The sequence below is a fragment of the Novosphingobium sp. SG707 genome (assembly GCF_012275515.1).
Taxonomy (GTDB): Bacteria; Pseudomonadota; Alphaproteobacteria; order Sphingomonadales; family Sphingomonadaceae; genus Novosphingobium.
Window position 1 is genome coordinate 170,288 of sequence record NZ_JAAZQL010000004.1, and the last position, 225,224, is coordinate 395,511.

The following is a 225,224-nucleotide window of genomic DNA, read 5'->3' on the forward strand; positions in this document are numbered from 1 at the left end:
GGTCAGCGCCGCCGTGTCGCCCTTGCGGCGCCAGGGGCTGATCGCGGGGCCAAAGGCGCTGCTCTCGTTGGATGAACCCATGGCGAACTGGTCAAGGTTGAGCTTGCCCAACATGCCCGCGCCCGCGTCCCACAGCTTTTGCGAAACGGTCGATTCGTACTGCGGCGTAAAGCCTTCCAGAATCTTCGATGCGGCCGAGGTCTGCACGCCCTTGGTGGCGAACAGGTCCTTCATGCCGATGGGCACGCCCGCCAGCTTGCCCAGTTCCTTGCCCGCCGCGCGGGTCGCATCGACCTTTTCGGCCGCCGCCAGCGCCGCTTCAGGCGTGGTCACGATAAAGGCATTCAGCGCTTCCTGCGCCTCGGCCACAGCGGCATTGAATGCCTGCGCCACTTCCACAGCGGTAAATTCGCCCTTGGCCACGCCATCGCGGATCGCGATCAGGCCCAGATCGGTCAAACCAGTCATTATTCAATCACCTTGGGCACACCGAAAAATCCATGCTCGGCCGCCGGCGCATTGGCCAGCACCGCATCGCGAATCCCGCCGCCCGTCAGCGGATCGGCATTCACCACATCCGCGCGCAGGCGCAGCGTATTGGGGATCACGGCCGTCATCGGCTCAACCCCTTCGACATTCACCTCGCCCAATTGCTCCACCCAATTGAGGATGCCATTGAGTTCAGGAACCATCGCTTCCAACTCGCCTTCGCTTACCTTGATGCGGGCAAGACTGGCGATCCGGGCCACTGTGGCGGTATCGACCGACATGCAACAACCTTTGCCATTAAAACCAAGCCGGAAATCCCGGCCCATAAACAAAGCGAGGGGCATAGTCGCCCCTCGCGCCGTGTATTCGCTAGCACCGCAAAGACGGCGCTTCAAGCAAGCGGGATTATTCCGCGCCCGGAGCCGCAGGTGCTTCGCCGCCCGGAGCCGCACCGGCGGCGCCCTGCGCGCGCATCATGCGCTCCATCATCCGGCGCTGCATTTCCACCTCGGCCTGATTGCGGAAATCGATCACTTCCAGCTCGAAGGTCAGGTTAGAATTGGCCGGGATCGCGCCAGCGGCATGGTCGCCATAGGCCAGCTTGGCGGGGATCTTGACCAGATACTTGCCGCCGCGCTGCGTCTGGGCGAGCGCCTTGGCGAAACCGGGGATCGTGCCCTGCATCTGCATCACGACATTCTTGTTCTGGTCGAACACGGTGCCGTTATCCAGCTTGCCGACATAATTGACCATCACCAGATCGGCCACGGTGGGGTTCGGGCCTTCGCCTGCCTTCAGCGTCTTGACGCCCACCAGCGGCGGCCGCGCGGCCACCGCCACGGTCCCGCCCACCAGCACGGCCACCAGCGTGCCAAGCCAGATTTTCGAAACCGAACCCTTGCTCAGCGGCTGAAGGGGAACGCGGGTGATCTCGGTCATGGTGCAATCCTGTCCTATGCGATCAATGGCCGGATACGGCCCAACTCTTGGCCGCCTCCCTACAGGCGCGCCATGGTCTGTGCAAGCGCAACACAGGTCTTAAAGACCATGAATTTGCCCGGGGATGCCTAAACGCCACGCAGCAAAAAGCCCGCTGACCATGGCCGCCTTTTCAGACAGCCGGGTCAGCGGGCTTTTGATTCGGCCTGAATATCAGACCGAAAGGCGCTTACTTGGCGCCGTCACGCTCGGCGCGCTTACGCTCCAGCTTGCGGGCGCGGCGCACAGCGGCGGCCTTTTCGCGAGCACGCTTTTCCGAGGGCTTTTCATAGTGGCGACGCAGCTTCATCTCGCGGTACACCCCCTCGCGCTGCAACTTCTTCTTGAGAGCGCGCAGGGCCTGATCGACATTGTTTTCGCGGACGAGAATCTGCATAAAAAGAACCACCTCAAATATCTGTCGGCCAGAGCCCCACCCATCTCGATCGAGCGGGGGTTCACCCAAGGGATTGCAACGAAACTTGCGCCGAATCCCTGTGGGGTCGGCTGGATTTGCGGCCCGCTAGCAGAGTCGCAGGTCAAAGGCAAGCTGCGATCAACCAAAACGTGACTCGCCAACCACGGCGCGGAGCGGCTCTAAAGCCCAAAAACAGCGCGATGACAACACCCCACCCGCATTTTATGCCCCGCGCCCGGCCCGGGCAGGTGCCCCGGACTATACGCAAGGCCCGCCATAAGCTAGGGGCGGCCTATGAATCATGAAACTTCTTCCAATCAGGTGCGCCAATTTGTCGTCGGCCGCGATGATGACGGCATTCGTCTGGACCGCTGGTTCAAGCGCCACCTGCCCCAGATCGGCTTTGCCACGATCAGCCGCTGGGCGCGCACCGGCCAGATCCGCATCGACGGCAAGCGCGCCGCCCCCGAAGACCGCGTGGCCAAGGGCCAGACCCTGCGCGTGCCACCCGGCGACAGCATTGTCGGCATCGGCGGCGGCAAGGGCGTGCGCGCCCGCAAACCGCTGACCGAAGCGCAGCTCGAACTGGCCGATTCCATCGTGCTGCACCGCGACCCCAGCGCCATCGTCATCAACAAGCCCCCCGGCCTGGCCACGCAGGGCGGCAGCGGCACGTTCGAGCATGTCGACGGCCTGCTCGACGCCTATGCCAATGGCGGCCCGCGCCCGCGCCTTGTCCACCGTCTGGATAAGGACACCTCGGGCGTTCTGCTGGTCGCGGCCACGCCGGGCAGCGCGGCCTTCTTTTCCAAGCGCTTTTCCGGGCGCACGGCCAAAAAGGTTTATTGGGCGCTGGTGGTGGGCGTGCCGTCGATCGACGAAGGGCTGATCGACCTGCCGCTGGCCAAGCAGCCCGGATCGGGCGGCGAAAAGATGATGGTCGACCAATCCGAACACGGCCAGCCTTCGAAAAGCCGCTATCGTGTGATCGACCGCGCTGGCAACCGCTGCTGCTGGGTCGAGCTGCAACCGCTGACGGGGCGCACCCATCAGTTGCGCGTGCATATGGCCGCCATCGGCCATCCGATTGTGGGCGATGGCAAATATGGCGGCCCCGATGCTTTCCTCTCGGGCAGCATCAGCCGCAAGCTGCATCTCCATGCGCGCCGCCTGATCATCGAGCATCCCGATGGCACGCCGCTCGATGTCGAGGCGCCCCTGCCCGACCATATGGCCGCCAGCCTTGCGCAATTGGGTTTTGAGGAATCCGAAGGCGAATATATCCCCGATCCCACCGGCGAATGGGGACGCGAGGAAAAGAAGGCAGCCGCCAAGGCCCATGCCAAGGATTACCGCAAGGAGCGCAAGGGCGAACGCCGCGGCCGGGCCGAAACGGGCCGCACGCGCAACGATTCGCGCAAGAGCGATTCGCGAAAAAGCCCCGGCGCACGACCCGAATCCCCGCGCAAATCCGGCCCGAAAAAGGGCCTGGGCAGCAAGCCCAGCGCGAAACCGACCGGTCCCCGCCAAGCGGCAAAACCTGCGGGGAAGCCTGCAGGTCGGCCCGCCGGCAAGCCCTCCGGTAGGCCGCCCGCCCCCTGGGGCCAGCGTTAATGCACCCCAATCCGGCCTTTCGTCATGATGATCGCGCGCTGTTTGAACGTCTGATCCGCGAGATCGGCTTTGGCATGGTGTTCGCCACCACGCCGGACGGGCCGCGCGTGGCGCATGTGCCGCTGGCTTCGACCGGCGATGGGGCGGTGCAATTCCATCTGGCGCGCGGCAATGCCTTGGCGCGCCATATTGACGGGATGGTGGCGCTGGCGGTGGTCAACGGGCCGGACGCCTATGTCTCGCCGCGCTGGTACGGCGAGGATCCCAATCAGGTGCCGACATGGAACTATGTCGCGCTGGAAATGGAAGGGCCGGTGCGCAGGATGGACCGCGACGGGCTATTTGGCCTGCTGGAGGCGCTTTCGGCGCAGGAGGAGGCCAAGTTGCCCCCGCCCGCATGGACGATGGAGAAATCCGACCCGGCCTATATCGACAAGTTGATGGGCGCGATTGTCGGCTTTGAGATGGAGGTGCAGGCGTGGCGCCCGACCTTCAAGCTCTCGCAGAACAAGAGCGCGGACCTGCGCGAACAGGTCGCCGCAGGGCTGGAAGAGACCGGGAGCCATGCGATGGCCGCGATGATGCGGGGGCTGGTATGACCAGACTGGCCGTGTTTGATTGCGATGGCACTCTGGTCGATGGTCAGCATGACATTCAGGCCGCGATGGTTGATGCCTTTCGCGCGCAGAGTCTGACGCCCCCCTCGCGCGAGGCGGTGCGCCAGATCGTCGGACTCAGCCTGCCGGTTGCCATGCGCCGCCTGCGCCCCGATCTTGAAACGGAGCAGCAGGCCGCGCTGGTCGAGGAATATAAATACGCCTATCGCAGCGCGCGCGATTCCGGGCGGATCGGTGAGCCTTTGTACGACGGCATCCGGGGGCTGCTCGACGGGCTGCGCAGCGATGGCTGGGCGATGGCGGTCGCCACGGGCAAGAGCGATCGCGGGCTGACCCATTGTCTGGCGATGCACGGGCTGTCCGACCATTTCGTCTCGCTGCAGACCGCCGACCGCCATCCGTCCAAGCCTCATCCCGCCATGCTGGAGGCCGCCCTGTTCGAGGCCGCCGCCATGCCGCAGGACAGCGTGATGATCGGCGACACCAGCTTTGACATGGCCATGGCGCGCAGCGCGGGCGTGCGGGCATTGGGGGTGGCATGGGGCTATCACAGCGTGGCGCAATTGATGGCCGCGGGCGCGGATGCGGTCGCGCGCGATCCTGAACACTTGCGGGAGTTACTGGGATGAGCATCGACGCAGAAGCGCTGGCCAAGGCGCGGTTCAAGCGGCTGACCGTCGTGCGCTTTGTCGGCGTGCTGGTGGCGATGGTGGGCGCGGCGATCATGGCGGGCAAGGTCGACCTGCCGCGTCTGGTCGGCCTGCTGGTGCTGCTGGGCGGGATCTATTACGCGCTGATTTTTCCCAGCCGGTTGGTCAAGCGCTGGAAGAAGCAAGACGGGGCGTAATGAAGCGGTTTTACAAGGAAGTAGCAGTCGCCGGACAGGATGGCGCCTGGCAGGTGACGCTGGACGGGCGCGCGATTCGCACCGTGGGCGGACAGCCGCAAAAGGTGCCAACCAAGGCTCTGGCCGAAGCGCTGGCCGCCGAATGGGCGGCGCAGGGCGAGGAGATTGACCCCACCAGTTTTGTCCTGCGCGATATGGCCGATTATGCGCTGGACGTGGTCGGGCGCGACCGGGCCGAGGCCATCGCCTCGCTGCTGCCCTATGCCGAAACAGATACGCTGTGCTATCGCGCCGATCCCGAGGACGCGCTGTTCGAACGTCAGAACGAGGTGTGGGAGCCGATCCTGTGCGCCATCGAAGCGCGCCACGGCATCCGGATGCAGCGTATCAGCGGGATCATGCACAAGCCCCAGCCCGCCGAAAGCCTCGCCGCCTTGCGCGCGCGACTGGAGGATGCCGATGCGTTCACGCTGGCAGCCCTGCGCAACATGGCCAGTCTGGCGGCATCGCTGCTGATCGCGCTGGAGGCTGCGGAACCGGGGGCGGATGTGGCCGAGCTCTGGGCCGCCGCCAGCCTTGAAGAAGAGTGGCAGGCCGACCTCTGGGGCCGCGACTGGGAGGCCGAAGAGCGCCGTGAGAAGCGGACGCAGGCGTTTGCTTTATCGGCGGAATTTGTTGGGATGGTAAGGGGGTAAATTTTGCCTCCGGCGGGCAAAGGGACTTGTCCCTTTGCAATCCAGATACTGTCTAAACTGCAGGATGGGGGCACCCTCACGCGAAGAGGACGCCAATATTTAAAGCCTGCGGCGCTATTCAGCGCTACTTCGCCACGCCGCAGACTTTACAAACATGGCGCGCGACGCGCCTTGGGGAAATAAACGCAACCCCATAACGGGATTGCAAAGGGCCCCCGCCCTTTGCCCGCCGGAGGCATTTTAACGCCCCCTCACCCAACCCAATCGGCAACCTCGGCCGCCAGCTTGTCCGACATCCGCCCCAGCGCCTCGGCCACAGCTTCCGGCTTGGGCGCGACGCCCTTTTCCACCGCCTCGAACCGGCGTTGGGCCAGCGTGCCATCCAGCTTGGTCAACAGCGCGTCATAGCGGATCACCGCCGAACGGGTGCGGTCGTCATAGCCCATGAAGATCAGACGCCCGCCAAGGTGCTGCCCGGCCTGCGCGCCATCCTCGCCATCGATCAGGACAAGGCGAATGCCGCGTGCACGGATCACCTCCGCAATATGATTACGCAGCAGGCGTGCCGGGCGCTCGCTCCACAGGCCTTCCTTCATATAGGCGATCGAACTGTCATTCACCCGCACCGCAATCCGGGTCAGCCCAAGCGCGCGCTCGGTATCCGGCTCGGACACGGCCAGCGTGGTGATCGGCGTGGCTGTGACCAACGCCCCGGCAGGCGCCGATACCGGCGGCAGGGTAAAGAGCTGGCGCGGCGGCTTGCCCCCCTCGCCCACCTTGACGCAGCCGCCCAGCAGCAACACCGCGACCAAAACAGCGCGCTTCTTCATGGATGATACTCCGGCAGCTTGGGTGGCGAGAGGGCGGCGGCGGCGCCCTGATTGTCGATCTTTTCGGTCAGTTCACGCAGCGCCCGGCTTGCCGCGCGCAATTCGCGCACCGCGCCTTCGGCCTGCGGCAAGGTTTCTTCGCGCACGCGGCGGATCGCCGGATCGGTCTGGCCGAGCGTGGATTTGAGCGCATCAGCCGCCGCTTGCGCGGAACGCAGAGTCTGGTTCAACTGGGCCACCACCGTATTGCCATTGCCGTCGAGCTGGCTGTTGAAATTGGCGGTCAGCTTCTGAAACTCGGCCATCGAGTCCTTGGCCTGCACCAGCGCGGAATCCAGATCACTCACCACCTGCTTCATCTGGGGCGAGGCATCGGCCAGATTGGCCGTCATCCGGTTGGTATTGGCCAGAATGCCCTCGATATTCTTCTGGTTCTTGTCCGACAGAAGGTTGGACACCTTGTCGGTCAGCGCGCCGATCCGTTCGAGCAATTGCGGCGCACTGGAGAGCAGATCGCCAAGGCCCGACAATTTGGTGGGGATCACCGGCGCGCCATCGGGGCCGATGGCCGTGATCGGCGGTTGCCCTGGCTTGCCGCCGGCCAATTGAACATTGGAAACGCCGGTAAAGCTGCCCTGAATGGTGGCCGTGGTGCCTTGCAGGACCGGGATGTCGCGGTTGAGGGCGATGCGCACACGTACCACGCTGGGATCATCGGGCGACAGCTCGATCTCGGTGATCTGTCCGGCCGGAACGCCTTTGTAATTGACCTGTGTTCCCTTGGCCAAGCCGTCGACAGACTGGCGGAAATAGATGTCATAGGGTTTGCGTTCATGGCGCGAAAGATGCGCCAGCCAGAGCGCAAAGCCCGCCGCCATCCCCAGCAAGATCAGCGTTACCGCCCCTACCCAGATATGATTGGCGCGTGTTTCCATCGCTCTACTATGCCTTTGCCGGATTGGGGCTGTCCAGCCCGTGGGTTTTGGCCCCAAGATCTTGAGCCTCGCCGCCGCGCGCCATCAGCGCCGAGCGGCCGCGCGGCCCGCCGAAATATTCATGGATCCACGGATGGTCGCTGGCCATCAGTTCGGGGATAGTGCCCACCGCGATCACCTTCTTGTCGGCCAGCACCGCCACGCGGTCGCAAATCTCGTGCAGCGTGTCGAGGTCATGGGTGATGAGGAACACCGTCAGCCCCAGCGTCTCGTGCAATTCGCGCGTCAGGCTGTCAAAGGCCGCAGCACCAATGGGATCGAGCCCCGCCGTCGGCTCGTCCAGAAACAGCAGCTCCGGGTCAAGCGCCAGCGCGCGCGCAAGTCCTGCGCGCTTCTTCATGCCGCCCGACAGTTCGGAAGGGTATTTCGCCGCCGCATTGTCGGGCAATCCCGTCAGGCTGACCTTATAGCGCGCGATTTCGTGGCGCAGTTCGGGGTCCATGTCGGGATAGAATTCTTTCAGCGGCACCTCGACATTTTCCGCCACGGTCAGCGTGGAAAACAGCGCCCCTCCCTGAAACAGTACGCCCCAGCGGCTGCGGATGTCGGCCTCGCCGGGCGCGCGGGGCGTGCCCACCTCATGGCCCAGCACTTCGATGCGCCCGTGGCTGGGCGTCTGAAGCCCGATGACCGAGCGCATCAAGACCGATTTGCCCGTCCCCGATCCGCCCACCACGCCGATGATCTCGCCCCGGCGCACGTCAAGGCTCAGCCCTTCATGCACGGCATGATCGCCAAAGCGGTTTTCCAGATCCTCGATGCGGATCGCCAGATCGTTCATATCCAGCCCACCTCGGAAAAGAACACGGCGAAGAAAGCGTCGATCACGATCACGGCAAAGATCGCCTGCACCACCGCCTGGGTTGTGCGCAGGCCCACCTCCTCGCTGCTGCCCTTGACCTGCATCCCCTGATAGCAGCCCGTCATGGCCACAATCAGGCCGAACACCGGCCCCTTGATCAGGCCCACCCACAGGTCGATCAGCGGCACGACCTCCTGCACCCGCGCAAGGAAGTTGAAGAAAGGAATGTCGAGCGTGAAGGCGCTGATCGTGGCGCCCCCGACAATGGCGATCAACGCCGAATACAGCCCCAGCAAGGGCATCATGAAAACCGCCGCCATCACGCGCGGCAGCACCAGCGCCTCCATCGGAGAGACCCCGATGGTGCGCATCGCGTCGATTTCCTCGGTCAGCTTCATCGTGCCGATCTGCGCGGCAAAGGCACTGCCGGAACGGCCCGCCACCATGATCGCGGTCATCAGCACGCCCAGTTCGCGCAGGGAAATGCGACCCGTCAGATTGACCGTGTAAATCTCGGCGCCGAACTGTTGGAGCTGGACCGCGCCCTGCTGGGCGATCACCACGCCGACGAGGAAGCTCATCAGCCCGACAATCGCCAGCGCATCGACGCCCACCAGCTCGGTCTGGCGCACCAGCGCGGTCCAGCGGATGCGCGAGGGATGGCGGATCACATTGCCCAGCGCGCAAATCAGCGCGCCCAGGAAGCTCAGGATCGCGCCCGAACCCTGCCACAGGCCGATCATCACCAGCCCGACCGTTTCCACGATTCGGATCATGGGCGGCGCGCGCGGCGGGGCGATCGGCGCATCGCCGCTGCAACATTTGACCGCCGACATCAGCCGCTCGGCCTTTTCGCCCGCGCCCACAACCTGCGCTCCGGCATCGCGCGCCAGACGCCACACCAGCCATGCCCCGGCGGTGTCAAGTTCTTCGAGCCCGGAAATGTCGAGATTGGTAAATTGCGGCTTTTCCCGGCGCATAGCATGATCGAGCGCGCCGACGCCGGCAATCGTCAGCACGCCCGACAGGGTCAGCGTGGACGTGCCATCGGCATCCGTGGCCAACAGGAAATCGCAATCGGGTGCCATGTAATCAACACTGTGGGCGAAAAACATGTCCCTCGCAAGAGGCGGTTTCGCCCTCTAAGTACATGCCGCCCCGGTGCGCCCTTGCGAAAGGGGGGCCATGCTGGCAAAGGCCGCTGCCAAATAGTTGGAAATGACATGACCGAAGAAACCGCCCAGATGCTCGATAAGACCTTTGATCCGGCCGGGATCGAAGCCAAGTGGTATGGCCATTGGGAGGCGAACAACCTGTTCCGCCCCGAGCGCCCCGATGCGGCGCCCTTTACCATCGTCAACCCGCCGCCCAACGTGACGGGGTCGCTGCATATCGGCCATGCGCTGGACAATACGCTTCAGGACATCGTGATCCGTTACGAGCGCCTGCGCGGCAAGGATGCGCTCTGGGTGGTGGGTACGGACCATGCCGGCATCGCAACCCAGATGGTGGTCGAGCGCCAGATGGAAGCGCGCCAGGACAAGCGCACCAATTACACGCGCGAACAATTTATCGACAAGGTCTGGGAATGGAAGGCCGAGAGCGGCGGCACCATCACCGGCCAGTTGCGCCGTCTGGGCTGTTCGATGGACTGGAGCCGCGAGCAGTTCACGATGGACCCGCATTTCACCAAGGCGGTGGTGAAGGTATTTGTCGACCTCTATAATCAGGGGCTGATCTATCGCGACAAGCGTCTGGTCAACTGGGACCCCAAGCTGAAGACCGCGATTTCCGACCTTGAGGTGGAAACGCGCGAGGTTCAGGGCAATTTCTGGCGCTTCCGCTATCCGCTGGCAGACGGCGTGACTCTGGCCGATGGGCGCGATCATATCGTCGTGGCCACCACGCGGCCGGAGACCATGCTGGCCGATATGGCGGTGGCGGTTCATCCCGATGACGAGCGCTACAAGAGCGTGGTGGGCAAGTTCGTAAAGCTGCCCATTACCGGCCGTCTAATCCCCATCGTGGCCGATGAACATGCCGATCCGGCGCTCGGCACGGGCGCGGTCAAGATCACGCCGGGCCACGACTTCAATGACTTTGAAGTGGGCAAGCGCGCAGGGATTGCGGCGAACCAGATGCTCAACATGCTCGATGCCGATGCCAATGTGGTGCAGGTGGCCGATGGGCTGATCCCGGACGAGTTCGTGGGGATGGAGCGCTTTGATGCACGCAAGGCGGTTGTGGCGCGGCTGAAGGCCGATGGCCTGCTGGTGCCGCATGTCACCAAAAGCAAGGAAGGCGAAGAGGTCGAGCATGACGCCGAACCTCGCGTGATCCAGACACCCTATGGCGACCGCGGCGGGGTGGTGATCGAGCCTTGGCTGACCGATCAATGGTATGTGAATGCCGCCGTGCTGGCGCAAAAGCCGATTGAGGCGGTGCGCAGCGGCGCCATCGAGATCGTGCCCAAGAGCTGGGAAAAGACCTTCTTCAACTGGATGGAAAATATCCAGCCGTGGTGTGTGTCGCGTCAACTGTGGTGGGGGCATCGCATTCCGGCGTGGTATGCCGAGGATGGTCAGGTCTTTGTGGCCGAGACCGAGGAAGAGGCGCAGGCTCTGGCCGGCAACAAGGCGCTGACCCGCGATTCCGACGTGCTCGACACGTGGTTCTCCTCGGCGCTCTGGCCTTTTGCCACGCTGGGCTGGCCGGACGAGGACGCGCCGCTGCTAAAGAAGCACTATCCCAATGATCTGCTGGTGTCGGGCTTTGACATCCTGTTCTTCTGGGATGCGCGCATGGCGATGCAGGGCATGCACTTCATGAAGGAAGTGCCGTGGAAGCGGCTCTATCTGCACGGTCTGGTGCGCGCGGCCGATGGGCAGAAAATGTCCAAGTCGAAGGGCAATGTGGTCGATCCGCTGGGCCTGATCGACCAGTATGGCGCGGATGCCTTGCGCTTCTTCATGGCGGCGATGGAATCGCAGGGCCGCGATGTGAAGATGGATGAAAAGCGCGTCGAGGGTTATCGCAACTTTGCGACCAAGCTCTGGAATGCCGCGCGTTTCTGTCAATCCAACGGCATCACGGCATCCACTTCGGTAGCCGCTCCGGTGGCCACCAGCGCAGTCAACAAGTGGATCATCGGCGAGGTGGTCGAAACCGTTGCCGCGCTCGACAAGGCGATGGCCGAACTGCGCTTTGATGCGGCGGCCAGCGCGATCTATCAATTCGTGTGGAATGCTTTCTGCGACTGGTACATCGAACTGATCAAGGGTTCCTTCGATGAGGAAACCAAGGCGGTGGCCGGTTGGGTGCTGGATCAGATTCTGGTCATGCTCCACCCCTTCATGCCCTTTGTGACCGAAGAGCTGTGGAGCAAGCTGGGCGCGCGCGATGGCGAATTGATCGTGGCGGCATGGCCCGCCCCTCAGGCCGAAGTGGACGCCGAGGCCAAGCGTGAGGTCGAATGGCTGATTGCGCTCATCGGCAATCTGCGCGGGGCCAAGGTGGAACTGGGCCTTGCGCCCGGATCGCGCCTCACCGCCTATTTGCCCGACCCCAGCGAGGCGACGCGCGGCATCATCACCCGCAATCCGGTGGCGATTGACCGTTTGGCGCGTCTGGATGCGATCCACTTTGCCCCGGCCCCTGCGGGCGCGGCGATGCAGGTGGGCGCGGGCGACGCCAATATCATCGTTCCGCTCGAAGGGCTGATCGACGTGGCGGCGGAAAAGGCGCGTCTGGCCAAAGCCTTGGCCGCCAGCGAGAAGGAGCGCGATTCGCTCTCCAAGCGCCTGTCGAACCCGGCCTTTGTTGAAAAGGCCAAGCCCGAGGCCATCGACAAGGCCCGTGCCGACCACGCCCATCACGAGAGCGAGGCCACGCGCCTTGCCGCCGCCTTGGCGCGTTTGGGATGATGCTGGCCCGATGACTCTGGCACTCGCAACGATCACTCCGGGCAAACCGGAAATCTTTGCTGCCTTGCAAGGCGAAGGGGCGTCCATCGGGCGCCCCTGCGTCTTCCTGCGCCTGTCGCGCTGCAATCTGGCGTGTGCATGGTGTGATACGGCCTACACCTGGCGGTTCGAGGGCGACAACCGGCCCCACAAGGACGGGATCGCCTTTGACCGGGCCGACAATCAACTGGTCTGGGCAGAAGCGGCGGTTGCCGAGGCCATCCACGCCTTTGGCCAAAGCCGACTCGTCATCACCGGGGGTGAGCCTTTGCTTCAAGCCCCTGCCCTGGTGCGGATGCTCGATCATCTTTTTACGCTGGGCAATTATCAGGTCGAGATTGAGAGCAATGGGTCGGTTGTGCCGTCCGAGGCGCTGGCCGCGCGGGTGGGCCAATATAATGTCAGCCCCAAGCTGGGCCATTCGGGCAACCCGCGCGATCTGGCCATCCGGCCCGAGGCTTTGCGTTTTTTTGCCCAATATCCCAAGGCTTTCTTCAAATTCGTTGTCGCCACGCCGGATGATGTCGACGAAGTCGCTGCGCTGGCGGCCGAGCATGGCCTGCCTGCCGAGCGCATCTTCCTGATGCCCGAGGGGCGCGACCCGGAAACGCTGCGCGCGCGGATGGTATGGATTGCTGATCTTTGTCTGCAGCGCGGCTATGCGATGACAGACCGCTTGCATATTCATCTTTCCGGCGACACCAGAGGCACATGAGCGAATTTGTCACCGAAGAAGCGCCGCCTTCCGATGCGCGCCCCCATGGCCACGCCACCCCGATGCGGGGCGATCTGACGCAGGGGCCAATCCTGAAAACGCTGCTGCTGTTTTCGATTCCCACCCTGCTCTCCAACCTGCTGCAAACGCTCAACGGCACGGTCAACTCGATTTGGGTGGGCAAGCTGATCGGGGAAAGCGCGCTGGCGGCCACGGCCAATGTCAACATCATCATGTTCCTGATGATGGCCACGGTGTTCGGCTTTGGCATGGCCACGACCGTGCGCGTGGGGCAATCCTTCGGCGCGCGCGATATGGACAGTGCGCGGGTAACTTTCGGCTCGGGCATGGGCTTTTGCGTGGCGCTCTCGGTGCTGATCGGCATCATCGGCTCGGTGCTGGCGCCCAAGCTGCTGCATCTGATGGCCACGCCCGAGGCAAGCCGGATCGAGGCGCTAGACTATCTGCGCGTGGTGTTCATCACCATGCCGTTCGGGTCGATTTCGATCATGCTCTCGATGGGTATGCGCGGAGTGGGCGACGCCAAGGTGCCGCTTTTCGCGATGATCCTGACCGTGCTGATCGACATCACGATGAACCCGCTGCTGATCCGCGGCTTTGGCCCGATCCCGGCGATGGGGATTTCGGGTTCGGCATGGTCGACGGCGGCGGCCAATTTCGCCGGGGCGGCGCTGATGCTGGGCTGGATCTATGCGCGCGACCTGCCCTTGCGGCTGCGGGGTGAGGAATGGGCCTATCTGCGCCCGCGCGGGGATGAGCTGCGCTTTATCATCGCCAAGGGTCTGCCGATGGGCGCGCAAATGCTGCTGGTCTCCTCGGCCGGTTTGGTGATGGTCGGGCTGGTCAACCGCGAGGGCGTGGCGACCGCTGCGGCCTATGGCGCGTCGATGCAATTGTGGAACTATCTGCAAATGCCCGCCTTTGCCATTGCCAGCGCGGTTTCGGCCATGGTGGCGCAGAATGTCGGCGCGGGGCTGCACAAGCGGGTCAGCAAGATCACGATGCGAGGGCTGATCGTGAACGAGAGCGTGACGGTGACGCTGGCCGTGCTGATCGTGATCTTCGATGCGCCGCTTTTGCGCATGTTCCTTGTGCCCGGCAGCCCGTCGATCCCGATCGCCCAGCATATGCAGCCGATCGTCAGCGTGTCCTTCGTGCTGTTTGGCATCATGATGATCCTGACGGGCACGATGCGGGCTTATGGCACGGTGATCCTTCCGCTCGTCATCATGTTTGTGGCCATGTATCCGGCGCGCGTGGGCTTCTACTTTGTCGCCTTTCCCTATCTGGGGGCCAATGCGCTCTGGTATGCCTATCCGTTCAGCGCGGTGATCGCCGTGGCGATGACCAGCGCGATCTATCTGCGCGGAAACTGGCGCAAGGCGACGCCCAAGCCGGGTGGCCGTCCCGCCTAACGCCCAGTCAATCAGCGCCCTTGGGTGCGCCAGCGTTGGACGGTGCGCATCACCATCTGGTGATCATCGCCGCTCTGGCGCCAAAGCTGGCTGAAAGACGGATCGGAGGAGGCGGGCCGCTTGGCTTCCTCCAGATCGTCGAACGAAACACGCATTGGAATGCCCACACCCTCGCCGCAGATGATGCATTCACGGTTGCGCAGCGCGGGGATCGAATCGAGAAAGCCGCGTGCGCCCTCGGGCATGGCCGCGCGCACAAAGGCCTGATCGCGCTCGTTGTTCAGACGCATCGACAGGATCGTGCCGCATTGGCTCAGCACGCCTTCGGCGAGATCTGAGGGCCGCTGGGTAACAAGGCCCAGCGAGACGCCGTATTTGCGCCCTTCCTTGGCAATGCGCGACAGGATGCGGCCGACCGAGGAACCATCTGCGTTCTTCTCATTGGGGACATAGCGATGCGCTTCCTCGCACACCAGCAGGATGGGGCGGGTATCCTCCTCGCGCGCCCAGATCGAAAAATCGAACACCAGCCGCGAGAGCAGCGCCACCACTGTGGAGGTGACTTCCGAGGGCACGCCTGACACGTCGATGATCGCAATCGGCTGCCCCGCCGAGGGCAGGCGGAACATGCGCGAGAGCACATCCACCATCGTATCGCCCACCAGCATGCCGGAAAACAGGAAGTTGAAGCGCGGATCGCCCCGCAATTCGTCGATGCGGCTTTTCAACCGGACATAGGGCGCGGTGGTCGTCGCCTTTTCCAGCTTGCCCATTTCATTGTGCAGGACCGCCTGAAGATCGCTGATCAGATAGGGCACCGGCGAATCCACCGTGATCCGCCCGCCCAGCGCTTCGGCCAGCCGGTTCTTCTGCCGCGCGGCCAACAGGCATTTGCCCAGGATCTCGGCATCGACCTGCCGGTTCTCTCCCTGGCTGGAAAGGAGGATCTCGCAATGCTCCTCGAAATTCATCAGCCAATAGGGCAATTGCAGGTTCGACACGTCAAGGATCAACCCCGTCTGCCGAAAGGCGCTGGCATATTCGCCATGCGGGTCGATCATCAGGATATGGCCCTGAGGCGCCAGTTCGCAGATCCGGTGCAGGATCAGCGCCAGCGCGGTCGACTTGCCCGTACCGGTCGAACCGAGCAGCGCAAAATGCTTGCCCAGCAGCGAATCGATATAAAGGCTGGCGCGGATCGTGGTGGTCGGGTGAACCTTGCCGATGGTGACCACCGCGCGCCCGTCGCCCGAATAAATATGGCGCAGGTCGCGCGTGCTGGCCGGATAGACCATCGCGCCGGGCAGTGGATATTGCGTCACCCCGCGCCGGAAACCGGTCAGCGCCCCGCTTTGCGGATCGAGCGTCCCCTCGCCCAGAAAATCCACGGTGGCGATGATGCCTTCATCGGCCCTGCGCCCCTGTTTTTGGTCACGAATGCTGGCCAGCAGGCAGGTCTGGCCAGCCATGATGCGGATCTGGCTGCCCACAAGCCCCGATTGCGCAATCGAAGGGTCCGCATCCGCGCCGCATTCAGCCAGACGCTCCAGATCGAGCGCGATGAGCCCGCCCGCCCCCGAAATTTCCAGAACCACGCCCATCGGCTGGGCCGAATTGGGCAAGCGATCGTCATGATCGCCCAGTCCTGCCCGGTCTGTGCCCTGCGCGCCATAGGCGCCACCAAAGCCAGAATTGGCCATGTCATTCATGCCAATCGGGCCTTTACCGAGATGCGAACCCCTATCATTGCATCAGGGAATAGGGCAGAAAAGGTTAATATTAGGCTTAATTATCACCCGCTCAGAACAGCGCGAACAACCGCCCCGCCACCCAGCCCATCACCACCGACACCGCCACGGCCATCAGCCCATAGGCCAACGCTTCCTTTTGCGAAAAATCGGCGACGGCTTTTTCAAAACCCTGCTTGCCCACCTCAACCCGCGCCGTGGCCGATGCCACTACGCGGCCCTTGCGCACGGCAAAGGTTTCGGCGGTATAAACCCCCGGTTGCACACTTGAGGGCAAATCAATGCGCGCGGAGTAAAGCACGCCGCCATTGATGGTGACGCCCGAATCGTCCTGATGAAACAGGCCCTGCCGCTGCATCAGATCGACAAGGCCCTTGGCGAAATGGGTTTCGCGCGCGGGGTCGATGCTGTCGCTGGGCGAAAGTTGCAGCGAATCGAGACCGAGCTGGTAAATCGCCGCTGTGCGCGGATCGGTAATCTGGCGGATCGGGCGATTGGCCACCACGGCATAGAAACTGGGCACCGAGCGCAGCGTGGTATATTCGGCATTGACCCACATGCCCGCCACCTTGCGCTTTTCGCGCAGGACCATCTGATGCGCGGGCCCTTCGAGCACCACCACCACATCATAATCGCGCGCTGCCCCCGCAACCGGGCCGCCGCCATCGGGCGACATGATCGCGCCAAACAGCAGCAATTGCGCCCCAGTAAAGCCCTGCCGCAATTCGATGCGATGCTGGGAAATATCGGTGACCAGCACTGGCTCGGCCGCAGCAGCCCAAGGAGCCCCGGCCAGCAGATAAAGCGCAAGCAGGGCGAGCAGCCGCCTCACAGCAGGCTCACCGTAAAGATTTCATCCGGCCGCCATGTCAGCCCCAGCGCCATACGCGCCGCGACCGCCAGCACGATGGCCGCCAGCGCAAGGCGCAGCTTGACGGGGCTTGCCGTAGTGGCAAAACGCGCGCCCAATTGCGCGCCCGACACCGACCCGATCAGCAACAGTCCGGCCAGCACAATATCCACCGCCCGCGTGGTCAGCGCATGCATCATCGTGGTGGCCATGGTCACGAACAGGATCTGAAACAGGCTGGTTCCCACCACCACCTGTGCGCTCATACCCAGAATGTAGAGCATGGCCGGAACCAGCACGAAACCGCCGCCGATCCCCATCAGCATGGTCAGAATGCCGGTGAACATGCCCAGCAGCAAAGGCGCCAGCGGCGAAATATACAGGCCCGAGCGATAGAACCGCCACCGCCCCGGCAAACGCGTCACCAGCGGATGATGCCGACGCTTGCGCACCGGGCGCGCGCCCGTGCCGCCCGCCCGCAGGGTCTGAATGCTCTCGCGCGCCATCATCGCGCCAATGCCGCCCAGCATCGACACATAAAGCAGGTTGATGACCGTATCGATCTGCCCCAGCGCCTGCAGCAGGCTAAAGAGCAACGCCCCCAGCCCCGTGCCCAACACGCCGCCCGCCACCAGCACCAGCCCCATGCGGTAATCCACCCCGCCGCGCTGGTGATGCGCCAACATGCCCGACACGCTGGCCCCAGTCACCTGGCTGGCAGCCGAAGCCGCCGCAACCGTTGGGGGAATGCCGTAGAAGATCAACAGCGGCGTGGTCAGAAACCCCCCGCCCACGCCGAAGATGCCCGACAACATGCCCGTGAGCAGCCCAAGCCCGATGATAATCAGGCCGTTGACCGACAGATTGGCAATGGGAAGATAGACATCCATAGCGTCCCCACGCTAGCGCCTGAATGCCGCGCGGGAAAGCCCCGCCCGGCTCATCCCGCCTTTCCCGCGTCAAAAACCTGCGGACAGCGTGAGCGCCGGGCCCGAGGTGGGCATGGCATTGCCCCGCACCCGCAACCGATAGTCGATGGCGATCCGCGCGCCCACCTGCCCCTGCCGCATCCCGAGGCGCAGCGTAGGGCCGACATCCAGCCGGTTCGCCCCCTGCTGAGCGCCGCCCCACGCGCCAAGCCCCATGCGCAGTTCCGCCCCACTCCCATGCGAGACCACCTGCTCCACCCGGATCTGGCCGTCGATGAAGGGGGTGGACGCCGCCCCACCGACATAACCGGCCTGCACATAGGTTTCCGCCTCGATCCGGCGACCCAGCGGCACCGGCGGAATTTCGGTGACCAGACTGACCGCCGGGCGGGCATGGGTCTGGCCCGACTGAAACTGGCTGGCGCGAATTTCGGCCATGGCGATCACCGGCACAGCCGGAACGGGGCGCAGCGACAGGCCTGCGGCCACCTCGCGCTCGCCCGTGCCGTTCAATGCGCCATAGGCACGCGTATAGGCGGTCAGCTTATGCGCCTCACCGGGGATCAGACGATAGCGCAGCACTGCGCCGATCTGGTTCGCGCCATAGGTCGGCCCATAAGGCGCGCTGCCCCCGGCCAGAGCGTGATCGTTGCCACCCTGACGCATCAAGAGCCAGCCATCGCCCGACCAACGCCGTTCTGCCACGCGCCGCCCGGCGGGCTGGCCATGCAGCTTCTCACGCGGAACCACCAGTTCGCCGCCCTCGTCCTCATGCGTCACGGCCAATACGGCGTTGATATTGCCCATGCCGTCGCGCCCGGGCTGAAGCCTGCGATGGCGGTGCAGCCGGACCTGCATTCCGGCGGGCAAAGGCAGGTTGGCCATGGAGGACATATACAGCACCTGCTGGGTGGCCGCGTTCATCGCTCTGGCGCCCGTCACCTCGGCCAGAGGATCAACCAGTGTCAGCGCCAGAGGCTGCAAAGGCGTGTCCGGCAAGGAAGGCAAAGGCGCCGCCAGAACGGGGACGGCCGTCCGATGCATCGCCCCGTCCATTCGCAGCGCCCCGGTCGAAGCCTTTTCGGGCGCCGCCGCGATGAACGAAAAATCGCTCCCCTTGCCCCATGGCTGCCTGACAAGGCCGGGCAAGGCAGGCAATTCCGCCCGGAGATCATCGGGACGCACCGCCATCGACAGTTTTTCCCAGGTGGCCGTGCGCCCTCCCATCCACAGCATCAGCACCGCCGCAAACATCACCAGCGGTTCGCCCCGTTTCCGAGGTCGGCGGAACCGATCCGGCAAAGTATCGGGACGGCGCATCAGGCGGCGTTTTCCATCGGGCAAGGCGGCGGCGGTGCCGAAGCGACCAGCGAAGGATGGACCATATGCTCCGTCTTGTCCCACACCACGCGCGCGCCGCCCAGACTGCGGCAATAGGCCCAAAGCGCCCGCCGCGCGGCCAGAATCATCACCACATTGGCCACCGGCAGCCGCAACGGCGCCAGCAGCCCCTCGCGCCAGCCATATTCACGTCCGGTGAACAAGGCACGCATGAACGAACGCCACACCAGCCCCATCGCGCACAGGTTCATCGCATAATGCAGATAGGCAGGCGGCGGCGCCAATTGCGGCATATCCTTGCCCAGCCAGAGCCGCGCCACGGCCAGCACGCCTTCGACCAGCAGCAAGATATAGGCGGCAAACAGCACCAGTGCGATCAGCGGCCCGCGCCGGTCACGAATCGACATCCAGATATCGACCAGCCGCGCGTTCCACCCCAGGCGGTCCCAGCCCTGAAGGCAGATCCCATGCATCCAGCGCGTCTTTTGCCGGACCGAGGTCAGCACCGTATCGGGGAAATAGGAGCGCGTGCCGATCAGATGGCCATCGGCATCGCGGCAGCGCAGAAAGCAACCACGCCCGCCCAGATGCGGGATCAACATGCCCAGCTCATAATCCTCGGTCAGGCAATCGGCGGCAAAGGGACCGTCGGCCGATCCCATCATGCGGACCTCACCGATCAGTTCAAGCATGTCGCGCGAGAAGCCGCAGCTGACACCCGCAGCGGGCAGGCCCGCGCCCAGCGCATCGCGCACCGGCATCGCGCGGGCATGGGCCTCGGCAAATTCGTCGCAGTAATGCCCAGCCACCCAATGGGCGCCTTCAGGAATTTCGGGACGGACCGGCAATTGCACGAATTCCACATCGGACAACGCCCTGTCGATCAGCATCAGTTCGAGCGGATGGACCATATCCTCGCTGTCATGCAGCACTATGCCCTTGAAACGCTGACCCAGCCTTTGTTCGTCCGCGCACATCGCCTTATAGATGCGGTTGAGACAATCGGCCTTGGTGGTGGGGCCGAATTTGTCATGGATGACAATGCGCAGGCGCGGATCGCTGCCGCCGATCGCAGTGACCGCAGCCACCGTGGCCGGGTCATTGCAATAGCAGCCTATATACAGAATATATTCGCTTTCTTTCCAGCAGCGCAGCATATTGGCAACCGTTGCGCCGATCACGTCGGCCTCGTGCCAACAGGCAACAAATACCGCAAGGCGCCCGTCCAGACGCCCTTGCGATACATCTCGCGAGAGATATGGTGTACGGAAACCCGGTTTAAGGCGCATGCAGAACCAAATGGCGTCGACGGCCAGTTCATCCACCATACCGATCACAAACCAGAAGAGCGCAAAGAGCAGCAATTCCCGCTCGATCAACAGCAGCCACTCAACTAAGGTCCAGCCACCTGACGCGGCAAAGGACATCGACGCGACAACCCCCTTGTTGGCACTTAAGGTTATATAAGTAGTAAGAATCACTTATTGAAGCAATGCCAATTCTCGACACGAGGGATATGTGACGTCATTTTTCACTAGAACGCGCAATTTTGTCCAAAAACTTGCGCGGGACCAGGAAGTTCTCGCGGGCGTTTTACTGGCTTTCGCGACCCTGGCAGCGATAGTGATAAGTAATTCGCCATGGTCATCGGCATGGACAAAAATGCTTGATGGACCGCTATTCACGCCGGATCTGCCCCATCTCTCCACGCTGCGCGATGTGATGGGCAATGGGATCATGGTGGCGTTCTTCTTCACGGTCGGGCTGGAGGTGAAGCGCGAGGTGCTGATCGGCAATCTGGCCGATGCGCGGCAAAGGCGGTTGCCGGTGCTGGCCGCGCTGGCGGGCATGGCGGTGCCGGCGGCGATCTATCTGCTTGTGGTGCGCGGCCATCCGGGGCTGCAGCGCGGCTGGGCCATCCCCTCGGCCACCGATATTGCCTTTGCCATGGGGGTGATTGCGCTGCTGGGCCGATGCGTGCCGCGATCCTTGCGGCTGTTCCTGCTGACGGTGGCGGTGGTGGATGACATTGGCGCGGTGATCGTGATCGCGCTGGGCTATACCGCGCATGTCGATCTGGCGTGGTTGGGCGCGGGGGCTTGCGTGCTGGGTGTCGGCATAGCGTTCAACCGGATGGGCTGCAGCCGGGTCTGGCCCTATGGCCTGATGGCGGTGGCGCTGTGGTGGTGTGTGTTGCATTCGGGGGTGCATGCCACGGTGGCGGGCGTGCTGGCGGCACTGACGGTGCCCATCGCGCTGGACGAGCGCCATGACAGCCCGCTGCTCCGCCTGGAACATGCGCTGGCGCCATGGAGCGGGCTGGTCATCGTGCCGCTGTTCGGACTGGTGAATGCCGGGGTGCGGCTGGATGGCGGCGTGGCCGACATGACGCTGCCGCTGGCCATTGGCGCGGGGCTGGTGCTGGGCAAGCCGGTGGGCGTGCTGGGGGCGATGTGGCTGGCCGAAATCACCGGCTTTGCGCGCAGACCCGAAGGCGTCAACTGGCTTCAGGCACTGGGCGTCGGGCAATTGGCGGGCATCGGCTTTACCATGAGCATGTTTATCAGCACGCTGGCCTTTGCGCCCGATCCGCTGCGGGAAAATGCGATACGCATGGGCATTCTGGCCGGGTCGCTGATTTCGGGCGCGATCGGGGCGATGCTGCTGCGGCTGGGCCAGAACGAAATGGCCCCGAGCAATCGGGGGCAGAGCGGCTGAAGCACCCTGCCCCCCGGACGATTTACCAACTGCCGATATTGGGCATGGAAAGCCAGGGCTCGGCGGGTTCCAAACGGCCGTTTTGCAGTAATTCGATGCTGATCCCGTCGGGCGTTTTGACAAAGGCCATATGACCGTCGCGCGGCGGACGGTTGATCGTTACCCCGGCATCGGCCAGCGTCTGGCACGTGGCGTAAATATCCTCGACCTGAAACGCCAGATGGCCGAAATTGCGGCCGCCGGTATAGGTCTCGGCGCTGCCATCCTCGGCGGGCCAGTTATAGGTCAGCTCAACTTCATAATCCTGCCCGGGACAGGCCAGATAGATCAGCGTGAAACGGCCCTTCTCGCTGGAAAAGCGGCGCGTTTCCTTCAAACCCAGCAGGTCGAACAGGGCGATGGTCGCGTCCGGGTCGGTCACGCGGATCATCGTGTGCAGAAATTTCGTCACGGCTAAAAACTCCACTCATCGCCAGTCATCATCAGCAAAGCCACGGTAATCCAAGATGGGCAAGCTGGAATTTCCGGTCTAGCGCGTCCACCTTGGTCCAGCCGCCCTTAAACTTGACCCTGATCGGCGCCACCCGTAAGGCCATGGGGTTCACGAATATAGGGCAGACAGAATTATGCTAGGAGCGTTGCGCAAGTTGTTCGCAGGCACAGCCTCGGCCAGCGCGCCGCGTATTCCCGATGGCGAAAGGGTTTTCGCAATTGGCGACATCCATGGGCGTCTCGATCTGTTCGAGGCGCTGATGGGCGCGATCATGGCCGAGGATCAGAAGCGCGGCCCGGCCAAGACCACGATCATCCTGCTGGGCGATCTGATCGACCGCGGCCCGGCCAGTCTGGGCGTGCTGGCGCTGGCCCGCCAATGGCAGCAGGAACGCCGCGCGGCGGGCAAGGCAATGCATATCCTGATGGGCAATCATGAGGAAATGCTGATCCACTCGCTGGAACGGATCGAGGTGCTGCGCCAATTCGTCCAGTATGGCGGGCGCGAAACGCTTATCAGCTTCGGGATCGACGAAAAGACCTATGCCGATGCTTCATGGGAAGAACTGCAGGTCCTGATGCAGCAGGCCATCACGCAGGAATGGATTGATTTCATTGGCACCTTTGAGGCGTGTCTGCAGATCGGCGATTATGCCTTTGTCCATGCCGGTATCCGCCCCGGTGTTGCTCTTGAGGCGCAGATACCGGCCGATCTGCGCTGGATCCGCGAACCATTCCTGTCGAGCGAGCAGGCCCATGGCAGCGTGATCGTGCATGGCCACACCATCACCGATGACCCCGAAATCCGGCGCAATCGGATCGGCATCGACACGGGCGCCTATCAATCGGGGCGCCTGACCGCCTTGTTGCTGGAAGGTGAGGAGCAATTGCTGCTTTCCACCTTGGTCGAAGAAGAAAAAATCAGCATTCGTCTCGAAAAATGAACGAATAGCGGCAAGCCTGCGCGAGGTCATCGCGATGGTTGGTTGAACAAGAACAACATGCGCAGCGGGTCGGTTCAGAGCTTTTCCGCGGTTCGCGCTTTCCCGGAGAACACGCCCGCGGTGCGAAAAACTGCCGAAAATGCAGAAGGCGCCGGGACCATCACTACGGCGCCTTCTGCGTTCTATTGCAATGTGGCCGCGCCCTCATCGCCGTCACGGCGGCCATAGAACTGCATCAGTTGCACCAGCAATTCGCAGCGCTCGGTCAGATCGCCGCATTCCAGCAGCGCCTGTTTCGAAGCCGCATCGAAAGGCGCGATCTGGGCTACACCATTGATCAGCGACTGATCGTCCAGCCGCGTCACTTGTTCCCAATCGACCGCATAACCCTGGGCATCGGCAAAGTGGCGCGCCTCGCGCTCGAACATCGCGCGTTCGACCGCGCTGATAATCTGATGCTCGGCCTCGGGCAGCAATTCGGCCTCGACCTGACGGAACGGCGTCACCACCGTCATCTCACGCAGGATGCGAAAACGCGCCTCGCCGACCAGCACAATGTTGAAGCGGCCGTCGGGCAGCGCCTCGACCTCCTGAATATGGCCCAGCGTGCCGACCTCATAGAGCGGCGCGCCCTCCTCGGCCTTGTGCGGCTGGATCATGCCGATGCGCCGATCCCGCGCCAGCGCGTCGGACACCATGGCCCGATAGCGTGGCTCGAAAATATGCAGCGGCAGGCTGAGGCCCGGATAAAGCATCGCGCCGGTAAGAGGAAAGATCGAGACGCGCATCGATCAGCCAAACAGGATGGTGGACAGCTTGCGCCGCTGGGCCGAAACCCATGCGTCCTCAAGGCCGATGGCCTCGAAGATCTGGAGCAGCTTGGCGCGGGCGGCGCCTTCGTTCCATGTCCGGTCCGCCGCGATCAGGCGCAGCAGCGTGGCCGCCGCCGCATCGCGGTCGCCCGCCGCAAAGGCCGCGCTGGCATAATCAAACCCGGCCTGATGGTCATCGGGCGCGGCCTCGGCCGCCGCCTTCAGCGCGACCAGTTCGCCATCCTCAGGCGCATCCTTGGCCAGTTCGAGCGCGGCCTTGGCCCGCTCCACCGCCGGATCGGCGGCCAGCGCCGGATCAAGCGCGATCAGCACCGCCTCGGCTTCCTCAACCTGACCGCCAAGCACCAGCGCGCGAATCAGTCCGGCGTGGGCCGCCGCGCTGTCGGGGGCGATTTCGGCAATCTGGCCAAAGATATTGGCCGCGCGCTCGCCATCGCCCGCATCCAGCGCCTCCTCGCCCATCGCCAGCAGCGGTTCGAGGTCGGGCTTGGGATCACCGGCAGGCTGGATCGGCAATTGCTTGAGCAGCTGGTCCAGCATCGCCTTCAATTGCGATTCGCCGCGCGCATTGGTCAGGTCGGCAATCGGCTGCCCCTGAAAGATCGCATAGACGGTCGGGATCGAGCGGACCTGAAACTGGCTGGCGATAAAGCCTTCCTCGTCCACATTGACCTTGGCCAGCACGACGCCCTTGTCGGCATATTCGGCCGCGACCTTTTCCAGCACCGGGGTCAGCGCCTTGCACGGGCCGCACCATTCGGCCCAGAAATCGAGAATCACCAATTGGCTCATCGAAGGCTCGACCACCGCCTTGCGGAAGCGATCCACGGCTTTCTGTTCTTCGATGCTCAGGCCAAGACTTGCCACGCGGTACTCCATCAGTCTGTGCGCCCCATCGGGCGCCTTGGCCCCCTATGTGGACCTTTCGCGGCGTTTGTGAAGGGATAAAGCGCGTTTTGGCGCAAAGGCGCGGCGAGGCCGATGGGGCGCGGCGCGATCTTTTGCCCATGAAAATGAAAAGATGTGAAGATTGTGCTTGGCAAGGTGAAAGAGCCTCGTTAAAGGGCCGCCTCACCCCGCAACGGAGCGCCCCGCTCCATTGCCGAAACGCCAGAGCGGGCGTAGCTCAGGGGTAGAGCACAACCTTGCCAAGGTTGGGGTCGAGGGTTCGAATCCCTTCGCCCGCTCCAAGTTTCACCCGGCCTCGCCCTTATGGGTTTGGCCAAGCCCGAGCGGGCGTAGCTCAGGGGTAGAGCACAACCTTGCCAAGGTTGGGGTCGAGGGTTCGAATCCCTTCGCCCGCTCCAAGTTTCACCCGGCCTCGCCCTTATGGGTTTGGCCAAGCCCGAGCGGGCGTAGCTCAGGGGTAGAGCACAACCTTGCCAAGGTTGGGGTCGAGGGTTCGAATCCCTTCGCCCGCTCCAATTTTTCCAGACAGTTAGGATGATGCAGGCCTGTACAGAGCCTGTCCGAGGCAAACCCTCCGGGATCATTCGTTGCGCTGCGCCGCAAGCGGCTTCGCTGAATGGTTCGTATCCCTTCGCCGCGCTCAACATCAAAGGCGGCGCACTTATGCACGCCGCCCCCCTCTCTTTACGCCTTCATCCGCTCGGCATGCCATGCCACATGCTCGGCCATGAAGGTTGAGATGAAGTAATAGGAATGGTCATAGCCCGGCTGCATCCGGATCGTCGCGGGCTGACCGACTTTCTCGCAAGCTTCCACCAGCAGTTGCGTTTTCAACTGTCCCTCAAGGAAACCATCAGCCTCACCCTGATCGACCAGCAGATCGGGCAAACGCGCCCCATCCTCGATCAGCGCCACGGCGTCATATTCGCGCCACGCCCCGCGATCATCGCCCAGATAGCCCCCCAGCGCCTTTTCGCCCCAGGGGCAGTTGAGCGGCGACACGATCGGCGCAAAGGCCGAGACCGACCGGAACCGCCCCGCATTGCGCAGTGCGATGGTCAGCGCGCCATGCCCTCCCATTGAATGGCCGGTGATGCCCTGCCGCTCCATGTCCGCCGGGAAATGCTCGGCCAGCAAGGCGGGCAATTCGCCCTCGATATAGGAACGCATGCGGAAATGCGGCGACCACGGCTGCTGCGTCGCATCGACATAGAAACCGGCACCCTTGCCAAAGTCATAGGCATCGTCATCGGCCACATCATCGCCGCGCGGCGACGTATCGGGCGCAACAAAGATCACCCCCGCCTCGGCGCAGGCCCGGCGGAACTCGCCCTTCTCGGTCACATTGGCATGGGTGCAGGTCAGGCCCGAGAGATACCACAGCACCGGCAGCCGCGCGCCCGGCGCATGATCGGGCACAAAGACCGAGAAGGTCATGCGCGTGCCGGTCTGTTGCGAATCATGGGCATAGACCCCCTGCGTGCCGCCAAAGCTGCGGTTGCTGCTGATCATTTCCAATGTCATGTCATGCCTCTCCTTGCCCTGTTCGCGCGCCATTGGCGACGAGCCGGAAAAATGCCCTAAAACTGTTGCCGCACAAGGAATCTTACTTTGTAAAATCGGGCATACTGTACAGTTCCGCGCTTCTTCAAGGGGTCAACAGGCTCGGTTCACCTTATTCCCCCTTGCCTTTGGCCGCTAATCCCTGCACGTCCCGCAACACCCTATTCATCCGGCGTTCACTCGGCGAGCGCCACTCGCCCCATTCGGGGTAGACATTCGAAAGACGAAGGACAGACACGGACATGGCCCGGTCGATTAACTTGCTCAGCCGCACCACCCGCGCGCGCCGTTTTGCGCCCATTGCCCTTGCGTCCACCGCGTTGATGACGCCGGGTGTGGCCTGGGCCGATTGCACGGCCAGCGGCTCCACCGTCACCTGTTCGGGCACTTCGGCCGCCTATACGAACACGGCCTCGGGTGTGAATGTCTCTGTTACCTCTGGATCGAGCGTGACCGCGCCGCTGGTGATCGGCACTTCGGGCACGCTGACCAACGCAGGCACGGTGACCAACACCGGCGCGATCTATGGCGTGCAGTATGGCGACAATGCCACGATCACCAACAATGGTACGATCACCTCGACCAGCAGCACGTCGGGCGCGGGCGCGATCACCGTGGGCGCCAATTCGACCGTGACCAACAACGGCACGCTGACCGCCTATTCGGGCACGCCTGCGGTTACTTTCGGCGTCAACGGCACGTTCATCAACAACACCGCCGCCACCGCCGCCGTGACGGGCAACATCGTCTATGGCACGAACACCGACGGCAACCGCGCCTATTTCTATAATTACAACACCACCTACGGCTTTACCGGCGCGGTGACGGCCAGCGGCAGCATCACCGCCGTCAACACCGGCATCTTCACCGGTACGTTCAGCCAATCGCCGGTTTCGGCCACGGTCGGCACCAATACGGTGTCCTTCACCAATGGCTTTGGCGGCACGTTCACCGGCGTCTTTGCCTCGGGCGACAACACCACGCTGAGCAATGCGGGTACGATGTACCTGTATAACGGCAGCACGGTTGGCTATTATTACACCACCGGCGGCACCTCGACGCTGAACAACAACAACACCACGGTCAACACCGACGGGACGATCACCAACAGCCAGTTGTGGATCGGGACTGCCTCGGCGCCCGCCAAGGTCACTGTTTACGGCAATTATGTTCAGGGCGCCAACGGCACGCTCAACATCCCGATCTATCCGGCGGGCAGCGCGACCACCGCGGCCGGCACCACCTACAGCCAGCTCTACACCACCGGCACCGCATCGCTGAGCGGCACGCTGAACCTGAACGTCACGGCGGGCTTCTATTCCACCGGCACGGTGTTCAACGTGATCCATGCCAATGGCGGCATCACGGGCGACTTCTCCAGTTTCACCGTCAACAACGGCACCAACCTGTTGTTCACCACCTTTACCAAGGTGGGCGCGGTGACCAGCAGCACCGGCACCGATTATCAGTTCACCGCCACGCACAATTCCTATGACACGGTGATGGCCGCCAATGGCGCCAACGCCAACCAGATCGCCGTTTCCAAGGCGCTGGGCCATACCGACGGCACGGTTGCGGGCACCACCGGCCTGCTGGCCACCGCCACGGCCAGCACCGGCTCGGATGCGGCCACCCTGCTGGGCACGGTCGATATTCTGGGCGTCTCTGATGCCAAGCTGTTCCTCGATGAAATCTCGCCCGAGGGCTATCTGGCCTATGCCACGGCGCTGCGCGATCAGGCCAACCTGTTCCATCGCACCATCGACATGCGCCTGAAGGATCAGAACAGCGACCATCCCGAAGACGGCTGGTGGCTGACGCCGATGGCGCAGGGCAGCTTCTCCTCGACGGCCTCGACCGTGGGCGGCTATCGCACCCGCGATCAAATCACCGCGATCGCCGCCGGCTATGACTTCTCGGGCCCCAGCCATGTCTATGGTTTGGCCGTCAACCTGTCTTGGGACAAGCTGCATTACGCGTTGGCTAATCTGACCGGTACGAACCGCGATTATGCGGTGGCCGCCTATGTGGGCAAGAACTTCGGCCCGCTGCATCTGACCGGTATCGCCAGCTATCACATGGGCAAGATGAGCACGACCAAGCTCATCACCATCGGCGCCTACTCGCGCACGGCCACCGGCTCGGCGGGCGAGGATCTGTTCAAGGCCACCGGCAAGGTCGGGTTTGAGCTGAAGGCCAATGGCTGGACGGCCGAACCTTTTGTCGGGATCGACTTCAACAAGGGCAAGATCAAGGCCTTCACCGAAACCGGCGCGGGCGCGGCCAATCTGAGCGTCAACGGCATCAGCGCGGATCGCACCGAATGGCTGGCGGGCCTTTCGCTGACCCGCTCGAAGGGCATGCTGCGCCCCTATCTGACCGCGACCTATCGTTCGAAGATCACCGGTTCGGGCAACACCGTGACGGCGCTGATGAACGGTCAGGCCGATACGCAGTTCACCGTGACGGGTCTGGCCCAGGCCAACAGCCAGGTCGATACCAATGCCGGTGTCAACTTTGTGTTCGACGATGCGGGCGCGCTGTTCATCGGCTATCAGGGCACCTATCGCAGCAATTACATGGCGCATGGCATCAATCTGGGCATTCGCCTCGAATTCTGATCCTTCGCGATCCTTGCAATTCCTGAAAGGGCGGCGCTGCGGCGTCGCCCTTTTTCGTTTGGGCTTCTGTCACACAAGCATCACGCAATCGCCACAGCCATGTCACCTCCATCGCCTAAACAGGCGGGAAGGAGACGCCATGACCGCCCAGACGCTTGAGAAGCCGTTGATGACCCGCCGCCTGACTGTCCGTCTTGCCCGCGATGGCGATGATCTCCATGCGGTCCAGCATTTGCGCTGGCGGGTGTTTTTCGAGGAAATGGGCGCGGCGGAAGACATGGATGTCGATCCGGCCAATGCGGCGCTGCGCTGCGACCGGGACGCCTATGACGCGCTGTGCGATCATCTGCTGGTGATCGACGAGGCGCTGCTGGATGCGGGCGCGGCGCCTGCCGATGCGGTGGTGGGCACCTATCGCCTGCTGCGCGAAAAGGTGGCGCGGGCGCATTCGGGCTTTTATTCCAGCGGGGAATATGACCTCTCCACCCTGATGGCGCGCGATAATGAGGGCAAGGAACTGCTCGAATTGGGCCGTTCCTGCGTGCTGCCGCAATATCGCACCAGCGCGACCATCTCGATGCTGTGGCGCGGGATTGCCGATTATATCAAGGCCAATCAGATCGGCCTGATGTTCGGCTGCGCCAGCTTTCCCGGCACCGACCCCGATCTCTACGCCCCCGCGCTGTCCTATCTATACCATCACCATCTGGCCGCGCCGGACCAACGCCCGCGTGTGCTGCCCGGCAAGGGCGTGTCGATGGAGCGGCTGGAACGCGGCGCCTATGACGAACGCCGCGCGATGTTTCAGCTTCCCCCGCTGGTGAAGGGCTATATGCGGGTGGGCGCGCGGTTTGGCGACGGGGCCTTTATCGACCATGCGTTCAACACGGTCGATGTGTTTGTGGTCATGCCCGTCGATCTGATCGCGGACCGTTACGCCTCGCGTTTCAGCGCGGCGGCATAAGCGCCTCGGCGCGGCTGCCTAAACGCGCCACCACGGCGGCCTCACAGGCGCGGGCCAGCCCCTTGCGGTCGCCCGCCTCGATGGGCGTTTCAAACCACACCTCGGCCCGGATACGCCCCATGCCCGCCAAAGTAAGCGCATGGGGCAGCAACTCATCATCGCCGATCCACGCGATCTGCCGCTGCTCCTCGGGGTTGAACGCGCGCCCATTGGCATGGACATAGCGTAGCGTGATCGGCTGCACCCGCGCGGTTCCCTCGCCCACGCCGGGCACCAGCGCAAAAAGGCTGGAGCGGAACGGCAGCACGCCATCGCCCAGCCCGGTCGTCCCTTCGGGAAACAGCACCAGTCCGCGCTCGGCCTCCAGATGGCTGGCCAGTTCGGCCGCCTGCGCCCCCACCTTGCCGCGCCGCTCGCGCTCAACAAAGACGCACCCATATTCCGCCGTCAGCCGCCCGATCAACGGCCAGCCCCGCATATCATCCTTGGCCACGAATGCCGCCCGTGTCACCAGCCCCAGCACAGGGATATCGGTCCAACTGATATGGTTGGCGACATAGAGCGTGCCCGCTGCAGGCATCGGCGTACCATGCACCTCGACGGTAATGCCAAAGCTGCGCAGCAGCAGGCGCCATGCCAGCACCGCCAGACAGCGCCGAGCCCGCCACCCGGCAGGCATCACCAGCCATGGCAAGGCCAGAACCAGAAACAGCGCCACGCCCACCGCCATCCGTCCATATCGCGGCCAACGCGCCAACTTTTCCAAACTCACCCGATCCCCCGATGCAAAACGCGTCCCAAGCCGCCCCGTATGACAGGGTGATGACTAAGGCGCCAGTGTTGCCCCGGTTCTGGCGCCCAAACGGGGGATGGCCTGTCGATAGCGAATGGCGCCGCCCAGCCGCGCCGCGATCACGGCCAGCGCCGCTTCTGCATCGGCCTGCGGCCCACAGACGAAAATGTCGATCGCGGCCAATCCTTCCTCGGGCCACGAATGGATCGAGATATGCGATTCGGCCAGAAGAGCCACGCCCGTCACCCCCTGCTCCGGCCCAAAGGGGTGGAGGTGGACCGAGAGGACATGGACATGGGCAGCAGCGGCCGCCTCACGCAGCGCCGCCTCGATCAGGGCCACGTCGCACAGCCCATGGCAATCCGCCAGATCGGCAATCAGATGCAGGCCCGTGGCCGGAGCGAGCGTCACAACAGGCTCTCCCCGCCCCGCCCCAGATGAGCCAGCGCACGCTCGGCGGCCAGCACGCCGTGATAATGCGCCTCTTCAAACAGCGAGAGGCCGGAGAGATCGGAATGGGCGCGAAACACCGGACCATTCATCGCCTGCGCCGCCGCCCGCGCCGGATCGCTGCGAAAGCCCACCGTCGGCCGCACCATTGCATGGCCCCAGCGCCAGACATCGATCCGCTCGATCCGCCCCTCCAGTTCCGGGTTCATAGACAGGAGATCCGCCGCGATAATCGCCTGCCACTCGCCCAGTCCCCGCGCCAGCAGGCCCTTGCGCACCGCCACCGGATCGCCCTCGGACAAGGCCTGATACCATGTCAGCACACCCGGACCATCGGCGGCCGAAGATGTCTGATGGTTGGCCACGACATAGCCGAGGCTGGCGCTGGTACTCGATACATTGTCCCAAGCCAGCCCCGCGCCCGGCCCCCATGGCATGTGCGACACCGCCACATTGGCCACCACCCATGGCGCATAGGAAAAGCGTGAGGCACCGGCGAATTGAGGGGCGACATGGCGCGCCACGAAATCGGGCATGGCCAGAACCACCGCCTGCGCCCTGATCCGCCGCGCCGCACCTGCCTGATGATCGAAGACATCGACCAGCACATCGCCGCCATCGCGCGCCACATGGGTGACGCTGTGGCGCGGGCGCAATCGCGCGCCGATCCGCCCGCCCATCAGCCGCGCCAGCCGGGCATTGCCCTCTGGCCATGTCAATTCGCTCTCGCCCGCGCCATCGGCGGCCCAGCCGCGGCGGCCTGCGAAATAGTGGATCCCCGCCCATGCCGAAATCGCTGCAGGCTCGCTGCCATAATCGTCGCGGGTGCAATAGCGCAGATAGGCCAGCAAAGGAGCGGCGGTGTAGGCTTCCTGCGCCAGCCATGCGGCAAAGCTGATGCGGTCGAGCGCGGCATAGGTCTCGTCGCGGCTGGAGAGCGCCGAGGGACTGGCAAAGGCGGCGCGGCCATCGCGTCCCACGGCTTTGCGAAACACCTCCATGGCCGCATCGAAACGGCGCCATTGCGCGCTATCTTGCGCCGACAGGCCGGTGGTGGGCACCAGACCCTCCTGCCACTTGCCGCGCCAGAGCAGACGCTCCTCAAGATCGGCGCAGAGCTGAAACGGATCATAGACCGGCGCGCCCTGCACGTCCTGCCCGGTAATCATGCCAAAGCCGCGCAGCATATGGATCAGCGCCCGCGCCTCGCGATTGGGGATGGGCAGGTAATGCGCGCCCCATGGGAAAGCCGTCACGCCATTGGCCCCGCCGCGCGCATTGCCGCCCGCAACGTCCTCCAGTTCGAACAGGGCGAAATCGGCAAAACCCGCCTCGGCCAGACGCCAGCCCGCCGCAAGCCCTGCAATGCCGCCGCCCGCGATGACCAGCGGGATATGCTCCTCCGGCCCGGTCGGCCCCGGTAATTTGCCGTCGCGGATCGCATGGCCGCGCACCATATCCGGCCCCAGCAAAGCGCCGGGAAAAGGCGTCGCCTGCGCCGGTCCGCAACCGCCAAGCACCCCGCAGGCCCCCAATGTCCCGCAGACCATGGCTCCGGCAAGCAGATCTCGCCGCCGGACCTCAGCCCTCATAATGGCTCCATTCCTCGGCAAAGCTGCGCACCAGCGCCTGATTGTCGAGGCGGTTTACCGGTGTTGGGCGGCGCGCCATGTCGGGGGGGAAATCAAACATCAGCGGTTCGGACACCGCATTCAAATAACGCAGGCCGACGGGCAGATGCGCGGGCGCCACCGGCGGCGTATGCGCGGCCAACGTAAAACCCCATTCGCCAAAGCTGGGCACATAGGTGTGATAGCCGCGCGTTTGCAGGCCCGCCGCCTCCAGCGTCTGCGCCACGGTCCAATAGGATCGCGGCGCCACCAGCGGCGAGGTCGATTGCACCACCATCACCCCATCAGGTGCCAACAGACGCGCCACCTGCGCATAGAAACTGACCGTGTAGAGCTTGCCCAGCGAATATTCGGTGGGGTCGGGAAAGTCGATCAGGATGGCGTCATAGGTGGCCCGCGCCGCGCGGACCCAGCGAAAGGCGTCGGCATTTTCCACGCTGAGGCGCGGATCGGAGAGCGAGCCGCGATTGAGCGCGGCCAGTTGCGGCGTTGCGCGAAACATCCGCGTCATTTCCGGGTCCAGATCGACCAGATGCACCGAACGCACCCGCCCATCGCGCAACACCTCACGTGCGGCCAGCCCATCGCCCCCGCCCAGGATCAACACCCGCGCCGGATTGGCCACCCGCCCCAGCACCGGCCATACCAGCGCCTCGTGATAGCGATATTCATCGCGCGAGGAAAATTGCAGATTGCCATTGAGATAGAGCCGCAGATCCTCGCCCCGGCGGGTCAGCACAATGCGCTGATAGGGGGTGGACCGGGCATGGATCACCCCCTCGCCATAATAGGCGATCTCGGAAAAGCGCTGTATGCGTTCGGCCAGAAACAGGCCCGCGATCAGGCTGCACGCCACCATCAGCGCGGCTGCCATATCAACGCCCACCCGCCGCGCACGCCGCATCACAAACAGCAGCGCCACCGCCACCGCCACATTGGCCAGCCCAAACACCAGTCCGGTACGGATCATCCCCAGATGCGGCACCAGAAACAGCGGGAATGCCAGTGAAGCGATCAGCGCGCCGACATAATCATAGGTCAGCACATTGGACACCAGATCGCGAAAGGCAAAGCGCGAGCGCAGGATGCGGATCAGCAGCGGGATTTCCAACCCCACCAGCGCCCCGATCACCAGCACAATCGCATAGAGCAGCACCCGGAAATCAGCGGCCAGCGGAAAGGCCAGAAACAGGCCCGCCGCGCTCCACCCACCAATGGCGGCGATCATGATCTCGACGCGGATGAACACGCCGATCTCATCACGCCGAACGTAGCGTGAAAGGAAAGACCCCACCCCCATCGCAAACAGATAGGAACCAATCACGGTCGAAAACTGGGTGACGCTGTCGCCCAGCAGATAGGAGGCCAGCGTGCCCGCCAGCAATTCATAGATCAGCCCGCAGGTGGCCACCACCAGCACCGAGAGCAGCAGGATGGCCGCATGGGCGCGCGCAGGCCCCGCAAAATCGCCGGAATCGTCCATTAGCCGTGGATCGCTGCCGCGATGATCATGCTCAGCCCCAACGCCACCGCGCCCGCCAGAATGGCCACCGCCATATTCTGCCGCTCGATGATTTCCTTCCACAATTCGCCGGGCGTCAATTTGTCCACCAGAATGAAACTGGCCACAAAAACCACAATGCCCAGCAAGGCATAAAACAGCGTGGCAATAATGATCGCAGACGAAAGCATGGCCATCCCCCTATTTGTGCGAAGGGCCAAAGCCCCAGAAACCGCCCGCCCCACCATGGTGATGGGTGCGCTCGGCCGGGCCGCTGGGCTGAGCTGAGCCATCGGCGAACGGGTCATAGGCGGCCCACCCCGCCCATCCGGCAAAGGCCAGCAGCAGAAGGCACCATGCCGCATAGAACATCAGGCCCCGGCTCATCGGCTATGCTCCCCATACACGGCGGTCTTGCTGGCGCGATAGGCATAGAACACCACCAAAGGCACCGCCGCCAGCGCCACGATCAGCCACCAGAAGCCCAATGGAAACCCGCCCGGTTCGACCAGAAAGCCAAGGCTGATCACTTCCGCCTCGGGCGCGGCGGCATTGGCCACACCGCCGATGCCCCATGGGTTATCCGGCATGGGCGGGGTATAATTGCTGGCCCTGGGGTCGTTCCAGCGCTTGGCCTCGGCCTCGACCAGCAGGTCGTAATCGCCGGCGGGAACCTGGCTGAAACGGGTGCTGGTGTGGTGGCTGCCTTCGGACCAATCGCCGTCGGAATCGCGCCCCGCGTAATATTCGATTGTGGCGCTGGCGGGAATTGTGGCCTGTGTGGCGCGATTGACCAGCAGATAATCGAGATCGACCCAGCGATTGGTGAAATCGCTGGCCGCCACCTTGACGGTGACGAACTGATGCGCGCGGGCCAGATGGATCGGGCCAACGGTGATGCGCGCGGTGGGGCCATCAATCGTCACCTGTCCCTCGCCCCTTACCCCATCGCCCCCCGACGTCAGCGCCGAGAGCAGGAAAAAGGCAGCAAAGATCGTGACCAGCAGCAGTTTGGCCATGTCCCACAGGCTGGTGCGGCGGTCCGCACCATCTTGCCAAAGGCGTGAGAAAAAGCCGGGCTTGTGCTCGTCCATCCGGGGCTCGTCCGGCCGGGGCCGCGCCGGTTCTGGCCGGGCCAGATCGGGGCCTTGCGGGCGGACAAAGGCATCGATCAACCGCCCCGGCACGCCGACCAGATGGGTCCATTGCACCTCCTCGCCCTCGCGCCATTCGCGAGAGAGAGAGGCGCCGCCGCGTTCATAGCTGCGCGCCACCCACATCTCACCCGCCTGAACCCGCCAGTAAAACTCGCCGATCACGCGGGTGGTCGCGATAGTGACTGGTTCGTCCTCGCCACGGTACACCTCGCCGCGCCAGCCTGCCTCGCCCCAGCCGCCGGTTTCGCGCGGCAGATCGGTCAGCATCGTGCCGAATTGCCATTGCCCATCGGAATGGACCAGCCAGCGATAGCCCGCATAGGGGTTGAACAGGAGATATTCGCCCCAGGCATAGCCCCCCGCCTGCCGCTCCAGAAAGCCGATGGCCTCCCATTGCGTGCCGAACAAAGTGCCCCGGCTGCCCAGCGGCAGGGGCAGTTTCGCGGCTTTTTCGTGATATTCCTTGATGACGGCAACGTCAGGATTGGCGACATCAAGCACGCTGCCGCAATGGCGACAGGCGACCGTAACCGTATAACCGGCCGCCTTGACCTCAATCGAACCGCCGCATGAAGGGCAGAGGATAGCCCTACTCATCGGCCCGTCTCCGCCAGATTGTCAGGCATCACCCAATCCTCAACCGCGCGCAGGCGGCTGGGGCGCAATTCGGGCAGTTCGACATAGCGCCCGACATAGGCGCTGACCCCCACCTTGTCGCGCTGGACCGAAAGGGCCGCGCCGGTGGGGGAGCGGAAATCCACGCTTTCCACCTGCCAGTCGGCCGGAGTGGGGAAAGGCAGATCGCCCTCTGCGCCAAGACAGGTGACGGTTTTGATATCGGTGGCGGTCAGGCTCTGGCCGTCCACATCGAGGGTGAATCCCAGCGCAATGTCGGCAGGCAGACGGGCGGCGACATCCTCGCGCTCGGCCAATATCTGAAACTGCCCCATCGCCTCGCCCAGCCAGCGCGTGGTGCCGTCGGAGAGCTGCAGCAGCCATTCGTTCCAAGCGCCATCGGCCCAACCCCAGCGCACCCGCCCCACCACGGTAAAGCGTGCGCCATCCACCGCGCCGCCGGTGCCAAGCTGGATCGGGGAAATGTCATAGGGCAGCAGCGCCGCCTTGCCGATGTCGCGCATGCCCTCGCGCGCGATCACCGTCTGGCAATATCCGCATACGGCATAAGGCATGCCGCCCGAGCGCATCGGCACCGGCGCGCCGCATTGCGGGCAGGTGTTATTGGCCATGGAGGTTCTCTTACTTCACCCGCGAGAGGATTTCGGCCTTTTTGGCGTCAAATTCTTCCTGCGTGATCGCCCCTATGGTCAGCAATTTGTGCAGTTTTTCGAGCAGCGCAAACGGGTCTTCGGCAGGGGCGGCAGGCGTGCTCTGGCCAAGGGCGCCGCTCATCGCGCCGCTCAGCATATTGGCCGCCGCCATGCCCGCGCCGATCCCGGCAAGGCCGCTGTCGGAGGCAGGATTGTCCAGCGCCTGCGCGGCCTGAAAACGGGTGTAGCCCGCCATATCGCCGAGCACGCGCATCGAGGAACCCTTGTCGAGATGGGCCTGAACCTCATCCGGCAGGCTGATGCTTTCGACAAAGAAGCTGGGGCAGGAAAGGCCCCATGCGGCAAAGGCCTTGTCCACCTCGGCCTTGATCGTGTCCGACATCGCCTGCTGATTGGCCGCCAGATCGAGGAAAGGCACCTTGCCGCTCCCCAGCGCGGTGGCGATGGCGGTGACGATGGCGCTGCGCAATTGGGTGTCGAGCGTATCGGCCCAGACCTCGCCCATCGTTCCCAGCACCTTTTCGACAAAGAGCTTGAGATCGGCGATCCTGAACGAATAGGTGCCAAAGGCGCGCAGGCGGATCGCCCCGAATTCAGCGTCACGCACCGTCACAGGTTGGGGCGTGCCCCATTTGCGGCCCGCCTGCTCCTTCATGCTGATAAAGACGACATCGGATTTGAAGGGCGAGTTGAACCCCTTGTCCCAATTCATCAGATTGGTCAGGACCGGCAGATTGGCCGTTTCCAGAATATGCAGCCCCGCGCCGAAATAATCGGCCACCTGCCCCTCGTTCATGAAGGCCGCGATCTGGCCCTCGCGCACGGTCAGTTGCGCGCCATTCTTGATTTCATTGCCCGCCGTGGGCACACGCCATGCGACCTGTCCGGGCGCCTCATGCCATTCGATCACATCGATGAACTGTTTGCGCAGGAAATCAAACATGGCAACTATCCTGAATTGTTCCGAGAACAGGTGTTATTCTAGAGTAAGACACCGCCCTTGCAAGCGAAACCGCAAGCATAACCGGACAGGCGCCCGCATCGCCCCTTCATTTTTGCCGCGTTTTGGCGTAACGGCCCGCGCTATGTCTGCCATTTCCACCCCCCGCACCTCGCCTGTTTCCGCCCCGCGCACCTATCGCGTGAAGAGCTTTGGCTGTCAGATGAATGTCTATGACGGCCAGCGTATGGAAGAATTGCTGGCCCATCAGGGCATTGCCCCCGCGCCCGAGGGCGAGCAGGCCGATCTGGTCGTGCTCAACACCTGCCATATCCGCGAAAAGGCCGCCGAGAAGGTCTATTCCGACATTGGCCGTATCATCAAGGATGCGCGGCGCGAGGATGGCACGCAGCCCTTGATCGCGGTGGCCGGTTGCGTGGCGCAGGCCGAGGGCGAGGAGATCATGGCACGCGCGCCCGCCGTGACCATGGTGGTGGGGCCTCAGGCCTATCATCGCCTGCCTGAGATGATCGCCCGCGCCGTTGATGGCGAGCGCGTGACCGACACCGACATGCCCGCCGACGCCAAATTCGCGGCCCTGCCCAAGCGGCGCAGCGTGGGGCCGACGGCTTTCCTGACGGTGCAGGAAGGTTGCGACAAGTTCTGCACCTATTGCGTGGTGCCCTATACGCGCGGCGCGGAGATCAGCCGCCCCTATGCCGACCTGATTGCCGAGGCGCATCGTCTGGTCGAAGCGGGCGCGAAGGAAATCACGCTGCTGGGCCAGAATGTGAATGCCTGGGGCGGCGAGAACGGCAAGGGGCAGAAGGTCGGCCTTGACGGACTGATCCGCGATCTGGCCGCGATCGACGGTCTGGCGCGCATCCGTTATACCACCAGCCATCCCAATGACATGACCGACGGCCTGATCGCCGCCCATGGCGAGGTGGAAAAACTGATGCCCTTCCTGCACCTGCCGGTGCAATCGGGCAGCAATGCAATCCTGAAGGCCATGAACCGTAGCCATACGGCCGAAAGCTATCTGCGCCTGCTGGAACGCGTGCGCGAGGTGCGGCCCGATATTGCTCTCTCGGGCGATTTCATCGTCGGCTTCCCCGGCGAGAGCGAAGAGCATTTCGCCGAAACCATCGCACTGATCGACGCGGTTGGCTATGCGCAGGCCTTCAGCTTCAAATATTCGCCGCGCCCCGGCACGCCTGCGGCCACGATGGATGATCAGATCCCCGGCGAGGTAATGGACGACCGGTTGCAGCGTTTGCAGGCCGCGCTCAACCACGACCAGCATGCCTTCAATCAGGCCAGCCTTGGCCGCACATGCGACGTGCTGATCGAACGCAAGGGCAAGCTGCCGGGCCAATGGCTGGGCAAATCGCCATGGCTGCAATCGGTGCATTTTCAGGGGAATTACGGCGTGGGCGATATCCTGCGCGCCGAACTCGTGCAGGCCGGGCCGAATTCGCTCACCGGGCGGGTGATCGCCAGAAACGCATAGAAAGCCGCCCCCTCCTTGCGGAAGGGGCGGCCCAGCACAGCTTCCCGACCGAAGCGCGCTGAATTAGTAGAAGAATGAGCCGTAAACCTGCAGGACGCGGCCCGTGCGCAGGTCAACCCGCACCACATCGCGGCCATAACGCACCCAGCGCTGGTTCATGCCCGGAGGAGGCAGGCGGTAAACCATGGGATCGGCGATCCAGTAGCGGCGGTGGTAATAGTCAGGCGCGAAGCGATAACCCGGCGCGACGGGGCGATAGGCATAGCCGCGCGGGCCGACATAGGCGGGACCACGGAACACATCGCCATGGGCGCGGCGATAATCACGCCAGTCCTCGCGATATTCCTGGCGGGCATTGCGCAGGTCACGCATGTCACGACGGGCTTCGCGATAATCGCCGCGCGCCATGTCGCGATGGATCTCGCGGTGTTCGCGGGCGATGTCGCGTTGATCGCGGCGCAGCTCATGGGCGCTCTGGGCCGAGGCAACGGTCGGAACAACAGTCGCGGCGGCCAGCGCCAGCATCAGGATCTTTCGCATCTTGCTCTCCTTTGAAACTCCGGGAGGGACGCCTGAGGAACAGGACTGGCCCCGATGAAGCCTTTATGGGCCTGACGCCATGAACCCATTTGGAACTGGACGCTCAGATCTCAGTCAGGTTTGTATCAATTTGTACGCCCATCCCTGCCCTCGCCTACGCTTTTCCACCACTGCGGCGCGCGGGGCCCCTTGGCGGATGGCATGATGAGGCATATCTTAACGTAGTGAGCCGGTCTTGAGACTCCGGCCACAGACAAGGAGCACATGGCCCGCAAACAGATCCGCGCCGCTTTTGACCCCATCGAAGATGTGGCCTCCTTCCGCAGCCCGAACGCTCGCGCCAATCCTTCCCGACGTGCGCGAACCGAGCTGGAATTTGACGAGCCGACCATATTGGGCGCGCTCTTTGGCCAGTTTGACGCCAATCTGGTGCTGATCGAAAACCGGCTGGGGGTTTATATCTCGGCCCGTGGCAATCGCATCCTGATCGAAGGCAATGAAGACAATGTCGCCCGCGCGCGTGAAGTGCTGCAAGGCATGCACAGCCGCCTGCTCTCGGGGCAGGAAGTGGACGCGGGCGCGGTCGAATCGCTGATCGCCATGTCGGTCGAGCCCACGCTGGAAGGCATCATCACCGGGGATGAAACCCATCCCCCGATCATGATCCGCACGCGCGGCAAGACCATCGTCCCGCGCAGCCCGACCCAGATCGACTATATGCGCGCACTGACCCGCAATGATGTCATCTTCGCCCTTGGCCCGGCGGGCACCGGCAAGACCTATATCGCCGTGGCGCAGGCCGTGTCGCAGCTCATCACCGGCAGCGTCAAGCGCCTGATCCTGAGCCGCCCAGCGGTCGAGGCGGGCGAAAAGCTCGGCTTTCTGCCCGGCGATATGAAGGACAAGGTCGATCCCTATCTGCGGCCTTTGTACGATGCGCTCTTTGACTGCATGCCGCCCGAGCAGGTCGAGCGACGTCTGGCCAATGGCGAGATCGAGGTGGCGCCCATCGCCTTCATGCGCGGTCGCACGCTGGCCGATGCCTTCGTCATCCTTGACGAGGCGCAGAACACCACGGCGGCCCAGATGAAGATGTTCCTGACCCGCTTTGGCATGAACAGCCGGATGGTCATCTGCGGTGACCCCAAGCAGGTCGACCTGCCCGGCGGCATGGCGGCCAGTGGGCTGAACGATGCCGTTGTGCGGCTGGAGGGTGTCGAAGGCATCGCCACGGTGCGCTTCAAGGGATCGGACGTGGTGCGCCACCCGATCGTGGGCCGCATTGTCGAAGCCTATGAAGGCAAGAACGAGGATTAGGCTTCGACATTCCCGCCGCCAGCGCCTAGGGGAGCCGACCTATGCTGACGCTTGAAATCGACATCGAATCTCCCTGGCCGGAATCCACTGATTGGGAAGCCCTTGCCGCCCGCGCGGCGGGGGCTTTGTCCGTGGTCGCCCCCGAACTGGCCAAGGAATGCCTGAGCACCAGCATGATCTTCACCTCGGACGCAGAGGTGCAGGTGCTTAACGCCGAATGGCGGGGCAAGGACAAGCCGACCAACGTGCTCTCCTTTCCCATGCTGGCGCGCGAGGATCTGCTTGATCTGGCCGATGACGGGCCACCCGAATTGCTGGGCGATATTGCGCTGGCCTATGAAACCTGCGCGCGTGAGGCAATGGACAAGGGCATCGCGCTGGCCGATCATGCCTCGCACCTGATTATCCATGGTTTGCTGCATCTGGCGGGGCTCGATCACGAGATTTCCGAGGAAGATGCGCGCGAGATGGAAGTTTTGGAGATAAAGGCGCTTGCGCTGATCGGCATTGCCGACCCATATGGCGACCATCACCTTTGAATTTCTTGCAATCGGAGTAATGCACAAAGTGGCCGACATGGGCCGAACAGGGGATTCCGGCCTCGGAGAGCCGGACAGTAAGCGCTCTTTATGGCGCTCGGTTCTGCGCTTCTTTGAAGGGGGCGATCAGGATCAGTCGCTGCGCGCCCATCTGGAAGACATTATCGACGAACATGAGGAGGAAGGCAGCCCCGGCGAGGCGGGCGATCTTTCGATGCTTGAGCGGCAGATGCTGCGCAACCTGTTGCATTTTTCCGAACTGGACGCGGCCGATGTCTGCATCCCGCGCGGCCAGATCATCGCGCTGGCGCATAATGCCCCGTGGCCCGATGTGGTGGCCGCCTTTGCCGAACATGGCCATTCGCGCATGCCTGTCTATCGCGAGACGCTCGACGAGGTGATCGGCATGATCCTCATCAAGGATGTCTTCCCCTATCTGGCGCGCGGCGAGGAGCCGCAGGGCAACTGGACGCGGATGATGCGCCAGCCCTTGTTCGTGCCCACCGCGCGCGGTGCGCTCGACGTGCTGGCCGACATGCGCTCCAGCCGGGTGCATCTGGCCGTGGTGGTTGATGAATATTCGGGCACAGAGGGCATCATCACTTTTGAGGATCTGGTCGAGGAAATCGTCGGCGAGATCGAGGATGAGCATGACGATGCTCCGGCCGAATTGCTGCGCCCCCTCGACGATGGTCTATGGGATGCCGATGCCAAGGTCGAACTTGACGAAGTGGGCAAGCGGGTCGATCCGCGCCTCGCCGAAGTCGAGGAAGACATTGATACTCTGGGCGGGCTGGCCTTTGTGCTGTCCGGCCATGTGCCGCCGGTAGGCGCGCGGATCGCGCATGCCAGCGGCTGGATCATCGAAGTAACCGAGGCTGACGAGCGCCACGTGATTCGCCTTCGCCTGCATCCGCCCGCCAGCCATGGCGTACAAGAGGACTGATCGATCATGCCCGCCACCCGCCGCCTGCCCCCCCTGCGCGCGCTGGAAGCCTTTGTCCGCACGGTTCGCCTTGGTTCGGCCAAGGCCGCGGCCAGCGAATTGGGCCTGAGCCCTTCGGCGCTGTCCCGCCGCGTGGGCGCGCTGGAGGATTTCGTGGGCAAGCGCCTGTTTACGCGGCAGCATCAGGCAATGAAGCTGACCGATGACGGCCATGCCTTTTACGCCGCCGTCAGCCCCAAGCTGGAAGATCTGGCCGAAGCGGTCGAGTCACAGATGGAGGCCAGCAATGTGATGCGCCTGCATCTGGGCGTTCCCGCGCTGTTTGCCGGCACGCGCCTGTTTCCGCGCCTGCCCGAATTGCGCAAACTGCATCCGCGCCTGCATATCGACTTTGATACCGGGGCCCAGCTCGAATCGGAACTGGGCGATTCGATCGATGCGGCCATCGTGCTGTCCAAGGAGCCCGATCCCGCGCTCCACTCAGTACGTCTCGATCATAACAAGATCCACGCTTTCGCCTCGCCCGCGCTGGCGGCCGAGATCGGCGCGACGCCCGATCTGGCCCGCCTGTCAAAGCAGACTTTCGTGATCTCGACCGACCTGCCCGAAAGCCTTGATGTGTGGAAGGGCGCGCTGGGGCTGGAACGGCTGGAACCGGCCGCGATCGACCATTTCGACTCCGCCCAGCTTATCATTGCGGCCGCCGTTCAGGGGCTGGGCATCGCCATCGTCCATGACGACCACTTCCTGCGCCCCGGCGATGACCGTCTGGTCCGCCTGTTCGACGCCGATATCGACAGCCCCTACAGCTATTGGTTCGTGTGCCGCCCGCGCGCGCTGGAAACGCGCCCGGTGCGGATTTTCCACGATTGGCTGATCAAGGCTGGGCTTTAAGCGGCGTGACGCAGCCCGTCGCGGGTTGAGCGGCGGGCCAGAGTGAAGCGCTGCACCACGCCCGACAGGCGCTCGGCCTCATGGGCCAGAGAGCGCGAGGCGGCCGTCGATTCCTCGACCAGCGCGGCATTCTGCTGAGTGGCCATGTCGAGTTCGTTGAGAACCTGATTGACGCCGGCAATGGCCTCGGACTGGTGGGCCGCATTGGTGGCCAGCGTGGAGAGCATACCCGCCACCTCGGTCGAGCGTTCGACAATGCGTTCAAGGCTGGCCTGGGTGCGGCTGACCATATCAACTCCCGTGCGCACCTCTTCGCCCGAATGGACGATCAGCGCGCCGATCTCCTTGGCCGCCAGCGCGCTGCGCTCGGCCAGATTGCGCACTTCGGTGGCCACTACAGCAAAGCCGCGCCCGGCGTCCCCCGCCCGCGCCGCCTCGACTCCGGCGTTGAGCGCCAAAAGGTTGGTCTGGAACGAAATGCCGTCGATGATCTCGACAATGGAGCGCATCTTTTCCGAGGTCGCCGCGATGGATTGCATCGCCGCCACCGCGCCCTGCATCAACTCGCCACTGTTCGAGGCCTCCCGCTCGGCCTCATGCGCCGATCCGGCCACGCTGGTCACGCCCTGCCCGGTCTGGGCCACCGAATGGGCCAGTTCGCGCACGGTATTGGCTGTGTTGCCCAAAGATGCAGCCTGGAGCTCTGTACGATGAGCCAGATCCTGCGCCGCCGAGGAAATCTCGCCAGCCCCGGAACGCACCGCGTTGGAGGAGACCGAAACGGCTGAAATCTGTTCGGACAGCGAGGCGGCCGTGGCATTGAAATCATTGCGCAACTGTTCGTATTCGGCCGGAAATTCCTCGTCCAGCCGCTCATCCAGCCGCCCCTGACGCAGGGCGGCCAAACCACGCTCCAGCGCGCCGGTGATCTTCTGCTGGGCGGCCAGTTTGGTCTCGGCCTCGGCGCGGCTGCGATTGGCAACCGATTGGCGGATCTCCTCCAGCGCGCGGGCGATGTCGCCCAATTCATCGCTCTTGTCGATGCCGGGAATGTCGCGGTCCAGATTGCCCGCAGCCATATCGCCCATCGCATCCTTCAAATGCGAAACCGGTCGCGTCACCCGCAGCGAGAACATCAGCAGCACCAGCAGGCCAATGCCGACGCCCAGCATACCCAGCACAATATTGCGCTGGATCGCGGTATCGGCCTGTTCCAGCACCTTGCCCGCAATCTGATTGACCAGCTTGACGTTGTAATCCTTGTCGGCCTCAATCGCGCCTTGCAGATCGCGCGAATGGCCCACGATATCGCCATTGAACAGCGCAATAGCGCGGTCATGCTGATTGCTCAGTTCAGCGGCGCGAATGACTTCAACGTCCTGTCGGAACAATTGCCAGCGCTGGACGAAATCCTCGTAAAGCCGCCGATCTTCCTTGTCGCTGATCAATTTCTTGTAATCGGCAATACCCTGTTCGGCATTGGCCAGAGCCTTGTCGAGCGAGGCGGATTGCTTGGTGGCCTCATCAGGCGATTGCGCCAGAATCATGCGCGACATGCGGATGCGCGCGATTTCAAAATCGACGATGATCGAATTGAGCTTGTCCACGCTGGGGACCGAATTGCTGGCCAGATAGGCCATATCGGCGCGCATGGTCGACGCGCCCTGAACGGCCAATGTGGCCCCAAAGCCGATGATGGCCGCCAGCGAAAGCGAGCCTGCGGCGACAAGTGTGCTGATTTTTGCGCGAGCGAGCACGGACTATCCTCTCGAGACTGTCCGTTTACTATCGTTCACAAGCAATGGAGATCGGTTGAACCGATGGCTAGGGACGAGCCCTGAAGAAGAGTTAACAGTTGGTGCAAACGCAGATCCGCCCCGCGCCCTCCACCTGGGAGAGCGCGGGAGCGGACCATGGGATCAGGCCGCCGAAACCACAGCCTTGACGATCTTGCCCGGATTGCGGGGAGGTTCGCCCTTGGGCAGCGCGTCAATGAATTCCATGCCCGACTGGACCATGCCCCAAACCGTGTACTGACGGTCGAGGAAGGTGGCATCGTCAAAGCAGATGAAGAACTGGCTGTTGGCCGAGTGCGGATAGGAGGTGCGGGCCATCGAGCACACGCCGCGCACATGCGGTTCGTTGTTGAATTCAGCCTTCAGGTCGGGCTTGTCGCTCCCGCCGGTGCCGGTGCCGTTGGGGCAGCCGCCCTGCGCCATGAAACCGGGGATCACGCGGTGGAAGGTGATGCCGTCATAGAAGCCTTCGCCGACCAGTTCCTTGATGCGTTCAACGTGGCCGGGGGCCAGATCGGGGCGCAGCTTGATGACAACATCGCCGATGCCGTTGCCGGTGTCCACGGTGAAGGTGAGAATTTCGTCGGCCATGGGTAAAGCTCCTGTATGGACGTGGCGAGGATTGGCCATCATCGCCCTTTTCTGGCCGCGCTGATAAAGGGGCCCCGCGTCCAAGGCCAGCAGTTTGTGCGGTCCCTTGCGTTAAACGCATCCTGCACGGTTGCTTTTATTCGCTTAATGCCTAATCCCCTTCCCCCATGACTGTCGAGCCTGTCGATCCTCTCTATGCCGATGCCCCCACCGCCCAAATCGAGGCGGCGGAGGAAAACACGCGCCATGACAGCCTGGACGAAGACAACCAGTTGAAGGGGGAATTCGTCCGCCGGGTCCGCGCGGCCCTTGATGCAGGGGAGGTCGACGCGGTCTATGCGCTGGTCGAGCCGCTGCACCCGGCCGATGTGGCCGACCTGTTCGAACAGATCGACGCCGATGAGCGCCCGGCGCTGGCCGATGCCATTTCCGACCTGATGGGCGGCGAGGTCTTTGCCGAACTGAACGACCACGTGCGCGAGGCACTGGTCGATGAATTGTCGGCCGGAGACATTGCCGACATTGCCGAGGAGATGGAGACCGACGACGCGGTCGCCCTGCTCGAAGACCTTGAGCCGGAAGAACAGCAGGCGGTTCTGGCCGAAATGGAGCCGGAAGAACGCGCCGCCATCGAATCCGCGCTGGCCTATCCCGAGGAGACCGCAGGCCGCCTGATGAGCCGCGATTATATCGCGGTGGGCGAGCATATGAGCGTGGGCGAGCTGATCCATTATCTGCGCGACAACAAGGATCTGGCCACCGAATTCTGGGAAATCTTCATCGTCGATGCCCGCCACCATCCGGTCGGCACGTGCCAGCTTTCCTGGATCCTGCGCACCGATCGCCATGTGACGCTATCCAATGTGATGAAGCGCGACCAGACGCTGATCCCGGTGGGCATGGATCAGGAAGAAGTGGCGCTGCGCTTCCAGAAATACGCGCTGATTTCGGCCGCCGTGGTCGATGAAAGCGGGCGGCTGGTTGGTCAGATCACGGTCGACGACGTGGTCCACATCATTCAGGAAGAAGCCAGCGAGGACATCCTGCGCCTGTCTGGCGCGGGCGATGGTGACATCAACGAACCGATCCTGATGACGGTGCGCACGCGCCTGTCATGGCTGGTGGTCAATCTGGGCACGGCGATCATCGCTTCCTCGGTGGTCGGCCTGTTTCAGGGGGCAATTGCGCGATTCGCGCTGCTGGCCGTGCTGATGCCGATTGTCTCCGGGATGGGCGGCAATGCGGGCACCCAGACGCTGGCCGTGGTGGTGCGCGCGATTGCGACCAACGAATTGACCAGCTCGAATACGGTCCGCATGGTCCTGCGCGAATTGCGCATCGCGATGGCCAATGGCCTGTCGCTGGGTCTGATGATCGGCACGGGCACGACGCTGCTTTTCGGCAATCCGCATCTGGGCGCGGTGATCGGGGCGGCCATGGTCATCAACAATCTGGTCGCGGGCCTTGCGGGCATCTTGGTGCCCGTCACTCTGGACCGGCTGCGGGTTGATCCAGCCGTCTCTTCGGCCGTATTTGTAACCACGGCCACCGATGTCATGGGCTTCTTCTCCTTCCTCGGCCTTGCCGTTCTGACGGGACTTGCCTGATGCCCCTGAATATGACCAAAGTTGCCTATGGCGCCCAATCCATGGCCGAAATTCACGAATGGTTCTCGCCTGAGGGGCGGCGCGGAGGCGCCAAGGTGGCGCGGCTAACCACACGCAACCGACCCAAGCGAGCGGCCGAGATGATCGGCGGATCGCTGTTCTGGATTTTCAAGCACCAATTGGTGGCGCGCAGCGAAATTCTGGGCTTTGAGGAGGACGAAGGCGGGCGCACTGCGATCCTGATTTCAACCGATCTGATCGATGTCGTGCCCACGCCGCGCCGCGCCCATCAGGGCTGGCGCTATCTGGAGGCCAAGGACGCCCCGGCCGATCTGGCCAGCGGAGACAATGGCGATGTCCTGCCCGCCAATGTGGCGGCGGAATTAGCGAAGCTGGGACTGGTCTGACGCCTAACGATGCTCGTGGATCGGGCGGATCTCGATCACACTGGGCACAGGCATCGGATTGGGGCAACGGCGCACCCAATCCAGCGCCTCGTCCATATCCCGCACCTCCCATAGCCAGAAACCGGCGATCAGTTCCCCGCTGGGTGTGAAAGGGCCATCGACGACCTCACGGGCCGCGCCGTCAAACAGGATGCGCTTGCCCTGGTCCGATGCGGTCAATCCCTCGACCATAATCAGCACGCCCGCCTCGCGCAGCGCATCGTTGAAGCGCCCCATCGCGGCCATCATCTCCTGCGTCCACGCCGGGTCGAACCGGCCCGCTTCGCTTTCCTGGGTAGCCTTGACCATCACCAGAACGCGCATGACCTAATCCTCCAGCCAATCCGCCAGCAAATGCCACGCCACCGCCGTGCGCGAAGGCGCGCTGAAGGCCGCGCCATCCTCGCCCCGGTCGCGCGCATGCATGGCCTCGACCACTTCGGCACGGGTGAACCAGCGGGCATCTTCCAACTCGCTGTGGTCGATGGTCAGCGCCGGATCATCGGCAAAGGCATGGGCCGCGATCATCAGGCTGGAAGGGAAAGGCCATGGCTGGCTGGCGACATAGCGCACATCGCGGACCTTGACCCCCGCTTCCTCGAAAATCTCGCGGGCGACGGCCTCCTCAATGCTCTCCCCCGGCTCGATAAAACCGGCCAGCGCGGAATAGCGATGCGGCGGAAAACGAGGTTGACGGCCCAGCAGAAGCCGCCCCTCATGCTCAACCGACATGATGACCACCGGATCGGTGCGGGGAAAATGCTGCGCCCCGCAGGCGGCGCAATCGCGCTGCCATCCGCCCTTGGCCAGCGCCGTGGCCGCGCCGCAACGCGCGCAGAACCGATGCCGCGCATGCCAGCCCACCAGCGCCCGCGCCGCGCCATAGATCGCGATCTCGCCGCCATCCATGCCGTTCAGCGCCTGCCACAGGTTGAAACTGGCGGGCGCCGTACTGGCCTGATCGGGAGCAGGCACCGGGGCAAAATGGCCGATACCCGCCCCGTCCAGCCCAAGGAACACCGCCTCGCCCTCGGGCGCTTCATCCGCCTCGCTCCAGATCAGAGCGCCGCTGGCAAGGCTGGGTTCCAGCCCTTCCATCTGCAACAGCCGCCCGCCCCGCGCCCACAACGCCGCCAGACGCGCAGGATCAGAACGCACCGCATCGGCGCGGTCCAGAGGGTTGCCGGTAAAGGTCATGGGGGGACGCATATCTATCCTTTTCTGGCCATCGCGACCGCTGCGGCGCGGGCATAGAGCGTGGGCAATCCCGCCTCGTCAAGCCGGGCCAGCGGCCACCATTCACCCTCTTCCAATTCGTTGACACCCTCCGGACTATCACCGCCCTGTGACACCATCACGGCCAGATCAAGCGCGACATGGGTAAAGACATGCGTCACCCTGCCCACCTCGCGCCAGCCGCCATCGAGCGGCGGATCGCCCGACCCGTCGGCCCGCGCATTCCAGCCATCATCGGGCAGCGCGCGCATCCCCCCCAGCATCCCGCTGGCCGGGCGGCGGATCAGCCAGACTGCATCGTCGCGCTCGATCCACCATGCATGGCCGATGCGCTGGGCCTTGGCCTTCTTGGGCGGTTTGACCGGCAATTGCTCGGCCCGCGCCTGACCCCGGCAATCGCTGCGCAGGGGGCAGATCAGGCATTGCGGCGCACGAACGCTGCAAATCCCCGCGCCCAGATCCATCATCGCCTGGGCAAAATCGCCGCTGCGGGCATCGGGAGTAATGGCATCGGCGGCCTCGCGGATGGCAGCGCGCGCGGCGGGCAAAGGCTGCTCAATGTCAAACAGGCGGGCCACCACCCGCTCGACATTGGCATCGACCACCACCGCACGCTGGCCAAAGGCAATCGCCGCCACCGCCGCCGCCGTATAGGCCCCCAGCCCCGGCAAGGCGCGCAATCCCGCCTCATCCTCGGGAAAACCGCCGCGATCGGCCACGACCCTTGCGCATTCCACCAATCGCCGCGCCCGCGAATAATAACCAAGGCCCGCCCATGCCGCCATCACCTCTTCCTCAGGCGCAGCGGCCAGCGCGGCAACATCAACCCAGCGCGTGGTGAAACGTTCGAAATAGGGGATGACGGCCGCCACCGTCGTCTGTTGCAGCATCACCTCGGACAGCCACACGCGATAGGGATCGGCCCGGTTGGCGCCCGGCGGCGCGCGCCATGGCAACGCCCGCGCATGGGCATCATACCAATCAAGCAGCGCATGCGCGACTGATCCTGCGCGCGGGCTATCCACTTTACCGCATTTCACGCTCTGGCCTCTGGCATCCATGGGGCGGCTATGGCATGGCTGGACAGGTATGGAAAGGGATAGGCCAAATACACCAAAGGGCAGCAAAAGCCCTGTCGCACCGCGTGATGATAAAGCGCGCGGCGGAAAATCGCGCGTGGGCCAGCCCTATGAGCGTCCGCGCGGCGGACAGGCCCGCCCGATTGCCGAACTGATGCCCGATATCGGCCGCACCGCCTTTCGCCGCTTCGGCTTTGTGCAATCCAGCGTGGTGACGCGCTGGCCCGAAATCGTCGGGCCGATCCACGCCAATGTCTGTATGCCCGAGGCGATCCGTTTCCCGCCCGGCGAAAAGAGCGACGGCATCCTGCAATTGGTGGTGCTGCCCGCCCACGCGCCGATCATCACCCATGTGATCCCCGAAATCATCGAGCGGGTGAACCGTTTCTTTGGCTATCAGGCGGTGTCCAAGGTCAAGATGCGGCAAGGCGAGGTGATCGCCCGTCCAAAGAGCCCGGCCCGCGCCGCGCCGCCCAGCCTCAAGCCGATCCCGATCGAGCTTGGCGATTCGCTGCGCGATATCGGTGATCCCGAATTGAAGGCGGTTCTCGAATCGCTGGCCCGCAGCATCGCCCGTCAGGACGAGGCGTGACGAATTATGTTTTCAGCAAAGGACTCTGGATGCTTCTTCCCCTTCGCATGATGGCCGCCGTTGCTCTGACGCTTGGGCTGAGCGCCGCGCCGGTTCTGGCCGCCACGCCCCAACATGTGGCCCGGCCTGCGGCAACGGGCGGCGCATGGGGCGCCAAAGTGGCCGTCAGCCAGGTAGGCGGGCATATTCAAGGCAATCCGGCCGCAGCCCACAAGCTGATCGAATATATGAGCTACACCTGCTCGCATTGCGCCCATTTCGAGGCAGAGACGGCGCTGCCGCTGCGCATGGGGCCGGTGGGCGGCGGGCAATTGTCGTTCGAGGTGCGCCATCTGGTCCGCGATCCGCTCGACATCACCATAGCCATGCTGACCAATTGTGTGCCGCCGGTAAAATTCTTCCCGCTGCATCACAAGTTTCTGGCCGAGCAGGACCAGTGGATCGCCACCGCGCAAAAGCTGACCGAGGCTCAGACCAAGCGCTGGAACGAAGGCCAGATGCCCGAGCGGATGCGCGCGATCGCTTCGGATCTGAAATTCTATGACATCGCCGCCGGCGCGGGCCTGAGCCACGCGCAGGCCGACGCCTGTTTCGCCAACGAAGCCACCTTGCGCCGCGTGATCGCCCAGACCAAGGAAGCGCAGGAACTGGGCGCGACCGGCACGCCCACCTTCACGCTGGACGGCAAGATGATCGAAGAACATGACTGGGCCGGATTGCAGCCCAAGCTGGCCGCCATGCTGAAGTAACACCCATTTCATTCTTTGCCCAAGGATAGGTTGCAAGATGATATTTGCCCCGCTTTCCACCCGTACCCTGACCATGCTGGCCATGGCGCCGCTCGCGCTGGGCCTCGCCGCCTGCAACAAGTCGGAAAACGGCGCCGCCACCGCGCCCGCTGGCAGCGTGACCGCCGTGGCGCCGCCTGCCGGCAAGACATGGGCCGAAACCTTTGCCAAGACCGAGGATGGCGACGGCATCATCGTGGGCAATCCCAAGGCCGCCATCAAGATGGTGGAATATGGCTCGCTCTCCTGCCCCCACTGCGCGAAACTGGCGCAGGACGGGATGAGCGCGCTGACCGGCAATTATATCGCCAGCGGCAAGGTCAGCCTGGAATTCCGCAGCTTTGCCATCCATCCTCAGGATATTCCACTGACGGTTCTGGCGCGCTGCGGCGGGGATGACGCCTATTTCGGCCTGATCGAACAGGTTTACACCAATTTCGACGCGATGAATTCGCAGACCAAGGAGCAGTACGATCAGGCTTCGGCCGCGATGAAGCTGCCCGCCGCGCAGCGCTATCCGGCGATTGCCGACGCGCTGGGCTATACCGCCTTCTTCTCGGCGCGCGGCCTGCCCGAAGCGCAGCAGCGCCAGTGCCTTGCCGACCTGCCTCGCGCCGAGGCCGTGGCCAAGGCGTCCGAGGCGATCAGCGCCAAGGGCATCAATTCGACCCCCACCGTCTTCGTCAACGGCAACAAGGTCGAAGGCGCCGAGTGGAAGAATGTCGAAGCCGCGCTGAAGGCTGCGGGTGCCTGATAGGCTTTCATGCGTTTTCGGCGGCTCAAACTTTCAGGCTTCAAGAGCTTTGTTGAGCCTGCCGAACTGCGCATAGAGCCGGGGCTGACCGGGGTGGTCGGCCCCAACGGCTGCGGCAAATCCAATCTGCTCGAGGCCATCCGCTGGGTGATGGGCGAGAGCAGCCCCAAGTCGCTGCGCGGCGGGGGGATGGAGGATGTGATCTTTGCGGGCACGGCCACCCGCCCGCCGCGCGATTTTGCCGAAGTGATCCTGTCCGCCCATGACAGCGCGGGCGAGGAACTGGAGGTTGTGCGCCGGATCGAGCGCGGCGCGGGTTCGGCCTATCGTATCAATGGGCGCGATGCGCGGCAAAAGGATGTGGCGCTGGTCTTTGCCGATGCGGCAACCGGCGCGCATTCACCCGCTCTGGTCAGTCAGGGCCGGATTGCCGCCGTCATCAACGCCCGCCCCGCCGAACGCCGCGCCATGCTGGAGGAAGCGGCGGGAATCGCGGGCCTACATGTGCGCCGCCGCGATGCCGAACAGAAATTGCGCGCGACCGAGGCCAATCTGTCGCGCCTTGAAGATCTGATGGCGGGGCTGGAAAGCAGGATCGCCGGGCTGCGGCGGCAGGCGCGCGCGGCCGAGCGCTATCGCCACCTGTCCGAACAGATCCGCGTGGCCGAGGCGCGCGTGCTGTTTGCCCGCTGGCGCGAGGCTGCGCAGGCGGCGGACCATGCCAAGGCCGAAGCCAAACTGGCCGAGGAACGCGCCACGGCCGCACAATTCCGCGCCGATGCCGCCCAAACCTCGCAGGCCGCCGCCGCCCAGGCCGCCATCGCCACCCGCGAGACGCTGAGCATCGCGCGCGAGGCTGCCAGCGCCAATACCCACCACCTTGCCGCCTTGAACAGCCAGTGGGAGGCGGCGCAGGCGAAATTGGCCGACCTGGACCGGCAACAGGCAAGGCTGGAGGCCGACCGCAACGAGGCCGACCGGCTTACTCATGATGCGGCGCAGGCCTTGCAAAGGCTGCAACTCGAACTGGACGAAGCGCGGGCGCGATTGGCGCAGGCAGAGGCCGAAAGGCCCGCCATGGCGCAGGCCCTTCAGGAAGCAGACAGCAATGCCCGCGCCGCCGAAATCGCCTATGCGCAGGCCAATGCCGAACAGGCGCGCGTCGAGGCCGAGTGGCGTGTGGCGGAGGCCGAGATCGCGCAGGCCCGCACCCGCTGCGCCCGCGCGGACGCCGATCTGACGCGCAATGGCGAGGCATTGGCCGCGCTGGACCGAGCCGGCGATCCGCTGGCCGATCTGGCCGCCGCCACCGCGCGGCGCGACGAGGCGGGCGCGAGATTGGCACAGACCCGGGAGGCGCTGCATACCGCACAGGAGCGCCGCGCCGCCTTGCTGGGGCGGCGCGATGCCGCCGCCAGCGCGCTTTCGGCGGCCCGCGCCGATCTGGCCGGGATCGAGCGCGAGTTTCAGGCCTTGCAGCGCGACCGCGAGACCCGCGCCAAAGCGCAGAAGAACGCCGCCGGACGCCGCCTCGCGCTTGACCATGTGCGGGCCGCGCCGGGCTATGAGCGCGCGTTGGCCGCCGTGCTGGGGCGCGATGCGAAGGCACCTTTGGGAGAAGCCGGTGCTGAGGGACGCTTTTGGACTGGGGCCGCGCCGCCTGTGCCGGTGGCGCAGAGTCTGGCCGCGTATGTTCCCGATTCTCCGGAGGAACTGGCGGCCCGACTGGCACTGGTCTGGGTGGATGATGAGGATGATGGACGCGCCCTCGCACCCGGCGAATGGTTGGTGACGCGCGCGGGGCATGTCCGACGTTGGGATGGTTTTGTGGCGAGGGGCGAAGGCGCGGCGGAAGCGGCGCGGATGGAGGCGGATAACCGCTTCCTCGCGCTGGAAGCACAGATCCCGCCATTGCGCGATGCACTCGTCCGGGCCGAGGCCGAGGCGGGCGCGGTGGCCACAGCGTTGGCGCAGGCGCAGAACGAGGCCGCCGGGTTTGAGCGCGAGGTGGCCGCAGCCGCCGAGGCCGAACGGGCTGCCCTGCGCGCCATGGATGCCGCCGAGGCCGCGCGCGACCGCGCCGCCGCCCGCCGCGCCGAATTGCAAACTGCCGCGCTCGACCTGACCCAGCAGCGCGATGCGGCCCGCGCCGAGCAGGAGGCCGCGCTGGAGCGCCGCGCCGCCCTGCCCGCGCCCGATACGGGGCGGGCCATGCTGGAGACGGCGCGTTTGCGGCATGAGGCGGCACGGGCGCATCACCAATCGGCCACCGCTCTGCTGGCCGCGCACGATCAAACTATGGCCGTCGCTCGCGAAAGGGTTCATGCGCAATCGGGCGAGATCCGCAACTGGCAGAACCGGGCCAGCGATGCGGCCAAAAGGCTGGCGCAGATGGCGGGGCGGATCGAGGAAATCGCGCAGGAGCGCGCCGTCCATGCTGCCAGACCGGCCGCGATCCGTGTCGAGATGGATAGGCTGGAGCAAGAGCAGCAGGCGCTGAGCCAAGCCCAGATAAAGGCCGAAAGCACGATGGCTCAGGCGGCGCAGGAAGCCACCGAGGCCGAGCGCGAATTAACCAGCGCGCAGGAAGCACTTCTGGCCGCCCGTGAGGCGCGCGCGGGAGCGCTCGCGCGATCAGATAATGAAAACGGGCGCCGCGCCGAATTGAACCGCGCCTCGGGCGAGCGCTTTCAATGTCCGCCCCCGCTGCTGACCGAACGTTTCGGCTTTACCGAAACTGGTACGGCGGGCGAGGAAAGCCGCGCCATGGACCAATGGGCGGCGGATCGCGAGCGGCTGGGGCCGGTCAATCTGGTTGCCGCGCAGGAACTGGCCGCCGCCGAGGAACGCGCGGGCGAATCCGTGCGCGAGAGAGCCGAGTTGGCCGAAGCGGTCAACCGGCTGCGCGGCTCGATCGGCAATCTGAACCGCGAGGGGCGCGAGAGGCTGCGCGCGGCGTTTGAGGCGGTCGATGGCCATTTCCGCCGTCTGTTCACCACGCTGTTTCAGGGCGGACAGGCGCATCTGGCGCTGGTCGATTCGGACGATCCGCTGGAGGCGGGGCTGGAGATCTTCGCCCAACCACCGGGCAAGCGCCTGCAATCACTGACTTTGCTGTCGGGTGGCGAACAGGCGTTGACGGCGGTGGCCTTGATCTTTGCGCTGTTTCTGACCAATCCCTCGCCGATTTGCGTGCTGGACGAGGTGGACGCGCCGCTTGACGATGCGAATATCGAGCGCTTCTGCGACCTGCTGGAGGCGATGACGCGCGAGACGGAAACGCGCTATCTGGTCGTCACGCATAATGCCGTGACGATGAGCCGGATGCACCGCCTGTTCGGCGTGACCATGGTCGAGCGCGGCGTGTCGCGGCTGGTCAGCGTGGATTTAAGCGCGGCCGAGCAATTGCTGGCCGAGGCGAGTTAAGCCCAGAAATCAGGCATTGCCGACCACCAGACAGGCCAGCGCCATCAGGAACCCGGCAAACCGGTTCGACCGAAACCGCGCCAGCGCATTGCCGCCATCATCCTGCTTCAACGTCCCCACTTGCCACAGGAAATGCAGCCCCACCGGCAGCAGCGCCAGCAAGGCCAGCCAATCCACCCGCACCAACCACAAGGCCCCAGCCCAACAACCCAGCGCCATCGTATAAAGCGCGCCGACGCCCGCATGCACATGCCGCCCGAACGACAGCGCCGAAGAACCGATGCCCACCAGCGCGTCATCCTCACGGTCCTGCAGCGCATAGATCGTGTCATAGGCCATGCACCACGCCCAGCAGCCCGCATAGAGCAGGCCAAGCGGCCCCAGCCCTTCGAACCCTCGCATCTCGACCCAGCCGACCGGCGCCCCCCATGTAAACACCAGCCCCAGCCACGCCTGCGGCCAGCCGGTGATCCGCTTCATAAAGGGATAGGCCGCCACCAGCGCCAGCGAGCCCAGTGCCACCAATTGCGCCTGCCAACGCAGTTGCAGCAGCACCAGCAGGCCGATCAGGCACAGGCCGATCAGCCAGGCCCATGCCGATTTCTTCGACACCCGCCCGCTGGCAATCGGGCGCAGGGCCGTGCGCGCCACGCGGCGGTCGATGTCCACATCCACGATATCATTATAAACGCAGCCCGCGCCGCGCATCACCACGCTGCCCAGCAGGAGCCACAGAAGCAGGCCCCAGCGATGCGCGCCGCCCGCCAGAAGCACGCCCCAGGCGCAAGGCCAGAACAGCAGCCACCAGCCGATGGGGCGGTCCAGCCGCGCCAAAGAGGCATAATCGCGCGCCGCGGCGGGCAGCAACCCCATAATCCCGCGATGTTCGCTGTCGGGTACGATCTGGACGGTTTCGCTCATGCGCCATGCCATAGCGTGGCGCACCGCAATCGGCTAGAGCGCAGGGCATGAGCAATCATCTTCCAGCTACTCCCGCCTGGCCCCCGCGCAGCGCGCCACGCCTGTTTGTCGAAACGCCCCTGTCCGCCGGGGCACAGGTCAGTATTGACGGGCCGCAGGCGCATTATCTGGGCCGCGTTATGCGCGTGGGGCCGGGCGATGCGGTGATCCTGTGCGATGATGTGTCGGGCGAATGGGCCGCGCGGGCCGTCTCGGTGGGCAAGCGCGATCTGGTGCTGGAATGCGTGGACCTGTTGCGCGCGCGCGAAGCTGTGCCCGATTTCACGCTTTGCGCGGGGCTGCTCAAAAAGGACCGTTTCGATCTGGTGCTGGAAAAGGCCTGCGAATTAGGGGTACGCCATATTCAGCCGGTGCTGACGCGGCGATGCGTGGCAGATAAGTTGAATTTGGACCGCGCCCGCGCCACGCTGATCGAGGCGGCCGAGCAATGCGCGCGCACCGCCTTGCCCACGATTGCCGCACCGATGCGATTAGATGCCTTGCTGCGCGATTGGGACGCGCCGCGCGCCCTATTCTTTGCCGATGAGCAGGGCGGCGCGCCCGCGCTGGGCACCTTTGCCGCCCATGCCGGCCCCGCCGCGCTGCTGACCGGGCCAGAGGGCGGCTTTACCGATGAGGAGCGCGCCGCCATCCGCGCCCATTCATCGGCCCATGCGATTACACTGGGCCCGCGCATTTTGCGGGGCGAAACCGCCTGTATCGCGGCCACCGCGCTGTGGATGGGCGGGATGGGTGACTGGGGCGCATAATCAGGGCGCCGACTGACAATGTAAGGTGAATAGATTTTCTCGCTGGCGCAAAGACGTTTGGCCCACTAGGAAGTCGCGCCATGAGCACTCGCGAAGCGACCGACCAGCATGATCCCCTGATTACCGGGCTGGATCAACTTGCCTCTCCGATGCAGGAGGGTGAGAAGCCGCGCGCCCAATGGCGCATCGGCACCGAGCATGAAAAGATTGTCTATCGCGGCCCCGACCGGCACGCCCCCGCCTATGACGAGGCAGGCGGCATCCGCGACCTGCTGATGGGACTGAAGCCCTATGGCTGGAGCGAGATCATGGAGGGCGAGAATGTCATCGCCCTCAAGGGTAGTGATGGGGCGGTCAGCCTTGAACCGGCGGGCCAGATCGAATTGTCGGGCGCGCCGCTGGAAAACCTGCACCAGACCGACGCGGAAACCCGCCGCCATATCGATCAGGTCAAGGCCGTGGGCGCGGCCAGCGATCTTGGCTTCCTCAGCCTTGGCCTGTACCCGGACAAGCGCCGCGAAGACCTGCCCGTCATGCCCAAGGGCCGCTATGACATCATGCTGCGCCATATGCCGCGCGTGGGGTCGATGGGGCTGGACATGATGCTGCGCACCTGCACCATCCAGACCAATCTGGATTACAGCAGCGAAGCCGACATGGTGCAGAAGTTCCGCGTTTCGCTGGCGCTGCAACCGCTGGCCACCGCGCTTTTCGCCAATTCGCCTTTCCTTGAAGGCAAGCCCAACGGCTACCTCTCGTATCGCAGCCATATCTGGTCGGACACGGATCCGGCGCGCACGGGCATGTTGCCCTTCGTGTTCGAGGATGGCTTCGGATACGAGCGCTATGTTGACTACATGCTCGACGTGCCGATGTATTTCGTGTTCCGCGATGGCAAATATATCGATGCTGCGGGCCAGTCCTTCCGCGACTTCCTGAATGGCCAACTGCCCGCCCTGCCCGGCGAGCGCCCGACGATTGGCGACTGGCAGGACCACCTGTCCACCGCCTTCCCCGAAGTTCGCCTCAAGAGCTTCCTTGAAATGCGCGGGGCCGACGGCGGGCCGGTCGAACGGATCGTGGCGTTGCCCGCGCTCTGGGTCGGCCTGCTCTACGATCAGGGCGCGCTGGATGCCGCATGGGATCTGGTCAAGGGCTGGAGCATGGACGAGCGCGAGACTTTGCGCTCCAGCGTGCCCAAGCAGGCGCTGGATGCGCCGATTGCCGGGGGCCGGTTGGGCGACATCGCAGGCGAAGTACTGGCGATTGCCCGCGCCGGTCTGAAATCGCGCGCACGGTTGAATGGCGAGGGCGCGGATGAAACGCGCTATCTCGACCCGCTCGACGAAATCGTGGCCAGCGGCAAGGTTCCGGCTCAGCTCTGGCTGGACCGCTATCGCGGCGAATGGGGCGGCGATCTCAGCCGCGTTTACGACGAAGCCAGTTTCTAAACTATCCGCTTGAGCAGGCGCGTGATCGGCGCGCCTGTTTCGGCCCATGCCCAATATTGGCGGTATTTGGCGTCCTGCGCCAACAGATGCCGCTCCTCGGTCTTGGCTCGCCACCAATAGACCGCGCTGACCATCGCCAGAATCGCGGTGTTGCGGATGCAATCGACCAGCGATCCGGTGGGGCTGAGAAAAGGCAGCGTCACCGACCACCAGAACAGGTTTTTCGACACATAGGCCGGATGGCGCGTCAGCCGATAAGGTCCATGGGTGATGACCCCGCGATAGGTCAGATTGGAAAAGCGCAGGCCAAAGACCACCGTGGCCCAGGCATAAACGCCCGTCAACGCCACCAGCCACGCCCCCCAGCCCCACAGCGCCCATTCATGCCCGGCCAGCCATTGCGACCATTCGGCCGTGCCGGGATGATAGTCGAGCGGTCCATTGCCCCCCATCATGATAAACGGCGGATAGCACACCAACGCCGCCACCCAGCCATCCAGATAGGGATTGGCGTTGCGGATATGCGCGTCGAGCGGGCGCAGCGTGAAGAGATAACCCGCCGTGCCGATCTGCACGTCGATCATAAACAGCCAGGTGATCAGCCAGTTGACGAGCACCACCGGATCGCCCAGCGCGGCCCCGTCCACATGCACCACCGCCGCAAAGCCGCCCGGCAGGATCGAGAACATGAAGGCCGTGAAAAACCCCTTCACCGCCCAGCGCCGCGTATGAAGCAGCAGCTGGCCGCCATCGGCCCCATCCCGGCCCAGAACCCACGCCCCGCAATGCCACGCCCCATCGCGCGGATCAATCAGCACCCGGTCCAGCCACAGCACATAGGGCACCGAGAGCAAAGCCATCGGCACCACGCCCAAGCCGATCAGGCGGATGCCGAAAAGCCAAGGCTCCTGCCAGTAAAAGCGGAAAACGCAGTAGGCCGTGCCGATCACCGCCCATGTCGCCCACAGGCCCACCAGCTTGACCGCGCTGATGCCCAGCACATCGCGCAAGGGGCGAGGATGGGCCCAGTCGATGCCGGTCGAGACCCGCCGATGCACCTTGTCCACCAGCACCGACCACAAGGCCATCGCACCCGAGGACAGCGCCAGCGCCAAAACCGCCGCATAGGGCCCGGCCAAAGGCTCGCGCGGCCCGCCCAGATCGAGCGCGGCCGCCACCATCGGCCATGACCGGCAAACCATCACCCAGGCCACCAACACAGCCAACCCCACCAGCCCGACACCGGCGGAAACATCGCTTTGCGGTCTGGCCACAACAGAAGGGCTGGCGGAACAATCCATTCCGCCAGCCCTAGCAGCCACTGGTTAAGACTGCGGAAACGCTTACTTCAAAGCGGTAATCCGGCCGGAATCGTCCAGCAGATAAAGGATGCCATTGGCCACGATCGGGGCCAGCGTGATCGGCGCCTTGACCTCGGTATAGAACTTGGAAACGCCGTCCATCGCGCTCACCACATGGACCTCGCCCCGGCTGTTGGCCACCCACAGGCGATCACCCGCCAGCACCGGGCCGGTCCAGAAGATCGGGCCTTCCTTCTTCTTGGGCTTGGTCCAGCGGTTGAGCTGGGCCACCCAGCGCACCTTGCCGCTGTTCTTGGCGATGCACAGCAGCTTGGCTTCGTCGGTCAGCGTAAAGATCCAGTCGCCCGCAATCGCCGGGGTCGAAATACCCGCCAGATTGAGCTCCCACAGACGCTGGCCGGTGACGAGTTCATAGGCGGCCATACGCCCGCCCTGACCCAGCGCATAAACGCGGCCGCGGTCGATGATGGGATCGGCATCAATGTCGGTCAGCACGCCCACCATGGTCGAAAGCGAGGTGCGCGCCAGAGCGTCATTCCACAGCGTCCGCCCATTTTCATAACGATAGGCGATCAGTTCACCGGTCGAGAAACCGGCCACCACCGAGCCCTGACCTGCCGCAGGGGCCGCCACGCCGAACACGCCCGTGGCGCCCAGCGAGGCCGATTCCTGCCACAGGCCGGTGCCGTCCTCGATTTTCAGCGCGTGGATCTCGTTGTTCTGCGTCATCACATAGACCGCGCCGAAGGCCACCGTGGGCGAGCCGCGCAGCGGGCCACCGGGGCGCACTTTCCATGCGATCTTGCCGGTCTTGGCGTCCAGCGCGGCGACATCGCCCACCCCGGTCGTCACATAGACGCGGCCAGAGTCATACGAAGCACCGCCGCCGAACACCGCCTCGCCCGCGCCGCCCGTGACGCTGAGCGATTGGGTCCATTGCGGCGCGCCCGTGGCCGCATCAAAGGCATGGAGCACGCCATCGGTGTCGAAGACGAACATCGAGCCGCCGCCAACAACCGGAGCCGCACCCAGACGCCGCCGCACGTTCGAACCGGCCACCTGCACTTGCCAGATCGGCTTGGGATTTTCGCCCAGCGCCAGATTGCCATAGCTTTTTGAGGCAGAGCCGCCCGGCTGGGCCCATTCGGCATTGGGCTGGGCCAGCGGCAGCACGACGGCCATCGTGGCAATATCCATATCCGCCTGCGCCGAGGATTCGACGCGGCTCAGGATCGGCTCGCGCTTGCCCGTGGTGGGCGTGGTCGGCTTGGGCTTGCGGCCCAGCTTGGGCCCGCCGCCGCAGGCTGACAGCGCGGCGATCAGCGCCACCGACAGCAGGACGCGGCCCGGATTACGACGGAAGGAGGCAAGAGACTTCATGAGGCAGGTCCTTAAGGTCCGTCAGGAATGGATCAGGGCTGGGTAGAGGCAGGAGCCGCAGCAGGCGTTGCCGCACCGGGCTTGCCCACCATCAGGGGGATTTCGGGCGTGGCGACCTTTGCCGCCTTGGCCGAGGCGGCCGCCCTGGCAGGCGCAGGGGCCGGAGCCGACGCAGGAGCAGCCTCAACCGGCGCGGCCGCCGCAGGCGCGGCGCCCGGCTGGGGCGCGTTCATCTCGATCGGGCGGGCCACATCGTCCACCGCGTCAAAGCCCAACTGGCTGGCGACCTGACGCACGCGGGCGCGCAGGCTTTCGGGCTGGTCCTTGTCCTTGGCAATCGCGCCGAACAGCGGCGAGGCCAGTTCTTTCTTGCCCTGCTTCAGATAGGCCAGACCCAGCAATTCGCCCGCCGCGCCAAACCACGGCGCGCCCGGTGCGGCCAGAGGCTTGAGTTTGGCGACAACCTCTTCGGGCTTCATCTGGTCATAGTTCAGCGAGACCTGACGCAACGTGGCGAAATCGCGGTAGGTCTGCGGCGCATTGGCGTCGGCGGCCACGGCGGCATAACGCGTGGCGGCGTCCTGAGCCTTGCCCTGAGTGACCAGCAAGCCCGCCTCGACCAGCCGCGCGACCACCGCCGAGCCGGAATCGCCGCCTGCGGCCAGACCGTCCAGCGTCTTGTTGGCCAGGTCCGTGCGGCTCGCCTCGATCTGGTCCAGCGCGATGGTGAGCTGCTCGGCACGCGTGGCCGCTTGCTGCTCCTGATGGTGGCCCCACCAAAGATAGCCGCCCAGCGCCGCCAGACCCAGCACCAGCCCGGCGCCCACCGGCTTGCCATAGCGGCGGACCGCCGACATCATCTGATCCTCGCGCAGCGCGTCCTCCACCTCGCGCAGGAAAGCGTCGCCCTGCTGGGCCTGTTGTGCGGCCAGTTGCTGGGCGCGGGTCTGAGGAGGAGTAGGACGCAGGGCCAAGGGACTTCACTTCCTGATCATCGATGCGGGCGAAAAAGTCACACCGCGTGTAAAAAAACGAAACTGCCGTTTAGCGGATGGGCCGGGCTTTTCAACGGCAATGAGACGGCAGGTTAACAATGGCTGGGCAACAGATCGGCAATCATGGGAAACTATTGCGCCCCATCGCCCTTGCGTAAAGCGCGCGGTAGCGCTCAATCATCCCGCCTTCGTCATATTCGGCCACAGCCAGCGCGCGATTCGCGGCGCCCACCGTGCGGCGCAGATCCGCATCCCCGGCCAGATGCGCCATATGAGCGGCAAAGCCGGCCTCATCGCCCGCCGGGGCAATAAAGGGCCGGTTCTCTGCCGCCAGCATCGGCGCGACATCGCCCACATCCGGGCTGACCACGGCCAGTCCAGCCGCCATCGCCTCAACCACGCTGATCGGGAACTGCTCGCTGTCCGATGACAGCGCGAAAAGGTCGAACAGACCCACCACCTTGGCCGGATCGCCGACATGGCCGGGCAGATGGACCCGGTGCGCAATATCCAGCCGCAGCGCCTCCTCGCGGATCGCCTCGCGTTCCGGCCCATCGCCTGCGATCACCAATTGCCACGGTTCGGGCAAGGCGGCAAAGGCGCGTACCAGACGCGGCAGGTTCTTCACCGGCCGCAGTCCCGCCAGTGTGCCCAGCCACAATTCCCCCTCGCGCTTGATCACGCGGGGCAAAGCATCGGGGCGCGGCCTGGAGTTATAGGCAGCCGTGCGGATGCCGTTGGGGATGCGGTGGACCTTGCCCGCAGGCTGTTGCCACACGCCGCGCGCAATGCCCTCCAACCGCTGCGAACAGACCACCAGCGCGCTGGCGCGGCCCAGCGCGATCCGGCGATACCAGTTGCGGCTGGATTTCAGGCTGACCGCCTCATCCTGGTTGAACCCGTCCTCATGATGGATCAAAGGCGGCAGGCGCAGGATCTGGGCAAACAGAGTATGGGCCAGAACCGCATCCATCGCGCCGAAATTATACGTCAGCACGAGGTCATAATCGGCCATCGCGCTGGCCAGCGCGATCAGACGCTTGGGGCTTGGCTTGCCCTGAAGCGAAGGGAAGTCGGTGCCTGCCTGCCAGCGGATGCCGGGCATGATGCGGCGCGCGGCCTCCATCGCATCGGGCATGGCCGAGACGATCGTATGGGCCACCCCCGCGCCAAAGGCGTTGATCAGCTGAACGCAGCGTAGTTCCTTGCCGCCGGGGTTAAAGCTGGAATGGAGATGCAGGACACGCAAGGGATTGACACTCATGCCTGTTGCGCCACCCGTTCCAGCAGGCGCTCGATGGCCTGCACCGCTTCGGGTTCATCCAGCGTGGGCGCATGACCGACCCGGCGCACGCTGACCGCAACGGCATCGGGAATACGCCGCGCCATTTCGCCCAGCGTTTCGGTGGACAACAGATCCGACAATTCCCCGCGCAGCAGCAGCAAAGGCCTTCCGGCAAGCGCCATATAGCCGGGCCACAGATCAACCCCCGCCTCGCCGCCGGGGCGTTCGAAAGGCTCGGCGATCTTCATGTCGTAATCATAGACGATGCGACCGTTCTGGCCCACCGTCATCACGCGCTTGGCCATGGCCAGCCATTGATGCACGTCATAATCGGGGAAGGATGTGCTCTGCTCCTCCTCCAGCGCGCGAGCGGCGTGCATCCATGTCGGAAAGCTGCGCCCCTGCCCCACATAATCGCGGATGCGGGCAAGGCCGGATGGCTCGATCACCGGACCGATGTCGTTGAGCACAGCGCCCGCAAGCCGCTTGGCGTCGATCATCGCCAACAGCATCGCCATCAGCCCGCCCAGCGAGGTGCCGACCACCACAAAGCGCTCGATCCGCAATTCATCGAAGAGCGCGTTGATGTCCTGAACATATTGCAGCGGGTTATAAGTGGCCGAATTTTTGGCATATTGCGAATCGCCGCGCCCGCGCATGTCCGGACACAATACCCGCCATTGCCCCGCGATCCGCCCCGCCAGCCCTTCGAAATCGCGTGCGTTGCGCGTCAGACCCGGCAGACAGACCACCACCGGACGATCCTCGGGTCCGGCGTAATCTCGATAGTGCAAACGCAGCCCATCCGGGCTTTGCCAGAATTGATCGGTAAAATTGTTCATGGCCTTGCGGGCGCTTCCTTATCGCAATTTTGCACAGGCATGGCTTGCGCCCCGCCGCTTGTGCGCCCACTTATTGCCCCATGCGCCATGAACCGCAAGCGAATGCCTACGCCCCCGATCCGCAAATCCTCAGTCTGGCCCCATGGCTGGGCGATCCGGTTGCGCCCGCCGACTTTCCGAAAGGCCTGCTGCGCTGGCGCAATGACCGCTGGGCGCGGGGCGTCGGGCTGGCGGATTTCGACGATGCGGGGTGGGTTGCACATTTCGGACGGTTCGCGCCTTTGGACGGCAATCTGCCCCAGCCTCTGGCGCTGCGCTATCATGGTCATCAGTTTGGCGTGTATAATCCAGAACTTGGCGATGGACGCGGGTTTCTGTTTGCGCAGATGCGCGATGGCGCCGGACGCCTGATCGACCTTGGCACCAAGGGTTCGGGGCAGACGCCGTGGAGCCGGCAGGGCGATGGCCGCCTGACGCTTAAGGGGGCGGTGCGCGAAATTCTGGCAACCGAGATGTTGGAGGCTTTGGGCGCGAACACCTCCAAGACTTTCAGCGTGATCGAAACCGGCGAGGCGCTGTGGCGCGGCGATGAGCCCTCGCCCACCCGATCAGCGGTGCTGGTACGGATGAGCCATGGCCATATCCGCATCGGCACGTTCCAACGCCTTCTGGTGCTGGAGGAAGCCGAGCATATGGCCGAACTGGTCGATTATGCGCTGACGCAATTTCCTGGCCCGCCGCCGCCCGCCGATGCGCCGGGCCGCGACCAACCCGCGATCATCCTGCTGCATCAGGTGGTCGAGCGGCTTGCCGATATGGCCGCTTCCTATGTCGCCTCGGGCTTTGTCCATGGCGTGCTGAACACCGACAATATGAACATTTCGGGCGAAAGTTTCGACTATGGCCCGTGGCGCTGGCTGCCGCGATGGGATGCCGATTTTACCGCCGCCTATTTCGACCATGCGGGCCGCTATCGCTTTGGCAAACAGGCCGAGGCGATCAAATGGAATTGCGGGCAATTAGCGGTGTCGCTGCGGTTATTGGTGGCGGATACGGCGCCGTTGATCGCCGCGCTAGACCGGTTCGATGGGCTGTATCAGGCGGCGCTGGCGCGACGGGTGCTGTGGCGGATCGGGCTGCAACCGCTGGGCGATGAACAGGACGGCGCGCTGCTGGCGGCGGCGGGCGCGCATATGCGCGAAGAGCAGATGTCGCCCGATGCTTTCTTCCACCTGTTCCGCGGCGCGCCGGATGAGGCACGGGCGCTGCTGCGTGAAGGCTCGCCGCTGGCCGGGGTATTGGGCGATTATACGCCCGTTGCCGATGCCCGTGCGCATCCCGCATGGCAGACTCCCGCCCCCGACAATCATATCGAAACCGTCGAGGCCCTTTGGCTCGCCATCGACCGCGATGATGACTGGGACCCGCTCCATCGCCACATCGCGGCCATACGAGCGCTGGGCGATGCCTTGGGCGAACCGCCCATCCTCGCAGGACATGTTTCTGCATCAATGGCTTAAGCGACAGCGGAGCCGATACACGGAAGGGGGCATTAAGAATTTGCCAACCTAGATTGGTTTAGACTTGGCAATCGTGGCGCCGCCCAACGCCGCCTGCCCCCTTTCGGATAAGCCATCTTGTCAGCCATCGCCCTTGCCCCCCTGCCCGATGACACACCTGATCCCGTGATTTCGCGCGATCCGGCCAGCGGCGCGGTGCTGATGCAGACCTGGCCCACCAATCTTGAGGCCCAGATCGCGGTTGCGCGCGTCGCCTATACCGGATGGGCCTGCCAGCCGCTTTCCGCGCGGGTCGATGCGGTGCGCCGCCTGACCGGGGCGCTGCGCCAGCGATCGCAGGAATTTGCCGAAACCATCGCACGCGACACCGGTCGGCCAATGTGGGACTGCTTTGCCGAGGTCGAGGCCGCGCTGGCCCGCGTCGATGGCTGCGTGCGCGCCTATGCCGACCGCTGCGCCCACCGGCGGCATGAAAGCGGGGCCAATAGCGCGGTGGCCGTGCGACACAAGCCGATGGGCGTGCTGGCCGTCATCACCACATTCTGCCAACCAATGCTGACGCCGCTCTCGCATATCGCGCCAGCGATTCTGGCGGGCAATGCGGTTGTCTTCAAACCCTCCAGCCGCGCCCTTCCCACCGCCTTGCTGATCGAGGATTGCATCAAACGCGCGGGGCTGGCTGCCAATATCGTTCAGATCGCCGTGGCGCAGGGCGAGGCGGCGATGGATCTGGCCGCGCATGATGGTGTCGATGGCGTGCTCTTTTCCGGCTCGACTCAAGTGGGGCAAAATCTGGCGCGGCGAATTGCCGGACGGCCGGGCAAGCTGCTCTCGCTGGACATGGGCGGCAACAATGCCATCGTGGTCTGGGATACGCCCCAGATCGAGGATGCCGCGATGCTGGTCGTCCAATCCGCCTTTACCGCCTCGGGCCAGCGGGCCACCTGCGCACGCCGCCTGATTGTGCGTGAGGCGATGGCCGAACCCTTGTTGGGGGCGGTCAAGCGTCTGGCCGACCGGATCATCTGCGGCGCGCCGAGTGATGAGACCACGCCCTTCATGGGGCCGTTGATCGACAATCGCGCCGCCGATGGGCTGGTGCAGAGCTTCATCTGGCTGATGTCGCGCGGGGGGCGGCCGATCAAGCATATGGCCCGCCTCGACCCGCAGCGACCTTTTATCAGCCCGGCAATCATCGATGTCACCGACATGCGCGAAAGGCCCGATGTGGAATTGTTCGGCCCGCTGCTGCAGGTCATCCGCGTTCCCGATTTCGACACCGCCATCGCCCAGGCCAATGCCACGCGCTATGGGCTGGTTTCGGCGCTGATCGGGGGGACGCAGGAGGAATATAACCGCTTCTGGGCCAATGTCCGCACCGGCCTGACGCATTGGAACCGGGCGACCATCACCGAATTGCCCGGCGTGCCGTCGGGCGGCGTCGGCCTGTCGGGCAATTTTCGCCCCGGTGGTTATTACGAGGCCGATTCCTGCGCCTATCCGGTCAGCTCGGCCGAGATGGATCATCCGCGCGCGATGATCGGCACGGGCTTTGCCCCCGAAATCTAAGACCGAAATCTGACATTTGTATGATTTGATCGCCAATTTCGGGATGCGCTGAACTCTTTCTTGCGCCATGGAGCAGGGCGAAAGGATTGAACATGACGCAGCCCGAAACCCGCAATGACGGCATGCCCTATGCCATTGCCGCCTATCTGATCTGGGGGTTGCTGCCGCTCTATCTGCGGCAGGTGCATGATGTGCCTCCGTTTGAATTCGTGGGCTGGCGCACCCTGTTCACCCTGCCCGCATGCGCGCTGGCGCTTGTCGTGCTGCGTCAGGGAGCGGCCTTGCGGGCGGCCTTGAGCGACCGCCGCAAGGTGATGACGTTGACGGCTTCGGCGCTGCTGATCGGGGCCAACTGGACCACCTATGTCGTGATGATCCAGCAAGGGCATATCTTTGCCGCCAGCCTTGGCTATTACATCAACCCGCTGATGAATGTCGTGCTGGGCACCTTCCTGCTGGGCGAAAAGCTGAGTCGGGCGCAATGGGTGGCGGTGGCGCTGGCGGCGGTGGGCGTGGTGATTCTGGCCTCGGGCGCGGCCGAAACGCTGGGATGGAGTCTGGCGCTGGCCGCGACTTTCTCGGGCTACGGTCTGGTGCGGAAAAAGGCGCCGGTGGCCGCGCTGCCCGGCCTGTCGATCGAGGCGGGGATTCTGGCTCTGCCCGGCGTGGCAATGATTGCGCTGGGCCATGGGCCTTTGGGCATCACGCTGGGTCAAGGCAACGGGGTGCATGACGCGCTGGTGGCCATGTCGGGGGTAATCACGGCGGTGCCGCTGGTGCTGTTTGCCATGGCAGCTCAGAGGATGAATTATTCGATCCTCGGCTTTGTCCAGTTTCTGGCCCCCACGCTGGTGTTCTTTCAGGGCCTGCTGCTGTTTCACGAGCCGCTGCAATCGGCCCAATTGGCCAGTTTCGTGTTGATCTGGGCCGCGCTGGCGGTGTTCAGCTGGGATATGTGGCGGCGGCGATAAGGAGGACGTGAGCATTTATGTCAGCGAGGCGATGCCATGGGTGACCCTGCCCACCGATATTCCGCAATTCGCCACCAACTCCAATCCGGCCGAGGTGCTGCCGCCGGATCGTCTCGCCCGGCTGATGGCCATGGCAGCGCGGCGCAAGGCCGGCGAAGGCTGAAAGGTCCAAATAGAAGGGGCGGCGGCCGATATGGCCCCCGCCCCTTTCCTTTATCCTCGCTCAACCTGAGATCAGGCCGCCTCTTCCTTGCCCTTGAGCACGCGGACAGGTTCCTTGCGGCCTTCGACCACATCCTTGTCCACCACCACTTCGGCAATATCATTCTCGGTCGGCAGGTCGAACATCGTGTCGAGCAGCAGCCCTTCGACGATCGAACGCAGGCCCCGCGCGCCGGTCTTACGCTCGATGGCCTTCTTGGCGATGGCTTCGAGCGCATCGTCGGTGAAGGTCAGCTTGACGTTTTCCAGATCGAACAGCTTGGCATATTGCTTGATCAGCGCATTCTTGGGCTCGCGCAGGATCTGCACCAGCGCGGGAATGTCGAGATCGTTGAGCGTGGCGATCACCGGCAGACGGCCGATGAATTCGGGGATCAGACCGAACTTCTGCAGATCTTCCGGCTCAGCCTTCTGAAGCAGTTCGCCCACCTTGCGCTTTTCGGGGTCAGCGACATGGGCGCCAAACCCGATCGAACGCTTTTGCAGGCGGTCGGCAATGATCTTTTCCAAGCCCGCAAAGGCACCGCCACAAATGAACAGGATGTTCGTCGTGTCCACCTGCAGGAATTCCTGCTGGGGATGCTTGCGCCCACCCTGCGGCGGCACGCTGGCGGTGGTGCCTTCCATCAGCTTGAGCAGAGCCTGCTGCACACCCTCGCCCGACACGTCACGGGTGATCGAGGGGTTTTCGGCCTTGCGGCTGATCTTGTCGATTTCGTCGATATAGACGATGCCCTGCTGCGCCTTTTCGACATTATAGTCGCTTGCCTGCAGCAGCTTGAGAATGATGTTCTCCACGTCTTCGCCCACATAACCGGCTTCGGTCAGCGTGGTGGCGTCGGCCATGGTGAAGGGCACGTCGAACGTCTTGGCCAGTGTCTGGGCCAGCAGCGTCTTGCCCGAACCAGTGGGGCCCACCAGCAGGATGTTCGACTTGGACAGTTCAACATCACCGCCCTTGCCGCTGTGCTTCAGGCGCTTGTAATGGTTATGCACCGCCACCGACAGCACGCGCTTGGCGCGGTCCTGGCCGATCACATAATCGTTGAGCGTCTCGAAAATCTCACGCGGGCTGACCACGCCGCCATCGCGCTTGCCTGCGATGCCGCCCTTGGTTTCCTCGCGGATGATATCATTGCACAGTTCGACGCACTCATCGCAGATGAACACGGTCGGGCCCGCGATCAGCTTGCGCACCTCATGCTGGCTCTTGCCACAAAAGCTGCAGTACAGGGTGCTCTTGGCGTCGGATCCGCTCAGTTTCGTCATGCTTTTTCCCAAATGGCCCGCGTGGAGCCTGACAATAATGCCAACCTAGCCACGCGAGCGCCAAATTCAATACCCCCGATGGGCACCATCCCAAGCTGAAACAGTGTCACCATCGCGGGTTTCATCATCAGGCCGTTGCGCCATCCGCATCGGGGCGACGCTCAAACACCTTGTCAATCAAACCAAACTTGAGCGCTTCATCGGCCTCAAGGAAGGTATCGCGATCCATGGCGGCCTCGATCTCCTCAAGGCTCTTGCCGGTGAACTTCACGTAAAGATTGTTCATCCGGGCGCGGATGCGCAGGATTTCGCGGGCCTGAATCTCGATATCCGATGCCATGCCCTGAGCGCCGCCGCTGGGCTGGTGGATCATGATGCGCGCGTTGGGCAGAGCGATTCGCTGCCCCGGTTCGCCCGCCGCCAGCAGGAAGCTGCCCATCGAGCAGGCCTGACCGATGCACACGGTCGAAACCTTGGGCTTGATGTACTGCATCGTGTCATAGATCGACAGGCCCGCCGTCACCACGCCGCCGGGCGAGTTGATGTACATACTGATGTCCTTGGTCGGATTTTCCGATTCGAGGAACAGCAACTGGGCCACGATCACGCTGGCCATATGATCCTCGATCTGGCCGGTGACGAAAATGATGCGTTCGCGCAGCAGGCGCGAATAGATGTCAAAGCTGCGCTCGCCCCGGCTGGACTGTTCCACCACCACGGGGATCAACGCGCCCGTCACGGGATCAACACTGAATTTGCCCTGAGCATCGTTGCGTCCGAACAGATCGATCATGAAATTTCCTCTTTGTCTGCCACGCCTATGTCGCGTCTCGCGCCGCAATGTTCAAGTGGCTTAACCGCACCCTGGACGAAGAGGGACTGCTTTTGGGTTAATCTTCGCCCCCCGGCATGGCCGGTGGCCGACAAATTCGCCCGTCATTTTTGCCATTTGACCCAGATCAGGTTTGACCCGAGGTTTGGATATTATATGTATAACATACAAAATGCCGTCACAAACGGTCCGAACCGGAGAGGAAAAACATGGCTCATTTCCCCGACACCCGCAGCTTTACCGGCATTTTGCGCCCGGTCCGGCTGGAATGCGACATTCTGGACATGGAAATCGAGGGCGAAATCCCGGAATCGATGAACGGCACGTTTCACCGCGTGCATCCCGATTCGCAATTTCCCCCGAAATTTGCCGATGACCAGTTTTTCAATGGCGACGGCATGGTCAGCCTGTTCCGCTTTCGCGGCGGCAAGGTCGATTTCAAACAGCGCTATGCCCATACAGACAAGTTCAAGCTGGAGCGCGCCGCAGGCCGCGCCCTGTTCGGCGCCTATCGCAATCCGCTGACCGATGATGACGAGGTCAAGGGCCAGATCCGCTCGACCACCAACACCAATGTCATGGTCCATGCGGGCAAGCTCCTCGCGATGAAGGAAGATGGCCCCGCCCTTGTCATGGACCCGCTTACGCTGGAGACCGAAGGCTTCACCTTCTTCGACGGCAAGCTAAAGAACCAGACCTTTTCCGCCCATGGCAAGATTGATCCGGTCACCGGCAATTTCTGCAATTTCGGCTATGCCGCCACGGGCCTTTTGACGCGCGACTGCTCGTTCTTCGAAATCGACCCGCAGGGTAACGTCCTCTACGAGACCTTCTTCGAGGCGCCCTATTATTGCATGATGCACGATTATGCGATCACCGAGCATTACGCCGTGTTCCATATCGTACCCTCGACCAGCAATTGGGACCGACTGAAAGCGGGCCTGCCGCATTTCGGCTTTGACACCACGCTGCCGGTCTATCTGGGCATCCTGCCGCGCGGTCCGGGCGTTTCGGGCAAGGACATTCGCTGGTTCAAGGCGCCCAAAACAATCTTTGCCAGCCATGTGATGAATGCCTTTGAGGATGGCACGAAGATCCATTTCGACACGCCCGAGGCGGTCGGCAATTGCTTCCCCTTCTTCCCCGACATCCACGGCGCGCCGTTCGACCCGATCGCCGCCCGCCCCTTCCTCACCCGCTGGACGGTCGATCTGGCGTCAAAGTCGGATGAATTCCTCAAGGTCGAGCAGCTCTCGAACTGGATCGACGAATTCCCTCGTATCGACGAACGCTATGTCGGCCAGCCCTACGCCCACGGCTATATGCTGGTGATGGACCCGGAAATGCCGGTGGACTTCCCCGGCGCGCGCGCTTCGGGCTTCCGCATGAACCGCATCGGCCATATCGATCATGCCACCGGCGCGCAGGACAGCTGGTGGGCCGGGCCGCACTGCATGATCCAGGAGCCCTGCTTCGTCCCCCGCTCGCCCGATTCCCCCGAGGGTGACGGCTGGATCATCGCCGTGGTCGACAATCTGGTGACCAACTATTCCGATCTGGTGGTGCTGGACGCGCAAAGGCTGGAGGATGGGCCGGTGGGCCGCGCCAAGCTGCCTTTCCGCCTGAAATCGGGCCTGCACGGCAATTGGTGCGACGACCGCAAATATGCGACTTTTGCCTGAAGCATAAACGAAAAGGCCCGCCTCCCTATCCGGGAAGCGGGCCTTTCATCAGGCTGAAGCCAGCCGCTTATTCAGCAGCCGGTTCCTCGGCAGCCTTCTTCTTGGCCGGAGCCTTCTTCTTGGGAGCAGCTTCAGCCGCTTCCTCGCCCTCGGCAGCAGCCTTTTTCTTGGGCGCAGCCTTCTTCTTGGCGGCAGGCTTTTCTTCTTCGTGGCCGTGGTCGCAGTCGGGACCATGGACATGGCCAGCTTCGCCTTCTTCGGCTTCGATTGCGGCCTGCAGCTCTTCCTTGGTCACTTCGCGGGTCGTGACTTCGGCCTTGTCGAACAGGAAGTCGACAACCTTCTCTTCATAGAGCGGCGCGCGCAGCTGGGCGGCGACCATCGGTTCGGACTGAACGTATTCGACGAAGCGCTGACGGTCTTCCGGACGATACTGCTGCGCAGCCTGCGATACCAGCATCTGGAATTCCTGGGCGGTGATTTCCACGCCGTTGGCCTGGCCGATTTCCGACAGCAGGAGGCCGAGGCGCACACGACGCACGGCGATCTTGCGATAGTCTTCCTTCTCGGCTTCGATTTCGGCCAGAGCAGCAGCGGGGTCTTCCTCGCGCGCGGCTTCTTGGGTCAGCTGCTGCCAGATCTGGTTGAATTCGGCTTCGACCATGCTGGGCGGCACGTCGAATTCGGCTCCATCGGCCAGAATGTCGAGCAGCTGGCGCTTCATCTGGGTGCGGGTCTGACCTTCGGTCTCGCCTTCCAGCTGACCGCGCAGCAGGCCCTTGAGCTGATCCAGATCGGTCAGGCCCAGGCTCTTGGCAAATTCGTCGTCGATCACGGTTTCACCGGCAACCTTCACCGACTTGACGGTGATGTCGAAGGTGGCTTCCTTGCCGGCGAGGTGAGCGGCCTGATATTCCTCAGGGAAAGTCACGGTGATGACCTTCTCGTCGCCAACCTTGGCGCCGACGAGCTGTTCTTCAAAACCGGGGATGAAGCGACCGGCGCCGATTTCCAGCGCGGCATCTTCAGCCTTGCCGCCGTCGAATTCAACGCCGTCCAGCTTACCCACGAAGTCGATGATGAGCTGGTCGCCGGTTTCGGCTTCCTTGCCTTCTTCGGCGTCGCTGAAACGCTTGGCCGACGAGGCGATGCGGGTGACGGCTTCGTCAACGGCTTCGTCCTTGACCGGAACGACCAGCTTTTCCAGCTTAAGGCCCGACAGGTCGGGGGCCGAAATCACGGGCAGCACTTCGAGGCTGACGGTCAGCTCGGCGTCCTTGCCTTCTTCATAGCCTTCGCCCAGCGCGACATCGGGCTGCGTGGCGGGACGCAGAGCGTGGTCGGCGACCAGCTTGTCCAGCGCTTCGCGGATGGTCTGCGAGAGCACATCCTGATGAACCTGCGCGCCAAAGCGCTTCTTGACCAGATTCGCGGGCACCTTGCCGGGGCGGAAACCGGGCAGCTGCACCTGCGGAGCGATCTTGACGACCTCGCTCTCGATCTTTTCGGCAATGACGCCAGCCGGGATCGTCACGGTGAAGCCGCGCTTCAGACCCTCATTGGTGGTTTCGACAATCTGCATGATAATTCAACGCCTTCCCAACTCGCAACTGTCGCTTGCACGGGGCGGAAGACTGGTGCGGGCGAAGGGACTCGAACCCCCACATCTTACGATACTGGTACCTAAAACCAGCGCGTCTACCAATTCCGCCACGCCCGCATGAAGACGAAGCTACGTCAAATTCAGATGGGGGGCCTTAGAGAGCTTGGACCAAAAGGGCAAGCGCCCAAACGCAGATCGCGCGTAAACCGCGTATCGGCGCGCCCTATTGCCGCGTTCAAAGCCCTTAACCGGCAATTTTTACCGTCCAGCAACGGGCGAGAAACGCGCCAAGCCTACCTGCGATCAGGCCTGAGACAACAAACCATACAGGCCGATACGCAGGAGGTGACCATGCTTGACATATTGATGGCGGCAGCCGCGCTGGCCGGGGCCGCCACCCATTCCGAAACGCTTTCCTATCGGGACCGCGCGATAGACCTGCATTACCGCGCCCATGTCGAATTGCGCACCGAGGCTCGGGGCGTTCATGCGCCCACTCGCGGCCACGAACGCTCATGCCACTGGCAGGCGCAACTGATTGTCGAAAGGCGGCTGGGCGACGGGGCCTTTGCCACCCGGCTGCCGGTGGTCAAAAAGGCGAATGGCACGCTGCATGGCCCCTGCGATGACGACAGCCGCCATGTGCAACAGGCGGCAGGCCGCGCTCTGGGCGATATCAACCATGCGCTGCGCGAGGCGGCCCGTCAGGACCGCCCCACCGTTCTGGCCGAAATAGAAGCGGCCCATCCCCGCTCCACCCGGTAAGCGCTAGAGAGCCAGCCAGCGGGCCAGAACCATCAGCCACGAGCGGGTCTGGCCCATCTGGCCGGCCCCAGAGTGATCAACAACGCCCGCCTCGCACTCCAGACAATAGGCCTGCGCCCCGCGCACCGCCATCAACCGCTGCACCCCGACCACTGCCGAGGCGAGACGCGCCCGTTGGCGCTGGGTCACCATGCCGACCCAATCGAGGGCGGCATCATCCTCACTGCCCGCTTCATTATCCTGCGCGCCGAACTGGCGCAGGATCTGGTCAACCGGGCCGACCTCATCGCCCAGCCAGACCGTATGCCAAGCGCCATCCTTGATCCCGGCGCGCCCTGCCGCATCGGCAAGCGCCGCATCCAGCCCGCCGAACCCATCGACCAGCCCGATCTGACGCGCGGTGCCGCCATCCCAGACGCGGCCCTGCGCGATCCGGTCCACTTCGTCGGGCGTTTTCTTGCGCGAGGCGGCGACCAGACCGACAAAGCGGCCATAGCCCGACTCAATATTCGCCTGTAAAATCTGCTCGATCTCCGGCGTCAGCCCGGTCAACACATCGGGCTGCCCGGCCAAAGGCCCGGTGCGCACACCATCGCCCTTGACGCCCCAGCCCTCCAGCGCGCGCTCGAAACTGGGGATCACGGCAAAGATGCCGATCGACCCCGTAATCGTACCGGGCTGGGCAAAGATTTTGGCGCCCGAGGTCGAGACCCAATAGCCCCCGCTGGCCGCGACATTGGCCATCGAGATCACCACCGGCACCCCGCGCGCCTTTTGCCGCAGGATCGCGGCGCGAATGGCCTCCGATCCCGTTACCGACCCGCCCGGCGAATCCACCCGGACCACCAGCGCGGCCAGCTTCTGCGTCGAGGCCGCATCAATCAGCTTGGCGATCCGCTCGCCCCCGGCGCTGCCGGGACCTGCCTTGCCATCGGTGATTTCGCCCGCCACCGTCACCACGCCGATGGCGCGGCCATCCTTTTTGACCGGATGGCCCGCCAGCCATGCCGCCAACGTCGTATGGGCAAAACTGCCCGGAGCGGGGACTTCATCGCCCGCTTTGTCCTCGCCCGCAATCTTGGCAATCGCATCGCCCCATTCGGCGCGCGTGCCGATCTTGTCCACCAGCCCCGCCGCCAGCGAGGCCTTGGCCGCATCCCCGCCTGAGGCCTTGAACCACCCCACCGGATCGGCCACCACCTTATCGACCTGCGCCTTGGGGCGGGCCTTGAGCACATTCTCGCGCCATTGGGCAAAGATCGTGTCGAGCAGCGCTTTGCGCGCCTCACGCGAGGGTTCGGACATCGAATCTCGAATATAAGGCTCGACGAAATCCTTGTACGTCCCCACCCGGAACACATGCGCCGAGATTTTCAGCCGTTCCAGCAGCTTGGCGAAATAGAGATTCTGTCCGCCCAGCCCTTCGACATAGGCGCCGCCCAGCGGGTCGATCCAGATCTCACTGGCATGGGATGCGATCAGCAACCCGCGATCCCCCAGCATCGTGCCATAGACCAGCACCGGCTTCTTCGCCTTGCGCACCACATCCATCGCATCGCCGATTTCAACGGCATGGACAAAGCCCGCGCCGCCGAATTTGCTCATGTCGATGGCCACGGCCTTGATCTTTTCATCGGTGGCCGCCCCGCGCAGCGCGCGAATCACGTCGCGCTCGCGCAGTTCCGGGTCGCCCACATTGCCCGTCAGCACACTTTGCAGATCGGTCTTTTGCAATTCCTCGACCACCGCGCCCTTCATCTCGATGAGCAGTGCCCCTTCACGCAATTGTGGGGCCGCAGGCCGGGCCGAGAGCGCGGCGTACAGCCCGCCGAAAAACAGCAGCAGCAAGGCCAGCACCAGCCCATCCTTGATCGCCACCAGCAGGCGCCACACCGATTTTGCAAAAGCCATGTCTTCTCCGTCGTCTTGCCCCACCCTACGAAGGATTTGCCCAACAGAGAAGTGGACAAAGCATCCCTTTCCTCTTGAGCCGGGCAGGGCACAGGTTTAGAGCGCTCTCTTCAATGACATCAGCAAACTCCTCCAGCCGGAGCCGCTACCCTGCGGGCTCTCTGGCCTTCCCGCACCGTGGGCTGCTCGGTCTTGCCGGCCTTGCCCCGCATGAGATCCTCTTTCTGCTCGACGAAGCGGAGCAATGGGTGGAGCTGAACCGTCAGCCGACCAAGCGGGTCGATCACCTGCGCGGACTGACCATCATCAACGCCTTTTACGAAAATTCGACGCGCACGCTGCTGTCGTTTGAAATCGCGGGCAAACGCCTTGGCGCCGATGTGGTCAATATGTCGGTGGGCCAGTCAAGCGTAAAGAAGGGCGAGACGCTGATCGACACGGCCATGACGCTCAACGCCATGCGCGCCGATGCGATCGTGATCCGCCATGCCAGCTCGGGCGCGGTGCGGTTGATCGCGGAAAAGGTTGATTGCCCGGTGCTGAACGCGGGCGATGGCCAGCATGAGCATCCCACGCAAGGTTTGCTGGACGCGCTGACCATCAAGCGGGCCAAGGGCGAGTTTGTCGGCCTGAAAGTCGTGATCTGCGGCGATATTCTGCACAGCCGCGTGGCGCGCTCGAACATTCTGGCGTTGACGGCTCTTGGTGCCGATGTGCGCGTATGTGCGCCGCCCGCGCTGATGCCCGCCGATATCGAGCGGATGCGCGTGACGCCCTATCATGACTTTGACGCCGCGCTGAAAGACGCCGATGTCGTCATGATGCTGCGCCTGCAAAACGAGCGCATGACCGGCCAGTTCATCCCCTCGCCGCGCGAATATCGCCATCTTTACGGCCTTTCGGTGGAGCGTCTAGCGCGGGCGGCCGGGGACGCCATCGTCATGCATCCCGGCCCGATGAACCGGGGCGTGGAAATCGACTCCAACGTGGCCGACCTGCCAGGGCGCAGCCTGATTACGACGCAGGTGGAAATGGGCGTGGCGATGCGGATGGCCTGTCTGGAAGTGTTGACTCGAAAAGCGCGCAAGCTGGAGGGCTGGCAATGAAACAGGCAGCTCTGACCATCACCAACGGCCTGATCGTGGGCCGCGAGGGTGCGCCGGTTGCGGGCGGCATCCGCTGCGACGGCGACCGGATCGTTGCCATCGGCACCGATGTCTTGCCGCAGGAAGGCGACCGGGTTGAAGATGCGCGCGGCAGGTTGATCGCGCCGGGTCTGGTCGATCTGGGCGTGTTTGCGATTGATAAGCCCGCGCTGCATTTCGGCGGGATCACCCGCGCGGCGCTGATGCCCGATCAGAACCCACCGCTCGATCGCTCCTCGACGGTGCGCTATGCGGCGCAAAGCGGCAAGCCCGACCTCTGGGTCCATCCGCTTGCCGCCGCCACGCGCGGGCTGGAGGGCAGCGACATCGCGGAAATCGCCCTGATGCGCGATGCGGGCGCCAAGGCGGTGGCCACCGGGCGCCACTGGATCGCCGATTCGGGTACGATGCTGCGCCTGTTGCGCTATTGCGCGATGCTGGGGCTGACCGTGATCGCCCATGCCGAGGACAGCGGCCTGACCGGCAATGCTGTTGCCACGGCCAGCGAAATGGCGACCCGCCTTGGCCTGCCCAGCGCCCCGGTGGAAGCCGAGGCGCTGGCGGTGGCGCGCGATATTGCTCTGGCCGAAATGGCGGGGGCGAAACTGCATTTCCGCCAGATCACCACGCGCGGCGCGCTGGACCTGATCCGGGCGGCGCAAAAACGCGGTGTGGCGGTGTCGGCAGGCGTGACGCCGGCGCACTTCATGCTGTCCGACACGGCTCTGGCCGATTTCCGCACCTTTTGCCGCTTCTCGCCCCCCTTGCGCCGTGAGGACGACCGCAAGGCCGTGATTGAGGCGATCGGTGATGGCACGATCAGCGTGATCACCAGCGGCCACGATCCGCGCGGGCCGGAAGACAAGCGCCTGCCCTTTGCCGATGCCGAACCGGGCATGGCGGGGGCCGAAACGCTGCTGCCGCTGACCATGAATCTGGTGCGCGACGAGGTGATCGACATAGCCGCCGCCTTCCGCCTGCTGGCCACCAATCCTGCCGGGCTGCTGGGCGTGGACGCAGGCGCGCTGGAAGTCGACCTCCAGGCCGACATCGCCATCATCGACGCGGATCGCCCCTGGATTGTCTCTTCGGACAAGATGGCGGCGGCTGCGGGCAATACCCCGTTTGACGGTCAGGGCGTACAGGGCCGGGTTCTGGCACTGTGGAAGGGCGGCATGAAGGTCGGTTAAACCGCGATTTCGGCCTGTCTGGCCCCCAGCGCGCTTATCGCGTCATCGGGGGCCAGACGGACCTGAAGCCCGCGCTGCCCGCCGTTGATATAGATACTGTCCCATTCCTGCGCGCTGGCGTCGATCACCACGGGAACCTTGCGGGTCTGGCCAAAGGGGCTGATGCCGCCGATCTTATAGCCGGTGATCCGCTCGGCATCGGCCGGTTTCATCATCACCGCCTGTTTGACACCCAGCGCAGCGGCGGCCTTTTTCATCGCCACCTCGCGGTCGCTCGGTGCAATCACGCAGGCCGGTTTGCCATCGGCCAGCACCATAAGCGTCTTGAACACCCGCCCCGCCGGTTCGCCAAGAGCCGTCGCAGCGGCCTGTCCGATGCTGTCGGCGTCGGGGTCGTAATCATAGGTGTGCAGCGTGTAAGTCACACCTGAGCGGTCGAGAAATTGCGTTGCGCGCGTTGCCTTGGCCATCGGGCATCTCCTTGGCCCTTGGCTCTATCCGTCCGCCAAACCTTTGACCAGATGCTAAAATTCGTTCCAGTCATCGCCCACGGCCCGCGCAAGGCCGGATGAGCGCTGATGCGCCTCGGACGCGGGGCGCGCGCGCGCCTCAGACACCGGGCGGGGTCGGTGCAGCGTGGATTGGCGGCGGAAGGGCACCGGATCATCGCTGCGCTCGCGCCGAACCGCCGCATCGCGGGTGCGGAAACCGGATACCAGTTGCGCCAGTTTCTCGGCCTCCTGCGAGAGATTGCGGGTGGATGTCGTCGATTGCTGAACCATCGCGGCATTTTGCTGGGTCATGCGATCCATATCGCCCACCGCATCATTGACCACCCGAATATTGGTCGCCTGCCGCTGCGAACTCTCGGCAATTTCCTCGATCAGCCCGCTGATTTCCGAGACTTTGGTCACGATCCCCTGCAAACGCTCGCCTGTGCGCCCGACCAGATCGACGCCCGCCTCGACCTGAGTGGAGGAATTGTGGATCAGGCTCTTGATGTCGCGCGCGGCGTCGGCAGTGCGCTGGGCCAAAGCGCGAACCTCACTGGCCACCACAGCAAAGCCGCGCCCCGCCTCGCCCGCGCGTGCGGCCTCGACCCCGGCGTTGAGCGCGAGCAGATTGGTCTGAAAGGCGATGGAATCGATCACATTGATGATCTGGCCGATCTGCTGCGAGGATCGTTCGATGGCAGCCATCGCCTCAACCGCATGGGAAACGACATCGCCGCCATCGCTGGCCTGACGGTGGGCCTCCTGCGTGGCGGCGCGCACCACGGCGGCAGTCCGGGCTGAGGCCTGAACCGTTTCGGACACCGCGCGCAACGAGGCGGCGGTTTCCTCAAGGCTGGCCGCCTGAGTCTCGTTCCTGCCGGCCAGATCATCGGCGGCGGCCTTGATTTCCCTGACCGAGCGCATCACCCCGCCCGCCCCCACGCGAACCGTGCCCAGCGCATCCATCAGCGAGGAAACAGAATGGTTGTAATTCCGGCGCAGGGCCTCGTATTCGGGAGGAAAGGCATCGTGCAGGCGATGCTCCAGATCCTTGGCTGCCAACTGGGTGAGCGCGCCGCTCAACGCATCGACCACCTGTTTCTGTTCGACCTGCGCCTGTTTCTGGGCAAGACCGGCCTGACGGAAGACCTCCATGGCCTGTGCCATGATGCCGATTTCATCGCCGCGCTCGCGTCCTTCGGCCTCAAAGGAATAGTCGCCCTGAGCCATGCGCCCCATCGCCTGCGCGGTGACATGCAGCGGCGAGACGATGCCTTGGTCGATGAACCGGCGCGCCATTACAATCGCCCCCACCACCAGCGCCATCATCATACCGACCAGAGCCAATGCCCCAACCACCAGCGGGTCGTCGAAACGATGCTCCGCCTCGCGGAAATCGGCGGACATTTTAACCAGCCGCAGGATAGCCTCATGCTGCTTGGCATAGGCCGGGGCCAGTTCCTCATCATAGACCCGGCGCATCGCGGCCTCGTCGCCTATGCGAGCCGCCGGGGCAAAGCGGGCGTTCAGCGCGCTCCAGAAAGCATCGGCATGGGTCTGGCTCTGTTTGAGAACGTCAAGTTGATCGGCCGGGATCGGCGCGGTCTGCCAATAGGCCTTGCGCGCCAGATAGTCCTTTTCCAGCGTGGCCAGATTTTGCAGATGCAGCCCTGCCTGTTCGGGATGGAGCATGGCCTGCGAGGCCTCAAGGCAGGGTTCGACAACATAGGCGGGCGGCGGCAGGATATCGGCCACCAATTCGTCCTGCAGCGCATATTTGCGATAGATCGGCCCGCCATAGCGGATCTCGAAAATCGCGGCCGCCGACAAGGCAATGGCAAGGCCCACGATGGCAAAGATCAGCCGACTGCCGATTCTAGCCTTGTCACCGATCATGCCGTTTCAATCCCGCTGCCTGCACCCGATTGCACAGTAGCAAGGAGTGGTTGGCGCGGCGTAGCGCCCCTCCCTGTTGAAATACCTATCGCCGGGCCAGACCGCGCGCGGGAACAGGAAAGCGGCAGGTCCGCGCGCGAAAACCCTTGCTTTGGGGGCGGATTTCGCTAAGGGCCGCATCTTCTGAAAGTGCGGATTCGCAGCCCGCGCACATGATATGCGAAGAAAGCCGGAGGGGCCCCGCAATCGTGCGGACAAGCCAGCGATCGGTTAACGGATGAAAAGGAAGCTGCCGTGGCTCTCTATGAGCACGTGTTCCTGGCTCGCCAGGATCTGAGCCAAGCGCAGGTTGATGCGCTTGCCGCCACCGCCACCGAGATCATTGAAACCAACGGGGGCAAGGTCACCAAGACCGAAACCTGGGGTCTCAAGAACCTCGCCTACAAGATCAAGCGCAACCGCAAGGCTCACTTTGTGATGCTGAACGTTGAAGCCCCCGCCGGCGTCACCGCCGAGCTGGAGCGCCAGATCGGCATCAACGAAGACATCATCCGTTTCATCACCGTTCGCGTTGATGAACTGGAAGCTGGCCCGTCGGTCCAGATGCGCAAGAACGATCGCGAGCGCAGCCGTCGCCGCGAACGCGAGGAGGCTTGATCCATGGCTCGTGCATTTTTCCGTCGCCGCAAGAGCTGCCCCTTCTCGGGCAAGAACGCTCCCAAGATCGACTATAAGGACATCCGCCTGCTTCAGGGCTTCATGTCCGAACGTGGCAAGATCGTTCCCAGCCGCATCACCGCCGTTTCCGCCAAGAAGCAGCGCGAACTGGGCCAGGCGATCAAGCGCGCCCGCCATCTGGGCCTGCTGCCCTATCTCGTGAAGTAAGGGAGAAAATCCATGCAGATCATTCTCCTCGAGCGTATCGAGAAGCTGGGCCATATCGGTGACGTTGTCACCGTGAAGGACGGTTACGCCCGTAACTTCCTGCTGCCCAACAAGAAGGCGCTGCGCGCCAACGAAGCCAACCGCAAGGTGTTCGAAGCCCAGCGCGCCGACATCGAAAAGCGCAACGCTGAAGCCAAGGCTGCGGCCGAAGCCCAGTCGGGCGACGTCGAGGGCAAGAGCGTGGTTCTGATCCGCGCCGCCTCGAACGCCGGCCATCTGTATGGCTCGGTTTCGGTGCGCGACATCGCTGATGGCCTGAACGCCGATGGCGCCAAGGTGACCAAGGCGATGATCGTTCTGGAACGCCCGATCAAGTCGATCGGCATATACGACGTTCGCGTTGCTCTGCATCCCGAAGTGTCGGTGACCGTCAAGGTGAACGTTGCCCGTTCGCCCGACGAAGCCGAACTCCAGGCCCAAGGCGTCAACGTCTCGGAAGCGCTGTTCGACAACGCTGTGGGTGGCTTCACCGAAGCTTATGACCCGAATGCAGAACCCGGCGAAATCCCGGCGGAACTGCTGGAAGGCGAAGCGGAAGCCGAATAATCGGTTTTCGCGGGTCTTCGGACTCGAAAGAATCGGGGGGGCGTGGGAAACCGCGCCCCCTTTTCTGTGCGTTACTTCTTGATGCGCAGGAAACGCGCGGCATTGTTGTACAGAATATCGCGCTTCTGTTCCGGCGTCAGATAGTCAGCGTTCTGGATTATGCCGATCGAATAGGCCATCAGGCCCGGCCAGAGCAGTTGATCGGTGCCGTACATTACGCGGTCGCCAAATCCGCCCTCGACAAGACGCTGGATATAGCGGTTCACTTCCTTGCGCGGATAAGACCAGATCAGCCCGGCGATATCGACATAGACATGGCTGTTGGCCTGAAGCAGCGTCAGCATGTTTTCGGCCATGGGATAACCGGCATGCATGACCTGCACCCGCAGCTTGGGATGGCGGGCCAGCAGTTCCTCAAGCAGCAGCGGATTGCCCATCGAGCCGCGGAAGGTCGGACGCGAGACATTCGAGCGCCCCGAACCGCCGGTGCCCATATGGATGGCAACCGGGATATCCAGCTTTTCGGCCAGAGCGAAATAAGGTTCAGCGCGCATGTCGCTGGGCGAAATGCCTTCATATTGCAGGCCGATCTCGCCCATCACCTTGAAACCGTCCTTGGTGAAAGCAACCTCGAGGCGCTTGAGCTGATCGGCCTGATCGGGGGTCGTTACGCTCTTGAAGGCCGTACCGGGGATCACACGCTCGGGCGCGGCGGCCTGCCATTTCTTCACCTCAGCCGGATCGCCGAAGAACACGCCGGTCACATTCAACCGCTTCATCTCGGCCAGCACCTCGGGCATATATTGCCCCTTGGCCGCAGGATAGAGGCGCGGCGTGCAATCCTCCTTCGACCAGCCGAAGGGCGCCTCCGGCCCGTCGGCGGGGTCCGAGGCGAGGAAACGGTCGGCATTGGGGCACATCGGCATGCCCCCGCTGGCAAATTCCCCGGCATGCATATGAACGTCGATCACCGGGCCGGGGTCGCCTGCGGCGTTCTGGGCCATGGCCGAACCAATCATGAAAACGTTACCAAGCATGGATGCGGTTAAAGCGGCTCGCAGGCCCGTCTTGCGCATTCTCTCTCTCCCATGGGATGAAATGTCGGGGCGCCTTCCCTGTCTTGCGCCCGCATCGTCATCCTTGCGCGCCAAACTTACGCCGTCAAGTCAGCCATTTCTTCGCCCCCTCTTGCGGCGCTGCGCCAGTGCGATAGTTTTACCGCCATGAACACAGAGCAAATCATCACCCAATTGAGCGCCATCTATGATGCCGCCGTCGCCACATTACGGTCCGATATCGCGGATTTTGCCGAAAAGGGCACGATCCCGCCCGCCGCGCGGATCGCTGAAAATGCGTGGTGTTATCCTGAATTGCGGGTCCATTATTCGGGACGCGAGACCCATCCCGACTCCAGTCGCGCGTTTGGCCGCCTCAATGACGCAGGCTCCTATGCCACCACCGTCACCAAGCCCCATCTGTTTGCGGGCTATCTTGAGGAGCAATTGCTGACGCTGGCCGAGGATTATGAAATCACGGTCGAGGTTGCCCGATCGAATCAGCAGATCCCCTTTCCCTATGTGCTGGATGCCACCAACGCGACCTCGGCTCGCCCATGGGAATTGGCGCAACATTTCCCGACCACCGAACTGGCGCTGATCGGCGATGAATTGTCCGATGGGCTGGTCGATATGGGGCAGGACGGACAGGTCATGCCGCTGGCCCTGTTCGACGGGCTGCGCACCGATTTCAGCCTCGCCCGCCTGGCCCATTACACCGGCACCAGCCCCAGCCATTTCCAGCGCTATGTGCTGTTCACCAATTATCACCGCTATGTCGACGAATTCGTCGATTGGGCAGGCCAGCAATTGGGCGAGAACGGCTATACGGCGCTGTCGGGCGCGGGCGGGCTGTATCTGACCCAGAAGCATGAAAATGCGCGTGTCCTGCTCTCTGACACGGCCTGGCGGCGGCATCAGATGCCCGCCTATCACCTGATCGGTCCGAACCGCAGCGGGATCACCCTCGTCAATATCGGTGTCGGTCCATCGAACGCGAAAACCATCTGCGATCACCTTGCCGTGCTGCGCCCGGAGGCATGGCTGATGATCGGCCATTGCGGCGGGCTGCGCGATACACAGAAGATCGGCGACTATGTGCTGGCCCATGCCTATCTGCGCGACGATCACGTGCTCGACCCGGTCTTGCCGCCCGAGATCCCCATCCCCGCCATTGCGGAAGTACAGCGGGCGCTTGAACATGCAGCCGAGATCATTTCCGGCCAGACCGGCGCGAACCTGAAGAAACGCTTGCGCACCGGCACAGTGGTGACGACCGATGACCGCAACTGGGAGTTACGCTACACGCTCTCGGCCCAGCGTTTCAGCCTGAGCCGAGCCGTCGGCATCGACATGGAGAGCGCCACTATCGCCGCCCAGGGTTATCGCTTTCGCGTTCCCTATGGCACGCTGCTCTGCGTGTCGGACAAGCCGCTGCATGGGGAGATCAAGCTGCCGGGTCAGGCCAACCGCTTCTATGAGGAAGCCATCGCGGCGCATCTGGCCATCGGCACCACCACCGTCGATCTGTTGCGCGCCGAAGGGCAGCGCCTGCATTCGCGCAAGCTGCGCGCTTTCCGCGAGCCGCCGTTCCGCTGATCGCCGCCTCGATGGGCATATAAAAAGGGCTGCGGCATCTCTGCCGCAGCCCTTTTCAATTCACGACCCGCAAGAGTCGATGAGGATTATTCCTCACCTTCATCCGCAGTCAGAACCGGACCCGAGTCCTGGCCCTTAGCGGCCACGTCACGGTCAACCAGTTCGATGATCGCCAGCGGCGCAGCGTCCGATGCACGGATGCCGGCCTTGATCACGCGGGTGTAGCCACCGTTGCGATCCGAATAGCGCGAAGCCAGAACGTCGAACAGCTTAACCAGCTGAGCATCGTCCTGCAGGCGGGCGTGCGCCAAACGACGGTTCGAAAGACCGCCACGCTTAGCCAGCGTGATCAGCTTTTCGAGGTAGGGGCGCAGTTCCTTAGCCTTGGGAACAGTGGTCAGGATCTGCTCATGCTTGATGAGCGAAGCCGACAGGTTGCGCAGCAGCGACTGGCGGTGCTGGCTGGTGCGGTTCAGCTTACGCTGGCCGTACTTATGACGCATTGCATATTCCTTCGCGTTCGTAGGGGGGCCGTTTCAGGTACCCCGATCCAGGCGACATTTTACGGCTGCCGCCAGAACCGTTTGGCGGGGCCGGTTTCCCAGCCCCGCCGAAACTTTTAGCCCAGCAGCTCCTGTTCGAGCTTCTTGGCCATTTCCTCGATATTCTCAGGCGGCCAACCGGGGATATCCATCCCCAGACGCAAACCCATCGAAGAGAGCACTTCCTTGATCTCGTTGAGCGACTTGCGGCCGAAATTCGGCGTGCGCAGCATCTCGGCTTCGGTCTTCTGGACCAGATCGCCGATGTAGATGATGTTGTCGTTCTTGAGACAGTTGGCCGAGCGGACCGACAGTTCCAGCTCGTCGACCTTCTTGAGAAGGTAGCGGTTGAGCTGGTTGGTGTCGCCCTCTTCCGGAGCAGCAGCAGCAATGCCGCCAATCATCGGAGCCGCGCCAACCGGAGCGATGTCCTCGAAATGGACGAACAGAGCCAGCTGGTCCTGCAGAATGCGCGCGGCATAGGCCACCGCGTCTTCAGGAGCCACCGTGCCGTCGGTTTCCACCGAAAGGCTCAGCTTGTCATAGTCCAGTTCCTGACCGATACGCGCATTGTCAACCTTGTAGCTGACCTGACGCACCGGCGAGTAAAGCGAGTCGACCGGAATGAGACCAATCGGTGCATCAATCGGACGGTTCTGCACCGCCGGCACATAGCCCTTGCCGCTGTCTGCGGTCAGTTCCATGTTCAGCGTTGCACCTTCGTCGAGGTGGCAAATCACGAGGTCCTTGTTCATAACCTCGATATCGCCCGTCACTGCAATATCGCCAGCGCGCACTTCGCCCGGACCGGTGGCCGAGAGCTGCAAGCGCTTCGGACCTTCGCCCTGCATCTTGAGCGCGATCTGCTTCACGTTCAGCACGATGTCGGTAACGTCTTCACGCACACCGGCCAGCGAGCTGAACTCATGCAGCACGTTCTCGATCTTGATCGAGGTGATCGCGGCGCCCTGCAGAGAAGAAAGCAGGACGCGACGCAGCGCATTGCCCAGCGTCAGACCGAAACCGCGTTCCAGCGGTTCGGCGACGAAGGTCGCGCGGCGCTTGGGGTCGTTCCCCGGCTTGACTTCGAGGCTGTTGGGCTTCTTCAGTTCCTGCCAGTTCTTGATGTTGACAGTCATGGACTTCCCCTGATTTCTCTACTGGCGGGAACGACCACGGCGCTCCCGCACGATGCGGGCCGCGGTCGATCCTTGTGGCTGCGCAGACGGTCAAACACCGCCCGCGCAAGCACGATCAGACGCGGCGACGCTTCGAAGGCCGCACACCGTTGTGCGGGATCGGGGTCACATCGCGAATCGAGGTGATGGTGAAGCCGACAGCCTGCAGCGCGCGCAGAGCGCTTTCGCGGCCCGAACCGGGGCCCTTGACTTCGACTTCCAGGGTGCGCACGCCGTGTTCGGCGGCCTTCTTGCCGGCGTCATCCGCAGCCACCTGAGCGGCATACGGGGTCGACTTGCGGCTGCCCTTGAAGCCCATCATGCCCGCGCTGGACCAGCTGATCGCATTGCCCTGAGCGTCGGTGATGGTCACCATCGTGTTGTTGAAGCTGGCATTGACATGCGCAATGCCGCTCGAAATATTCTTACGTTCCCGCTTGCGAAGGCGCTGGGGTTCACGTGCCATGGGATCTTATCCTCGTCTTCCGGTCAAACAGATGAAGCTAGCGGGAACCGCTTACTTCTTCTTACCAGCGATGGGCTTGGCCTTACCCTTGCGGGTGCGGGCGTTGGTGTGGGTGCGCTGGCCGCGAACGGGCAGGCCCTTACGGTGACGCAGGCCGCGATAGCAGGCCAGATCCATCAGACGCTTGATGTTCATCGCGGTTTCGCGACGAAGATCGCCTTCCACGGTGTGTTCGGCGTCAATGGTTTCACGGATGTGCAAGACTTCAGCGTCCGACAGATCCTGAACGCGACGGCTATGGTCGATGCCCAGCTTGTCGGCGATCTGCTTGGCCTTGAACGAGCCGATACCATGAATGTAAGTCAGCGCGATGATCACGCGCTTGTTGGTGGGGATATTAACCCCGGCAATACGAGCCACTCTTTTCTCCATGCTCCACAGGGGTATGCGGAAGGGCCGCCTCCGACGAAGCAACAGGCCACACACCCCCATCTCAACGCTTTTTCACAATGACAAAGTCAGATCGCCTTGACGGCAAAAAAGCCCGACCGGTGCACAATCATGCGTGCCTCCTGCCGGACTGACCCGTTTTCGACATGTGAAGAGCGCGCCTAGACCGATTCGCCCGACAAGTCAACGCGAGCGATCAAATTTTTGCGGAAAGGTAAACCGGAATTTTCGGCCCCCTCCACGCTGCGCTCCAAACGGCAAAATCCGCCCTGACCGGCCTGCTGACCGGCCAGGGCGAGAATAACCTTATGCGATAATCCGTTCGATCGCATCGGTGACATGGCCCAGTTCGGCCATGCCATTGACGCGAGAAACAATGCCGCGCGCCTCATAGATCGGCAGGATCGGCGCGGTCTTGGCGCGATATTCGGCCATGCGCGTGCGCACCGTTTCCTCATTGTCGTCAGGACGACGCTTGAATTCAGTGCCGTTGCACTTGTCGCATACGCCAAAGGCCTTGGGCTGCTCGAACTTGTCGTGATAGCCCTTGCCGCAATTGGCGCAGGTAAAGCGGCCCGTGATACGCTCGACCAGCGCATCTTCATCAACGTCCAGCTCGATCACATGATCCAGCTTGCGGCCACGCTCACCCAGAATGGCGTCCAGCGATTCGGCCTGCGCAGCAGTGCGCGGATAGCCGTCGAAAATCGCACCCGCTTCCGGCCCCATACTGTCCAGCTCTTCGCCGATCAGTGCCGAAACAATCGCGTCGGAAACCAGTTCGCCGCGCTCCATCACCGCCTTGGCCTCAAGGCCGACGGGCGTGCCCGCCTTGACGGCCGCACGCAGCATGTCGCCGGTCGAAAGCTGGCGGAAGCCATGACGCTCAACGAGGCGTTGGGCCTGGGTGCCCTTACCGGCTCCCGGCGGTCCAAGCAGAATGATATTCACCGGTCTCTCCCCTCCGTTCAGACCATCGAAGCGGCGCGCGTTAGCGCATCCGCCCCTTGAGTTTCGCCTTCTTGATCAGATCACCATATTGGTGAGCCAACAGATGCGACTGGATCTGGGTGATGGTATCGACGGTCACGTTCACCACGATCAGCAAACTCGTGCCGCCGGCCACCACCAGCCGCAGCCCGGTTTGCTCCATGAAGAACTCGGGCACAACACATACTATGGTAATATAGGCAGCGCCGATTACCGTGATTCGCGTCAGAACATAGTCGAGATAGGTCGAAGTGTTCTTGCCCGGACGGATGCCCGGAATGAAGCCGCCGTTGCGCTTGAGATTGTCGGCCGTCTCTTCCGGATTGAACACCACAGCGGTGTAGAAGAAGCAGAAGAACACGATGCCCAGCGCGTAAAGCGCCATATACAGCGGCTTGCCGTGGCCCAGATACTGGTTGAGCGTGACAATCACATAGCCCAGCGTCGAATCGGGCGCGACCGACTTGCCGGCAAATTGCGTGATGGTCAGCGGCAGCAGCAGCAGCGAGCTTGCAAAGATCGGCGGGATCACGCCCGCAGTATTGATCTTGAGCGGCAAGTGGCTGCGATCTGCCTGCATCATGCCGTTCTGAGTCGCCCGCTTGGGATACTGGATCAACAGGCGGCGAGTGGCGCGCTCCATAAAGCTGATGAACAGGATCATGCCGACCACCAGCGCCACCATCGCAAAGATGGTCAGGCCGTTGACCGACCCCGAACGCCCACCTTCAAACAGCTGGATGAAGAATTGCGGCATCTGGGCCACAATACCGGCCATGATGATCAGCGAGGTGCCGTTGCCGATACCGCGGCTGGTGATCTGTTCGCCCAGCCACAGCAGGAACATCGTCCCGCCGATCAGCGAAATCACCGCGCAGACGCGGAACAGCATGCCCGGAATAACCACAGCCTGAAGCCCGGCGGAAGTGCCGTAAGCCTCAAGACCCGAAGCGATCGCCCAGCCCTGAATAGCCGTCAGCAGCACCGCGCCATAACGCGTCCACTGGTTCAGCTTCTTGCGCCCGCTCTCGCCTTCCTTCTTCAGCGAGGCCAGCGCCGGATGCAGTGAAGCAGCAAGCTGCACGACAATCGAGGCCGTGATATAGGGCATGACGCCAAGCGCGATGAGGCTCATGCGCTCAAGGCTGCCGCCCGAGAAAGTGTTGAAAATGTCGAGAATGCCACCCTGCGTCTTGGCGTAAAGCTGCTGGAGCACCAGCGGATTGACGCCCGGAAGCGGGACAAAGCTCAGAAAACGAAAGACAATCAGCGCCCCGACGGTGAACCAGATGCGGCTCTTGAGTTCCGTCGCCTTGTTAAAATTGGCGAGACTGAGTGTACTGGCGATATTATCGGCGCGCGATGCCATAGGATTGCTCAAACCCTGACCCTGGCCGCCAAAATGGGCGGCGGACCTTTACCCATAGGTGGGAAAGGATAAGGACTGCGGGCGGGGATACAACCCCCGCCCGCAAGCCCAAACCAAATTACTCGGCAGCTTCAGCCACGGCCGGCACTTCGACCGAACCGCCAGCAGCTTCGACAGCCGACTTGGCACCGGCCGACACGCCGGCAACCTTGAAGCTGACCTTGGCGCTGAACACGCCCTTGCCGAGCAGACGCACGCCGTCCTTGCCGCCACGAGCCAGACCGGCGCCCTTGAGCGCAGCGTGATCCACAACAGCCGAGATGTCGAGCTTGCCGGCGTCGATCGCCTTCTGGACCATGCCCAGGTTCACTTCAGCATAGTCCTTGCCAAACGGGTTGTTGAAACCACGCTTCGGCAGACGCATGTGAAGCGGCATCTGACCGCCTTCGAAGCCATTGATCGACACGCCCGAACGCGCCTTGGCACCCTTCTGACCGCGACCAGAGGTCTTGCCCTTGCCCGAACCGATGCCGCGGCCGACGCGGATACGACGGTGGCGGGCGCCAGCATTGTCACGGATATCATTCAACTTGGTCATATTCTGCACTCGCTTTCGCTTTTATCGCGCTTGATGGAAGGCGCGCCCTTAGGCGAAATGCGCCGCCCTGTCACCCTTTTTCCGCGTCGCGCCCCGCTCCGGACTATTGTGCTGCAAGATCCGTCAGTTGCCGAAGGTCGCACACATTCAGGCAAGCGAACATTGACACCAGTACGGCCCGGCACCCACAATCGGGACGTCCACCATCTCCATGATGTCAGGCAAGCATGGTCTATGGCGCAGCACGAGGACCAGCGCGTTACCGCAATTATTCCGGCCTCGCTAATCTATGCAAGCGCACTTTATTCATACAGAACCGCAAACAAGCTAGGTGCGATCAACTGGAATGTCCACGTCCAGCCACCCAGACATTCATGCCTACCCCCTCCCTCATCAGGCCCCAGCAAATGGCCACAAGAAAAGGCCCCGGATCACTCCGAGGCCTTGTCCTGTGCTTCAACCTGAAAGCCCGGGGTCGATCAGTCGACCACGGCCACCAGATGGGGCAGCTTGGCGATCGTGCCGCGAACTTCCGGGGTATCCGTCAGTTCGACAACACGATTCATCTTGTTGAGGCCCAGACCGATCAGCATCTTGCGCTGAGCTTCGGGGCGACGGATCGGCGAACCGATCTGCTTGATCTTGATGGTTGCCATTGCGCTTACTCCGTAATCGCAGCGGCAGCAGCTTCAAGCTGCGCCTCAGAGTGGTGATGCCCATCGCGGTTCAGCAGGTCGGTGACCTTCTTGCCGCGACGCTGCGCCACCGACTTCGGGCTCGACTGGTTGGTCAGAGCGTCGAAAGTGGCGCGGATCATGTTGTAGGGGTTCGAGGTGCCGACCGACTTGGTCACCACGTCATGAACGCCCAGGCTTTCGAAGACAGCGCGCATCGGGCCGCCAGCGATGATGCCCGTACCGGCCGGGGCCGAACGCACGCTCACCTTGCCAGCGCCGAAATGGCCCTTGCCGTCGTGGTGAAGGGTGCGCGCTTCCTTGAGGGGAACGCGAACCATCTTCTTCTTGGCCGAGGCAGTCGCCTTGGTGATGGCTTCAGGCACTTCGCGAGCCTTGCCATGACCAAAGCCAACGCGGCCCTTGCCATCGCCGACCACGACGAGAGCAGCAAAGCCAAAGCGCTTACCGCCCTTCACGGTCTTGCTGACGCGGTTGATGTGAACGAGCTTTTCAATCAGCTCTTCACCCTGTTCCTCGTCATTCTTGCCGCGACGGTCATCGCGGCGACCACGACCGCGGCCTTCGCCACGCTCGCCATCACGTCCGCGACCACGACCACGACGACCTTCACGCTCGTTGCCCTCGGGAGCGGCTTCGGCGCCGACAACGGCACCGGTTTCAAGGTTGGTTTCGTCAGCCATTGTCAGAACTCCAGCCCGCCTTCACGGGCGGCATCGGCCAGCGCCTTGACGCGGCCATGGAACAGGAAACCGCCGCGATCGAACACGACAGTGGTGACGCCAGCGGCCTTGGCGGCTTCCGCCAGTTCCTTGCCCACAGCAACAGCGGCATCGACATTGGCGCCGATATCCTTGCTGCCCTTCTTCAGCGACGAAGCCGAAGCGAGGGTACGTCCAGCGGCATCGTCGATGATCTGGGCGTAGATGTGGCGACCCGAACGGTGCACCGACAGACGGGGACGCCCACCGGCACGAGCCTTGAGAGCGGTGCGAACGCGCCGACGACGGCGCTCGAACAGAGACAGCTTGGCCATTACTTCTTCTTCCCTTCCTTGCGGAAGATGAACTCGCCAGCGTACTTGATACCCTTGCCCTTATAGGGCTCGGGCTTACGCCAGCGACGGATCTCGGCCGCAACCTGACCCACCTTCTGCTTGTCGATACCGGAAATCAGGACCGTGGTGTTGTCCGGGGTCTTGATTTCGATGCCTTCGGGAACGTCGAAGTTGACGTCATGGCTGTAGCCCAGCTGAAGCTTGAGCACCTTGCCCTGAGCGGTGGCGCGATAGCCCACACCGGTGATCTGCAGGGTCTTGGTGTAGCCTTCGGTCACACCGGTGATCAGGTTCGAGACGAGCGTGCGCTGCATCCCCCAGAACGCGCGGGCCTGCTTCGTGTCGTTGGCGGGCTTCACCAGGATGGTGTCGCCGTCGACAGCATAGCTGATTTCGTCACGCAGGTTCAGCGTCAGCGCGCCCTTGGGGCCCTTCACGGCCAGCACGCCGTCGGCGATATTCGCCGAGACGCCCGCCGGAATGGCAACAGGCTTCTTACCAATGCGGCTCATTAGAACACCTCCGCCAGCACTTCGCCGCCGACGTTGGCAGCGCGCGCTTCGGCATCCGAAAGCACGCCGCGAGGCGTCGAGACGATGGTGATGCCAAGGCCGTTACGCACCACGGGCAGTTCCTTGCTGCCCGAGTACACACGGCGACCCGGCTTGGAGACGCGAGCGAGATGCTTGATCGCGGGCTCGCCTTCGAAATACTTCAGCTCGATCCGCAGCTGCGGATGGGCGCCGGTGGCGTCCTCCGAATAACCACGGATATAGCCTTCGCGCTGGAGCACTTCGAGAACGCGCGAACGCAGCTTCGAAGCCGGCGAAAGGACGGAATCCTTCTTCGCCTGCTGGCCGTTGCGGATACGGGTGAGCATATCACCCAGAGGATCGGTCAATGCCATCGCTTTGTTCCTTACCAGCTCGACTTCGTCACGCCGGGGATCATGCCCTTATTGGCAAGATCACGCAGCTCAACGCGGCACAGGCCGAACTTGCGATAGTAGCCGCGCGGGCGGCCGGTGGTTGCGCAACGGTTGCGCACGCGGGTCGGGTTCCCGTTGCGGGGAATCTCGGCCAGCTTCAGGCGGGCAATCAGACGCTCGGTTTCATCAGCCGATTCATCGTCAGCAACAGCCTTCAGCTTCGCGTACTTAGCTGCGTACTTCTTGACGAGGGCCTTACGGCGCTCGTTCTTGTTGATCGAACTCAGTTTCGCCATGGACTTAAGCTCTCTTTCTCAATCTTGCTCGCTCACGCCGCCTGCTTGGCTTCGGCGGTGGCAGTGAACGGGAAACCGAAGAGACGCAGCAGTTCGCGCGCTTCCTCGTCGGTCTTGGCCGAGGTGGTGACGATGATGTCCATGCCACGCACCTTGTCGATCTGATCGTAGCTGATTTCCGGGAAGATGATCTGCTCTTTCAGACCCATGGCATAGTTGCCACGGCCGTCGAAGCTCTTCGGATTCAGGCCACGAAAGTCGCGGATGCGGGGCATCGCGATCGTGATCAGACGGTCAAGAAATTCGTACATGCGCTCGCGACGCAGCGTGACCTTGCAACCGATCGCCATGCCTTCACGCAGCTTGAACTGCGCAACCGACTTCTTGGCGCGGGTCACCACCGGCTTCTGACCGGCAATGGCTTCCATCTCGGCGGCAGCGGTCTGGACCTTCTTACGGTCCTGCGTGCCTTCACCCACACCCATGTTGAGCGTGATCTTTTCGATCTTCGGGATTTCGAGCGCGTTCTTATAACCAAACTTTTCCGTCATCGCAGCAGCGATTTCGGCGTCATACTTGGTCTTGAGACGCGGAGTGTACTTATCAGCCATCGATAGCCTCCCCGGACTTCACGGCCACGCGGACCTTCTTGCCGTCCTTTTCCTCGAAGCGGATGCGGGTAGCCGCACCGGTCTTCGGATCGACGAGACCAACCTTGCTGATAGCCATCGGCGCTTCGCGGCGCTCAATGCCACCCTGCGGATTCACCTGGGTCGGCTTGCGGTGACGGGCAGCGACGTTCACGCCGGCAACCACAATCTTGCCTTCCTTCGGCAGGACGGACAGAACCTGGCCGGTACGGCCCTTGTCCTTGCCCGAACGGACGATCACATTGTCGCCCTTCTTGATCTTAGCAGCGGACATTACAGAACCTCCGGAGCCAGCGAGATGATCTTCATGTAGCCCTTGGCGCGCAGTTCGCGAACCACGGGGCCAAAGATACGCGTGCCGATGGGCTCAGCGTTCTTGTTGATCAGCACAGCCGCGTTACCGTCGAAACGGATAACCGAACCGTCGGGACGGCGAACGTCCTTGCGGGTACGAACGATCACCGCACGGTGAACGTCGCCCTTCTTGACCTTGGCGCGCGGCTGGGCTTCCTTGATCGACACCACGATGATGTCGCCAACGCCAGCGGTACGACGCTTCGATCCGCCCAGTACCTTAATGCACTGGACACGCTTGGCGCCGCTGTTGTCAGCAACGTCAAGCTGGGATTGCATCTGGATCATGGATCCGGTTCCTTACGTTAGGCTTGCCGGAACAAGTCCGGCAGTTCCAAAAAACGGCGCCCGCGCAAACGGGCACCGTGAAGCGGTCCGGCGCCCTAACCCGATTCGGGTCAGAGCGCCAGAGAATTTTTCAACGACCTTAGACGTCCGCTTCGACAGCGACGCCCTTGCCCGCCTGAACCCGCTCGATCACCTTCCAACTCTTCAGCTTGGAGATCGGGGCGGTTTCCTCGATGCGAACAACTTCGCCAGCCTTGAAGGCGTTGTCTTCGTCGTGAGCGTGATACTTCTTCGAGCGACGGATGATCTTCCCATAAAGGGGGTGCTTCACCTTACGCTCGACCTTCACGACCACGGTCTTGTCGGTCTTGTCGGAAACCACAGTCCCGATAAGAATACGCTTGGGCATGGTTTCCTCCTTACGCCTTCGCTGCAACAGAACGCTCACTCTGGAGCGTCTTGATGCGGGCGATATCGCGGCGCACTTCCTTGATGCGTGCAGGACGCTCAAGCTGGTTGGTGGCAGCCTGGAAGCGCAGGTTGAAGGCCTCGCGCTTCAGGTCGCCCAGCTCGGCAACCAGCTGGTCATCGCTCTTGCCACGCAGATCAGCGATCTTGGACATTATTCGCCTCCCAGGTGCGAGGTGTCGCCAAGCTTGGCAACAACCTTGGTCTTGATCGGCAGCTTCATCGCGGCGCGTTCAAACGCACCAGCGGCCAGCTCGCCCGAAACGCCGTCTAGTTCGAACAGGATCTTGCCCGGCTTAACGCGAGCAGCCCAATATTCGATCGAACCCTTGCCCTTACCCTGACGGACTTCAGCAGGCTTCTTCGAGACGGGCAGATCGGGGAACACGCGGATCCACAGGCGACCCTGACGACGCAGGTGACGCTGAATGGCACGACGTGCAGCTTCGATCTGACGAGCGGTGACGCGCTCCGGTTCCATAGCCTTAAGGCCATAGGAACCGAAGTTCAGGTCGGTGCCGCCCTTGGCGTTGCCGTGCAAACGGCCCTTGAACGCCTTGCGGAACTTGGTCTTCTTCGGTTGCAACATGATCTGTTACCTCAACCTCAACGTGCAGGACGCACGCCGGAGGTCTGGGCCTCCATCATGAGACGGTCCTGCGCCATCGGATCGTGACCAAGGATTTCGCCCTTGAAGATCCACACCTTGATGCCGATGATACCATAGGCGGTCAGCGCCTCGGCTTCGGCATAGTCGATGTTCGCACGCAGGGTGTGCAGCGGAACGCGGCCTTCGCGGTACCATTCGATACGCGCGATTTCGGCGCCACCCAGACGGCCCGAGCAGGTGATCTTGATGCCTTCAGCACCAAGACGCAGCGCGGACTGGACGGCGCGCTTCATGGCGCGACGGAAGGCAACACGGCGGATCAGCTGATCGGCGATGCCCTGAGCGACAAGCTTCGAGTCGATTTCCGGCTTGCGGATTTCGACAATGTTCAGCTTGACGTCGCTGCCGGTGAACTTGGCAAGCTGAAGGCGCAGCTTTTCAATGTCTGCACCCTTCTTGCCGATGATCACGCCCGGACGGGCAGCGAAGATCGACACGCGGCACACCTTGGCGGGACGCTCGATCACCACCTTCGAGATCGCCGCCTGGGGCAGCGTCTTGAAGATGAACTTGCGCATCTTGAGGTCTTCCTCAAGAAGCTTGCCGTAGCTGCGACCTTCCGCATACCAGCGGCTGTCCCAGGTGCGGTTGATCTGCAGGCGCAGACCGATGGGGTTGCTCTTATGACCCATGGATCAAGCCTCCTGAACTTCGCGCACCACAATGCGCAGACGGCTGAAGGGCTTCAGGATGCGGGTGGACTTGCCACGGCCGCGGGTGTGAAAGCGCTTCATCGTGATCGACTTGCCGACCGAAGCCTCAACCACGACGAGGTTGTCCACGTCGAGGTTGTGGTTGTTTTCGGCGTTGGCGATGGCCGAAGCCAGCACCTTGCGAGCGTCAACCGCCATGGCCTTCTTCGAGAAGGTCAGGATGTTCAGCGCATCTTCAGCCTTCTGGTTGCGGATAAGCGCCGCAACCAGATTGAGCTTCTGAGCCGAGCCGCGGATCTGCGTACCGACCGACAGGGCTTCGTTGTCGCCAACGCGACGGGGAGCTTTAGGCTTGCTCATCAGCGCTTGCCCTTCTTGTCAGCGGCGTGACCGGGGAACGTGCGCGTCGGCGCGAATTCGCCCAGCTTGTGGCCGACCATGTCCTCATTCACGGACACGGGGATGAACTTATGCCCGTTGTAGACGTTGAACGTCAAACCAACGAACGTCGGCAGGATCGTCGACCGACGCGACCAGGTCTTGATCGGGCCGGCACGGTTGCCAGCATCCTGGGCGACCTCGGCCTTTTTCAGCAGGTGCAGGTCGACGAAAGGACCTTTCCAGACGGAACGAGCCATTGTCGATTACCTCTTCTTCTTCGCGTGACGCGAGCGGATGATCATGCCGTCAGTCTTCTTGTTATGACGGGTGCGAGCGCCCTTGGTAGGCTTGCCCCACGGCGTAACAGGATGACGACCGCCCGAAGTACGGCCTTCACCACCACCATGCGGGTGGTCGACCGGGTTCTTGGCAACGCCGCGGGTAAGCGGGCGCTGGCCAAGCCAACGGTTGCGACCGGCCTTTGCAAGGTTGGTGTTGGCGTTGTCGGGGTTCGACACGGCGCCAACGGTGCCCATGCAATCGCCACGCAGGTAGCGCTGTTCGCCCGAGTTCAGACGAACGATCACCAGACCACGGTCACGGCCCACGACCTGCACATAGGTGCCGGCCGAACGAGCGATCTGACCGCCCTTGCCCGGCTTCATTTCCACGTTGTGGATGATGGTGCCGACCGGGATCTGCGACAGAAGCATGGCATTGCCGGGCTTCACGTCGGTCTTTTCGCCAGCGACAATGGTGTCGCCAACGGCCAGACGCTGGGGAGCGATGATGTAGGTCTGCTCACCGTCTTCGTACTTGACGAGGGCGATGAACGCGGTGCGGTTGGGGTCATATTCCAGACGCTCAACGGTTGCCGGCTGGTCCCACTTGCGGCGCTTGAAATCGATGAAACGATAGCGCTGCTTGTGGCCACCACCGATACCGCGGCTGGTCACGTGACCCTTGTTGTTACGACCACCGGTCTTGCTCTTACCTTCGGTAAGCGCCTTGACCGGCTTGCCCTTCCACAGGGCGCTCTTGTCAACCAGGACGAGGCCGCGACGGGCCGGGCTGGTCGGGTTATAGCTCTTGAGTGCCATGTTCTACCGCCCTCAGATCCCGCTGGTCACGTCGATCGACTGGCCTTCAGCCAGGGTCACAACGGCCTTCTTGACGTCGGTGCGCTTGTAGGGCTTACCCTTCCAGCGCTTGGTCTTGCCCTTCTGGGTCAGGGTGTTCACACCCGTCACCTTCACGCCGAACAGAGCCTCGACCGCAGCCTTGATTTCAGGCTTGGTCGCGCGTTCAGCCACCTTGAAGACAACAGCGTTGTTCTCAGAGAGCAACGTGGTCTTTTCGGTGATGTGGGGCGCCACGATCACGTCATAATGACGCGTGTCGATGCTGTCCTTAGCCATTGAAACGGGCCTCCAGCTTCTCGACAGCGGCGCGGGTCAGCACCAGCGTGTCATGTTTCAGGATGTCGTAAACATTCGCGCCCACGGCGGGCAGGACGTTCACGCCGACGATGTTGCCTGCGGCGCGGGCGAAGTTCTCGTTCACCGCTTCGCCGTCGATCACCAGCACCTTGCCGGCATAGCCAGCCTTGGCGAGGGTCGCGGCCAGAGCCTTGGTCTTGGCTTCGGCCAGTTCCAGGCTCTCGACGACCACCAGACCGCTGTTGACCTTCGAGGACAGAGCGAGCTTGAGGCCGAGCGCACGGATCTTCTTGTTCAGCGACAGGCTGAAGTCACGGACGCGAGGGCCATGAGCCTTACCACCGCCGATGAAGATCGGAGCCTTGCGGTCGCCGTGACGGGCAGTACCGCCACCCTTCTGGTTGCCGAACTTCTTGCCGGTGCGGGCCACATCGCTGCGCTCGCGAGCGCCACGGGCGGTGCCACGACGGTTTTCCAGCTGCCAAGTGACAACACGGTGCAGAATGTCAGCGCGCGGCTCGAGGCCGAACACCGCATCGTTCAGTTCGATTTCGCCAGCAGCGGCCGAACCGTCGAGGTTTTGCAGAGTTACCTTGACCACGACTTAGCCCTCCTGACCTTCGGCAGCTTCGACAGCCGGAGCAGCATCGACCACAGCCGACTTGATCGCGGCGGGGTACGGAGCGTCGGCATGACGAGCAACCTTGACCGAATCGCGAACGAGCAACCAGCCGTTCTTCGCGCCGGGCACCGAGCCCTTGACGAAGACCAGCCCGCGCTCATCATCGGTGCGGACAACTTCGAGATTCTGTTGGGTGCGCTGACGATCACCCTGATGACCGGCCATCTTCTTGTTCTTGAAGACGCGGCCCGGATCCTGACGGTTACCCGTCGAACCATGCGCACGGTGAGAGATCGACACACCATGGGTGGCGCGCATACCGCCGAAGCCCCAGCGCTTCATAGCGCCCGAGAAGCCCTTACCCTGGGTGTGGCCGGTGATGTCAACCAGCTGGCCCGACACGAAGTGCGAGGCGGCGATGGTCGAACCGACTTCCAGCACGGCGTCATCGGCCACGCGGAATTCGGCAACTTCCATCTTCAGCGGAACTTCAGCCTTGGCGAAGTGCTCGCGCTGCGGCTTGTTGACATTCTTTTGCTTGGCGGCGCCCGCACCCAGCTGCAGAGCGACATAACCGTCGCGCTCAGCGGTACGAACCGAAACCACCTGGCAGTCTTCCAGCGACAGAACAGTCACAGGAACGTGACGTCCATCTTCCTGGAAAAGGCGAGTCATCCCCACCTTCTTAGCGATCACGCCGGTGCGCATGACCTTTTACTCCTTACAGAGGCCTGCAGCGGACCATCCCCCACAGGCGTGTTCAACCCAATGTACGAAGCGGACCCCGTCCGGGTCGAGTGCCAGGCCATCTCAGGCTCGGCAAGACGGGGGACGCTGCCCGGAACAAGTGCCGATCCAAGGACCAGCGAGACTTCCGGAGGTATCCCATTTTCCTTTGCAGGCTTAGCTGCGCAGGCACCATTTCTGGCAAACAGCCGAATCACGCTCGGCCAGAGGTCGCGCCCTTAGCAGACGCAATCCCTTTATGCCAGCTTGATTTCAACGTTGACGCCTGCGGCGAGATCGAGCTTCATGAGCGCATCGACGGTCGCGGCGTTGGGCTGAACGATGTCCAGCAGACGCTTGTAGGTGCGAACTTCAAACTGCTCGCGCGACTTCTTGTCGATGTGGGGTCCGCGGTTAACGCAGAACTTCTCGATCTTGGTCGGCAGCGGAATGGGCCCGCGAATGAGTGCGCCCGTGCGACGGGCGGTGTCGGCGATCTCGCCGGTGGCCTGATCCAGCACGCGATGATCGAATGCCTTCAGGCGAATGCGGATGTTTTGAGCTTCCATGTCCTGCTACCGATGAGAAAGAGCCAAAAAAGAAAGAGTGCCCTTCGCTGCTACAGCAAAGGGCGACCCTCTGAAAACCGGAGCCCGGAAGCGACGAATCACCTCCGGGCTGCGCGGCCTATATTACTTCGTGATCTTCGCGACAACCCCCGAACCGACGGTGCGGCCGCCTTCGCGGATAGCGAAGCGGAGACCCTCGTCCATGGCGATCGGCGCGATCAGCTCAACCTGGAGCTTCACGTTGTCGCCGGGCATCACCATTTCGGTGCCCTCGGGCAGCGTGACCGAGCCGGTCACGTCGGTGGTGCGGAAGTAGAACTGCGGACGATAGTTGGCGAAGAACGGCGTGTGACGGCCACCTTCGTCCTTCGACAGCACGTAAACTTCCGATTCGAAGTTGGTGTGCGGGGTGCAGGTGCCGGGCTTGGCCAGAACCTGACCGCGCTCAACGTCTTCACGCTTGATGCCGCGGCACAGAGCGCCAATGTTGTCGCCGGCTTCACCCTGGTCGAGCAGCTTGCGGAACATTTCCACGCCGGTCACGGTGGTCTTGGCGGTGGCCTTCAGACCAACGATTTCGACTTCTTCACCAACCTTAATGATGCCGGTTTCGACGCGGCCGGTCACAACCGTACCACGACCCGAGATCGAGAACACGTCTTCGACGGGCATCAGGAAGGGCTTGTCGGTCGGACGGGGGGGCTGCGGGATGTAGTTGTCGACAGCTTCCATCAGCTTGTAGATCGATTCCTTGCCGATGGCATCGTCACGACCTTCAAGAGCGGCCAGAGCCGAACCGGGGATCACGGGAATGTCATCGCCGGGGAAGTCGTAGGACGACAGCAGCTCGCGGATTTCCAGCTCGACGAGCTCGAGGATTTCCTCGTCGTCAACCTGGTCGACCTTGTTCATGTACACGACCAGAGCCGGCACGCCGACCTGGCGGGCGAGCAGGATGTGTTCGCGGGTCTGCGGCATCGGGCCGTCAGCAGCGTTCACCACCAGGATCGCGCCGTCCATCTGGGCAGCACCGGTGATCATGTTCTTCACATAGTCAGCGTGACCCGGGCAGTCGACGTGAGCGTAGTGACGGTTGGCGGTCTCGTATTCCACGTGGGCGGTCGAGATCGTGATGCCGCGCTCGCGCTCTTCGGGAGCCTTGTCGATGTTCGCGTAGTCCGTGAACGTCGCGCCGCCGGTTTCGGCCAGCACCTTGGTGATGGCAGCGGTCAGCGTGGTCTTGCCGTGGTCAACGTGACCGATGGTGCCGATGTTGCAGTGCGGCTTGGTCCGCTCAAACTTAGCCTTAGCCATGTTTCAAACCTTCTTTTCGTTCAAATGAGATTTCTGCACGAGACGGCACCTGCCAGACTCGCCTGAAATTCAGGCGCCGCCCCTAGCCTGATCTGTCGGTGCTGGCAAGCGCATGTTGCACGCCAGCCCCGACAGTATTCAACTTAACCTCAGGCCATCTTGGCCTTCAGCTCGGTGGCAACGTTCGCCGGCACTTCGTCATAGTGCGAGAACTGCATCGAGTACTGGGCACGGCCCTGGGTAAACGAACGCAGCTGGTTCACGTAACCGAACATGTTGGCCAGCGGCACCATGGCCTCGACAACCTGTGCGTTGCCGCGGCTGTCGGTGCCCTGGATCTGACCACGGCGGCTGTTGATGTCGCCAATGACGTCGCCCATGAATTCCTCAGGGGTGACGACTTCGACCTTCATGATCGGTTCCAGCACCTTGATACCGGACTTCTGGGCCACTTCGCGCATGGCGCCGCGGGCACAGATTTCGAACGCCAGAGCCGACGAGTCGACGTCGTGGTAGGCGCCGTCATACAGCACGATTTCAAAGTCGATGATCGGGAAGCCGATGAGCGAGCCGGTGGCGGCCGTTTCACGGAAACCCTTTTCAATGGCGGGGATATATTCCTTGGGAATATTACCGCCCTTGATTTCGTCCTTGAAGGTGATGCCGCTGCCGCGTTCACCCGGCGAAACCTTGACCTTCACGCGACCGAACTGACCCGTACCACCCGACTGCTTCTTGTGGGTGAAGTCGATGTCGACCGGCTTGGCCAGATATTCGCGATAGGCCACCTGCGGAGCGCCGACGTTGGCTTCGACCTTGAACTCGCGACGCATACGGTCAACGATGATGTCCAGGTGAAGTTCGCCCATGCCCTTGATGATGGTCTGGCCCGATTCGTGATCGGTCGACACGCGGAACGAGGGATCCTCGGCCGACAGACGATTGAGCGCAACGCCCATCTTTTCCTGGTCAGCCTTGGTCTTGGGTTCCACCGACAGTTCGATCACCGGCTCGGGGAATTCCATGCGTTCCAGCACAATCGGCTGACGTTCGGCGCACAGCGTATCACCGGTCGTCGTTTCCTTCATGCCGGCCAGAGCAATGATGTCACCCGCAAAGGCTTCGTCAATGTCCTTACGCTCGTTCGCATGCATTTCCAGCATACGACCGACCTTTTCCTTCTTGTCCTTCACCGAGTTCAGGTAGGTGCCCTTGGTGAGCGTACCCGAATAGATGCGGATGAAGGTGAGCGAGCCCACGAAGGGATCGTTCATGACCTTGAAGGCCAGAGCCGAGAACGGCGCGTCGTCGGCGGGGGGGCGGCTATCCTTCTCGTCGCTGTCCATCTTGACGCCCTGGACGTCAGGAATGTCGAGCGGCGAAGGCAGATAGTCGACCACGGCGTCGAGCAGAGGCTGGACGCCCTTGTTCTTGAACGCCGAACCGCAGCAGACGGGAACGAACGACTGGTTCAGCGTACCCTTGCGGATCAGCTTCTTGAGCGTGTCGACGTCGGGCTCGTTGCCTTCCAGATACGCTTCCATCGCATCATCGTCCTGCTCAACGGCAAGCTCGATGAGATTGGCGCGGTATTCGGCGGCTTCGTCGGCCAGGTCGGCCGGGATTTCTTCGTAGAAGAATTCGGCGCCCAGCGATTCATCCTTCCAGATGATCGCGCGGTTGTGAACCAGATCGACCAGACCCTTCAGATCGGCTTCGAGACCGATCGGAATGTACAGCACAGCCGGCTTCGCACCGAGGCGGTCGATGATCGACTGCACGCAGTACTTGAAGTTGGCGCCGGTGCGGTCCAACTTATTGATAAAGCACATCCGGGGCACGCCGTACTTGTCGGCCTGACGCCACACGGTTTCCGACTGCGGCTCCACGCCGGCAACGCCGTCGAAGCACGCAACCGCACCGTCGAGCACGCGCAGCGAACGTTCGACTTCGATGGTGAAGTCGACGTGGCCGGGGGTGTCGATGATGTTGATGCGGTGGTCGTTCCAGAAGCAGGTCGTCGCGGCCGACGTGATCGTGATGCCGCGTTCCTGTTCCTGTTCCATCCAGTCCATCGTCGCGGCGCCGTCATGGACTTCGCCGATCTTGTAGGACTTGCCGGTGTAATAAAGGATACGCTCGGTGGTGGTGGTCTTACCGGCGTCAATATGCGCCATAATACCGATGTTGCGGTATTTCTCGAGCGGATGGCTGCGTGCCATGGGGTTTTCCTTGGGTTCGGGAGGAGACAATCCCCGCCCTTAGGTTCGGAATAGTGACAAGCCTGTGACGGAGCCGCCAAAACGGCCCCGTCCCACACCCTTTACCAGCGATAGTGCGAGAAGGCGCGGTTCGCATCCGCCATGCGGTGCGTGTCTTCGCGCTTCTTGACCGCGCTGCCGCGGTTGTTCGCAGCGTCCAGCAGTTCGCCCGACAGGCGGGCCGACATGGTGGTTTCGCTGCGGTTGCGGGCGGCCGTGATCAGCCAGCGGATCGCCAGAGCCTGGGCGCGCTCGGGGCGCACTTCGACCGGAACCTGATAGGTCGCACCGCCGACGCGGCGGCTGCGGACTTCGATCTGGGGCTTCACATTGTTCAGCGCGTCATGGAACAGCTGAACCGGATCGGCCTTGGCGCGGGTCTGCATCGTGTTCAGCGCGCTGTACACGATCGATTCCGCAACCGACTTCTTGCCGTCAAGCATCAGGTTGTTCATGAACTTCGAAAGGACCTGATCGCCATGGACGGGATCAGGCAGGATTTCCCGCTTTTCGGGACGACGACGACGTGACATCGCTTGTATTCCTTAAATCTGTAAGACCGACGAGAAAGACCGGAAGGTCTTACTTCGGACGCTTGGCGCCGTACTTCGAACGGCTCTGCTTGCGGTTCTTCACGCCCTGCGTGTCGAGCACGCCGCGCAGCACGTGGTAACGCACGCCGGGAAGGTCGCGCACACGGCCGCCGCGGATCAGAGCAACCGAGTGCTCCTGAAGGTTGTGGCCTTCACCCGGGATGTACGAAATGACTTCGCGGCCGTTGGTCAGACGGATCTTGGCCACCTTGCGAAGAGCCGAGTTCGGCTTCTTCGGGGTCGTGGTGTACACGCGGGTGCAGACGCCGCGCTTCTGGGGGTTCTGCTCAAGAGCGGGAACCTTGCTCTTGGCCTTCTGCGGCTCGCGCCCGTGGCGGATCAGCTGGTTGATAGTAGGCATTGAATCTCTTCACCTTGTTTGCGTGACGGCGATACGCCGCCACAAAAGCGCCCTTCCGAATGCGCCGCTCTTGCAGCAGCGCCTCTTCCGGTGCGAACAAGCCAATTGGCCAAAAGGCCGCATGACCATCTGGCGCCAATGCATGGATGAAGGAAACAGACCGCCATCGCGAATCGCCCGACGACAGACGCCGGGCCACGCAAAAACGAACCGAAACGCTCCACCCAGCCTAAAGGCGCCGGGTTACTTTGACGGATTACACCAGGATTTCAGCGAGATACCCCGCAAAACCCGACACGCACCGGCAATGTTCAGCTCTCTTATGCCGAGGTTTGAACAAGCCAAACCCCGCAAGAATTGGGGCGCCCTACGCCCATTCGCCGCGCAGGTCAAGGACGGCGGGGCGCGAAGCCCGCCAACCGCCCCGGCCCGGCCCGCTCAGGCCGATTTCGCCTTATGCGCGCGCAGCAGTTCGTCCAGTTCGGCAATGCGCTGCCGCTCCGGCGTGTCCCGCGCCAAGCCCTTCAGGCGGCACGTGGCCCACAGCTTCTTGCGCTCGGATTCCAGCGCTTTCAAATAAAGATCCGCCATGATGCCTCCTTAATGCCCACCGGCCTTAGGGCATGGGGCGGCCCGCGGGTAGCGATTTATGGGAGCAAAGGATTTCGGCCGGAGGGATCTGCCTCCGGCGGGGGTTGTTCAGGCCTCCTGCGGGAGCTTGTTGAATGCCTCCGGCGGCAGGTTGTTGATGCCTCCGGCGGGCAAAGGGTCTCGACCCTTTGCAATCCCTTTACTGTCCGCGTTGCGCCATGTGGGCGGCGGGGTGTCCGGGGGCTATGTTGTTTTAAGGCCTGCGGCGCCTTTAGCGGGCGCAATAGGCGTAATTGCCCGCGCGGCACTGGCCCGCCGCATAGCGCCATTCGGCAAGATCGCGCTCATAGTCGCGGCGGCTTTGCGCATAATCGGCAGCGTCGCGCCGCGCGCCATAGCCCGCATCATAAGAGGTCTCTTCATAATCGGAGCCGCCGCGCGTCTGCCCCTGCCCTTGTGCTTTGCGATAGGCCGCCCAGTCCTTGACATAACCGGCATCGCGTTTGCGCACATAGGCAAGCTGGTTGCGGTTCAGCCGCTGGATCTCCGCCTTGTCCCGCGCCCGCGCCGCAGCACTGCGCATCGCCGGATCACGCGGATCATCCGCCAGCGCCGTTTGGGGAGCCAACGCCGCCGCCATCATCGCCAATCCCGCCAGATATGCCTTCATGATTGTTATTCCCTGAAACCCGATGGGAACGGGAATATCTGGCGCGGCGGGTATGGAGCAAGCGGGATGCGGTGAGACGTTGAGCGGTTCGTCGCATTGGGGGGGGCATTTGGTGGCTTGGCGGCGGCTATGTGTCGCAGTTCTAGCCCATCTTAGGATAGCTGAACGGTTCCCGGTCAATCCGGATTAACTCAGATACGCCTAGCAATCCCATTTTTCGCTCTTCAATCGCAGCGTTGCGAACATCCCGATAAAAGCCGAGAAAATGCGTGATTTTTGCGTTGATCTTTGCGTCCACGTTCTTCCAGATTTGATCGTCATTACAGAACCAGTAGTGCTTTCCCCAACCATCAATCATACCGTCCAGCTTCTTAAGCGTACCAAGCAGTGTGTGCGGGCGCTTGTCGTGCTTTCCGTCCTTCATCAAATTAAGTGACTTCTGACCTTCAACGAAAAGCGCGTCGATGGAGGCGAGAAACTTCTTCTGCGCTTTTTTCGCCGGCCGCACGGCGCCTGGGCAGAAATTAATTCCGAGGAAGTCAAATCCGTCGCTGATTGAAGCCGCGCCGGATGACGTTTTGTCAGGCGATAGTGTCATCCCAAGCTCACCGAGAAGCGCGTCGGCCTTTTTCAACCGGGCATTTGCAGCTTTTGCATTTGGTGCGAGAATTATGATGTCATCAATGTAGCGGATGCATCGGCAATCACCAGCGTTCATTTCTGCATCGAATTTGGCGAGCACAATATTACCGAGAAGTGGTGAGAGCGAATTACCCTGCGCCACCCCGATATCTTCAATTGGCCAATCCGCTCTATACTTACGAAGGCTATCGAGATTTTCAAGTTCAACGCGGATTGCTTCAGAAAAGAACGCGGTGAATTCGGTGTCACCTGTTACATCTGCGATGATCTTTGTCACTGCTGGTTTCGGTATTTTCGTGAAGAATGCCTGAATGTCGCCGCACGCAACATAGCGCGCGCCGCCTTCAATTGTGTCGAGAATGGCCTTCACGGCGGCAGGGACCGCTGACATTCGTTCCGCTCGCGGGATTTTATCACCGGTCGGCGTTGTCTTGGACTTCTCCGACCGAATGCCTCCAAAGCTATATTCGGTTTTCACAAAGGGTTTGAGCGCAGGAATTTCCACGAGGACATTCAAAATGGCACGTTGAACGATTCGGCTTTCAACGGAGGCAAGAACGAGTGGACGGACCTTGCCGGTCTTTTTTCCCTTTGCGTCCAGCTTCGGAATTGGGATTCCCTTGGCGGGCGGAAACTTGAATTTTCCAGACGATAATCGACGTTGAAGTGATCGAAGGTTTCCGGCTGCGTCTTCCTGATATTTTGCTATATCTGCACGCACATCATCCGATTTGGACGAGCGTCCGTTTTCTTGGATTGTGCGCCAAGCACTCTCCAAGTTTCTCGATGCCCGTACCCGTTGCAATAATGTCTGTTTCACGTCTTTGGGGTTCTGTCAGTGCGCCTAACCCGCCCGACGGGAGTGCTGACCTCCGCGACGGAGCCTTTCGGTCCTTGCCGCGCAATCGAGGTTTCGACTTTCGCCTCCGCCTCGCCGTAGATGCGTCCCTCGGTCCCGACGGTATGACCGCCTGCCGCGAAACCCACTAGAGCCAGTCCGATCAAGAGAAGCGGGCCGAAGCCGCGCCGCGCGAGAACGGTCAATGCCGAGTTGGCACGTTTTTGCATGTGTTTGGCACGTTTAGAAACTCCTCCCGGAGGCTAACCTTTTTGGGTCGCCTGTAAAGCGAATTCCGCACGCGCCGCCCGCCCACCTCCCCGTGAAAATAATGCCATTAGCCGCCTGACAGTCACCCCGAATGGTAAAGGTTACGGCTATTGATACTTTCGCGGACAGGTGGGTGCTGACCTCCGCGACGGAGCCTTTCGGTCCTTGCCGCGCAATCGAGGTTTCGACTTTCGCCTCCGCCTCGCCGTAGATGCGTCCCTCGGTCCCGACGGTATGACCGCCTGCCGCGAAACCCACTAGAGCCAACAAGAACATGTTAGCAACGTAGGTTTTGGGAAGTCAAGGCAATTAAGGGCTTTTCCACCACTCGGCCTTGCTGCTCCCCCCATAACGGGATTGCAAAGGGCCCCCGCCCTTTGCCCGCCGGAGGCACACTTAATCCCTTAAAAGCCAAAATCGCGCAGCGATCCCTTCCCGCCCTCGCCTACCCCGCGCCACACCGCGATGTTCCCATAACGTTCTTTCCTACACCCCCTGCCCTTTGTTAGACCGCTCTTCCCCTTTGCTTGTCGGCGGGGATGGGTTGGGCTTGGTGGATGGAGGTTGGCGATGGGTAAGGCGGAGGGGCGCGGGGCAGAGGCGCGCGGGGCGGTGCGTTGCGACAGTGTGCGGCCCGGCAGGCGGACCAGTCGGGTGGCGTTTCGGGGGGAGGCGTTGATGGAGGGTGATCCTTTGCTGGGGTTTGCGCCTTATATTCACAAGCAGCCGCGGAGCAATTCGATCACGCCGGATCGGCAGCGGGCGTTTATTGCGGCCTTGGCGGCGAGCGGGATTGTGACGCAGGCGGCGCGGGTGATCGGGGCGAGTCTGGAGGCTTTGTACAAGATCCGCAATGCGCCGGGGGCGGAAGGTTTTGCCGCCGCGTGGGAGGAGGCGGTGGATCGCGGCATGGCGAGGTTGGAGGATTGCGCGCTGGAGCGGGCGATTGCGGGCGAGGAGCGGTTTATCGTCCGGCATGGCGAGGTAGTGGCCAGTTGGCGGCGGTATGACACGCCTTTGCTGATGTTTCTTTTGCGCAATCGGCGGCGGGATCGGTATGACGCCTATGGCGCGCGCGGGGGCGAGCGGCCGTTGAGCGCGGCGGAGGAGCGGGCGCGGGCCATCGAGGAGGAGCGCGAGGCCGAGGAGATCCTTGAGAGCATCAACATGAAGCTGGAGCGGATGCGCGAGCGCTGGATCGCGGCGCAGGCGGCGCCATGCGATGAGGATGCGCAAGGGGAGGATATGGGCGAGGCGGAGGCGGCGCAGGAGGATGCGGCGCCCGCCGATGAAGCGGGGGAGGCTGTCGAGGAGGCGGGCGCCGGGGCGATGGATCGGGCGGGCATTCGCCATTTGCCCGACTTGCTGCGCGAGGGGGACGAGGCGTTGGGGCTGGCGCGGTATCACCGCTATGCGCGCGAGGAGGCGCGGTTGATGCGCGTGCGGCGGCCCCCGCCCTTTACGCTGGACGAGGAGGTGGCCCGCCGTTTGGGGGATGCTATGGACGATGGCCGGATCGGGCCGAGGGCGCGCGGCGAAGTGCCCGGTTCGGGATAGGCCTGCCGGGCCGGTTGGCTCTATGGGGCGGTGCCGGGCGTGGTGCCGGTCGGGGTGGGTGCGGGCTGCGGGCGGTCCCAGATCAGCGGCCAGATGGCGGCCTGCCACAGGTTTTCGGGTCGGCGCTCCATGCCGGTGGGCGGATAGCCGTCGGGGCGTCGGTAGGTGCCGCAGATGACATCGAAAATGGGAAAGATCGCGGCGAAATTGGTGTCATAATGTTCGGGCAGGCGCGAATGGTGGCGGCGGTGATAGGCCGGGCTGTTGAGCAGCCAGGACCAGCGGCCAAAGTCGATCCGCGCATCAAGGTGGGCAAACAGGTTCCACAGGGAAGCCATGCCATAGGCAAAGGCGATGGCGGGCGTGGGCGAAATGATCATCAGCACCACCGACCAGACCGTCACCTGTTTGATCAATTGGTCGCCCCAGAAATGGCGCTGGGTGGTCAGGACCGCCATTTCGGGGTCGGAATGGTGCAGCGAATGCATGGCCCAGAGGAAGGGAATGCGGTGCTGGGCCAGATGAAAGACAAATTCGGCCAGATCCTTGAGCAGCAGAAAAAGGATGAAGCCCAGCCAGAAAGGCAGGTGTGCGCCCTCGATCAGCGCCGAGCCGACCCAGCCGCGCAGCAGGGGCAGGATGGCCAGCGCCACGGTCAATTGCAGCGCCCAGATCTGAAGATTGCGCCACCAGTCGGTGCGCGGCCCTGCCCGCTCGACCAGCAGCAGGGCGGCGATCACCAGAAATTCCGGCACGAAACTGAGCAGCAGGGTCATAGCGGCTGTCTAGCGGCGTGGCGGTTAAGATGGTGTTGAAAGGTGGCTGGATTTGACGGGCGGGTGCCTCTATCGCTCTGATGCGATTATCGGTTTCCCCCCGGATGAAAGGTTGCCCCCATGCTCGACACACCGATGGCGATTGTCTGCGCGGTGCTGGCCGTGGTGGTGTCGGGCATGGCCAAGGGGGGCTTTGCGGGCCTGGGAGGGCTGGCGATGCCGATCATGGTGCTGGCCAATGCGCCGGTGGAGAGCGCGGCGGTGATGCTGCCCATCCTGATCGTGCAGGATGCGGTCAGCGTGTGGTCGTTCCGGCGGCATTGGTCAGGGGCGGTGCTGAAGGTGATGATGCCGGGGATGACGCTGGGCGTGGCGCTGGGCTGGCTGTTTTCGCGCAGCGTCAGCGAGAAGGCGGTGCTGCTGGCGGTGGGGGTGGTGTCGTTGTTGTTCGGGGTGCAGCGCATGTGGAACGAGCGCGGCGGAAGGACCGCCCTGCCCTCCAATTCGCCGGGCTGGGTGGGCGTGCTGTTTGGCACATTTTCCGGTTTTGTCAGCCATATCGCCCACGCAGGCGCGCCGCCGTTTCAGATGTATGTGCTGCCCAAAAGACTGGAGCGCGATGTACTGGTGGGCACGACCGCCATCGCCTTTGCCTATATGAACTGGATCAAGGTGCCCGCATATATGGCGCTTGGACAGTTTACGCGGGCCAATCTGGTGCATTCGGCGGTGCTGATGCCGCTGGCGCTGCTCAGCACATGGGCGGGGGTCTGGGTGGTGCGGCGGGTGGATGCGGCGCGGTTCTATCGGATCATCTATGCGATGATGATCGTGGTGGGTCTCAAACTGATGTGGGACGGGATTGGCTGAATCATCGAGGATGCCGTGAGGCCAGCGCGATGCCGGCAAGGTTCTGCTGACGCTTGATCCAGCGGATGCGGGCCGGGCGGCGGTCCTGCACCAGGGCGGCGAAGGTGGCGGCATGGCCCTGCTCGCCCGCGCTGTTGCGCATCGCCCGGTTGGCGTGATCCACCACTTCCAGCGCATCGCCGATCAGCTCGACATGCTCCAGCCCCAGCGCCTGCGACAGTTTCACCGCCTCGATCAGCGCCAGCCATTCGGCATCCTGATTGTTGCCATGGCCAAGGTCGAACCAGTGGACCTCGCCCTTGATAACCACGGCCGCTTCGATAGGGCCGGGGTTGGGGCGGCAGCCGCCGTCGAAGAAGATCTTTATGCGGGGGTGGGTCAAATTTTGCCTCCGGCGGGCAAAGGGGCTCGTCCCTTTGCAATCCCGTTAATGGGGTAGTGTATGCTTGGCAATATCGCGCTAAAAGGCGCCGCAGGCTTTAAAACTATAAGCCCCGCCTCGCCTGTCTAGCGCAACAAAGACAATAATGGGATTGCAAAGGGCCCCCGCCCTTTGCCCGCCGGAGGCAAAAATCCCTCTACCGCAAAACCACCACCTCCACCTCAGGCAACACCCCCGCCCCCGGTTGAACCGCCCAGTCGCGATGGGTCAGGATCGAGCCATCCCCCCGCCACGCCGCCACGCGGGCCGGATCGACCGAGGCATAGACCCACTGTGCCGCCCCCTCCTCGCCCAGCGCCAGCACGCCATCGGCGGGCATATCGGCCCCGGCCGCAGGCTTGGCATCGGGCGGACCATACAGCCCCGCCGCGCCCCGGTTGACATCGACCGCAGGCGACCATGGCGCATCCCCCACCGTGGGCGATTGCAGGACAAAGCACTGGTTTTCCAGCGCACGCGCCTGCGCGCCGATGCGCACCCGCCAATAGCCATGCAAACTGTCGGTGCAGGAAGGGGCCAGAATAATGTCCGCCCCGGCCTGCGCCAGCGCGCGGGTGAGCAACGGAAATTCACTGTCATAGCAGATGGTGATGCCGATCCGCCCCAGCGCCGTGTCAAACAGGCGCAGCCCGCCGCCGATCGCACCGGCGGGGGAAACGCCCCATTGCTCGGCCTCAAAGCGGGTCATCATGATCTTGTCCTGATGGCTCATCGCGCCCGAGGGAGCGAAAAAGCGCGCCCGGTTGACGTAATGATCCCCCACCCTGCAGGGCGCGCTGGCCGCCAGAATATAGACGCCATGCGCCCGCGCCAGTTCGCCATGCAGCGCATCCACACGAGGCAGCAGGTCCGAGACCGCGCCAAGGCTGGCATCAAGATCCGACTTGCCCTTACGGTCCAGCGCCGCCAACTCCATCGCGCCATATTCGGGAAAGACCAGCAAAGCCGCGCCCCTTCCCGCCGCCCCCTGCCCCGCCGCCTCACCCACCCAGCACCGCAACTTGGCCTCATAGGCAGCCCAATCGGACAGTTCATCAATCGGATATTGCGCGATTGCCGCCAAAAAGGGGGCGGCCGGAAAGGAAGCAGTCATAGCCCGAATGTGCGAAGCCGCGCATCAGGCGGCAAGCAAGAAAAACTTGGGCGGGGATTGAGGGGCAGGAGTGCAGGTGCCTCCGGCGGGCAAAGGGACTTGTCCCTTTGCAATCCCGTTATGGGGTGGTGTGGGGTTGGCAACTTGGGCCGCGTGGACACATTCGGTCCTGAATAAAGCGTCCGGTACTACAGGGTATGAAAGGCTGCCAAGATGGCTGAAATGTTAGGGGGAGCGGGCGTAATTTTTCAGGCTACAAATGCGGTCAAATCGCATCGATAAATTTCTCGGTGAGAGATTGTATCGGTTCAGCCCGCATCAGTTCACAATCCCAAAATACGAGAGAATTTGGCTCCCTGTTCGGATATTCTACGCGACAAGTGGCCGTTAGATCATAAACAACCGAAGTATCGTTCACGTAAGATTCTTCTGAATTTAGCCATGGATCTAGTGATCGTCTCATCATAATACGGTCAGCGTTAGCATTCTTGATGAAGCTACCTATCCTGACGTTCAGAAATGCAAACGGGTTGCCTGATCGCTTCAGATGACAATTTTCCGAGATCGGAAAGATCGCGATATGCTCCAGCCCCATTGATGTTATGATTGCTTTGCTTGCGAGCGAAACACGACCATTTTTATTAGACCCCCAACACGATAGGTCCTGTGTGTAAGCGCCCAACGAGACGACGCGACTTTTGTTTTCAGCGGGTTGATCCTGCCTAGAACAGGCTAGCAATGCAACTACGGCGATGATTACCAGAACTTGCTTGAAGAACAACATAACCGCAACATATCGAATGGAGCAATGTCCGCAATGACGTCGGCACCGGAAAGGCATTTTTCCTGCCTAAGGGGCCGATAGCTGCCCTCCGCGACAAATCTAACCCACTGGCAGCTATGCCTTATGCCTCCGAGATAGGTCACGGGCGGAAAAGTTAGGGGGAGTGGACCTAACGGCGCGAGGGCGAATGGCGTTCGCAAAGCCACATCAAGAAGGCCCATGCCAAAAACAATGGGGCGAAACCGAAGTCACCGAACCGCTTTGACAAAAAAATACATAGGGGCGCCACAGTTGCAATCACTGCGGCGGGATAAACGACTCCTTTCCAGTGCGCTGGCATGTAGCTCCACATCAGCCGTGCGAACCAGATTTCTCGTCCCGCATCATTGAACATGCGGGGCGCCGTTGAACCTGTAGCCATTCAGGTTCGTCGTTCCTATGTGGAGGCAGTTTCATGAGATCATTTTGAACGACCCGCGCTATGTCCGCAACAGCGCCTTGCCCCGAAAGGCGGGTTTGCATCTGAAATGGCGAAAAAGTCGACATCGCTCTCTGGCTGCGGTTTGTCCACTCGCCCTTGCGTTGAAAAACTGTGGTTTTGCAAAGCCTGCGCGGCGGCGAAATAGAGCAATGGAGCGCCGCAGACTTTCCAACCATCGTCCATCAACGCCAAGTCACCGTTCGGGCGCAACAAAACAGTAACGGGATTGCAAAGGGATAAGTCCCTTTGCCCGCCGGAGGCCATCCTATATTACTTCCCCATACCCCATCCATCTTGACGCCCCACAGTATCAATGAGACGCTTTCCCGCAAAACACAGGGGGAATACGATGGGAAAATCCATTCTGTTCTTTGCCGATGGCACATGGCAGGGCGCCGACAGCGGCAACCGTTCCAATGTGCTGGCCCTGTTTCAGGCGCTGGCGGGCGAGAATACGCTGGGCGGAGCGCGTGATGATGAGCAGGAGAAGCTCTTTCCCGGTTCCGCCGAGACGCCGCCTTATGTCGCCAAATATATTCATGGGGTGGGCGATGGCGGCAATTGGTGGAGCAATCTGGTAGGCGGGGCCTTTGGCGCGGGGCTGATCTTTCGCGTGCTGCGCGGATATACGTTCATCAGCCGCCAGTATCAGCCGGGCGACCGGATCTATCTGATCGGGTTCAGCCGGGGCGCCTATACGGTGCGCGCGCTGGGCGGGTTGATCGCGCGGATGGGATTGCTCGACTGGGCCGGGCTGGGGCTGGAAAATGTGGCCAACAATGCGCTGGGCCAGCGTTACGCCAGCGCGGCATGGCACAATTACATGGTGCTGCGAAAAGCCGAAGAGCCGCCCGCCGATCTGTTCGGCGCCTTGCAGATGATGATTGCCGAGGGCGACCAGCAGGCTCGCGATGCGCGCGAATTGACCCCGCGCTTTATTCCCGATGTGACCATCGACACGATTGCCGTATGGGACACGGTGGGCGCGATGGGCATTCCCAAGCCGATCCTGATGAGCAAGGCGCGCCACGATTATCTGAAATTCATCGACAACAAGCTGAGCGACAAGGTTCGCCATGGCCTGCATGCCGTGGCCATTGACGAGCGGCGGCGCGATTTCACCCCCACGCTCTGGGCGCCGCGCGACGGGGTGGTGCAATGCCTGTTTGCGGGCGCCCATGCCGATGTCGGGGGCGGCTATCCGGACCAGGGCGACAATGCCGCGCTTTCCACCATCGCGCTGCACTGGATGGCCGCGCAACTGGGCCTTGATGACGGCACGCGACCGGGCCTGCGCTTCACGCTGAACGCTTTGTCCGACCGCGCCCATCTGGGGCCAAGCCACCGGCCGTGGGATCTGCCCGCTTACTGGCTGCGCAAAAAGAATGACCGCGAATTGCCGTGCAAGGATCCGGTGATGGACTGCAGCCACCTGCCCTATGCCGATGCGGTCAAGATGCGTCTGGGGCAACAGGTCATTGTGATTTCCGACGGCTGGTTCGGGCGGCGCACCATCACCTATCAGCCCGCTCCGCTGACCGCCGGGGGCTATTTCAACGCCGCGCCATAAGGGCAATCCCGTGGGGCAAAATCCATCGGTTTTTAAGCATACTCTCCGATAGTTTGTTCAAACCGTCTTATGTTTGCCTCGCTCTCTGCCCGCATTCTTTGCCTAGGCGCCCTTGTCGTTGCGGCGTTGGCCTCTTTTGCGGCCATTCTTGTCGATTCCGCGCAACAGGCGGGCGAAGCTGTGCAATGGGTCAACCATTCCTCGGCCGTGATCGAGCGAACGCAGATTGCGCTGAACCAGTTGCGTTCGGCCGAATCGGGCACGCGCGGCTACATCCTTACCCACGCGCCTTCTTTCGCCACCACCTTTGAAGAAGGCGTGAGCGGCGCCGACGAGAACATCGGGCGGGTCGTGACCATGACCCATGACAATCCGCCCCAACATGACCGCGCGCAGGAACTGGCCAAGCTCATCAAGGAGCGCGGAGCCATGCTGCGGCAATCGGTCGATCAGGGGCGCCGGGGCGATTTCCGCATCGCCCAGTCCAAGATCGCGGGCGGTCAAGGGCGCGAATTGATGGATGCCATCTCGGTGCGCGCGCGCAGTTTTCTGGATAATGAGCGCGCCCTTCAGGCCAACCGCACCGATGCGGTGAACGCGCGCCTGCAATGGTCGCAAGGGCTGGCGCTGGGGGGCGCGGGGCTGGTGGCCTTGCTGGTGGTGATCGGTTTCGTGCTGCTGATCCGGGGCATCGACCGCCCGCTGGCCGCCATGCTGCGGGTGATGACCGATCTGGGCCACGGCCGGCGTTCGGCGCGGATCGTCGAGGCCATGGGATCGCGCGAATTTTCCCACCTTGCCCAAAGCTATAATGAAATGGCCGACCGGCTGGAGCGCGCCGTGGCCGATCAGGTGTCGAGCGAGACGCAATTGCAGGAGGCCAATGCCGAATTGCAGCGCAATAGCCATACGCTGCGCCAGCGCGGCGAGGTGATCGAAATGCTGGGCGGGATGGCACACCGGATGCAGGCGGCCCGCACCGATGACGAGTTGGCCCAGATCATCCGCGTTTTCGTGCCGCGTGTGCTGCCCGGCATTCCGGGCGCGCTCTATGCCCACAACAATTCGCGCAACCTGTTGATCCCGATTGCCGGATGGGGCGGGATGGAGGCCGATCAGGAAGGCTTTGCCCCCGAACAATGCTGGGCGCTGCGCCGGGGCCAGAGCCACTTTCTGCGCGAGGTGGGCGCCGACATCGTGTGCAGCCATGCCAATCCGGACGAAATCTATCATTGCGAACCGCTGTTGGCGGGCGGCGAGGTGATCGGCGTCCTCTATCTGCATGGCACGGTCGAGCATGAAACGCGCTTTCGCCTGACGGTGCTGGCCGAAAACATCGCCTCGGCGCTGGTCAACCATCGCCTGCAGCGCTCGCTTCGCGAACAGACGATCCGCGATCCGCTGACCGGCCTGTTCAACCGCCGCTATATGGAGGAGACGCTTACTCTGGAAATCGCCCGCGCCACCCGATCGGGCGTGCCGCTCAGCGTGGTCATGTGCGATATCGACCACTTCAAGCGGTTCAATGACGAATTCGGCCATGATGCGGGCGATGCGGTGCTGCAGGCCGTGGCCGGAGAATTGAAAAGACAGTTCCGCAGCGGCGATGTCATTTGCCGTTTCGGCGGCGAGGAATTCACCATCATCGCGCCGGGCACCACCGCGCAGGTGCTGCAGGACCGTGTCGAACAGGTGCGCCACGCCGTGGGCGAAATCAACGTGCGCCAAAAGGGCCGGACGCTCGGCCTCATCAGCATGTCCTTCGGCATCGCCAGCTGGACCTCGGGCATGGACGCCAATGGCGAGTCCCTGATCCAGGCCGCCGACATCGCGCTCTATCAGGCCAAGCGCGAGGGGCGGAACCGGGTGATCGTGAACGGAACGATGGGGTAATTCAGCGGCGTTGAAGGGGAGTCTGCCTCCGGCGGGCAAAGGGACTTGTCCTTTGCAATCCCCGCGTTGTCGGCGTGGCGCTATTGGGGGCGTTACGTGCCGGGGTGAGGCGGCGGGTTTTGAAGGCCGCTGCGCAGCGGGGCAAGGTCGGTTAAGTTAGGGGGAGCGGACGTTCACAACCAAGGGGAAAAGTGATAGCCCGTCGCCATGCCTATGACCGACGACATTTACTGGACCACAGACCATGAGGCATTTCTCAGCGTGCCGGGCGGGCCAGAGATTTTTGATTGGTTCGGTTTCACCCCTTCGTTTCACGATGCCACCCTCGAAAAATTAGAGCTGGCAACTGGTACAGCGTCAATTGTCCTAAAGGCGTTCCGAATGACCAAAGAGATCGATGCCAAAGGGCATTTCGTGCTGGATAAGCACGCTTTGGTAACCTTCCAACTATCGGGAGTAACCGGAATTCAACTGGAGGGCGAATCTGGCGTCATCATTTCAGATTTGGGTATACGCCGCCTGACAGACAAGCCGAGTGGATGGCATGACCGGGCGGGTCCAAACGTAGGCGATTTTGAAGTGGCGTGGGAAAGCTGCTGGGGATTTGACGGAGCTTTATTCGCTCGCGAAGTCACCTTGGGAATTCAGCCGACCGAACCCTAAGAATATCCGCAATGTTGTCGTCTCCGGAAAGTCTCTATCCCTCCCGCAAAGCAACATAATGGCGATTGCCATCCCAAACTCCCTCTCCCTTTTGCCCGCCAAAGGCAAAACCACCAGCCCCACACGCAAAAAGGGCGGCCCCATGGGAGCCGCCCTCTCTGTTCGGTCGGAAGATCCGACCGGCGCATGTTGAAGTCTTACTTGACTTCGACGGTGCCGCCGGCTTCCTCGATCTTCTTCTTGATGTCTTCGGCTTCAGCCTTCGACACGCCTTCCTTGATCGCCTTGGGAGCGCCTTCGACCAGCGCCTTGGCTTCGGTCAGGCCCAGGTTGGTGATCGCGCGGACTTCCTTGATGACCTGGATCTTCTTGCCGCCGTCGCCGGTCAGGATGACGTCGAATTCGGTCTTTTCTTCAACCGCAGCAGCAGCTTCGCCGCCAGCGGCAGGAGCAGCAACGGCAACAGCGGCAGCAGCCGACACGCCCCAGGCTTCTTCCAGAGCCTTGGCAAGGTCAGCGGCTTCGAGGACGGTCAGAGCCGACAGTTCTTCAACGAGCTTGGCGATATCAGCCATGATAATTACTCCAATGTTGTTTACCGGGCGGCGGAGGCGCCAAACCCGGAAAAATAGGGTTCAAAAGTCTTACCTGCACAGAGATGGACGGGCCGCGGCCCGGCGCAAATCTTACGCAGCGTCCTTGTCGGCATAGGCCTGGAACACGCGGGCCAGCTTGGCCGCCGGAGCGGTCGAGAGCTGAGCCAGCTTGGTGGCCGGGGCCTGAACAAGGCCGATAAGCTTGGCGCGCAGTTCGTCGAGCGAGGGCATCGAGGCCAGAGCCTTGACACCTTCAGCGTTCAGAACAACGTTGCCCAGCGACCCGCCGACGATCTCGATCTTGTCGGTCGTCTTGGCGAAGTCCACCACAGCCTTGGCAGCGGCAACCGGATCGACCGACCACGCAAGCGCGGTGGGGCCGGTCAGCAGGTCGCCGATACCTTCGTACGGGGTGTCCTGAGCAGCAAGCTTGGCAAGACGGTTCTTCGCAACCTTGTAGGTGGCGCCAGCTTCGCGGATCTTGCCGCGCAGCACAGTCGACTGTGCCACGGTGAGGCCGAGGTTGCGGGTGACAACCACCACGCCGACCTCGTTGAAGACCGCGTTGAGCTGGGCGACCGATTCGGCTTTCTGCGAACGATCCATGCCTTACTCCTTCACAAATGGCCCATCGGCAAAAGCCTCCGGGCCGGCTACTTTGTCCATGCAGGACGCGCCGAGGCGCATCCGCAGGGGCGGTTGGGTCCGTGACAAAGGGAAGGAGTTGCGACAGGCCGCCCCAAAGGAGCATGGCCGATAAGCCGCGATAGGGGCGAAAACGCCCATAATCTCTTTTCCCCGTCTAGGCTGGAAATTAAGTGGGGCCAATTCCCCACACCAACTGTCTCGGACGGAAAAGCCTGCGGGCGGGCCCGCTGACTTCCGGGGCGCCATTAGCAGATGGAGAAGCGGAGTCAAGCGCCCCTTTCCTAGCGAGTTGTTAACCATCGAGGCCGTAATCCTTGGCCCATCGGACGGGGACACCCCCCGCCCCGCGTATAAGGCCCGCCGCTTTGACCACGAACGCCGCCATTACCGCCCCCGATCAGGGTTCGCTCGACCGCGCCTTTGCCCGCGCCAATCCGCGCGTGCTGGACCGGATCGAACAGGGGCTGATCCTTGTGCTGTGGCTGGCGCTGGTCAACCGGGTCGCCCATTCGCTCAACGGCTATGCGCCGCTGGCGCTGATTTCCGAAACGGCGGTCATGGCCTTCACGCTGATCCGCCGCCCCACCGGCAACATCTCGCTGCGCCTGGGCGACTGGCTGCTGGCCATTGCCGCCACCGCCGCCCCGCTGATGATCCAGCCGGGGCTCGACATGTTTCCCAAGATCGCCCCCCTCGGCATCGCGCTGGTCCTGCTGGGCAACGTGGTGCAGGCGCTGGCCAAACTCTCGCTGCGCCGCAGCTTCGGCATCGCGCCCGCCAATCGCGGCGTCAAAAGCGACGGCCTCTACCGCTTCGTCCGCCACCCCATGTACGCAGGCTACCTCGCCGTCCACATCGGCATCATGATCCTCATGCCCAGCCTCCTCAACCTCACCCTCTACACCATCGGCTGGTGGGCCCAGATCCTGCGCCTGAAGGCCGAAGAAGCCCTCCTGTCCCAAGACCCCGCCTATCAGGCCTTCATGGGCAAGGTGCGCTATCGGCTGGTGCCGGGGGTGTTTTGAGAGGGGCGTGAGGGGGTTTGATGCCTCCGGCGGGGGTGTTTTTGATGCCTCCGGCGGGCGTTTTTATGCCTCCGGCGGGCAAAGGGACTTGTCCCTTTGCAATCCCGTTACTGTCTTTGTTGCGCCAGATCGGCGGCGTTGTGTTCAGCGCTATAGATCGGATTTGAAGGCCGCTACGCGGCGGGGGATGTCGGCTAAGTTAGGGCAGCGGACATGTTGCGTCATCGCTGATAGACCGGAGTGTGGTGGCTAGCAGACGTTAATGCTCGCTTCTTGCCGGGGTGCCTACGCCGTCTAGGAATGCATTTATCCCTATACACGGCTCGCCCTGAAGCTCAGCAGCGCGAAACCACCTGAAAACATCTACTTTTTCCCAAAGCTGAGAAAAGCCGAGAACGTCATCATGACGATTATAGCCGCCATGGTCGATCCATACGAACCACCTGTCGCCGCTATGTCCCGCAAGAACAAGGCGACGATTTGGCAGCCCCGGTTGAATAACGTCGTACGCTTGAAACGGTTTTCTCGGGTTGGCGACTTCACCGTCTTTCAGAATGTCCTTCTGAATTTCTTCCGGTAAATCTTCAATTCTACTTACAAATACGGTCGAATACTTTACGGAGCATTGCCGCTCATTTTCGTTTGATGTCAGAGATGTTCCTGTCATCATCAAGAGGAAGATCAGTTTCCCGAGTACAGGCAATATTCCCTCCCGAATCACTTTTGATTACGATAGACAAATGCACCGTCATCGTCAGGGCAAATTGTGGGCGGGAACCACCCGTCTCGTTATGGGTGGGAAGCGGTCATTGCCTTAAGCGCACTTATCGAGCATCCTAGTCACATGCGCACCAGCCATTATCGCTACACCCCCGTTCTTGGGACCGTGATCCTTTTGGCCGGACCTTTCCTGCTGTCCTATCCGTTTTTAGCTGCATGGAATCGCGCGGGAAACTATAGCAACCCATTCAGCGCTTGGCTTTATCCTGTGCTCCTGCTGTCACTCGTTGCCGGTTGCACCGGATTCATAACGCTTCGTTTCCGAACCTCTATCAAGCTATTGATGTTGCTTCTCTACATTCCAACGGCAGTACTCGCGCTGCTCGTTTGGTCTTATACGTGGTGTAGCCTCTGCGATTTTTGAGTGCAGCGCGATGCCCGCAACTGGGCGCGAGCCGCCCTTCTCGTTATGGGTGGGAAGCTGCCGATCTTATTAGGTGCGTTCACCCTCATAAGCGGACCGCCCGTTCCAACGACGACCGATAAAGATAAGCACCATAGGTGTAATATAGAAAAACGCCGCAATTACTGCCCATAGCCCGATTCCCTCAGGCGTGCTTTGATCATTAAATGTAGGCCAGAGGGGAATTTCTAAAAAGAAGGCGCTAAACAAGCAGATCGGGACTGCCGTTGTCAGCCAGACAACAGCGACCAGACGAAAAAGCCATATTTTAATCTGCGAAGGGCCATTGGTCACACCAGCAGTGTGTCCGCTCTTTGTATTACGGTCCAGTAATTTCTGCGGCGGCTTCTGGGCGAAAGCGGCCATCTACGCGATGTCCGCAATAGTACCGTGACCGGAAAGCCCTTCCTTCCCGCGAAGCGGCATAAAAGCCATTCACCCCACACCCAAACGCAACACCGCCTTTCTGACGCAACCAAGACATTATCGGGATTGCAAAGGGCCCCCGCCCTTTGCCCGCCGGAGGCAAATCTTCAAATCTTCAAACCTTCTAAAAACCCCTACCGCCCCTTGCGCGCCGCACGGACCGCCCGCAGCGAAACCCCCGCCTCCACCCCCGGATAGAGCAACTTTGGCCGCCAGACCCGCTGGGAGAGGTAGATGCCATTGTGGCCGGAGCAGGCGTAGGCGGCATAGCAGGCAAGCGCGATGGGCAGGATCGGCCCCGGCCCGAAGAGTTCGAGCCCCATGAGGATGCAGGCGAGCGGGGTGTTGGCGGCCCCGGCAAAGACCGCGACGAAGCCTAGGCCCGCGAAGAGATCGACCGGCCCGCCCAGCACGCCCGAGAGCGCATTGCCCAGCCCCGCGCCGATGAAGAACAGGGGTGTGACCTCGCCGCCCTTGAAGCCGGTGGACAGGGTGACGATGGTGAAGAGCATTTTGAGCGCCCAGCTCCACCCATCGATCGGGCCGGTGAAGAAGCCGGGGATGGTGGGCGCGTGGGGGTCGGCCGACCACACGCCAAGGCCCAGATAGGCCCGCGTGCCCAGCGCATAGGTCAGCGCGATCAGCACCAACCCGCCGATGAAGGGCCGCGCCGGGCCATAGCGCACATGCCGCTTGAACCACCCGCCCAGCACATGGTTCGCCTCGGCAAAGGCAAGGCTGGCCAAGCCGAAGAGCGCGCCCGCGATGGTGGCCTTGAGCAGGAGCAGCCCGTTCCAGCCCCCGGCATAGTGGATCGCATAGGGAGTATGGTGGATGCCCCAGGCCTGACAGGCCCAGTCGCCCGCATAGCCCGCAATCACACAGGCCAGCAGGCCGGGCAGATGCACCCGCCCTATGGCCAGCACCTCCAGCGCAAAGACCGCGCCCGCCAGAGGCGTGCCGAACACCGCGCCGAAGCCTGCCGCGATGCCGGCCTTCAACAGGACCTGAACTCCGGCCTCGTCCAGCCGCGCGATCCGCGCCGCCGCGCTGGCGATGCTGCCGCCCAGTTGCACCGCCGTGCCCTCGCGCCCGGCCGATCCGCCGAACAGATGCGTGGCCACCGTGCCGATGAACACCAGCGGCGCCATGCGCAAAGGTACCCCGCCGCCCGGCTCGTGGATCTCGTCGAGGATCAGATTGTTGCCGCCTTCGACGCTTTGTCCGACGCGGTGATAGAGCCAGCCGATGCCCGCCCCGCCCAGCGGCAGCAGAAACAGCAGCCAGGGATGATCGAAACGCGCCCGCGTGACGGCATCAAGGCTCCACAGAAAGGCGGCGCACAGCGTGCCGACCACACAGGCCATGGCCAGCAGAACCGGCAGCAGAACGATCAGACGGGAGAAAACAGCGCGCATAATTCCACCTTGTTGCCCAAACAGCGAAAGGTAGGAATCATCAGCCTGTGACCCCAAGTTGCCCTAGGGCCGGGCGGTTTGGCCCAAAGGCCCGGCGGAAATCCATCGCCTTGGGTGCGGCTTTGGCGCAAAGGCGGCCCTGCGTCAAGATGAGGCGTCAAGGCCGCGCCGCCAGCGTCCCGCTTCAACGCCCCCTTTAACGCATCGCCTTGACGTCCTCGGCTTTCACTGCGCCCTTGAACTTGTTGCCGAAATGGCTGCGGACATAGTTGACCACATCGGCCACCTGTTGATCGGTCAGCATCGTGCCAATGGGCGGCATACCGTTCAGCCCCTTGACCACCACCATCGCCGGATAGGCGCCAATCGCCAGCTTCTGGTTGCCCGCCAGCGGGGGATAGCGCCCCGCGCCTTCGGCCCCCTTGGCATCTTGCATATGACAGGCGGCGCAGACGCGGGTGAAGATCTGCTCCCCGCTCGCCTCGCCCAGCATCCGCGCGCCAAAGGCCGCATCGCCCGCCGAAGCAGCGGCGGCGGGGCGGGCCGGGGCCTGAGCCTCTGCGACCGAAGACGCCCCGATCAGGGCCATGCTCAAGATCAGTTTCTTCATGTCTCTCACCCCGCGATAACCCGTTGATGCAGCCGCGTGATCGCGTCGATGGCCGAGGTGATGCCCCCCTCCTGCCAGCCGCCGTAATAGGAGGCATGTTCGCCCGCCAGCAGGATGCGTCCGTCAAACTTGCACAGGTTCTTGTAATGCTCGGCGCGCGTCTGCTCGGTCCACGAACCGAAACAGCCCAGCGTAAAGGGCACCCGGTGCCATGCCACCGACACGCCGTTCATGAACTCGCCCCTGTATTGCGGGTGGATCTGCGAGCCCCATTCCAGCACCTTTTCGACGCGCTGCGCCGGCGTGCTGGCGGTCAGTTCATAGCCCGCCGCCCCGCCGACATAGCAGCCCAACAAGACGCCCGGCCCCTTGTCGCCATAGCGGGTGGAAGGATAGGAGATCTGGCTCATCGGCAGGTCGGTATAGGTGATGCCGCCATAGATCTGGTCGTCCTGCTCCCAGAAGCGACGCTTGAATTCCAGACCGACCTTGACGCTGGTGCTGTAGGGCACGGCGCGGATAGCGGCGTCCAGTTCAGGGCTGACATTCATCTCGATCTGGGCCAGCACCGGCAGGGGAATGGTGCAGAGGCAGTAATCCGCCGCAGCCTTCATCACCGCTCCGCTTTTCGTGTCCTTATAGGTGACAATGACGCCCTTCTCGTCCTGATGGATCGCGGTCACCTTGCTGTTCTTGCGCACCATATGGCCCACGGCGCGCTCGAAACCCTTGGCCACCTGCCCCATGCCGCCGACGGGCTGGAAGATGGTGGAGAGGTGATCCCATTGCAGATTGCCGCCGATGGAGCGCCAGAGGCCCGAACGCAGCAAGGTCTGCACATCAATCGGATCGGAGGGTTCGGGCACCGCCGAAAGGCCGCCTCCCGGCTCCTTGTCATAGCCGCGCCGCCCGCTGCTGGCCGCGCCCTTCACATAGCGCATGTTGCGATCGAGCGCCCCCCATGAACGCAGCGCTTCGAGCAGGATCTCGCCATCCTCCTTGCTGACCGTTTGTGCCAAAGCCCCGGCATTGACCGATTTGGCCAGCAATTCACCGACATGGCCGTAGAAATCCGCCTGAATATGGCGATAGCGCTGGGGCTTGCCGCCGAACGCCTTGGTGTTGTGGACATAGGCGTTGTAATTGACCTGCATGAAGGGTTCGAGCGCGACGCCCAGTTCATGGCAGTAATGGATCAACCCATGGTGGTGCCATGGAATGCGCCACGGGCCGGGGTTGATGTAATTGCCCGGCGCGAACTGGCACGTCTGGGTCGCCCCGCCCAGCTCGGTATAGGTGTCGCCGCCCTGCAAGGTCCATGAACGCCCGCCCACACGGTCGTTATATTCCAGCACCTGCACCTTGTACCCCGCGCGGGAGAGTTCGAGCGCGGCGGTCATCCCCGCCACGCCCGCGCCAAGGATCAAAACGCTCGCGCCCTTATTGTCCCCTTCCAGCTTGGGCGGGCCTTTAAAATCGGATGCCTTGGCCTGATCCATGCTGGACATGGCCATATACATCGCCGAGGCGCCCGCCGCCGTGCCGATCATCGAGAGCAGATCGCGCTTGGTCATGGGCATAATGGGTTCGTTCATCGCGGCGCCCCCTTATGCCGCCAGCGCGCGCTGATGCAGGCGCGTGATGGCATCGAGCGAGGAGAGCAGCGCGCCCTCCATCCAGCAGCCGTAATAGGAGGCATGTTCGCCCGCCAGAACGATGCGCCCGTCCATTGAGACGAGGTTCTGGTAATGGGTCGCGCGGCTTTCCTCGGTCCACATGCCGCAGCAGCCAAGGATCCAAGGCATCCGACTCCACGCCACCGAAGCGCCGTTCATGAATTCGCGGCGATATTCTTCCGGGTGGAACACGCTGCCTTGCGCCAGCGCGGCCTCGATCCGCTTTTCCGGCGTCATGCCCGCCAGCATGTATCCGCCCGCGCCATTGGCAAAGGCGCCCAGCAGCACGGCGGGCTTGTCCTTGAAGAAATCGTAATTGGGATAGGAGATGAGCCCAATCGCCTGATCGGTGAAGCTGTGGCCGCCATAGATCGAATATTTCTCTTCCCAGAAGCGGGACTTCATTTCGAGGCCGATCTTGACCTGACCGCTATAGGGAATGGCCTTGATCGCGGCTTTCTTGGCGTCCGAAACCTGAATGTCCAACTGGGCCAGAATGGTCGCGGGCAGCGTGCAGACCATATAGTCCGCCGTGGCCACGCCCGTCTTGCCGGTCACGGTGTCGGTCCATGTCGCGGCGACGCCCTTGTCATCCTGCTTGATCGAGGTGACCTTGGTGTTCAGGCGGACCAGCTTGGCGATCTGTTTGTAGAAACCCTTGCCGATCATATCCATGCCGCCCTTGGGCTGGAACATGGTGGTCTGCATCACATAGTTGAAATAGAAGCTCATCTGGGTCCAGACATGGCTGGACAGGACATCGGACAGGCCGTTGATCTTGGACGGTGTGGGCGCACCATTGACGCCCCCGCCCGGCGCGCGGTCATAGCCCCGGCGGCTCGACACATTGAGGTTGCTGGTGAATTTGAGATCGCCGTCCAGCGCCCCCCATTCGCGCAGCGCCGCGATCAGCTTCTCCTTGTCCTCCTTGCTGACCGTGCTGTCCAATGCTCCGGCATTGAGCGATTTGCCCAGCAGTTCCGAAACATGGCCGGTGAAATCCACGGCCAGTTCCTTATACCGCTGCGGCTTGCCGCCAAAGGCGTCCTTGCGGTGGACCATGGCATTGTGGTTGAGCTGGATAAACGGTTCCAGTTCCACCCCAAAGGCCTTGCAATAATGCAGCAAGGTGCGGTGGTGATGCGGGATGCGCCACGGGCCGGGGTTGAGGTAATTGCCCGGCTGATAGGCGACATTCTGCGTCGCCCCGCCCACCTCGACGATCTTGTCCCCGCCGCGCACTGAATAATTGCGGCCGCCGGGGCGGTCCTGATATTCCAGCACCTGAACCTTATAGCCCGCCTTGGTCAGCTCATAGGCCGCCAGCATCCCGGCAAGCCCGGCGCCCAGCACCAGCACGCTGGCCCCGGCACGCGCGCCTGACAGCGCGGGCGGGCCGGAAAACTGCGTCTCGGCCGCATGGCCCAGCGCCGTCATCGCCTGATACATGGCAAGGCCGCCCCCCGCGCGGCCGATCATGGTAAGCAGGTCGCGGCGGGTCTGGGGCGAAAGATCGCTGATCATGATGCGTCCTTTAATTGCGGAAATTGCTGATTACTGGCCACACGCGTTCAGACAGTCGCGCTTGGGCGCGGGGCCGGTGGCCACGCGCTTCACATCGGCGACGGTCACGATGTCGTGGTAATCGTTGAAATGGCCGCGCACGTAATTGACCACGGCGGCCATCTGTTCAGGCGTCAGGATCTCGGTGAACCACGGCATCCCGCCGCGCCCTTTGAGCAGCAACGTGATCGGATAATCCTTGTCTGCCAGCTTGGCATTGCCCGCCAGCGCCGGGATCACGGCCCCCGCGCCGCCCCCGCCCTTGGCATCGGCCATATGGCAGGCCTGACAGATTTCCTCGTAAACCTGCTTGCCCTCGGCCGAGATCTGGACATTGGTGGTGCCGCCTGCGGTGTCCTGCGCCGTGGCCGGGGCAAAGCCGGCCACGCCCAGCGGCAGACATGCCGCCAGCGCCAAAAGCCAGCGGCGTTTTGTTGCCCCCGACGCCCTGTTTACAGCGTCATCATTCGCGGCCCCCGCCGCCCCATCCTGTTTCCAAGCGCCCATGGCCGCAAATGTGCCATTTTCCGCGCTGCGTCCTATGCCGCTTATTGCGTATGGCAATAAGCGGCCGGGTCATGTTGATTAGAGCTTAACCTTGGGCTTGCGACAGCACCAGCCGCATCGCCTCGATCGCGCGCTGACGCTCGGCCGGGCCCTTGATATGGCTCAGTTCATCCTTCAGCGTGGCGGCAAAGGCGGCATAGTCATTCTGCCAGTCATGGCCCATCGCCTGCTGGATATCGACGCGCCCGGTGGTCAGCCGTTTGGCGGGCGCCCCCGGCGTCAGCCCATAGGTTTCGCCCAGCGCCGGGCGGATGATCGAAAGGCCCGCATCCTCCTGCTGCATCAGCGCGGCCAAAGCCTCGATCCCCTCCGGCTCGCCATGCGAGAGGATCAGGCTGCCCCGGATCGGTTTGCGCGCGCGGATCCATGCGGCCAATTCGCTCTGGTCGGCATGAGCCGAATAGGTGTCGATGCGGCGGATCCGGGCGTGGACCGAAACCTCATTGCCGGAAATGCGCACGCGCGGCGCGCCCTCCAGAATGACCCGGCCCAGCGATCCGGCCGCCTGAAAGCCCACAAACAGCACCGTGGATTCGCGGCGACACAGATTGTGTTTGAGATGGTGGCGGATGCGCCCGGCCTCGCACATGCCGCTGGCCGCCATGATGATCGCGCCCGAGATCGTGTTGAGATGCATCGAATCGGCCGGGTCCTCGACATAATGGACCGAGGGGTGGCGAGCGATGTCGATGCCGTCGAGGTCCTCCAGTTCATCGGCATGGGCGGCAAAGACGCGGGTGGCGCGGCTGGCCAGCGGGCTGTCGACAAAGATCGGCACGCCGGGAATGCGGTTGGCCTCGGCGAGATGGATGATGTCGATCAGCAGTTCCTGCGTGCGCTCCAGCGCAAAGACCGGGATCACCAGATTGCCCCCGCGCACCAGAGCCGCCTTGATTTCCGCCTCCAGCGCATCGCGGCGCTGGGCAATGGTGATATGGTCGCGCGTGCGATTGCCATAAGTGCTTTCGCAGACGACATAATCAAGATCGCATGGCCCTTGCGCATCGGGCTGCAATTCCTTGTTTTCCGGGCCGATATCGCCCGAACAGAGCAGGCGAACACCCGCCGCCTCGATTTCGGCCGAGGCGCTGCCCAGAATATGCCCCGCAGGCCACAGGCGGGCGCGGAAACCGGGGGCCGGTTCAAACCATTCGTTCAGGGGCACAGGCCGCGCCGCGCGCCATGCCGCCAGCCCGTCGCGCTCGGTATAGAGCGGTTCAAAATGGGCCGCGCCGCGCCGGTCGGGGCGGCGGTTGCGGCGGGTGGCGTCGCCTTCCTGAATGCGCCCGGCATCGGCCAGCATATATTCGAGCAGATCCGCCGTGGGCCGCGTACACCAGATCGGCCCCTGCCACCCCATCGCCATGAGCCGGGGCAACAGCCCGCAATGGTCGATATGCGCATGGGTCAGCACGACTGCGGCAATATCGGAAGGATCAAAACCCAATTGCCCGTGGTTAAGCGTTTCGAGCGTCCGGCTGCCCTGAAACAGCCCGCAATCGACAAGGATGTGCTTGCCCCCCTCTCCACGCGCCAGTTCCATGCAGGAGCCGGTCACGGTCTGGGCCGCGCCGTGAAAGGTGATCGAAAGCGGGGGCTGCGCTGTCATATGTCATCCTCGGTTATGTTTTGCCAAAAGGTTAGGCGCGAGGGACGCGCCCGGCAAGCCCGGGATGTGGCGGCAGATCTAAGGCGATGTCTTTGCGCTGGATCTAAAGTCGGGCCTCTGTCGTAATGTGGAGTTACAGCGATATTGAGGGAAAGGTGCCTCCGGCGGGCAAAGGGACTCGGTCCCTTTGCAATCCCATTATGGGGTGGTGCTTTACCGGGCAGAACGCGCTTTTCCGCGAAGCGGTTTAATAGCCTTCGGCGCGGCCACCTCCCCCAACGTCGAACCCATGGCGCAACACGGACAGTATCGGGATTGCAAAGGGCCCCCGCCCTTTGCCCGCCGGAGGCAAAACTCCCTATCCCATCACAACCAGACCTTTATCCCCAACACCACACCGGCAGACGATGCCGATTTTCCCTCGGCGCGGACATAATCGGCGGTGCGGCCGAGGGATGAGGTCCACAGCACGCCGACATAGGGCGCGAATTGGCGTGTGAATTCATAGCGCAACCGCGCACCGACTTCGATGCTGGTCAGCCCGCTGCCCAGTTCGCGGTCGGGCTGATCCTGCACCGAAAAGTTCACTTCGCCGCGCGGTTGCAGCACCAGACGGCGGGTGATGCGCTCGTCAACAGCGGCCTCGATGCGGCCGGTCACCTCGCCGCGCTGCGAGACGAACAGTGCGCCCTGAATGTCGAAGCGATAGGGCGAGAGGCCGTCAATGGCCAGCATGGCATGGGTGCGCTGCGGTCCGGGGCCGAAATCCTGACGCAGGCCCCCGCGCAGGTTCCACCATGGGCCGAGCGCGCGGGCATAGAGCGCCTGCACCTCGCCCTCCTTGAAGCGGCCCTTTTCGGCGCCCCTGTCCCCGCTACTGTCGAAATCCCCCTCGCCCCGCGTGGCGACGACGAAGCGGTTGACGTTGCCGGTCCATGCCTCGCCCTCGAAATGATAGCCCTTGTCGGGGCCGGTCACGCGCACTTCGGCCAGATCGGCGCGGAACTGGCTGTAGGTCAGGTTGCCATGCTCGTTCATCATCACCGCCTCGGCTCGCGCCATGGCGGCGGGATCAAAGTATCGGTCGGCCAGCCGGTCATGCGCGGGCGCGGGCGCAGGCGCGCTGCCGGGGCTTTGATCGGTGCCGGTCTCCTGCGCATGCAGGCCGGTTGCGGAGAGGGCAAGCGCGAGGCTCAGAAAATACCGCATCTTCATGCCCCCCGCACCTTGACCACGCGCATCATCCCCATCGTCATATGCAGGAACAGATGGCAATGCATCGGCCAGTCGCCCTCGATCGCGGTCACGTCGAAACTCACCTTTCCTCCAGGCTGGACAATGACGGTATGTTTGCGCGGGGAACGGTCGCCATGGCCGGTCACCAGTTCGAAAATATGGCCGTGCAGATGGATGGGATGGCCCATCATCGTGTCGTTGATCAGTGTGATGCGCAGCCGCTCTCCGGTCGTCCAGGTGACCGGATGATGCGCCTCGCTCATGGTCACGCCGTCAAAGGACCAGAGATAGCGGTCCATGGATCCGGTCAGATGCATCTCGATCTCGCGCTGCGCCGCGCGGGTGTCGGGGTTTTGCTCGGGCGCGACCAGATCGCGATAGGTCAGCACGCGGTGGCCGATTTTATCCAGACCCAGCCCCGGATCACCGGTGCGGTCCACCGGCATGGGCGCGATCATATCCACACCCGGCCCCAATTTGACATCGGGCGCATTGGCCTGACTGCGCATCGACATGTCCATGCCGCCCCCACCGTGCGACATATCCATGTCCATCCCCATGTCGCGCATGGTCAGCCGCACCGGCGCGCGCAGAGGTGGCACGGGCGCGGTCAATCCGGGGCGCGGGGTCAGCGTGGCCCGCGCCATGCCCGAACGGTCCATCGCCTCGGCGGCCACCGTATAGGCGCGATCCTGCGGCGTGATGAGCACGTCATAGGTCTCGCCCGGACCCATCTGGAATTCATCGACCTCCACCGGCACGATCGGCTGGCCGTCGGCGGCGATCACCTTCATCGCCAGATCGGGGATGCGGACGTTGAAAAACGTCATGCTGCCCGCGTTGATGAAGCGCAGGCGGGTGGGCGCCCCGGGCGTGATCGGGGCGGTGAAATTATCGGCCATGCCGCGCCCGTTGATGAGGTATCGGAACACCTTGCCGGTGACGTCGGAAATATCGGCCGGATCCATCCGCATCTTGGCAAATTCAAGGCGGGTCTTCAGCGGCTGATCCTTGCCCGCGATCAATCCGGCCAGCGTTTGCGGATAGCGCGCATAATGGCCCGGATCGACTTTCAGCTTGCGCAGGATACCGGCGGGATGAACATAGCTGTGGTCGGACAGGACCATGACGTGATCGTGGGCGGGCGGAGCGGGGTCTGCTGCGGCGGGCTCGATGACGATCGAACCATAGCAGCCCATCATCTCCTGAAGGCCCGAATGGCTGTGATACCAGTAGGTGCCGTGCTGGGTGATCGCGAATTCATAGGTGAAGCGGCCCAGCGCCGGGATGCCCGGAAAGGACACGCCCGGCACGCCGTCCATCTGAAACGGCAATTCCAGCCCGTGCCAGTGGAGCGAGGTGTCCTCGTTCAGCTCGTTGATGACCGTGATGCGCAGCTTCTGCCCCTGACGCAGGCGCAGGGTCGGGCCGGGGACGCCGCCGTTGATGGCCACCGCGCGCGCGGGGCGGCCATCGACCTGAATAATCGTCTGGCCGATCGTTAAGGTGATCTCCTCGCCCGCCAGTTCGCGCGCGCCCGGCATGGCCGCCCCATGCGCCGTGGAGGCAAAACCGGCGCAGAGCGTGGTCAGAGCGGCGGCGCCCTGCAACAACTGTCGGCGGTGAAACTGGATAGCGGGCATCGGCGGATCATTCCTGCACAAAGGGATTTCTCCTTCATACGCAGCCTTTGGCCCCACCCCTCGCACGGAAAGATATTTTTTGCTCGTCGGACGAGGCGCGCGGAAACCGTGATGGATTTGGCGAGAATAGGACGGAGGATGACCTCGCGCGCGCGACACGCGGATCATGATGATCCAAACACTGTTCCCCTGCACCGTTTCCAGGCTCGGCGCATCGCGGCCGGCACCTTGGCGTTGTCGGCAGATTGCTCAATGCGCAGGATACGGTCGCCGTGTATGTGCCCGTCAAGCGACCAGTCCCGAATAAGCCGCAGGCCATGAAGCGACTTGGCGCAAAACATGTGATTCAATCTTGGGGATCATCGCATGGCGTTCAGGTTCATCGGATCGGTGCTTTTCGCGCTGGCAGCCTTATCGGGTTTTCACGCAGCGGCCGAAGCGCGCAGTTGGCATGGCGAGCGCCGGGCCCGGTTCGCAAAGTTCACGCCGCCTGCCGCGCCGATCCCCGGTGCGACGCTTTGGGATGGGCCGGACTATCCCGAGATGATCATCGTCCCGCCCGGCGATTTCATGATGGGATCGCCACCCCAGGAACCCAATCGCCGCGCGGACGAGGGACCGCAGCATCGGGTCCGCATCGCCCGCCCGTTCGCGGTGGGCAAATATGCCGTAACCGTGGGCGAATTCGCGCGCTTTGTGGCCGATACCCGCTATGATGCCGGGTCAACCTGCAAGACCTTTGAAGGCGGCCAATGGGACGATCACCGTCCCGCCCGCAACTGGCGCAATCCGGGTTTCATCCAGACGGCTGAAGATCCGGTGGTCTGCATGAACTTTGCCGATGCCCAGGCCTATGCCGCCTGGGTTTCGCGCAGGACCGGTCACCACTATCGCCTGCTGTCCGAAGCCGAATACGAATATGTCAACCGCGCCGGAACAACCACGCGCTGGTGGTGGGGGGACGAGATCGGCGGCAACCATGCGAACTGCAATGCCTGCGGCAATCCTGTGGCGCATGACGGCACCGTTCCGGTCGGCAGCTTCCCGCCCAACCCTTTCGGCCTTTACGAGACGAGCGGCAACGCGTGGACCTGGGTGGCGGACTGCTGGAGGCCCGACTATATCGCTGCGCCGTCGGACGGGTCGGCCTATCTTGGCGGCCCATGCGAACAGCATGCGGAGCGGGGCGGCGCATGGTTCTATTCGCCCGGCAACCTGCGCTCCGCGATCCGTATCAAGGACCCGAACGACTTGCGCAACTACCACAACGGCATCCGCCTGGCCCGAGAGCTTTGAAGGAGCAGGGACGGCCCTGCCCCCGATAGGCACCTCAGGGCAGACATCTCATGGCGGTCAGGGTCGTATGGACGGCCTGATCCAAAGGCGTATGCGGTTCGGCGCCAAGGGTCGCGACGAGGCGCGCATTGTTCAGGCGAACCGGCTTCTGCCAGAGATAGCGCATTTCCATCATCTCACGCGGAGTTACGGCAAACAGCGCCGCCACGCGGATCAGCCACCAGGGCAAAGCCGCAACCCGCACCTTGGGTCGGCCCAGAACTTTCACGATCATGTCGGTCATGGCCGTGCCGGTCGCATCCCAGTGGCCATCCATATGGTATGTTTCAAAGGACTGAAGCGTGTCGCGTTCGACAAGGCGCACCATCGTTTCTGCGACATCGGGCAGATAGGCCCATTGGTGCCCTGTCCCGCCCCTGCCCGGATTGCGAATGATGCCGGGGCGCGCGCCGGGCTTGACCAGCCCTTGGGCAAACCAGTTATTGGCCGCATCGGGGCCAAAAAAATCGCCGGCCCGCACGATCAGCACGCGCATATCACCGGTCTGGGCGCCAAGGCGCAGTCGCCGCTCCATCTCGACGCGGATCGCACCTTTGCGGGTCGATGGCCGTTGCGGCGCCGTTTCGTCTATCAAAGGAAAGGCATCCGGCCCGTAATTGTAAACCGTTCCGGGCAACAGGACGCGCGCAGCATTCGCGCGGGCCGCCGCAATGGTGTTGTCCAGCATCGGCAACACCAGCCTGTCCCAGTCGCGATAGCCCGGCGGGTTGACCGCGTGAACGATCAGTTGGGCTCCCTGCGCGGCATGGGCGACAGTTTCACCATTGAGCGCATCACCGATAAACGGAATAAGCCGAGCCGGTAAGCGCGCGGCGCTCTCTGCGCGAACCAGCGCCCTTACCGTCCAGCCTGCATCCAGCAGCCTGCGCGCCACAGCCCCGCCAATGCCGCCTGTCGCTCCCAATACCAATGCAATTCGTTCCATGTCTGCCTCCTCGTTTCACACGCAGGAAGATGATCGACATAGCCTCTCAACGAAATTGACAGAATATGGGCATTCACTATACGAAAATAGATGAGCACGGAACCGAGCTGGGATCTCTACCGCACCTTCGCCGCCGTACTGCGGGAGGGTTCTCTGTCGGCGGCCGCACGCGCTCTTGGCCTCACGCAGCCCAGTGTCGCTCGGCATGTCGAGGCGTTTGAACAGGCGGTGGGCGGCAAGCTGTTCCTGCGATCACAACGTGGCCTGTCGCCAACGGATCGCGCTCTGGCCCTGCAACCCTATGCCGAGGAACTGGTCGCGGCCAGCGCCGCCATGCTGCGCACCGCCTCGGCTGATCCGGAAGACATCGCCGGAACCGTTCGCATCAGCGCGAGCGAAATTGTGGCCGCCGAACATCTGCCGCCCATGCTGGCCGCCATCCGGCGTCAATATCCCAAGCTGTCGATCGAACTTGTGGCAAGCGATGCTGTCGATGATCTGCTGCAACGCCGCGCGGATATCGCGATCCGCATGGTCGATCCTGTCCAGCAGGCATTGGTCGCGCGCAGGATCGGCACGGTGCAACTCGGTCTTTATGCCCATCGCGACTATCTCGACCGGCGCGGCCTTCCGCAATCCATCGCCGAACTGCCCGGGCACGACCTGATCGGGGTGGACAGAAACAGCAGCCTTTCCCGCGCGATAACAGGCGCCCTGCCCGGCATCGAACACGGCGATTTCGCGCTGCGGGCGGACAACACAGTCGTCCATCTGGCCGCCATCCGTGCGGGATTTGGCATCGGCATCTGTCAAACACGCATTGCGGCCCGGGATAGCGCACTCGTGCAGGTTCTCCCGGATGCTTTCGTCTTCGGCCTGCCGCTCTGGATTGTCATGCATGAAGACCTGCGAAGCAGTGCCCGATGCCGGACAGTGTTCAACACCCTTGCCGCCGATCTGCGATATGTCGTGAATGCGTGAACTGTTCGCCCGCGGAGCCGGCATCGACAGACCTGATTGCGTTCATCGGAAATGGCAAAATATCCATATCCGGAGAAGGGCTTAGGCGGGCCAATGGCACGAGCGCCTTCAAGCCGGGAAAGTTAAGGATGGCACATCGGCAACTTTAGGATAATGGGGGCGCTCGCCGCGCAGCCTTGCGTGACCACGCACGGCTGCCCAAAAGGCGAATTCCATCGATGGCCCGGGCGATTGTCATTTTCAACCGGCCTTGGCCAGTGAAGCAGCGACCGGGCAGCCGGTAGGAGAACCGGCATGATTGCGCGCGAATTGATTGGTACGGCACAGGTTCCCGACGGCGAGGAATTGCGCCTGTTCCGCCATGGCGGCGATTTCATGATCGTGCTGGATCGCAACGAATTGATGAGCACGCGGATGCGCGGTTCCGAAGAGGCGCTGGCTGTGATGTCCTGCGCGCGCATCGCCGGAGCGACGCAGCCGCGCATGCTGATCGGCGGCTACGGGATGGGCTTCACTTTGCGCGCCGCGCTGGCCAATCTGCCTGATGACGCGCAGGTCACCGTTGCAGAAATCGTGCCCGAGATCATTGCCTGGGCGCGCGGGCCGATGGCGGAGGTAGCGGCAGGTTGCCTCGATGATCGACGCGTCAGGCTCGTGCAAGGCGATGTCGTCGACGTGATCGCTGGCTCTGCGGGCGGGTTTGATGCCATTCTGCTCGATGTCGATAACGGACCCGATGGATTGGTGCGCGCCGGCAACGACCGGCTGTATGCCAAGGCCGGGTTGCGCACTGCTGCCCGCGCGTTGCGCCCCGGTGGGGTGCTGGCAATCTGGTCCGCCGCGCGCGACGAAGCCTTCACACGACGCCTGAAAGCCGCCGGCTTCGCGGTGGACGAGGTTACGGTCTATGCGCGCTATGACAAGCAAGGCAACGGCAAAGGCGCCAAGCATGTGATCTGGTTCGCAAAACTCGACGCCGAGCGGCGTGGCAAAACGCTTTAATTCCGGTTGCTCCGCCATTCCTGACGTGCCCGGACGCTGATCAGGGCGTCGGAACCGGTCGTTCATTTATCCGGAAGGGCGATGCGGGTTACGCCTAAACCCGCCCTTCGCGGAGCGGCTCAAGTTCTCCCTCATTTCCGCTTTGAGGGCATCTCTGTCCGGCCAACGGCTTGTGGCGATCATTCCCTTTGCTATCCGGGCAGCGCGGGCATTTCCAAAGATGGGATAAGGGCTTGCTCTTCAAAGCCCATTTGACACCATTCCTGAACCCAGGGATGGGCCAGCAGCGCTTCGCAATAGGGCCGCGCTTGAACAGGCACCTCCACGCCATATGTGCGGAAGCGTGTGGCGACGGGGGCAAAGAAAATATCTATCGCGCAAAAATCACCCAACAGCCATGGGCTGTCCGATTGCCCGGCGCGCGCCCAGATGGTGTTCACACGGTCGATGTCGGCCTGGACCGCGGGCGTCACGACGGCCTGTCGACGGCGGCCCCGCGTGTTGACAGGCATGGCCTCTCGCAAAGCGTTGAGGCCCGAATGAACCTCTCCGGCATAGCTGCGCGCGCGTGCCCTGTCTGACAGCTTGGCTGGCCACACGGCAGGGTAGAGTTCATACAGCGTTTCAGCAATCGCCAACGTATCCCAGACCGGCATGCCACCCACGTTCAACACCGGAACCAACCCTGTTTCGCCGCCCAGAGCTTCCACCCTTGCGCGTGACCCCTGCTCGTAAAGCGGCACCACGGTTTCCTCAAACGGCGCCCCGCTCAGGCGCAGCAGCAACCAGGCGCGCATCGACCAGGAAGAATAGTTGCGGTTGCCGATAATCAAATGGAATGTCACGCTCTGCGATCCTGAACATTGGCGGGCAATACAGGTCTAGCGGCGCGACAAGCGCGCCGCCGAGTGGCCAACCTTGTCAATCCATTGTACGCAAAATGGCAGGGAACTCTATGCCGCAATGGGATCATTGCCGCAGTTTTCTCGCGGCCTGCCGGTCGGGCAGCCGTCTCACCCGCTCGCGCCAAGGGCTGATCCGGACAAAACGGACATTCCACGCTCTGATATGCGGACTCAAAGCTGCCTGCCCCGGTCAGTAGCACGATGAGCGGCTCACCACAGAATTGGGCATCCCAATCGTCCCCTCATTCCCGCGATGCAAGTGAGGCAGTCGTGTCGCAAGGCTGCGCAGCCTCTAAAAATTGAAGCATGGTCCGTGTAAAGGCATCGGGGCTGTCCACATTGGAGATATGGGCTGCTCCTTGAATTAAATGATACTGCCCCAGTGGCGCTCGCTCTGCCATGGTGCGGCTGAGTTCCTGCGGTGACATGCGATCAAGTTCGCCTGCCACAAAGAGGACCGGCATCGCCAGATTCCGAATGCGATCCGAGAAGTCAAAATCGGTGATTCCGCGTGCAACATGCGCCAGCGATGGGCCATCAGCACCTGCGGCAATGCCATGCCAGACCTGCCAGGTACGCAACCCCTCCGCCGTTTTCTGAAAGCCCGGCGATACCAGCGATGGCCAGTTCTGCTCCAATCGCAGCACCGGACCATGGGGCAACTCGAACGTCCGGGCCCACCCTTCGGCCATGGATTTGAACTCCGGGGTTGCGGTCCGGTCAAAACTGTTCGCAACAATCATGCGGCCGATACGCTGCGGATGGCGAAGCCCCAGTTCCAGCGCCACCATCCCGCCCAACGAGAGGCCGACAACATCGAGCCGGTCGAGACCCAAATGGTCCATCAACGCCTCGCTATCATCGGCAATGTCCTTCACACCAAACGGGGCCGACACGCTGCCCGAGACGCCATGCCCCGCGTGGTCCGGCACGATGGCCCGATAACCGGCGGCCATCAGCGCGGGCACCTGCGGCGCCCAGGCTCGGCCCGAATTGCTAATGCCATGGAGCAGGAGAACCGGTCGCCCTTGCCCCATGTCGACAAAATAATTGGTGCGACCCTGCACTGTGAAAAAGGCCATGATTGTTTCCTTTCGATGGTTCAGTCAGATTGCTCGCCGGTCCGCAGGCCCAATGCCGCCTGCATCCGCTTGGAACCGGGCAGGCACAATCCCATGAGCAGTACCGGCAAACTGGTCAGCATATCGTCCAGCCCTGCCTCGCTCTGCGTCAGGCCGAGCAATGGCCCGATCGAGGCCGGCCTGGGGCGCAGATCGATGCCGGAGCGCAGGATCACGGCCGCAAGCAGCAGCCAGCCGGAAGATTTTGGCATGATGACATTCCGATAGGATGGTCGCGCTTGCGCTTGGGCTCATTCCCAATATGTCTCTACATAGAGATATATATCTTGATGTCAAGATATTTGGCGATGGACAGGGTGCCACCGCCGACCAGAACGCCAATGCGCAGCTTTACAAGATCACGTCCGCGCAAATTGCTGGCGATGGGAAGGTCGAACAAGGCGCGGTCGCGGCGGTCTTTTTCCTCGCGGCGAGACCGATAGCCGCCAATCAGCGCGTTGATGCGTCGGAAGGGGGATTGCCGCCGCCAAAACCGCTATCCGATGGCTCGAACGGGATCATGCAAAGCGCCCCTGCGTTCATCCAAAACGAAAGGGTTGATCCTTCAGGCAAAACCGTTTCGGACAAAGCTCGGCAATCTTTTCCTTCAAACCTTGTTTGCCGACCTTGGCGTTAATACGTTACCGCCTGCGGTTGCGCGTTCTTTCTGCGCGATCCAAATAGTCCCCAAGGATTTTGATATGAACCCCCTGATCGAAAAGCTGTCCTGGCGCTATGCGACCAAAAAATTCGACCCCGCCAAAGCCGTCCCGACCGAAAGCGTCGAACGGATCATCGAGGCCGTTCGCCTGACCGCAACCTCGAGCGGTCTCCAGCCCTTCGAACTGCTGCTGGTAACGAACCCGGAAGTTCGCCAGAAGATCCGCGCCGTATCGTGGAATCAGGCGCAGATCACCGATTGTTCGCATTTGCTGGTGTTTGCCGCGTGGGACGACATCACGCCCGAGCGGGTCAACATGATGTTCGACCTGACCAATGAAGTGCGCGGCTTTGTCAATGAAGGCTGGGAAAATTACCGTCAGCAGTTGCTGGGCATCGTTGGCGCAAGGGGCACCGAGGCAAATTATCAGGCAGCGGCGCGCCAAGCCTATATCGGTTTGGGATCGGCATTGGCGGCGGCCGCTTTCGAAGAAGTCGATGCCACGCCGATGGAAGGCTTCGATCCAGAGGCTGTTGACGAAATACTGGGCCTTAAAGCACGTCATCTGCGCAGCGTGATCCTGCTTCCGCTCGGCTATCGGCAAGCCGAGGGCGACTGGCTCGTCAATCTCAAGAAGGTCCGCCGTGATCGCAATGCTTTTGTGACCGAAGTCCAATAGCAATGACCCGTAATGGCGGCATACCCCGTCGGGTTGCCGCCATTACGGCGCCGGGCCAGACGAATGGCGGGCAGCCGCCCTAGCCAATGCTTTTGTCCGCAACATCGGCTGCCGAACCCGCAGAGGAAACCGCACCGCAGGAATGCCATGACGTCGTTGTGAAGGCCAAGGCTATCGACCAGCTTCCCGGCAATATCACCCAGCTGCGATGATTGTATCATCATACACTGGCCATGGTTCCTTGGCCTCAAGGTGGCGAAAGTCCTGAAGGGCCCTTCGAAATCACCAGCGATAATAGTGATGATGGTGATGGTGATGATGATGGTGGTGATGATGGTATACCGGCCGCGGGACCCAGCCCCACCCATTCCAAACATAGCCGTTATCATAGAACCAACGCGCACTGTGGTGATGGTGGTGATGGTGGTGATGATGATGGTAGTAGCGGCCGTCGCCGCCCCAATACTGGGCTTCGATCAGGCGCGGCTGGGCCGCCGCAGCGGCATCTGCGGCGTTCAGACGGGCAGCGGCATCGGGCACCGGCTCAAACAGATCGGCATAGGACGTCGCCTCCGGCACAGGGGCCGCGAGGGCGGGCGGGGCGGCGAAGGCAGAGGCGGCAATGGCCAAGGCCGCTGCGCCTGAGAGAATATGTTTCTTACCGGTCATACGCTTGCTCCTTGCGTCACGACGCGGAAGACCAAGGGGCTCCCGCTTCACTGGCAACAAACGCAGACATAATGGGGCGGGCTTGACCCATCGCTGAACCCGCCCGACATCCGAAGTTCAGCAAGCGCTGCCTGCCGCGCCGTGGCGACTACTCACCGCTTTTCTGCTTGGCATGAGCGCGGGCCGCCCTCGCCATGTTGCGATATGTCCCGTCGAACACGGTGTTCGTCGAGGAAAGCCAGCGTGTCCCCTCGGCCAGAGCATCGCGGCTTGCCGAAAGCCGACGCGATCGCATTTCCCGTTGCGCGGCGTCTTCCCGTCCCATTGCCTGCAGCTCAAGGTCCGGTTCGGAGGGAATGCAGATGAAGCTGATGAAAGGCTCGCCCTTGCGAAACACATGCGTGGTTCCGGGCGGCGGGGCCTTGAAGATGCAGAAATTGATCATCGGCCACCACTCGCTCCGGATCAGCGCCGGAACCGCAAGTGGGGTCGAGTTGGTCGCGTCGGTGAAGAAGCGGGGGTGCGGTTCACAACGGATCGCCCATCCCGGCGGCGCGGCCAGGTCAAGCGAGAGCTGATAGGAATAATAGTCCTCGCCAAAGGCGCGGAACGGCGGCCACATCGCCCCTTCCTCTGGCGGGGCGCCCCAATCGGCCTCCAGCACGACTTTGCCGTCGACCGAGCGCACGCGAAGTTCCGGGTCGAAGGGATAGAGCAGTTCCACGCCGTAGCGCGCGCTCTCCGAAAAGGGGATACAGTGCCAGGGCTGTTCGTGACTGCCGTCGACGCGTTGTTCGGAGGCGCCTGCCCATCCGGGCACGGTGATGCGGATTTGCTGCGGATCGGAACGATCACCATAGGATCGATAGCTGACAACGGGCACGCGACTTCTCCACCATTGGCCTTTGCACTGTGTGGGTATTCAGACCGCAAATGAACACCCGATGAGCATGAAGCTGCTGCTTTCATCACAAGGCGCCAACGGGTGCATGTCAGAGCCCCTGCACCCACGGCGCGCCCAACCCACCGGCGATCAGTGCCCCAGGCTATAGAGGCGCTTGGCCCCGCTCCGACTTTATGCGTTGATCCAGCGCCTTGCGTGAACGCTCGACATAGGCGCGGCAGGCGCCGGGCTGGTTGTTGTATCGGCCTTTGCCCGCATTGTCGGGATGGGCCGAAATCAGGATATCGCAGGGCGTCGCGCTCATCGCGGCATAGCTGCTGCGGAAACCGGCGATGATCGGGCGGGCGCGCGGTGCCGTATAGCGATAATCGTCGGTCGAAACCGGGTTCAGACTGGAGGCGAACACAATCGTCCGGCATGCCCGCCCTTCGCACGATTGCCAGCGCCAGCTCATGCTGCCCATCGTATGCCCCGGCGTCGCCAGTGCGGTGATGGTTGTGTTGCCCAGCCGCAAAGTCTGGCCGCCACGGATCACCTGCACCTTTGCAACCGCCGGCCAGGAGGAATTATAGCCACGCTGCGGATCATCCGGCGCCATGCGACCGGCCATCAGCCCTTGCGCGCCGCGCGGACTGGCAAGAACGGTGGCGCCGGTATCGCGCGCCAATGCTGAGATCCCGCCCGCATGGTCGAAATGGGGTTCGGTGCTCAGAATATATTTGATGTCACGCGGGCGAAAGCCAAGCCGCTTGACGTTGTTGAGAATGGCAGGCGCCGCCTGCGGCAGGGCGCCGTCGATCAGGATCAGGCCTGCGCCTGTATCAATCAAGGCAACACTCAGGCCGCCAAAGCCAACAAGGTAACTATTGCCAAAGATCTTCTCCGGCGCCGCCGGGACCAGCCATTCGGCGGTATGAGAGCCGATGATCGGCTTTGTCAGCGGATCTTGAGCCGGTTGCGCTGATGCGCTGATCGGGGCCAACAAAGCTGCCAGCGCGCCCGCTATCCATGGTGTTTTCGACATTCGCACGTCTCCTTCGCGGCAAAAACTGCGGCAGGGGAGGCGCCGAAACAAAGCATCATTTCTCGACAGAGCCATGAGCTTGCTTCATACCTTGGCGATGCACCGCGCCCAGCTCCCCCTCAACGCCCTGCGCGCTTTCGAGGCGGCGGCGCGCCATCTGAACTTTACCCGCGCGGCCATCGAACTGTGCGTCAGCCAGGGAGCCGTCAGCCATCAGGTCGCGCAATTGGAGCGGCGGCTCGGCACGCGTCTGTTTCATCGCCTGCCGCGCGGCCTTGCGCTGACCGATGATGGACAGGCGCTGGTGCCGGTGCTGGCCGACATGTTCGACCGGGTGGGCGCGGTGCTCGACCAATATGCGGACGGACGGTTTCGCGCCGTGCTCAACATCGGCGTGGTCGGCACCTTTGCAACCGGCTGGCTGCTCCACCGGCTGGATGGGTTCACGCGCGCCTGCCCTCACATCGACCTGCGCGTTTCAACCAACAACAATCGCGTCGACATCGCAGCCGAAGCACTCGATTTTGCAATCCGGTTCGGAGACGGCGCCTGGCATGGCACCTTTGCCGAACCTCTGTTTGAGGCCAGCCTGACCCCGCTGTGTGCGCCATCCATCGCCGCCCGCCTGAGCAGTCCGCGCGACCTCGCGCAGGAGGCGCTGCTGCGTTCGTATCGGCCCGATGAATGGCGCCGCTGGTTCGAGGCGGCGGGCAGCCCGCAACCCGTGTTGCGCGGCCCGGTGTTCGACAGTTCCGCCTTGATGGTCGCGGCGGCGGCCAATGGCTTGGGTGTGGCGCTGGCGCCCGCCGCCATGTTCACCCGCGAATTGATCGCCGAACGTCTGGTCCAGCCCTTCGACATTACGGTCGATGCCGGACGCTACTGGCTGACGCGGCTCCTCTCCCGCAAGGAAAGCGACGCCATGCGGTCCTTCCGCCACTGGCTGCTGCACGAAGCTGCCGCAGAAGCGCCAGTAGCTTCCAATTGATACATTCCAAACGGTAGTTGGTTCACCTGCGCTCGGTGTACCTGAATTGGGATAAAGCGGCGATGGAGAGTTCCTTCTCTTCCCTCAAGACCGAACGGGACCGCAAGAAGATCTATCGGTCACACGAGAGCGCCAAGCCGCCACTTCTCAGCATATGGGAAGCGGACAAAAGGGGGCATCTCATCAATTCACAGCGCTGCCCTAAGAGACCAGCGGCGCAGAACGCAACGAAATGCCCACAAACCCTTCAGTTGCCGGGATCAGCGGTCTTTATCGCCGGGCCAGCTCCAATGTGATCGGCCTGATCTTTGGCCTGGACACCCTCGGTAAAGGTGCTGTCGAGCTCTGGCAGCATGGTCTTGTTCCAGTCCTGCCACATCCCCGCCAGTCGAGCGAAGTCTTCAGGCCTGCGCTGCTTGAGGTTGGCTCGCTCCAGAGGATCACTCACGACATCGAAGAGATAGGTATTGTCCGCGATCTTCAGGAACTTGAGGTCACCATCACGAAGGGCGCGCTGATGATTGGCCTTATAGCGCCAATAAAGCGTCCGCTTGACGTCTGTGCCGCCTCGCAAGGACGGGAGGAGGTCCATGCCGTCCAGCGGATATTTTTCGTCCGGCCTGACCCCGGCGGCGGACAGCAAGGTTGCCACCCAGTCCATCGTGATGCTGACCTGATTGTTCGTCGTGCCCTGAGGCAGGCCGTTGGGCCAGGAAATGATCGAAGGCACACGCAGGCCCCCTTCGAGCAGCTCGGTCTTTTGCCCGCTGAACGGCCAGGTATCGGCAAAACGCTCGCCACCATTGTCGCTGGTGAACACGACGATAGTGTCTTCCCTCAGCTTGTGCGCATCAAGCGCCGACAGGATCCGGCCCACCTCGGCATCCATCGCCTCGATCATTTTGGCATAGGTTGCGTTGCTTCCGCCGTCCAGATCACGAAGGCCGGTCCCGCCGATGCGCTCTGATTCCGCCTGATCGCCGGGGCCTTCCCACGGCCAATGGGGAGCGTTGAAATGAACGCTCAGGTAGAAGGGCTTGTCCAAAGCCGCACTGCGCTCAATGAAGTCCGCAGCATGTTCACCCAGCTGGTTCGTCAGATAACCGGGGATCTTGACAGGCTCATCATTGCGCCAAAGATCGTCGTTGTCGCGTGAGCCCTTGTGCGAAAAATAATCGAGGGCGCCGCCCCGGAAGCCGAAGAATTCCTCGTAACCGCTTTTCAACGGACCGAAATCCGGCAGGCTCCCAAGATGCCACTTCCCCATCAGCGCCGTGCGATAGCCGGACGCTTTCAACATGGAAGGAAGCGTCGGGTGTTCGGGCGGCATTCCAATACCGGCACTGTCACCGGCAATGGGCTCTTCCAGCCCGACGCGCAGGCGGTATTGATAACGCCCGGTGATCAGCGCGGTGCGGGTCGCCGAACACACTGCGGAATTGGCATAGGCCTGCAATTGCCTGACGCCCCGCTTGGCCAGACTGTCGATAGCAGGGGTTCGGACATCGGGCCTGCCGTAGCAACCGACATCCGCATAGCCCATGTCGTCGGCGAGAATGAACACGATGTTTGGGCGACGGCTCTTGCGGGCGGTCGCCCCAAAGCTGGCGGTTGAAACAGCGGACAAAGCGCCCAAGCCCGCTATAGCCCTGCGCCGCGTCGTGGTCATACCCATCATCTACTCCCAAAATCTGCCTTGATTGGTCAGGGGCGGCCGCTAGCCGCCCCCGAGCCGATCACATGTCGAAGCGAAGCCCGACGCGGAAGAAGCGGTCCACCAGGTCATAAGTGGCGGCCGCCCGCCCGATCGAAGTCTGCAACTGGGTGGTCGTGGTCAGCGAAATCGGCGGCGCCTTGTCGAAAAGGTTGTCCGCCGAGAAGAACAGCTCCATCTTGGTGTTGTTGACCCGAATTTTTGCCGTTGCCGACACATCGAAGTAGCTTACGGCCGGAACATTGTTGTTGGCAATGTCGGCCGAGGTATAGGCCGCATCAATCACCCCGGCTCCGATATAGCGATGACGGAGCGAGAGGCCGAAGTGCTCATTGTCGAAGTTGGCCGAGTTGAATCCACGCCAACGCGTGGGCCCGTTGCCCTGGCCGACTTCGCCGATGAGATCGTCAATCAGACCATTGTCGCGGCCGATCGGTGAATCCTTGAAGATGGGAACGGCCACTTCGGCGAACCCTTCCTTCACGTCATACCCGCCCGACGACGACTTGTAATTGCCGACCGCAATGGTGTTCGCGGGCTGGGTTCCGCCCGGCACATAGGCGGGGTTCTGCATGAACTTCAGGCCATTATACCAAGGGCGCGAATCCACGCGGTCGACACTCCCGATGCTGGAGTAGGATCCGCTGACGACGATATGCCCGCGCCCGTCGGCGAACTTGGCCCGCCTGAAAGTTCGGCCTTGTATTCGGGTGCATCGCCATAGGTCGAGATGCCCGCCTGAGCCTGGCCCTTGATGCCGGTATAGTCAGTATCGAGAACAAGGTTGACGACGCCGGCCACAGCATCAGAACCCCACGCGGCCGAAGCACCGCCCGTCACGATGTCCACGCGCTTCAACAAGGCGGTTGGCAACAGGTTGAGATAAGCGGCAATACTCGCCTGCGGCGCGGCCTGGAGCGCCTTTTCGTCAACAACGGTGGTTGGCGTGGGAGCCTGACCCCCCCTTGGCAATCCGCGAGCCGGTGACCACGATGGCCGCGTCCTGGGCGGAGGTATCCTGTTGTTTTGCGGCCTGCGCGAAGGCGGCTTCGCACGCCATCACCTGAACCAATGCCAGCAGCAATGGCTTTTGCGCACTGCTTCTCATGTCTTTCCCTCTCACTTTTATCGGTGCCGTCAGAAGCGGCATTCTTTTTTCGCGCTTAGCCTTCACCCAACTGCGGCCCGGAATACGACGACCACGAGAGCCGTTATGCCGGGCGCGGAACCAGCCAGCCTGCGAGCTGAGGGCAATGGGATGGAGACCGACAGCCAAGCCCTTGGCCTTTTTTCCGCGACGCTGTCGGCTCGGTTCAAGGACGCCTATATGGCTGGCATGATCGAACTCGATCAGTTCGGCGCGGACGACGCGCCGCAGAAAGCCGAGAAGGTGGTGCTCGCCACCAAGCTGATCCGTTCGGTGGTTGATCGCGCGATCGTGTCGCCAGCCGACGAAAAGCAGAAATCACCTTTCGAACGAAGGGCGATGAAGGTCGAGATCGTCGATGGACTGGATGCTCTGTTGAGCACGGCGACTGATCGCCTCATCACCACTCCCGTTGGGGAGGGTTGTGGTAGCGGAGGAGGGACTCGAACCCCCGACACGCGGATTATGATTCCGCTGCTCTAACCTGCTGAGCTACTCCGCCCCATGACTGGCGGCGACCGTGTCGGTCACCATTGCCCGGTGCAGGCGGCGCGAATAGCCACGCATCGCCCATGCGTCAACAGCCCATTGCATGTTTGGCGAAATTTTTTTCAAAACGGTCCAGGCGACCATCCGCCACCCCTGCCCGGCCTGATGCGGATGCTTGCGCATAACGGAGGCCTCTGTCACATTCCGGGCAGATCAGGGAGGTGGCCCGTGCCGAAAATGGCCAGACAGCAACGCATGATCGCCATCGCTCTGGTGCTGTGGAACGCGGTAGGCGTGGCCATGTGGGCGCTTCAATCCAGCACCAGCCCGGAAACGCTGGCGCAGGGCGACGAGGTGCAGATCGAGGTATGGCGCGCCATGCCGCTCTGGGCATGGATCGCCTATGCGGTGGCCTCTTGGAGCGGCCTGCTGGGCGCGGTGGCACTGCTGCTGCAACGGCGGGTCGCGGTGTGGCTGTTTGCCGCCTCGATCGTCGGGATCGTCGCGCAATTCAGCTATGCGCTGGTGCTGTCCCCGCTGGTGCAGGCCAAGGGGCCGGGCGTGATCGCCTTCCCGGTGGTGATCCTGGTCATCGCGCTGGGCTCGATGGCCTATGCCCATGCCGCCGCCGGGCGCGATCTGCTGAGCTAGATCTCGCCTCGCTGCCGGCGGATGGCGAACCAGCGCTCGACATTCCTGTTATGCTCTTCCAACGTATTGGCAAAGGCATGGCCCTTGGTGCCGTCGGCCACCATATAGAGCGCCTGCGTCTTGGCCGGGTGCAGCACGGCATGGATCGAATCGCGCCCCGGATTGGTGATCGGCCCCTTGGGCAGACCGATCATCGAATAGGTGTTGTAATCATTCTTCGCCGCAATCTCGCTCTGCTTGATGCGGCGACCCAGCGGCTTGCCCTGTGTGATGGGATAGATGATCGTCGGGTCGGCCTGCAGCATGATATGCTGGCGCAGGCGGTTCGAATAGAGGCCCGCGACCATCGCGCGCTCTTCGGGCTTGCCGGTTTCCTTTTCGACGATGGAGGCCAGCGTGAGCGCCTCCTCCGGCGTCTTGGCCACTGTGTCGGGGCTGCGCGCGGCCCATTCCTCGGCCAGCACCTTGGTCATCGCCGCCTGCATCGTGGCCACCACCGAGGCGCGGGTGGCGCCCTTCTTGATGTCATAGGTGTCGGGCAGGATGCTGCCCTCACGCGGGGCGTCAACCGTACCGATCAGGTCGGGATTGGCCAGCAGCTTCTCCTTGACCATGATTGAGGGCAGCCCCTCGGCAATGGTGACAAAGCGGCGCAGCACCTGATCGCCGGTGATGATGGCCAGGATCTGCTGCTCGCTGGCACCCTTAGGCAGCAGGAATTCGCCCGCCTTGATGCCGCCTCCGGCCCGCATCAGCTTGGCATGGAAACGCAGCGCCCGCGCCGAATAGATCGCCCCCTCGCGTTGCAGCTTGGCCGCCACCACCGTCAGACCCGCACCGTCAGGCACGGTAAAGGCACGGTCCTGCGGCAAAGGCCCCGCCCCATACCAGCCATGCAGCAGGCTGGCCACCGGAGCGCCAATGGCCAGCGCGGCCGCGCCAAGAACGATCAGGACGGGTTTCTTCATGGGCGCTTCGGGCTCTCTTCTGCCTGATGCCAGATACAGATAAGGCGAGCCCCCAAAGGCGCCCGCCACCGCTTGTTACACAGGTGGGGACGGAGGCGCCCGATGGCAAGCCCCCGTCCCTTCACACCCTGCTTAGTCTTCCAGAGCCTTCACAACAACGCTGGCATTAGTGCCGCCAAAGCCGAAGCTGTTGTTGAGGGCCGCGCGCACGCGGCGCTTCTTGGCCACGTGAGGCACCAGATCGACGCCCTCGGTGCCTTCGTCAGGATTATCCAGATTAAGCGTGGGAGGCACGATCTGGTCGCGGATGGCCAGAATGCAGAAGATGGTTTCCACCGCGCCCGCGCCGCCCAGCAGGTGGCCGATGGCGCTCTTGGTCGAGGACATCGAAACATTGCCGATAGCATCGCCGAACAGGCGCTTGACCGAGGCCAGTTCAATCGTGTCGGCCATGGTCGAGGTGCCATGCGCGTTGACATAATCGATGTCGGCAGGCGTCATGCCCGCCTTCTTCAGCGCCATTTCCATCGAGCGGAACGCCCCGAAACCTTCCGGATGCGGCGCCGTCACATGATAGGCATCCCCCGACAGGCCATAGCCGACCACTTCGGCATAGATCTTCGCGCCGCGCGCCTTGGCATGCTCATATTCCTCCAGCACGACCACGCCCGCGCCCTCACCCATGACGAAACCGTCGCGGTCCTTGTCATAGGGGCGGCTGGCCTGTTCGGGCCGGTCGTTAAAGCTGCAATTGAGCGCCTTGGCCTGAGCGAAACCGGCAATGCCGATCGGGCACACGGTCGATTCCGCGCCGCCAGCCAGCATGATGTCGGCATCATCGTCGCGGATCATGCGCGCGGCATCGCCAATCGAATGGGCGCCGGTCGAGCAGGCCGTGACCACTGCATGATTCGGCCCCATCAGGCCATACTTGATCGAAACCTGACCCGAGATCAGGTTGATCAGGCGGCCATGGACGAAATGCGGCGAAACGCGGCCCGGCCCCTTGTTGGCCAGCACCAGCGATTCGCTTTCGATACCGGGCAGACCGCCGATGCCGCTGCCGATCGAGCAGCCCATGCGCAGGCGCATTTCTTCAGGCGCGTCCACCAGACCGGCGTCTTCCAGCGCCTGACCCGCTGCATCAATGCCGAAAACAATAAAGGGATCGACCTGACGCTGGATCTTGTGATCGACGCGCTTGCTCGCATCGAAACCATATTCGTGGTCGGCCGGCTTCACTTCGCAAGCGATATGGCACTTTTGCGCCGACGCATCGAACTTGGTGATCTTGCCCGCGCCGGACTTGCCGGCAAGGATATTTGCCCAGGCGGTTTCCACGTCAGCGCCCAGCGGGGTGACCAGACCAAGCCCGGTGACGACAACACGACGCATTCTCGATTCTCCCTCTGCCCCATCGGCAGACCATACCGACCAGCCGTTGCGGCAGCAAACAGCGACCCAACAAGCGCTTATTCTGGCCAAATGTCCAATAACAAGCAAGCCCGGCCCGATTAAGCGGACCGGGCCTGATTATGACCCCAAAGGTCGACGCCGATCAAAGGTTCAGGCCCGGGCCATCCCCCATTTCGGCGCAGGACCTGCGGGGCGACATCATCCCGCCCCTTAACGGACGGGTGCATCAGCCCCACCGGCCCTTTGGCAAAATCAGCCCTTGTTCGCCTCGATGAAGGCGATGGCGTCATTGACCGTGGCAATCTTTTCGGCGGCATCGTCGGGAATTTCCACGCCGAATTCTTCTTCGAAAGCCATCACCAGTTCAACGATGTCGAGCGAGTCAGCGCCCAGATCGTCGATGAAGCTGGCGTCGGCGACGACCTTGTCTTCTTCAACGCCGAGGTGTTCGACAACGATCTTCTTAACCTGCGCCTCGATGGTGCTCATGATATTCCCCTTACGAAAAGCGGCGAAATTGTGAAACTCAATGCGCGCCCCTAATGGGTGGCGCGCAGACTGGCAAGCGGGATTGCACATCACAACCGTGCCAACCCTCATCGCACCTCAATTGTCGCCCCACTTGGCCGGTGTCAGCCTTGTTTTTCATCCACCGCAGGAGAGGGCCCGTCATGGGAATGCAAGTCCGGCTGATCTCAACAGTTCGCCCTGTCGGGGATGCAATGAGCCGATTCGTGCATTTTCATCGCTCAATGGGCTTTTCGCGCCGGATCGTGTTTTTCGACGATTCCGACGAGCTTTAGCCCGACGAACTCTGGCGCGGCGCGTGTCGGGCGACGCCATCGCCGAGGAGGAGGCCTATGACCGCTTCCACCGCCTCTCGCCTCAGGTTTTGGCATGGGCAAAAAAGAAGGACTGGCCGAGCGTATCGTGCTCGACCAGTCCTTGCTTGAACCGTAATGTCCCGGAAGATCAGCCCTTGGGCTGTTCCACCACGCGGATATGAAGCTCGCGAAGCTGCTTCAGACTGGCGGGAGCAGGCGCGTTCATCAGCAGATCCTCGGCGCGCTGGTTCATCGGGAACAGCGTGATTTCGCGCAGGTTCTGCGCGCCGCAAATCAGCATGACGATGCGGTCCACACCAGCGGCCATACCGCCATGCGGCGGGGCGCCATACTGGAACGCGCGATACATGCCGCCAAAGCGCTCTTCCACATCCTGCTTGGACAGACCGACCGTTTCGAACGCCTTGACCATCAGGTCCGGGTGCTGGTTACGGATCGAACCCGAGGCGATTTCGAAGCCGTTGCAGACGAGGTCATACTGGAATGCCTTGATGGACAGCGGATCGCGCCCATCGGTCAGCGCTTCCAGACCGCCCTGCGGCATCGAGAAGGGGTTATGGGCGAAATCGATGCTGCCCGGCTCCTCGCCTTCCTCGAAGAAGGGGAAGTCGACAATCCAGCACAGCTCGAACTTGTTTTCGTCGATCAGGCCCAACAGCGTGCCGACGCGGGTGCGCGCCGCGCCTGCCAGCTTGGCGGCCTGATCGGGCTTGCCTGCGGCAAAGAACAGGCCGTCATCGGCGCCAAGGCCCAGTTCGGCATAGAGCTTTTCCATGCCCTCGGTGCCGTGGTTCTTGGCGATGGGGCCGCCGAATTCGCCGCCCTTGCGCGTGACATAGCCAAGCCCGGCATGGCCTTCGCTGCGCGCCCATTCGTTCATTTCGTCAAAGAACTTGCGGCTCTTGTCCGCCGTGTTCGGAGCCGGAATGGCGCGCACAACGCCGCCCGTGCCGACGATCTTTTCAAACAGGCCAAAGCCGCTGGTCGTGAAGTGATGCGACACGTCCGAGATCAGGATCGGGTTGCGCAGGTCGGGCTTGTCGCTGCCATAGCGCAGGATCGCATCGTCATAGGCAATGCGCGGGAAGCTGCCGATGGGGGTCACGCTGCGGCCGTCGGCAAACTTTTCAAAGATGCCGCCGATCACCGGCTCCATCGTTTCCCAGACTTCTTCCTGCGTGACAAAGCTCATTTCGAGGTCAAGCTGATAGAATTCGCCCGGCAGACGGTCCGCGCGCGGATCTTCGTCGCGGAAGCAGGGGGCGATCTGGAAATAGCGGTCGAAACCGGCCACCATCAGCAATTGCTTGTACTGCTGCGGCGCCTGGGGCAGCGCGAAGAAGGTGCCGGGGTGGATACGGCTGGGCACGAGGAAGTCGCGCGCGCCTTCGGGGCTGGACGCGGTCAGGATCGGCGTCGAATATTCGGTGAAGCCGATGTCCTCCATCGCGCGGCGCATCGAGGAGATGACCTTGGTGCGCTTGACGATATTGGCATGCAGCGTTTCGCGGCGCAGGTCGAGGAAGCGGTACTTCAACCGGATTTCCTCGGGATATTCCTGCTCGCCCGCCACCGGCATCGGCAGTTCCTCGGCGCGGCTCAGCACATTGGCCTCGCGGGCAAAGACCTCGATGCTGCCGGTGGGCAGGTTGGGGTTCACGGTGCCTTCGCTGCGCGCCTTGACCGTGCCGTTGATCGTCACGACGCTTTCCACGCGCAGCGACTCAAGCACGGGCAGCGCCGCGCTGTCGCTGTCGGCCACGATCTGGGTGATGCCGTAATGGTCGCGCAGGTCGACGAACAGCACCCCGCCATGGTCACGCTTGCGGTGGACCCAGCCGGAGAGGCGGACATTCTGACCCACGGCATCCGCATTGAGCGCGCCGCAGGTGTGCGAGCGATAGGGATGCGCCTGTGTGTTGGGCGAGGACATGACAACTCTTTCCATTCTTGCGCCAATCGGGCAGGGATAGGGGATTCCTGCCCATTGCTGGACAGGCTGATGCGCGGCTAACAGGCGATGGCCGCGCTTTTGTCAAGCCGACAGGGTCGAAGACCGGCCCAAAACCGCCCGCTGATATGCGCTTTTCACGCTGTCGGCAGGCTCCGGCCCGCATCCGGGCCAACCATCAAGCCGACCTCTAGGGGTTGGCGCATAGAAAAGAAACCGATGAAGATTCACAAGCTCATCACCACTTCCGACGCGCTGGCCGATCTTTGCAGCCGTCTGGCGAAATCAGAATTCGTCTGCGTCGATACCGAATTCATGCGCGAGAGCACCTATTGGCCCGAACTGTGTCTGATCCAGATCGCCGACGCCAATGAAGCCGCCGCCATCGATCCCAAGGCGCCCGACCTCGATCTGTCCCCGCTGCTCGACCTGCTGGTGGACAACGAGGATGTGCTCAAGATCTTCCATGCGGGCGGGCAGGATGTGGAAATCATCTACAACCTGACCGGCAAGACCCCTCACCCGATCTTCGACACCCAGATCGCGATGATGGCCATCAGCCAGAGCGAGCAGATCGGGTATTCCAATCTGGTCGAAAGCTGGCTGGGGCTGGTGATCGACAAGGGCGCGCGTTTCACCGACTGGAGCCGCCGCCCGTTGACCGAGCGCCAGATCGAATATGCGATCGGCGACGTCACCCATCTTTCCAAGATCTTTCCCAAGATCCTGAAACGCCTGATCAAAACCGGGCGCGGGCAATGGCTGGACGCGGAAATGGAGCGTCTGGCCGACCCCGACAATTACCGCAACGATGCCCAGAGCGCGTGGCTCAAAATCAAGGCCGCGGGGCGCAATCCGGCCATGCTGGGCCGTTTGCGCGCGATTGCCGCATGGCGCGAATATGAGGCGCAGGACAAGAACATCCCGCGCGGCCGCATCGCCCGCGATGAAACGCTGGCCGATATTGCCAGCCATCCGCCCAAGACTCAGGCCGATCTGGCCAAGGTGCGCGGGCTTTCCACCGGCTGGAAGGACAATGACATCGGCAAGCGGCTGATGCAGACTCTGGCCGATGCCCAGCCATTGAGCGAGGCCGAAATGCCGCCCAAGACCCCGCGCGGGGCACCGCTGGGCAAGGAAGGCGCGCTGGTGGCCGATCTGCTCAAGCTGCTCTTGAAAATCCGGGCGCGCGAAATTGACGTGGCCGCCCGCCTGCTGGCGCGCAGCGACGATCTGGAACTGCTGGCCGCCGGCGTGCGCAAAGGGGTCAGCGTGCTGGAAGGCTGGCGCTATGGCGTGTTTGGCCGCGATGCGCTCGATCTGGTCGAGGGCAAGCTGGCCTTTGCCGTGGTCAACGGGCGGCTGAAAATGACCCATGTCGACGAATTGCACGGCGACATGCGGGAAGCCAATCCCGAAACACCCGCCGTTGAACAGGAAGCGGGCGAGGAAGAATGAGCGTTTACCAGCCCACGCTCAAACAGTTGCAATATCTGGTCGCGCTGCATGAACATGGCCATTTCGGCCGGGCGGCGGAGGCTTGCTTTGTCTCGCAATCGACGCTCTCGGCGGGTCTGCGCGATCTGGAAACGCTGCTGGGCGTGGTGCTGGTCGAGCGGACGAAGCGCAATGTGCGTTTTACGCCGCTGGGCAATGCGGTGGTGGAAAAATCGCACCGGATTTTGCGCGAGGCCGAGGAATTGTCCGACCTCATCCACTCCTCGTCCCAGCCTTTGTCGGGCGAGGTGCGGATGAGTGTGATCCCCACGATCGCGCCCTTCCTCTTGCCGCGCATGTTGCCTCGGCTGCGGCGCGAGCGGCCCAATCTCAAGCTCTTCCTGCGCGAGGAACCCAGCGCGCAGGCCATCGAATCGCTCCATCACGGGCGGGCCGATTGCGTGCTGCTGGCCCTGCCCTTTGCCACGGGCGAGGTGGAGAAGGAAACCATCGAGCTGGACGCGCTCTTCGTCGCCTTCCCCAAGGACGACCCGCGCGACCCGCCCGCCGAAATCAGCCCCGACCTGATCGACGAGCACCGGCTGCTGCTGCTCGAGGATGGCCATTGCCTGAAGGAGCATGCGCTGGCGGCCTGTAACCGCCCCGAATTGCGCGCTTCGGCCACGATGATCGGCACCTCGCTGCACACGCTGGTGCAGATGGTGGACAATGGGCTGGGCCTGACCATGCTGCCCGAAATGGCGCTGGATGCGGGGATCCTGAACGGGACAAATGTGGTGGCCCGCCCCCTGCGTTCGGACAGCGCAAACCGCGAAATCGCGCTGGTCTGGCGGCGGCAATCGCCTCGGTCGGAGGAGTTCCGCATGTTGGCCGAGGAGCTGCGCGCGGGATAAGGCATATTGCATAACGCGTAATATTCTGTCATGATTGAGACATATCATGACAGAGCCTCTTTCCGAATCCGCCGCTTCGCCCACGGTGCCCCATTCGCTTGTCGAAGACATTTTCGGCATCGCCAACGGCTGCCTGCTGATCGGCCTCGGGCTCGACCTGCTGCATGAGGCGCGGCTGATCACCGGGGGCGTGGCAGGGATCGCGCTGCTGCTTTCCTACGTCCTGCCCTATCCGCCGGGCAGCCTGTTCACATGGATCAACCTGCCGATCTTCGCGCTGTTCTGGCGGCGGCTTGGCACGCCCTATATCCTGCGCACCACGATCGCCACGCTGTCCATCATGGCGCTGGTCGATGTGGTGGCGGCCAATCTGGTCATCGCGCGCATCACCATGCCCATGGCCGCCATCGTGGGCGGCACAGCGCTGGGCATCGGCATCCTTGCCGTCACACGCCATGCCACGGGCGTAGGCGGGCTTGCGGTCATTGCTCGCTGGCTATCGCAATGGAAAGGCTGGCATTTCGGCGCGATCTGCATGGCCATCGACGCGGTGATCGTCTCTTCCGCCTTTGCCGTTCTGGGCATCGAGCGCGGCTTCTGGTCGTTGGTGGCGGCGCTGGTGATGAACGGGGTCGTGCTGGTCTGGCATAGGCCGGATCGGTATCGCAGCGAGGTTTGAACCGGTAAATTTGCCTCCGGCGGGCAAAGGGACTCGTCCCTTTGCAATCCCATTATGGGGTGGTGCTGGACTGGCAAACGAAGCCCTACCCGCGAAGCGGTTTATAAGCCTGCGGCGCGGCCATGTGGCGCAAAGGTGAAATTATGGCGCAACGTGGACATTAATGGGATTGTTAAGGGCCCAAGGCCCTTAACCCGCCGGAGGCAAACCTAAACCTCCAACCCTCAATCCATATGCTTCAACCCTACCCGCAAATAATCCCACCCAGTCACCAGCGTTAGCACCGCCGCCGCCCACAGCGTGGTCAGCCCGACCGTATGGGGCAGATTGACCACATAGCCGCCCACATCGACCAGCCACCACGGCATCGCCCGGCCCAGGATCAGCGCGCCCAGGCACAGGATCTGAAAGGTTGTTTTCCATTTGGCCAGCTTTGATACCGGCACCGACACCTGAATCCCGCCCAGAAATTCGCGCAGGCCCGACACCGCGATCTCGCGCAGCAGGATGATGAGCCCGGCGATCACATGGAGTTCGCCCACATAGGGCCCGGTCAGCACGCCCTTGGCGGTCAGCACGAGGATAACGGCGGCCACCATGATCTTGTCGGCGATGGGGTCGAGGAAGATGCCCAGTTTGCTGACCGCCCCTTGCGCGCGCGCCAGATAGCCGTCGAAATAGTCGGTGATGCCCATCAGCGAGTAAACGGCGAAAGCAAGCGCATAGCCTGCGGTCCATTCGGGCCACCACAGCAACCAGACCAGCACGGGCACGGTAACGATTCGGGAAAGGGTGAGCAGGTTGGGCAAAGTCAGCATGGCCGAATCGCCATAGCCGCTAACCGCAACGCAAAAAAGACACGGTAATCGAAGAGTCGCTGTTTCCTTCGGCCTTGCGTCCATCCGCCCCCTACAGCGTAGCATTTATGCGGGCCGCCAACCGCAAAAGCGCGGGCCGGAGCGTCTGTTCGCCCCTCGGGTGAATTTTGCGCGCGCCCATCACCCCTCTTGCCCCATCCGTGTGTTTCGCTAGGACAGCGCGCACAACAAGGATCGACAAGACAGCATGACGACATCCACCCACCTGTTGCATCGGCGGCGCTTCCTGCCCCTGTTCGCAACGCAATTGCTGGGCGCGTTCAACGACAATCTCTACAAGAACGCGGCGGTGTTCTTCGTGGTCTATGGCGTGTTCAACTCGGAGAAATCCGAGGCGATTTTCTCGGCGGTGGCCTCGGCGCTGTTCATCGTGCCTTTCTTCATCCTCTCGGCGCTGGCCGGACAACTGGCCGATATGCGCGACAAGGCGCAGATCATCCGCTGGGTCAAACTGGCCGAAATCGGCATCATGATCGCTGGCGGCGCGGGACTTGTCATCGCCTGGCAGGCCAAGCACGGCATGCTTGAGCCGTGGCAGGACATGCTGCTGATGCCCGTCGCCATGCCGCTGATCCTGCTGGCTCTTCTGGGCATGGGCATCCACTCGACCTTTTTCGGCCCGATCAAATATGCGATCCTGCCGCAACATCTCAAATCCGAGGAAGTGCTGGCGGGCACGGGTCTGGTCGAGGCAGGCACCTATATCGCCATTCTGGCGGGCACGATTCTGGCCGGGTTCATTCCGGTCGAATGGGCCGCCGCGGGCGTGTTTGTCACGGCGCTGGTGGGTTATGCCACCTGCCTTTCGGTCCCCCCCGCCCCGCCGCAGGAAGAAGCCCAGCCGCTCGATTTCCACATCCTGCGCGCCTCGGTGCAACTGGTGAAGAATACGATGCATGATCGCCGCGTGTTCCTCGCCATCGCCTCGATCAGCTTTTTCTGGACCGTGGGCGCGGTGCTGTTCATCGAATTCCCGCTGCTGGCCAAGCGCGTGCTGTGCGCCAGCAAGGAAGTGGCCAGCCTGTTCCTCGTGATCTTTTCCATCGGCGTGGCGCTGGGTTCGGTGTCGATCAACGCGCTGCTCAAGGGCAAGGTTTCGGCGCGCTATTCGCCGCCTTCCGTGCTGGTGATGGCGCTCTTCGTCGTCGCGTTTCAGCAGGTCTGCACCCGGTTTCCCGCTACGGTCGATGGCCATCTGATGAGCATCGGAGAATTCCTGCACCACCCGCTCACGCCGCTGCTGCTGGCCACGCTGGGCGGGATTGCGGTGGCGGGCGGCATGTTCGTGGTGCCGCTCTATGCTTTCCTGACCACCATCGTCGACAAATCGCAGACCGCACGCACGATTGCGGCTAACAATGTGGTCAATTCGGGCGCGATGGTGGTGGGCGCGGCGATTGCCGTGGGCCTTGGCGCGGCAGGGGTAGAGATCGTCGATCTGGTGCTGATTTCGGCGGCCATGTGCCTGATTTCGGCATGGCTGGCCATTTTGCTGGTCCGGGCCGAGCGCGAGGCCGAGATCAACGGCGGCCCGCGTCCTTTTGCCTGACCTCTTTTGCGTGACGGCCCTTTCGCTCAGGCGATAAAGGCCATCACCGCGACAAAACAGGCGCAATAGGCCAGCAGGAATTCGCGCAGATTCTGCATCGTCAGACCCCGGCGCCAATGGCGCGCGCGGGAAATCACCATATGCGGCGCGGCATGGGCATGGCGCTTGAGCCAATCGGCCGCAGCCTTGGGCGCCGGTGCGGGCGCCTCATGCCGGGGCGACGCAACCGGCCGATCCACCCGCACATGGGGCGGCAGCGTTTGCAGAAAAGGATGATGGGCGCTCTCGTCACCCAGAACCAGTGAACGTCTCATGCCCGCAGGTTTAAGAATTTGTTCACCATTGCGAAAGCGAGCCACAATGGTTAACCCGTCCCCATTTGGGACGGGGGCGCCCTGCCCCAGATCGGGACAGGCGCCATGGCCGGTTAACCTCCTGAAAGCGCGATAATATAATCCCATTCCTCCGGCGTGATCGCACTGACCGAGAGACGCGAGAGGCGCAGCATTTCGATATCGGCCAGCGCGGGATCGGCCTTGATCTGCTTCAGCGTCACCGGGCGCTTCAACTTGCGCACGGGCTTTACCTTCACACAGGCCCAGCGCCCCGTTTCATCCGAAGGATCGGTCAGACCCGACTGGCTGATCTCCATGATGCCCACGATTTCCAGCCCGATGTTCGAATGGTAAAAGAAGGCCAGATCGCCCGGCTGCATCGCGCGCATATTGTTGGACGCGCGGTGGTTGCGCACCCCGTCCCACGTGCCCTCGCCCTCCTTGACCAGATCGTCATAGGAATAGGCGTCCGGCTCGGACTTCATCAGCCAATAGGATTTGATTTTGGTCATGCGTCCCCGTCTCGGATCGCCTAAAGAGGCTTCATGGATGGCGCGAGCTTAGCGCCTGTTGCAACACGGAACCACCCATGGATCTTGCCAAACTTCCCGTTCTCTCGCTTTCCGATGCGCCGCAGGATTTTGCCCGCGCGATCGGCGCTTCCTTCCGCGAATATGGCTTTGCGCTGGTCAAGGATCACGGCATCGACCCGGCATTGATCGAGTCGGCATGGGACCTGACCGCGCAATTCTTCGCGCTGCCCGAGGAGGAAAAGCGCAAGTATTTTATCCCCGGTATCGCGGGCGCGCGCGGCTATACCCCGTTCAAGACCGAGATCGCCAAGGGCGCCAAGGCCCATGACCTGAAGGAATTCTGGCATGTCGGGCGCGATCTGCCCGAGGGTTCGCCGCTGGCCGCGACCATGGCGCCCAATGTCTGGCCCGATTCGCCCGAAGGCTTCCGCGAAGTCTTTACCCGCCTCTATGCCGAATTCGACAAGGCGGGCGCGACCATCCTTTCGCGCATCGCGCTGCATCTGGGGCTGGACGAAAACTGGTTCGATCCGGCCATTGAGGACGGCAATTCGGTGATGCGCCTGCTGCATTATCCGCCTGTGGCCGATGCCGAAGGCGGAGCGATTCGCGCAGGCGCCCATGAAGATATCAACCTCATCACCCTGCTGCTGGGCGCGCAGGAGGCCGGGCTTGAACTGCTGACCAAGGATGGCCGCTGGGTCGGCGTGGCCCCGCCCGAAGGCGCCATCGTCATCAACATCGGCGATATGCTGCAGCGTCTGACCAACCATGTCCTGCCCAGCACCACGCACCGCGTGCGCAACCCGGACGCCGAGCGCGCCGCCCACAGCCGCTATTCGATGCCCTTCTTCCTGCATCTGCGCAGCGATTTTCCCTTCAAGACGATGGAACAGTGCATCACGCCGGAAAACCCGGACCGCTATCCGGTCTCGATCACGGCCGATGATTACCTGCAGGAGCGCCTGCGCGAAATCGGCCTCAAGAAATAAGAAAAGCGCGGGAGAGGCCATCCCTCTCCCGCGCTTTTCGCGTTTCGTGCTGTCCTGCGGACGCCATCCCTCACGATAGCGCCCGCAGTTCAGGGCATCAGAACGATACGGTTGCCGAGAACAGCGCCGTGCTGCCAGCAATGCTCTGACCGGCAAGGCGGCCATTCTGGACCGAGAAATTAGGCTGGAGATAGGCAGCCTTGGCCTTGCTGATGTCGGTATCGACCCAGGACACGCCGAAGGTGAACGGGCCAATCGGATATTCGCCGCCCAACTGCCAATCGAAATACGAGCCCGTGGGCGCCACCGAGGTGCCGTTCGGGCCAAGGCCGGGGTTACCCTTCGAGTAACCAAGGTGGCCCTTCAGCTTCAGCTTGGTCGAGGGCACCACATAGGACGTGTCGCCCCACAGGTAGAGGTTGTCGTAAGCCTGACCATGGCTGTAGGGCGTGTTCGAATAGTTGCCCAGCGCCTTCTGCTTGGGGGCATAGGCCACGCCCGCCAGATAGCTGACCGGGCCAACCGCGCCCGAAACCTTGACATAGGGTTCGGCAAAGTCGGTCTTGGCCGCGCCATCGGGATACATGTACCAGGTCAGACCGGCATCGATCGTGACCGGGCCAACGGCCTTGGCATAGCCGCCGATGAGGTCGAATTCTAGGTTCGGACCGCCGAACGTGCCCCAACCGGCCAGGTTCGAGCTGAAGATGCTGCCGTAAAAACCGCTCTTGTGGGTAACGGTCACACCGGCCTGCAGCGTTTTGCCGCGGTCGGTCTGCGACACGCCGCGCAGACGATAGTCGCTGAGAACAGAAACGCTGCCCGTGACGGTGAATTCCTTGGGAGCGGCGGGCGCAGCGGCGTCTTCAGCCTTGGCAGCCTGAGCGCTGAGCGCCAGAGCCATACCGGCAAGACCAGCCAAAGCGCGGAAATTCTTGTGTGCCTTCATTTTTGTGGACTCCACCCTGAACAAGAGATGTCGTCCCGCCTGCAATCGCAACCGAAGCCATCCTGACGTTTAAATCGTCTTTGGGTTTCGTGTCCGATGGGCGGTGATTAGCGTATCAATATTCCATTTTCAACGATAAAACGAAATTTCATGCTGCATTCGCGAAACAGGCGTGGCAAAAATAGCACCATTTACATTGGAAACCCCATGATTCCGCCTGAAATTCTGATTACCGCTCCGATGCTGCCAACCGTCATTGCCCAGTTGGGCGAACGCTTCCAAACGCACCATCTCTGGGAGGTTTCGGACAAACCGGCCTTTCTGCGCGAAATCGGACCGCGCATTCGCGGCGTGGCAACATCGACCCTCTATGGCCGGGTGGGCGAGGATCTGCTGGCGCATCTGCCGGCCGCGGAAATCATCGCCAGCTTTGGTGTGGGCTATGACAATATCGATGTCGATGCGGCGCTGGCCCGCCGGGTTATCGTCACCAACACGCCCGGCGTGCTGACCGAGGAAACCGCCGATCTGGCGCTGGGCCTGCTGCTGGCCACGATTCGCCAGATCCCCGCCGCCGAACGCCATCTGCGCGCGGGCAAATGGCGCGAACGCTCCTTCCCGCTCTCGACATCCCTGCGCGGGCGGCGCGTGGGCATCCTGGGCCTTGGCGACATCGGCAAGGCAGTGGCGCGGCGACTCGAGGGATTCGCGGTCGATATCGCCTATTGCGGACGCCGCCCGCAGGACGTGCCCTATGCCTATTATCCCACGCCGCTCGCGCTGGCCGAGGCGGTCGACGTGCTGATCGTACTGATCCCCGGCGGGGCGGCTACGCGCCATACGGTGAATGCGGCCGTGCTCGAGGCGCTGGGTCCAGACGGAGTGCTGATCAACGTGGCGCGGGGCAGCGTGGTCGATACGCAGGCGCTGATCGCCGCCCTGCGCGAAGGGAAAATCCTGACCGCCGGGCTTGACGTGTTCGAGGATGAACCGCGCGTGCCTACCGAATTGCTCGACATTCCCGGACTGGTGCTGCTGCCCCATATCGGATCGGCATCGGTCAGCACGCGGGCCGCCATGGGGCAATTGGTGGTGGATAATCTGGTCAGTTGGTTTGAGGGACACGGCGCGTTAACGCCGGTGGCGGAGGTTTTGGAGATTTTATAAGAGGTTTTTGCCTCCGGCGGGCAAAGGGACTCTGTCCCTTTGCAATCCCATTACTGGGGTAGTGTATAGGGTCACCGGAGAGCGGAATATGCAGCGTTCGTATTTGAAAGCCTGCGGCGCCAAGCAGCGTAACTCCGCCGCGCCGCAGGCTTTATCAACCAACCCGCAACACGGCCAACAATACACCACCCCATAACGGGATTGTTAAGGGCCCCCGCCCTTAACCCGCCGGAGGCAAAACTACCCCCCTCTTAACAACTGCACCCCCCAATCCCGCTCGAACAAATACAACAACACCCGCGCCGCCGCCCCGCGCTCTCCGGTCAGCCCCCCATCGCGCTCAATCAGCAACCGCGCATCGTCATGCGCCATCGGCAACAGACGCGTAATCTGATCCAAGGACGCCACGCGAAACGGCGTATCCCCCGACTGCCGCGTCCCCAGCAATTCGCCGCCGCCGCGCAGACGCAGATCCTCCTCGGCCAGCCGGAAGCCATCCTGCGTCTCGCGCATCAGCGCCAGCCGCTCGCGCGAAACCTCGCTCAACGTCTCCCCGCGCAGGAGCAGGCAGGTCGATTTCTCGCTGCCCCGCCCCACGCGCCCGCGCAGCTGGTGCAATTGCGCCAGACCGAAACGCTCGGCCTGTTCGATCACCATCAGCGTGGCGTTGGGCACGTCCACGCCCACCTCAATCACGGTGGTCGCCACCAGCAGCTTGGCCTGCCCGCTGGCGAAACGCTCCATCGCGGCGTCTTTCTGCTCGGGCTTCATCTGGCCATGGACCAGCACGGCATCCTCGCCAAAACGAAGGGAGAGCATCTCGTGGCGCTCCTCGGCGGCGGCAAGATCGGCCACTTCGCTCTCGCGCACCATGGGGCATACCCAATAGGCCTGCTGCCCGGTGGCAAAATGGCGGGCCAAGGCTTCCACCACATCGCCCAGCCTTTCCTGCGCCACCACGCGCGTGTCGATCGCCTGACGCCCCGGCGGCAACTCGTCCAGACGGCTCACATCCATCTCGCCATATTGCGCCAGCGTCAGCGTGCGCGGGATGGGCGTGGCGGTCATGGCCAGGCAATGCGTACCCTTGCCCTTTTGCGTCAGCATCAGCCGCTGGCCCACGCCAAAGCGGTGCTGCTCGTCGATCACCACAAGGCCCAGATTGCGATAGACCACCGCGTCCTGAAAGATCGCATGGGTGCCGATCACGATGTCGATGCTGCCATCCATCAGGCCCATCAGGATCGATTCGCGCGCGCGGCCCTTGTCGCGCCCGGTATAGAGCGCGATGTTGATACCCGTAGGCGCGGCCATCCGGCGCAGGGTTTCAAAATGCTGGCGCGCAAGGATTTCGGTCGGGGCCAGCAGCGCCCCCTGCGCCCCCGCCTCCACCGCGATCAGCAGGCTTTCAAGCGCCACCACCGTCTTGCCCGAACCAACATCGCCTTGCAGCAAACGCAGCATCGGCGCCGCCTGCGCCAGATCGCCCTCGATCTCAGCAATCGCGCGGCGCTGTGCGCCTGTCAGGGCAAAGGGCAGTTTCAAGGCCCCGCGCAGCCGCCCATCCCCGCGCAGAGGCTGGCCCTGCGCCCGGCGATTGCTGGCCCGCACCAGCATCAGCGCCAAAGAATTGGCCAGCAATTCGTCATAGGCCAGCCGGTCGCGCGCTTCTTTGTGCTCGTCGCGATGCGCCTGCGTCAAAGCCTCGCGCCAGACCGGCCAGCCCATCCGGTCCACCACGCCCGGCTCGCACCATTCGGGCAGGTCCGGCGCATGTTTGAGCGCCTGCTGCACCAGCGCGGCCATCCGGCCCTGTGTCAGGCCCTCGGACAAGGGATAGATCGCCTCGGCCAGTTGCCCCAGCATGGCCGCGCCTTCGGGGTTCACATGGTCGGGGTGGACGATCTGCAAATTCTGGCCGAACTGATCCAGCCGCCCGGCGACCCAGCGCTTCTCGCCCAGCGGCAACTGCTTTTTGGCCCAGCCCGCATTGCGCCCGAAATAGGCCAGCGTGCAAAGGTTGCCCTTCGCATCCTCGGCCAGCACGCGAAACGGCGCCTTGGGCGATGGCCCGCCACGATATTCCACCGGGGTCAGCGCGATCACCACCTGCTCGCCAATGCTGCCCTCGTCCAGATCGGCAATCGCGCGGCGGTGCACGAAACGGTCGGGCAGGTGATAGATGAAATCCCGGATCCGTTTCAGCCCCAGCTTTTCAAGCGGGCGGGCCAGACCCGGCCCCACACCTTTGAGGCCACTGGCCTCGGCAAACAGCGGATTGAGCAAATCGGGACGCATAGACAGGCTATTAGCGCATGGAACAAAAGGTGCCACTCCCGAATCTTTGCCCTGACCAATTTGACCTTGGGCGCAATTTGACCTTGCGCATGGACGGCGGCGCGAAATCGGCGTCCTGTTCCCTTCCCGGCCGACAACACCGGGAGGATATGGAGACAAAGATGCTTCTGCCCCATGGCACCGTGATCGCCGTGATCGACGCGCACAATTTCCGCCTGTTCCGCAACATTGGCGACGAGGCCAATCCGGAGCTGGCCGAGGCCCCTGCGCCGCGTCTGGACACGCATAACCATTCGGGCGCCAGCCATCATGGTTCTACCGTCACCATGGCCCATGACGCCCATGCTGCCGCCGCCGTCGAATGGCTGGCGCAGGAGGTGCAGGGACACCGGATCGCCCATCTTGTGGTCATCGCCGGCCCGCGCAGCCTTGGCGAATTGCGCAAGGCCTATACCAAGGGCATCGAGCAGGCGTTGCTGGGCGAACTGGCCAAGGATCTGGGCGAGGCCAGAGGCCCTGAAATTCTCGCGCAGCTGCGCGGGCGCTGACAGGTTTGCGGGCCGCATCAATCATTGATCTGCGGCCCGCGCTGGCCTAACCGAGGCCCTATGACCGACTCCCTTGACCAAGCCCATCAGGACCGTCTGAAACGCCTGCACTATCGCGCATGGCATCGCGGCACGCGTGAGGCCGATTACATGATCGGCGGCTTCTTCGACAGGTTCCATGCCCAGTGGGGCGAGGAACAGCTCGTCTGGTTCGAAAAACTGATCGACGAGGAAGATGTGGACATCATGGGCTGGGCGCTGGGCACGCTGAATACCCCGCTCGAATATGAAGGGCCGATGATGGCGGCTTTGAAAAAGCTGGATTACGTCGATATTCCGCGTTGAACGGGTTTAAAGGATAGGTGCGAGGGTTATGACCCTCGCACCTATCCCTTCTCTTTGGGGCATCCCCATCGCTTCCCTTTCCTCCCCCTTCAATCTCCCCTAAAGCGCCAAGCAACCCACGCCCCCGCCCACCGAATCGGTGCGGCGGGCGATTGCTGTTGCCCATGGGGCTGTTTGGACACGGATTGAACATGGCTGATATCTCCCGCATTCTTGGCGCCAAATCGCCCCTGACGCTGGCGGGCCTGTCGCGCGGCAGCCAGCCTCTGGTGCTGGCCGATCTGGCGCGGGCAGCCTCGCACAAGGGGGGCCGCGCGGTGTTCGTGGCCGCCGACGAGGCCGCGATGCGCTCGATTGCCGATGTCGCCCCGGTGTTTGCGCCCGAGCTGGAGGTCATCGAATTTCCCGCGTGGGACTGCCTGCCCTATGACCGCTCCAGCCCGGCGCTGTCGGTCTCCTCGCGCCGCCTTGCCGCGCTGCATCGGTTGCAACAGCCCGCCAAGACTCCGCAACTACTGGTCACGACGATTGCCGCCGTGCTGCAAAGGGTGCTCACGCCCTTCCGCATCCGCGAATCGGTGCGCCTGCTCAAATCCGGGGCCGAGGTGGGGCGCGAAACGCTGACCTCGCTGCTGTCGCGCGCGGGCTATGCGCGGACCGATACGGTGGCGGATGCTGGCGAATATGCGGTGCGCGGCTCGATCTTCGACATTTTCCCCTCGGGGCTGGAACACGGCCTGCGCCTCGATTTCTTTGGCGACGAGATCGAGACCCTACGCCTGTTCGATCCCAACACCCAGCGCACCGTGGGCACGGTGGAGCAGCACCTGCTGCTGCCCGCCAGCGAGGCGATGCTGGAGGATGCCACCGTCAAGCGCTTCCGCACCCGCTATCGCGAGATGTTCGGGGCGACGGCCACCTCCGATCCGCTCTATCAGGCGATCACCGATGGGCGGCGTCTGGCGGGGATGGAACATTGGCTGCCGCTGCTGGAGGACCGGCTGGTCACGATTTTCGACCATCTGGCGGCCGATGATCTGCTGGTGGTCGATGCCTCGGCGGCCCATTCCGCCGAAGAGCGCCTGACCGACATTGCCGACTATTACGCGGCCCGCAAGGACACATCCGGCAAGGCGCCGGGCGCCTATCGCCCGCTTGAACCGGCTTCGCTTTACCTGACTCAGGATGAACTGACGCAGCGTCTGGCCGCATGGCCCGCCCACCGCGCCGAACCCTTCCCCCAGCCCGATGGCGCGGCCACGGTCGATTTCGCCTTTGGCAATGCCCGCGATTTCGCCCCCGAGCGCGCACGGGGCGACAATGCCTATGAGGCCGCCGCCAAGCACCTGCTGACCGCCGCGCGCTCAGGCCGCCGCGCGATCCTTGCCGCCTATTCCACCGGCAGCCGGGCGCGCATCACCTCGATCCTGGCCGAGGCGCAATCCCCCGGCCCGACGATGGCCGACAATTGGCAGGAGGCGCTGGGCATTGCCGGAACCGGGCGCGTGGCGGCCATCGTGCTGCCGCTCGACACAGGCTTTGCCAATGCCGACATCGAACTGGTTACCGAGCAGGATCTGCTGGGCGACCGTCTGGTGCGCCGCAAAAAGAAGAAGAAATCGGCCGACGCCTTCTTGGCCGAACTGGCCGCGCTGACGCCGGGCGATCTGGTCGTGCATATGGAGCATGGCATCGGGCGCTATGAGGGCCTGCAGTCGATCCCGGTCGGCGGGTCGGCGCATGACTGTGTGATGCTCACCTATGCCGGGGGCGACAAGCTCTATGTGCCGGTGGAAAATCTCGATGTGCTCTCGCGCTTTGGGTCCGAATCCGAGGGCGTTGCGCTGGATCGGCTGGGCGGCGAAGGATGGCAGAAGCGGCGCGCGAAACTGCGCGAACGCATCCGCGAGATCGCGCATGAATTGTTGAAAACCGCTGCCCTTCGCGCGCTGAAAACCGCGCCTGCGCTGCTGTCCGATCCGGCCAGCTATGATCCCTTCTGCGACCGCTTCCCTTGGCAGGAAACGGAAGATCAGGAAACGGCGATCAGCGATGTGATCGAGGATCTGGCGTCCGGCCGCCCGATGGACCGCCTCGTCTGCGGCGATGTGGGCTTTGGCAAGACCGAGGTGGCGCTGCGTGCGGCTTTCGTTGCCGCCATGGCGGGGCAGCAGGTGGCCGTGGTCGCGCCCACCACTTTGCTCGCGCGCCAGCATCACAAGGGCTTTACCGAGCGCTTTGCCGGTTTCCCGCTCAATGTGGGCCGCCTCTCGCGCCTTGTGCCCGACAAGGAGGCGAGCCAAACTCGCGCGGGGCTGGAGGACGGCACGGTCGATATTGTGGTGGGCACCCATGCCTTGCTGGCCAAGAATGTGAAGTTCAAGCGGCTGGGCCTTGTTATCGTTGACGAAGAGCAGCGCTTTGGCGTCAACCACAAGGAAAAGCTCAAGCAATTGCGCGCCGACGTGCATATGCTGACGCTGACCGCAACGCCCATCCCGCGCACGTTGCAGATGGCGATGTCGGGCCTGCGTGAGCTTTCCACCATCCAGACGCCGCCGGTCGATCGCCTGGCCGTGCGCACCTATGTGATGGAATGGGACGAGGTGGTGATGCGCGAGGCTTTGCTGCGCGAACATCATCGCGGCGGGCAGAGCTTTATCGTCGTGCCGCGCATTTCCGATATGGCCGAGATCGAGGACTGGCTGCACGCCGCCGTGCCCGAGGTCAAATATATCGCCGCCCATGGCCAGATGAGCGCCAGCGAAGTGGAAGAGCGGATGAGCGCCTTTTACGAGCGGCGCTATGACGTGCTGGTTTCGACCACGATTGTGGAAAGCGGGATCGACATCCCCTCGGCCAACACGATCATCATTCACCGCGCGGACCGTTTCGGGCTGGCCCAGCTCTATCAGTTGCGCGGGCGCGTGGGGCGCTCGAAACTGCGGGCCTACGCATACCTCACCACGCCTGCGGGCCGGGCGCTGAACGAGACGGCGGAGAAGCGGCTGAAAGTGCTGGGCGATCTCGATTCGCTGGGCGCGGGCTTCCAGTTGGCCAGCCACGATCTCGACATTCGCGGCGCGGGCAATCTGCTGGGCGATGAGCAGTCGGGCCATATTCGCGAGGTCGGCTTCGAACTCTATCAATCGATGCTGGAGGACGCGATTCTGGCCGCCAAGGCGGGCGAATACGGGCTGGAGCGTGAAAGCACCAAGGGCCTCTCGCCCCAGATCACCGTCGATGCGCCGATCATGATCCCGGAGGACTACGTCCCCGATCTGGCCGTCCGCATGGCGCTCTATCGCCGGTTGAACGATGCCGAGGATACGCGCGAGATCGAGGCGCTCTCGGCCGAAATGATCGACCGGTTTGGCCCCCTGCCCTCGGCCACCGAAAACCTCATCCAGCTTATCCAGATCAAGCGCCAGGCCATCGAGGCCCATATCGCCAAGATCGACGTGGGGCCGCGCGGTACGCTGGTGGCCTTCCACAATGATAACTTCCCCGATCCGGCCGGGCTGTTCGCCTATGTCGAGCGTGTCGGCGGGGCGGTGAAGCTGCGGCCCGATTCCAAACTGGTGGTCCAGCGCGCATGGGGCGATCCCAAGGCGCGGTTGAACGGGCTGTTCCAATTGACCAAGGGATTGAGTGCGGTGGCTCGGAAGGGGAAGAAGAAGTAAGGGTTGGCCTCCGGCGGGTTAAGGGCCTTGGCCCTTAACAATCCCGATACTGTCCATGTTGCGCCAAGGATTTGGCGTTACGCGACATTGCCGCGCCGCAGGCTGTTAAACCGCTTCGCGGATAGGCGCTTCTTGGCCAAGGAAGCGCCACCCCAAAAAGGGATTGTTAAGGGCCCCCGCCCTTAACCCGCCGGAGGCACCCCCTTCAAACCTTACCCCTTATAATACCCCACCCCCACAATATGATCCCCCACGCGCCGCACCAGCGAGACCTTGTGTTCGACGCGATTGTCGGCGCGGTTGAGCCAGACGTAATCGACGCGGCCTTCGGGCTGATCCTTGACCGAGGCGATGATGGCCTGCACCAGCAGCTTGCCCTCGGCATCGGTCATGTCGATGGCGCTGGTGCCGATCAGTTTGGGGTTGGCACCGGTGGCTTCATAAACGCCCTTGGTGTTAAAGACGAAGACGTAGAGGTCTTTGTGGGCAAAGCCTGCCTTGGGGTCGCTGAATTCGGCAAAGGCCTTGGCGGGGCCTTCCTTGGTCAATTCGACCACGGCGCGGTCGAGCAGGCCCTGCGCCTCGGTCGAGCTGGCATGGGGCGCGGCGATGGCGGCGGGAATGGCCAGCGCAAACAGCGCGGGGGCGAGCAGCAAACGAGAGAACACGGTCATCACTTCTGATCTCCATCCTCGGCGGGCCCGGCCTGCGTTCTGACCGCAGGTCGCTCGCCCGCCGCTTGGCAGCGATTCAGCGCCAGCCTCCATGCGGCGTTGATGACAGTCTATGTGGCACCGACGTGCGCGTAGGTCGTGGAGCCAGATCAAGCCGATGGGGCAGTTTGTCTTTGGCCGAAGGGATAAGGCCGCGCGCGCTCAGGGTATGAGGATCAGCCGCGCACCAGCGCCAGAAAGGCCGCCTCGGGCATCGGCTGGGCGCGGACAAAGCCCTGATAACAGGCGCAGCCTTCACGCGCCACGGTCAGGCGTTGGGCCTCGGTTTCAATGCCCTCGGCCACGACATCAAGGTCGAGCGCCTTGGCCATGGCCACAATTGCGCGCAGCACGGCCAGATCGCGCGGATCATCGGTAATGCCATCGACCATCGAGCGGTCGAGCTTGAGATAATGCAGCGGCAGGGTTTTGAGATAATGGAAATTGCAGAAACCCGCCCCGAAATCATCCAGCGCGATCCTTATCCCCAGCCGCGCCAGATCAGAGAGCGACCTTTCGGCCAGCGTCATATCCGCCACCAGCACCTGTTCGGTCACCTCCAGCGTCAGCCGGTCGGTGGGAAAGCCGCTCTTGCCCAGCGCCTTGCCAAGGTCGAAGGTGAAGCTGACCGCCGCCAGATCGGCTGCCGTTACGTTAAGCGAGAGCCGCAGATGCCCCGGCCATGCCGATGCGGCATTGAGCGCAGTTTCGGCAATATGGCGCGACAGGGGGGCCAGATGATCGGCCCGGTCGGCAATCGCAAACAGTGCCGCCGCCCCGATCCGCCCCAGTTTCGGATGGTTCCATCGCGCCAGCGCCTCGGCGCCCGAGAGATGCTCGTTGCCTTCCTCGTCCAGCGCGAATTGCGGCTGATAGTGGACCTCGATCTCGCCCTTGTCGATGGCGTGGAGCAGGTCGGCCTCCAATTGCGCCGCCGTGCGCCCCGCCCGGTTCGTCTCGCCATCGACCCAGACCACCCGGCGCGCCACATCGCGCTGCGCCACGGCCAGCGTCTGGGCCAGCCGGTCCATCGCGCTCTCCGCGCTTTCGCCCACCAGCACGCGCAGCAGGGCGATGCGCGGCGAGAGACGCAGCGTGCCCACCCGGCGCTGGATCGGCTGGGCGATGCGGTCGGCCAGTTGATCGGCAAAGGCGTGCCAGCGCTCGCGGCTGCATGCCTCGTCCACAATCAGCAGAAACGTGCCCCCAGGCCCGCGCGCGGCAAACCATGGGCCGTTCAGGCTCTCCGTCGCCAGCCGGGCGATGCGCGTGGCCACCTCGATCAGCGCGGCATCGCCTGTCGCCTCGCCATAGGCCAGATTGATCGTTTCAAACCGCCGGATGCCCATCAGCATCGCATGGACGCGCGGAATGCCCCCGCCCGTTTCGGCCGCCGATTTGCCCTGCTCCACCCATTCGGCCAATCGGTCGCGCGATGCATCCAGCGTCAAAAGACCGGTCAGCGGATCACGGCCCGCATCGTCATGGTCCTGCATCACCGCAGGTATAATCCCGGCGGGCAAATTGTGACGAAAGGGCATCGGTGCTTTCACGCTGTTTGTTCGAACAAGCTTTTAACATAGGCGATAAGCTCTTGCCAAAACCTTCTCTTGATTGGACCTTGTCACAAAGGCCGCGCTGGCAATTGGGCAAAAGCCCGCCTATGAGGCCCAGAAGGGCCAGCCATCAGCCCGGCGATCCAATTTACAGCCATTTTGCAAAGCGGAAATTTCGGCAATGACAGAAGAATTGCGCCTGGCGCTGGTGGTATCGGACACGCCCAAGGCGATGGCGGCGGCCGAATTGATGGCCAATGATCACCCTTGGGTGCCGTTGGAAGAAGCCGATGTGGTGGTGGTTCTGGGCGGCGACGGGTTCATGTTGACGGTGCTGCACCGGATGCTGGATGCGGGGCGCGTAATCCCGGCCTATGGGCTCAATCACGGCACGGTGGGCTTTATGATGAACAAGCCCAAATCGACCAAGCCCATCGCCACCCGCGTGGCCAAGGCCAGCAAGCTGGCCGTGGCGCCGCTGGAGATGACCTGCACCACATGGGCGGGCGAGACACAGCATTTCTATGCAATCAATGAGGTCTCGCTGCTGCGCGAAACGCGCCAGACGGCCAAGATCGAGATTTCGGTCAATGGCAAGGTGCGGCTGGCCGAACTGGCCTGTGACGGCATTCTGGTGGCCACGCCTGCCGGGTCGACGGCCTATAACCTGTCGGCCAATGGCCCGATCCTGCCGATGGGCAGCGGCATTCTGGCGCTGACCCCGATCAGCCCGTTCCGCCCGCGCCGGTGGAAGGGGGCGATCATCAAGGACAATGCCACGGTCGAATTCCGCGTGCTGGAGCCAGACAAGCGCCCGGTGGCGGCGGTGGCCGACCAGAAGGAAGTGCGCGATATCGCCCATGTCCGCGTGGCTGCGCACCGTGAACATACGCTCACGCTGTTGTTCGACCGCCATTCGAGTCTGGATGAGCGAATCTTTGCCGAACAGTTTCAGGTGTAATCGCTCGAATAAATCCACCGACTTTTCCACATGATAGGCAAAAAATTTCCATTCCGCGCCAATGCGGGCTTGTCAAAGCCGGACAAGATGGTATTGGCGCGCACCTGCCCGGTTCGCCGGACTGTTCCCTGATAGCTCAGCGGTAGAGCTCTCGACTGTTAATCGAGCGGCCGTAGGTTCGAATCCTACTCAGGGAGCCATTTCATCACCTTGGGCCAAGGCCCGATGCGATGGAAACATATCACCGCCCGGCATCGCCGGCCTGTTCCCTGATAGCTCAGCGGTAGAGCTCTCGACTGTTAATCGAGCGGCCGTAGGTTCGAATCCTACTCAGGGAGCCACCCTTTTCCAAAAGATCAGCGCAACGCCATCGCGAAGTCATGCTGCGTCGCCGCGCAAAAACACGCTTAATTTGCATTCACCCCATTTTGCAGCGCCTGTTTAACAAGGCGCGAAGCATAGGATGTTTCCAGACCCCGTCAGGAAACCCGATGCCGACGCAATCGCTCAATTCGCATGATCCGCGCAATCTGCTGCAATGGCGGCCGGTCCATCTGCTGCTGGCGCTTTTCGTGCTGGCCGGAGGCACGGCGGCGTGGAGGATGATGGAGAACAGCAAACATTTCGTCGACGGCAGCGTACAAGTGGAAACCGAAGGTACCAAGGGGACGATCAGCGGCGGCGAACTGGTGCTGGACCTGCCGGTGACAGTCTATAACGGCACCGATTCGGCCATCGTCGCGGTTAACATGTGGACCGAAGCCTTTGCCTGCCCGCAGGAGGATTCGCCCCAGCGCGAATGCACCCGTTTGCATTCGAGCGAGCAATCCTTCGACATGCATGTGCAGGCGGGCTCATCCGGCAGCGAAAGCCAGCAAATCCGCACCGGATTGCCCCAGACCATGGCGGGCGACCATGTGCGCGTCAAACGCCGCCTGACGGGCATTACCAGCGATGTCGAAAGGGCCGAGCAGCGCCAGGAAGGGCCGTAAGTGTCAATGACGCAGGGGTTTGCCCCGGGCGGATTGCTTAATCCAAAATAACCACAATATCAGCGATTGAGCCTAAACTGGCAGCGTCTCCCCCTTGCTCAGGGTCTCGCCATGTCCACCTTCGCGCTCACCCAATGCTGGTTTACCCGCCGACATTCGCCCGATCACAAGGCCAGGGATCGCATTGACGGGGCTTTCTATGCCCATTGCAACCATTGCCGCCGCCCGATCTTCAGCGTGGATGGCACGACATGGCATATCAATGGCGGGTTCAACATCGATGCGCTGGGGGATGCGGCCAGTTTCTTTCTCTCGGTCGATGATCCGGCCGAGGGCATGACCATCGCGCGCATTCCCATCCACCCGGAGGCCAGCGAGGAGGATGTCGATGCGCTGATTGAGCAGGCCTGCAAGGACTATGCGATCGGCGAGGAAGGCACGACGCTGATCCTGCGCGACCATCGCCACCACAAGGGCGCCAAAAGGCCCAAAAAGGGGTTGTAAGGAAAAACCTTCAGCAGGCGGCGCGGAAACGGCCCGGAGGCGTCGATCCATGCGCCTCATGCATCTTGGCGATATTCTGCGCCAGCTCTTCCATCAGAAAGCCCCGGTCAAACACCAGCCCATGGCGCGGCTGCTGGCGCCAGACCACCTTGGCGTGGATCGGCGGAAAGCCGACAGTCTCGATCCGCACCGGTTGGCGCAGCATCAGCCTTTCGGGGCATTCGATGCAGGCGCCCTGCTGGGAAATGTCGCGCATCATCGCGCGGATCTGCTGGCCATTGGCAAAGACGATGGCTTCGGCATCGGTCTTGAGCCGAATCTGCCGCTTGGCATAAAGGCCGCATTTGTCGTCCAGCAGGCGCTGGACATTGATCATGTCGAAGAAACGGAAACCGGCGTGATCGTCGCGGTTCCACATCAATTCCATGGCAAAGCGTTCGCCGCTCGATGTTTCCAGCGCCAGCGAACTGTAGGAAGGCAACGGGTGAAACAGGCGCACCTTGCAACCGGTGGCCGAAGCATCGCGCAGTACGCAAAGATATTCGCGCCCGTCAATAATCAGCTTGGCCGAGCGCACCAGCAGCGTGAAACGCGGCGCGCCGCGCAATTCCGCGCCAGACGCCTGCCCGATCTCAGGCGCGGAATGCGCTGTCATTTCGGGACGGAAGACGTCTTGACTCACCGATTGATCCACCTGCGATAGTTTGCCCGCAGGAAAGGAGGCAAAACCCCTTCCCCCTGATTGCATCCTATACATTGCAGGAAATGGTAAAGCGGTTATGAACATGCCGTCAGTAATCGCCAATAAGTACGAAAATTGGCGGTTTAGCCTGAGCCAATACCTGCGAATTGGTTAATTCGCAAAGCATACACTCCTTTGCACGGCGGCCATCAAACCGGGCGGGCGCTTCACGCCCGCCCCGCTGTTTCAGACCACAGCCCCATGACAATGCTTGTATTTCTGGCCCGACCCGCAGGGGCAAGGCGCATTGCGCGAATAGGCCGGATCGATCTGCGACGGATCGAAATCGGGCAGAGCGGCCGGAACCGCATCATTCTGGCCGGTGAACGGATCGATATGCGTGGTCAGGAAATCAGGCAGTTCGGGCAGCGCGGCCGGTTCGGGTTGCGAGAATTGCAACTCAGCGGTGGAAAGGATGCGCGTCACATCCTCGCGAATCTGTTCGATCATCCGCTCGAACAGACCGAAAGCCTCCTGCTTATATTCATTGATCGGCGTCTTTTGCGCATAGGCGCGCAGGAACACCACCTGACGCAGCGCGTCGAGCGTGGCCAGATGCTCCTTCCAGTGATGGTCAAGCCGTTCGAGCAGCACGCTCTTTTCCACCTGACGCCAGATTTCCGGATCGTTGCGGGCGATCTTGTCGGCCATATGCGCGTCGGCCATTTCGGCCAGACGTTCCTCGATGGTCTCCGGCTCGATCCCGTCCTGCGCGGCCACCCAGTCGGCAATCGGCGCCTCGATGCCCAGCGTAAAGCGCGCGGCATTGGTCAGGCCCTCGATATCCCACACTTCCGGGTAAGACCCCGGAGGGCAGGCCGTGCCGACCAGCGCGTTGACCGTGTCATGGCGCATGTCATGGACCACTTCATCCATGGCCTGCGCATCCATGATGTCGGCGCGCTGTTCATAGATGACCTTGCGCTGGTCGTTCATCACGTCATCATATTCGACGACCTGCTTGCGCACGTCATAATTGCGCGCTTCCACCTTCTTCTGCGCCGTTTCGATGGCCTTGGACAGCCAGCGTGAACCGATCGCCTCGCCATCGGCCAGATTGCTGTTCATCAGTTTCGAGAACATCGTGTCCGGGCCAAAGATGCGCAGCAGATCGTCCTCAAGGCAGAGGTAGAATTTCGACAGGCCGGGGTCGCCCTGACGGCCCGACCGCCCGCGCAACTGATTGTCGATGCGGCGGCTTTCATGGCGTTCGGTGCCGATCACGCATAGCCCGCCCGCGGCCAGCACCTTTTCCTTCTCGGCGTCGATCTCGGCCTTGAAACCGGCGATGATGGCGTCGCGCTCCGGCCCCTCGGGCATGTCGCGCAATTCGTCCTCGATGCGGAATTCCAGATTGCCGCCCAGCTTGATGTCGGTGCCGCGCCCGGCCATGTTGGTGGCGATGGTGACGGCGCCAAGGCGACCCGCCTGCGCCACGATATGGGCTTCCATCTCGTGGAAACGGGCGTTGAGCACATTGTGCTTCACCCCTTCCTTGGTCAGGAATTCGCTGAGCAGTTCCGACTTTTCAATCGACACCGTACCCACCAGCACCGGCTGCCCGATCTCGTTCTTTTCGCGGATCAGCTTGGCAATCGCGGCAAACTTGTCGAGCGTGTTCTTGTAGAACTCGTCCTCTTCGTCGATGCGCTGCACCGGGACGTTGGTGGGGATGGTCACCACGTTCATCTTGTAGATGTCGAAGAATTCGGCCGCTTCGGTCGCCGCCGTGCCGGTCATGCCGCAAAGCTTGGGATACATGCGGAAATAGTTCTGGAAGGTGATCGAGGCCATCGTCTGGTTTTCCGGCTCGATCTTGACGCCTTCCTTGGCCTCGACCGCCTGATGCAACCCGTTGGACCAGCGGCGGCCATCCATCATGCGCCCGGTAAACTCGTCGATGATGATGACCTTGCCGTCCTTGACGATGTAATCAATGTCGCGCTTGAACATGACATTGGCCTTGAGCGCCTGATCGAGGTGATGAACGACCTGCGTGTTTTCAATGGCATAGAGGTTGCTGCCTTCGAGCAGCCCAGCCCCTTCGAGCAGGCGCTCGGCCTTTTCCACGCCATCCTCGGTCAGCGTGACATTCTTGGACTTTTCATCGGCCTCATAGGTCGTGTCGTCAGCAATCAACTGGCGCACCACCGCATCGACCGAGACGTAGAGGTCGCTCTTGTCGTCAGTAGGGCCGGAAATGATCAAGGGCGTGCGCGCCTCGTCGATCAGGATCGAGTCGACTTCGTCAACGATCGCGTAATTGAACGGGCGGTGGACCATCTGATCGCGATCATGCTTCATATTGTCGCGCAGATAGTCAAAACCCAGCTCATTGTTGGTGGCATAGGTGATGTCGCAATTATAGGCCTCGCGCCGCTCATATTCGTTGAGGTTGGGCACGATCACGCCCACCGTCAGGCCGAGGAAATTATACAGCACGCCCATGGTCTCAGCGTCGCGCCGGGCCAGATAGTCATTGACCGTAACGACATGCACGCCCTTGCCTTCCAGCGCGTTCAGATAAACCGCCAGCGTGGCCACCAGCGTCTTGCCCTCACCCGTGCGCATTTCGGCAATTTCGCCCCGGTGCAGCACGATGCCGCCGATCATCTGCACATCGAAATGGCGCATGCCCATGCAGCGCTTCGAGGCTTCGCGCACCACCGCAAAGGCTTCGGGCAGGATGTCGTCCAGCGTGCGCCCGTTCGCGATTTCCTCGCGGAACTTGGCGGTCATGCCGCGCAATTCCTCATCGCTCATTTCGGCCAGTTGGGTCTCATAAGCACCGATCTGGCGCACCATCTTGTCGAGCGATTTGACGTAACGATCGTTCGACGAGCCGAAGATCGACTTGGCAAGCTTGGAAAACATGGGAAAATTCCTGAAGACAGATAAGGGCATGGGGGCACCGGCACATGCGGCGCGCGCCCATGGAAAAGGACATGAGGAAAAGCGCAGAGGCGCCTTATTCGCGGGCGCGATCCACCCGCATCCGCACCGCAGGCGCAGAATAGGCCATGCGCAAAGGCGCGCGCGCCGCCTCGATCAGCCGGGGCTGCGCAGGCCGCGTAACCTCGCGCGCATGGGCCACGACATGGGCCGAAACCCGCGCCGCGCCTGCGCCCTGCATCGTGGCCGCAATGGCCGGACGCGCGGCAAAAGCGCGCGCATCCGTTTCCGGAGCCATCGCGGCAAGACCGGACACCAAGGCCAGAAAAGATAGCAGCAGCCGAAGCATGGCGCAGGATATAGGCAGGACTATCGTCGGCGTCTAGGGCGTATGCTTTATGGTTCGACCACCAGCGATTGCCGCAAGGTCACATGGCGGCGCACCGGATTGCCCTGCGCATCCTTGAAGGGTTCGCGAAAGCGGACCGCCGGACAGCCCTCTCCGATCTGCTTGAACCGGGCCTCCATCGCGCCCGTCGCCTTTTCGACGCGGCATTCGGTCTGGCGCCCGTCGGTTTCGACCACATAGTGAAAGATCAGCTCTCCCGGCTGGGGCAGGGTCGCGGGCGGAGGCAGAATCCAGCGCGTCCGGTTGCTGTAGCGGCTCGCCACCGGCTTGCCCGCGCCGTCCAGCGCCGGATCGAAGGCGGCGCGCGCGCTTAACAGATCGCAGGTCGCCCGGTCCAGCGCCGCCGACCCGCTGGTCGCCATGATCACGCAACTGGTCACCTTGCCCTTGGCATCGATGGTCAGCGTGAAACCCGCCGTGCCCGATTCGCCGTTCTTGACCGCAAGGGCCGGATAATCGCCCGGCTGGATCCATCCCGCCGGACCGTTCCGGGGCCTTGGCCCGCGCGGCAGGGTTTCAACGGCGCTCTGCGGCGGGGGCAAGAGCGGCGCGGGCGGAGCCGTCACCACCGGCGGCGTGGCCACGGCTTGTTGCAAGAGAATCAAACCCAAAGCCAGCATAACCCTATCTCCCTAAGCGCGATCAAGACTAGATCCTGCGCCCACCACGTACAAGGCCGAGCTTGTCTGACCGCCCATTCTGGGCCAAGTCCGCGCGCCATGTCCCAAATCGCCCGTTCCGCCGCGCCATCCGGCCGCCTGCCCCTGCTCGATGCCCTTCGCGGAGTGGCGGCGCTGGGGGTGGTGCTGCATCATGAAGCCCCGCTTTACGGCGGGCCGGGTCTGTTTTCCCGCGCCTACCTGGCGGTGGATTTCTTTTTCATGCTTTCAGGCTTCGTGCTGACGCTGGCCTTTGAGCCCAAATTGCGGAGCGGATTGAATGCCGCCGACTTCATGATCCGGCGCGTGGCCCGGCTGTGGCCGGTGCTGGCAGTGGGCGTGCTGATCGGAGCCGGGTGGCGGCTCTGGGTCGGGGCCACCGGGCAATTGTGGCTGCTGACACTCTCGGGACTGATGCTGGTGCCGCTTGTACGGGGACCGGGCGGGATCTTTCAGATCAATGGTCCGCAATGGTCGCTGGCCTATGAATTGCTGGCCAATGCGGTGCATGCGCTGGTGCTGGCGCGGTTGAACAATCGGCTGCTGCTGGTTTTCGTGCTGGCCTGCGCGGGGATGCTGGCGTGGTGCGCCTATGTGTGGGGATCGGTGGGGCTGGGCGATACGGGGCGCAACTGGTGGGGCGGCTTTGCGCGGGTCGGTTTCGGCTATGGGCTGGGTGTCTGGCTGGGGCGGCAATTTGCCGCAGGCCGGGCGCCGGTCGCACGGATCGCGGCATGGGCGGGCGCCCTACTGCTGCCGCTGGCCTTGTTCAGCCTGCCCTGGTGGCCGCTGGGCGTGGTTGCGGGCGATCTGCTGGCGGTGTTTGTAGTCTTTCCTCCGGCGCTGTGGTGCGCGGCGCATGTGGTGCTGGGCGGCGGCGCGCTGAAAATCGCCGACGGGCTGGGGCGATTGTCCTATCCGGCCTATGCGATCCATGGACCGGTGCTGATCTGGGGCGCATCGCTGGCGCATAGCCATGGGGCGCAGGCTGCGTTGATCCGGCCGCTGACGGTGGGCGCCGTTTTGGCGCTGGCCGCGCTGCTGGCGATCAGCCCGCTGGCCCTTGGGATTCCCGTGCGCCGGAAAGGTTGAAGTGGCGGGCATCAGGCGCTAACCCGCTGGCATGTCACACGCCATCTCTCCGCTCGCCATTCCCTTCCCTGCCCTGCCTGCGATTGCGGGCGCCACGCCGCGCGTGGCCCGCGCGCGATACAAGGAATGGGATCGCTGCGATCTGACCTATGTCGAGCTGGATGAAAACACCGCCGTTGCGGGCGTCTTCACGCGCAACATCTGCTGCTCGTCCGAGGTTGAACTGGGCCGGTTGAACGTCAAGCAGGGCCGCGCGCGGGCGTTGATCGTCAATGCGGGCAATTCCAATGCCTTCACCGGCTATCGCGGGCGCGAGGCGGTCGAACAGATCATGGATCAGGTCGCGGCCCATCTGGGCTGCGCGCGCGAACAGGTGTTCGTCTCCTCGACCGGCGTGATCGGCGTCCCTCTGCCCAAGGACAAGGCCAGGGAGGGCGTCAACAATGCCCTGACCGCCGCGCCCTGCACATGGGAGGATGCCGCCAACACCATCGGCACCACCGACACTTTTGCCAAGGGCGCCACGGCCACCGCCATCATCGGCGGCAAGACCGTGACGTTTTCCGCCATCATCAAGGGTTCGGGCATGATCGCCCCGGATATGGCCACGATGCTGGGCTATATTTTCACCGATGCGGCGATCAATCCGGTCTTTCTTCAGGAACTGCTGACCAAGGCTGCGAACGAGACCTTCAACTGCATCACCGTCGACAGCGACACGTCCACCAGCGACACGGTGCTGGCCTTTGCCACGGGCCGGGCGGGCAACACGATCATCAATTGCGAGGGCTGTGAGGGCGCCGATGCCTTTGCCGCCGCGCTGAGCGATGTGTGCCGCCAATTGGCGCATCTGGTGGTCAAGGATGGCGAGGGCGCGCAGAAGTTCATCGCCGTCTCGGTCACCGGCGCCGTCTCGGATGAGAGCGCGCGCAAGATCGGCATGGCGATTGCCAATTCCCCGCTGGTCAAAACCGCCATCGCGGGCGAGGACGCCAATTGGGGCCGCATCGTCATGGCCGTGGGCAAGGCCGGGGAACCGGCCGACCGCGACAAGCTCTCCATCGGCTTTGGCGGCGTGTGGCAGGCCAAGGACGGCCAGCCCTTGCCCGATTACGACGAAGCCCCGGTGGCCGCGCATCTCAAGGGTCAGGAGATCAGCATCGAGGTCGACATCGGCCTTGGCGAAGGGCGCGCGACGATTTGGACCTGCGACCTGACGCATGGCTATATCTCGATCAACGCCGATTACCGGAGCTGACGCCCATGCTCACGATCTGGGGGCGCCTCAATTCGCATAATGTCAAAAAGGTCGTCTGGGCCGCCTGCGAGACCGGGCAGGAATGGGTGCGCCATGATATCGGCGGCTCGTTTGGCTATAGCCCTGAATATCTGGCCATGAATCCCAACCGGCTGGTGCCTACGCTGGTCGAGGATGATTTCTCGCTGTGGGAATCGAACGCCATCCTGCGCTATCTGGCCGATGCCTATGCGCCGCATCTGTGGCCGCAGGGGCTGCGCGCGCGGGCTTTGGCCGACAAGTGGATGGACTGGCAATTCACCTTTGCCGATGCGCAGCGCGACGGCTTCCTGCAGATGGTGCGCGTGGCCGAGGCGGATCGCGATGCGGCCAAGATCGAGCGCACCATTGCCGAGACCAATAAGTTGATGCGGATTATGGACGATGCGCTGGCCAAGCAGCCCTTCCTGACCGGCGAGGCTTTCGGCATCGCCGATATTCCCATGGGCGCCTATACTTACACCTGGTTCAAGCTGGGCTTTGCGCGCGAAGATGTGCCCCACATCCGCCGCTGGTTTGACGCGGTCAGCGCCCGCCCCGGCTTCCAATATGTCGCCATCCCCCTCACCTGAAAGGCGCGAGCATGACCGATACTTTGAGCGAAGCCGTCCATGATGTGATGGCCGATGCGGCGGCTCGCGCCATCCGTCCGCGTTATCAGCACCTGGCCGCCGCCGACATCATCGAGAAAGCCTCCGACGATCTGGTGACGATTGCCGACAGGGAGAGCGAGGCGATTCTGGCCGAAGGTCTGGCCCGCATCCTGCCCGAGGCGGCGATTGTGGGCGAGGAGGCGGCCTTTGCCGATCCCTCGATCATGGCGCGTCTCGGCTCGGACCTGTGCTGGATCATCGACCCGCTGGATGGCACCAACAATTTCGCCCATGGCCGCGCGCCTTTTGGCATCCTTGTCGCGCTGGCGCAGGGGGGCGAGACGATTGGCGGCTGGATCTATGATGTGCTTTCGGGCCGGTTCTGCCATGCGCGGATCGGCGAAGGGGCCTATCTCAATGGTGAGCGCCTGACGGCCCGGCCGACGGGCCAGAACCCGGCGATTGCGGCGATCTCGGTCGTCTTTGCCGACCCTGTGCGCCGCGCCGCGCTGATGGACCATATCGCGCCGCATTACCATCTGGTCGACATCCCTCGCTGCGCCGCCGAGCAATATCCGCGTCTGGCCACGGGCGTGAATGATGTGTCGCTGTTTGAGCGCACGCTGGCATGGGACCATGCGGCGGGCGTCTTGTTCCTGAACGAGGCGGGCGGCAAGGCAGCGCGTTTCGACGGCACGCCCTATCGCGTGGACGAGGATCGCCGGGGCCTGATCGGCGCCTCCTCCCCGGCGCTGTGGGACGAGCTGGCGGCGCGGATGGCGGAAATTTGATCTCCGGCTATGTCCCCCTCGCGCTGGTGCTGGTCAATGCGCGCACGGTCCACCTGTTTTGGCAGGACAAGCGCTATGCCCGCGAGGGGCACCGCCGCATCCCGGAATCCAGCCTGCTGATGATGGCCGCGATAGGCGGCACGCCCGGCGCGCTGGTCGCTCGGCAATGGTTTCGCCACAAAACCCGCAAGCAGCCGTTTTCGGCCTATTTGTGGTTGATCGCGGCGGCTCAGATCGGCCTGATCGTGTGGCTGGCGCGATCCTGAAACGGCAAAGGGGGCGCCGTTGCCGACGCCCCCTGTTGCTTTGCCGGATGGCTCAGGCGATCAGAGCGCGCCCTGAATCCATGCCTTGAGCTGGCTCTTGGGCGCGGCGCCCAGCTTTTGCGCCACCGGCTTGCCGTCCTTGAACACCAGCAGAAGCGGGATCGACTGGACGCCGAACTGGCTGGCGGTCTCGGTGTTTTCCATGATGTCCACCTTGGCGATGGTCACTTCCTCGCCCAATTCCTCGCTCAACTCTTCCAGAGCCGGGCCGATCATCTTGCAAGGCCCGCACCAGTCGGCCCAGAAATCGACCACGACCGGCTTGTCAGAAGCCAGCACGTCGGTGGAAAAGCTTGCGTCGGTAACCTTGATCGTGGCCATGGCCTGAAATCTCCTGAAATGTTGTGTCTAAGATAGTCGATGATGGGGCGGGCGCAACCACCCTAGGGCGTCAAGCTTTCCTGCTTGGGCCGCAAGCTGGCCTTGTGCGGGGCCAACAGGTCTGACGACAAGGCGATCAGATGCGGCCCGGTGGTGTAGAGCAGCGCCGCCTCGACCCGCCGCCCCGGATAGGCGACCTCCAGCGCGGCGACATAGGCAGCCATCTGCCGCAGGATCGCCACCGACACCTGCCCTGCATCGGTGGCCGGGCGCCGCGCGGTCTTGAAATCGATCAGGCGGATAAGATCCGGCGTAATCAGCAAGCGGTCGATCGTGCCCGCCACCACCTGTTCGCCCACGGTGGCCGCAATCGGCACTTCGGCCAGAGCGTCCGGCCCGAACAGGTCGGCCCATTCGGGGTTGGCCAGCACGTCGATGGCGGCCTGCGCCATGTCGCGATGCGCGGCCTCGTCCAAATCGCGCGCCTGTCGGCCCAGCCATGCCAGCGCCGCGCCCATCGGATCGGCCGCGCCGGGCAGGCGTTCGAGCAAGGCATGGATCAGCGTGCCGCGCCGCGCCGCCGCCGCACGCGCAGGCCCCAGCGCGGTTGGCGGATCGGCCGCCGTATCCTCGCCCAGCGCCGATGGAGCCAGCGGGCGCGGCGGGCGCGCTTCCTCTGGCGCGGTGCGGGTCAGCCAGCCCGGCTTGCCCGCCTCCATGCCCAGTTCCATCGTCTCGGCCTGCCACTGCGGCGCCTGCGCCAACGCGCCAAAACGCGCCTCTGCGCCCCACAGCGGATCGGCGATCCAATCCTCTGGCGCAAAAGTTTCGGCAAGGCGGGCATACCAGCTTCCCTTGGCCGGTTCCTTCTCATTGGCGGCCAAAGCGCCGCCGATAAACAGAGCCTCCTCGGCCCGCGTCATGGCGACATAGAGCAGGCGCCAATGCTCCTCACCCTCGGCCTTGGCGGCGCGGGCGGCGGCCTCGGCAATCGGCCCCTGCCGCTCCTCCTTGCCCAGATTGGGCAGCGGCATCTCGCGCTTGTCGCCGGTGATTGTCGCGCTGGGGTCCGCAACCGAGAGCGGCGAACCCTTGCTCCTGGCCGGATCGCCGGTGGCATCGGCCAGAATGACGATCGGCGCCTGCAACCCCTTGGACCCATGCACGGTCATCACCCGCACAAGACCATCGGACTTGCCCGCCTCGCGCTTCAATTCGCCATCGCCCGCGTCAAACCATGCGAGGAACCCGACAAGGCTGGGCGTGGCCGTGGCCGAATAGGCATGGGCGGCGTTGATAAGCTCATCGAGCGGATCGTTCGCCTCGCGCCCCAGCCGCGCCACAAGTCTTTCACGCGCGCGCCACGGCCCCACCAGCAACCAGTGGATCAGCACCGGCACCGGCTCGAAATCGGCCCGCGCCAGCAACTCGTTCAATTGCGCCACCGCCTCGCGGGCCAGCGCGGCATCGCTGCGCCGCAGATGCGGCCACAGGCGCCCCTCGCGATAGCCATGTTCGAGCAATTGATCCTGCGACCAGCCGAACAGAGGCGAGACGAGCAGCGCGGCCAGATTGAGGTCATCCAAAGGCTGGGCCGCAAAGCGCAAAGCCGCCACCAGATCCTTGACCGCCAGCGGCGCGCCCAGCCGCAGCCGGTCCACCCCCGCCACCGGCACGCCCGCCGCATGGAGCCGCGCGACAATCAGCCCGGCCAGTTCGCGTCGCTTGCGCACCAGCACCATGATATCGCCCGCGCCGGCCCGGCGCGCCACCTTGCGCCCCTTGATGAGGGGGAAGCCATCGGGCGAAAACAGCCAATGCTTGACCTGCCGCGCGATGCGGTCGGCCATTTCGCGCTCGGGCCGCGAGAGCCAACTGTCCTCGCTCTCGTCATCCTCATCTGCGCCGCCATTGGCCCCGCCCACCGGGCGCCACAGCGTCACCAATCCCGGCCGCGCCTCGCCCTGATGCTGCTCGGGCGCGGTATCCAGACCAAAAGCCTCGGCCCCCAGATGGGTGATCGCGCGGTCGACGAAATCGAGCACAGGTGCGGCGGTGCGGAACGACCGCTCCAGCCCCAGTTCCATCAGGCGATGCGCCTTTGGCCCGCCCCGGATCGCCTCGGCATTGTCGGCCGCGCCGCCCATGCGGTCCTTCACCCTTTCGCGCGCGGCGGCGAAATTCTCCGGGCTGGTGCCTTGGAAACCAAAGATCGCCTGCTTGAAATCGCCCACCACGAACAGCGTGCGCGCCGCCTCGGCATGGGCACCCTCGCCCGCGAAAAATTCCTCGGTCAGCGCTTCGATGATCCGCCATTGCTGCGCATTGGTGTCCTGCGCCTCGTCGACCAGAATATGATCGAACCGGCGGTCCAGCTTGTAGCGGATCCAGTCGGCCATGTCGGCGCGGCTCAAAAGGTCGGCGGCATGGGCAATCTGATCGTCGAAGTCGATCAGCCCCTCGCGCGCCTTGGCCTCTTCCCACGCCAGCGCATAGGCCCGGCCCAGTTCGAGCGCCGGGGCCAGCCATCCGGCCAGCGCGATCAGCGCCCGCCGCGCCTTGACCTCATCAATCTTCAGCCCCACGCGATAGCAATATTCGCCATAATCAGGCGCGATATTGTCGAGGTTTTTGAGGTAAGAAGGCACGCCCTCCTTCGTAAACAGCGCCGAATAAAGATCGCCCAGCCGCTCCAGCCGCTGCTCGGCCCCGGCCTCCAGCCAGTCGCAGATCGCATTGGCCTTTTTCTCGGCCGTGGCGGTCATGTTGCCCTTCTTGTCGGTCCATTGCTTGACCACATCGAGCAACCAGCGCACCGAGCGCACGTCAAACGCCTCGTCCTCGCACATGGCCACGACCTGCGCCATATCGGCATCGGCGGGCAGACCCAGCGCCTGTTTGACCCGCGGCGCCACCGGCACCTGCCACGCGCCCGGCCCGAACCACAGCCCCCGCGCGCCCGCACAGCGCATCAGCCAGCCCTCAACCGCATCCCCGCCCATCCGCAGCGACAGCGAGGCCAGCGCATTCAACAGCGCCGTATCGCCGCGCTTTTCCGCATCCAGCAACAGGTCCGCCAGCACCTGCCGCGCCAGCAGGGTCTTTTCATGCTCCTCCATCGGCCGCGCGCCCGCGCTCAATCCCGCTTCCTCCGGGAAGGCCGCCAGCAGCCATTGCGAGAACGCATGGATCGTGTCGATCCGCAGCCCCCCGCCGGGGCAATCGAGCACCGAGGCAAAGAGCGTGCGCGCCCGCGCCTGCACATCAGGCGTGTAAGGCGCGCCGATCGCATCCAGTTCGGCGGCCAACCGCGTCGGTTCGGCCCGCACCCATCCGGCCAGCTTGCTGTTGATGCGCTCGGCCATTTCGGTCGCGCCCGCCTTGGTAAAGGTCAGACACAGGATCTGTTCGGGCCGCACATGGGGCGTGAGCAGCAGGCGCAGCACGCGCGAGGACAAAACCTGCGTCTTGCCCGTCCCTGCGCTGGCCGAGAGCCAGACCGTTTCATCGGGCAGCACCGCCAGCGCCTGATTGCCATGCAGCGGGTGCAATGTCTGAGGCTCGCTCATGCCTCTTCCTCCGGCGCTTCATCCGATCCGATCCAGCCGATCCATTCATCCAGCCGCATCAATTGGTCATAGTCATTATAGCTGGGAATATCGGGCCGCAGCCGCGCGGTGAAAGGCGCCTGACCCAGCAGCCATTGGCCGATGGCGTCGGTCAGATATTCCTCGGTCCGGTGCAGGAATTCCTCACGCGGGATGCCCGATTTCTTGCGCCCTTCCAGCACGGGTTCGTCGCGCCAGCCAAAGCCGGGCCCCTTTGCATGATTGGGCTTGCGCCGGGAAAGCGACCAATATTCAAAGACATTGGGCACGCCATCGACATCCTTGAACCCGCCATCCGCCGCGATCATGCCGATCAGGCCCAATTGCAGCGCAAAGCCGGCCTCGACCATCTTGCCGCTGGGCGGGCCGCCGGTCTTGTAATCGACCACGGCCAGCTTGCCGTCGGGCATGCGGTCGATGCGGTCGGCGCGGCCATGGATGCGGATGCCGTCGATGCGCATCTCACCCCGGATTTCTGTGGCCAGCACGCGGCGGCCCTGCGCGGCCAGTTCGGCCACTTCCTCGTCGATCCATTCCAGCGCGGCCAGCAGGCGCGGACGCCACAGGCTGCGTTCCAGCGGATGCGCGCTCATGCCGTCGAGCACATTGTTGGCCGTTTCGACCAGACGCCCGCGCGGCGCGCCATCCTTGTGCCATGCGTCAAGGATGGCATGCACCGCCGTGCCGCGCCACGCCGCGCTCGGCTCTGCATCCAGCGGGTCGAGCGCTTTCAAACGCAGAATCGCCTGCGCATAGAATTGATAGGGATCGGCGCGGAGCCGGTCGAGCGCGGTGACGGGAATGTCGACCTTGCGCTGCTCGGCGCTGGGCATGGGTTGCGGGCGCGGATGGGGCGCAGCCAGCTTGCCCACGTCAATGTCGCGGGCATAGGTGACGGCCAGCGTCTCGGCATGATCCTTGGCCAGCTTCTCGCCCAGCATAGCCTGAACGCGCAGGACAAAGCGGCTGGGGATGACAGGCCCGCCCTCGTCGCGATGCGCCCAGCTCAGCACCACCTGCGGCGCGCCAAGGCATCCGGCAAGGTCATGCGCGGCCAGGCCGATGCGAAACTCCGCCCCCGGAACGCCCAGATGGCGCAGCACGGCGGGCGGCAGCAGCGGATCGGGCGAAGGGCTGCCCGGCCATGAACCCTCGGTCAGGCCGCCGCAGATGACCAGATCGCTGCGCGTCATGCGCGCCTCCAGCAGGCCGTAGATCGCCACGCGCGGATGGCCGCCCCATGGCGGGCGCACGGCCACCTTGTCCATCGCATGACGCAGCACCGAGGCCAGATCGCGGACCTGAAGCACCGTGCCCTCGGCCGAGGCGGCCAGACGGAGCCCATCGACAAAGGTGGAGAGACAGCGCCCCGGTGCCTCGGCCCATAATTCCTCGCCGCACAAAGCCTCGCCCGCCACGATCAGCGCGTCGAGCAGATCGGCCAGAGGCGCTTCCTCGGGCAGGCTCATCAAGGGGCCAAGAATGCCCTCAACCTCGTCCCACCATGCCGTCAGCGGCCCCGGCCCGCGTTTGGCCTCCATCCGCTCGATAATCGCGCGCAAAGGCGCCAGCCCCGCATCCGGCCTTGGCCCGCGCAGCGCCAGATCAAGCATGCGCACATGGTCGAGCCACAGCGCGCGCCCTTCTGTCCCGCCCACCATCGGATGGCCGAGCAGCGCGATCAGCGGCACCGGCGGCGCGCCCTCGCCCGCCACCTCGGCCAGCAGGAGCAGGAGCCGCCCCGCCGCCGTCTGGGGCAAGGCGCGGCCCGCCGTATCATCCGCCTTGATGCCCCAGCGTTGCAGATGGGCGACCACCCGGCTCGCCAATCCGCGATCGGGCGTGACAAGGGCGACGCGCTTTTCCGGCGTTTCCAGCGCCTCGCGCATCAGGATGGCGATGGCTTGGGCTTCCTCGCCCGGATGCTCGCTTTCCATCAGACGAACGGCGGCCAGACGCCTTTGCCGCTCAGCCAGATCGACCCAGCGCGCCGAAGCCTTGGCGGGCAGGAACAGGTTCGAGATCGCCTTGCTGCGTTCGGACGGGGCCGCCGACGGCCCGGCGCGATGCCACAGGTCCAGTTCGCCCCGCGCCACGCCCATACGGTTGAGCAGCAGTTTCAAATGATATTGCGGATGGGTCAGCGCATCCGCGCGGCCGAACGGAGCATCACCCAATTCGGGCGCAACGCCCGCATGGCCCAGCTCTTCCCAAACCTCATCGTCCATCGACAAATCGAGATCGGGCAGCACCACCGCTCCGCCCGGCAGCCCCGCCACCACGCGCAAAAACCGCGCCAGCGACGGCGAGGCACTGGTGATGCCTGCGGCCACCACGGCATGGGGCGGCGGATTGTCGCGCCACACCTGCGCCGCACGGTCGAACAGGCGGTTGCGCCGCACGGGCGGGTCCACCTCGCCGCGCGCGTCCAGTTCGGCGCGCCAATGGGCCTGCACCGTCAGAAAGGCGCGGGTCGACTGACGCCAATGCTCGGCCTGCTCGCCGATGATGGCCAGCACGTCCTCTTTCAGCAGATCTTCCGGCGCGATGCCCTCCACGGCCAGACGGTCGATGCTTTGCGCGATCTCGGCCGCGCGGCGCAGGCGCACCGCCCCGCCCTGCGCCCCTTCCGCTCCTTCGACCTGCGCCAGAATCTGCGCCAGACGCAGCCAGCGGCGAGTGGGGTCGGCGGCGGGGGGAATATCGGCCGCCCCGATAGGATCAAGCAAAGGCCCCAGCGCCTCGTCCAGATCGAGATCGCCCACGATGACCATGCGCGGCAACAACAGGCCACCGGCCCCGCCGCGAAACCCATCCGTGCCCGAACGCACAAAGGCCTCGGTCAGATTGCGCGCCGCCCGCTGATTGGGCAGCAAAAGCGTCAACCGCGCCAGCCCCAGATCAGGATCGGCATAGCGCGGGATCAGCCCCGCCACCAAAGCATCGGCAAAACCGCGATGCGCTGGAATCGAATAAACCTTGGGAAGCCGGGCCGTGACCCGATCAGACACGGTTCAGCGCTTCCTCGGTGGGGGCGATGGATTGCGGCGTGCCCACCTCGAACCACTTGCCGGTATGGACCAGCCCATAGAGGCGCCCCTCCTCCATCGCGCGATCCCACAGAATGTTGGTGGAAAACGGCCCTTGCGGCGCATCGCGCAGCAGGCGGTGCGAGACGATCTGAATGCCGGTGAAGATGAAAGGCGCCACCTTGCGCGAGGCGCGGCGCGACACGCGACCCAGCGGATCAAGCGAGAAATCGCCCATGCCGCGATAATTGCTGGCGTCCGAATGGCGCGCCATCAGCAGCAGCGCGTCCATGCGATCCGGGTCCCATGCCGAGGACAGATCATGAAACACATCGACCGGCCCATCGAGCCAGACATTGTCCGAATTAAGCGCAAAGAAGGGATCAGGCAGCAGGCCCGTCGCCTGCGCCTTGACCATCCCGCCGCCGGTTTCCAGCAGCATCGTGCGTTCATCCGAAATGGTGACGATGGGCTTTTGCCGCTTGCCCATATGGGCCAAAAGATAATCGGCCATGTAATGCACATTGACCACGGCCTTGGCCACGCCCGCCTCGACCAGCTTATCGAGCGCATGGTCGATCAGCGGTTTGCCCGCCACCGGCACCATCGGCTTGGGCCGCGTGGCGGTCAGCGGGCGCATCCGTTTGCCCAGCCCGGCCGAAAGCACCATCGCGGTATCGGAAACCAAGGGCTTCATGCTGCGATCCTTCCGCCTTGGGCCGCGCGGATTTCGGCCGGGATATTGTCTGCAAACCAGCGCGCCACCGGGGCCAAGGCCGGATGAGCCAGATCGCGCTCCATCGCCGCCCATACGCGCGGGATCATGTCGAGATAGCGCGGTTTGCCGTCGCGACGGCACAGGCGCACGAAGATGCCCACGATCTTGGCGTTGCGCTGCGCGCCCAGCAGGGCGTAATCGGCAAGGAAAGCCTCGCGGTCAAAGCCGGTGGCGGCAAGGTAATGCTCGATCATCGCGGCCTCAATCTCGGGCGAGACATCGCGACGCGCATCCTGAAGCAGGCTGACCAGATCATAGGCCGGATGGCCGACCAGCGCGTCCTGAAAATCGAGCAGGCCCTGATCCGCCAATCCACCGGGCAGCAACATAATGTTTTCGGCATGATAATCGCGCAGGACCGTGACGCCGCCCGTGGCATTATATGCATTCTGGCGCGCGATCATCGGGGCGAGAGCTTCCTCCCATGCCGCATCATAGGCCGCCTCATCGACGCTAAGCCCCATCGCGGGCGTATACCATTCGGTCAGCAGCCGCACTTCGCGCCGGTAAACCGCCCAGTCATAGGGCGCCCAAGGCCCGCCCGGCAGGCGCGTCAAAGCCACCAGCGGGGCCAGCGCGCCTTCATAGACCGCACGCTCGTCCTGCGGGCGTTCATCCAGCCAGTCACGCACCCGGTCGTTACCAAAATCTTCGAGCAGCACCCAGCCCTGCTCCGCCTGCTGCGCTAGAATGGCGGGCGCGCGCAGGCCATGATCGCCCAGCCATTCGGCCACGGCGAGGAAGGGCGCGGGGTCCTCCTGCGGCGGCGGGGCGTGCATCAGCATCGCCACTTCGCCAGACGCGCGGCGCAGGCGGAAATAGCGGCGGAACGAGGCATCACCGGGCAAAGGCTCCACAGCGGCATCGCCCCAACCGGCATGGGCGGCAAATTCGGTCAGACCATCGGGCAAGTTGTTCAGCATGGCACGCGCCCTAGCCAATCGGCCCCCGGTTCGACAATGGCCCTGCGCCCTTCATCCGCAGTTTCGAGCGTAATCGACAGGCAACCCGGCTCATGGGCAAAGCCACCCGCCATCTGCGGCCATTCGGCAATCAGCACCCCGCCCTCGCGATATTCGTCCAGCCCCAGCTCCTCGGCCTCCGAAGGATCCGCAAGGCGGTAGAAATCGGCATGGACCAGCGGAAAGCGCAAGTCCTCATAGGGCTCGATGATCGCAAAGCTGGGCGACGGCACCTCGCCCTCATGACCCAATCCGGCGATGATCGCGCGGGCCAACGTGGTCTTGCCCGCCCCCAGCCCGCCGTTCAGGGCAACCACATCGCCGGGGCGCAAGGCGGCGGCAAGAGCCATGCCCCACCGCTCCATCGCGGCCAGATCGGGCAGCATTATTTCCATCAGTCCAGCTCCACAATCGCCGCCGTGCCCTGCCCCGGTTCGGACAGCAGTTCGAGGCTGCCGCCATGCGCCTCGATCAATTGCCGGGCCAGAGGCAGGCCCAATCCCTGCCGCCGCGCCGCGCCCTTGGCATCAGGGCTGGTCGGCTGGATCGGCAGACCGTCAAAGGCGCGGGCCAACGCGGCGCGGTCCATGCCCGGCCCATTGTCCGAAATCACCACGCGGGCGCGCTGCTTTCCATCGCCGTTTTTGCCATCCTTTTGGCGCGAACGATGCCGCCCCACCTCGAGCAGAATGCGCCCGCCGCGCGGCGTGGCGTCCAGCGCATTGTCGAGCAGATGCGCCAGCGCGCGGCCCAGACGGCGCGGATCGGCCTCGATCTTGCCTGCGTTCAGGCTGCTGCCGCGCAGGTCGAGTTCGAGGTGTTTTTCCGTGACCACCGCCTCGCGCTCCTGCACCAGATCGCGCATCAGGGCGAAGAGATCGACCGGCTCCAGCGCCAGCGGCAGCATCCCGGCCTCCGATTGCGAGAGGTCGAGGACATTCTCGATCTGATCGGTCAGGCGCGCCACCGAGGTCAGGATCGCCCCGACATATTCGCGCCCCGATTCCGACAATTCGCCGCCCAGCCCCGCCTCGAGCAATTCGGCAAAACCGCCGATGGAAGTCAAAGGCGTGCGGAATTCATAGGACATATTGGCAAGGAAGCGGGTCTTGAGCTGATCCGCCTCGACCAGCGCGGCATTGCGTTCGCGCAGCGCTTCCTCGGCCTTTTGCGAATCGGTGATGTCCAGCACGGTCAGCAAACCATTGCCATCGGGCAGCGGGACGCCCGCATATTCCAGCACCCGCCCATCGGCCAGCGCCACACGTCCGCCGGTCTGGCGCCGCTCCAGCGTAGCCGCCCGCACGCCGTCGCCCACCGCCTGCGCCTGATCCGGGCGGGCCAGTTGCGCGGCGATCCGCTTCATCACATCATCGACATGCGGATGGGCGTCCAGCACCTCGGCCTCCAGCCCCCATGCGCTGGCGAACAGGCGGTTCCACAATTGCAGGCGCCCATCGGGGGCAAAGACCGCGACCGCCTCGAACAGGCTGTCGAACGTGGCCGTGCGGGTGCGCAGCAGCGTATCGCGCATGGCCGAAATCCGCAGCGTTTCGGTGCGATCCTCGACCACCATCAGCAGGCCGCCATCGGGCATCGGCTGGGCCACAACGCGCAGATGCGTGCCATCCGAAAGCGGCCATGCCTCCTCCTGCGCGCCGGAAGCGGCGAACCATTCGGCGCGCTCCTTGCGCCATGCGCGATAGTCGCGCATTTCCGGCACCCGGCCCGCCTCGCGCGCGGCATCGAGCAGCCGCTCAAACGGCGCATCATGTATATCGGCGGGGCCGAGCGCGAACAGGCGCTGAAACGGCTGATTGGCAAAGGTCAGGCGATGGCGGGCATCAAATTGCGCCACGCCCGAGGAAAACAGGTCGAGCATCGAGCGCTGCGCCTCGCGGAAGGCACGGAAAGCGCGGGAGATTTCCTCCATCTCTTCAATGTCGATGGCATAGCCTGCCACGCCCTCGTCGCCCAGCGGCAGATCGGACACGCGCAGCGCGCGGCGCTGACCGCTGATAGTGGCGGCGACAACGCGCTCGGCGGGGCGCTTTTCCAGCATCGCGCGGGCGGCCACCTGTGCGGGGGTCTGACCATCGACCCGCTCGACCAGCTCCAGTCCGCCATTGACCACCGCCTCGGCATTGTCCGCGCCCACCGCGCGGACATAAGCCGAGTTGACCAGCCGCAGCTCACCCTGCGGCGAGCGGAACCACATCGGGATCGGCGCCGCCTCGATCAGGCCGACCAGCGCGAGAAAATCACTTTTCGACCGGGCGGTTTCGGCGCGCATCCGGGCGATCTGCGTCTCGGCCTCGCTAGCGTCAAACACCCACACCTGCGCCGATCCGGCAGGCGCCACCTGCGGATCGGCCAGACCGCCGCGCAAGGACAGCGAACGGCGCGAACCGCGCGGCGAAATGGCAAGATCGAACGAACGGCTGGTGCGCTGGGCCGAAAGCACAGCCTCGGTCAATTGGGCCAGTTGCTCGGCGCTCAATCCGCGATCGGGCTTGCCATCATCCAGCTCGCTCAAAAACTGCGGCATGGCCGAAAAGCCCAACCACGAGGCCAGCCGGGGCGAACCCTCGATCCGCCCGTCGCTGCGCACGATCAGCAATTGCGCCGGGCTCTCCTCCACCATCCGGGCCAGCCGCCGCGCCTGGCGCACCGCGCCCGCCGCCGCCCGCCCGCGCGCCAGCGAAGACAGCACAGCCCAGCCCGCCGCCACCGCCCAAGCAGCCAGCAGCAAGCCCATGACAACCATGGCAAGAGGGGTCCATTGCATCGCCTATCAGCTAGGCGGGCGGGGGACGGTTGGCAATGGGGGTTGTGGAGGGGATAAGGTTTAAGGGGGCCTCCGGCGGGCAAAGGGACTCGTCCCTTTGCAATCCCGTTAATGGAGTGATGGGAGGTTTGCGACGTAGTGCAATGGGTTATGAAAGCCTGCGGCGCGGCGGAGAAGCGCTAAAAGCGCCGCAGGCTTTATATATACAACGCCGCGCCTGCCCCCCCCAACGCCAAACCCATAGCGCAAACCCCGACAGTATCGGGATTGCAAAGGGCCCCCGCCCTTTGCCCGCCGGAGGCATAAAACCCCAAAAAAACAAAAACGCCCCGCAAAGGATCTCTCCCCCACGAGGCGCTTTTTGCATCAACCCGAAAAGGATCAATAGCGGTAGTGATCCGCCTTGAACGGGCCGGCCTGCGGCACGCCGATATAGTCGGCCTGCTTCTGGCTGAGCTGGGTCAGCTTCACGCCGAGCTTTTCGAGGTGGAGCGCGGCGACCTTTTCGTCGAGGTGCTTGGGCAGGACATAGACGTCGTTCTTGTAGTCACCCGCCTTGGTGAACAGCTCGATCTGGGCCAGCGTCTGGTTGGTGAACGAGGCCGACATCACGAAGGACGGGTGGCCGGTGGCGCAGCCAAGGTTGACCAGACGGCCCTTGGCCAGGATGATGATCTGCTTGCCATCGGGGAAGGTCACGAGGTCGGTGCCCGGCTTCACTTCGGTCCAGGCATAGTTCGACAGGCCCGAAATCTGGATTTCGCTGTCGAAGTGGCCGATGTTGCACACGATCGACATGGGCTTCATCGCGGCCATGTGCTCGGCGGTGATGACGTCTTCGTTGCCGGTGGCGGTCACGAAGATGTCGGCGCGGGTCACGGCTTCTTCCATCGTGACGACTTCATAGCCTTCCATCGCGGCCTGCAGCGCGCAGATGGGATCGATTTCGGTCACCATCACGCGGGCGCCGCCATTGCGCAGCGAGGCGGCCGAGCCCTTGCCCACGTCGCCGAAACCGGCAACGCAGGCGACCTTGCCGGCCAGCATCACGTCGGTGGCGCGGCGGATCGCGTCAACCAGCGATTCCTTGCAGCCATAGAGATTGTCGAACTTCGACTTGGTAACGCTGTCGTTCACGTTGATCGCGGGGAACGGCAGCTTGCCCTGCTTGGCAAGGGCATAGAGGCGGTGGACACCGGTGGTGGTTTCTTCCGAAACGCCGCGGATCGCCTTGACGGTGGCGGTCAGATAGCCCGGCTTTGCCTTCAGGAAGTTCTTGAGGGCGCGCACGAACTCGATTTCTTCGGCATTGCTGGGTTCGAACAGGTCTTCGCCCGCCTCGACGCGCGCGCCCCACAGGGCGAACATCGTGGCGTCGCCGCCATCGTCGAGGATCATGTTGCAGGGTTCATCGCCCCAGTCGAAAATGCGGCCCACATAGTCCCAATATTCGGCCAGGCTCTCGCCCTTTACCGCGAAGACGGGGATGTTCTGCGCGGCGATGGCGGCCGCGGCGTGGTCCTGCGTCGAGAAGATGTTGCAGGTGGCCCAGCGCACATCGGCACCCAGCGCAACCAGCGTTTCGATCAGCACGGCGGTCTGGATCGTCATGTGGAGCGAGCCGGTGATGCGCGCGCCCTTGAGCGGCTGCGAGGCGCCATATTCGGCGCGCAGAGCCATCAGGCCGGGCATTTCGGTTTCGGCAATGGCGATTTCCGCGCGGCCAAAATCGGCAAGACCGATGTCGGCGATCACATAGTCCTTCTGGGCTTCCAGCGTGGTCACGAAAGGGCTCCTTAGAGAGTGGGCGCCAAAGGGGCGCCAATCATGGTCGCCCTTTAGCCCAGCCCCCGCCCCCGCGCAAGGGATATAAAGGAACCTTTATATCCCTTATGGATCCCCTGCGGAAATCTCCGGGCCAACCGCGCCAGGGATAAATTCTTGCCCGCAGGCCCATGCGTGGTTGCGACTGCGAAAGGGCGGCTTATATCTGTGCGCGACAGGAGGCGGACAATCGCAACGCCCGCCCCGCATAAGGAGAAAGCCATGACCATCGCCCCCGGCGACAGCCTGCCCGACGTCAAGCTCGTCAAGTCCACCGATTCCGAGCGCGAACCCGTTCAGACCGCCGAATATTTCAAGGGCAAGAAGGCCGTCGTCTTCTCGGTGCCCGGCGCGTTCACGCCCACCTGCTCGGCCAAGCACCTGCCCGGGTTTGTGGAAAAGGCCGCTGATCTCAAGGCCGCCGGCGTGGACGAGATCGTCTGCACCGCTGTCAACGATCCGTTCGTGATGGGTGTGTGGGGCGCGCAAAAGGGCAGCGCCGATGTCACCATGCTGGCCGATGGCAATGGCGAATTCGCTGCGGCGCTGGGCCTGACGCTTGACGCCTCGGGCGCGGGCCTTGGCCAGCGCGGCCAGCGTTTCGCCCTCGTCGTCAATGACGGCGTGGTGGAAAAGGTTTTCGTCGAAGGTCCGGGCGAATTCAAGGTGTCCAGCGCCGAATACGTGCTGGAAAACCTCTGATTTTCCGCTGACCTCTCGGTCGCAACAAAAGACCCCGGCGCCGTGATGGTGCCGGGGTTTTTCGTTGCCCATCAGGCCGCTTCCTCATCCATCAGCTTCACCTCAATCGCGCGCCACAGCCGGTCGAGCGCGCGGGCCGGTTCGCAATTGGGCGCAAATGTGCCGATGGGCGCGCGGCGAAAGGCGGTCTGCTCGATCATGCTGGCCATGGGGATCACCGGGAAAGGCGCCATTTTGCCTTCACGCGCAGCCCGGTGCCCTTTACGCCGCGCATCATACATGGACAGCACCGGCAAGAGCGGCGGATGCCGCCCATTCTCGCGCAACAGATCGCGCCGCAGCAGATCAAGCGCCCGCGCCGCCAGCGGCGAGGCAGGCAACGGCACGATCAGCACATCGGCGGCGGCAATAATCTGCTCGCTCACCTCATTCTGCATCGGCGGGCAATCGAGGATGATCCGCGAAAATTCGCGCCGCAGCGGCCAGGTCAATTGCGCCAACCGCTTTTTCTGCCCCAACCTCGCCAAATGCACCGGCAGGCTGCGCAAACTGTCATCGGCGCGCAGCAGGGAAAGACCCGTATAAGGCGTCGGCTCGATCAATTGCTCTGGCCGCCCCTCCCGCTGAAACAGGCTGGCCGCGCGCATCCTGGGCGCTTCCTCCATGCCCAGCAAAAACCCGGCCCCGCCCTGTACGTCCAGATCCCACAAAAGCGTGCGATGCCCGCCCAAGGCAGCCGAGCGCCAGGCCAGATCGACCGCCAGAGTCGTCTTTCCCACGCCGCCCTTGGAACTGTAAACCGCAATGACCGCCATGATCCTGAATGCTCGAAATAGTTAAAGGACTCTTAAATCCTATGACCGACCTCTGGCATGATGGCGGCATTGCGCAAGAGTGGAATCGGGGCTGGTTCAAAATGGGATCGAACCGGCCCCAAATGCTGCCTCAATATTGCGACATCGGGATCGGCGTATCGCCGCTGGTCATCGAATTGTTGCCGAATGACCGCGATGCTCCGCCCGATTGCAGGTCCATCGACTTGACGCTGCCCAGCAGATTGTTGTCGGCCATGATCGCATCATTGCCGGTGCCGATCACGCGCACGCCCGATTCGCTGTTGGACAAAAACAGCGTGCGATAGATCTTGGCATGGGCCATCCCGTCGGTGCTGGACACCAACACGCCCACCCGATTGTTGAAGATCACCGAATCGTGGATCGTCACCCGGGAATTCGTGGTCGAATAAATATAGACCCCCGCCCCGACAGTGCCGGTGGCCAGACAATCCTTGATCGAGACGCGGTTCAACAGGACGTCGGCCCCTTTCAGCACCTGCACGCCATAGCCATAGGCGATGCCCCGCGCCGGGGCCGCGCATTCAAGCGCCACATTGTCGAGCATCACCTTGTCCGTGCTGGCCGCATTGACCGTGATCGAGGCGACCATCGACATCTGGCCATATTCGGATCGGATGGTCAGGCTGCGATCAATCGTGGCCGCGCCATAGAACCCGCTGTCCATCACAAAGATCGTGCCGCCCGGCGAGGTCTGGCGGATGGCATAGGCCAGCGTGGCGCAGGGCACGAGCGCCAGACAGCCCCCGCTGTCCATTCCTTCGGCGGAGATCCATGTCTGATCCACCAGTGCCTGTGCCGGGGCGGCCTGAAAGAACAGGGCGACCAGCAGGCAGACCGTGAGGCGGAACCGGCGCGCGGCGGCGGCAAAAGCGAACGGGGCGTTGCGTATCATCATAGCCCTGGGATGCGGCCCGCGATGATTTTCGTCGAAGGAAAATCGGTTCAATTCCGAATCGATTCCCCGCGCGAATCGCCCCCGGCTCAGCGATGCCCCTGCAGATAGGGCGTCAGAAAACGGATGACTCGCGCCTCCAGATCAATCCGGCGGTCGGACCAACTGTGATCGGTGGCGCCATGCCCGGTCTGCAGCTTCCCGCCCCCCGCCTTGCGGATTGCGGCGACCAGCGGCGCGACATGCCCGGCCAGACCATCATCCGAAGTCAGCACCAGCAAGGGTCTGTCGGCCAGCGCCCCAGCCTTGGCGGTAAAATCGTAATCGGCCACATGCGCGCCCAGTTCATCGGACAGGGCCTGCGGCGTGCTGGCCAAAGATTCCATGTTTTCGGCCATCATCTTCACACGCGGCTCGGGCGGCATCGCGCCGATCATGCCGAAATTGCCCGCCGAAATCATGCCCAGCGCCACCAGATCGCGGTCCTGCGCTCCGGCCATCGCGGTCACCCACGCGCCCATGCTGTGGCCCACCACGGCCATATGCGCAGTGTCGATGCCCAGCCGCTTTGCATTGGCCGGATCGCGCAGATAGGCCAGCACGGCCTGCAGATCCTGCGGGTTCTGGGCAAAGCGGAAGGTGCCGGGGCTGCCCCATGATCCGCGATAGTTGAAGGTGATGGCATGCCACCCGGCGCGGCGCAGCGCCTGCGCCAGATCGAGATTCTTCTCATTGCCGGGAAAACCGTGGCAGATCACCACCGTGGGCCGGGGTGCGGCGCCCGAGGCCAGATAGGCCACGCCATTGATCTCCACCCCGCCCGAGGGGATGTGCAGCACCTCCATCCGCGCAGGGTGGGCCGCATCATGGACGGGATCGGTATAAATCGCGGGCGGCAAAGGCAGTGGTTTGGCCGCCGCCGGGGCCAGAGGCGCGAGGAGACAGGCAGCCCAAAGGGCGCGGCGGGCAAGAGCGGGAGCGATCATGCCCCACCCTCTCACCCGCGCCGCGCCGGATCAATAGCCCATCAGGCTCAGCACTTCCTTGCGGCTGCGCGGATCGGAGAGGAACGCGCCCATCATCCGGCTGGTCACCATGCCCACGCCCGGCGTTTTCACCCCGCGCCCGGTCATGCAGCCATGCTGGGCCTCGATCACCACGGCCACGCCGAAGGGGTCCAGATTGTCCCAGATGCACTGGGCGACCTGCGCGGTCAGGCGCTCCTGAATCTGCAGGCGGCGGGCAAAGCCGTGCAGAACGCGGGCCAGCTTGGAAATCCCCACAACCCGCTCACGCGGCAGATAGGCGATGCTGGCCTTGCCGGTGATCGGGGCCATATGATGTTCGCAATGGCTCTGAAACGGAATGTCCTTCAGCAGGACGATCTCGTTATAGCCGCCCACTTCCTCGAACTGGCGCGACAGATGGACCGCCGGGTCTTCATTGTAGCCCTGGCAATATTCCTTCCATGCACGCGCCACGCGCGCGGGCGTGTCGACCAGCCCTTCGCGCGAGGGATCATCGCCCGACCAGCGCAGCAGCGTGCGAATCGCCTCCTGAACCTCGTTGGGGACCGGCAGCTTGCCGTCATCGGCATGATCGTGGTCATGCAGGTCGAAATTCTCGTTCATTCTGCGCTACTCCGGCATCCTGCTCCACACCGGCTGTCGGGGCGTCAAGGAAGAGTCCTCTCGCGGCATCGTCAGCGCGGTTTCGGGCCAGCAACATTTACGCGGGCTTATGCCCTGATAGGGTGCACGCTTTCGGCCCATATCACGGCCAAAGCAAGAACAATTCGCGGATTTTGATGGAAAAGCCCCAAGGGGCAATCGGGCCTATTTCAGCAGGCCATTATGTGTTGGTGCACCCGGAGCGATTCGAACGCCCGGCCCTCAGATTCGTAGTCTGATGCTCTATCCAGCTGAGCTACGGGTGCACACTGACACATTTTCCCAAACGGACTTGTAAAAGACCGACCATTTCCCCCGAAAGGGAAGTGGTGCACCCGGAGCGATTCGAACGCCCGGCCCTCAGATTCGTAGTCTGATGCTCTATCCAGCTGAGCTACGGGTGCCTTGGAGCCGCGCCTCTAAGGGGACAGCACCGGCTTGGCAAGAGGAAAATGACATTTTGTAAAAACTAATTATTTCCCCTGTTCCGCCCCCGCCCCAATCCAGCGCAGCAGGTCGCGCACCAGCGGGATATCCAGCGGCGGCATATCCAGATCCGGCAGGGCATCGGGCGCAACCCACGCAAATTGCTGGCCTTCCCGCGCGATTGGGTCACCGCTCCACGCCCGCGCCACATAAAGCAACAGCAGCACCCGGCGCTCGCCGCTATGGGTCTCACCGCTATGGGCAAAGCTGACCGGCATCAGCGCGCGCGCCTCCAGCCCTACGCCCAGCTCCTCCTCCATCTCGCGCAGGGCAGCCTCAACCGGCCCCTCGCCCGGATCGATCTTGCCGCCGGGAAATTCCCAAAGGCCGCCGTGCTGTTTTCCTTCCGGGCGGCGCTGCATCAATATATGCCCGTCATCGCGCAACAGCGCCACGGCCACCACGGGCAGAATCATTCCACGACCTTTCCTTGTTGCCCCGGAAATTCCACCATTTCCGCTCAAGATCTTATTAACCGAACGCCTGCACAATAACACCGCAACGAATTTGGGCGGGCTAGGTCATGTCTATTGCAGAATTCCTGACCCGACTCCATCGGGACGAAAGCGGGCTGGCCTCTGTGGAATACGGGCTGCTGTGCGGCCTCATTGTGCTGGTCATGATCGCCGCGCTCAGCGGCGTGGCCAACAGCATCGTCCAGACCTGGAACAACGTCGACACGCAGGCGCAGGTCGCCGTGCAGCAGGCAACGGCCGCCTGACACAAGCCTGACCGATTCGCCGCCCCCTTTCGCATTTTGCGGACCGATGGCGCGCGTCACCCAAACCTTACCGCCGACCTCCGCATTTCCCACAGAGCGCCCGGGCCCGCTGACGGATTGTTAAGACATCTCCACTAGGAGGAGGGAACCGCCGGGCTGAGACGGGAAAACTGGCAGGGCGGAAAGACTGCTACAGGAGACTGACCATGAAGTTCATCAACAAGCTCATCCGCGACGAAGCTGGTGCGACCGCCATCGAATACGGCCTGATTGCCGCTCTGATCGCCGTTGCCGCCATCACCGCGATGAATGGTCTGGGCAACCAGCTCAAGACCACCTTCAACACCACCTCTTCGCAGATGTCGACGGCCAACGCCTCGGCTGCCTAATCGCATAGCCTGACTACGGGGTCAGGCGCGATTTTGAGGTAATGAGAAGAGCGGCAGGGCAACCTGTCGCTCTTCTTGTATGTCCGCAATATTCATCGGCCACACATCGGATTTTTCCGGATTTTTTTAGGTTACTATAAGTAAAACCATCTTTTTGGTATCGCTTTATCAACACCTTATAAGTATCTACGCGGATGTCGGCAGACACCAGTTGCCCGACGAGACCGGAGACCGACCATGAAATTCCTCAGCAAACTGATCCGTGACGAAGCCGGCGCCACCGCCATCGAATATGGCCTGATCGCTGCCCTGATCGCCGTTGCCGCCATCACCGCGATGAATGGCATGGGCAACCAGCTCTCGACGACCTTCAACACCACCTCCTCGCAGATGTCGACAGCCAACGCCTCTGCCGCCTGATCGGGATGATGCCGGGCGGCCGACAGCGTCGCCCGGACGACATCAGGATGCATGGGCGCCAGGACCGGGCCGCCCATGGCGCAACACAAAAGGGCGCAGCGTCCATCGACGCTGCGCCCTTTTGTGTATCCGGCGGGAATAAAGGCCTTATTCGGCGCCGATCGCCAGAAAACGCTCTTCGCGCATCGCCAGCAACTGCTTGGCGTCCATCTTGAGCAGCTTGTCCAGTTCCTCGCCAATCGCCTTGCCCAGCGCCTTGGCCGCCGCATCGGGATCGCGATGCGCCCCGCCCACCGGCTCGGGCACGATACGGTCGATGACCTTGAGAGCGAGCAGATCCTGCGCCGTCACTTTCATTGCCTCGGCCGCATCGGCGGCCTTTTCGGCGGTGCGCCACAGGATAGAGGCGCAGCCCTCGGGCGAAATCACCGAATAGACCGCATGTTCGAGCATCAGCACGCGCTCGGCGCTGGCCAGGGCCACCGCGCCGCCCGAGCCGCCCTCGCCCACGATCACGGCCACCATCGGCACGCGCAGCGCAAGGCAGGCCTCAGTCGAACGGGCAATAGCCTCGGCCTGACCGCGCTCTTCGGCCTCAACGCCCGGGAACGCGCCCGAGGTGTCGACCAGCGTAACCACCGGCAGCCCGAATCGGCCCGCCAGTTCCATCAGGCGAATCGCCTTGCGATAGCCCTCCGGCTTGCCCATGCCGAAATTATGCTTGATGCGCGTGGCGGTATCATGGCCCTTTTCATGGCCGATCAGCATCACCTTGCGACCATTGAGCGTCGCAAAACCGCCGATGATCGCGTGATCCTCACCATACAGACGATCGCCGCCCAGAGGCACGAAATCGGTGAAGATCTTTTCGACATAATCTACGAAATGCGGGCGCATCGGATGGCGCGCCACCTGCGTCTTCTGCCACGGGGTCAGCGCGCGATAGGTGCTGGCCAGCAGGTCGGCGCTCTTGCGCTCCAGCCGCCCCACCTCGGCGGAAATGTCGAGGTCGCCCTCGGCCGCCGTTGCGCGCAATTCCTTGATGCGCGCCTCAAGCGCGGCCACCGGCTTTTCAAATTCGAGATAGGAAACCATGGGGCATGGCCCTAGTGCGCCGCGCCGGTTTGGGCAAGCCTTTCAGCCGTCAGCCAACCGTTCTGGCCGCCAAAGGGTGGCGCTGGTTCACCAATTCGACCAGACGCGCCGCATCGACATGGGTATAGATCTGGGTCGTGCCGATGTCGGCATGGCCCAGCAGCGTCTGTACCACGCGCAGATCCGCGCCCCCTTCGAGCAGATGGGTGGCAAAGGCATGGCGCAGCACGTGGGGTGACAGCCGCGTGGGGTCCAGCCCCGCCCGCGCCCCCAATTCGCGCAGCAATTGAAACAGGCGCACCCGTGTCAGGTGCCCATCCTTGCCGGTGGAGGGGAACATAAAGCGCGAATCCCGCCCAGCGCCCCGGATCGCGATCCAGCGGCGCAGCACATGGCCCGCGCGCGCGCTGATCGGCACCATGCGCTGCACCCCGCCCTTGCCGGTGATGGTCAGCAAGGGCGCATCGCGCGGCGCGGAACGGATCGGCAGGGATACCAGCTCGGTCGCGCGCAGGCCCGAACCATAGAGCAATTCCAGACAGGCCAGCGTGCGCAAGGGCTCGCGCCTGTCGCCTGTGGCCTCTTCCTCGGCGCGGGCGAACAGGATGGCGATATCCTCATGCCCCAGAATGCGCGGCAAAGGTCGGCGCTGGGCCACGCGCGGCAGGGCCGGGCTGGGATCGTCCTCGCGCCAGCCCTCGTCGATCAGGAAACCGTAGAATTGCCGCAAAGCCGAGGATTTGCGCGCCACGCTGGCTGGCGAGAGATGCCCCCAAGTGGCCGCCAGCCGTTCCAGCGCGGCCACATCGGCATGTTCAATATCCCCCAGCTCATCCTCGGCCCCACGCAGATCGCGCTCATAGGCCGCCAGCGTATTGGCCGCCGCGCCGCGCTCCGCCGCCAGCATGGCGAGGAAAGCCGCCACCGCCGCGCTAGGCTCGCGCGTCAAAGCCTCACCCGCGCGCCACCGCTTCGGCCGCGATCATCCGCGCCTCGGCCGCCATCCCCACGCGGCTGAGCGCCGAGGTGATGTGATAGAGATAGCGCGGCGTCATCTTGGCCCAACTGTCGCCCTGCATCCCCAATCCGGCCAGCAAGGCCACCAGCGCGGCATTGTTCACGCCCGCCGCCGTATCAATCGCCCCGGTCCAGCGGGTCTGGCCCGCCACGCTGCCTTTGACCTTGCCCAGCAGCGAATCGCGCGTGCTGTCTTTGATCCGCCCCAGCCCCGACAGCGCAGCGATCAGCATGGCGCTGCGATGCTGGCCATCGGATTTGTCATTGCCGATAAAGGTCTCGATCGCCCCTGTATCAGCCTCGCCCGACATCGGCAGGCCCAGCGCCAGTTGCGCCCAGCCCGGCGATCCCGCCTCGACCACCGGCCGCCACAGCGCCGCATTGCCGTCCAGCCCGGCGCTCAGCATCGAGGCAATCAGATCACCCGATTGCGCATTGAGATCCGCCGAAGGCGCCAGACGCGCCGCCGCATAGGCCGTCAGCACCATGCGGGCATAGCGCGAATAGGGATTGGCGGCCCCATCCCACAATTGCTGCATCGCGGCCACGCGGTCGGCCGGGGCCACCCCCACATAGGCATCGCGCAGCAGGAGCGCGCGCTCCGCAGGGCCGCCGGTGATATCATCATTGCTGTAGATCTGGCTGTAGAGATCAACCATCGCCGCGCCCGACAGCACGCCCATCGCCCCCGCCACATCGGCGGCATCGGCGCGCAGGCCCAGCCCGGCCATCGGCGAGAGCGCGGTCATGTCGGCATAGACCGGCCCGGCCTTGGCCAGCAGCGCATCGGGCGGGGCCAGCCCCACCGCCAGCGTCAACCCATGGCGCATCGGGGTCAGGTCATTGACATTGTCCCACTCGATCTTGACCGCCCGCGCCCGCGCGCCGCCCACGGCCCCGGCATATTTCTGCGCCAGCTCCATATCCATGCCCGAGAGCACCTTGGCCTTGCCCAGACGGTCGAGTTCGGACTGGCCGGTCGAGGTCGCCCCGCCATAGGTCTGGCAAATGCTGCGCATCACCTGCCAGCCCGCATCATCGCGCGCCGAGGCGTTGAGTTGCAGCACAGGGCAGAAGCCGGTGAAATCGCCGGTGGCAATATAAGCATCCATCGCCGTCTGGGTCAGCGAGCCATCGTAATTGCTGGGGTCAATGTCCTGCACCAGCGCGCGGGCAGCCACGCCCTCGCCCATGCGCAGCAGCAGGGCGGCGCGCAGGGCGGCAAATTCGGTGGGCGCCATCTCGGCGGGCGAATCCAGCCGCGAGGCCAGCGCCCGGCGCACCAGAATATGGCCCCAGCGCGACACCATCTGGCCATTGTTGCCCGCCAGCACCGCGCGCACGAGGCCCGCATTCTGGCCCGCCAGCGATTGCGGCGCCATGCCGCCCTCGCCCATATCGAGCAGACCGACCTCCTTCATCGCGCGCTGGGCGCCGGGGGGAATGTCATATTTGGGGATGAGACCCAGCAGCCGGTCCAGCTTGTCCGGCGGCAAAGCGATCAATTGTTCAAACGAGGTGATCCCGCTCGGCAGCACAACCGGCCCGGTCGCCGTGGCCGCGCCAAGCGCGCCGATGCCCGATGGCGCCTCGACAACCGGCTGGGCGGCGATGGTGGGTTCGGGATTGGGGCCGATATCGACGCGCGGCTGTCCGGGTCGCGCAGGCGGTGCAGCAGGCGCGGGCGCGCGCGTGGGCCGCGCGGCGGGGCGGTCAAAACCGGGAGGCAGCAGCGATTCGGGCCCGCCCTGCGCCCATGCACCGCCCGCGCCCAGCAAGGCCACCAGCGAGCAGGCAAGGAGAGGCCTGGCAATCCGTTTCATCACTTCACCTGTCCGTTCACGCCGACCTGCCTGGTCGAAAGTTCCACCGCCACTTCGCGCATCTGCACCGGCCCGCCCTTGATCCAGGCCAGCGCCACAAGGCCGCCCGCCAGCATCAGGACCAGCGACAACCACCAGAGGCGATAGGATTTGCCCGATCCGTTCCTGCCGTTCTTCTTGCCGCTATCGCGCCGGATCGTGATACTCAACGCCAAAATCCTCGAAACAGCGGCCCGAAGCGGCCCGACATCATGCTATGCTTGCGCCGCCGGTTAGCAAAAGTATAGGCAACCCGGCAATGGATGAAGATCACACTCTTTCCGAAAGCGCAGCCGAGGCCGCTCATCTGGCCGCAGTTCTGGCGCATATCGACCGCCCCATCGTTCTGGTGGGCATGATGGGCGTGGGCAAGACGAGCCTTGGGCGGCGTCTGGCCGCGCTGCTGGGTGTGCCTTTTGTCGATGCCGATGACGAGATCGAGAAGGCTGCGCATATGCCGATTCCCGATATTTTCGCTACTTACGGCGAGGCTTTCTTTCGCGAGGGCGAACGGCGGGTGATTGCGCGGCTTCTGGGCGAAAACACGCCGGGCGATGCGATCAAGGGGCTGAAACTGCCTCATGCGGGTAACGGCAAGGCGGGGCTGAAGGTTTTGTCGACCGGCGGCGGGGCCTTTGTGAATGATGCCACGCGCGAACTGATTCTCGCGCGCGGGATCGCGGTGTGGCTGGATGCGGAACTGGAAACGCTGGTGGACCGCACCGCGCGCAAGGGCAACCGGCCTTTGCTGAAAACCGGAAACCCTCGCGAAATTCTCTCCAATCTCAAGTCCAGCCGTGAACCTTTCTATTCGCAGGCCCCGATCAAGGTGATGAGCGGCAATGTGCCCCATTCTCGCACCTTGGCCAGTCTGATGGTCTCGCTGGACGAATGGCTTGATGCCCATGGCGCGAAAGGCTGATTGAACGATGCCGATTATTTCTGTCGATATTGCCGGCCGCCCCTATGAAGTGCGCGTGGGCGCCGGGCTGATCGCCAATCTGGCGCAGGAAGCGGGCGCGCGGCTGCGCAAGCCCGTCGTGCCGGTCATTACGGACGCGAATGTGCATAAGGCTTGGGGGGCGGCGGTCGATGCCTCCCTGGCGGCGGCGGGCAAGAGCGCGGCATGGCATATCCTGCCTGCGGGCGAATCCACGAAAAGCTGGGCCAATCTGGTGGCGGTGGTCGATGGGCTGCTGGCGCTGGAGGTGGAGCGGGGCGACCATATCATCGCGCTGGGCGGCGGGGTGATCGGGGATCTGACCGGCTTTGCCGCCAGCATGCTCAAACGCGGGTGCCATTTCATTCAGGTGCCGACGTCGCTGCTGGCACAGGTCGATTCGAGCGTGGGCGGCAAGACCGCGATCAACACGCCTGCGGGCAAGAATCTGGTCGGCGCGTTTCATCAGCCCTCGCTGGTGCTGGCCGATCTCGATGCGCTCGATACCCTGCCCCGGCGCGAACTGGCTTCGGGCTATGCCGAGGTGGTGAAATACGGGCTGATCAACGACCCGGAATTTTTCACATGGTGCGAGGCCAATGGCGAAGCGATGCTCTCGGGCGATCGGGCCGCGCGCGAACATGCGGTGGCCTACTCGGTCGCGGCCAAGGCCCGCATCGTGGCGGAAGACGAGTTCGAGACCACGGGCCTGCGCGCCCTGCTCAACCTTGGCCATACGTTCGGCCATGCCCTTGAAGCCGAAACCGGCTTTTCCGACCGCCTGCTCCACGGCGAGGCGGTGGCGCTGGGCTGCGTGCTGGCGGCGCGGTTTTCGGCGCGGCGTGGGCTGATGGGCACGGATGAGGCCGAGCGCGTGGCTGCCCATATTGCCGCTGTGGGCCTGCCCGCCGATATTCGCGCGCTGGGGCTGAATGTGTCGGGGGCACAATTGGCCGCCCATACGCTGCATGACAAAAAGGTCGATGCGGGGCGGTTGGCGTTCCTGTTGATGCGCGGGATCGGCGGGACTTTCCTGACCAAGGATGTGACGCTGGAGGAAGTTTCGGCGTTTTTGAGAGAAGAATTGGAAGGGTAAAAATGCGAGGGTCATAACCCTCGCGCTCCCATTACTGTCTTTGTCGCGCACTACCTTTCCGTGAGCGCCAAATGGAAGCGCCGCAGGCATTTAATAGCCTCCGGCGGTGCGACATTGCGCAAGGCCGAACCCATGGCGCAACAAAGACAGTATCGGGGAGCCACGAGGGGCTAGCCCCTCGTGATAATCCCTTCAAACCTTCTTACCGCATCAACACCAATTCCTCGGCCATCGAGGGATGCAGCGCAACCGTATCGTCGAAATCGGCCTTGGTCAGGCCCGCCTTCACCGCGATGGCGACGGCCTGCAGGATCTCGGGCGCATCCGGCCCGATCATATGGACGCCCAGCACCTTGTCAGTCGCTGCATCCACGATCAGCTTGTAGTAGCCGCGCTCCGCCCGCGCGTGGAACATATTCTTCATCGGGCGGAAATCGCTGGTGAAGATCTTGAGGTCATGCCCCGCCGCGCGCGCCGCCGCCTCGGTCAGGCCCACGCCTGCCAGAGGGGGCTGGCTGAACACGGCGCTGGGGATATGGTCATAGGCGATGGTGCGGGGTTTGCCGCCGAATACGGTGTCGGCAAAGGCATGGCCCTCGCGGATGGCCACGGGCGTCAATTGCACCCGGTCGGTCACATCGCCCACGGCATAGATCGAGGGGCAGGAGGTGGCATTATATTCATCCACCGGGATCTGGCCATTTGCGCCCAGTTCGACCCCGGCATTTTCCAGCCCCAGCCCCGGCGTCTTGGGCTTGCGCCCGGTGGCGACCAGTACGGCGTCGGCCTCGATAGGCAGGAAACCCTTGGTATTGACGCAGAGCGAGCCATCGGATTGCTTGATGATGCTCTCAATCGGCGCGTCAAAGCGGAACTCCACCCCGCGCGCGCGCATCATCGTCAGCAGGCGGTCGGTCAGGCTCGAATCATAGCTGCGCAGGATCTTGTCCGACCGGTTCACCACCGTGACATGCGCGCCCAGAGCATTGAAGATGCCCGCAAATTCCAGCGCGATATAACCCGCCCCCTGAATCACCACACGCTTGGGGAAGCTCTCCAGATGGAACACCTCATTGCTGGTGATCGCATGTTCGTTGCCCGGAAATTCGGGCATCACCGGCCATGCGCCCACGGCCACCAGAATGTATTTCGCGCTGATCTCATGCCCCGATGCCAGCCGCACCGTGTTCGGCCCGGCGATGGTGGCGCGCTCGTGGAAATGCTCGACCTTGTTATTGTCCAGCGTGGAGGTGTAGGCCCGCTCCAGCCGGTCGACATCGCTGGCCACGAAATCGCGCAGCGCCGCCCAGTCGAAGCTCTTCTCGCCCAGCGTCCAGCCCAGCTTGGCCGTATCGTGCAGTTCCTCGGCAAACTGGCTGGCGTAAACCAGCAGTTTCTTGGGCACGCAGCCCCGGATCACGCAGGTGCCCCCGACGCGGAATTCCTCGGCCACGGCCACGCGCGCACCATGACCAGCCGCGATCCTGCTTGCCCGGACGCCCCCCGACCCGGCGCCAATCACAAACAGGTCGTAGTCAAATTCGGCCATTTTCAAACTCCACCGGGGGACATGTCATTGCGCGCCGATATGGGGCCAGAACAAGGCTTTGCCAATAGATAGTATGCAACACTGACAATATTAATCCGCAGGATTGTTCTTTTTTAGAAATCCTTCAATCGCATTCAGCAATTCCAGTCGATCGGCCTCGCGCGTGAAATAATGGTCGGCCTTGGGCAGGGACAGGAATTCCACCGGCTTGCCCGCCGCGCGCATCCTTGCCGCCATCGACACCGACTGGCTATGATCGACCGTCACATCCATCTTGCCATGGATCAGCATCAGCGGCGCCTTGATCCGGTCCACCGCATTGATGGGCGAAACAGCGGCAAAATCAGGCGTCATCCGTTTCCATGCATCCTGATTGCTATTGCCGTAGAGCGAATTGCCCATATCGTTGACCTCGCGCCGGACGCTGGCCACGCCCGAAATCGAGATGCCGCAGCGCCACACATCCGCATCGCGCGCCAGCCCCCACATCGTGGCATAGCCCCCATAGGAGGCCCCCACCAGACAGGCCCGCTTGCCATCGGCGATGCCCTCCTTCACCGCCCAGCCCAGCGCGTCATTGAGGTCATCCTGCATGGCCAGGCCCATCTGCCCTTCGCCCTTGCGCTCGAATTCCTCACCATAGCCATCCGAGCCGCGAAAATTTGGCTGGATCACACCATAGCCAAGCTGAGCCACGAATTGCGCCCAATAATCATAGTCCAGCGTATCATGCGCCCAAGGCCCGCCATGGGGCATCACCACAAAGGGCAAGTTCTTCGCCACTTTGCCTTTGGGCAGGGTCAGGACCGCCTCGATCTCCAGCCCGTCGCGCGCCTTGTAATGCACCATTTTCACCGGGTTGAGCGCCTGCCCCTTCAGCCGGTCGGACAGGAAGGCGATGCGGTGCAGCACGCCTTCGTTGGTGTCATAGAAATAGATCGCGCCCGGCGCATCGGGAGCATCGATCCGCACCAGCATGCGGGTGTGGTCGCGGTTGATATCGACAATCCCCACACGCCGGTCGGGCACCGCCTTGGCAAAGGCGGCCTGCGTTTCGGCCAGCGTCGGGTCCAGCCAGATCCGCTTCTCATCCTTGCCGCCCAGACGCACGCCCAACAGCGTCTTGCGGTCCGGATCGGTCCATGTGCCCTCGACCCAGCTTCCCTCAGGCGCGGTCCACACGGTGCGCAGATCTTTTTGCGTGGCCACATCCACCTCGAACAAGGCGGAATGCTTGTCCTTGTCCTCATGGATTATCAGCGCGCTGCCGGGCGTGGCGCCAAAACCGACCACCGAGATCAGATCCTCGCGCTTGCGCCCGTCCGCGCGATCCACCACACGAAAGGGTTCATTGGCGCCATTACGATACATCATCCGCGACTTGCGGCTCTGATCGTCATAGCCATAACCGATGCGCACCACGCCATCACCATCGGTGAACCAGCGCATGACATCCTCGCGCCCTTGCTGGACCATCATCCGGCTGCCGGTTTCGACATTGAAACGATAGATGCTGGGCCAGAATTCAGGGCTCATGTAGATCGAATTCTGCCCCGCAATCAGGGCGGTCGGCGTGCCGTCGCTGGCGGTCCACAGGACCCGGTCGGCCGACTGCCCCTTGCTGTCCCAGAACAGCTTGGTGATCTTGCGCGTCACCCGGTTGAAATTGATCAGACGGCTGACATAGAATCTTTCGCCCTCCACTGGCTGCAGCACGGTCAGATGGATCAGCAGATTGTCATTGTTGACCCACTCCAGCCCATGGGCCTCGGTCAGATCGGGAATGCCGATGCAGGCGGGCGCAGCCTGCCCGGCAAACAGACCAACGGCGCAGATCCGCTTTTGCCCGCCAATGGCAAAAAGCCCGCCCATCCATTCCCCATTGGGCGAAAGCGTCGGCTCGCCCACGAAGGGCAGCACGGCGAAATCGGCAGCCTCGAGCCGGTGTGGCGCCTCAACCGCCGGCACTGGTGCGGCCGTTGCCCCTTGCGCCAGAGCTTGTCCGCCAAACCCCAATCCAAACGCCGCCGTCAGCGTCAGCATGCTGCTGTACGCCCGGCCAAACTGCTTCGCGATCATCAAGCCCCCGTAAACCGTATTTCGCCTATCGAATATATTGCCCGTTGGGAGAATAGGCACAGTCAATTCTGGAACTCAATGAATTTTTAAACAAAAATCGCGCCATTTCTTTGCAGAAACAGCGCGATTCCGTCCATTTTTACCTTGGTCGAGTGGCTCAGGCCAGGCCGGCCTCGGCCAGCAGCGCGGTGGTGCTGGCGTCGAACTGGGCCTCGCCCTTGTCGATGGCATTGGCGATCTGCTTGCCCAGTTCCACGCCGAACTGGTCAAACGGGTTGATGCCCATCAGCACCGCATTGGCAAAGGTGCGATGTTCATGAAACGCGATCAGCGCGCCAAGGCTGGCAGGCGAGAGGTCGTCGATCAGGATGGTGGCCGAGGGGCGGTTGCCCGGATAGGAGCGCGATTTATCCGCCGAATCCTTGCCCGCCATCAGTGCGGCGCCCTGCGCAAAGCAGTTCATCAGCAGGATGCGGTGATGCGCGGGATCAAGCTGATCGCCCGGCGCGATGCTGGCGATGAAATCGACCGGCACCACGATGGTGCCCTGATGCAGAAGCTGGAACACGGCATGCTGCGCATCCGTGCCCACGCCGCCCCAGGTGATCGGCGCCGAAGGGCCATCAAGCGGCGCGCCGTCAAAGGTAACGCTCTTGCCGTTCGATTCCATTTCGAGCTGTTGCAGATAGTCGGGCAGCAGTGCGAGGCGCTCGTCATAGGCAAAGCAGGCGCGCGTCTGGCAACCGCGCAGGCGGGTGTAGAGCTGATCGGCAAAGGCCGCGCGCAGGGGCAGATTGTCCGCGCCCGAAGTATTGGCGAAATGTTCGTCGATGGCCGCGGCGCCCCCGAGGAATTCGGCAAATTCCTCAAAACCCAGCGCCAGCGCGACCGGGAAGCCGATGGACGACCACAGCGAATAACGCCCGCCCACGCTTTCGGGGAAAGGCAGAATGCGGGTTTCATCCACACCCCATTCCACCGCCTTTTCCGGCGCGGCGGTCAGCGCGATCACACGGCCATAGGGATCATCAACACCATTTTCCTTCAGCCAGTTCAGAGCCGACCTGGCGTTGGTCATCGTCTCGATGGTGGTGAAGGTCTTGGACGCCACCGCGACCAGCGTCGTGGCCGGGTCAGCTTTGGCAAAAGCGGCCTCCAGCGCGCAGCCGTCGATATTGGCCACCACATGCACCTGCACCACGCAGCCGTCGCGGGTCAGCGCATCGATCGCCAGCGCCGGGCCGAGCGCGCTGCCGCCGATACCGATATGGATCAGATGCCTGACCTCGCCCAGCGCGCCTTCGTGGATCGCGCCCACCAGCGAGGCCATGCGCTGATGCAGAGCTTGGGCCTCCTCGACGCTGGTATCCTTGCCCACGCCGCGCTGGGCGGTATGTTCGGCAGCGCGGCCTTCGGTGTTGTTGATCTTTTCGCCGCCGAACAATTGCGCGCGGCGGCCATCGAAATCCTGCGCCGCAGCCAAGGCTTCGAACCCGGCGATATGCGCGTCATCCAGATGCATCTTGGACCAGTCGAAGCGGATGCCCCCCAGCCCTTCGCCCAGCTCGAAACGGGTGGACAGCTTGCCCAGACGATCGGCATCGCCGGCGAACAATTCCGCCAGCGTGGGGCGAGGCAGGCCCGCCAGATGGTCCCATGCAGCCTTGACCGATTGGTTGGTGGACACGTTCGCTTCACTCCCGTCTTGCAGATGCGATCAATAATTGGCCCGAACCTATGCCCTTTGCGCAAGGATTGGCCAAGGGTGCGGCGCAGCATTTTTCCTTTTATCGCCCCGCTGAATACGTTTTGTGACGCAAGGATGGTCCAAACATGCACGGTTCATCCCCTGCTCAGCCAAACCATGGCTTGACGCAGCGCTTCTTGGCCAACATGGCAGCACGGCCAGATTCAAGGATGAGCAAAGATGAGCCAAGCCGAACCCGCCACCAAGCCCGGCGCCAAACCGGAAAAACAGGAGGAGAACTTTTTCGTTTTCCTTATCAAGCTGGTGGTGATCGTTGCTGTGTTCCGCAGCTTCATCTTCTCGCCCTTTAACATCCCCAGCGAATCGATGCTGCCGCGTCTGGTCAATGGCGACTATTTGCTGGCCGCCAAATGGCCCTATGGCTATTCGCGCTATTCGATGCCCTTCAGCCTGCCGCTGATCCCGGGCCGCATTCTGGCCACCCAGCCCAAGCGCGGCGATGTGGTGATCTTCAAGGCCCCGCCGACCAATCAGGATGACTGGATCAAGCGCGTGATCGGCCTGCCGGGCGATACGATCCAGATGAAGGGCGGCGTCCTCTACATCAACGGCAATGCCGTGCCCAAGCAGAAGATCGAGGATTTCGAGATCGCCGTCTCGCCCAACACCTCCTGCTATCAGCCGCGCTATGGCATGAGCGTGAATTACGAGACGGTGAAGGATGGCAAGACCATCTGCCACTATCCGCAATATCGCGAGACCCTGCCCGCCGATAACGGGAAACCGGGCAAGTCGTATAACGTGCTCGATATGGAAACCACGCCGCAGGACAATACAATGCCCTATATCGTGCCCGAAGGCGCGCTTTTCCTGATGGGCGATGACCGCGACAATTCGCAGGACAGCCGTTTCCCCGTCGAGGTGGGCGGCATCGGCTATGTGCCCCAGGGCAATCTGGTGGGCCGCGCCACCATCGTGATGTGGTCGACCGACGGATCGGTTTCGTGGTACAAGCCCTGGACCTGGCTGACCGCCGCGCGCTGGAACCGGATCGGGGGCACCTTTTGAGCAAGACGCTTACGACAAAGCCTGTCAACAATCCGGCGCTTCCTGAGGCCACGCGGGAATTTCTGACCCGCGTGATCGGCGTTGATCCCGATGGCGCGCCCGAATGGACCGCCGCGCTGACCCATGGCAGTTTTTCGGCCCAGAATAATGCGCGCGGCAAAGGGCTTGAGGATTATCAGCGGCTCGAATTTCTGGGCGACCGGGTACTGGGCCTGACGATTGCCGAATGGCTGTATCAAAGCGAGGGCGCGGCCGAGGGTCGCCTGTCGCAGCGATTGAACGTGCTGGTCAGCCGCCAGATGTGCGCCACCATTGCGCGCGGGATCGGGCTTGGCGAACATATCCGCCTTGGCAAACAGGCACGCGACGATGGCGGGTCGGACAGCGAGAATATCCTGGGCGACGTGATGGAAGCGCTGATCGGTGCCTCCTTTGTCACGCGCGGCTTTGAACCCACCCGCGCCATGATCCGCAGCCTTTGGGCCGAAGAGGTCGGCGGACGGGCGGGGCAGGCCAAGCATCCCAAATCCGCGCTTCAGGAATGGGCCGCCGGCAATCGCCGCAAGCCGCCCGAATATCGACTGGTCGATCGTTCAGGCCCCGATCATGCCGCCCGCTTTACCGTCGCCGTGGCGGTCAAGGGCGTGGGCGAGGTCGAGGCCGTGGCCAACAGCAAACAGGAGGCCGAAACCCAGGCGGCCGCCGCATTTTTAAGGCAATTTGGATGAGTGAAATCGCAGAATCTTGCGGCCTGGTGGCCGTGCTGGGCGCCCCCAATGCGGGCAAGTCCACGCTGGTCAACGCGCTGGTCGGGCAAAAGGTGGCGATTGTCTCGCAAAAGGCGCAGACCACCCGCGCCCGCCTGATGGGCATCGCGCTGGAACAGTCGCCCAAGCATAATGCCCAGATCATCCTTGCCGACACGCCGGGCATTTTCGCCCCGCGCCGCCGTCTGGACCGCGCGATGGTGGCCGCCGCATGGGAAGGCGCCAGCGAAGCCGACGCCATCCTGCTGGTGGTGGATGCCGCCAAGAAGAACCGGCAGGGGCTGGAGGAAATCCTCGAATCGCTGAAAGCTCGCCCGGAACGCAAGCTGCTGGCGCTCAACAAGGTCGATCTGTGCCCCAAGGAGCCGCTGCTGGTTCTGGCGCAGGAACTGACGCAGGCGGTGGACTTTGCCGAGGTGTTCTTCATCTCCGCCTCGACCGGCGACGGCGTGGCGCAGTTGAAGGCGCGTCTGGCCGATCTGATGCCCGAAGGCCCGTGGAATTTCCCGGAAGATCAGGTGTCGGATGCCTCGGAACGGCTGATGGCCTGCGAAATCACCCGCGAACAGCTCTATCGCCAGCTCCATGACGAGCTGCCCTATGACAGCACCGTGCGCCCCGAAAGCTATACCCACCGCAAGGATGGCAGCGTCGAGATCCGCCAGCAGATCGTCATCGCCCGCGAAAGCCAGAAGTCGATCGTGCTGGGCAAGCGCGGGGCGCGGCTGAAAGCGATCGGCGAGGCCGCCCGGACCGAGCTGGCCGAGCTGCTCGGGGTCAAGGTGCATCTGTTCCTGCACGTCAAGGTCGACGAAAACTGGGCCGATGCGCGCGAGATTTACGAGGAAATCGGACTGGAATGGGTGCGCTGAGACACCCTTCCGATCTTTTGTGGGACAGACATACAAAGAATATGGCAAAGAATATGGCAAATCGGATGAAAACTGCGACAAGACGGTTTGGTTCGATACCATGAAGTAACAGCACAGAAGCAAATCTGGGCATCGGGGGTTGATGGCCTGGCCGCAATGCAGATGGGGGTCTGTCGCGGTTTGCAAGGGCGATCAGACGGACGGAGTGTTTGATGGTCGAATATATCGCAGAACTTCCGGCGCGGTTGCGGGGTGCAGCCAAGGCGGAAGCTCCCAAAGCCGGCCAGCCCCTGTCGGGCGTGGGCGAAAGGGCTGGGCTGGGCGCGGTGCGCGGGGTCAATCTGCTGCTGATGGGCTTTGCCTATCTGGCGGTGGGGCTTCTGCTGCGCGGCGCTACGCTGGGCTATCCGATTATCCATGCAGACGAGCAGTTCTATCTGCTGGTGGGCGACCGCATGCTGCATGGCGCGGTGCCCTTTGTGGACATTTGGGATCGCAAGCCGATCGGGCTGTTCCTGCTCTATGGTGCGATCCGGTTGTTGGGGGGCGACGGGATCCTGCAATATCAACTGGTGGCGCTGGCCTGCGTGGCGGGCACGTCGCTGGTGATCTATCGTATGGCGCGCGAGATCGCCTCGCCGATGGGGGCGTGGTGGGCGGGCGTGGCCTATCAACTGTTCCTCTCCGCCTTCTTCTGCTTTGGCGGACAGGCGCCGGTTTTCTACAATCTGCTGATGGCCCTGGCGGGCCTTGGCATGATGGTCGTATGGACGGCCAAGACCGACCGGCGGCTGTTTCTCCATGGTCTGGCGATCATGGCGGTGGTCGGCGTCTCGCTTCAGATCAAATATACGGTCGTGTTCGAAGGCATCGCCTTTGGCCTGATGCTGATGGCCCGTGCGCAGACGCTGGGCTGGTCGCATGGGCGCATTCTGGCAGCGGCCACCGGCTGGGCGGGCGTGGCGCTGTTGCCCACGCTGGCGGCGTGGGGTGCCTATATCGCGATGGGCCATGGCATGGCCTTTGCCCAGGCCAATTTCCTCTCGATCTTTGACCGCCATGAGGAATTCGACGGTTCGCTGTTCCGGCTGTTCAAGGAAACGCTTGCGCTGCTGCCGGTCTGGGCAGCACTCTTTCTGGCCCCGCGCCAGATGCCGCCGATGCGCTATGCCGCGCGTCCGGCGCAAGGTTTCCTGCGCATCTGGGCGGCTGTGGCGGTGGCCGGGTTCCTGCTGTTTGGCACATGGTATGACCATTATGTCGCGCCGCTGCTGGTGCCGCTGATGGCGCTGGCCGCGCCCGCGCTGGGGCGTGGACGACCGTTCCGCTGGTACACGCATTTCATGCTGGCCATCGGCATGATCGCGGCGGCCGTGGTGACGATCTACAACACGCGCCATCATGGCACGACCGAAGAGATCGAACTGGCCGCCGACATGATCCGCAACGCGGCCGCCACGCCCACCGGGCAAGGTTGTGTCTATATCAACGAGGGTGACCCCATCCTCTACCACATGACCAACGCCTGCTTTGTCACGCGCTATGTCTTTCCCAATCACCTCAACAATCTGACCGAGCAGCGGGCGCTGGGGGTCGATGCCAACAGCGAGATGCGGGCGGTTCTGGCCCGGCGTCCGCAGGTGGTGGTGATGCTGGAGACGCCCTTTTCCAAGCCGGTCAACTGGCAGTCGCGCCAAATCCTGATGGATGGCCTGAAAGAGCATTACCGCAAATTCGCAGATCCCTTCATCGGCAGCCGCCATTATCAATTGTTCGTGCTGAAAAACGCTGCGACGACACCGGCACAGTAACAATTCTGCATGGTCCTCTCTGCCTTTAACCTGCGCAGCCTGATGGGCTCGCCCCGTTTTGCGCGACTGATCATCGGCGTCTTTGTTCTGGCCCTTCTGCTGGCCATACTGACGCCGGTGTACAGCGATGAGATAGGCTGGCGGCTTCAGGAACGGGGCTGGCTGGACGGCGTGGACAAGCTCTATTCCGAGCAATGCGGGCCATCCACGCTGGCCCGGCCGCTGTGGTTCATGTGGCCGGTGCGATGGTATTCGGCGTTTTTCAACACGGGCTTTCCCGATCCCTTTTGGGTGCGTTTCTCGGGCGTGCTTTATGCGCTGGGCTGGACGGGGCTGTTCCTTGCCCTGATCCGGCGCATGGCGGCCGGCGCGGCGCAGCATCGCGCGGTGGTCGTCATCGCGCTGGGCCTGCTGGGACTCGGTACGCTTCCGCTGCAACTGGTGTGGAGCCGCCCTGAACAGCCGATCCTGCTGGCCGCGCTGGCCGCGATGCTGGTGGCATGGGATGGGCGCCAGCGCATGTCATGGTGGCGTCCGGCGGCGATCATCCTGCTGGCCGGGATCGCGCTGTCCTATCATTTCAAGGCGCTGGTGCTGGTCCCGCTGTTCCTGGCCTGTATCGCGCCGCAGCGCAGCCCTGCCCTCTGGCGTCTGCTCTGGGCGGCGGCCCTGCTGGCGCTGGCTGCTGCCTCGGCCCAATATTGGTTCGCCCGGCTGTCATGCCCGGCCGATAGCATGCTGGCCGCACAGCACGCCCAACAAAGCCTGCATTATGAGGGCAGCGTCGTGAAACTGGCGCTGCGCGCATTGGCCAATGACAATCTGCCCGCCTATGTCACGCTGGCCGCGCCCGATGTGACGCCCATGTCGCATTGGCTGCCCTATCACCTCGTGACGAAACTGGAGCAGATCGCGTGGTCCGCCGCGATGATCGCCTTGTGGCTCATCGCCTTTCTGTTGGCTGCGGGCGCTCTGTGGCGCGTGGTGCGGGAGGGCGGGATATGGGCCATGCTTGATCTGCGGGTCGTCTTCGCGCTGCTGCTGTTCGGCATCGCATCGGCCTATGCCTCGGTGCAGATGGTGCGCAATTGCTATGAGGCCGCCTTCGTCCTGCCGCTGTTGGCGATGTCCTTTGCCTGCGCGCTTTGCGCCGGGCCAAGCAGGGAGCCGAACGGGGCACCGGGCGTGACGCCGCGCCTGCAAACCATGGCCGCCGTCACCGGCATCGCCATGCTGCTCAGCGTGGTGATGGTGGGCGCCATCTATGGCCCCTCGTTGGTTCAGGCCACGCAGGCTGGCGGCTATCTGGCCGAGCAGCCGCTTTCCGTCCCCGTTTTCCACTATGACCGGGCCAGAGCGACGATCCGCAAGGCTGCCGCGCTTTGCGGGATCGATCCCGACAATCATCGGCAACGGCTGCTGATCGATGACGCCACCTATTTCACCTTCATGCAGTCGCGCCTGCCCGATCATCACCTTTCGGTGCTCGACCCCCAATGGCGCGGCGCGGTCACCGATCCTCTGGCCTATCTGAAAAGTCAGGGCATGGATGGCGCGGTGGTCCATTGCCGTTTTCTCGACCAGGCCACGCGCCGACATGCGCGGGCGTCGGGCGAAGTCTGCTGCCTGTCGCGCGCCATGTTCTGACTATCCGTTCGGGCGCACCTGCCCCTCGGCCCCGACAAGGCCCGCGCGGCCCATGACGAACAGGCAACCGGCCAGCAGCACCAGCGCCACGATCGGGCCATGCGTGTCATTCGTGCCCAAAGGCGACACGACCAGCCCGACAAGACCAAGCAGCGTCAGACGGCTATCCCCCGGCCGGGGCGGGCGCTGCGACAGATCCAGCATCAGGAAAACCAGCAGGGGCACGATCCGCAGCAGGTGATAATAGGCCATCACCGGCAAGGTCAGCAGCGGTAAGGCGGTCAGGAAAAACAGCCATTCATGGCGATCCATCCCTCGCCTTGCGGCCTTGCGCGCGCCCAGCACCAGCGCGGCGACGCCGCCGGCCGAAAAGATCTTGCCGGTGATCTCATCCCATCCCGGCCCCATGCCCAGCGCCTTGCCCAGCAATCGGGGCAGGAACTGCAAGGACACGTTCCAGTCATTGCCCATGCTGCCCTGCGCATAGACACGGTGGTAAATCGCCAGACCCTTGAAAAAATGCTCGACCGTATAGACCGGATAGAGCGCATGGATGACCTGCAGGCTGAGCGCCGCGATCCCCACTGCGGCCAATCCGGGCGCAATCATCCGAACCAGCTTGCGTCCGACCGGCGCCTCGCCCTGCAGCTCCAGCAGGACCAGAACAGCCGGTTCGGGCCGCAGGTTCAAGGCCAGCCCCAGCGCGATCCATCCCATCCAGCGCCACCGGTCCGCCCACAGTGTCAACAGATAGAAGAACACCAGAAGCATCGCAAAACCCGCGACATTCTCGCGGGTCAGCATCCAGATGGCAGGATAGGACAGGCAAAGCGCAAAACCGCAAAACCACGTGACCGGTCTGGGCGCATCGCACAGATGGGCAAATATCCGCATCACCGCCACGCCAAGCGCCATATACGCGACCATGAACCCCAAAACCGCCGCCATCGGCCCGGCCGATGCCATCGTCATGGCCCCCAGGACAAAGATGATCGCCGTCAGCGGCGGGATATGCAAAGTCGTGATCGTATGGGAATGGGGATCGTTGATATTGCGCAGCGAATCGTCCGCCGCGCCGAGATTGTTCAACAGATAGTCCTGAAACAGTTGCGGCCAATGGCTGTATTGCCCCTTGGCCATGACGTCCGTGAAGGCGAATTTGTAAGCGGTGGCCACCTTGGCGAAATCGGCGAACAGATCGGCCGGGTCAAAAAACATGCTCCACCGGCCCGGACCGCCAAAGGCATGATAAATATCATCGACAAGCGCCCGAACCGCCATGATCGCGATCAGCGCGGCAAAGGCTCGGGTGGGCTGGTAAAGGCGGTAATCGAAAACAAGCTGATTGAGTCGTGCAAGCGGCCGCTTAAGCCAAAGCGAATAGCCCATCAAAATAATATGTCCCGGACAAATGATTCATGCCTTCCCCACCGGCCCGTCATGGCACAGGCCAGTGGGAATGAAAGCAAAATCGCCCGCCCGGGGCAGGCCCAAAGGCATTAATGGGGCGCCTGCCCCGGATAGGACACAACCCGCTTCGAAGCGAAGCGGGTTGCGCGAGGATCGGGTTTTGGGACCACCAAAATCACCCCTTTGCGGCGGCGGCCTCTTTCGCAGGAGCCTTTTTCGCCGCCGGTTTCTTGGCGGCGGGTTTCTTGGCTGCCGCTTCGCCATCGTCCTTCTTGGCCGCTTCCTTTTTCGGAGCGGCCTTCTTGGGCGCGGGTTTTTTCGCGGGCGCCTTCTTCTTGCCCTTGGTGCTCGGCCCCTTGGCCGCCTTTTCATCGATCAGCGCGATCGCCTGTTCGAGCGTCAGCTTGTCCTGCTCGACCGCCTTGGGCAGCGTGGCATTGGTCGTGCCATCGGTGACATAGGCGCCGTAACGGCCCGCCAGCAGCTTGATCTCTCCCCCGGTGGTGGGATGGGCGCCAAACACCTTGAGCGGCTCGGCAGGGGCATTGCGGCTGCGCCCGCCGCCCGCCGCCGCCTCGGCCAGCTTGGTCACGGCAAGGTTCATGCCCGTTTCAAACACCTCGGACGTGCTGCGCAACCGGGCATATTTGCCGCTATGCGCCAGATAGGGGCCATAGCGGCCGATGCTGGCGGTGATCGGCTCGCCGCTTTCGGGATGCGGCCCGATGGTGCGCGGCAAGGACAGCAGCTTGACCGCCCAGTCCAGCGTCATCTCGCCAATGTCCTTGGGGATCGAGGCCATCTTGCGCGTGTCGCCCTCGCCCATCTGGATATAGGGGCCAAAGCGGCCCGCCTTGCGCATGATGGGTTCGCCGGTCTCCGGGTGCTTGCCCAGTTCGCCTTCCTCGCCCGCATCCGCGCTGCCGCCGGGCTGGGCGAATTTGCGGGTGAACTTGCATTCGGGATAGTTTGAGCAGGCAACAAATGCGCCATACTTGCCGCCGCGCAAGGACAAACGCCCCGCCTTGCATTGCGGGCATTTGCGCGGGTCGGTCCCATCCTCACGCGGGGGGAAGAGGTAATCGGAGAGGAATTCATCCAGCGCCTCGGTCACTTCCGAGGGCTTCTTCTCCATCACCTCGTCGGACTTGGGCTTGAAATCCTTCCAGAATTCTTCAAGCACCGCGCGCCACTGCGCCCGCCCGCCCGACACATCGTCCAGCTCGTCCTCCATGCCCGCCGTGAAGTCATAGGCGACATAGCGGTCAAAGAAACGTTCGAGGAAGGAAGTGAGCAGACGGCCCGTTTCCTCGGCAAAGAAGCGGTTCTTTTCGGTGCGCACATAGGCGCGGTCCTTCAAGACCTGAAGCGTGGCCGCATAGGTCGAGGGGCGCCCGATGCCCAGCTCTTCCAGCCGCTTGACCAGCGACGCTTCGGAATAGCGCGGCGGGGGCTGGGTGAAATGCTGGGTGGCCTCCACGCCCTGCTTCATGGGCATGTCGCCCTTGTTCATCAGGGGCAGCAGGTTTGCATCGTCATCATCGTCGGTCTTGTTGTCGCGGCTTTCATCATAGACCGCCATGAAGCCGGGGAACTTGACCACCTGACCCGTCGCGCGCAGTTCATGGCTCCCGGTGCCGTCGCGCATGGTCACCGTGGTGCGCTCCAGCGCGGCGGAGGCCATCTGGCTGGCCAAAGCGCGCTTCCAGATCAGGTCATACAGGCGCGCCTCGTCGCCGCTGCCGTAATGGTCGCGGCCAAATTCGGTCGGGCGGATGGCCTCGTGAGCCTCCTGCGCGTTCTTGGCCTTGGTTTCATAATGGCGCGGCTTTTCGGGGCAGTAATGGCCGGAAAAACGCTCGGTAATCTCGCGGCGGGCGGCGGAAATGGCGCTGGGGTCCATCTGCACGCCATCGGTACGCATATAGGTGATCGCGCCTGCCTCATACAGCGTCTGGGCCACGCGCATCGTGTGGCTGGCCGAAAAGCCCAGCTTGCGCGCGGCTTCCTGCTGCAGCGTCGACGTGGTGAAAGGCGGATAGGGATTGCGGCGGACCGGCTTCGTCTCCACCTCCTCCACGCGGAAGGCGCCAGCCTCGACCGCCGCCTTGGCGCGATCGGCAATGCCCGCATCGCCAAGGCTCAGCTTCTCCAGCTTCTTGCCTTCAAACTTGACCAGACGCGCCGGGAATTGCGAACCATCGTGCATCATACGCGCGATGACCTGCCAATATTCCTCGGGCTTGAAGACCTCGATCTCACGCTCACGCTGAACGATCAGACGCAGCGCCACCGACTGCACGCGGCCCGCCGATTTCGCGCCGGGCAATTTGCGCCACAAGACCGGCGAAAGCGTGAAGCCGAACAGATAGTCGAGCGCCCGCCGCGCCAGATAGGCATCGATCAGATCCTGATCCAGCTCACGCGGGTGCTTCATCGCCGTGGTCACGGCATCCTTGGTGATCGCGTTAAACGTGACGCGCTCGACCTCCTTGGGCAGCGCCCGCCGCTTGGCCAGCAATTCCTTCACATGCCACGAAATCGCCTCACCCTCGCGATCAGGGTCAGTCGCCAGGATCAGTCGGTCGGCCTGCTTGGCAAGGTCGGCAATCTCGCGCACACGGGCCTGTTTGTCGCCATACAGCTCCCAATCCATCGCGAAATCTTCATCGGGCCGCACCGATCCATCCTTGGGCGGCAGGTCGCGCACGTGGCCATAGCTGGCCAGCACCCGATAATCCTTGCCGAGATATTTCTCGATGGTCTTCGCCTTGGCCGGGGATTCGACAATAACAAGCTGCATGGTTTCTCTTGTACTATCTGCAATGGCCGCAGGGCCGACGATCCGGCCATGCCCCCAATTGAAAGACTTGTGAAGCCCGGTTGCCCCTTTGACCGCCGGGGCCTCACGTATACGCGCGAGGGTGGCGGGAGCGGTGGGCCTTCGTCAAGAGGGCGTGAGGCGCCTCCATTTCCATGGCATTTTGACAGGCATAAGACACAGGCGGGTTCGT

221 protein-coding genes, 9 tRNA genes, 1 pseudogene and 1 riboswitch (1 of these 232 cut by a window edge) are annotated in these 225,224 nt (G+C 63.1%); of the genes and pseudogenes, 83 read left to right on the plus strand and 148 right to left on the minus strand.

Going from position 1 to position 225,224, the window contains the following annotated elements:
* The 4 genes from gatA to rpsU form a co-directional block, all read right to left on the minus strand.
* Positions 1-468, minus strand: the start of a protein-coding gene (gene gatA, locus FHW92_RS13185) for an Asp-tRNA(Asn)/Glu-tRNA(Gln) amidotransferase subunit GatA (protein ID WP_168603734.1). 1,014 nt of this gene lie to the left of the window's left edge; the window shows 468 of its 1,482 coding nt (coding positions 1-468); its start codon is at positions 466-468; its stop codon lies off the left edge, out of view.
* The gene (gatC, locus tag FHW92_RS13190; protein ID WP_168603735.1) at positions 468-770 is read right to left on the minus strand and encodes an Asp-tRNA(Asn)/Glu-tRNA(Gln) amidotransferase subunit GatC; all 303 of its coding nucleotides are present in this window, start codon (positions 768-770) and stop codon (positions 468-470) included. The genes gatA and gatC overlap by 1 nt, the downstream gene beginning before the upstream one ends.
* Positions 771-894: 124 nt before the next feature.
* Positions 895-1,428, minus strand: a complete 534-nt coding sequence (locus tag FHW92_RS13195) for an FKBP-type peptidyl-prolyl cis-trans isomerase (RefSeq protein WP_168603736.1) — start codon at positions 1,426-1,428, stop codon at positions 895-897.
* A 229-nt stretch (positions 1,429-1,657) separates the two neighbouring features.
* The gene (gene rpsU / locus FHW92_RS13200; protein ID WP_168603737.1) at positions 1,658-1,864 is read right to left on the minus strand and encodes a 30S ribosomal protein S21; all 207 of its coding nucleotides are present in this window, start codon (positions 1,862-1,864) and stop codon (positions 1,658-1,660) included.
* Between the two features lie 315 nt (positions 1,865-2,179).
* Here rpsU and FHW92_RS13205 point away from each other — a divergent pair, with 315 nt between their 5' ends.
* From FHW92_RS13205 to FHW92_RS13225, 5 genes are read left to right on the plus strand one after another with little or no spacing between them, the layout of a single operon-like run.
* The gene (locus FHW92_RS13205; protein WP_168603738.1) at positions 2,180-3,499 is read left to right on the plus strand and encodes an RluA family pseudouridine synthase; all 1,320 of its coding nucleotides are present in this window, start codon (positions 2,180-2,182) and stop codon (positions 3,497-3,499) included.
* Positions 3,499-4,098 (plus strand): FMN-binding negative transcriptional regulator, encoded by a 600-nt coding sequence (locus FHW92_RS13210; RefSeq protein ID WP_168603739.1) that lies wholly within the window; start codon positions 3,499-3,501, stop codon positions 4,096-4,098. The genes FHW92_RS13205 and FHW92_RS13210 overlap by 1 nt, the downstream gene beginning before the upstream one ends.
* A complete protein-coding gene (locus FHW92_RS13215) occupies positions 4,095-4,745 on the plus strand; it encodes an HAD-IA family hydrolase (RefSeq protein WP_168603740.1) in 651 nt (216 codons plus the stop codon). The genes FHW92_RS13210 and FHW92_RS13215 overlap by 4 nt, the downstream gene beginning before the upstream one ends.
* Entirely contained in the window at positions 4,742-4,963 is a 222-nt protein-coding gene (locus FHW92_RS13220) for a hypothetical protein (RefSeq protein WP_168603741.1), read from the plus strand. Before FHW92_RS13215 ends, FHW92_RS13220 begins: the two co-directional genes overlap by 4 nt.
* Complete coding sequence (locus tag FHW92_RS13225; protein ID WP_168603742.1) at positions 4,963-5,658, plus strand: ATP12 family protein; 696 nt, start codon at positions 4,963-4,965, stop codon at positions 5,656-5,658. The genes FHW92_RS13220 and FHW92_RS13225 overlap by 1 nt, the downstream gene beginning before the upstream one ends.
* A gap of 251 nt (positions 5,659-5,909) precedes the next feature.
* Here the strand turns inward: FHW92_RS13225 and FHW92_RS13230 are convergent, their stop codons facing one another.
* The 4 genes from FHW92_RS13230 to FHW92_RS13245 are packed head-to-tail and all read right to left on the minus strand — an operon-like array spanning position 5,910 to position 9,400.
* Positions 5,910-6,488, minus strand: a complete 579-nt coding sequence (locus FHW92_RS13230) for an ABC-type transport auxiliary lipoprotein family protein (protein WP_168603743.1) — start codon at positions 6,486-6,488, stop codon at positions 5,910-5,912.
* Positions 6,485-7,423, minus strand: a complete 939-nt coding sequence (locus tag FHW92_RS13235; RefSeq protein ID WP_168603744.1) for an MlaD family protein — start codon at positions 7,421-7,423, stop codon at positions 6,485-6,487. The genes FHW92_RS13230 and FHW92_RS13235 overlap by 4 nt, the downstream gene beginning before the upstream one ends.
* A gap of 7 nt (positions 7,424-7,430) precedes the next feature.
* Positions 7,431-8,264: an ABC transporter ATP-binding protein gene (locus FHW92_RS13240; RefSeq protein WP_168603745.1), complete on the minus strand. Its 834-nt coding sequence runs from the start codon at positions 8,262-8,264 to the stop codon at positions 7,431-7,433.
* Positions 8,261-9,400: an MlaE family lipid ABC transporter permease subunit gene (locus FHW92_RS13245; protein ID WP_246870153.1), complete on the minus strand. Its 1,140-nt coding sequence runs from the start codon at positions 9,398-9,400 to the stop codon at positions 8,261-8,263. Before FHW92_RS13245 ends, FHW92_RS13240 begins: the two co-directional genes overlap by 4 nt.
* A 108-nt stretch (positions 9,401-9,508) precedes the next feature.
* Here FHW92_RS13245 and FHW92_RS13250 point away from each other — a divergent pair, with 108 nt between their 5' ends.
* Genes FHW92_RS13250 through FHW92_RS13260 form a run of 3 tightly spaced genes read left to right on the plus strand, consistent with a single transcriptional unit; the run spans position 9,509 to position 14,398 of the window.
* Entirely contained in the window at positions 9,509-12,208 is a 2,700-nt protein-coding gene (locus tag FHW92_RS13250) for a valine--tRNA ligase (protein ID WP_168603747.1), read from the plus strand.
* A gap of 10 nt (positions 12,209-12,218) precedes the next feature.
* Positions 12,219-12,962 (plus strand): 7-carboxy-7-deazaguanine synthase QueE, encoded by a 744-nt coding sequence (locus tag FHW92_RS13255; RefSeq protein WP_168603748.1) that lies wholly within the window; start codon positions 12,219-12,221, stop codon positions 12,960-12,962.
* The gene (locus tag FHW92_RS13260) at positions 12,959-14,398 is read left to right on the plus strand and encodes an MATE family efflux transporter (protein ID WP_172249279.1); all 1,440 of its coding nucleotides are present in this window, start codon (positions 12,959-12,961) and stop codon (positions 14,396-14,398) included. The genes FHW92_RS13255 and FHW92_RS13260 overlap by 4 nt, the downstream gene beginning before the upstream one ends.
* Before the next feature lie 11 nt (positions 14,399-14,409).
* Here FHW92_RS13260 and FHW92_RS13265 read toward each other — a convergent pair whose 3' ends face one another.
* The 5 genes from FHW92_RS13265 to FHW92_RS13285 all read right to left on the minus strand — a co-directional run bounded on the left by FHW92_RS13265 (position 14,410) and on the right by FHW92_RS13285 (position 20,693).
* Positions 14,410-16,107 (minus strand): DUF87 domain-containing protein, encoded by a 1,698-nt coding sequence (locus FHW92_RS13265; RefSeq protein ID WP_246870154.1) that lies wholly within the window; start codon positions 16,105-16,107, stop codon positions 14,410-14,412.
* Positions 16,108-16,198: 91 nt separating this feature from the next.
* Positions 16,199-16,978, minus strand: a complete 780-nt coding sequence (locus FHW92_RS13270) for a TIGR02186 family protein (RefSeq protein ID WP_168603749.1) — start codon at positions 16,976-16,978, stop codon at positions 16,199-16,201.
* The gene (locus tag FHW92_RS13275) at positions 16,975-17,886 is read right to left on the minus strand and encodes a sulfite exporter TauE/SafE family protein (protein ID WP_168603750.1); all 912 of its coding nucleotides are present in this window, start codon (positions 17,884-17,886) and stop codon (positions 16,975-16,977) included. The genes FHW92_RS13270 and FHW92_RS13275 overlap by 4 nt, the downstream gene beginning before the upstream one ends.
* 69 nt (positions 17,887-17,955) lie before the next feature.
* Positions 17,956-19,245, minus strand: coding sequence for a hypothetical protein (locus tag FHW92_RS13280; RefSeq protein ID WP_168603751.1), 1,290 nt, complete (start codon positions 19,243-19,245; stop codon positions 17,956-17,958).
* Positions 19,245-20,693: a glycosyl transferase family protein gene (locus tag FHW92_RS13285; protein ID WP_168603752.1), complete on the minus strand. Its 1,449-nt coding sequence runs from the start codon at positions 20,691-20,693 to the stop codon at positions 19,245-19,247. Before FHW92_RS13285 ends, FHW92_RS13280 begins: the two co-directional genes overlap by 1 nt.
* A 91-nt stretch (positions 20,694-20,784) precedes the next feature.
* Between FHW92_RS13285 and nhaA the strand changes: the two genes are divergently transcribed.
* Complete coding sequence (nhaA, locus tag FHW92_RS13290; RefSeq protein ID WP_168603753.1) at positions 20,785-21,984, plus strand: Na+/H+ antiporter NhaA; 1,200 nt, start codon at positions 20,785-20,787, stop codon at positions 21,982-21,984.
* 22 nt (positions 21,985-22,006) lie between these two features.
* Here the strand turns inward: nhaA and FHW92_RS13295 are convergent, their stop codons facing one another.
* A complete protein-coding gene (locus FHW92_RS13295) occupies positions 22,007-22,435 on the minus strand; it encodes a VOC family protein (RefSeq protein WP_168603754.1) in 429 nt (142 codons plus the stop codon).
* A 187-nt stretch (positions 22,436-22,622) separates the two neighbouring features.
* Here FHW92_RS13295 and FHW92_RS13300 point away from each other — a divergent pair, with 187 nt between their 5' ends.
* A complete protein-coding gene (locus FHW92_RS13300) occupies positions 22,623-23,420 on the plus strand; it encodes a metallophosphoesterase family protein (RefSeq protein WP_246870155.1) in 798 nt (265 codons plus the stop codon).
* A 182-nt stretch (positions 23,421-23,602) separates the two neighbouring features.
* Here the strand turns inward: FHW92_RS13300 and FHW92_RS13305 are convergent, their stop codons facing one another.
* Together FHW92_RS13305 and FHW92_RS13310 are read right to left on the minus strand one after the other, a co-directional pair.
* A complete protein-coding gene (locus tag FHW92_RS13305; protein ID WP_168603756.1) occupies positions 23,603-24,208 on the minus strand; it encodes an LON peptidase substrate-binding domain-containing protein in 606 nt (201 codons plus the stop codon).
* 3 nt (positions 24,209-24,211) lie between these two features.
* Positions 24,212-25,120, minus strand: coding sequence for a tetratricopeptide repeat protein (locus tag FHW92_RS13310; protein WP_349237686.1), 909 nt, complete (start codon positions 25,118-25,120; stop codon positions 24,212-24,214).
* Positions 25,121-25,368: 248 nt separating this feature from the next.
* Between FHW92_RS13310 and FHW92_RS13315 the strand changes: the two genes are divergently transcribed.
* From FHW92_RS13315 to FHW92_RS13325, 3 genes are all read left to right on the plus strand, one after another.
* Positions 25,369-25,443 (plus strand) — tRNA-Gly (locus tag FHW92_RS13315).
* Between the two features lie 42 nt (positions 25,444-25,485).
* Positions 25,486-25,560, plus strand: a tRNA-Gly gene (locus FHW92_RS13320).
* Between the two features lie 42 nt (positions 25,561-25,602).
* Positions 25,603-25,677, plus strand: a tRNA-Gly gene (locus tag FHW92_RS13325).
* Between the two features lie 169 nt (positions 25,678-25,846).
* Here the strand turns inward: FHW92_RS13325 and fghA are convergent.
* Positions 25,847-26,686: an S-formylglutathione hydrolase gene (fghA, locus tag FHW92_RS13330; protein WP_282599748.1), complete on the minus strand. Its 840-nt coding sequence runs from the start codon at positions 26,684-26,686 to the stop codon at positions 25,847-25,849.
* A 281-nt stretch (positions 26,687-26,967) separates the two neighbouring features.
* On the opposite strand from fghA, the gene FHW92_RS13335 reads away from it, so the two are divergent.
* Positions 26,968-29,346, plus strand: coding sequence for an autotransporter domain-containing protein (locus FHW92_RS13335; RefSeq protein ID WP_168603758.1), 2,379 nt, complete (start codon positions 26,968-26,970; stop codon positions 29,344-29,346).
* Positions 29,347-29,485: 139 nt separating this feature from the next.
* Positions 29,486-30,310 carry a GNAT family N-acyltransferase gene (locus tag FHW92_RS13340; RefSeq protein WP_168603759.1) on the plus strand — a complete coding sequence of 275 codons (825 nt, stop codon included), beginning with the start codon at positions 29,486-29,488 and terminating at the stop codon, positions 30,308-30,310.
* On the opposite strand, the gene FHW92_RS13345 is transcribed toward FHW92_RS13340, so the two are convergent.
* The 9 genes from FHW92_RS13345 to FHW92_RS13385 are packed head-to-tail and all read right to left on the minus strand — an operon-like array spanning position 30,294 to position 38,074.
* Positions 30,294-31,082 (minus strand): lysophospholipid acyltransferase family protein, encoded by a 789-nt coding sequence (locus FHW92_RS13345; RefSeq protein ID WP_210428493.1) that lies wholly within the window; start codon positions 31,080-31,082, stop codon positions 30,294-30,296. The genes FHW92_RS13340 and FHW92_RS13345 overlap by 17 nt on opposite strands.
* A 54-nt stretch (positions 31,083-31,136) precedes the next feature.
* Positions 31,137-31,514: an adenosylmethionine decarboxylase gene (speD, locus tag FHW92_RS13350; protein ID WP_168603761.1), complete on the minus strand. Its 378-nt coding sequence runs from the start codon at positions 31,512-31,514 to the stop codon at positions 31,137-31,139.
* Positions 31,511-33,145 carry an NAD(P)-binding protein gene (locus tag FHW92_RS13355; RefSeq protein ID WP_168603762.1) on the minus strand — a complete coding sequence of 545 codons (1,635 nt, stop codon included), beginning with the start codon at positions 33,143-33,145 and terminating at the stop codon, positions 31,511-31,513. The genes speD and FHW92_RS13355 overlap by 4 nt, the downstream gene beginning before the upstream one ends.
* Positions 33,135-34,667, minus strand: a complete 1,533-nt coding sequence (locus tag FHW92_RS13360) for a polyamine aminopropyltransferase (protein ID WP_168603763.1) — start codon at positions 34,665-34,667, stop codon at positions 33,135-33,137. Before FHW92_RS13360 ends, FHW92_RS13355 begins: the two co-directional genes overlap by 11 nt.
* Positions 34,667-34,876: a DUF350 domain-containing protein gene (locus FHW92_RS13365; protein WP_168603764.1), complete on the minus strand. Its 210-nt coding sequence runs from the start codon at positions 34,874-34,876 to the stop codon at positions 34,667-34,669. Before FHW92_RS13365 ends, FHW92_RS13360 begins: the two co-directional genes overlap by 1 nt.
* Before the next feature lie 10 nt (positions 34,877-34,886).
* The gene (locus FHW92_RS13370) at positions 34,887-35,072 is read right to left on the minus strand and encodes a hypothetical protein (RefSeq protein ID WP_168603765.1); all 186 of its coding nucleotides are present in this window, start codon (positions 35,070-35,072) and stop codon (positions 34,887-34,889) included.
* Positions 35,069-36,439 (minus strand): DUF4178 domain-containing protein, encoded by a 1,371-nt coding sequence (locus FHW92_RS13375; RefSeq protein ID WP_168603766.1) that lies wholly within the window; start codon positions 36,437-36,439, stop codon positions 35,069-35,071. Before FHW92_RS13375 ends, FHW92_RS13370 begins: the two co-directional genes overlap by 4 nt.
* Entirely contained in the window at positions 36,436-37,089 is a 654-nt protein-coding gene (locus tag FHW92_RS13380) for a DUF4178 domain-containing protein (RefSeq protein WP_168603767.1), read from the minus strand. The genes FHW92_RS13375 and FHW92_RS13380 overlap by 4 nt, the downstream gene beginning before the upstream one ends.
* 10 nt (positions 37,090-37,099) lie before the next feature.
* Entirely contained in the window at positions 37,100-38,074 is a 975-nt protein-coding gene (locus FHW92_RS13385) for an SPFH domain-containing protein (protein ID WP_168603768.1), read from the minus strand.
* A 142-nt stretch (positions 38,075-38,216) separates the two neighbouring features.
* Between FHW92_RS13385 and miaB the strand changes: the two genes are divergently transcribed.
* Positions 38,217-39,584 carry a tRNA (N6-isopentenyl adenosine(37)-C2)-methylthiotransferase MiaB gene (gene miaB / locus FHW92_RS13390; RefSeq protein WP_168603769.1) on the plus strand — a complete coding sequence of 456 codons (1,368 nt, stop codon included), beginning with the start codon at positions 38,217-38,219 and terminating at the stop codon, positions 39,582-39,584.
* A 63-nt stretch (positions 39,585-39,647) separates the two neighbouring features.
* Here miaB and FHW92_RS13395 read toward each other — a convergent pair whose 3' ends face one another.
* Entirely contained in the window at positions 39,648-40,124 is a 477-nt protein-coding gene (locus FHW92_RS13395) for an RcnB family protein (RefSeq protein WP_168603770.1), read from the minus strand.
* Positions 40,125-40,388: 264 nt separating this feature from the next.
* Between FHW92_RS13395 and FHW92_RS13400 the strand changes: the two genes are divergently transcribed.
* Genes FHW92_RS13400 through FHW92_RS13415 form a run of 4 tightly spaced genes read left to right on the plus strand, consistent with a single transcriptional unit; the run spans position 40,389 to position 43,820 of the window.
* On the plus strand, positions 40,389-41,441 hold the full coding sequence (locus FHW92_RS13400) for a PhoH family protein (RefSeq protein WP_168603771.1): 1,053 nt from the start codon (positions 40,389-40,391) through the stop codon (positions 41,439-41,441).
* 44 nt (positions 41,442-41,485) lie between these two features.
* Complete coding sequence (gene ybeY, locus FHW92_RS13405; RefSeq protein ID WP_168604089.1) at positions 41,486-41,980, plus strand: rRNA maturation RNase YbeY; 495 nt, start codon at positions 41,486-41,488, stop codon at positions 41,978-41,980.
* 28 nt (positions 41,981-42,008) lie between these two features.
* Positions 42,009-42,926: a hemolysin family protein gene (locus FHW92_RS13410; RefSeq protein ID WP_168604090.1), complete on the plus strand. Its 918-nt coding sequence runs from the start codon at positions 42,009-42,011 to the stop codon at positions 42,924-42,926.
* A gap of 6 nt (positions 42,927-42,932) precedes the next feature.
* Positions 42,933-43,820 (plus strand): LysR substrate-binding domain-containing protein, encoded by an 888-nt coding sequence (locus FHW92_RS13415; protein WP_168603772.1) that lies wholly within the window; start codon positions 42,933-42,935, stop codon positions 43,818-43,820.
* Here the strand turns inward: FHW92_RS13415 and FHW92_RS26235 are convergent.
* Positions 43,817-45,577: a HAMP domain-containing methyl-accepting chemotaxis protein gene (locus FHW92_RS26235; protein ID WP_168603773.1), complete on the minus strand. Its 1,761-nt coding sequence runs from the start codon at positions 45,575-45,577 to the stop codon at positions 43,817-43,819. The genes FHW92_RS13415 and FHW92_RS26235 overlap by 4 nt on opposite strands.
* 162 nt (positions 45,578-45,739) lie before the next feature.
* The gene (locus FHW92_RS13425; protein ID WP_168603774.1) at positions 45,740-46,207 is read right to left on the minus strand and encodes a peptidylprolyl isomerase; all 468 of its coding nucleotides are present in this window, start codon (positions 46,205-46,207) and stop codon (positions 45,740-45,742) included.
* 167 nt (positions 46,208-46,374) lie between these two features.
* On the opposite strand from FHW92_RS13425, the gene mgtE reads away from it, so the two are divergent.
* Complete coding sequence (mgtE, locus tag FHW92_RS13430) at positions 46,375-47,814, plus strand: magnesium transporter (RefSeq protein ID WP_168603775.1); 1,440 nt, start codon at positions 46,375-46,377, stop codon at positions 47,812-47,814.
* On the plus strand, positions 47,814-48,221 hold the full coding sequence (locus FHW92_RS13435; protein ID WP_168603776.1) for a DUF1489 domain-containing protein: 408 nt from the start codon (positions 47,814-47,816) through the stop codon (positions 48,219-48,221). Before mgtE ends, FHW92_RS13435 begins: the two co-directional genes overlap by 1 nt.
* A 3-nt stretch (positions 48,222-48,224) precedes the next feature.
* Here FHW92_RS13435 and FHW92_RS13440 read toward each other — a convergent pair whose 3' ends face one another.
* From FHW92_RS13440 to FHW92_RS13450, 3 genes are read right to left on the minus strand one after another with little or no spacing between them, the layout of a single operon-like run.
* Positions 48,225-48,584, minus strand: coding sequence for a YciI family protein (locus FHW92_RS13440; protein WP_168603777.1), 360 nt, complete (start codon positions 48,582-48,584; stop codon positions 48,225-48,227).
* A gap of 3 nt (positions 48,585-48,587) precedes the next feature.
* Complete coding sequence (gene nudC, locus FHW92_RS13445; protein ID WP_168603778.1) at positions 48,588-49,469, minus strand: NAD(+) diphosphatase; 882 nt, start codon at positions 49,467-49,469, stop codon at positions 48,588-48,590.
* A gap of 2 nt (positions 49,470-49,471) precedes the next feature.
* Positions 49,472-50,557: an A/G-specific adenine glycosylase gene (locus FHW92_RS13450; RefSeq protein ID WP_168603779.1), complete on the minus strand. Its 1,086-nt coding sequence runs from the start codon at positions 50,555-50,557 to the stop codon at positions 49,472-49,474.
* A 28-nt stretch (positions 50,558-50,585) separates the two neighbouring features.
* Between FHW92_RS13450 and FHW92_RS13455 the strand changes: the two genes are divergently transcribed.
* The 4 genes from FHW92_RS13455 to FHW92_RS13470 are packed head-to-tail and all read left to right on the plus strand — an operon-like array spanning position 50,586 to position 56,135.
* On the plus strand, positions 50,586-51,167 hold the full coding sequence (locus tag FHW92_RS13455; protein WP_168603780.1) for a DUF721 domain-containing protein: 582 nt from the start codon (positions 50,586-50,588) through the stop codon (positions 51,165-51,167).
* Positions 51,168-51,196: 29 nt separating this feature from the next.
* Complete coding sequence (locus FHW92_RS13460; RefSeq protein WP_168603781.1) at positions 51,197-51,916, plus strand: thioredoxin domain-containing protein; 720 nt, start codon at positions 51,197-51,199, stop codon at positions 51,914-51,916.
* A gap of 37 nt (positions 51,917-51,953) precedes the next feature.
* Positions 51,954-52,709 carry a thioredoxin domain-containing protein gene (locus FHW92_RS13465; protein ID WP_168603782.1) on the plus strand — a complete coding sequence of 252 codons (756 nt, stop codon included), beginning with the start codon at positions 51,954-51,956 and terminating at the stop codon, positions 52,707-52,709.
* Positions 52,710-52,718: 9 nt separating this feature from the next.
* Positions 52,719-56,135 carry an AAA family ATPase gene (locus FHW92_RS13470; protein ID WP_168603783.1) on the plus strand — a complete coding sequence of 1,139 codons (3,417 nt, stop codon included), beginning with the start codon at positions 52,719-52,721 and terminating at the stop codon, positions 56,133-56,135.
* A 9-nt stretch (positions 56,136-56,144) separates the two neighbouring features.
* Here the strand turns inward: FHW92_RS13470 and ubiA are convergent, their stop codons facing one another.
* Positions 56,145-57,056 carry a 4-hydroxybenzoate octaprenyltransferase gene (ubiA, locus tag FHW92_RS13475; protein ID WP_168603784.1) on the minus strand — a complete coding sequence of 304 codons (912 nt, stop codon included), beginning with the start codon at positions 57,054-57,056 and terminating at the stop codon, positions 56,145-56,147.
* 47 nt (positions 57,057-57,103) lie between these two features.
* Between ubiA and FHW92_RS13480 the strand changes: the two genes are divergently transcribed.
* Both FHW92_RS13480 and FHW92_RS13485 read left to right on the plus strand, forming a co-directional pair.
* Positions 57,104-57,865: a 16S rRNA (uracil(1498)-N(3))-methyltransferase gene (locus tag FHW92_RS13480; RefSeq protein ID WP_168603785.1), complete on the plus strand. Its 762-nt coding sequence runs from the start codon at positions 57,104-57,106 to the stop codon at positions 57,863-57,865.
* Between the two features lie 80 nt (positions 57,866-57,945).
* Positions 57,946-59,316, plus strand: a complete 1,371-nt coding sequence (locus FHW92_RS13485; RefSeq protein WP_168603786.1) for a glutamate--cysteine ligase — start codon at positions 57,946-57,948, stop codon at positions 59,314-59,316.
* Here FHW92_RS13485 and FHW92_RS13490 read toward each other — a convergent pair.
* The 5 genes from FHW92_RS13490 to FHW92_RS13510 all read right to left on the minus strand — a co-directional run bounded on the left by FHW92_RS13490 (position 59,313) and on the right by FHW92_RS13510 (position 65,140).
* Complete coding sequence (locus tag FHW92_RS13490) at positions 59,313-60,590, minus strand: methyltransferase (protein WP_349237687.1); 1,278 nt, start codon at positions 60,588-60,590, stop codon at positions 59,313-59,315. The two genes, FHW92_RS13485 and FHW92_RS13490, sit on opposite strands and share 4 nt — an antisense overlap.
* Before the next feature lie 69 nt (positions 60,591-60,659).
* The gene (locus FHW92_RS13495) at positions 60,660-62,018 is read right to left on the minus strand and encodes a PQQ-binding-like beta-propeller repeat protein (protein WP_168603788.1); all 1,359 of its coding nucleotides are present in this window, start codon (positions 62,016-62,018) and stop codon (positions 60,660-60,662) included.
* Positions 62,019-62,050: 32 nt separating this feature from the next.
* Complete coding sequence (locus tag FHW92_RS13500; RefSeq protein ID WP_168603789.1) at positions 62,051-62,992, minus strand: tetratricopeptide repeat protein; 942 nt, start codon at positions 62,990-62,992, stop codon at positions 62,051-62,053.
* Positions 62,993-63,134: 142 nt separating this feature from the next.
* Entirely contained in the window at positions 63,135-64,277 is a 1,143-nt protein-coding gene (locus tag FHW92_RS13505) for a glycosyltransferase family 4 protein (protein ID WP_168603790.1), read from the minus strand.
* A complete protein-coding gene (locus FHW92_RS13510) occupies positions 64,274-65,140 on the minus strand; it encodes an alpha/beta hydrolase (protein ID WP_168603791.1) in 867 nt (288 codons plus the stop codon). The genes FHW92_RS13505 and FHW92_RS13510 overlap by 4 nt, the downstream gene beginning before the upstream one ends.
* An 80-nt stretch (positions 65,141-65,220) precedes the next feature.
* On the opposite strand from FHW92_RS13510, the gene FHW92_RS13515 reads away from it, so the two are divergent.
* From FHW92_RS13515 to FHW92_RS13530, 4 genes are all read left to right on the plus strand, one after another.
* The gene (locus FHW92_RS13515) at positions 65,221-66,660 is read left to right on the plus strand and encodes a protein adenylyltransferase SelO family protein (protein ID WP_168603792.1); all 1,440 of its coding nucleotides are present in this window, start codon (positions 65,221-65,223) and stop codon (positions 66,658-66,660) included.
* Between the two features lie 201 nt (positions 66,661-66,861).
* Complete coding sequence (locus tag FHW92_RS13520) at positions 66,862-68,229, plus strand: aldehyde dehydrogenase family protein (RefSeq protein WP_168604091.1); 1,368 nt, start codon at positions 66,862-66,864, stop codon at positions 68,227-68,229.
* Positions 68,230-68,321: 92 nt separating this feature from the next.
* Positions 68,322-69,200 (plus strand): EamA family transporter RarD, encoded by an 879-nt coding sequence (gene rarD / locus FHW92_RS13525; protein ID WP_168603793.1) that lies wholly within the window; start codon positions 68,322-68,324, stop codon positions 69,198-69,200.
* A gap of 7 nt (positions 69,201-69,207) precedes the next feature.
* Positions 69,208-69,363, plus strand: coding sequence for a hypothetical protein (locus FHW92_RS13530; protein ID WP_168603794.1), 156 nt, complete (start codon positions 69,208-69,210; stop codon positions 69,361-69,363).
* A gap of 71 nt (positions 69,364-69,434) precedes the next feature.
* Here the strand turns inward: FHW92_RS13530 and clpX are convergent, their stop codons facing one another.
* The gene (clpX, locus tag FHW92_RS13535) at positions 69,435-70,691 is read right to left on the minus strand and encodes an ATP-dependent Clp protease ATP-binding subunit ClpX (protein WP_168603795.1); all 1,257 of its coding nucleotides are present in this window, start codon (positions 70,689-70,691) and stop codon (positions 69,435-69,437) included.
* Between the two features lie 127 nt (positions 70,692-70,818).
* Positions 70,819-71,484, minus strand: coding sequence for an ATP-dependent Clp endopeptidase proteolytic subunit ClpP (gene clpP / locus FHW92_RS13540; protein WP_168603796.1), 666 nt, complete (start codon positions 71,482-71,484; stop codon positions 70,819-70,821).
* Between the two features lie 248 nt (positions 71,485-71,732).
* Here clpP and FHW92_RS13545 point away from each other — a divergent pair, with 248 nt between their 5' ends.
* Positions 71,733-73,205, plus strand: a complete 1,473-nt coding sequence (locus tag FHW92_RS13545) for a carotenoid oxygenase family protein (RefSeq protein WP_168603797.1) — start codon at positions 71,733-71,735, stop codon at positions 73,203-73,205.
* Between the two features lie 67 nt (positions 73,206-73,272).
* Here the strand turns inward: FHW92_RS13545 and tig are convergent, their stop codons facing one another.
* Positions 73,273-74,787, minus strand: coding sequence for a trigger factor (gene tig / locus FHW92_RS13550; protein WP_168603798.1), 1,515 nt, complete (start codon positions 74,785-74,787; stop codon positions 73,273-73,275).
* Positions 74,788-74,840: 53 nt separating this feature from the next.
* A tRNA-Leu gene (locus FHW92_RS13555) sits at positions 74,841-74,925 on the minus strand.
* A 234-nt stretch (positions 74,926-75,159) separates the two neighbouring features.
* Between FHW92_RS13555 and FHW92_RS13560 the strand changes: the two genes are divergently transcribed.
* A complete protein-coding gene (locus tag FHW92_RS13560) occupies positions 75,160-75,573 on the plus strand; it encodes a hypothetical protein (protein ID WP_168603799.1) in 414 nt (137 codons plus the stop codon).
* Positions 75,574-75,576: 3 nt separating this feature from the next.
* On the opposite strand, the gene sppA is transcribed toward FHW92_RS13560, so the two are convergent.
* Positions 75,577-77,484: a signal peptide peptidase SppA gene (gene sppA / locus FHW92_RS13565; protein ID WP_168603800.1), complete on the minus strand. Its 1,908-nt coding sequence runs from the start codon at positions 77,482-77,484 to the stop codon at positions 75,577-75,579.
* 113 nt (positions 77,485-77,597) lie between these two features.
* Here sppA and FHW92_RS13570 point away from each other — a divergent pair, with 113 nt between their 5' ends.
* Positions 77,598-78,590, plus strand: coding sequence for an aspartate carbamoyltransferase catalytic subunit (locus FHW92_RS13570; protein WP_168603801.1), 993 nt, complete (start codon positions 77,598-77,600; stop codon positions 78,588-78,590).
* On the plus strand, positions 78,587-79,819 hold the full coding sequence (locus FHW92_RS13575; protein ID WP_168603802.1) for a dihydroorotase: 1,233 nt from the start codon (positions 78,587-78,589) through the stop codon (positions 79,817-79,819). The genes FHW92_RS13570 and FHW92_RS13575 overlap by 4 nt, the downstream gene beginning before the upstream one ends.
* On the opposite strand, the gene ybaK is transcribed toward FHW92_RS13575, so the two are convergent.
* Entirely contained in the window at positions 79,816-80,289 is a 474-nt protein-coding gene (gene ybaK / locus FHW92_RS13580) for a Cys-tRNA(Pro) deacylase (protein ID WP_168603803.1), read from the minus strand. The two genes, FHW92_RS13575 and ybaK, sit on opposite strands and share 4 nt — an antisense overlap.
* Positions 80,290-80,343: 54 nt before the next feature.
* Positions 80,344-82,209: a HAMP domain-containing methyl-accepting chemotaxis protein gene (locus tag FHW92_RS13585; RefSeq protein ID WP_168603804.1), complete on the minus strand. Its 1,866-nt coding sequence runs from the start codon at positions 82,207-82,209 to the stop codon at positions 80,344-80,346.
* Between the two features lie 294 nt (positions 82,210-82,503).
* Between FHW92_RS13585 and rpsF the strand changes: the two genes are divergently transcribed.
* The 3 genes from rpsF to rplI are packed head-to-tail and all read left to right on the plus strand — an operon-like array spanning position 82,504 to position 83,700.
* Positions 82,504-82,866 carry a 30S ribosomal protein S6 gene (rpsF, locus tag FHW92_RS13590; protein ID WP_168603805.1) on the plus strand — a complete coding sequence of 121 codons (363 nt, stop codon included), beginning with the start codon at positions 82,504-82,506 and terminating at the stop codon, positions 82,864-82,866.
* Positions 82,867-82,869: 3 nt separating this feature from the next.
* On the plus strand, positions 82,870-83,094 hold the full coding sequence (gene rpsR / locus FHW92_RS13595) for a 30S ribosomal protein S18 (RefSeq protein WP_127710389.1): 225 nt from the start codon (positions 82,870-82,872) through the stop codon (positions 83,092-83,094).
* 12 nt (positions 83,095-83,106) lie between these two features.
* Positions 83,107-83,700 carry a 50S ribosomal protein L9 gene (gene rplI, locus FHW92_RS13600; RefSeq protein ID WP_168603806.1) on the plus strand — a complete coding sequence of 198 codons (594 nt, stop codon included), beginning with the start codon at positions 83,107-83,109 and terminating at the stop codon, positions 83,698-83,700.
* Between the two features lie 71 nt (positions 83,701-83,771).
* On the opposite strand, the gene FHW92_RS13605 is transcribed toward rplI, so the two are convergent.
* On the minus strand, positions 83,772-84,737 hold the full coding sequence (locus tag FHW92_RS13605; protein WP_210428494.1) for an amidohydrolase family protein: 966 nt from the start codon (positions 84,735-84,737) through the stop codon (positions 83,772-83,774).
* Positions 84,738-84,923: 186 nt separating this feature from the next.
* Here FHW92_RS13605 and FHW92_RS13610 point away from each other — a divergent pair, with 186 nt between their 5' ends.
* Positions 84,924-86,354, plus strand: coding sequence for an AMP nucleosidase (locus FHW92_RS13610; RefSeq protein WP_168603808.1), 1,431 nt, complete (start codon positions 84,924-84,926; stop codon positions 86,352-86,354).
* Positions 86,355-86,440: 86 nt separating this feature from the next.
* On the opposite strand, the gene rplQ is transcribed toward FHW92_RS13610, so the two are convergent.
* The 34 genes from rplQ to FHW92_RS13780 form a co-directional block, all read right to left on the minus strand.
* Positions 86,441-86,857: a 50S ribosomal protein L17 gene (gene rplQ / locus FHW92_RS13615; RefSeq protein ID WP_168603809.1), complete on the minus strand. Its 417-nt coding sequence runs from the start codon at positions 86,855-86,857 to the stop codon at positions 86,441-86,443.
* 116 nt (positions 86,858-86,973) lie between these two features.
* Positions 86,974-88,035, minus strand: coding sequence for a DNA-directed RNA polymerase subunit alpha (locus FHW92_RS13620; protein WP_168603810.1), 1,062 nt, complete (start codon positions 88,033-88,035; stop codon positions 86,974-86,976).
* Between the two features lie 115 nt (positions 88,036-88,150).
* Positions 88,151-88,540 (minus strand): 30S ribosomal protein S11, encoded by a 390-nt coding sequence (gene rpsK, locus FHW92_RS13625; RefSeq protein WP_168603811.1) that lies wholly within the window; start codon positions 88,538-88,540, stop codon positions 88,151-88,153.
* Between the two features lie 51 nt (positions 88,541-88,591).
* Positions 88,592-88,960, minus strand: a complete 369-nt coding sequence (rpsM, locus tag FHW92_RS13630; RefSeq protein WP_168603812.1) for a 30S ribosomal protein S13 — start codon at positions 88,958-88,960, stop codon at positions 88,592-88,594.
* A gap of 336 nt (positions 88,961-89,296) precedes the next feature.
* Entirely contained in the window at positions 89,297-89,941 is a 645-nt protein-coding gene (locus tag FHW92_RS13635) for an adenylate kinase (RefSeq protein ID WP_168603813.1), read from the minus strand.
* 40 nt (positions 89,942-89,981) lie between these two features.
* A complete protein-coding gene (secY, locus tag FHW92_RS13640) occupies positions 89,982-91,349 on the minus strand; it encodes a preprotein translocase subunit SecY (RefSeq protein WP_168604092.1) in 1,368 nt (455 codons plus the stop codon).
* A gap of 118 nt (positions 91,350-91,467) precedes the next feature.
* Positions 91,468-91,947, minus strand: coding sequence for a 50S ribosomal protein L15 (gene rplO / locus FHW92_RS13645; RefSeq protein ID WP_168603814.1), 480 nt, complete (start codon positions 91,945-91,947; stop codon positions 91,468-91,470).
* Between the two features lie 479 nt (positions 91,948-92,426).
* Positions 92,427-92,603: a 50S ribosomal protein L30 gene (gene rpmD, locus FHW92_RS13650; protein ID WP_168603815.1), complete on the minus strand. Its 177-nt coding sequence runs from the start codon at positions 92,601-92,603 to the stop codon at positions 92,427-92,429.
* A gap of 5 nt (positions 92,604-92,608) precedes the next feature.
* Positions 92,609-93,325: a 30S ribosomal protein S5 gene (gene rpsE / locus FHW92_RS13655; RefSeq protein ID WP_168603816.1), complete on the minus strand. Its 717-nt coding sequence runs from the start codon at positions 93,323-93,325 to the stop codon at positions 92,609-92,611.
* A 2-nt stretch (positions 93,326-93,327) separates the two neighbouring features.
* Positions 93,328-93,678 carry a 50S ribosomal protein L18 gene (gene rplR / locus FHW92_RS13660; RefSeq protein WP_168603817.1) on the minus strand — a complete coding sequence of 117 codons (351 nt, stop codon included), beginning with the start codon at positions 93,676-93,678 and terminating at the stop codon, positions 93,328-93,330.
* A complete protein-coding gene (gene rplF / locus FHW92_RS13665; protein WP_168603818.1) occupies positions 93,678-94,211 on the minus strand; it encodes a 50S ribosomal protein L6 in 534 nt (177 codons plus the stop codon). Before rplF ends, rplR begins: the two co-directional genes overlap by 1 nt.
* Positions 94,211-94,606, minus strand: a complete 396-nt coding sequence (gene rpsH / locus FHW92_RS13670) for a 30S ribosomal protein S8 (protein ID WP_168603819.1) — start codon at positions 94,604-94,606, stop codon at positions 94,211-94,213. The genes rplF and rpsH overlap by 1 nt, the downstream gene beginning before the upstream one ends.
* A gap of 11 nt (positions 94,607-94,617) precedes the next feature.
* Positions 94,618-94,923, minus strand: a complete 306-nt coding sequence (gene rpsN / locus FHW92_RS13675; protein ID WP_168603820.1) for a 30S ribosomal protein S14 — start codon at positions 94,921-94,923, stop codon at positions 94,618-94,620.
* A gap of 32 nt (positions 94,924-94,955) precedes the next feature.
* Complete coding sequence (rplE, locus tag FHW92_RS13680) at positions 94,956-95,534, minus strand: 50S ribosomal protein L5 (protein ID WP_168603821.1); 579 nt, start codon at positions 95,532-95,534, stop codon at positions 94,956-94,958.
* Positions 95,527-95,847 (minus strand): 50S ribosomal protein L24, encoded by a 321-nt coding sequence (gene rplX, locus FHW92_RS13685; protein ID WP_168603822.1) that lies wholly within the window; start codon positions 95,845-95,847, stop codon positions 95,527-95,529. The genes rplE and rplX overlap by 8 nt, the downstream gene beginning before the upstream one ends.
* Complete coding sequence (gene rplN, locus FHW92_RS13690) at positions 95,847-96,215, minus strand: 50S ribosomal protein L14 (RefSeq protein WP_110869606.1); 369 nt, start codon at positions 96,213-96,215, stop codon at positions 95,847-95,849. The genes rplX and rplN overlap by 1 nt, the downstream gene beginning before the upstream one ends.
* A gap of 139 nt (positions 96,216-96,354) precedes the next feature.
* Positions 96,355-96,624, minus strand: coding sequence for a 30S ribosomal protein S17 (gene rpsQ / locus FHW92_RS13695; RefSeq protein WP_168603823.1), 270 nt, complete (start codon positions 96,622-96,624; stop codon positions 96,355-96,357).
* 10 nt (positions 96,625-96,634) lie between these two features.
* On the minus strand, positions 96,635-96,838 hold the full coding sequence (rpmC, locus tag FHW92_RS13700) for a 50S ribosomal protein L29 (RefSeq protein ID WP_172249275.1): 204 nt from the start codon (positions 96,836-96,838) through the stop codon (positions 96,635-96,637).
* Entirely contained in the window at positions 96,838-97,272 is a 435-nt protein-coding gene (gene rplP, locus FHW92_RS13705; RefSeq protein WP_168603824.1) for a 50S ribosomal protein L16, read from the minus strand. Before rplP ends, rpmC begins: the two co-directional genes overlap by 1 nt.
* A gap of 17 nt (positions 97,273-97,289) precedes the next feature.
* Positions 97,290-97,985 carry a 30S ribosomal protein S3 gene (gene rpsC / locus FHW92_RS13710; RefSeq protein WP_168603825.1) on the minus strand — a complete coding sequence of 232 codons (696 nt, stop codon included), beginning with the start codon at positions 97,983-97,985 and terminating at the stop codon, positions 97,290-97,292.
* A gap of 3 nt (positions 97,986-97,988) precedes the next feature.
* A complete protein-coding gene (rplV, locus tag FHW92_RS13715) occupies positions 97,989-98,366 on the minus strand; it encodes a 50S ribosomal protein L22 (protein ID WP_168603826.1) in 378 nt (125 codons plus the stop codon).
* Positions 98,366-98,644: a 30S ribosomal protein S19 gene (gene rpsS / locus FHW92_RS13720; protein WP_168603827.1), complete on the minus strand. Its 279-nt coding sequence runs from the start codon at positions 98,642-98,644 to the stop codon at positions 98,366-98,368. Before rpsS ends, rplV begins: the two co-directional genes overlap by 1 nt.
* A 6-nt stretch (positions 98,645-98,650) precedes the next feature.
* Positions 98,651-99,487, minus strand: coding sequence for a 50S ribosomal protein L2 (rplB, locus tag FHW92_RS13725; RefSeq protein ID WP_168603828.1), 837 nt, complete (start codon positions 99,485-99,487; stop codon positions 98,651-98,653).
* Positions 99,488-99,499: 12 nt separating this feature from the next.
* The gene (locus FHW92_RS13730) at positions 99,500-99,805 is read right to left on the minus strand and encodes a 50S ribosomal protein L23 (RefSeq protein WP_168603829.1); all 306 of its coding nucleotides are present in this window, start codon (positions 99,803-99,805) and stop codon (positions 99,500-99,502) included.
* Positions 99,798-100,427: a 50S ribosomal protein L4 gene (gene rplD, locus FHW92_RS13735; protein WP_168603830.1), complete on the minus strand. Its 630-nt coding sequence runs from the start codon at positions 100,425-100,427 to the stop codon at positions 99,798-99,800. The genes FHW92_RS13730 and rplD overlap by 8 nt, the downstream gene beginning before the upstream one ends.
* Positions 100,428-100,430: 3 nt before the next feature.
* Complete coding sequence (gene rplC / locus FHW92_RS13740; RefSeq protein WP_168603831.1) at positions 100,431-101,156, minus strand: 50S ribosomal protein L3; 726 nt, start codon at positions 101,154-101,156, stop codon at positions 100,431-100,433.
* Positions 101,157-101,431: 275 nt separating this feature from the next.
* Positions 101,432-101,743: a 30S ribosomal protein S10 gene (rpsJ, locus tag FHW92_RS13745; protein WP_091146544.1), complete on the minus strand. Its 312-nt coding sequence runs from the start codon at positions 101,741-101,743 to the stop codon at positions 101,432-101,434.
* A gap of 123 nt (positions 101,744-101,866) precedes the next feature.
* Positions 101,867-103,057: an elongation factor Tu gene (tuf, locus tag FHW92_RS13750; RefSeq protein ID WP_168603832.1), complete on the minus strand. Its 1,191-nt coding sequence runs from the start codon at positions 103,055-103,057 to the stop codon at positions 101,867-101,869.
* Between the two features lie 149 nt (positions 103,058-103,206).
* Entirely contained in the window at positions 103,207-105,279 is a 2,073-nt protein-coding gene (gene fusA / locus FHW92_RS13755) for an elongation factor G (protein WP_168603833.1), read from the minus strand.
* A 101-nt stretch (positions 105,280-105,380) separates the two neighbouring features.
* Positions 105,381-105,851, minus strand: coding sequence for a 30S ribosomal protein S7 (gene rpsG / locus FHW92_RS13760; protein WP_168603834.1), 471 nt, complete (start codon positions 105,849-105,851; stop codon positions 105,381-105,383).
* A 49-nt stretch (positions 105,852-105,900) separates the two neighbouring features.
* The gene (gene rpsL, locus FHW92_RS13765; RefSeq protein WP_168603835.1) at positions 105,901-106,272 is read right to left on the minus strand and encodes a 30S ribosomal protein S12; all 372 of its coding nucleotides are present in this window, start codon (positions 106,270-106,272) and stop codon (positions 105,901-105,903) included.
* A 438-nt stretch (positions 106,273-106,710) separates the two neighbouring features.
* Entirely contained in the window at positions 106,711-106,863 is a 153-nt protein-coding gene (locus FHW92_RS13770; protein ID WP_168603836.1) for a hypothetical protein, read from the minus strand.
* Positions 106,864-107,134: 271 nt separating this feature from the next.
* Entirely contained in the window at positions 107,135-107,533 is a 399-nt protein-coding gene (locus FHW92_RS13775) for a hypothetical protein (protein WP_172249273.1), read from the minus strand.
* A gap of 142 nt (positions 107,534-107,675) precedes the next feature.
* The gene (locus FHW92_RS13780; RefSeq protein WP_168603837.1) at positions 107,676-108,995 is read right to left on the minus strand and encodes a reverse transcriptase domain-containing protein; all 1,320 of its coding nucleotides are present in this window, start codon (positions 108,993-108,995) and stop codon (positions 107,676-107,678) included.
* An 858-nt stretch (positions 108,996-109,853) separates the two neighbouring features.
* Between FHW92_RS13780 and FHW92_RS25540 the strand changes: the two genes are divergently transcribed.
* Positions 109,854-110,840, plus strand: coding sequence for a hypothetical protein (locus FHW92_RS25540; RefSeq protein WP_210428496.1), 987 nt, complete (start codon positions 109,854-109,856; stop codon positions 110,838-110,840).
* A gap of 20 nt (positions 110,841-110,860) precedes the next feature.
* On the opposite strand, the gene FHW92_RS13790 is transcribed toward FHW92_RS25540, so the two are convergent.
* The gene (locus FHW92_RS13790; RefSeq protein WP_168603838.1) at positions 110,861-111,616 is read right to left on the minus strand and encodes a sterol desaturase family protein; all 756 of its coding nucleotides are present in this window, start codon (positions 111,614-111,616) and stop codon (positions 110,861-110,863) included.
* Between the two features lie 120 nt (positions 111,617-111,736).
* On the opposite strand from FHW92_RS13790, the gene FHW92_RS13795 reads away from it, so the two are divergent.
* Entirely contained in the window at positions 111,737-112,486 is a 750-nt protein-coding gene (locus FHW92_RS13795; RefSeq protein ID WP_168603839.1) for a sulfite exporter TauE/SafE family protein, read from the plus strand.
* A gap of 1 nt (position 112,487) precedes the next feature.
* Here FHW92_RS13795 and FHW92_RS13800 read toward each other — a convergent pair whose 3' ends face one another.
* Both FHW92_RS13800 and FHW92_RS13805 read right to left on the minus strand, forming a co-directional pair.
* Positions 112,488-112,868: a reverse transcriptase-like protein gene (locus tag FHW92_RS13800; protein ID WP_210428497.1), complete on the minus strand. Its 381-nt coding sequence runs from the start codon at positions 112,866-112,868 to the stop codon at positions 112,488-112,490.
* 196 nt (positions 112,869-113,064) lie between these two features.
* Complete coding sequence (locus tag FHW92_RS13805) at positions 113,065-114,021, minus strand: carbon-nitrogen hydrolase family protein (RefSeq protein ID WP_168603840.1); 957 nt, start codon at positions 114,019-114,021, stop codon at positions 113,065-113,067.
* A 1,614-nt stretch (positions 114,022-115,635) separates the two neighbouring features.
* Here FHW92_RS13805 and FHW92_RS13810 point away from each other — a divergent pair.
* The 3 genes from FHW92_RS13810 (at position 115,636) to FHW92_RS13820 (ending at position 119,412) form a co-directional block, all read left to right on the plus strand.
* A complete protein-coding gene (locus FHW92_RS13810; protein WP_168603841.1) occupies positions 115,636-116,856 on the plus strand; it encodes a DUF2235 domain-containing protein in 1,221 nt (406 codons plus the stop codon).
* A gap of 126 nt (positions 116,857-116,982) precedes the next feature.
* Entirely contained in the window at positions 116,983-118,749 is a 1,767-nt protein-coding gene (locus FHW92_RS13815; protein WP_168603842.1) for a diguanylate cyclase, read from the plus strand.
* A gap of 213 nt (positions 118,750-118,962) precedes the next feature.
* Positions 118,963-119,412 carry a hypothetical protein gene (locus tag FHW92_RS13820; RefSeq protein WP_168603843.1) on the plus strand — a complete coding sequence of 150 codons (450 nt, stop codon included), beginning with the start codon at positions 118,963-118,965 and terminating at the stop codon, positions 119,410-119,412.
* A gap of 197 nt (positions 119,413-119,609) precedes the next feature.
* Here FHW92_RS13820 and rplL read toward each other — a convergent pair whose 3' ends face one another.
* On the minus strand, positions 119,610-119,987 hold the full coding sequence (gene rplL / locus FHW92_RS13825; protein ID WP_168603844.1) for a 50S ribosomal protein L7/L12: 378 nt from the start codon (positions 119,985-119,987) through the stop codon (positions 119,610-119,612).
* A 111-nt stretch (positions 119,988-120,098) separates the two neighbouring features.
* Positions 120,099-120,614, minus strand: coding sequence for a 50S ribosomal protein L10 (rplJ, locus tag FHW92_RS13830; protein ID WP_168603845.1), 516 nt, complete (start codon positions 120,612-120,614; stop codon positions 120,099-120,101).
* A 407-nt stretch (positions 120,615-121,021) separates the two neighbouring features.
* On the opposite strand from rplJ, the gene FHW92_RS13835 reads away from it, so the two are divergent.
* Entirely contained in the window at positions 121,022-121,681 is a 660-nt protein-coding gene (locus FHW92_RS13835; protein ID WP_210428498.1) for an isoprenylcysteine carboxylmethyltransferase family protein, read from the plus strand.
* A 259-nt stretch (positions 121,682-121,940) separates the two neighbouring features.
* Here FHW92_RS13835 and FHW92_RS13840 read toward each other — a convergent pair whose 3' ends face one another.
* Complete coding sequence (locus FHW92_RS13840) at positions 121,941-122,384, minus strand: hypothetical protein (RefSeq protein ID WP_210428499.1); 444 nt, start codon at positions 122,382-122,384, stop codon at positions 121,941-121,943.
* 141 nt (positions 122,385-122,525) lie between these two features.
* On the opposite strand from FHW92_RS13840, the gene FHW92_RS13845 reads away from it, so the two are divergent.
* Complete coding sequence (locus FHW92_RS13845; protein ID WP_168603847.1) at positions 122,526-122,825, plus strand: hypothetical protein; 300 nt, start codon at positions 122,526-122,528, stop codon at positions 122,823-122,825.
* Positions 122,826-122,894: 69 nt separating this feature from the next.
* Here the strand turns inward: FHW92_RS13845 and FHW92_RS13850 are convergent, their stop codons facing one another.
* From FHW92_RS13850 to FHW92_RS13890, 9 genes are all read right to left on the minus strand, one after another.
* Positions 122,895-123,230 (minus strand): hypothetical protein, encoded by a 336-nt coding sequence (locus tag FHW92_RS13850; RefSeq protein ID WP_168603848.1) that lies wholly within the window; start codon positions 123,228-123,230, stop codon positions 122,895-122,897.
* Between the two features lie 194 nt (positions 123,231-123,424).
* Positions 123,425-124,708 carry a chloride channel protein gene (locus tag FHW92_RS13855; RefSeq protein ID WP_168603849.1) on the minus strand — a complete coding sequence of 428 codons (1,284 nt, stop codon included), beginning with the start codon at positions 124,706-124,708 and terminating at the stop codon, positions 123,425-123,427.
* Between the two features lie 24 nt (positions 124,709-124,732).
* Positions 124,733-124,827: riboswitch (Fluoride riboswitch) on the minus strand.
* A gap of 77 nt (positions 124,828-124,904) precedes the next feature.
* Positions 124,905-125,318 carry a cytochrome c gene (locus FHW92_RS13860; protein WP_210428500.1) on the minus strand — a complete coding sequence of 138 codons (414 nt, stop codon included), beginning with the start codon at positions 125,316-125,318 and terminating at the stop codon, positions 124,905-124,907.
* Between the two features lie 5 nt (positions 125,319-125,323).
* Complete coding sequence (locus FHW92_RS13865) at positions 125,324-126,913, minus strand: flavin monoamine oxidase family protein (RefSeq protein WP_168603850.1); 1,590 nt, start codon at positions 126,911-126,913, stop codon at positions 125,324-125,326.
* Positions 126,914-126,925: 12 nt separating this feature from the next.
* On the minus strand, positions 126,926-128,518 hold the full coding sequence (locus FHW92_RS13870) for a flavin monoamine oxidase family protein (protein WP_168603851.1): 1,593 nt from the start codon (positions 128,516-128,518) through the stop codon (positions 126,926-126,928).
* Positions 128,519-128,548: 30 nt separating this feature from the next.
* Positions 128,549-129,064: a cytochrome c gene (locus FHW92_RS13875; RefSeq protein WP_168603852.1), complete on the minus strand. Its 516-nt coding sequence runs from the start codon at positions 129,062-129,064 to the stop codon at positions 128,549-128,551.
* Positions 129,065-129,149: 85 nt separating this feature from the next.
* Positions 129,150-130,733 carry an MBL fold metallo-hydrolase gene (locus tag FHW92_RS13880; protein WP_246870157.1) on the minus strand — a complete coding sequence of 528 codons (1,584 nt, stop codon included), beginning with the start codon at positions 130,731-130,733 and terminating at the stop codon, positions 129,150-129,152.
* 366 nt (positions 130,734-131,099) lie between these two features.
* Positions 131,100-131,948: a copper resistance protein B gene (locus FHW92_RS13885; RefSeq protein ID WP_168603853.1), complete on the minus strand. Its 849-nt coding sequence runs from the start codon at positions 131,946-131,948 to the stop codon at positions 131,100-131,102.
* Entirely contained in the window at positions 131,945-133,612 is a 1,668-nt protein-coding gene (locus FHW92_RS13890; protein WP_168603854.1) for a multicopper oxidase domain-containing protein, read from the minus strand. Before FHW92_RS13890 ends, FHW92_RS13885 begins: the two co-directional genes overlap by 4 nt.
* 390 nt (positions 133,613-134,002) lie before the next feature.
* On the opposite strand from FHW92_RS13890, the gene FHW92_RS13895 reads away from it, so the two are divergent.
* Positions 134,003-134,908, plus strand: a complete 906-nt coding sequence (locus FHW92_RS13895; protein WP_168603855.1) for a formylglycine-generating enzyme family protein — start codon at positions 134,003-134,005, stop codon at positions 134,906-134,908.
* 34 nt (positions 134,909-134,942) lie between these two features.
* Here FHW92_RS13895 and FHW92_RS13900 read toward each other — a convergent pair whose 3' ends face one another.
* On the minus strand, positions 134,943-135,893 hold the full coding sequence (locus FHW92_RS13900; protein WP_168603856.1) for an NAD-dependent epimerase/dehydratase family protein: 951 nt from the start codon (positions 135,891-135,893) through the stop codon (positions 134,943-134,945).
* Positions 135,894-135,983: 90 nt separating this feature from the next.
* Here FHW92_RS13900 and FHW92_RS13905 point away from each other — a divergent pair, with 90 nt between their 5' ends.
* Both FHW92_RS13905 and FHW92_RS13910 read left to right on the plus strand, forming a co-directional pair.
* Positions 135,984-136,874 carry a LysR family transcriptional regulator gene (locus tag FHW92_RS13905; protein WP_168603857.1) on the plus strand — a complete coding sequence of 297 codons (891 nt, stop codon included), beginning with the start codon at positions 135,984-135,986 and terminating at the stop codon, positions 136,872-136,874.
* A 294-nt stretch (positions 136,875-137,168) separates the two neighbouring features.
* Complete coding sequence (locus FHW92_RS13910) at positions 137,169-137,876, plus strand: MnmC family methyltransferase (protein WP_168603858.1); 708 nt, start codon at positions 137,169-137,171, stop codon at positions 137,874-137,876.
* 191 nt (positions 137,877-138,067) lie between these two features.
* Here the strand turns inward: FHW92_RS13910 and FHW92_RS13915 are convergent, their stop codons facing one another.
* The 4 genes and pseudogenes from FHW92_RS13915 to FHW92_RS25775 all read right to left on the minus strand — a co-directional run.
* Positions 138,068-138,721 (minus strand): glutathione S-transferase family protein, encoded by a 654-nt coding sequence (locus FHW92_RS13915; protein WP_168603859.1) that lies wholly within the window; start codon positions 138,719-138,721, stop codon positions 138,068-138,070.
* Positions 138,722-139,023: 302 nt separating this feature from the next.
* The gene (locus tag FHW92_RS13920) at positions 139,024-139,863 is read right to left on the minus strand and encodes an alpha/beta fold hydrolase (protein WP_168603860.1); all 840 of its coding nucleotides are present in this window, start codon (positions 139,861-139,863) and stop codon (positions 139,024-139,026) included.
* A gap of 20 nt (positions 139,864-139,883) precedes the next feature.
* Positions 139,884-140,114, minus strand: coding sequence for a hypothetical protein (locus FHW92_RS13925; protein WP_168603861.1), 231 nt, complete (start codon positions 140,112-140,114; stop codon positions 139,884-139,886).
* Between the two features lie 101 nt (positions 140,115-140,215).
* Positions 140,216-140,314: pseudogene (locus FHW92_RS25775) on the minus strand (integrase); the annotation flags it as partial.
* Between the two features lie 145 nt (positions 140,315-140,459).
* On the opposite strand from FHW92_RS25775, the gene FHW92_RS13935 reads away from it, so the two are divergent.
* Positions 140,460-141,242 (plus strand): NAD(P)H-dependent oxidoreductase, encoded by a 783-nt coding sequence (locus FHW92_RS13935; protein WP_246870158.1) that lies wholly within the window; start codon positions 140,460-140,462, stop codon positions 141,240-141,242.
* Between the two features lie 282 nt (positions 141,243-141,524).
* Here the strand turns inward: FHW92_RS13935 and FHW92_RS13940 are convergent, their stop codons facing one another.
* From FHW92_RS13940 to bla, 3 genes are all read right to left on the minus strand, one after another.
* On the minus strand, positions 141,525-141,911 hold the full coding sequence (locus FHW92_RS13940) for a hypothetical protein (protein ID WP_168603863.1): 387 nt from the start codon (positions 141,909-141,911) through the stop codon (positions 141,525-141,527).
* A 148-nt stretch (positions 141,912-142,059) separates the two neighbouring features.
* Entirely contained in the window at positions 142,060-142,794 is a 735-nt protein-coding gene (locus FHW92_RS13945; protein ID WP_168603864.1) for a hypothetical protein, read from the minus strand.
* A 163-nt stretch (positions 142,795-142,957) separates the two neighbouring features.
* Complete coding sequence (gene bla / locus FHW92_RS13950) at positions 142,958-143,839, minus strand: subclass B3 metallo-beta-lactamase (RefSeq protein ID WP_168603865.1); 882 nt, start codon at positions 143,837-143,839, stop codon at positions 142,958-142,960.
* Positions 143,840-143,936: 97 nt separating this feature from the next.
* Between bla and FHW92_RS13955 the strand changes: the two genes are divergently transcribed.
* Entirely contained in the window at positions 143,937-144,827 is an 891-nt protein-coding gene (locus FHW92_RS13955) for a LysR family transcriptional regulator (RefSeq protein WP_168604100.1), read from the plus strand.
* Between the two features lie 247 nt (positions 144,828-145,074).
* Here the strand turns inward: FHW92_RS13955 and FHW92_RS13960 are convergent, their stop codons facing one another.
* The 6 genes from FHW92_RS13960 to FHW92_RS13985 all read right to left on the minus strand — a co-directional run bounded on the left by FHW92_RS13960 (position 145,075) and on the right by FHW92_RS13985 (position 148,190).
* Positions 145,075-146,505 carry a sulfatase-like hydrolase/transferase gene (locus FHW92_RS13960; protein ID WP_210428501.1) on the minus strand — a complete coding sequence of 477 codons (1,431 nt, stop codon included), beginning with the start codon at positions 146,503-146,505 and terminating at the stop codon, positions 145,075-145,077.
* A 58-nt stretch (positions 146,506-146,563) separates the two neighbouring features.
* Positions 146,564-147,115 carry a TonB-dependent receptor gene (locus tag FHW92_RS25780; RefSeq protein ID WP_168603867.1) on the minus strand — a complete coding sequence of 184 codons (552 nt, stop codon included), beginning with the start codon at positions 147,113-147,115 and terminating at the stop codon, positions 146,564-146,566.
* A 5-nt stretch (positions 147,116-147,120) separates the two neighbouring features.
* The gene (locus FHW92_RS25785; RefSeq protein ID WP_246870159.1) at positions 147,121-147,513 is read right to left on the minus strand and encodes a TonB-dependent receptor plug domain-containing protein; all 393 of its coding nucleotides are present in this window, start codon (positions 147,511-147,513) and stop codon (positions 147,121-147,123) included.
* On the minus strand, positions 147,470-147,817 hold the full coding sequence (locus FHW92_RS13975) for a hypothetical protein (RefSeq protein WP_168603868.1): 348 nt from the start codon (positions 147,815-147,817) through the stop codon (positions 147,470-147,472). Before FHW92_RS13975 ends, FHW92_RS25785 begins: the two co-directional genes overlap by 44 nt.
* Positions 147,818-147,891: 74 nt before the next feature.
* Positions 147,892-148,089 (minus strand): hypothetical protein, encoded by a 198-nt coding sequence (locus tag FHW92_RS13980; protein WP_168603869.1) that lies wholly within the window; start codon positions 148,087-148,089, stop codon positions 147,892-147,894.
* 24 nt (positions 148,090-148,113) lie between these two features.
* Positions 148,114-148,190, minus strand: a tRNA-Met gene (locus FHW92_RS13985).
* Between the two features lie 224 nt (positions 148,191-148,414).
* On the opposite strand from FHW92_RS13985, the gene FHW92_RS13995 reads away from it, so the two are divergent.
* Positions 148,415-148,828 carry a sugar transporter gene (locus FHW92_RS13995; RefSeq protein WP_168603871.1) on the plus strand — a complete coding sequence of 138 codons (414 nt, stop codon included), beginning with the start codon at positions 148,415-148,417 and terminating at the stop codon, positions 148,826-148,828.
* Here FHW92_RS13995 and mltG read toward each other — a convergent pair.
* The 4 genes from mltG to aspS all read right to left on the minus strand — a co-directional run bounded on the left by mltG (position 148,825) and on the right by aspS (position 153,990).
* Positions 148,825-149,796, minus strand: a complete 972-nt coding sequence (mltG, locus tag FHW92_RS14000; protein WP_168603872.1) for an endolytic transglycosylase MltG — start codon at positions 149,794-149,796, stop codon at positions 148,825-148,827. The genes FHW92_RS13995 and mltG overlap by 4 nt on opposite strands.
* Positions 149,797-149,928: 132 nt before the next feature.
* On the minus strand, positions 149,929-151,191 hold the full coding sequence (gene fabF, locus FHW92_RS14005) for a beta-ketoacyl-ACP synthase II (RefSeq protein ID WP_168603873.1): 1,263 nt from the start codon (positions 151,189-151,191) through the stop codon (positions 149,929-149,931).
* 273 nt (positions 151,192-151,464) lie between these two features.
* Positions 151,465-151,701: an acyl carrier protein gene (locus FHW92_RS14010; RefSeq protein ID WP_168603874.1), complete on the minus strand. Its 237-nt coding sequence runs from the start codon at positions 151,699-151,701 to the stop codon at positions 151,465-151,467.
* A 483-nt stretch (positions 151,702-152,184) separates the two neighbouring features.
* Positions 152,185-153,990, minus strand: a complete 1,806-nt coding sequence (gene aspS, locus FHW92_RS14015; protein WP_168603875.1) for an aspartate--tRNA ligase — start codon at positions 153,988-153,990, stop codon at positions 152,185-152,187.
* Positions 153,991-154,227: 237 nt separating this feature from the next.
* Between aspS and rnd the strand changes: the two genes are divergently transcribed.
* Genes rnd through FHW92_RS14030 form a run of 3 tightly spaced genes read left to right on the plus strand, consistent with a single transcriptional unit; the run spans position 154,228 to position 157,038 of the window.
* Positions 154,228-155,466: a ribonuclease D gene (gene rnd, locus FHW92_RS14020; RefSeq protein WP_168603876.1), complete on the plus strand. Its 1,239-nt coding sequence runs from the start codon at positions 154,228-154,230 to the stop codon at positions 155,464-155,466.
* The gene (locus tag FHW92_RS14025) at positions 155,463-156,359 is read left to right on the plus strand and encodes a hydrogen peroxide-inducible genes activator (RefSeq protein ID WP_168603877.1); all 897 of its coding nucleotides are present in this window, start codon (positions 155,463-155,465) and stop codon (positions 156,357-156,359) included. Before rnd ends, FHW92_RS14025 begins: the two co-directional genes overlap by 4 nt.
* A 46-nt stretch (positions 156,360-156,405) precedes the next feature.
* On the plus strand, positions 156,406-157,038 hold the full coding sequence (locus FHW92_RS14030) for a YitT family protein (protein WP_168603878.1): 633 nt from the start codon (positions 156,406-156,408) through the stop codon (positions 157,036-157,038).
* 224 nt (positions 157,039-157,262) lie between these two features.
* Here FHW92_RS14030 and pgsA read toward each other — a convergent pair whose 3' ends face one another.
* The gene (pgsA, locus tag FHW92_RS14035; protein WP_168603879.1) at positions 157,263-157,856 is read right to left on the minus strand and encodes a CDP-diacylglycerol--glycerol-3-phosphate 3-phosphatidyltransferase; all 594 of its coding nucleotides are present in this window, start codon (positions 157,854-157,856) and stop codon (positions 157,263-157,265) included.
* A gap of 247 nt (positions 157,857-158,103) precedes the next feature.
* On the opposite strand from pgsA, the gene FHW92_RS14040 reads away from it, so the two are divergent.
* On the plus strand, positions 158,104-159,465 hold the full coding sequence (locus FHW92_RS14040; protein WP_168603880.1) for an MFS transporter: 1,362 nt from the start codon (positions 158,104-158,106) through the stop codon (positions 159,463-159,465).
* A 26-nt stretch (positions 159,466-159,491) separates the two neighbouring features.
* On the opposite strand, the gene FHW92_RS14045 is transcribed toward FHW92_RS14040, so the two are convergent.
* Complete coding sequence (locus FHW92_RS14045) at positions 159,492-159,779, minus strand: hypothetical protein (protein WP_168603881.1); 288 nt, start codon at positions 159,777-159,779, stop codon at positions 159,492-159,494.
* 113 nt (positions 159,780-159,892) lie between these two features.
* A complete protein-coding gene (locus FHW92_RS14050) occupies positions 159,893-160,312 on the minus strand; it encodes an EVE domain-containing protein (protein WP_168603882.1) in 420 nt (139 codons plus the stop codon).
* A gap of 77 nt (positions 160,313-160,389) precedes the next feature.
* Between FHW92_RS14050 and FHW92_RS14055 the strand changes: the two genes are divergently transcribed.
* The gene (locus FHW92_RS14055) at positions 160,390-161,325 is read left to right on the plus strand and encodes an isopenicillin N synthase family oxygenase (protein ID WP_168603883.1); all 936 of its coding nucleotides are present in this window, start codon (positions 160,390-160,392) and stop codon (positions 161,323-161,325) included.
* Between the two features lie 97 nt (positions 161,326-161,422).
* Here FHW92_RS14055 and FHW92_RS14060 read toward each other — a convergent pair whose 3' ends face one another.
* Positions 161,423-162,229, minus strand: a complete 807-nt coding sequence (locus tag FHW92_RS14060; protein ID WP_168604102.1) for a TorF family putative porin — start codon at positions 162,227-162,229, stop codon at positions 161,423-161,425.
* A 252-nt stretch (positions 162,230-162,481) separates the two neighbouring features.
* Here FHW92_RS14060 and FHW92_RS14065 point away from each other — a divergent pair, with 252 nt between their 5' ends.
* On the plus strand, positions 162,482-163,441 hold the full coding sequence (locus FHW92_RS14065) for a 2-hydroxyacid dehydrogenase (RefSeq protein ID WP_168603884.1): 960 nt from the start codon (positions 162,482-162,484) through the stop codon (positions 163,439-163,441).
* Positions 163,442-163,681: 240 nt separating this feature from the next.
* On the opposite strand, the gene recG is transcribed toward FHW92_RS14065, so the two are convergent.
* Positions 163,682-165,739, minus strand: a complete 2,058-nt coding sequence (recG, locus tag FHW92_RS14070) for an ATP-dependent DNA helicase RecG (RefSeq protein ID WP_168603885.1) — start codon at positions 165,737-165,739, stop codon at positions 163,682-163,684.
* A gap of 161 nt (positions 165,740-165,900) precedes the next feature.
* Between recG and FHW92_RS14075 the strand changes: the two genes are divergently transcribed.
* The 3 genes from FHW92_RS14075 to mfd all read left to right on the plus strand — a co-directional run bounded on the left by FHW92_RS14075 (position 165,901) and on the right by mfd (position 170,315).
* Positions 165,901-166,287: a host attachment protein gene (locus FHW92_RS14075; protein WP_168603886.1), complete on the plus strand. Its 387-nt coding sequence runs from the start codon at positions 165,901-165,903 to the stop codon at positions 166,285-166,287.
* Positions 166,288-166,347: 60 nt separating this feature from the next.
* On the plus strand, positions 166,348-166,632 hold the full coding sequence (locus FHW92_RS14080) for a succinate dehydrogenase assembly factor 2 (RefSeq protein WP_168603887.1): 285 nt from the start codon (positions 166,348-166,350) through the stop codon (positions 166,630-166,632).
* Positions 166,633-166,823: 191 nt separating this feature from the next.
* Positions 166,824-170,315, plus strand: coding sequence for a transcription-repair coupling factor (gene mfd, locus FHW92_RS14085; protein ID WP_168603888.1), 3,492 nt, complete (start codon positions 166,824-166,826; stop codon positions 170,313-170,315).
* A gap of 212 nt (positions 170,316-170,527) precedes the next feature.
* On the opposite strand, the gene FHW92_RS14090 is transcribed toward mfd, so the two are convergent.
* Both FHW92_RS14090 and FHW92_RS14095 read right to left on the minus strand, forming a co-directional pair.
* Entirely contained in the window at positions 170,528-170,989 is a 462-nt protein-coding gene (locus FHW92_RS14090; protein ID WP_168603889.1) for a cache domain-containing protein, read from the minus strand.
* 215 nt (positions 170,990-171,204) lie between these two features.
* A complete protein-coding gene (locus tag FHW92_RS14095) occupies positions 171,205-172,524 on the minus strand; it encodes a GGDEF domain-containing phosphodiesterase (RefSeq protein WP_168604103.1) in 1,320 nt (439 codons plus the stop codon).
* 241 nt (positions 172,525-172,765) lie between these two features.
* Between FHW92_RS14095 and FHW92_RS14100 the strand changes: the two genes are divergently transcribed.
* From FHW92_RS14100 to FHW92_RS14120, 5 genes are all read left to right on the plus strand, one after another.
* Positions 172,766-173,545: an NAD kinase gene (locus tag FHW92_RS14100; protein ID WP_168603890.1), complete on the plus strand. Its 780-nt coding sequence runs from the start codon at positions 172,766-172,768 to the stop codon at positions 173,543-173,545.
* Positions 173,546-173,670: 125 nt separating this feature from the next.
* Positions 173,671-173,745, plus strand: a tRNA-Asn gene (locus FHW92_RS14105).
* A gap of 66 nt (positions 173,746-173,811) precedes the next feature.
* Positions 173,812-173,886, plus strand: a tRNA-Asn gene (locus tag FHW92_RS14110).
* 150 nt (positions 173,887-174,036) lie between these two features.
* Positions 174,037-174,537 (plus strand): hypothetical protein, encoded by a 501-nt coding sequence (locus FHW92_RS14115; protein ID WP_168603891.1) that lies wholly within the window; start codon positions 174,037-174,039, stop codon positions 174,535-174,537.
* Between the two features lie 111 nt (positions 174,538-174,648).
* Positions 174,649-175,041 (plus strand): hypothetical protein, encoded by a 393-nt coding sequence (locus FHW92_RS14120; protein WP_168603892.1) that lies wholly within the window; start codon positions 174,649-174,651, stop codon positions 175,039-175,041.
* A gap of 10 nt (positions 175,042-175,051) precedes the next feature.
* Here FHW92_RS14120 and FHW92_RS14125 read toward each other — a convergent pair whose 3' ends face one another.
* The 4 genes from FHW92_RS14125 to FHW92_RS14140 form a co-directional block, all read right to left on the minus strand.
* Positions 175,052-175,696 carry a PilZ domain-containing protein gene (locus tag FHW92_RS14125; RefSeq protein WP_168603893.1) on the minus strand — a complete coding sequence of 215 codons (645 nt, stop codon included), beginning with the start codon at positions 175,694-175,696 and terminating at the stop codon, positions 175,052-175,054.
* Between the two features lie 273 nt (positions 175,697-175,969).
* On the minus strand, positions 175,970-178,657 hold the full coding sequence (gene secA, locus FHW92_RS14130) for a preprotein translocase subunit SecA (RefSeq protein WP_168603894.1): 2,688 nt from the start codon (positions 178,655-178,657) through the stop codon (positions 175,970-175,972).
* Positions 178,658-178,751: 94 nt separating this feature from the next.
* Positions 178,752-179,024, minus strand: a complete 273-nt coding sequence (locus tag FHW92_RS14135) for a hypothetical protein (RefSeq protein ID WP_168603895.1) — start codon at positions 179,022-179,024, stop codon at positions 178,752-178,754.
* A gap of 47 nt (positions 179,025-179,071) precedes the next feature.
* A complete protein-coding gene (locus tag FHW92_RS14140; RefSeq protein WP_168603896.1) occupies positions 179,072-179,668 on the minus strand; it encodes an energy transducer TonB in 597 nt (198 codons plus the stop codon).
* 135 nt (positions 179,669-179,803) lie between these two features.
* Here FHW92_RS14140 and FHW92_RS14145 point away from each other — a divergent pair, with 135 nt between their 5' ends.
* Genes FHW92_RS14145 through FHW92_RS14165 form a run of 5 tightly spaced genes read left to right on the plus strand, consistent with a single transcriptional unit; the run spans position 179,804 to position 183,782 of the window.
* On the plus strand, positions 179,804-180,835 hold the full coding sequence (locus tag FHW92_RS14145) for an acyltransferase (RefSeq protein ID WP_168603897.1): 1,032 nt from the start codon (positions 179,804-179,806) through the stop codon (positions 180,833-180,835).
* A 31-nt stretch (positions 180,836-180,866) separates the two neighbouring features.
* Positions 180,867-182,093: a bifunctional glutamate N-acetyltransferase/amino-acid acetyltransferase ArgJ gene (argJ, locus tag FHW92_RS14150; RefSeq protein WP_168603898.1), complete on the plus strand. Its 1,227-nt coding sequence runs from the start codon at positions 180,867-180,869 to the stop codon at positions 182,091-182,093.
* Between the two features lie 5 nt (positions 182,094-182,098).
* Entirely contained in the window at positions 182,099-182,704 is a 606-nt protein-coding gene (locus FHW92_RS14155; protein WP_168603899.1) for a glutathione S-transferase family protein, read from the plus strand.
* Positions 182,705-182,715: 11 nt separating this feature from the next.
* Positions 182,716-183,516, plus strand: a complete 801-nt coding sequence (locus FHW92_RS14160) for an inositol monophosphatase family protein (RefSeq protein WP_168603900.1) — start codon at positions 182,716-182,718, stop codon at positions 183,514-183,516.
* Positions 183,513-183,782: a DUF1294 domain-containing protein gene (locus FHW92_RS14165; protein ID WP_168603901.1), complete on the plus strand. Its 270-nt coding sequence runs from the start codon at positions 183,513-183,515 to the stop codon at positions 183,780-183,782. Before FHW92_RS14160 ends, FHW92_RS14165 begins: the two co-directional genes overlap by 4 nt.
* A 60-nt stretch (positions 183,783-183,842) precedes the next feature.
* On the opposite strand, the gene trxA is transcribed toward FHW92_RS14165, so the two are convergent.
* The 8 genes from trxA to ahcY form a co-directional block, all read right to left on the minus strand.
* Positions 183,843-184,163, minus strand: a complete 321-nt coding sequence (gene trxA / locus FHW92_RS14170; protein WP_168603902.1) for a thioredoxin — start codon at positions 184,161-184,163, stop codon at positions 183,843-183,845.
* A 62-nt stretch (positions 184,164-184,225) separates the two neighbouring features.
* Positions 184,226-187,732, minus strand: a complete 3,507-nt coding sequence (addA, locus tag FHW92_RS14175; RefSeq protein ID WP_168603903.1) for a double-strand break repair helicase AddA — start codon at positions 187,730-187,732, stop codon at positions 184,226-184,228.
* The gene (gene addB, locus FHW92_RS14180) at positions 187,729-190,782 is read right to left on the minus strand and encodes a double-strand break repair protein AddB (protein WP_168603904.1); all 3,054 of its coding nucleotides are present in this window, start codon (positions 190,780-190,782) and stop codon (positions 187,729-187,731) included. Before addB ends, addA begins: the two co-directional genes overlap by 4 nt.
* Positions 190,775-191,497: a nucleotidyltransferase family protein gene (locus tag FHW92_RS14185; RefSeq protein ID WP_168603905.1), complete on the minus strand. Its 723-nt coding sequence runs from the start codon at positions 191,495-191,497 to the stop codon at positions 190,775-190,777. Before FHW92_RS14185 ends, addB begins: the two co-directional genes overlap by 8 nt.
* Positions 191,494-192,501 carry a phosphotransferase gene (locus FHW92_RS14190; RefSeq protein WP_168603906.1) on the minus strand — a complete coding sequence of 336 codons (1,008 nt, stop codon included), beginning with the start codon at positions 192,499-192,501 and terminating at the stop codon, positions 191,494-191,496. The genes FHW92_RS14185 and FHW92_RS14190 overlap by 4 nt, the downstream gene beginning before the upstream one ends.
* Positions 192,495-192,935, minus strand: a complete 441-nt coding sequence (tsaE, locus tag FHW92_RS14195) for a tRNA (adenosine(37)-N6)-threonylcarbamoyltransferase complex ATPase subunit type 1 TsaE (RefSeq protein ID WP_168603907.1) — start codon at positions 192,933-192,935, stop codon at positions 192,495-192,497. The genes FHW92_RS14190 and tsaE overlap by 7 nt, the downstream gene beginning before the upstream one ends.
* Positions 192,935-195,328, minus strand: coding sequence for a PAS domain-containing sensor histidine kinase (locus FHW92_RS14200; protein WP_168603908.1), 2,394 nt, complete (start codon positions 195,326-195,328; stop codon positions 192,935-192,937). Before FHW92_RS14200 ends, tsaE begins: the two co-directional genes overlap by 1 nt.
* Positions 195,329-195,709: 381 nt before the next feature.
* Positions 195,710-197,113 (minus strand): adenosylhomocysteinase, encoded by a 1,404-nt coding sequence (gene ahcY, locus FHW92_RS14205; RefSeq protein ID WP_172249266.1) that lies wholly within the window; start codon positions 197,111-197,113, stop codon positions 195,710-195,712.
* Between the two features lie 261 nt (positions 197,114-197,374).
* Between ahcY and FHW92_RS14210 the strand changes: the two genes are divergently transcribed.
* Positions 197,375-197,854 carry a peroxiredoxin gene (locus FHW92_RS14210; protein WP_168603909.1) on the plus strand — a complete coding sequence of 160 codons (480 nt, stop codon included), beginning with the start codon at positions 197,375-197,377 and terminating at the stop codon, positions 197,852-197,854.
* A gap of 71 nt (positions 197,855-197,925) precedes the next feature.
* Here the strand turns inward: FHW92_RS14210 and FHW92_RS14215 are convergent, their stop codons facing one another.
* The 7 genes from FHW92_RS14215 to FHW92_RS14245 all read right to left on the minus strand — a co-directional run bounded on the left by FHW92_RS14215 (position 197,926) and on the right by FHW92_RS14245 (position 202,175).
* Positions 197,926-198,669, minus strand: a complete 744-nt coding sequence (locus tag FHW92_RS14215) for a ParA family protein (RefSeq protein WP_168603910.1) — start codon at positions 198,667-198,669, stop codon at positions 197,926-197,928.
* A 130-nt stretch (positions 198,670-198,799) separates the two neighbouring features.
* A complete protein-coding gene (locus FHW92_RS14220) occupies positions 198,800-199,606 on the minus strand; it encodes a right-handed parallel beta-helix repeat-containing protein (RefSeq protein ID WP_168603911.1) in 807 nt (268 codons plus the stop codon).
* 86 nt (positions 199,607-199,692) lie between these two features.
* Positions 199,693-200,589 (minus strand): alpha/beta fold hydrolase, encoded by an 897-nt coding sequence (locus FHW92_RS14225; protein WP_168603912.1) that lies wholly within the window; start codon positions 200,587-200,589, stop codon positions 199,693-199,695.
* Positions 200,590-200,619: 30 nt separating this feature from the next.
* Positions 200,620-201,234, minus strand: coding sequence for a GTP cyclohydrolase I FolE (folE, locus tag FHW92_RS14230; protein WP_168603913.1), 615 nt, complete (start codon positions 201,232-201,234; stop codon positions 200,620-200,622).
* Positions 201,235-201,462: 228 nt separating this feature from the next.
* A tRNA-Arg gene (locus FHW92_RS14235) sits at positions 201,463-201,539 on the minus strand.
* Positions 201,540-201,600: 61 nt separating this feature from the next.
* Positions 201,601-201,677 (minus strand) — tRNA-Arg (locus FHW92_RS14240).
* Between the two features lie 69 nt (positions 201,678-201,746).
* Positions 201,747-202,175, minus strand: a complete 429-nt coding sequence (locus tag FHW92_RS14245) for a (deoxy)nucleoside triphosphate pyrophosphohydrolase (protein ID WP_168603914.1) — start codon at positions 202,173-202,175, stop codon at positions 201,747-201,749.
* Between the two features lie 107 nt (positions 202,176-202,282).
* Here FHW92_RS14245 and FHW92_RS14250 point away from each other — a divergent pair, with 107 nt between their 5' ends.
* The 3 genes from FHW92_RS14250 to FHW92_RS14260 all read left to right on the plus strand — a co-directional run bounded on the left by FHW92_RS14250 (position 202,283) and on the right by FHW92_RS14260 (position 203,289).
* The gene (locus FHW92_RS14250; protein WP_168603915.1) at positions 202,283-202,480 is read left to right on the plus strand and encodes a Flp family type IVb pilin; all 198 of its coding nucleotides are present in this window, start codon (positions 202,283-202,285) and stop codon (positions 202,478-202,480) included.
* A 206-nt stretch (positions 202,481-202,686) separates the two neighbouring features.
* Complete coding sequence (locus FHW92_RS14255; protein ID WP_168603916.1) at positions 202,687-202,869, plus strand: Flp family type IVb pilin; 183 nt, start codon at positions 202,687-202,689, stop codon at positions 202,867-202,869.
* Positions 202,870-203,106: 237 nt separating this feature from the next.
* Complete coding sequence (locus FHW92_RS14260; protein WP_168603917.1) at positions 203,107-203,289, plus strand: Flp family type IVb pilin; 183 nt, start codon at positions 203,107-203,109, stop codon at positions 203,287-203,289.
* Positions 203,290-203,436: 147 nt separating this feature from the next.
* Here the strand turns inward: FHW92_RS14260 and FHW92_RS14265 are convergent, their stop codons facing one another.
* The 4 genes from FHW92_RS14265 to FHW92_RS14280 are packed head-to-tail and all read right to left on the minus strand — an operon-like array spanning position 203,437 to position 207,433.
* Positions 203,437-204,384: an acetyl-CoA carboxylase carboxyltransferase subunit alpha gene (locus tag FHW92_RS14265; protein ID WP_168603918.1), complete on the minus strand. Its 948-nt coding sequence runs from the start codon at positions 204,382-204,384 to the stop codon at positions 203,437-203,439.
* Positions 204,385-204,433: 49 nt separating this feature from the next.
* Positions 204,434-205,333, minus strand: coding sequence for a tyrosine recombinase (locus tag FHW92_RS14270; protein WP_282599755.1), 900 nt, complete (start codon positions 205,331-205,333; stop codon positions 204,434-204,436).
* A 4-nt stretch (positions 205,334-205,337) separates the two neighbouring features.
* On the minus strand, positions 205,338-207,224 hold the full coding sequence (locus FHW92_RS14275) for a hypothetical protein (protein ID WP_210428502.1): 1,887 nt from the start codon (positions 207,222-207,224) through the stop codon (positions 205,338-205,340).
* Positions 207,224-207,433 (minus strand): hypothetical protein, encoded by a 210-nt coding sequence (locus tag FHW92_RS14280; protein WP_168603919.1) that lies wholly within the window; start codon positions 207,431-207,433, stop codon positions 207,224-207,226. The genes FHW92_RS14275 and FHW92_RS14280 overlap by 1 nt, the downstream gene beginning before the upstream one ends.
* A gap of 89 nt (positions 207,434-207,522) precedes the next feature.
* On the opposite strand from FHW92_RS14280, the gene FHW92_RS14285 reads away from it, so the two are divergent.
* Positions 207,523-208,185: a shikimate kinase gene (locus FHW92_RS14285; RefSeq protein ID WP_246870161.1), complete on the plus strand. Its 663-nt coding sequence runs from the start codon at positions 207,523-207,525 to the stop codon at positions 208,183-208,185.
* A gap of 7 nt (positions 208,186-208,192) precedes the next feature.
* Positions 208,193-209,299 carry a 3-dehydroquinate synthase gene (aroB, locus tag FHW92_RS14290; protein ID WP_168603921.1) on the plus strand — a complete coding sequence of 369 codons (1,107 nt, stop codon included), beginning with the start codon at positions 208,193-208,195 and terminating at the stop codon, positions 209,297-209,299.
* A 202-nt stretch (positions 209,300-209,501) separates the two neighbouring features.
* Here the strand turns inward: aroB and gorA are convergent, their stop codons facing one another.
* From gorA to pgi, 3 genes are all read right to left on the minus strand, one after another.
* The gene (gorA, locus tag FHW92_RS14295) at positions 209,502-210,848 is read right to left on the minus strand and encodes a glutathione-disulfide reductase (RefSeq protein ID WP_168603922.1); all 1,347 of its coding nucleotides are present in this window, start codon (positions 210,846-210,848) and stop codon (positions 209,502-209,504) included.
* Between the two features lie 90 nt (positions 210,849-210,938).
* The gene (locus tag FHW92_RS14300; RefSeq protein ID WP_168603923.1) at positions 210,939-212,927 is read right to left on the minus strand and encodes a prolyl oligopeptidase family serine peptidase; all 1,989 of its coding nucleotides are present in this window, start codon (positions 212,925-212,927) and stop codon (positions 210,939-210,941) included.
* 157 nt (positions 212,928-213,084) lie between these two features.
* Complete coding sequence (pgi, locus tag FHW92_RS14305) at positions 213,085-214,614, minus strand: glucose-6-phosphate isomerase (protein WP_168603924.1); 1,530 nt, start codon at positions 214,612-214,614, stop codon at positions 213,085-213,087.
* 240 nt (positions 214,615-214,854) lie between these two features.
* Between pgi and lepB the strand changes: the two genes are divergently transcribed.
* From lepB to FHW92_RS14330, 5 genes are all read left to right on the plus strand, one after another.
* A complete protein-coding gene (lepB, locus tag FHW92_RS14310) occupies positions 214,855-215,703 on the plus strand; it encodes a signal peptidase I (RefSeq protein ID WP_168603925.1) in 849 nt (282 codons plus the stop codon).
* Positions 215,700-216,431, plus strand: coding sequence for a ribonuclease III (gene rnc, locus FHW92_RS14315; RefSeq protein ID WP_246870162.1), 732 nt, complete (start codon positions 215,700-215,702; stop codon positions 216,429-216,431). The genes lepB and rnc overlap by 4 nt, the downstream gene beginning before the upstream one ends.
* A complete protein-coding gene (gene era, locus FHW92_RS14320; protein ID WP_172249264.1) occupies positions 216,428-217,342 on the plus strand; it encodes a GTPase Era in 915 nt (304 codons plus the stop codon). The genes rnc and era overlap by 4 nt, the downstream gene beginning before the upstream one ends.
* 212 nt (positions 217,343-217,554) lie before the next feature.
* Positions 217,555-219,153, plus strand: a complete 1,599-nt coding sequence (locus FHW92_RS14325; RefSeq protein ID WP_168603926.1) for a glycosyltransferase family 39 protein — start codon at positions 217,555-217,557, stop codon at positions 219,151-219,153.
* A 9-nt stretch (positions 219,154-219,162) separates the two neighbouring features.
* Positions 219,163-220,800 (plus strand): hypothetical protein, encoded by a 1,638-nt coding sequence (locus FHW92_RS14330; RefSeq protein WP_168603927.1) that lies wholly within the window; start codon positions 219,163-219,165, stop codon positions 220,798-220,800.
* On the opposite strand, the gene FHW92_RS14335 is transcribed toward FHW92_RS14330, so the two are convergent.
* Positions 220,801-222,189: a DUF2029 domain-containing protein gene (locus FHW92_RS14335; protein WP_168603928.1), complete on the minus strand. Its 1,389-nt coding sequence runs from the start codon at positions 222,187-222,189 to the stop codon at positions 220,801-220,803.
* Between the two features lie 196 nt (positions 222,190-222,385).
* Positions 222,386-225,013 (minus strand): type I DNA topoisomerase, encoded by a 2,628-nt coding sequence (topA, locus tag FHW92_RS14340; protein ID WP_168603929.1) that lies wholly within the window; start codon positions 225,011-225,013, stop codon positions 222,386-222,388.
* Between the last annotated feature and the right edge of the window lie 211 nt (positions 225,014-225,224).

Bases quoted from the DNA above. Each gene is read 5' to 3' on its own strand.
- gatC (WP_168603735.1), bottom strand. From the start codon at position 770: ATGTCGGTCGATACCGCCACAGTGGCCCGGATCGCCAGTCTTGCCCGC.
- FHW92_RS13195 (WP_168603736.1), bottom strand. From the start codon at position 1,428: ATGACCGAGATCACCCGCGTTCCCCTTCAGCCGCTGAGCAAGGGTTCG.
- rpsU (WP_168603737.1), bottom strand. From the start codon at position 1,864: ATGCAGATTCTCGTCCGCGAAAACAATGTCGATCAGGCCCTGCGCGCT.
- FHW92_RS13205 (WP_168603738.1), top strand. From the start codon at position 2,180: ATGAATCATGAAACTTCTTCCAATCAGGTGCGCCAATTTGTCGTCGGC.
- FHW92_RS13210 (WP_168603739.1), top strand. From the start codon at position 3,499: ATGCACCCCAATCCGGCCTTTCGTCATGATGATCGCGCGCTGTTTGAA.
- FHW92_RS13215 (WP_168603740.1), top strand. From the start codon at position 4,095: ATGACCAGACTGGCCGTGTTTGATTGCGATGGCACTCTGGTCGATGGT.
- FHW92_RS13220 (WP_168603741.1), top strand. From the start codon at position 4,742: ATGAGCATCGACGCAGAAGCGCTGGCCAAGGCGCGGTTCAAGCGGCTG.
- FHW92_RS13225 (WP_168603742.1), top strand. From the start codon at position 4,963: ATGAAGCGGTTTTACAAGGAAGTAGCAGTCGCCGGACAGGATGGCGCC.
- FHW92_RS13230 (WP_168603743.1), bottom strand. From the start codon at position 6,488: ATGAAGAAGCGCGCTGTTTTGGTCGCGGTGTTGCTGCTGGGCGGCTGC.
- FHW92_RS13235 (WP_168603744.1), bottom strand. From the start codon at position 7,423: ATGGAAACACGCGCCAATCATATCTGGGTAGGGGCGGTAACGCTGATC.
- FHW92_RS13240 (WP_168603745.1), bottom strand. From the start codon at position 8,264: ATGAACGATCTGGCGATCCGCATCGAGGATCTGGAAAACCGCTTTGGC.
- FHW92_RS13245 (WP_246870153.1), bottom strand. From the start codon at position 9,400: ATGTTTTTCGCCCACAGTGTTGATTACATGGCACCCGATTGCGATTTC.
- FHW92_RS13250 (WP_168603747.1), top strand. From the start codon at position 9,509: ATGACCGAAGAAACCGCCCAGATGCTCGATAAGACCTTTGATCCGGCC.
- FHW92_RS13255 (WP_168603748.1), top strand. From the start codon at position 12,219: ATGACTCTGGCACTCGCAACGATCACTCCGGGCAAACCGGAAATCTTT.
- FHW92_RS13260 (WP_172249279.1), top strand. From the start codon at position 12,959: ATGAGCGAATTTGTCACCGAAGAAGCGCCGCCTTCCGATGCGCGCCCC.
- FHW92_RS13265 (WP_246870154.1), bottom strand. From the start codon at position 16,107: ATGAATGACATGGCCAATTCTGGCTTTGGTGGCGCCTATGGCGCGCAG.
- FHW92_RS13275 (WP_168603750.1), bottom strand. From the start codon at position 17,886: ATGGATGTCTATCTTCCCATTGCCAATCTGTCGGTCAACGGCCTGATT.
- FHW92_RS13280 (WP_168603751.1), bottom strand. From the start codon at position 19,245: ATGCGCCGTCCCGATACTTTGCCGGATCGGTTCCGCCGACCTCGGAAA.
- FHW92_RS13285 (WP_168603752.1), bottom strand. From the start codon at position 20,693: ATGTCCTTTGCCGCGTCAGGTGGCTGGACCTTAGTTGAGTGGCTGCTG.
- FHW92_RS13305 (WP_168603756.1), bottom strand. From the start codon at position 24,208: ATGCGCGTCTCGATCTTTCCTCTTACCGGCGCGATGCTTTATCCGGGC.
- fghA (WP_282599748.1), bottom strand. From the start codon at position 26,686: ATGACATTGGAAATGATCAGCAGCAACCGCAGCTTTGGCGGCACGCAG.
- FHW92_RS13335 (WP_168603758.1), top strand. From the start codon at position 26,968: ATGGCCCGGTCGATTAACTTGCTCAGCCGCACCACCCGCGCGCGCCGT.
- FHW92_RS13340 (WP_168603759.1), top strand. From the start codon at position 29,486: ATGACCGCCCAGACGCTTGAGAAGCCGTTGATGACCCGCCGCCTGACT.
- FHW92_RS13355 (WP_168603762.1), bottom strand. From the start codon at position 33,145: ATGAGGGCTGAGGTCCGGCGGCGAGATCTGCTTGCCGGAGCCATGGTC.
- FHW92_RS13360 (WP_168603763.1), bottom strand. From the start codon at position 34,667: ATGGACGATTCCGGCGATTTTGCGGGGCCTGCGCGCGCCCATGCGGCC.
- FHW92_RS13365 (WP_168603764.1), bottom strand. From the start codon at position 34,876: ATGCTTTCGTCTGCGATCATTATTGCCACGCTGTTTTATGCCTTGCTG.
- FHW92_RS13370 (WP_168603765.1), bottom strand. From the start codon at position 35,072: ATGAGCCGGGGCCTGATGTTCTATGCGGCATGGTGCCTTCTGCTGCTG.
- FHW92_RS13375 (WP_168603766.1), bottom strand. From the start codon at position 36,439: ATGAGTAGGGCTATCCTCTGCCCTTCATGCGGCGGTTCGATTGAGGTC.
- FHW92_RS13380 (WP_168603767.1), bottom strand. From the start codon at position 37,089: ATGGCCAATAACACCTGCCCGCAATGCGGCGCGCCGGTGCCGATGCGC.
- FHW92_RS13385 (WP_168603768.1), bottom strand. From the start codon at position 38,074: ATGTTTGATTTCCTGCGCAAACAGTTCATCGATGTGATCGAATGGCAT.
- miaB (WP_168603769.1), top strand. From the start codon at position 38,217: ATGTCTGCCATTTCCACCCCCCGCACCTCGCCTGTTTCCGCCCCGCGC.
- FHW92_RS13395 (WP_168603770.1), bottom strand. From the start codon at position 40,124: ATGCGAAAGATCCTGATGCTGGCGCTGGCCGCCGCGACTGTTGTTCCG.
- FHW92_RS13400 (WP_168603771.1), top strand. From the start codon at position 40,389: ATGGCCCGCAAACAGATCCGCGCCGCTTTTGACCCCATCGAAGATGTG.
- FHW92_RS13415 (WP_168603772.1), top strand. From the start codon at position 42,933: ATGCCCGCCACCCGCCGCCTGCCCCCCCTGCGCGCGCTGGAAGCCTTT.
- FHW92_RS13425 (WP_168603774.1), bottom strand. From the start codon at position 46,207: ATGGCCGACGAAATTCTCACCTTCACCGTGGACACCGGCAACGGCATC.
- mgtE (WP_168603775.1), top strand. From the start codon at position 46,375: ATGACTGTCGAGCCTGTCGATCCTCTCTATGCCGATGCCCCCACCGCC.
- FHW92_RS13435 (WP_168603776.1), top strand. From the start codon at position 47,814: ATGCCCCTGAATATGACCAAAGTTGCCTATGGCGCCCAATCCATGGCC.
- FHW92_RS13440 (WP_168603777.1), bottom strand. From the start codon at position 48,584: ATGCGCGTTCTGGTGATGGTCAAGGCTACCCAGGAAAGCGAAGCGGGC.
- nudC (WP_168603778.1), bottom strand. From the start codon at position 49,469: ATGCGTCCCCCCATGACCTTTACCGGCAACCCTCTGGACCGCGCCGAT.
- FHW92_RS13450 (WP_168603779.1), bottom strand. From the start codon at position 50,557: ATGGATGCCAGAGGCCAGAGCGTGAAATGCGGTAAAGTGGATAGCCCG.
- FHW92_RS13455 (WP_168603780.1), top strand. From the start codon at position 50,586: ATGGAAAGGGATAGGCCAAATACACCAAAGGGCAGCAAAAGCCCTGTC.
- FHW92_RS13460 (WP_168603781.1), top strand. From the start codon at position 51,197: ATGCTTCTTCCCCTTCGCATGATGGCCGCCGTTGCTCTGACGCTTGGG.
- FHW92_RS13465 (WP_168603782.1), top strand. From the start codon at position 51,954: ATGATATTTGCCCCGCTTTCCACCCGTACCCTGACCATGCTGGCCATG.
- FHW92_RS13470 (WP_168603783.1), top strand. From the start codon at position 52,719: ATGCGTTTTCGGCGGCTCAAACTTTCAGGCTTCAAGAGCTTTGTTGAG.
- ubiA (WP_168603784.1), bottom strand. From the start codon at position 57,056: ATGAGCGAAACCGTCCAGATCGTACCCGACAGCGAACATCGCGGGATT.
- FHW92_RS13480 (WP_168603785.1), top strand. From the start codon at position 57,104: ATGAGCAATCATCTTCCAGCTACTCCCGCCTGGCCCCCGCGCAGCGCG.
- FHW92_RS13485 (WP_168603786.1), top strand. From the start codon at position 57,946: ATGAGCACTCGCGAAGCGACCGACCAGCATGATCCCCTGATTACCGGG.
- FHW92_RS13495 (WP_168603788.1), bottom strand. From the start codon at position 62,018: ATGAAGTCTCTTGCCTCCTTCCGTCGTAATCCGGGCCGCGTCCTGCTG.
- FHW92_RS13505 (WP_168603790.1), bottom strand. From the start codon at position 64,277: ATGAGTGTCAATCCCTTGCGTGTCCTGCATCTCCATTCCAGCTTTAAC.
- FHW92_RS13510 (WP_168603791.1), bottom strand. From the start codon at position 65,140: ATGAACAATTTTACCGATCAATTCTGGCAAAGCCCGGATGGGCTGCGT.
- FHW92_RS13515 (WP_168603792.1), top strand. From the start codon at position 65,221: ATGCGCCATGAACCGCAAGCGAATGCCTACGCCCCCGATCCGCAAATC.
- FHW92_RS13520 (WP_168604091.1), top strand. From the start codon at position 66,862: ATGCAGACCTGGCCCACCAATCTTGAGGCCCAGATCGCGGTTGCGCGC.
- rarD (WP_168603793.1), top strand. From the start codon at position 68,322: ATGACGCAGCCCGAAACCCGCAATGACGGCATGCCCTATGCCATTGCC.
- clpX (WP_168603795.1), bottom strand. From the start codon at position 70,691: ATGACGAAACTGAGCGGATCCGACGCCAAGAGCACCCTGTACTGCAGC.
- clpP (WP_168603796.1), bottom strand. From the start codon at position 71,484: ATGATCGATCTGTTCGGACGCAACGATGCTCAGGGCAAATTCAGTGTT.
- FHW92_RS13545 (WP_168603797.1), top strand. From the start codon at position 71,733: ATGGCTCATTTCCCCGACACCCGCAGCTTTACCGGCATTTTGCGCCCG.
- tig (WP_168603798.1), bottom strand. From the start codon at position 74,787: ATGCAGATTGTCGAAACCACCAATGAGGGTCTGAAGCGCGGCTTCACC.
- FHW92_RS13560 (WP_168603799.1), top strand. From the start codon at position 75,160: ATGCTTGACATATTGATGGCGGCAGCCGCGCTGGCCGGGGCCGCCACC.
- sppA (WP_168603800.1), bottom strand. From the start codon at position 77,484: ATGGCTTTTGCAAAATCGGTGTGGCGCCTGCTGGTGGCGATCAAGGAT.
- FHW92_RS13570 (WP_168603801.1), top strand. From the start codon at position 77,598: ATGACATCAGCAAACTCCTCCAGCCGGAGCCGCTACCCTGCGGGCTCT.
- FHW92_RS13575 (WP_168603802.1), top strand. From the start codon at position 78,587: ATGAAACAGGCAGCTCTGACCATCACCAACGGCCTGATCGTGGGCCGC.
- ybaK (WP_168603803.1), bottom strand. From the start codon at position 80,289: ATGGCCAAGGCAACGCGCGCAACGCAATTTCTCGACCGCTCAGGTGTG.
- FHW92_RS13585 (WP_168603804.1), bottom strand. From the start codon at position 82,209: ATGATCGGTGACAAGGCTAGAATCGGCAGTCGGCTGATCTTTGCCATC.
- rpsR (WP_127710389.1), top strand. From the start codon at position 82,870: ATGGCTCGTGCATTTTTCCGTCGCCGCAAGAGCTGCCCCTTCTCGGGC.
- rplI (WP_168603806.1), top strand. From the start codon at position 83,107: ATGCAGATCATTCTCCTCGAGCGTATCGAGAAGCTGGGCCATATCGGT.
- FHW92_RS13605 (WP_210428494.1), bottom strand. From the start codon at position 84,737: ATGCTTGGTAACGTTTTCATGATTGGTTCGGCCATGGCCCAGAACGCC.
- FHW92_RS13610 (WP_168603808.1), top strand. From the start codon at position 84,924: ATGAACACAGAGCAAATCATCACCCAATTGAGCGCCATCTATGATGCC.
- rplQ (WP_168603809.1), bottom strand. From the start codon at position 86,857: ATGCGTCATAAGTACGGCCAGCGTAAGCTGAACCGCACCAGCCAGCAC.
- FHW92_RS13620 (WP_168603810.1), bottom strand. From the start codon at position 88,035: ATGACTGTCAACATCAAGAACTGGCAGGAACTGAAGAAGCCCAACAGC.
- rpsK (WP_168603811.1), bottom strand. From the start codon at position 88,540: ATGGCACGTGAACCCCAGCGCCTTCGCAAGCGGGAACGTAAGAATATT.
- secY (WP_168604092.1), bottom strand. From the start codon at position 91,349: ATGGCATCGCGCGCCGATAATATCGCCAGTACACTCAGTCTCGCCAAT.
- rplO (WP_168603814.1), bottom strand. From the start codon at position 91,947: ATGACCAAGTTGAATGATATCCGTGACAATGCTGGCGCCCGCCACCGT.
- rpmD (WP_168603815.1), bottom strand. From the start codon at position 92,603: ATGGCAACCATCAAGATCAAGCAGATCGGTTCGCCGATCCGTCGCCCC.
- rpsE (WP_168603816.1), bottom strand. From the start codon at position 93,325: ATGGCTGACGAAACCAACCTTGAAACCGGTGCCGTTGTCGGCGCCGAA.
- rplR (WP_168603817.1), bottom strand. From the start codon at position 93,678: ATGGCCAAGCTGTCTCTGTTCGAGCGCCGTCGTCGGCGCGTTCGCACC.
- rplF (WP_168603818.1), bottom strand. From the start codon at position 94,211: ATGAGCCGCATTGGTAAGAAGCCTGTTGCCATTCCGGCGGGCGTCTCG.
- rpsH (WP_168603819.1), bottom strand. From the start codon at position 94,606: ATGGCATTGACCGATCCTCTGGGTGATATGCTCACCCGTATCCGCAAC.
- rpsN (WP_168603820.1), bottom strand. From the start codon at position 94,923: ATGGCGAAACTGAGTTCGATCAACAAGAACGAGCGCCGTAAGGCCCTC.
- rplE (WP_168603821.1), bottom strand. From the start codon at position 95,534: ATGGCTGATAAGTACACTCCGCGTCTCAAGACCAAGTATGACGCCGAA.
- rplX (WP_168603822.1), bottom strand. From the start codon at position 95,847: ATGTCCGCTGCTAAGATCAAGAAGGGCGACAATGTGATCGTCCGTTCG.
- rplN (WP_110869606.1), bottom strand. From the start codon at position 96,215: ATGATCCAGATGCAATCCCAGCTTGACGTTGCTGACAACAGCGGCGCC.
- rpsQ (WP_168603823.1), bottom strand. From the start codon at position 96,624: ATGCCCAAGCGTATTCTTATCGGGACTGTGGTTTCCGACAAGACCGAC.
- rpmC (WP_172249275.1), bottom strand. From the start codon at position 96,838: ATGTCCAAGATCGCTGATCTGCGTGGCAAGAGCGATGACCAGCTGGTT.
- rplP (WP_168603824.1), bottom strand. From the start codon at position 97,272: ATGTTGCAACCGAAGAAGACCAAGTTCCGCAAGGCGTTCAAGGGCCGT.
- rpsC (WP_168603825.1), bottom strand. From the start codon at position 97,985: ATGGGTCATAAGAGCAACCCCATCGGTCTGCGCCTGCAGATCAACCGC.
- rplV (WP_168603826.1), bottom strand. From the start codon at position 98,366: ATGAGCAAGCCTAAAGCTCCCCGTCGCGTTGGCGACAACGAAGCCCTG.
- rpsS (WP_168603827.1), bottom strand. From the start codon at position 98,644: ATGGCTCGTTCCGTCTGGAAAGGTCCTTTCGTCGACCTGCACCTGCTG.
- rplB (WP_168603828.1), bottom strand. From the start codon at position 99,487: ATGGCACTCAAGAGCTATAACCCGACCAGCCCGGCCCGTCGCGGCCTC.
- FHW92_RS13730 (WP_168603829.1), bottom strand. From the start codon at position 99,805: ATGGCTAAGGACAGCATCGACACGCGTCATTATGACGTGATCGTGGCG.
- rplC (WP_168603831.1), bottom strand. From the start codon at position 101,156: ATGCGCACCGGCGTGATCGCTAAGAAGGTGGGGATGACTCGCCTTTTC.
- rpsJ (WP_091146544.1), bottom strand. From the start codon at position 101,743: ATGGAAGCTCAAAACATCCGCATTCGCCTGAAGGCATTCGATCATCGC.
- tuf (WP_168603832.1), bottom strand. From the start codon at position 103,057: ATGGCTAAGGCTAAGTTTGAGCGGACCAAGCCGCACTGCAACATCGGC.
- fusA (WP_168603833.1), bottom strand. From the start codon at position 105,279: ATGGCACGCAGCCATCCGCTCGAGAAATACCGCAACATCGGTATTATG.
- rpsG (WP_168603834.1), bottom strand. From the start codon at position 105,851: ATGTCACGTCGTCGTCGTCCCGAAAAGCGGGAAATCCTGCCTGATCCC.
- rpsL (WP_168603835.1), bottom strand. From the start codon at position 106,272: ATGCCTACTATCAACCAGCTGATCCGCCACGGGCGCGAGCCGCAGAAG.
- FHW92_RS13770 (WP_168603836.1), bottom strand. From the start codon at position 106,863: ATGGCGGATCTTTATTTGAAAGCGCTGGAATCCGAGCGCAAGAAGCTG.
- FHW92_RS13775 (WP_172249273.1), bottom strand. From the start codon at position 107,533: ATGAAGGCATATCTGGCGGGATTGGCGATGATGGCGGCGGCGTTGGCT.
- FHW92_RS25540 (WP_210428496.1), top strand. From the start codon at position 109,854: ATGGGTAAGGCGGAGGGGCGCGGGGCAGAGGCGCGCGGGGCGGTGCGT.
- FHW92_RS13790 (WP_168603838.1), bottom strand. From the start codon at position 111,616: ATGACCCTGCTGCTCAGTTTCGTGCCGGAATTTCTGGTGATCGCCGCC.
- FHW92_RS13795 (WP_168603839.1), top strand. From the start codon at position 111,737: ATGCTCGACACACCGATGGCGATTGTCTGCGCGGTGCTGGCCGTGGTG.
- FHW92_RS13805 (WP_168603840.1), bottom strand. From the start codon at position 114,021: ATGACTGCTTCCTTTCCGGCCGCCCCCTTTTTGGCGGCAATCGCGCAA.
- FHW92_RS13810 (WP_168603841.1), top strand. From the start codon at position 115,636: ATGGGAAAATCCATTCTGTTCTTTGCCGATGGCACATGGCAGGGCGCC.
- FHW92_RS13820 (WP_168603843.1), top strand. From the start codon at position 118,963: ATGACCGACGACATTTACTGGACCACAGACCATGAGGCATTTCTCAGC.
- rplL (WP_168603844.1), bottom strand. From the start codon at position 119,987: ATGGCTGATATCGCCAAGCTCGTTGAAGAACTGTCGGCTCTGACCGTC.
- rplJ (WP_168603845.1), bottom strand. From the start codon at position 120,614: ATGGATCGTTCGCAGAAAGCCGAATCGGTCGCCCAGCTCAACGCGGTC.
- FHW92_RS13845 (WP_168603847.1), top strand. From the start codon at position 122,526: ATGCGCACCAGCCATTATCGCTACACCCCCGTTCTTGGGACCGTGATC.
- FHW92_RS13850 (WP_168603848.1), bottom strand. From the start codon at position 123,230: ATGGCCGCTTTCGCCCAGAAGCCGCCGCAGAAATTACTGGACCGTAAT.
- FHW92_RS13855 (WP_168603849.1), bottom strand. From the start codon at position 124,708: ATGCGCGCTGTTTTCTCCCGTCTGATCGTTCTGCTGCCGGTTCTGCTG.
- FHW92_RS13860 (WP_210428500.1), bottom strand. From the start codon at position 125,318: ATGAAGAAACTGATCTTGAGCATGGCCCTGATCGGGGCGTCTTCGGTC.
- FHW92_RS13865 (WP_168603850.1), bottom strand. From the start codon at position 126,913: ATGAACGAACCCATTATGCCCATGACCAAGCGCGATCTGCTCTCGATG.
- FHW92_RS13870 (WP_168603851.1), bottom strand. From the start codon at position 128,518: ATGATCAGCGATCTTTCGCCCCAGACCCGCCGCGACCTGCTTACCATG.
- FHW92_RS13875 (WP_168603852.1), bottom strand. From the start codon at position 129,064: ATGGGCGCTTGGAAACAGGATGGGGCGGCGGGGGCCGCGAATGATGAC.
- FHW92_RS13880 (WP_246870157.1), bottom strand. From the start codon at position 130,733: ATGACAGCGCAGCCCCCGCTTTCGATCACCTTTCACGGCGCGGCCCAG.
- FHW92_RS13885 (WP_168603853.1), bottom strand. From the start codon at position 131,948: ATGAAGATGCGGTATTTTCTGAGCCTCGCGCTTGCCCTCTCCGCAACC.
- FHW92_RS13890 (WP_168603854.1), bottom strand. From the start codon at position 133,612: ATGCCCGCTATCCAGTTTCACCGCCGACAGTTGTTGCAGGGCGCCGCC.
- FHW92_RS13900 (WP_168603856.1), bottom strand. From the start codon at position 135,893: ATGGAACGAATTGCATTGGTATTGGGAGCGACAGGCGGCATTGGCGGG.
- FHW92_RS13905 (WP_168603857.1), top strand. From the start codon at position 135,984: ATGAGCACGGAACCGAGCTGGGATCTCTACCGCACCTTCGCCGCCGTA.
- FHW92_RS13910 (WP_168603858.1), top strand. From the start codon at position 137,169: ATGATTGCGCGCGAATTGATTGGTACGGCACAGGTTCCCGACGGCGAG.
- FHW92_RS13920 (WP_168603860.1), bottom strand. From the start codon at position 139,863: ATGGCCTTTTTCACAGTGCAGGGTCGCACCAATTATTTTGTCGACATG.
- FHW92_RS13925 (WP_168603861.1), bottom strand. From the start codon at position 140,114: ATGCCAAAATCTTCCGGCTGGCTGCTGCTTGCGGCCGTGATCCTGCGC.
- FHW92_RS13940 (WP_168603863.1), bottom strand. From the start codon at position 141,911: ATGACCGGTAAGAAACATATTCTCTCAGGCGCAGCGGCCTTGGCCATT.
- bla (WP_168603865.1), bottom strand. From the start codon at position 143,839: ATGTCGAAAACACCATGGATAGCGGGCGCGCTGGCAGCTTTGTTGGCC.
- FHW92_RS13955 (WP_168604100.1), top strand. From the start codon at position 143,937: ATGCACCGCGCCCAGCTCCCCCTCAACGCCCTGCGCGCTTTCGAGGCG.
- FHW92_RS13960 (WP_210428501.1), bottom strand. From the start codon at position 146,505: ATGATGGGTATGACCACGACGCGGCGCAGGGCTATAGCGGGCTTGGGC.
- FHW92_RS25780 (WP_168603867.1), bottom strand. From the start codon at position 147,115: ATGCAGAACCCCGCCTATGTGCCGGGCGGAACCCAGCCCGCGAACACC.
- FHW92_RS13980 (WP_168603869.1), bottom strand. From the start codon at position 148,089: ATGAGGCGATCAGTCGCCGTGCTCAACAGAGCATCCAGTCCATCGACG.
- FHW92_RS13995 (WP_168603871.1), top strand. From the start codon at position 148,415: ATGGCCAGACAGCAACGCATGATCGCCATCGCTCTGGTGCTGTGGAAC.
- mltG (WP_168603872.1), bottom strand. From the start codon at position 149,796: ATGAAGAAACCCGTCCTGATCGTTCTTGGCGCGGCCGCGCTGGCCATT.
- fabF (WP_168603873.1), bottom strand. From the start codon at position 151,191: ATGCGTCGTGTTGTCGTCACCGGGCTTGGTCTGGTCACCCCGCTGGGC.
- FHW92_RS14010 (WP_168603874.1), bottom strand. From the start codon at position 151,701: ATGAGCACCATCGAGGCGCAGGTTAAGAAGATCGTTGTCGAACACCTC.
- aspS (WP_168603875.1), bottom strand. From the start codon at position 153,990: ATGTCCTCGCCCAACACACAGGCGCATCCCTATCGCTCGCACACCTGC.
- rnd (WP_168603876.1), top strand. From the start codon at position 154,228: ATGAAGATTCACAAGCTCATCACCACTTCCGACGCGCTGGCCGATCTT.
- FHW92_RS14025 (WP_168603877.1), top strand. From the start codon at position 155,463: ATGAGCGTTTACCAGCCCACGCTCAAACAGTTGCAATATCTGGTCGCG.
- FHW92_RS14030 (WP_168603878.1), top strand. From the start codon at position 156,406: ATGACAGAGCCTCTTTCCGAATCCGCCGCTTCGCCCACGGTGCCCCAT.
- pgsA (WP_168603879.1), bottom strand. From the start codon at position 157,856: ATGCTGACTTTGCCCAACCTGCTCACCCTTTCCCGAATCGTTACCGTG.
- FHW92_RS14040 (WP_168603880.1), top strand. From the start codon at position 158,104: ATGACGACATCCACCCACCTGTTGCATCGGCGGCGCTTCCTGCCCCTG.
- FHW92_RS14045 (WP_168603881.1), bottom strand. From the start codon at position 159,779: ATGAGACGTTCACTGGTTCTGGGTGACGAGAGCGCCCATCATCCTTTT.
- FHW92_RS14050 (WP_168603882.1), bottom strand. From the start codon at position 160,312: ATGACCAAAATCAAATCCTATTGGCTGATGAAGTCCGAGCCGGACGCC.
- FHW92_RS14055 (WP_168603883.1), top strand. From the start codon at position 160,390: ATGGATCTTGCCAAACTTCCCGTTCTCTCGCTTTCCGATGCGCCGCAG.
- FHW92_RS14060 (WP_168604102.1), bottom strand. From the start codon at position 162,229: ATGGCTCTGGCGCTCAGCGCTCAGGCTGCCAAGGCTGAAGACGCCGCT.
- FHW92_RS14065 (WP_168603884.1), top strand. From the start codon at position 162,482: ATGATTCCGCCTGAAATTCTGATTACCGCTCCGATGCTGCCAACCGTC.
- recG (WP_168603885.1), bottom strand. From the start codon at position 165,739: ATGCGTCCCGATTTGCTCAATCCGCTGTTTGCCGAGGCCAGTGGCCTC.
- FHW92_RS14075 (WP_168603886.1), top strand. From the start codon at position 165,901: ATGCTTCTGCCCCATGGCACCGTGATCGCCGTGATCGACGCGCACAAT.
- FHW92_RS14080 (WP_168603887.1), top strand. From the start codon at position 166,348: ATGACCGACTCCCTTGACCAAGCCCATCAGGACCGTCTGAAACGCCTG.
- mfd (WP_168603888.1), top strand. From the start codon at position 166,824: ATGGCTGATATCTCCCGCATTCTTGGCGCCAAATCGCCCCTGACGCTG.
- FHW92_RS14090 (WP_168603889.1), bottom strand. From the start codon at position 170,989: ATGACCGTGTTCTCTCGTTTGCTGCTCGCCCCCGCGCTGTTTGCGCTG.
- FHW92_RS14095 (WP_168604103.1), bottom strand. From the start codon at position 172,524: ATGCAGGACCATGACGATGCGGGCCGTGATCCGCTGACCGGTCTTTTG.
- FHW92_RS14100 (WP_168603890.1), top strand. From the start codon at position 172,766: ATGACAGAAGAATTGCGCCTGGCGCTGGTGGTATCGGACACGCCCAAG.
- FHW92_RS14115 (WP_168603891.1), top strand. From the start codon at position 174,037: ATGCCGACGCAATCGCTCAATTCGCATGATCCGCGCAATCTGCTGCAA.
- FHW92_RS14120 (WP_168603892.1), top strand. From the start codon at position 174,649: ATGTCCACCTTCGCGCTCACCCAATGCTGGTTTACCCGCCGACATTCG.
- FHW92_RS14125 (WP_168603893.1), bottom strand. From the start codon at position 175,696: ATGACAGCGCATTCCGCGCCTGAGATCGGGCAGGCGTCTGGCGCGGAA.
- secA (WP_168603894.1), bottom strand. From the start codon at position 178,657: ATGTTTTCCAAGCTTGCCAAGTCGATCTTCGGCTCGTCGAACGATCGT.
- FHW92_RS14135 (WP_168603895.1), bottom strand. From the start codon at position 179,024: ATGCTTCGGCTGCTGCTATCTTTTCTGGCCTTGGTGTCCGGTCTTGCC.
- FHW92_RS14145 (WP_168603897.1), top strand. From the start codon at position 179,804: ATGTCCCAAATCGCCCGTTCCGCCGCGCCATCCGGCCGCCTGCCCCTG.
- argJ (WP_168603898.1), top strand. From the start codon at position 180,867: ATGTCACACGCCATCTCTCCGCTCGCCATTCCCTTCCCTGCCCTGCCT.
- FHW92_RS14155 (WP_168603899.1), top strand. From the start codon at position 182,099: ATGCTCACGATCTGGGGGCGCCTCAATTCGCATAATGTCAAAAAGGTC.
- FHW92_RS14160 (WP_168603900.1), top strand. From the start codon at position 182,716: ATGACCGATACTTTGAGCGAAGCCGTCCATGATGTGATGGCCGATGCG.
- trxA (WP_168603902.1), bottom strand. From the start codon at position 184,163: ATGGCCACGATCAAGGTTACCGACGCAAGCTTTTCCACCGACGTGCTG.
- addA (WP_168603903.1), bottom strand. From the start codon at position 187,732: ATGAGCGAGCCTCAGACATTGCACCCGCTGCATGGCAATCAGGCGCTG.
- FHW92_RS14185 (WP_168603905.1), bottom strand. From the start codon at position 191,497: ATGAAGCCCTTGGTTTCCGATACCGCGATGGTGCTTTCGGCCGGGCTG.
- FHW92_RS14190 (WP_168603906.1), bottom strand. From the start codon at position 192,501: ATGCTGAACAACTTGCCCGATGGTCTGACCGAATTTGCCGCCCATGCC.
- tsaE (WP_168603907.1), bottom strand. From the start codon at position 192,935: ATGGAAATAATGCTGCCCGATCTGGCCGCGATGGAGCGGTGGGGCATG.
- FHW92_RS14200 (WP_168603908.1), bottom strand. From the start codon at position 195,328: ATGCAATGGACCCCTCTTGCCATGGTTGTCATGGGCTTGCTGCTGGCT.
- FHW92_RS14210 (WP_168603909.1), top strand. From the start codon at position 197,375: ATGACCATCGCCCCCGGCGACAGCCTGCCCGACGTCAAGCTCGTCAAG.
- FHW92_RS14215 (WP_168603910.1), bottom strand. From the start codon at position 198,669: ATGGCGGTCATTGCGGTTTACAGTTCCAAGGGCGGCGTGGGAAAGACG.
- FHW92_RS14220 (WP_168603911.1), bottom strand. From the start codon at position 199,606: ATGATGATACGCAACGCCCCGTTCGCTTTTGCCGCCGCCGCGCGCCGG.
- FHW92_RS14225 (WP_168603912.1), bottom strand. From the start codon at position 200,589: ATGATCGCTCCCGCTCTTGCCCGCCGCGCCCTTTGGGCTGCCTGTCTC.
- folE (WP_168603913.1), bottom strand. From the start codon at position 201,234: ATGAACGAGAATTTCGACCTGCATGACCACGATCATGCCGATGACGGC.
- FHW92_RS14245 (WP_168603914.1), bottom strand. From the start codon at position 202,175: ATGATTCTGCCCGTGGTGGCCGTGGCGCTGTTGCGCGATGACGGGCAT.
- FHW92_RS14250 (WP_168603915.1), top strand. From the start codon at position 202,283: ATGTCTATTGCAGAATTCCTGACCCGACTCCATCGGGACGAAAGCGGG.
- FHW92_RS14255 (WP_168603916.1), top strand. From the start codon at position 202,687: ATGAAGTTCATCAACAAGCTCATCCGCGACGAAGCTGGTGCGACCGCC.
- FHW92_RS14260 (WP_168603917.1), top strand. From the start codon at position 203,107: ATGAAATTCCTCAGCAAACTGATCCGTGACGAAGCCGGCGCCACCGCC.
- FHW92_RS14265 (WP_168603918.1), bottom strand. From the start codon at position 204,384: ATGGTTTCCTATCTCGAATTTGAAAAGCCGGTGGCCGCGCTTGAGGCG.
- FHW92_RS14275 (WP_210428502.1), bottom strand. From the start codon at position 207,224: ATGAAACGGATTGCCAGGCCTCTCCTTGCCTGCTCGCTGGTGGCCTTG.
- FHW92_RS14285 (WP_246870161.1), top strand. From the start codon at position 207,523: ATGGATGAAGATCACACTCTTTCCGAAAGCGCAGCCGAGGCCGCTCAT.
- aroB (WP_168603921.1), top strand. From the start codon at position 208,193: ATGCCGATTATTTCTGTCGATATTGCCGGCCGCCCCTATGAAGTGCGC.
- gorA (WP_168603922.1), bottom strand. From the start codon at position 210,848: ATGGCCGAATTTGACTACGACCTGTTTGTGATTGGCGCCGGGTCGGGG.
- FHW92_RS14300 (WP_168603923.1), bottom strand. From the start codon at position 212,927: ATGATCGCGAAGCAGTTTGGCCGGGCGTACAGCAGCATGCTGACGCTG.
- lepB (WP_168603925.1), top strand. From the start codon at position 214,855: ATGAGCCAAGCCGAACCCGCCACCAAGCCCGGCGCCAAACCGGAAAAA.
- era (WP_172249264.1), top strand. From the start codon at position 216,428: ATGAGTGAAATCGCAGAATCTTGCGGCCTGGTGGCCGTGCTGGGCGCC.
- FHW92_RS14325 (WP_168603926.1), top strand. From the start codon at position 217,555: ATGGTCGAATATATCGCAGAACTTCCGGCGCGGTTGCGGGGTGCAGCC.
- FHW92_RS14330 (WP_168603927.1), top strand. From the start codon at position 219,163: ATGGTCCTCTCTGCCTTTAACCTGCGCAGCCTGATGGGCTCGCCCCGT.
- FHW92_RS14335 (WP_168603928.1), bottom strand. From the start codon at position 222,189: ATGGGCTATTCGCTTTGGCTTAAGCGGCCGCTTGCACGACTCAATCAG.
- topA (WP_168603929.1), bottom strand. From the start codon at position 225,013: ATGCAGCTTGTTATTGTCGAATCCCCGGCCAAGGCGAAGACCATCGAG.